The sequence below is a fragment of the Pseudomonas azotoformans genome (genome assembly GCF_900103345.1).
Lineage (GTDB): Bacteria > Pseudomonadota > Gammaproteobacteria > Pseudomonadales > Pseudomonadaceae > Aquipseudomonas > Aquipseudomonas azotoformans.
In genome coordinates this window covers 3644506-3875191 of sequence record NZ_LT629702.1, presented here as the reverse complement: position 1 = coordinate 3875191, position 230686 = coordinate 3644506, and the positions used below count along the sequence as shown (strand labels likewise).

The following is a 230686-nucleotide window of genomic DNA, read 5'->3' as shown; positions in this document are numbered from 1 at the left end:
AAGCGCGAGCCTGGCAGTGGCTGCCCGGCGCGCACCGGCTTGAACCGTATCCACGCAATCCTGGGGGCGAGTGAGCAGTGCGTCGCTACCCACCCTTCGGACATGTGTGTCGCCTTGGCGGCGTTGGCGGCGCGGGTGCATGTCGAGGGCCGTGGCGGTGCGCGGATCATTGAGTTCGCCGACTTCCACCGCTTGCCCGACGACACCCCGCAACGCGACAACCTGCTGGCCGACGATGAGCTGATCACCGCCATCGAACTGCCTGCCGACAACCTGGCAAGCCATAGCAACTACCTGAAGATTCGCGACCGCGCGTCTTACGCCTTTGCCTTGGTGTCCGTCGCCGCAGCCCTTGAGCTGGACGGCGACATCATCGTCGACGCACGCCTGGCACTCGGCGGGGTGGCCCATAAACCCTGGCGCGACCGCGCGGTGGAGGCCGGGCTGATCGGCCAGGTCGTCAGCCGCGAAACCTTTAGCCAAGCCGCCGATGCCCTGCTGCAAGACGCCGAACCCCTGGCGCACAACGGCTTCAAAATCAAGCTGGCGCGCCGGGGCATCATTCGTGCCCTGAGTGACGCCGCTGTCGCAGGAGAACGCCCATGACTGCCATCGGCAAACCCTTGGACCGGGTCGACGGTCTGCTCAAGGTCACCGGCCAGGCGCGTTACGCCGGTGAGTTTCCCGAGGATGGCTTGCTGCATGGCAGCGTGGTGTCCAGCACCGTCGCCAAGGGCCGGGTGCTGCGCATCGATGCTTCCAAGGCGCTGGCCCTGCCGGGCGTGGTGGAGGTGATCCATCACCTCAATCGCCCTAAAATCGCCAGCTACGACGATGCGTTCCAGGACGCCGACGCCGCCGACGGCTCGCCGTTCCGCCCGCTGTACAACGACCGCGTGCTGTACAGCGGCCAGCCCCTGGCCTTGGTGATCGCCGATAACCTCGAACTGGCGCGGCATGCCGGTTCCCTGGTGGAGATCGAGTACGCAACCGAAGCCTTCGAAACCGACCTGCTGGCCATGCAGGAACAGGCCTACGCCTCGCCGCAAACCCCGCCCAAGCCGCGCGGCAACTTCCAGGCCGAGTGGACCGGCGCCGCCGTCAGTCTCGACGTGCACTACAGCACGCCCATCGAGCACCACAACCCGATGGAACCCCACGCCAGCACTGTGCTGTATCAGGCGGACGGCACCCTGCATATCCATGACAAGACCCAAGGCCCGCAGAACTGCCAGGCCTATGTGCAAAAGGTCTTCGGCCTGGACCAAAGCCAGGTGCGCATCTTTGCCGCGTTCGTCGGTGGCGCGTTTGGCTCTGGCTTGCGCCCGCAGTACCAATTGCCGTTGGCGGTGATGGCCTCCCTGGCGCTGAAACGCTCGGTGCGCGTCACCCTGACCCGCCAACAGATGTTTACCTTCGGCTACCGCCCACGCACCTTGCAGCGTTTGCAGCTGGGCGCCGCTGCCAACGGCCGTTTGCTCGCGCTGGGGCACACTGCCATCGGCCAGACCTCGCGCTTCGAGGATTTCAGTGAGCATGTGGTGGAGTGGAGCGGCATGCTCTACCACTGCGACAACGTGCAACTGACCTACAAGCTGGTGCCTCTGGACGTGTTCACGCCCCTGGACATGCGCGCGCCTGGCGCAGCGCTCGGGGTGATCGGCCTGGAGTGCGCCATGGATGAACTGGCCTGCGCCTTGGGGATCGACCCGGTGCAACTGCGGTTGATCAACTACGCCGAGCGCAACCAGAACGAAGACAAACCCTGGTCGAGCAAGGCCCTGCGCGAATGTTACCGCGAAGGTGCCGAGCGTTTCGGCTGGAGCCAGCGCAACCCGGAACCGCGCAGCATGCGCGACGGTCGCCAGTTGATCGGCTGGGGCATGGCCGGCGGGGTGTGGGAAGCCATGCAGATGAAGGCCAGTGCCAAGGCGCGGATCGACGCGCAGGGCAAGCTGACGGTCAGCAGCGCCACCACCGATGTCGGCACCGGCACTTATACGGTGATGACCCAGATTGCGGCGCAGGCCAGTGGTGTGGCGGTCGACGACGTGACCTTTTTGTTGGGCGATTCCTCACTGCCCACCGCACCGCTGCAGGGTGGTTCTTTTACCGTTTCCTCGGTGGGCACGGCGGTGCAGCAGGCCTGCGAGGCGTTGACCGGCAAACTGCTGGCCATTGCCCGGCAGACATACCCGGTCTTCACGCAGGCAGAATCCGTACGCTTTGCAGACGGCCAGTTGCACACCGGTGACGTGAGTGTGTCGTTGGCGCAGTTGGTCAAGGACAGCGGCGAGGACGCGCTGGAGGTGCAGGTCGACAGCGAGCCCGACAAAAAACGCGAGGGCTACAGCACCGCCACCCATTCGGCCGTCTTCGTTGAGGTGCAGGTGGATGAGGACCTGGGCACCGTCAAGGTCCGCCGGGTGGTCAGTGCGATTGCCGCCGGGCGCGTGGTCAACCCCAAGATGGCCCGCAGCCAGATTCTCGGCGGGGTGGTGTGGGGCATCGGCATGGCCCTGCATGAAGAAACCCAGACCGATCATCAGTTGGGGCGCTTCATGAACCACAGCCTGGCCGAATACCACATCCCGGTGAACGCGGACATTGGCGAGATCGACGTGGTGTTTGTCGAGGAACATGACGAGATCGTCAACGCCCTCGGGTCCAAGGGCGTGGGAGAGATCGGCATTGTCGGCGTAGCGGCGGCGGTGGCGAACGCGATTTATCACGCCACCGGCAAACGGGTGCGGGAATTTCCCATCACCCTGGACAAGGTGCTCTAGACCTTCGCTTCTTCCACCGGTACGTGCATGCGATCCCGATTCGCCAGGGTCGGGAACAGCTTGATCCACACGCCCGTCACCACCAGCGTACCGATCCCGCCCATGACCACGGCGGGAACGGTGCCGAACCAGTGGGCGGTAATGCCCGATTCGAACTCACCCAACTGGTTGGATGCGCCGATAAACAGGCCGTTGACCGCACTGACGCGGCCGCGCATTTCATCCGGGGTTTCCAACTGCACAAACGACGCACGGATGACCATGCTGATCATATCCGCCGCCCCCAGTACCACCAGCACCGCCAGGGAAAACCAGAAGGAGGTGGACAGGCCGAAGGCGATAGTCGCCACGCCGAACACGCCTACAGCAGTGAACATTACGCGGCCCACATGGCGGTCCACCGAGAACCGCGCCAGCCACAGCGACATCAACAACGCGCCCACCGCCGGCGCCGAGCGCAGCAGGCCCAGGCCCCAGGCGCCGGTCAGCAGGATGTCCTTGGCGAACACCGGCAGCAAAGCGGTCGCGCCGCCCAGCAGCACGGCAAACAGATCGAGGGAGATGGCGCCGAGGATGTCCGGGCGGCTGCGGATAAAACGGATGCCGGCCAGCAGCGAATCCAGGGTGGCCTTGCCCTTGTTGAGCGGAGTCTGGCGGGCGGGCAGGTTGAGGGTCAGCATGCAGGCAATGAGGTAAAGCACCACGGTGGGGCCATACACCCATACGCTGCCGAACGCATAGAGCAAACCGCCGAGCGCCGGCGCGACAATGGTTGCCAATTGCTGGGCAGACTGCGATGAAGCCACGGCCCTCGGGAACAGCGCGCTGGGCACGATGCTCGGCAGCATCGCCTGGGTGGTGGGCATTTCAAAGGAGCGCGCAGCGCCGAGCAGGAAGGCGAGGATAAAGATCATCTCGCGGGTCACGCTGCCGGTCAGGCCGCCGATGGCCAGGCTCAGGGCAATCAGCGCCTGCACGGTCTGGCAGATGGCGGCCACCTTGCGCCGCTCATAGCGGTCGGCCACGTGCCCGGTGTGCAACATGAACAGCACGCGAGGTACGAACTCCACCAGGCCGACCAACCCCAGGTCCAGCACATTGCCGGTCAGTTGGTAGAGGTTCCAGCCGATGGCCACGGTGAGCATCTGGAAGCCGCTGGCGGTGAAGATGCGCGCCAGCCAGAACGCGATGAAAGGGCGGTGGTGACGCAACAGCAACGCGGGTTCGCTAGGCATCGGGGAATTCAGATCAGAGCCGGAGGGAACGCCGAGATTATCATTAAGTTGTAACAGATAGTTGCAACAACTGAGCTGAGGCAGTCTGTCACGCGGCAAAAGACCACACAGTTCAATCCTGAAAATGGGACTACTCTTTCAGCAATGCTTGATCCAGATCAATGCCCGCCCGGGCATCGGCCTGGCGGCCTCAGGGCCAGATTCCCTACGCGGTTGGTTGAAAAAAAGAAACGAATCGAAATTCGCCAGGCTCCATATCCGTGGGGGCAGTGGGTGCAGGCTCCCGCCAGCAGCCGGTATTACCTGACAGAGGAAGACATATGTTCGGTTTGGAGGCGCTCGATCTCGCCCGAATTCAATTTGCGTTCACCATCTCTTTCCACATCCTGTTCCCGGCGATCACCATCGGCCTGGCCAGTTACCTCGCGGTGCTGGAAGGCTTGTGGCTCAAGACCCACAACGACACCTACCGTGACCTCTACCACTTCTGGTCGAAGATCTTTGCCGTCAACTTCGGCATGGGTGTGGTGTCCGGTTTGGTCATGGCCTACCAGTTCGGCACCAACTGGAGCCGCTTCTCGGACTTTGCCGGCGCCGTCACCGGCCCGCTGCTCACGTACGAAGTGCTCACGGCCTTCTTCCTCGAAGCCGGTTTCCTCGGCGTGATGCTGTTCGGCTGGAACAAGGTCGGGCGCAACCTGCACTTTTTCTCCACCGTGATGGTGGCCGTGGGTACGCTGATTTCCACGTTCTGGATCCTCTCGTCCAACAGCTGGATGCAGACGCCCCAGGGCTTTGAAATCATCGATGGCCGGGTGATCCCGACCGACTGGTTCGCCGTGGTCTTCAACCCATCGTTCCCCTATCGCCTGGCGCACATGGCCACGGCAGCCTTCGTGGCCACTGCGTTCTTCGTCGGTTCCTCGGCGGCCTGGCACTTGCTGCGCGGCAAGGACAACCCGGCGATCCGCAAGATGCTCTCGATGGCGATGTGGATGGCCCTGATTGTTGCGCCCATCCAGGCGGTGATCGGCGACTTCCATGGCCTCAATACCTTGAAGCACCAACCGGCGAAAATCGCCGCGATTGAAGGCCACTGGGAAAACATCGGCAATGAACCGACGCCGTTGATCCTCTTCGGCTGGCCCGACATGAAAGCCGAGAAAACCAAGTACGCGGTGGAAATCCCGTACCTGGGCAGCCTGATTCTTACCCACTCCCTGGACAAACAGGTGCCGGCCCTCAAGGAGTTTCCACCGGAAGACCGCCCCAACTCGACCATCGTATTCTGGTCGTTCCGGGTCATGGTCGGCCTGGGCTTCCTGATGATCTTCACTGGCCTGTTCAGCCTCTGGCTGCGCCGGGGCGACAAGATGTACACGTCCAAGCCGTTCCTGTACCTGGCGTTGTGGATGGGGCCGTCCGGCCTGATCGCGATTCTTGCAGGTTGGTTCACCACCGAGATCGGCCGCCAGCCGTGGGTGGTCTACGGCTTGATGCGCACGGCGGACGCGTCCTCCGGGCATAGCCTGGCGCAGATGACCATCACCCTGGTGTTGTTCGTGGTGGTGTACTTCGCGCTGTTCGGCGCAGGCCTGGGCTACATGATGCGCCTGGTGCGCAAAGGGCCTCAGACCCATGAAGGCAGCGAGCCCACCCACGGTGGCCCTGGCCAGAAACGTACACCGGCCCGTCCGTTGTCCGCCGCCGATGATGGCAGCGATGACGACCACACCCACATCCAGCACAAGGGGCATTGAGATGGGTATTGATCTTCCGCTGATCTGGGCCGTGATCATCATCTTCGGCATCATGATGTACGTGGTCATGGACGGTTTCGACCTGGGTATCGGCATCCTGTTTCCGTTTATCCCGGGCAAGACCGACCGTGATGTGATGATGAACACCGTGGCCCCGGTGTGGGATGGTAACGAAACCTGGCTGGTACTCGGTGGCGCGGCGTTGTTCGGTGCGTTCCCGCTGGCCTATTCGGTGGTGCTGTCGGCGCTGTACCTGCCGCTGATCCTGATGCTGATCGGGCTGATCTTCCGCGGTGTAGCCTTCGAATTCCGCTTCAAGGCCAAGGACCACAAGCGTCACCTGTGGGACAAGGCATTCATTGGCGGCTCGCTGGCGGCAACATTCTTCCAGGGCGTGGCGCTGGGTGCGTTCATCGATGGCATTCCAGTGGTGAATCGCCAGTTTGCCGGCGGTTCGCTGGACTGGCTCACGCCGTTCACGATGTTCTGCGGCGTGGCGCTGATCGTGGCTTATGCGTTGCTCGGCTGCACCTGGCTGATCATGAAGACCGAAGGCTCGTTGCAGGAAAAGATGCACAATCTGGCGCGGCCATTGGCCTTCGTGGTGCTGGCGGTGATCGGCATCGTGAGTATCTGGACGCCGTTGACGCACCCGGAAATCGCCTCGCGCTGGTTCACCCTGCCGAACCTGTTCTGGTTCCTGCCAGTGCCGATCCTGGTGCTGGTGACCATGTATGGGCTGATCCGCGCGGTGGCCCGTAATGCGCACTACACGCCGTTCCTGCTGACGCTGGTGCTGATCTTCCTGGGCTACAGCGGTTTGGGTATCAGCCTGTGGCCGAACATTATCCCGCCGTCAGTCTCAATTTGGGATGCTGCCGCGCCGCCGCAAAGCCAGGGCTTCATGCTGGTGGGTACGCTGTTCATTATCCCGTTCATCCTGGGCTATACCTTCTGGAGCTACTACGTGTTCCGCGGCAAGGTCACCCACGAAGACGGTTATCACTAGGAGGGTCGTTTCATGTCCGGCAAACCTTCGTTGCACGAGATTGAACAGGCCGAGAAGCAGCCATTGTGGCGGCGCCTGGGGTGGCTGGCGATGATCTGGACCGGCAGTGTGCTGGCCCTGTTCGTCGTGGCCAGCCTGATGCGCATGTTTATGAATGCGGCCGGCCTGACCACTCACTGATATCCCGATCCGGGCTTTGCGGCCCGGCTTTCCAGCCCTGCTTCTTGCGAGAGAAGCAGGGTTTTTTTATTTGCGCGCCTTGAGGATCACGAACTTCGGCGTGGTGGCGACTTGCTCGACACCCCGGAACAGGCGCGCCAGCTTGGTGTGATAACCCAAATGTCGGTTGCCGACTATATAGAGGGCGCCGCCCACCACCAGTGCTTCCCGTGCCTGCTGGAACATGCGCCAGGCGAGGAAATCACCAACCACCTGCTGCTGGTGGAACGGTGGGTTGCACAGCACCACGTCCAGGGATTGTGGCTCTTGCCCGGCCAGGCCGTCGGCGGCACGCACCACCACATCACGTTCACCGAGGGCGGCTTGCCAGTTCTCCAGCGCCGACTGCACGGCCATGTAGGACTCGTCCACCAAGGTGTAATGCGCTTCGGGGTTTTGCAGGGCGCTGGCAATCGCCAGTACGCCGTTGCCGCAACCCAGGTCTGCCACGCGGGCGTTGCCCAGGTTTTTCGGCAGGTGGGGCAGGAACGCGCGGGTGCCGATGTCCAGGCTTTCACGGCAGAACACGTTGGCGTGGTTCAGCAGCTCGATCGCCGGTGTGTCCAGGGCGTAGCGGGTGGGGTAGGGCGAGACGGCAGCGGGGCGATCCTCTGCGGTGGCGATCAGCAATCGCGCCTTTTTTACCGCAAGCGATGCGTGCATCGGCCCGATATAGCGTTCCAACAACTCGCCCGCCGCCCGTGGCAAATGCTTGATCATCGCCCCGGCGATCACTTCGGCGCCTGGGGCGAGCTGGCCTTGCAAGCGGATCAGTTGTTCTTCCAGCAATGCCAGGGTTTTGGGTACGCGGATCAGCACGCGGTCAAATGGCCCGGTGGGGAGGTGGCTGGCGGGGATGAACCGTACAGCGTCGAACGCCTTGGCGTTGCGCACCAGGTTTTTTTCCAGGCCTTGCGCCGCCAGGAACGAGTCGCCACTGGAGGTCACCTGCACCTGGCCCTGAAGGCTGGCGGCAAGGGCGCCGAAGCTGTCATTGAGCACCAGCACCCGGGTGTGTGCGGCCGGCTGCTGTTCGGCCAAATGGCTGAGCAGGTACTCGTCGGCGGCATCGAAGGCTTGCAGCGGATCGTTGTGTTGCTCTGGCTGGCGGATCAGATCGAGCTGGGCAAAGGGGCTTTCGAGCAGGGGCATGGCGGGGGAGGCTCTGGGTAAACAATGGGTGTTCGACTCTGGCGGCCGAACCGTCTGAGTGCACTACGGGCTACCCCCCGGAGGGGCGGCTCAACACTCAGAATGGGCGGTAAATGTTACGTTTATTTCAGCGGGATTACATGTGGTGTTTCTTGGCCGGTTAAATAATCCCTTCCTGCGCAGCGCGAAGCACGGCGGCGATCTTGTTGTTGACCCCCAGTTTCTTGAGGCAACTGCACACATGAAAACCCACCGTACGCTCGGACAAGCAAAGAATGGCGGCGATATCCGCCGCAGTCTTGCCCTTGCCTGACCACATGAGGACTTCCGTTTCCCGCGGAGTCAATTTGTTTACGGGGTTGACGCTGGGTTTTTCGGCAAATTTCTGCGCCAGTACGGCATGCATGGCGTGACAGAGCCATAACACCATTCCCGCTTTTTCATACAATTCTTCCGGGCTGATGTCACCCTTGCCACGGCTCAACGTCAGCATGCTGAACACTCCTCGGAAATCATGCACGCTGATGGTCAACGCTTTGTGTACGCCTAAGGTTTGGGCCAAAGACCAAAGGCTGGGCACGTCTTTGAATGTTTCCTCCTGCCAGACAATGGGTAATACACATTCCTTGCAATGCTTTACTACGGGGTCTACATCGAAGTAATGCGCTTGGTCGTAGAGTTTTTTCCATTCGTTTGAATAGTTTGTAAATTCTATGGGTTTGATTTGGCTCTTTGGGAGTTGAGAACTCATCTTGAAGGAACAGTTTTGGAAGCCGAGTTCGTAGGTTTTGTTGACAGTCAGTTCAAATACGCTGATGACCTCGTTCTCACCTTCCAGCGTACTGAGTCGTTTATTGCGCCAGTTAAGCATGGGTAAATCTCCATGGATTCTCCGTGACTTGGGGTACGTCCTTAACCCCCATAGCTGCACGAAAATCAGTGTAGGACACGGACTACAGGGAGAGAGGAAAATTTCGTTCTTGGGTGGCAAGCTTTAAGAATTTTTCCGCAGGAACGTTACTTGGCTAAGTAAGTGGCGAGTAAGAAAACTGCGATTTATGAGTGGCTTGAAGCCTCTGTAACAATCAACTAACAGCGAATTTATGAAGCGACTTGAAGGGCTAATAGCGAATTGATTAGCGGTGCAATTAAGTTGCCATCACTGCGTGCTCGCGTGATGCCACTACCTATCGTAGGTGTTTCCGCACGCCACTTTGAGCGACACTAGGGCACCTGTAGAACGGAGCCCCCCATGACGGCCAGTGCTGAGAAATTTACCCGCCAGACCTTGCTCGACGTGCAATCGCTGACCCCCAGCCTGTTTACCCTGCGCACCACCCGCGACCCGGGCTTTCGTTTTACCGCGGGCCAGTTTGTGCGCCTGGGGGTTACCAAGGCGGATGGCAGCACGGTATGGCGTGCGTATTCCTTGGTGTCCTCGCCGTTTGATGAGCACTTGGACTTCTTCTCGATTGTCGTTCCGGAAGGTGAGTTCACCAGCGAACTGAGCCGCCTGCGCGTGGGCGATACCTTGATGGTGGAGCGCCAGGCCACGGGGTTCCTGACCTTGAACCGGTTCGTCGATGGTCGCGACCTGTGGATGCTGGGAACGGGCACCGGGGTGGCACCGTTTTTGTCGATCCTGCAGGACTTCGAGGTCTGGGAGAAATTCGAACGCATCATCCTGGTGTACAGCGCACGCGAAGCCAAAGAGTTGGCTTACCAAGCGCTGATCAACACGTTGGGCGAACGCGAGTACCTGGCCGAATACGCGCACAAGTTCACCTACATCCCCATCGTCACGCGTGAGCAACATGCGGGCGCTTTGAATGGGCGCATCACCACGTTGATTGAAAACGGCGAGTTGGAGCGCGCGGCGGGCGTCGAACTGACCCCGGAGCATTCCCGCGTGCTGATCTGTGGCAACCCGCAGATGGTCGATGACACGCGCCAGTTGCTCAAGCAGCGCGATATGAACCTGAGCTTGAGCCGTCGACCTGGCCAGGTGGCGGTGGAAAACTACTGGTAATAAAAAAGCGCTTTTGTAGGAGCGAGCTTGCTCGCGAAGGACTCATAGGCACTGCGTTTATCCAGCTTTCACGCGATATCGTTGAGTTTTTTCGCGAGCAAGCTCGCTCCTACAGAGGCTTGTAACCGTCTGGCTTATAGCCGCGGCTTGTCGTTCTGTACCTTGAGCAGATCGCGGATCTCACCCAGCAACACTTCTTCCTTGGTTGGCGTCGGCGGCAGGCTCGGTGCCACGGCCTCTTCACGCTTGAGGCGGTTGATTGCCTTCACACCCATGAAAATCGCAAACGCGACGATCACAAAGTCGATGACGCTCTGGATGAACTTGCCGTATGCCAGGACCACCGCAGGCACATCGCCTTGGGCGGCCTTGAGCGTTATCGCCAGGTCACCGAAGTCCACGCCCCCGATCAACAGACCAATGGGCGGCATCACCACATCGCCTACAAACGAGGAAACAATTTTGCCGAAGGCGGCGCCGATGATAATACCGACGGCCATGTCGACCACATTACCTTTGACCGCGAAGGCCTTGAACTCACTGATCACGCCCATAGGTTATTCCTTGTTACAGATGAGAAGGGTGGTACCCAGTGTAAGTCAGTCGTAGAGGGCTTGCCTGAAACAACCGCTAACACTGTCAGCTTTTATCGACACATTAAAACGCAATTAGTTTGCAAAGTGCCATCAATCGCGCGCGAAATACTCGCCAAATCAGCCACTTACCAGATTATTTTATCAATCGGGTTGGTACGGCTTTTCTATTTATCTTCTGACTCGCGGGTCACTAGCCTCTGGCAAGCACAACTGAATGTGCACTAAAAAAACCAGAGGAAACCTCGATGAAGACCCCAATGAGCCGCGGGCCTGTTACCGCGCGATCCGCGCTGGTACTGGTGACCGCCAGCCTGCTTTCCCTGTCGGTACACGCCGCCAACCTGACCCGCGATAACGGTGCCGCCGTCGGCGACAACCAGAACTCGCAAACCGCCGGCGCCAATGGCCCGGTGCTGCTCCAGGACGTGCAGCTTATTCAGAAATTGCAGCGTTTCGATCGCGAGCGCATCCCCGAGCGCGTCGTACACGCGCGTGGCACCGGCGCCCACGGTACCTTCACCGTCACTGACGGCCTCAGCGACCTGACCAAGGCCAAGGTGTTTGCGGCCGGCGAGGCCACTCCAGTGTTCGTGCGCTTTTCCGCCGTGGTTCACGGCAACCACTCCCCGGAAACCCTGCGTGACCCACGCGGTTTCGCCACCAAGTTCTACACCGCCGAGGGCAACTGGGACCTGGTGGGCAACAACTTCCCGACGTTCTTCATCCGCGATGCCATCAAGTTCCCGGACATGGTCCACGCCTTCAAGCCAGACCCGCGTACCAACCTGGATGACGACTCGCGTCGTTTCGACTTCTTCTCCCACGTACCCGAAGCCACCCGTACCCTGACCGAGCTGTACTCCGACTCCGGCACCCCGGCCAGTTACCGGGAGATGGACGGCAACGGTGTGCACGCCTACAAGCTGATCAACGCCAAGGGTGAAGTGCACTACGTCAAGTTCCACTGGAAGAGCCTGCAAGGCATCAAGAACCTCGATCCCAAGCAGGTCACCGAAGTGCAGGGCCGCGACTACAGCCACATGACCAACGACCTGGTCACCCACATCAACAAAGGCGACTTCCCCAAGTGGGACCTGTACGTGCAGGTGCTCAAGCCTGAAGACCTGGCCAAGTTCGATTTCGACCCGTTGGACGCCACCAAGATCTGGCCGGATGTACCCGAGCGCAAAGTCGGACAAATGGTGCTGAACCGCAACCCGGCCAACGTCTTCCAGGAAACCGAGCAAGTGGCCATGGCCCCGGCCAACCTGGTGCCGGGCATCGAGCCGTCGGAAGACCGTCTGCTGCAAGGCCGGGTGTTTTCCTACGCCGACACCCAGATGTACCGCTTGGGCGCCAACGCCTTGCAACTGCCGATCAACGCGCCACGGGTGACCGTCAACAACGGCAACCAGGACGGCGCGATGAACTTCGGCAAGACCACCACCGGTGTGAACTACCAGCCAAGCCGGCTGATGCCACGGGAAGAGCCACAAACCGCGCGCTACAGCCAGTCGGCACTGTCGGGCAGCACCCAGCAGGCGAAGATCCAGCGTGAGCAGAACTTCAAGCAGGCCGGCGATCTGTACCGCTCCTTCAACAAGAAAGAGCGTCAGGACCTGATCGAAAACTTCGGCGGCTCGCTGGCGACCACCGATGACGAGAGCAAGCACATCATCCTGTCGTTCCTTTACAAAGCCGACCCGGAATATGGCACCGGCGTGGCCAAGGTGGCCAAGGGTGACCTGGCGCGCGTGAAGGCGCTGGCGGAAAAACTGACTGACTGATCCGTTGGTTACGGTCGACGCCCCGATACGGGCGTCGACCCCTGGCAGGAGAAAACCCATGCGAATTTCTATCGGCTTGCTGATGACCATGCTGGCCTTTGTCGCCCATGCCGAGACTCCCGACCCGGTAGCGCTCAAGGCCCAGTTGCAGGACTACTACTTCGACGCCGCCCGCCGTGGCGACCTCGACATGCTCAACACCTTCATCGACGCCGGCTACAGCCTCAACACCCAGGACGACAAGGGCTATACCGCGCTGATCCTCGCGGCCTACCACGGCCAGGGGCCGTTCGTGGAACGCCTGCTCACTGCCGGTGCCGACGCCTGCGTGCAGGACAAACGCGGCAACACCGCGCTGATGGGGGCGATCTTCAAGGGCGAGCTGAAAATCGCCCAGCGCCTGCTGGCCACCGACTGCAACCCCGACCAGCGCAACGGCGCCGGACAGACCGCCGCCATGTACGCCGGGCTGTTCAAGCGTGTCGAGCTGCTCGATGAACTCAAGGCCAAAGGTGCCGATCTCAATGCCGAAGACCCGGTCGGCAACAGTGCTTCACGCTTGGCCAGTGGTGAAATCCGGACCCCGGCGTCGCGCTGAGCTATCATCGCGTTTTTTCGGTTGGAGGTTCTCAAATGGCAAAGGCCAAGCGCATGTACGGCTGCACGGAGTGCGGCGCGACCTTTCCCAAGTGGGCCGGCCAGTGCACCGAGTGCGGTGCGTGGAACACCCTGACTGAAACCATGATCGAGAGCGGCGGCGCGGCGGCCCCCACCGGCCGTGCCGGCTGGACCGGGCAGCAGGCGCAGATCAAGACCCTGGCTGAAGTCAGCGTCGAAGAAATCCCGCGATTTTCCACGGCATCCGGCGAGTTGGACCGCGTGCTGGGCGGCGGCCTGGTGGACGGCTCGGTGGTGCTGATCGGCGGTGACCCGGGCATCGGCAAGTCGACGATTTTGCTGCAAACCCTGTGCAGCATCGCCAGCCGCATGCCGGCGCTGTACGTCACCGGCGAAGAATCCCAGCAGCAAGTGGCCATGCGCGCCCGCCGCCTGGGGTTGCCCCAGGACCAATTGCGGGTCATGACCGAAACCTGCATCGAAAGCATCATCGCCACGGCCCGTATCGAAAAGCCCAAGGTCATGGTGATCGACTCGATCCAGACCATTTTCACCGAGCAACTGCAATCGGCGCCGGGCGGCGTGTCCCAGGTGCGCGAGAGCGCGGCGCTGCTGGTGCGGTATGCCAAGCAGAGTGGCACGGCGATCTTCCTGGTCGGCCACGTCACCAAGGAAGGCGCGCTGGCCGGGCCTCGGGTGCTGGAGCATATGGTCGACACGGTGCTGTATTTCGAAGGTGAATCGGATGGCCGCCTGCGTTTGCTGCGGGCGGTGAAGAACCGCTTCGGGGCGGTAAACGAATTGGGCGTGTTCGCCATGACCGACCGGGGACTGAAAGAGGTCTCCAACCCGTCGGCGATCTTTCTGACCCGTGCCCAGGAAGAAGTCCCGGGCAGCGTGGTGATGGCAACGTGGGAAGGCACCCGCCCGATGCTGGTGGAAGTGCAGGCACTGGTGGATGACAGCCACCTGGCCAACCCGCGCCGCGTGACCCTGGGCCTGGACCAGAACCGCCTGGCGATGCTATTGGCGGTCCTGCACCGCCACGGTGGCATTCCGACCCATGACCAGGACGTGTTCCTTAACGTGGTCGGCGGGGTCAAGGTGCTGGAAACCGCGTCCGACCTGGCGTTGATGGCGGCGGTCATGTCGAGCTTGCGCAATAAACCGCTGCCTCACGACCTGCTGGTGTTTGGCGAGGTCGGCCTGTCGGGCGAAGTGCGCCCGGTACCGAGTGGTCAGGAACGGTTGAAGGAAGCGGCCAAGCACGGCTTTAAACGCGCAATCGTGCCCAAGGGCAATGCGCCGAAAGAGTCGCCGCCAGGCATAAAAATTATTGGGGTCACGCGCCTGGAGCAGGCGCTGGATGCACTGTTCGAATAAATCAGGGATGAATGCCATGCAACCATCGAAATGCTGGGGCGCAGTCGCCCTGTTTGTCGCCTTGGCCGGGCTGCCCGCTTTGGCGTGGGCCGAGTTGCCCGCCGGTTATCGTCTGGCGCAAAAGCTGGCAACGGATGACGGCAGCGTTCTACAGGTGCTCGAAGACCAACGCATCAGCGCTCAATTGCACAAGGACAGTTGGGGCAATGGGTTGGATGAGGACTCGTTCGACGAGCCCGGCGACTTGGTGGAAAAACCGCTGCTGGAAGCCCAGGTGCGGTTAGTGTCGGCCTCCGGTGACGTGATCGCCCATGAAGACCTCGGTTACCCGTTGGCCGAGGTCAAGAAAGCCCCGCTCAAGGGCTTGCCGGAGACGGTGTATTTCCTGGTCATCGACCAAACCGCGCCGATGGGTAGCTACAGCGGCCCGGCCACGCAGGTGTTAATGCCCGCCAAACAACAACTCAAACCAATGGACTACAAAGGCACCGACGGCAAGATCAAGCCACTGACCCTGGCCCAGACCGGCAAGGCCGCCTGGCAGGCGTCGACGCCAACCGCGGGCGGGGCGGATGAATTGCTGCAAGTGTCGTCCTTCATGGACGGTGATGGGGACGAAGACTTCGCCACCCGTTACACCACCTACCGTTTTGCCGATGGCCTCTGGCAGGCTGCGTCGACTCAGAAAGCCGGCTTCTGGGAGTCGGAAAGCGACTTCCCGGCGCGTACGGCATTTCCCTGAGTCGTCACACTTCCAGCAAAGCGTCCAACTCCCGGTGCAGCTCATCCTCATCACCCAGGTTCAACTCGATCAGCCGCCGCAAGTGGCTGATCGAGTCCAGGTCGATGTGCTGGCACACAAAACCCAACTGACCATCATCTTCATGGGCCAGTCGCACCTGCATCTTTATATGCGCCTTGGGATCCAGGCGGATATCGACGTCGAACGGCAGTGCCTTGTTGCCCTTCCAGTCTTCCGGCCGTTGCACCAGCAGGCCCTTTAGCGACAAATCCACCAATTGCACCGGCCATTCGCGGCCGTTTTGCCGAATTTCGGTTTTAGCGTCAAAGGCGATGCGACGGAAACGACGGCGGTCAGACGGTTGCTCGGTCATGGTGAAACCCTCTGGAGATAGGAGGATTGTAGCCCTGCGCCATCATTGGCCCGATATTTCTGCTTTTTTTGCCCACAGAAGGCTCTAGACCAATGTAGGGGGGTGGTCTTTAAAGCCAACAGCGCTAAACTCGGAACGGCTGTCCTTTCTGTCCACCCTGGCTGGAATATAAAAATGAAAAATAATAATAGCCTGCTACGCCACCTACCCTGGCTGGTGCTGGCAATCGTAGGAGCGTGCGCCCTGGGCGTAGTGGCCTTGCGCCGCGGCGAGGCGATCAACGCCTTGTGGATTGTGGTCGCTGCTGTGGCCATCTACCTGGTTGCGTACCGCTACTACAGTCTGTTCATCGCTAATAATGTGATGCAGCTCGATCCACGGCGGGCCACCCCCGCAGTGCTCAACAACGATGGTCTGGACTATGTGCCGACCAACAAACACATCCTTTTTGGTCACCACTTTGCGGCGATTGCCGGTGCAGGCCCGCTGGTCGGCCCGGTACTGGCGGCGCAAATGGGCTACCTGCCCGGCACGCTCTGGCTGATTGCCGGCGTGGTACTGGCCGGTGCGGTGCAGGACTTCATGGTCCTGTTCCTGTCCACCCGTCGCAATGGCCGCTCCCTGGGGGACATGGTTCGCGAAGAGATGGGCCGCATCCCGGGGACCATCGCGCTGTTCGGCTGCTTCCTGATCATGATCATCATCCTTGCGGTGCTGGCGCTGATCGTGGTCAAGGCCCTGGCCGAGAGCCCATGGGGCATCTTCACGGTGATGGCGACCATCCCGATCGCGATGTTCATGGGCATCTACATGCGCTACATCCGCCCGGGCCGCATCGGTGAAATCTCGATCATCGGCGTGCTGTTGCTGCTGGGTTCGATCTGGCTGGGCGGGCAGATTGCCGCTGACCCGGTCTGGGCCAAGGCGTTCACCTTCACCGGTATCCAGATCACCTGGATGTTGATCGGTTACGGTTTTGTCGCGGCGGTACTGCCGGTGTGGCTGATCCTGGCACCGCGTGACTACCTCTCCACCTTCCTGAAAATCGGCACCATCATCGCCCTGGCGATCGGCATCCTGGTCACCATGCCCGAGCTGAAAATGCCGGCCCTGACCCAGTTCATCGACGGCACGGGCCCGGTGTGGAAGGGCGGCTTGTTCCCGTTCCTGTTCATTACCATCGCCTGTGGCGCGGTCTCGGGGTTCCACGCGCTGATCTCCTCTGGCACCACGCCCAAGCTGCTGGACAACGAAACCAACGCCCGCTACATCGGTTACGGCGGCATGCTGATGGAGTCGTTCGTGGCGATTATGGCGATGGTTGCCGCTTCGGTGATCGAGCCGGGCGTGTACTTCGCCATGAACAGCCCGGCTGCTGTGGTCGGTGGTGATGTGGTTGCCGTGGCGCAAACCGTCAGCAGCTGGGGTTTTGCGATCACGCCTGAGGCGCTGCAAGCCGTGGCCCATGACATCGGTGAGACCACCATCCTGGCGCGTGCCGGCGGTGCACCGACCTTGGCGGTGGGTATCGCACAGATCCTGCACAATGTACTGCCGGGTGAAAACACCATGGCGTTCTGGTACCACTTTGCGATCCTGTTTGAAGCGCTGTTCATCCTGACGGCGGTGGATGCGGGCACCCGTGCCGGTCGTTTCATGCTGCAAGACCTGCTGGGCTCTTTCGTGCCGGCGCTGAAACGCACCGAGTCGTGGACCGCCAACCTCATTGCAACGGCAGGCTGCGTGGCGATGTGGGGTTATCTGCTGTACCAGGGCGTGATCGACCCACTGGGCGGTATCAACACCTTGTGGCCGCTGTTCGGTATCTCCAACCAGATGCTGGCGGGTATCGCGCTGATGCTGGCCACCGTTGTGCTGATCAAAATGAAACGCCAGCGCTACATCTGGGTGACCATGCTGCCGGCCGTGTGGCTGCTGATCTGCACCACCACGGCGGGCTTCATCAAGCTGTTCGACGCGAACCCGGCGATCGGCTTCCTGTCCCTGGCCAAGAAGTACAGCGATGCATTGGCCAACGGCCAGATCCTGGCCCCGGCCAAGAGCATCGACCAGATGCAGCACGTGATCTACAACGCCTACACCAACGCAACGCTGACGGCGCTGTTCCTGTTCGTGGTGTTCAGCATCCTGTTCTATGCGCTCAAAGTCGGTGTCGCCGCCTGGGGCAACAAAGAACGTACGGATAAAGAAGCCCCGTTCCAGGCCGTACCGGACGCGTAATCGAGGGTTGCAACCATGTTCAATGACATCAGTCGCCTCGGTAAATACCTCGGTCAGGCCGCACGCCTGATGGTCGGCATGCCCGACTACGACACCTACGTCGAGCATATGCAAACCAAACACCCGGACAAGCCGGTGATGGACTACAAGGCGTTCTTCCGGGAACGCCAGGAAGCCCGTTACGGCGGCAAGGGTGGGCCCAAGTGCTGTTGAGTTAACGCAATATCCCTGTGGGAGGGGGCTTGCTCCCGATAGCGGTGTGTCAGTGACAGATAAGTGCCTGACACGCTGCTATCGGGGGCAAGCCCCCTCCCACATTTGTTTCAGTGTTCCTTCAAGGAGAATATTTTGTCCTCTCCCATTCCGGTTACCGTCCTCAGCGGCTTCCTCGGCGCCGGCAAGACCACCTTGCTACGCCACCTGCTCAAGGCCGAGCATGGCCTGAAAATCGCCGTGATCGAAAACGAATTCAGCGACGCCGGTATCGACACCCAGCTATTGGGCGCAGAGCCGGTGCAAGTCATGACCCTGTCTAACGGCTGCGTGTGCTGCACCATCCACACCGACCTGACCAAAGCCTTGTACCTGCTGCTCGAACGCCTGGACAGCGGCGAGATCGCCTTCGACCGCCTGGTGATCGAGTGCACCGGCCTGGCCGACCCGGCTCCGGTGGCCCAGACCTTTTTCATCGACGAGGAATTGCGTGAGCGCTACATCCTCGACGGCATCATCACCCTGGTGGACGCGGCCCACGCCGAGCACCACCTGACCCAGACCATCGCCCAGGCCCAGATCGGCTTTGCCGACCGCCTGCTGGTGAGCAAGCGCGACCTGGTGGATAACGCCACCTTCGAGGCACTCAGCGAACGCCTCACACGTATCAACCGCCGTGCGCCGATTCGTGTGGTCGAGCACGGCAAGATTGATTTGGCCGAACTGCTCGATGTGCGCGGCTTCAACCTCAACGCGGGCATGAGCCTGCGCCCGGTGCGCGCCGCACCGTCCATCGACCGTATCTCCAGCCTGGTGCTGCGCACCGACCAGCCGCTGGATATCGACCGACTCAGTGAGTTCATGAACGAACTGCTGGAAGACCACGGCAAGCAACTGCTGCGCTACAAGGGCGTGCTGAACATTGCCGGGGAAGACCGGCGCATGGTGTTCCAGGGCGTGCTGAAGCTCTACGGCTTCGATTGGGATACCGAATGGGCCGAAGGCGAGGCGCGGGAGAGTGTGATTGTGTTTATTGCCGATGAGTTGCCCGAAGACAAGATTCGCGAGGGTTTCCAGCGCGTCTATCGGGCATAAAAAAGCCCACCTGTAGGAGCGAGCTTGCTCGCGAAGAACGCATAGGCACCGCGTGCATCCAGGATGCACGCGTTATCGTTGACGTTTTTCGCGAGCAAGCTCGCTCCTACAGTGGGCTTCTTTTTATTACGCGCCGTACACCGGCAGCTTCTTGCAGATGGCCTTGACCTTCTCACGTACCGCGTCGATCACGGCTTCGTTGTTCAGGTCTGCCAGGATGTCGCAGATCCAGCCAGCCAGTTCCTTGCACTCTGCTTCCTTGAAACCACGAGTGGTCACAGCCGGGGTGCCGAAGCGCAGGCCGGAGGTGACGAACGGCGAACGTGGGTCGTTCGGCACGGAGTTCTTGTTCACGGTGATGAAGGCTTTGCCCAGTGCCGCGTCAGCATCTTTACCGGAAATGTCCTGCTTGATCAGCGACAGCAGGAACAGGTGGTTCTCGGTACCGCCAGACACTACGTCAAAGCCGCGCTCGATGAACACGCTGGCCATGGCCTGGGCGTTCTTGACCACTTGTTGCTGGTAGGTCTTGAACTCAGGCTGCAGTGCTTCCTTGAAGCAGATCGCTTTGGCGGCGATCACGTGCTCCAGCGGGCCACCCTGGGCGCCTGGGAATACAGCGGAGTTCAGCTTCTTCTCGATGTCGGCGTTGGCGCGAGCCAGGATCAGGCCGCCACGTGGACCGCGCAGGGTCTTGTGGGTGGTGGTGGTCACGACGTCAGCGAAAGGCACCGGGTTCGGGTAGACGCCAGCGGCGACCAGACCGGCCACGTGGGCCATGTCGACGAACAGGTACGCACCGACTTTGTCTGCGATGGCGCGGAAGCGTGGGAAGTCCAGGATCTGCGAGTAGGCAGAGAAACCGGCCACGATCATTTTTGGCTTGTGTTCAACCGCCAGGCGCTCGACTTCGTCGTAGTCGATCAGGCCGTTGGCATCGATACCGTATTGAACGGCGTTGTACAGCTTGCCGGAGGAGGAAACGCTGGCACCGTGGGTCAGGTGACCACCGTGGGCCAGGCTCATGCCCAGGATAGTGTCGCCGCCTTGCAGCAGGGCCAGGTACACGGCGCTGTTGGCTTGGGAACCGGCGTGTGGCTGGACGTTGGCGTAATCGGCGCCGAACAGTTCCTTGGCACGGTCGATGGCCAGCTGCTCAACCACGTCGACGTACTCGCAACCACCGTAGTAGCGCTTGCCTGGGTAGCCTTCGGCGTACTTGTTGGTCAGAACCGAACCTTGAGCCTCCATCACCGCAGGGCTGGTGTAGTTTTCCGAAGCGATCAGCTCAATGTGCTCTTCCTGGCGCACGGCTTCTTGCTCCATGGCGGCGAAGAGATCGGCGTCGTACTTGGCAATAGTCAAATCACGGCTGAACATGGCGGTCCTCAAGGATCGGGGGCAGAAAAGGAGGGCATTCTAACCCAATGGGTTTTAGATGGCATATGAAAGGACATCATGTCGCGGACAAGTGGGGCTCATCTGGGGATAGGCGGTGGCTGCGAGTGCCTGATCGGGGGCAAGCCCCCTCCCATAGTTGAATGTGTTCGCAGATCAGAGCGTGGGAGGGGGCTTGCCCCCGATGAGGCCAGTGGCCTCACCGCAGAATTTCAGTCGAACATGAACAGCGCATCATTGCTGAACTGCGCCTCGAACCGGTTCGCCGGCATCGGCCGCCCGAACAGATACCCCTGCACTTCATCACAGCCATGCTCACGCAGGAAATCCAGCTGCTCATGGGTTTCCACACCCTCGGCGATCACCGCCAGGTTCAGGCTGTGGGCCATGGCGATAATGGCGCGGGCAATCTGCGCGTCCTGTTCGCCGGAGGGCAGGCCATCCACGAAGGTACGGTCGATCTTCAATACGTCGATGGGGAATTGCTTGAGGTAGTTGAGCGACGAGTAACCGGTGCCGAAGTCGTCGACCGCAATGCTCAGGCCCAGGTTCTTCAGGCTGTCGAGGATCTGCATGGCCTCGTTGACCTCACGCATCAGGATACTTTCGGTCAACTCCAGCTCCAGGCACGCCGGCGGCAAGCCGGTGTCCTTGAGGATGGTGGCGATGCGCGTACCCAACTGGCCGTCGGAGAATTGCCGTGCCGAGATGTTCACCGAGACTTTCGGCACCCGCACCTTGTTCTGGTGCCAGGTCTTGAGCTGACGACAGGCCTCACTGATCACCCAGTCGCCCACATCCACCACCAGGCCCAACTCTTCCAGCACCGGGATGAAGTCCCCCGGCGGCACCAGGCCGCGGCGCGGGTGGCGCCAGCGCAGCAGGGCTTCGGCGCCGGTCAGGCGTTTGCCGTCGCCGCTGAACTGCGGCTGGTAATAGAGCACGAATTCGTTCTGCTCCAGCGCATGGCGCAGGTCGCTTTCCAGCTCCAGGCGTTCCAGGGCGCTGGCGTTCATGTCGGCCTGGTAGAACTGGAAGTTGTTCTTGCCGCGTTCCTTGGCGTGATACATCGCCGTGTCGGCGTTTTTCATCAACTGGCTCAGTTCGTTGCCGTCCTGCGGGCTCAGGGCGATACCGATACTGGCGGTCACAAAGAACTCACGGCCTTCCAGCACAAAGGGTTTCACCAGGCTGGCGAGGATCTGCTCGGCCACATGAATCGCACGGTTGAGTGCCATGTCACGGTTGACCCGTGGTTGCAGGAGCAAGGTGAACTCGTCGCCGCCCATGCGCGCCACGGTGTCGTCTTCGGCGACGCAGCCCAGCAGGCGCGTGGCCATTTCCTTGAGCATGCGGTCGCCGGCGGCGTGGCCCAGGGAGTCGTTGATCGGCTTGAAGCGGTCGAGGTCGAGGAACATCAGCACCACCCACGACTTCTGTCGTTCCGCCGACTGCAGCGCGGTGTGCAGGCGGTCCTGGAACAGCGTGCGGTTGGGCAGGTGGGTCAGGGCGTCGTAGTAGGCCAGGCGGTGGATGCGCTGTTCGCTGGCCTTGCGCTCGCTGATGTCACTGAAAAAGCATACATAGCTGGCCAGGTCACCTTCATCGTCGAACACGGCAGTAATGCCGACCCACGCCGGGTAATGCTCGCCATTGCGACGCTTGAGCCACACCTCGCCTTCCCAGGTGCTGTGCTGGTGCAACTGCTTGAGCACATAGCGCAGGTGGGCTTCCTGTTGTTCATCGACGGTGAGCATGTTCGGCAACTGGTCGAGCACATCGCTGACCGCATAGCCGCTGACCCGGCTGAACGCCTCGTTGGCCTGCACGATATAGCCGGCGGGGTCGGTGATCAGGATCGCTGAGGTTGAGTGTTCGAATACCGTGGCCGCCATGCGCAGGTCTTTCTCGGCGCGGCGTTGCTGGCTGATATCGCGGCCCACCCCGAGGATGCCCTCGAACGCGCCGTGCTCGTCCCACACCAGCACCAGGCGCAGTTCGATCGGCACCTTGCGACCGTCGGCACGCAGGCAGTCGAACAGGAACAGCTGGGTCTGGATCTCATCACGCAGCCTGTTCAGCGCCTCTGGGTCGCCCAGCGCGCGGCTGACCTGTTCCATCAGGCTGTAAATGCCGGTCAGTTGCTGCGGGTTGGCAATGATCGATTGCCAGCCGTTCTTGAACACCCAGTCCACGTCATAGCCGAGCACGGCGTTGACCGACGGGCTGACGTAGTTGAGGGCCAACTGGCTGTCGGTGGAGCAGATCACGTCGCTGATGCTTTCGGCCAGCATGCGGTAGCGCTGTTCGCTGTCGCGCAGGGATTCGCTGGCTTCGATCTGGTCGGTGATGTCCTTGGCCACGCCGATGATACGGGTGATTTGCGCAGTCTTGTCCCGCGCCAGGGCCTGTTCGCGAATATCGAAGCGCCGCCAGTCGTTATTGCGGTGACGGAAACGCAGTTGGCATTGCAGTTGGGTGGTGTAGCCGACCTGGCGCTGTTGCTGGCGCAAGTCGTGGTAATGCTCGGCGTCTTCGGGGTGCAGCAGGATTTCCCAGAAGTACTCGCCCATTTGCTGCAATTCGGCCTTGTTATAACCGAGGGTGTGGCCGAGGTGGTGGTTGCTGAAAATCATGCGCTGGCTGATCACATCCTGCACATACAGGTGGTCGGGCACGGTGCGCACCACGTCCGACCAGAAACTCTCGCGTTCCACCAGCGACAGTTCGATCAGCTTGCGGCTGGTGATATCGCTGATGCTGAGGATCACCGCCTTGAAATCGTCCTGCTGCTCAGGCAGGCGCATCACCAGCCACAGGTATTGCTCGTTGCCGGCCACGTCCTTGAGCTGGATTTCCAGCTCCAACTGGCTTTGTTGGGTCAGGACGGCTTCGAGAATGTGGTAACCGATGGACGTAGCGTTGCGTGGGCAGTCATCGATCAGGCGCTCCCAGGCCTGCTCGCAGGAACCCACGTTCAACAGGCTGACCGCCACCTGGTTGACCTCGGTGACGCGCAGTTCCTTGAGCAGTTGCTGGCGCTCGCCGGGGTTGTCCTGTAGCCAGGCGTGCAGTTGCTCGCGGGTCTCCAGCCGAGTCTTGTCGAAGAACGCATTCAGCCCTGACAGGTCCAGCACGCAGAGGGCCACGCCGGTGCCTTCGAAAATATCCTGGTAGCGCCGCCGCCCCTCATGCACCTGGCGCTGACGGCGGCGCATGTTCAGCAGTACGATCACCGGGATCAACGAAAACGCCAGGCCCAGCAGGCATTTGCCGATGAAGGCCGGCAGCAGTTGCTCCAGCACGGCGCTGCGGTCGAACAGCCCGCGTAATTGCCAGTCGCTTTTGCTCAGGGGGGTAACCAGTACGCTTTTGTTCAATTCGTCCGGGGTCAGCGCCGAGGCCCACTGCGCCGGCATGCCGCTGTCACGGCTGACCACGCGATGGTTGAGGCGGTTTTCGATGGCCCACATCGGGCGCTGGCCCTGGCCGTCCTGGCGGGTGAGATTGGTCAGGTAGTTGGGCGCCAGGCGCAGCGCCCAGTACATCCGTGAGCCGCCACTGGGCTGGTGCAACAAGAGATAGATGAGGGTGCCGTCGTTGCTGTTGCTCAGGTAATAGGCCTGGCCATGGCTGCGTTGCACCAGCTCTTCGAGCCAGGCGCTGTCCTGGCTGTCAGTGGCGCTGTCACTGATCATTGCGCCGCTGGGGGCGAGCAGGGCGATGCTGCGCAGTTCCGGCAACGAACGTTGCAAGGTCCGCATCAAGGCCTGTTGCTGTTCGCTGTCACGCGGCGGCTCGACCATCGGCAGCAGGTTCAGGGCGATCTTTGCGCTGAGGGCCATGTTCAGGCTGATCTGTTCGGCCAGGTCGGCGCTGTAGTCGATGGTGTATTGCTGCTGGTTCTTCTGGTTTTGCTGCAGTTGGTCCAGCAGTTGCCAGAACAATAATGCGAGCAGCATGAGGACGAGCGTCGCCAATGCGCCTTTGAGGGTGCCGTGCAGGGGCGCTCCCGGCGCTATATGAGCGGCGCGCAGGGGAGTTGGCGGCGTGACTTTGGACAAGCTGTGATCCTGCGGTTTGGCTGGACTGGCGCGCGACGTGCACTATAAGCCGGACGCCCGGAGGGCGGCTAGCATGCCTTGACTTGTGGCAAAGTGCCAGCCCTTGCCTGGCTGGACTGACCAAGCGCATTCAGGTAGCTTTGCCGGTTACGCGGGGGCGTTCCAGCCCCAGATATTCAGGCTTTATACCGCACGCAGGCATTGATGAGAGTCAACGGCCCGCGCCGCGCATGGCCTGGCACGGGCTTCGTCCGCTTAATTCATCAGTCACTGACGCTAGGTTCTCCATGGCTCAATACGTCTTCACCATGCATCGGCTGGGCAAAGTTGTCCCCCCGAAGCGGGAAATCCTGAAAAACATTTCGCTGTCCTTTTTCCCAGGCGCCAAGATCGGCGTACTCGGCCTCAACGGTTCGGGTAAATCCACGCTGCTGAAAATCATGGCCGGCGTCGACACCGAGTTCGAAGGCGAAGCCCGCCCGATGCCAGATCTGAACATCGGCTACCTGCCGCAAGAGCCGATCCTGGACCCGACCAAGACCGTGCGTGAAGTGGTCGAAGAGGCTGTCAGCGTGATCAAGAACGCCCAGGCGCGCCTGGACGAGGTCTACGCTGCCTACGCCGAACCGGACGCCGACTTCGACAAACTGGCCGCCGAGCAGGCCAAGCTCGAAGCCATCCTGCAGGCCGGCGACGGCCACAACCTGGAGCGCCAGCTGGAAGTCGCCGCCGACGCGCTGCGCCTGCCAGCGTGGGACGCCAAGGTCGAACACCTGTCCGGTGGTGAGAAGCGCCGCGTGGCCCTGTGCCGCCTGCTGCTGTCGGCCCCCGACATGCTGCTGCTCGACGAACCGACCAACCACCTGGACGCCGATTCCGTCGCCTGGCTGGAACACTTCCTTCACGATTTCCCGGGCACCGTGGTTGCGATCACGCACGACCGATACTTCCTGGACAACGTCGCCGGCTGGATCCTCGAGCTCGACCGTGGCGCCGGTATCCCTTACGAGGGCAACTACTCCGGTTGGCTGGAAGCCAAGTCCGACCGTCTGGCTGCCGAATCCAAGCAGCAATCGGCCCACGAAAAGGCCATGAAGGAAGAACTGGAGTGGGTGCGCAAAGGCGCCAAGGCCCGCCAGTCCAAGTCCAAGGCCCGTCTGCAACGCTTTGAAGAAATGCAATCGCAGGAATTCCAGAAGCGTTCGGAAACCAACGAAATCTACATCCCGGCCGGTCCGCGCCTGGGTGACAAGGTCATCGAGTTCAAGAACGTTTCCAAAGGCTATGGCGACCGCGTGCTGATCGACAACCTGTCGTTCTCCATGCCAAAAGGCGCGATCGTCGGCGTAATCGGTGGTAACGGTGCGGGTAAATCCACGCTGTTCCGCATGCTGATGGGCAAGGAAACCCCGGATTCGGGCACCATCGAAGTCGGCGAAACCGTGCAGCTGGCCTGTGTGGACCAGAGCCGTGAAGACCTCGACGGCAGCAAGACTGTGTTCCAGCAGATTTCCGACGGCTCCGACCAGATCCGCATCGGCAACTATGAAATCCCGTCGCGTACCTATGTCGGTCGCTTCAACTTCAAGGGCGGCGACCAGCAGAAGTTCGTCAAGGACCTGTCCGGTGGTGAGCGCGGTCGCTTGCACCTGGCCCTGACCCTGAAAGAGGGCGGCAACGTCCTGCTGCTCGACGAACCGTCCAACGACCTCGACGTTGAAACCCTGCGTTCCCTGGAAGAAGCCCTGCTGGACTTCCCGGGCGCCGCCATTGTGATCTCTCACGATCGGTGGTTCCTTGACCGCGTCGCGACCCACATCCTGGCGTACGAAGACGACTCGCAAGCGGTGTTCTTCGAAGGTAACTACACCGAGTACGAAGCGGACCGTAAGAAGCGCCTGGGCGAAGCAGCTGCCCAACCGCACCGTGTACGGCACAAAAAACTGGCCTGATTCGGGCGGGTGTTATGAAAAAGCGGAGCCTACGGGCTCCGTTTTTTTTTGCGTTTTTTCTGGAAGACCGAGGTGGATTCATCGCGAGCAAGCCCGCTCCCACATTTGGCCGCATTCCAAAGCTGGAACACGATCAAATGTGGGAGCGGGCTTGCTCGCGAAGGCGGTTTGACTGTTGGTGCATGCTCCAGATCGACATCCCTTTTTTGGTGCAAATATGCCGGTTTATTTATATCCAATGCACCATTTAAATTCACAAAGGCGACATTTTGCCCTGTCGCGGTGCGACATGAATTGTTAAAGTCCGGCCCAATCTCATTTAAAAACAATCAATTTTCCGAGACTTTTCATGATCGAATCCGTCGAATCCTTCCTTGCCCGTCTCAAGAAACGCGACCCTGACCAGCCGGAATTCCACCAGGCTGTAGAAGAAGTCCTACGCAGCCTGTGGCCGTTTCTCGAAGCCAATCCCCACTACCTGACCTCGGGCATCCTGGAGCGCATCTGCGAGCCGGAACGCGCGATTACCTTCCGGGTGTCGTGGGTGGATGATCATGGCAAGGTCCAGGTCAATCGCGGTTTCCGTATCCAGATGAACAGCGCCATCGGCCCTTACAAAGGCGGCTTGCGCTTCCACCCGTCGGTCAACCTGGGCGTGCTGAAATTCCTCGCCTTCGAGCAGACCTTCAAGAATTCCCTGACGTCGCTGCCCATGGGCGGCGGCAAAGGCGGCTCGGACTTTGATCCAAAAGGTAAGAGCGACGCCGAAGTCATGCGCTTCTGCCAGGCCTTCATGAGCGAGTTGTATCGCCATATCGGCGCGGATGTGGACGTGCCGGCCGGTGACATCGGCGTGGGCGCCCGTGAGATCGGCTTCCTGTTCGGCCAGTACAAGCGCCTGAGCAACCAATTCACTTCCGTGCTCACCGGCAAGGGCATGACCTACGGCGGCAGCCTGATCCGCCCGGAAGCCACCGGTTTCGGCTGCGTGTACTTCGCCGAAGAAATGCTCAAGCGCAACAACCAGCGGGTGGAAGGCAAGCGCGTCGCGGTGTCCGGTTCCGGCAACGTGGCGCAATACGCGGCGCGCAAGGTGATGGACCTGGGCGGCAAGGTGATTTCCCTGTCCGATTCCGAAGGCACGCTGTACGCCGAGAGCGGTTTGACTGAGGAACAATGGTCGGCCCTGCTGGAGCTGAAAAACGTGCAGCGCGGGCGCATCAGCGAACTGGCTTCGCGTTATGGCCTGGAATTCCGCGCCGGTAAAACCCCTTGGGAACTGGCCTGCGATATCGCACTGCCCTGTGCGACCCAGAACGAACTCGACGCTGAGGACGCCCGTACCCTGCTGCGCAACGGCTGCCTCTGCGTGGCCGAAGGCGCCAATATGCCGACCACCTTGGAGGCTGTGGATATCTTTATCGAGGCCGGCATCCTGTTCGCCCCGGGCAAGGCGTCCAATGCCGGTGGCGTGGCCGTGAGTGGCCTGGAAATGTCGCAGAACGCCATGCGCCTGCTGTGGACCGCCGGTGAAGTGGACAGCAAGCTGCACAACATCATGCAGTCGATCCACCATGCCTGTGTGCACTACGGTGAAGAAAACGGCCGCATCAACTACGTCAAAGGCGCTAACATCGCAGGCTTCGTCAAAGTCGCCGACGCGATGCTGGCCCAAGGCATCGTCTAGGCCTCAGGCTCGATTCGCAGCACTTCGATCAACTGATCGCCGACGGGGCGTTGCCACAACACCTCGTCGCCGACCTGGGCGCCCAGCAAGGCGCGGCCCAGGGGCGAACCCCAGTTGATCAAGCCTGCGCCGGCATCGGCCTGGTCTTCACCGACCAACTGAATGCGCTGCTGTTCGTCCTGCTCATTGGCGAAGGTTACCCAGCTGCCGATCTGCACTTTGTCGGTGGAGGTCGCGGGCGCCACCACTTGGGCGCTTTGCACTCGCTGATTGAAGTAACGCAAGTCCCGCTCAAGATCCGCCTGGCGCTGTTTATCGCCGTTGGCGGATTCCAGGCTGTATGCGTGCTGCAACTGCGCAACCTTGGCCTGCAACTGCGCAAGCCCTTGCGCGGTGAGGCGGTTGGGTTGCTCGCTGACCTGGCGCTCCACCGGCTGATCGGCCTGGGCGGCGGCGTTGTCCTCGTTTACAAAAGCTCGGCTCATGACGTTCTCCCTCAATGGAGCTTGGGCCATGATCGCCGCGCAATCGTTCCCATGCTCTGCGTAGGAATGCTGCCCTGGACGCTCTGCGTCCGCTACCTACTGCGAACGATAGGCCCTGGCGGCGTCGCGGTCCTTTTCGTGTTGCCAGGCGCGTTCGCGGTCGTCCCAGTGATTGTCCTTGTAGTCGCGCAGGTCTTCGTTCTCGCGCATGGCCTTGCACTGGCGGAAACCATCCTCCCAGCCCTCGGCGTATTCGCGGACCTTGAGATAACGCGGCACGTTCTTGCGAAACTCCCCGCTGATCACCCCGGCCGCCTGGCGACCGCTGCTGCAACCGTCATCAAAACCATCGGCAAACGCCGGTGGGTAACCCTTGGCCAACAACTCCTGATGGGTCGACTGGCAACCCGCCAACAACACCATTGCACACAGCATTACCGCAGACCGCCACATGGCGTACTCCCTGGCCGTTTCACGGCTGATAGGGGAAGTCTAGTCAGGGGTTTGTTGGGGCGGTGTGAAAGGATGGTGAGAAAGGTGTTGGGCTAAAGGGCCATCAATGACGATTCCCTTTAAATTGCAGGACGTTTCCTAGAGAATCTCTGGCCTATTGTGACGTACCGTTTGGATCATTAGCCTCTTTGGGTCGCTGCATATCAGCGGCCGGGTTGAGCGATCCGAGCCTCAAGAGTGGCACCGCTCCCAATAGCATTAGCTGGTATCTGTCAGCTTTTAGCGTTTTATGGCGGCTGTGTGCGGGAGACCTTTGAGTCTACCCGGGGTGCTCTCAGACCCGGATCGCTAACCTGCACACAGCTGCCACCCTCTTCATGTTTAGCGATGTGATCTGGTGGCTCGACTTCATAAGAGAGCAATCATCATGAGCAAAGTCGTCCCTGATCCACCCTTGTCCGCAATCACCACACTCGGTGTCGTCACTTTCGGCGACTACGGCGAAAACGAAAAACCGCTGTTTCGTGTCAATTCCGGCATGCCGATTGAGGAAGCTTTGGAACACGCCTCCACTTTGCTTTTTTATTCCAAGAAACTCGCCATGGAAGCCGCGATGGATGTACGTGGCGAGCAATACGCCTGGGCCGCGCACTATCTGTGTGAGATGGACAAAGCCGTAGTGGATGACCTGACCCAGGCGATGACATCTGCAACTTAAGAGGTGAATTTGCTTTTGTGGTGAGCGGGCTTGCCCCGCGTTGGGCTGCGGAGCAGCCCCAAAACAATAAATTGAGGAGTGCCAGACACACTGCGCTGCTCTTTATTGGGGCTGCTGCGCAGCCCAACGCGGGGCAAGCCCGCTCACCACAGGGTTATCGACGGCTGAAAATATTCCGGTGCGGCTTTCAGTCGTAATAACCCACGGTTTTTTTCAGTTGATCCGCGTATTCGTAAATCTCATCAATGGATGAAATGGCGTGCCGGGTTTCATTTTTTTCCTCGTCGAATATCCCGAGGTATTTTTGGCTGCGATTGAAGTGAAGACGGCAGATAGGCTTGCGATTGTTGTCGTCCAGTAAAATCCCAAAATAGCTTTGGGTATCGCGTTGAACGATTCGTTTGGCATCTACAACGGAGCGTACGACAGCGCGGACGATGTGATAGCCCTCCAGTTCTTCAAGCGTCGTCAGGATCTTGTCTTCCGATTCGTCTCGTTCCTGAAGATCCGTATTTGCGCTGTTCGTGACGGTCAATGAAGCTATCGTCGGTTGAATTACCCCGCTCATGGCCGACTTGAGTCGATCATTGATCTGGTCATTCAGAAACTGAGCCAAGGCTTTACGTGTCAGTTCGAAAAACTGCTCACGGACTCTCTGAGTGATGACTCCCTCGTAAACGCGGGAGGCAAAGAATTTAACGAAGTCGTCTTCCGGTTTACTGACTTGAGCGCCAATCAGCTTCTTGAGCTGGCTGACATATTTCAGCTCTCCCGCAGCGTTAATGATTGAATCGACGTCGAAGGCTGACTTTGTCAGCTTTATCAACTCCGGTACGGAATACTCATCAATGTCCAGCAGGTCCAGCTCTAGAAATGGCTTTTCGTCCATCTTGTTAGGTGCGTCCAGATCAGTAAAAAACCGATAGACCTGGCCGTTGGTGAGAATTGAGATTCTTGCGCTGGTGACATGAAAATACCGAAATAGCTGCGAGGCATGATTGATGTTCAGTGACTCGCCGATTTTTTTTGCATTCAATGAGTATCTGAACTTCGCCGTCTTTCATGATGGCGTAGTCGATTTTTTCACCTTTCTTCGTCCCGACATCGCAGACAAACTCAGGCGTCACTTCTTGCGGATCAAACACGTCATAACCCAGCACCGTGTTGATAAACGGCATTACAAAAGCATTCTTGGTCGCTTCTTCTGTTTGAATGGCCGGGCCTTGCAACCGAACCTTGGCGGCCAGACTGGTGAGCTTTTCGAAAAATTCCATAGTAAGCCTCTTACCTATTCAGATCCGTGTATAGACGTGGTGGCAATTTGATTGCCACCCGAGACTAGACACAAATCCCCATAAAGCGAGGCTTCGTCGGAGCAAGTTTTCGATGACTCAAAAAAGCTAAAAAAACCGCAAGATTTCCTTCTTAGTAATCAGGGGCTTGAGGATGGCTTGTGAGTTTGCTGTGTAGGCGAATAATTTGGGTAATTCTTAGCGAGTTTCCGTGAGCGCAGCATGCTCCGCCAATTCCTGCTGGATAAACGCCGCAATCATCGCGCGATACACCTGTTCCGTGACCTCGGGATTGGCACCCACTGCCTGGGATATCCCCCGCACCTTGGCGATGACTTGCTCAACCCGTTGTGGTGCCTTGACGCTGTCCGCGTCTTTCTTGAAGCGCGCAGCCTGGGAGACGTAGGCGCCACGCTCGGCCAGCAGGGTGACGATCTGCTGGTCGAGGCGGTCGATGTGGGTGCGGACTTCTTCGAGGCTGGTGCAGTTAACGGCCATGTTGGTGGGGCTCCTTTTAGAGGGAACTGAATAGACGCGGACCCAATGTGGGAGGAGGCTTGCCTTCGATGACGGCGTGTCAGTCGATGGATAGGTGACTGATGCACTGCTATCGGGGGCAAGCCCCCTCCAACATGTTGATCCCGGCCAGGCTTTAGTCAGTAGTGATACCACTTCACTTCAAGCATCACTTCATTCACTGGCGTCGACAGGTGGCTGTACTCGCGTTGGGCGCTCAAACGCAGGCCCAGGTTGCGCGACAGTTCCCATTGCTGGTTCAGGCTGATACTGCGGCGCACCTCGCCGTTGGTGAAGAAGTCGCCCTTGGCTTCCAGGCTCAGGTTGCCCAGTGGGTTCTTCCACAGCACGCCGGTGTTGAAACCGGCCGCCGGGGAGATGGCTTCGCTGAAGTCGTTGTTGTGCTCCACGCGCACGGTGCCGAGGGCGAAGCCGAGCATGTCGTCGCGCAACTGCCAGGTACCGCCGGCGCCGCCGTTGACGTGGGCGACCAGGGTTTCGTCGTCGTGTTTGCCGGGCACGCGTTCAAGGCCGCCGGTGACTTGCCATGACCACGGCTGCAACAGGGCGTTGCGTGGGGTCAGGGAGCGGATGGTGGCCAGGTCCAGTTGCTGCAGCTGCCAGTGGTTGCCTTCGTACTGGCGCAGTTTCATTTGCAGGATTTCGATCTGTGCGCCGAGGGGGAAACCTTCGGCGTTGTCGTTGAGGTCGTGGTAGGCCATGCGCAGGCCATATTCGCCGAAGGCCCTGTCGCCGCGGGTGCCGATGCCGACTTGCCAGGTGCGGGATTCGTGGCCGTTTTCCGGCAGGCCGGGCGGGGTGATCTTGAGGTCAGGCGCCGGGTTCTGGTTGATTGCGCGCAGCAGTTCGAAGCTGCGTTGGGAGCGGGCGGTGTCGCGCTCCAGGCCATTGGCACGGTAGCGGCCGAGGCGGTAGGCGGCGTCGATGATCAGGGCCTGGCGGTCTTTCGCGATGGCCTTGAACGCAGGCTCCTGCAGCTGCTTCTGGTCATCGCTGACCTTCAACACCCATTGCTGTTCGTCGCTGTCCAGCGGCTTGGCGCGCTCCAACAGCTCGCGTTCGCGGGACGGGCGGTAGTCGATCCTTTCCACCAGGCCCGCATCCTTGACGGCCTTGACCGTGTCGGTGGGGATGGCGGTCAGTGGAAACTGTTCGGTCAGGCGCAGGCCGGGGCGGGCCACTTGCAGCAGTTCGAGCAGGCGATAGGAGCAGTTTTCGTCGAAGAAGAAGTAGTCGAACTGGATCTGCTTGAGCTCCCACACGTGCTCGACCATGCGCTCGGTCTCGACCTGGGTGAGGTTCAGGCGGTATTCCCACAGGTCGCGGTTCTCAAGGCTACGGTATTCGGAGAGTTTTTCCTGGTAAGGCACCAGGGCGAACAGGCCGGGGTAACCGCCCATCAAGCCCTTCCAGGCGTAGAGAATGCTGTTGTCGGAGCCTTCGATATAGGCGCCGAAGTTGATCGCATAGCTGAGCAGGGCGGTGTTGTTGCTTTGCACGTCGGCCTGGTCGATGCGCAGCAGGGTGTGGCCGAACATGGACGAGGGGCTGTTGAGGTAGGCCGCCGGGAAGATCATGACCGCGCTGTGCGGGGCAACGTCCTTGAACCATTGCTTGAATTCTGTGCAGTCCACGGCAGGCAGGTCAGTGAGGTGCAACTGATCCTTGAGCCAGCGGGTCCGCGCGGGGTAAACGCATTGGGCGTGCTTTTGACCCAGGCTGGCCGGCGCGTAGAGCGCGTCAACGGTGGCCTTGAGCTCGGCGTCCGGGTGGTGGGCGCCATCGGGTGCGAGGAAGAATTTCTTGTCGCTGACATAGCTGCGCCAGCCACTGATTTTACCGGCTTCGTAATGGCCGAGGGACAGCCAGAACGGATCGTTGGCCAATTGCTGCAAACGTTGATCATCAAGATGCGGGGCCGCGTACAGCGGGGCGCAGGCAAAGAGTGCCATCCAGGCAAAGCGTTTGAGCATAGGGGCAACTTAAGTCGGAAATAATAAAGACCCAAGGAGGAGGCGGGTCCAAAAATAAAACCCGCGCCTTGGTAGGCGCGGGCTGGTCGAGCTTAAGCCTGGGTAGCGTATTTCGCCAGACGGGCATCGCTTTTCAGTACAGCAATGGTGTTGTTGTGCACGTCGTCAGCGGTCACGTCAGCCTTGCTGAAGATCTGCTGGAAGTGCTCGTGGGTCACGGCCGCGAAGTGCTCGCGATCTTCCGGCGCCACGCCCAGTACCACGGCGTAGGTGGTCAGTGCTTCGCCATTACCCTTGGCCATGTCTTCGGACAGCTCGTTCATCATGCCATTCATGGCAATCCACGATTTGCCGCCGTAAGTCAGGGCGCTGTTGGTGCTGCAACCGTTGGTGCCCGAGGTCATGCCGAAAGTGGCGTTACCCGAAGTACCGTTGGTGGTGGAAGCCAGGAAGTGAGCTGGAGTGCCGCGCTGGCCTTCAAACAACATGTTGCCCCAACCACAGTTCGGGCCACCTGGTGCTTCTGCCATTGCATTGAGGGAGACGACGGTGAAGAGAGTACCGAGAAGGATCCGTTTCATAGCTTTGTTCTCTTTGTGTGCAAACCAATGGACAAGGGTTCAGGCGCGTCGCAGCGCCCTAGGGGCCAGTTATTAGTCCAACCCGCGCAATTTGGAGTTTAGGCACGTTCCAAGGGTTCCGTGCATTTTTATAAAACAGTGAGTGATGACGCGATATTTTTGCAGGACGCGTCCCGTGTCTATGCTTTCCCACAGGCGCGCCTTGCCAGAGCGCGTAACCGGGAGCCAGAATGCCGTCATCTGCCCCGCCTGATGTAAGGAAGCCCGATGCCTGATCCTGTTGCTGCCAGCTTGCGTCTAGCGCCCGAAGCGCTGACTCGCCCTTTCTCCGCTGAACAGTTCAGCTTCTCGACCACCAATGATTTGGAGCCCTTTCGCGGTGTGCTTGGCCAGGAACGCGCGGTTGAAGCGTTGCAGTTCGGTGTGGCCATGCCACGCCCCGGTTACAACGTGTTTGTCATGGGCGAGCCGGGCACCGGCCGCTTTTCGTTCGTCAAACGCTACCTGAAGGCCGAAGGCAAACGCCTGCAGACCCCGTCGGACTGGGTCTACGTGAATAATTTCGATGAGCCTCGTGAACCCCGCGCCCTGGAATTGCCCGGCGGCGCTGCGGCGGCGTTCATCAACGACATCAACGGTCTGGTCGACAACCTTGTCGCGACCTTCCCGGCGGTGTTCGAGCACCCCACTTATCAACAGCGCAAAAGCGCCATCGACCGCGCCTTCAACCAGCGCTACGACAAGGCCCTGGACGTGATCGAACGCCTGGCCCTGGAAAAGGACGTGGCGCTTTACCGCGACAGCTCCAACATTGCCTTCACGCCGATGCTCGATGGCAAGGCGTTGGACGAAGCTGAGTTCTCGCAGCTGCCGGAAGCCGACCGCGAGCGGTTCCACACGGATATTTCCGAGCTGGAAGAGCGCCTCAACGAAGAACTGGCGAGCCTGCCGCAGTGGAAGCGTGAGTCGAACAACCAACTGCGCCAGTTCAACGAAGAAACCATCACCCTGGCCCTGCAGCCTTTGCTTGCACCACTGTCGGAAAAGTACGCGGAAAATGCGGCCGTCTGCGGTTACCTGCAAGCCATGCAGGTGTACTTGCTCAAGACCGTGGTCGAGCAACTGGTGGACGACGCCAAGACCGACGCCCAGGCGCGCAAGCTGCTCGAAGAGCAGTACTGCCCAAGCCTGGTGGTCGGCCATCCGGTCAACGGTGGTGCACCTGTGGTGTTTGAACCGCACCCGACCTACGACAACCTGTTCGGCCGTATCGAATACAGCACCGACCAGGGCGCGCTCTACACCACCTATCGCCAGCTGCGCCCGGGCGCGTTGCACCGTGCCAACGGCGGTTTCCTGATTCTTGAAGCCGAAAAAATGCTCAGCGAGCCGTTCGTGTGGGACGCCCTCAAGCGCTCCCTGCAATCGCGCAAGTTGAAGATGGAGTCGCCGCTGGGCGAACTGGGCCGCCTGGCCACCGTGACGCTCAACCCGCAGATGATCCCGTTGCAGGTCAAGGTGATCATCATCGGTTCGCGCCAGTTGTACTACGCGTTGCAGGACGCCGATCCGGACTTCCAGGAGATGTTCCGCGTACTGGTGGACTTCGACGAAGACATCCCGATGGTCGACGAAAGCCTGGAGCAGTTCGCCCAATTGCTGAAAACCCGCACGTCGGAAGAAGGCATGGCGCCGTTGACCTCGGATGCGGTGGCGCGCCTGGCGACTTACAGCGCACGGTTGGCGGAGCACCAGGGGCGCTTGTCGGCGCGCATTGGTGACTTGTTCCAACTGGTCAGCGAGGCGGATTTCATCCGTCACCTGGCCGGCGACGAAATGACCGATGCCGGGCATATCGAACGCGCCCTCAAGGCCAAGGCCACGCGTACCGGGCGCGTGTCGGCGCGGATTCTCGACGACATGCTCGCCGGGGTGATCCTGATCGACACCGCCGGTGCGGCGGTGGGCAAGTGCAACGGGCTGACGGTGCTGGAGGTGGGCGATTCGGCATTCGGTGTGCCAGCGCGGATTTCCGCCACGGTGTACCCGGGCGGCAGCGGTATTGTCGACATTGAGCGTGAGGTCAACCTCGGCCAGCCGATCCACTCCAAGGGTGTGATGATCCTCACCGGTTACCTGGGCAGCCGTTATGCCCAGGAATTCCCGCTGGCGATCTCGGCGAGCATCGCGCTGGAGCAGTCCTATGGTTATGTGGACGGCGACAGCGCCTCCCTTGGCGAGGCGTGCACCTTGATCTCGGCCTTGTCGAAAACCCCGCTCAAGCAGTGCTTCGCCATCACCGGCTCCATCAACCAGTTTGGTGAAGTGCAGGCGGTGGGCGGGGTCAACGAGAAGATCGAAGGCTTCTTCCGCCTCTGCGAAGCGCGCGGTTTGACCGGTGAACAGGGCGCGATCATTCCCCAGGCCAACGTCGCTACGCTGATGCTTGATGAGAAGGTGCTGCAAGCCGTGCGTGCCGGGCAGTTCCATATCTATGCCGTGCGCCAGGCGGACGAGGCGTTGAGCCTGTTGGTGGGCGAGCCTGCCGGTGAGCCGGATGCCGAAGGGCAGTTCCCGGAAGGCTCGGTGAATGCGCGGGTAGTGGAGCGCCTGCGGGTGATTGCTGAGATGATCAGCGAGGATGACCTGAAGGAGGCGGAAAAGGAGTTGGCGCAGGAGGCGTTGGCGCAAGCCAAGCCCACCTGATGTCGACGTGAATCGTGGCGAGCGGGCTTGTTCTGGCGAGCGGGCTTGTTGTGGTGAGCGGGCTTGCCCCGCGTTGGGCTGCGAAGCAGCCCCAAAACCAGACAATTCAATCTCACTGGCACACCGCGGCGGTCCTATTGGGGCTGCTGCGCAGCCCAACGCGGGGCAAGCCCGCTCGCCACAGACAGGGTAAAACCGTCATGAATTTGGCGCGACTGTAGGGCCAACGCCCGTTGGTCCCTACAACCTTGGTTTGTCGTGGTTTTCTTCTATTCTGTGCTCAAGGGATATCCACAGGAGTCGCTGGATAGAAACAGCCTCGCCCCAGGCGCAGGTTGAACACCGATCTACCGAGGGTCGCCGCCATGCCGCGCAACCTTTGCCTTACCCGCCAGTGCTTTGGCCTGGTCACCCGTATCGAATGTTCGATTCGCCCTCTTGCGGGGGATAACGGGATGTGGACCTTGTTGTTTGCCGCCGGAATGACCGGTGAACAGCCTTCCACCATCAAGTCCCAAGGCCCGTTCCCCGGGCCCTTCGTCGCGGAAAACATGCTGGAGTCCATCGTCGACAGCCTGACGCAGCACGGCTACGAGAAAGCGGGCGACCCGCAGATCTGGTGCCTGCACATGCAGGCCCATCTGCGACAGCTTAATGGTGACACCCAGCACTGATCGCTATTTGCCCTCGGGCTTGTCGAGCTTGACCTCGAAACCGTATTGCACGGTGCTCAGGTCGGTGCGCTGGTAGCTTTCCAGGGCGGTCGGCTGGCCGTAGAAGTAATGCACGTCAAACATTGCCGTGCCGTACTCCTCGGCGCGGTGGCTGACGTCGAGGATTTCCTTGAGGTAGTTGCCGCTGGCGTCCTTGGCGTAGAAGCGCCAGCTGTCGGCGGGGAAGGCCTTCTGGTCGACGATCAGCGCGTTGTCCTTGAGCGACAGCCCTTTGGGCAGCTTGGCCACGTCGATTTCGGCTTTGTCGATGGTCGCCAGGAACAGCGGGATCGAGCCCACCACATACGCCGGGTTTTCCGGGAACAGGTTCAGGTCGTAGGTGAGGGTGCCGCGTGCCGGGTTCAATTCAAACGCCTCGGCGGGCAGCTCGATCGGCTCACCGCGCTCGCCTTTTTCATCGGCGGTGAAGAAGGTCACCGGCGACTCGCTGCTGTTGCGCTCGCTGCCCACCAGGTCGTCATTGAAGGTGAACGGGTGGTCGAACACGATGTGCGCGGCGCTGGCGTCTTCGACCGACTGGCTGATGGTGACGCTGTTTTTCAGCTGGTCCTCGGTCATGCTCGCGTCTTTGAGCCAGCTGGCGGCGCCGTCGTCATACACGGTGACTGGCATCGGCAGGGCCTGGACAGTGTGCTGCAGGCTGTTCTTGTCGAAGCGCATCACTGGCAGATCGAGGTCTTTGCGCGTGCGAGTGGCGGTGGAGAAATCCAGCACGTTGACCTGCAGGTTGTCGATCACGCCATTGAAATACACCTTGGCGTAATGGCTGCTTTGTTTGTGTTCGAAGGCTTTCTGCTCATCGGTGAGCTGTTTTTCGAACGCCTCCGACCAGGCCTTCTGCTTTTGCATCTCGGCCAGTTGTTTCTCGTAGAACGCCACCTGGGCGCTGCTTTCGTTGATCGAGCCGGAGCGGGTAAGGAATTGCCCGGTGTTGTCGCGTGCTTGTACCAGCAGCGGGTTGGGCGATTCGTCGCCGACTTCAGGCGCCAGCGGTTGGCTGTTGGTCAGCTCGATCTCGGCGTAGTTTTTTTCCAGGAGCAGCAGGTTGAGGGTGATGTTGCCCTCGGTGCGCTTGTGGCCCACGTCTTTTTTCGACAGGTCAAAGGTCAACACCTTGCCCGGCGCGACCACTTCCACCGTGCCCTTGAGGCTGACGGGCTGTGGCTGGCTCTTGTTTTCCGTCTCGATGCCGTCGATGAACGGGTAGGTCACCGTCAGGTCGTCGGGGTTGGTCAGGTTGGAGCTGCTGGGGCTCAGCTGGATGCCCGGATCGGTTTCCGACCATTCCGGCTGGAAGGGGATGACCTTGTTGTTGCTCAAGGTCACCGACTGCCACTCCAGGCCATGGGGAAAGGGGAACTGGTCAGGCATGTTGAAGCTGAACGGGAACACCGGCTGCAAGTCGGTCAGGTAGTCGGAGTGCGAGGTCTTGCGCAGTACGAACAGGCCATTGATGTAGGTGTCCACCAGCGCCTGGGGCGTGGGGTAGTGCTTGAGCAGGGCCAGGGTGTCTTCGCCGTACTCGGCTTCGATGGGCTTGCTGGCGAGTTTGACCCGCGCCCGCTCCAGCAGCAGCAGCGAACCGCCCAGGTCGGCGACGGCGTCACGCAGCTTGGGGTCCTGGATGCTGTCCAGGGAGTGTTCGAACTTTGCGGTTTTCTCTTCGAGGGTGGTCTGCTTCTGCTCGTCGCTGGGGGAGCAGCCGCCAGCCAGCAGCAATGCCGTGCACAGGCCGATACTGGCCAAAGGGGATCGCACATCCATCATCTGAGTTTTTCCTGTCCGACGTCATCGAGCCGAGTTGTTATTGGGCTCGACACTAGCAGAAAAATTCTCTTACAGATGCCGCACAGGTCAGTTTTCTCGTGGTTACAGGTGTCTTATAGCGGCTGGTATACTCGCCGCCATTTCTAGCCAAGCTGTGTGAGATTCAATGGAACGCTTTATCGAAAATGCTATGTATGCCTCGCGCTGGCTGCTGGCGCCGATCTATTTCGGCTTGTCCCTGGGGTTGCTGGCGCTGGCGCTGAAATTCTTCCAGGAAGTGATTCACCTGCTGCCGAGCGTGTTCTCGATGGCCGAGTCCGAGCTGATCCTGGTGCTGCTGTCGTTGATCGACATGGCCCTGGTTGGCGGCTTGCTGGTGATGGTGATGATTTCCGGCTACGAGAACTTCGTCTCGCAGCTGGATATCGATGAGAGCAAAGAGAAGCTCAACTGGCTGGGCACCATGGACTCTTCATCGCTGAAGATGAAAGTGGCGGCCTCCATCGTGGCGATTTCGTCGATCCACTTGCTGCGCATCTTCATGGACGCCAAGAACGTCGATCCGCAGCATCTGATGTGGTACGTGATCATCCACATGACCTTCGTGATCTCGGCGTTTGCCATGGGTTACCTGGACAAGGTCACCAAGCACTGATGCCCCGTGCCGGCCTTACTGCTCCACGAAGTAGTAAGGCTGGCGATTGATCGCCATTTCCTTGACCACCTTCACCGGGGTGGTCAGGTCGTTGGTATGGTCCAGCAATGCAACGTTGCCGGGCTTGGCGCCGAGGTAGCTGTGCAGCTCGGCCTCGGTTTGCAGGATCGGCAAGTAGGCCTGCAGATAGAACACGCTGGCCCCGGCGATGCGCTCGTTGGGCTGGAACAGCACCACTTCCTTGCCTTCATCCTTGAACGCCTGAACCTGGCTGATCACCGGGACGAACGACTGACGCACGTCCGCTTTGGGCGCAAACCAGAACGCGGCGATCAGGTAGCAGCCTATGGCCAGGGTGAAAACGCCACCCACGATGGTTTTGTGATGCGTGTAAAGCGCAGGTTTGTGGGCTTTCAGCCATTCCAGCAGCACCCGTGCATACTCCGCGGCCAGTACGGCTGCGGCTGGGGTGAGGGCCATCAGGTACACCGTGCGCTTGCTCGACGCCAGGGTCAGCAGGGTAAATTGCGCCACCAGCCAGACGCTGAAGAACAGGCGGTAGCGGTTGCGCACCAGGGTTTTACGGAAGTGCCACAGGCCCAGGTACACCAGGATGTTCCAGGGCAGGAATGCCTCCGGCAGCTTGGCGATGTAGTAGTAGAACGGCTCGTAATGGCCCGCCTCGACAAACGAACCGCTGAACCGGCCGACACTGTTGGTCAACAGCACTTCGGCCACCGCTTGCATGCCGCCGCGCTGGTAAAGAAAGCCCAGCCAGATCACCAATGGCACCAGCGCCAGCAAGGTGAACAGCGCGGGCTTGAGCCAGTCGCCAAGGCGCAGGCGCTTGTCCATGACGCTGGTACTGGCCAGGTACACAAAAATCACAATGCCTGGCATCGCCAGGCCCAGCACGCCTTTGCTGAGGGTGGCGATCACCATCCCGGCGGTAAACAGTGCCCATGCGCCGGTGCTTGACCCTTCACGATCGGGTCGCACGGCCTGGTAAAACGCCAGCAGCGCAGTGGTTACGCCGAGGGTGAGCAGCGAATCCTCACCCACACCTCGGGCATTGCTCCAATAACTGGCCATGGTCGCCAGGATCAGCGCCGCGCTGAACGCCAGCGTCTGCGGTCGGCAGAACTTGCGCAGCATTGTGTAAAGCAGCATCACGCTGAACAACCCGGCAAACGCCGACGCCAGGCGCACCGCCCAGGTGGTGCCGCCAAACAGGCGAATCGCCCCGGCATCGATCCACAGGCTCAGGGGTGGTTTTTCCAGGAAGGGTTCACGAAACAACTGGGGCACCACCCAGTTATTGTCCAGGTGCATGGCCATGGCGATCCCGGCCACGCGGGCTTCGGTGGAACCTTGCAACTCGTGGTTACCCAGCGCAAAGAAGAACAACAGACCAGCAAGCAGGAACAGCAGGGGAACGGGACGCGTCATGAATGTGGCTACCAGGGCAGGAGGACCGTCCGGGGGAACGGTCATTGCAATGGGCTAGTATCCGTCGGCGTTTCTGAATATTTCGTGAACGAATGTGGGTTTTTTGTAAGGTAGGTCACGGCGCCATCAAGCTGGGCAGTGCGGCTTTACCTTGCGGGGTCAGCACAGGCTCCAATTGCTCCCAGGTAAAGCTCAGTTCGTTATCGCAGCCATCGCCCTGGGCGGGTGTCGACAGTTGCAGGCCCTGGGTGTTGAAGCTCAAGTCGAACGAGGAATAACTGGTCACGGCCGGGCACCCTTCGTCCGTGGTGGTCTGCTTGGCCAGCCAGGTGCTGAAAGCGGCCGGCAGTTTGACCTGACCCGAGTAGGGCGTGTCCCATTGCTCATGGCCGCCCAACCACGTCCAGGGGTCGACCTTGTCACCGGTTTGCAGGTTCCAACTGTGCAGGCCCCAACTGATGCCTCCCCGCCCGTAGCCCGCCGACCAGCGATAGAAACGCACGGTGATCCATTGCGATGACCAGTAGAACGGTTCCACCGCGATCTCGCTGGTGGTGGTGCCGCCGCTCTGGTCCAGTGAGTTGCGCCGCTCCCTGTAGAAATCGGCCTGGCCGTCCGGGTTGATGGCCATGCGCGCGAGCTCGCGGTTGATCTTGTCGATGGCCGCACCGTCGCCTTCGAGTTTCAGGATGACCTGGCCCCCTTGGGTCTTCACTTGATAGGCGTGTTCGGCGAAGGTTTTTCGCTCGACCTTTACCGCGGGTGGCACGGCTTCAAGCGCATTGTTATAGGCATCGCTGGCGCAACCGTCGGTGTCCGCGCGTTTGAGCATCAGCGCCAGGCTTTTACCGCCGAGGGTTTTGCTCCAGGTGCCGGTCAGCGTGTCGCCCTGCGGCTCATCCAACTGCCAGAACCCGGTTTGCCCTTCCTCGGCCCACGGCTCACTGGCGTTGGCTTGAGTGAGCTGAATGGGCGTCAGGATGCGTTGGTAGTAGTAACTGCCATTGGCGCCGTGGGCACCGTTGAAACACGCGGTGATCGCGGACTTGCCCAAGGTGCCAGTCCAGACACCGGCCAGGTCGGCGGCGTTTGCAAGCAGAGGGGCGCAGGCAAGGGTGAGGATGGCGAGTGGCTTGAGCACGGGTATCGGACTTCCGGGTGTCTGATAGAAGGCGTCAGGGTAATGGGAAGTGCGGAGGGATTCCAGACAGGGACTATTTTGCGCTGAAGGCTTTACATCTTTATCTGGTCAAATTTACCCGGCGCAGAAAAACGCCACGGCACGCTGAACGCGGCGCCTCCCCTTATCAACGCTGATTGCTTCATGATTGCCGGCCACCAGCGAACAAGATTGTGTGCCTTATTCCAGTAGGTCTCGCTGCTCCAATGTTTCGCCAGGCAAAAAATGGGCAGCCCGCAGTCTCGGAATGCCTGTTTTTCAGCATGCCCTTTGGTAAATCGATCTTGAGAGATAACAACCCAGTCGCCTTCATCGCGAAGCACTGATATCCAGGAAATGTCACTCGCACTCTGAGGGAATTTATCCTTGAGTGGGACTACGCCATGCTCATGGACGTGTGAAAGCTCATTCAAGGCTCGCGCTAGCGCAGGTGGCAGGTTGTGGTCCAGAAGGAAGTTCAAGCCGCATGCCTTTGTTCGAAGTCGATAGCGGCCTTTACAGCAGATGTGGGGATCTCATAGAGCAGGGCAATACGTTTCGTATCCTGTCCTTCCGCCTCATAAGCACTGAACAGTGCGGCTGTGTCGATACCGGCCCCCGTCAGTACTGGTTTCCCGAAATTTCTGGCGGGGTCCAGGACGATTGCCTTGCTGCGTTTTATCGGATACCAGCGTTGGGCAGAACCCTTGCCGGTGTAGTCGATCCCTTCGTACAACGATGGGCTGATCACCTGCTTGAACGCGTACTGTTTTTTGATCAGGTCCAGCAGTGTCTCGTCGCCTGTTTCATCCAGAACAGTGGCGAAAATGTTGCGGCCGTCTGTTTGGAAGCGTTTGTAGGTAAATGGATAGGATTGGCCAAACAGTTCAGAGGCTTGCCAAGAGGCGCAGCGAATGGCTTGCAAGCTCACTCCATGCTGACGAAATGCGTGCACGAAGCGGATTTCGAGCAGGTCGTGGAAACTGAGTATGCAATCGTTCACATCCCTGAGTTCCGATTGCCAGAGGCCCGGATGATGAATGCCATTGGCACGATAGCCAAACAACCATCTACGAATATCTGACGCAGGAATGCCGGTGTAGAGCGACGCTTCACTGGGTGTATAGAGACCAACGCCCACTAGGGGGCTGGGCGACATGATGCTTTGCATGAACGGCCTCCTTGTCGTGAGTTGGCGTGCTGGAGTGTGCGTGCTCAAGTGATCGCGTTCAATCATCGGCAGACGAGCAGTCGTTTGAAGCGTATTCGAGCAATTCAATCCGCGCCAGTTCATCCCAGTCGCGCCAACCTGCAGGACTTTTCCGGCGGCCTACGTCGGCGCAAGTAGCCCATGTCGATAATCCGTGACAGCTAAACACCTTCCTAAAGCAGGGAAGAAACTCCTAACCCGTCTCTAATGAGAAGTATTATCATGTGTGACTTTCCTTAGCCGTCCCCTGGATATCACACCGATGGCCTCACCTTCTTCTGCCCATCAGGTCGTGGGCGAACTCTACGCCCAGCACCACAGCTGGGTGGTGCAGTTGCTGCGGCGCAAGTTGGGGGCTCAGGAGCAGGCTTTGGATCTGGCACAGGACACCTTTGTGCGGATCCTGAGCAGCGGCAGCGTGCCGGTTTTTCGTGAGCCGCGAGCCTACCTTACGACTGTCGCCAGCCGTTTATGCGGGCAATACTTCCGTCGCCAGGCGTTGGAGCGAGCGTATGAACAGTCGCTGATGATCCTGGAGCCCGAACACATGCCGTCGCCGGAAACCCGTTTGCTGGTGCTTGAGGCGTTAGACGCCGTCGGCCAGGTGCTGGACGGGTTGGGCAGCAAGGTGCGCGAGATCTTCCTGCTGTCCCAGTTGGATGGCCTGACTTATCCACAGATCGCCGAGCACATGGACCTCAGCGTGAATGTGGTGCAAAAAGCCATGCTTAAAGCCTATCGCCATTGCTACCTGGCGGTTTACGCGGCATGAACCGTTTCAAGCCCGCCAATAATCAGCCTCTGGACGAGCACGTGTTGGAACAGGCGCTGAACTGGATGGTCGCGCTGCAATCGGGCACCTGCGGCGCCGCCGAGCAGCAGGCTTGCCAGCAGTGGCGCAACGATAACCCGCAACATGAGTTGGCCTGGCAGCGTTTGGCTGGGCTCAGCCGCGACATGCGCCTCCACACGCACACATTGCCCGCGCCCAGCGCCCGCCAATTGTTGCGTGCACGCAGTGTTCCGTCGCGGCGCACCGTGCTCAAGGGCCTCGCCGGCCTGAGCGTGGCCACCGCCGTTGGCCTGAGTGTGCGCGAGCGGGCGCTGTTGCCGGAGCTGTTCAGCGATTACCACACCGCTACCGGGGAGAGACGGCACCTGCGCCTGGCCAATGCCGGGGAATTGCAGTTGGATACGCGCACCGCTGTGGATATCCGTGGCGCCCACTTGGCGCTGAACCTCGGTCGGCTGCTGTTGACCACAGGCCCGCGCGCCGACATTGCGGTCCAGACTGCCAATGGCTGGGTACGGCCTGCGGCACTCTCACAGATCATCATCAGCCATGACCTGCTTCGCCAGCAGGGTACGCAGGTGCAGATGCTCTCGGGCAGCGCCTCTGTCGAGCCGTTGCACGGTGCCAGCACGCAACTCGGTTTGGGCCAGCAGTTGACCTTCAATCGTCTCCAGAGCAGTCAGCCGGCAGCCATGCCATCCACCGCCGACGCCTGGACCCAGGGCCTGTTGATCGCCGAGCGCATGCCGCTCGGCGCAGTACTCGAAGAACTCGACCGCTACCGGCGTGGCGTGCTGCGCTGCGACCCTGCGGTGGCGAGTTTGCAGGTGTCAGGTTCGTTCTCGCTGGACCAGCCCGAAGCCAGCCTCGACCTGCTGGCCAAGGTGTTGCCCGTGCGCGTGCAGCGGGTGTTTGGCTACCTGGCGACCGTCGTGCCCGCCTGACCGAAAAATAGTGTTCACCGCGTGGCAGGTTTTCCCATCTCAAGCATCAAGACAGGTAAGACGCAGAAAAAAGCGTCCACCCAACCCTTTCATGACAGGACAGTCTTTATGCTCAGCCGCGTCAGCGCTTTGCGCACCGTTATCCTCGGTTTATCGGTGGCAACCGCAAGCCACAGCATCATGGCCGCCACTGCGGCGCCTACCCAGCAACAATCCCAACCTCGGGCGTATGACATTTCGCCCGGTAGCCTGGACCGCGTGTTGGGGGCCTTTGGGCAGCAAGCGGGCGTGATGATCGGCATTGATTCGGCGCTGGCAGCCGGCATTCAGAGCAAAGGCCTGAAAGGCAATTTCTCGGTGGACGAAGGCCTGGAGCGCCTGTTGAGCCCGGCGGGTTTGCAGGCTGAGCGCGAGCAAGGCGGCTATCGCGTGGTGGCCAGGCCGTTGTCCCAGGACGGCAAGGTAGAGTTGCAGACCACCCAAGTCAGCGCCAACCAACTCGGCACGGTCACCGAAGGCACGGGCTCGTATACCCCGGGCACCATCGCCACGGCCACGCGCCTGGTACTGACACCACGGGAAACACCACAATCGATCTCGGTGGTCACCCGCCAGGTCATGGATGACTTCGGCCTCAACTCCATCGATGACGTAATGCGCCACACGCCAGGCATCACCGTGTCGACCTATGACACCGAGCGCACCAACTATTACTCGCGTGGTTTCTCCATCGAGAACTTCCAGTACGACGGCATTCCGACCCTGCGCGACGCCCAATACTCGGCAGGGCAGACCATGACCGACATGGCGATCTACGACCGCGTCGAAGTGCTCAAGGGCGCCACCGGCCTGCTCACCGGTGCCGGTGGCCCGGGCGGCACCATCAACCTGATCCGCAAGAAGCCGACCTCCGAGTTCAAGAGCAGCATCGAACTGGGCGCGGGCTCCTGGGACAACTACCGTTCCCAGGTCGACGTCAGCGGCCCCCTGACCGACACCGGCAACGTGCGTGGCCGCGCGGTGGCGGCATACCAGGACAAAAAGTCGTTCCTCGATCACTACTCGCGCAAGACCAGCGTGCTCTATGGCATCCTCGAAGTCGACCTGACCCCTGACACCCTGCTGAGCCTGGGCGCCGACTACCAGGATAGCGACCCCAAAGGTTCCAGCTGGACCGGCACCCGCACCATCTTCGACGCCACGGGCAACAAACTCGACCTGCCGCGCTCGTTCAACAACGGGCCCAAGTGGGGTTCATGGCAACAATACAGCCACACCGTGTTCGCCACCCTGGAACACAGCTTCGACAACGGCTGGGTCACCAAAGGCCAGTACAACCATCAGGTCAATGGCTATGACGCGCCGCTGGGCTACATCTCCCAGGACTCCGCCACCGCCAGTTCGATCTATGCCGCCAAATACACCGGCGACACCACCAGCGACAGTCTGGATGTGTACGCGTCGGGGCCGTTTGAACTGTTTGGGCGTGAGCATGAATTGGTGATCGGGCAGTCCGTGTCGAGCTCTCGCTGGAAGGGCAAGGACTACCGTAACCCTGTCTACTTCAACAATTCCTATGACTTTTACAACTGGCACGGCGAAGCCATTGAACCGGCATGGGGCAAGGCCTCCCGCTTCAGTGATGAAATCACGCGCCAGACCGGCACCTACATCACCGGACGCTTCAGCCTGACCGACGCGATGCACCTGTTGCTGGGCACGCGGGTGGCCAACTATCAAGTCACCGGCACCAGCGACACCGAAGAAAGCGGCAAAGTCGTGCCGTACGCCGGCCTGACGTACGACCTCAACGAAAACCTCACCGCCTACGCCAGCTACACCGAAATCTTCAAGCCGCAAACCCAGTATCGCGACCGCACCAACACCATGCTTGAACCGGACGAAGGCAAAAACTACGAGATCGGCCTCAAGGGCGAATTCTTCGATGGCCGCCTGAACGCCAGCCTCGCCTACTTCGAAGTACACGAGACCAATCGCCCGATCGCCGATACCGCCTGGAACTCCCAACCGGCCGTCGACTATTCGTACATGGGCACCGAGAGCAAAACCAAAGGTTACGAAGCGGAAATCTCCGGCGAACTCGCCCCTGGCTGGCAGTTGCAAGCCGGCTACACCCACAAGATCGCCCGCGATGCTGATGGTAAGAAAGTGGCGACCTGGGAGCCCGAGGATCAGGTCACCCTCTATACCAGTTACAAACTCCAAGGCAGCCTGGACAAACTCACCCTCGGCGGCGGCACGCGCTGGCAGAGCGCGGGCTGGCAAACCGTACGCAACTGGGGTTATCCGGGAGGCGGTCGTTCGGAAAAATTCACCCAGGACCCGTATTGGCTGGTGGACGTGATGGCGCGCTATCAGCTGACCCAGAACCTGTCGGCCACGCTGAACGTCAACAACGTGTTCGACAAGAAGTACTTCACCAATATCGGGTTCTATGACTCGGCGTATTACGGTGACCCGCGCAATGTGATGGTGACGACGCGCTGGGATTTTTGAGGCAGATGACAGCAAAAGGCCGAGTTTCCTCGGCCTTTTTTATTATTGGAACGCTTGTGTGTCTTGGGTGAGGACCAGTACTCGCTCTACCAACAGTTCGCTCAGCACGATCAATTGCTGGCTGGCCAGCAGCTTATGACGGCTGGCACCTTCGAGTTCGAAGGCCAGGTCGGTGGTCACGGCGTTGAGTGAGGCGAGGGTTTCGCTGGCTTGGATTAGCAGGGTTTCGGGGGAGAGATCTGGGGCGAGGGTGAAGAGGGTTGTGGAGGGGGGATTGGGGGTGATCTTTTTCATGATGAAGCTCCCACACTGTTTAAGGAGCTACCGCCCCCTTGTCAAACAGGAATGGGTGGCAGCTGTACGCGGGTTGACAGACCGGAAGTGTAGGAACCCGGCGCACCCGAAGATGCCCCACGCACAGCCGCCATGAACGAGGCGGAATGCGTAAAGCATGCCGTCTTATCAAGGGGTGTGAAAGATTACACTTTTCGGCCTGTCAAAGCCGGTCGCTGATTAGGAGCGACGGGAGGAAGTTAGCGTTGTGGCGCGGGGTGCGCTAGTTCATCAAGGGCGCGATAGCTTGAAGGAAAATTCTGAAGGTCTGTCCTGTCGGGCTTTTCAAACCCTAGAGACAACAGAACCCGCACTGGGCGGATTCTGTTGATGCGCCGGGGTAATCTGAACAGGAAGCGCAACCTTATGATTTAAAAACGAAAGTCTGGTTTTGTTTTTTGGCTGGAATGCCATTTGGAATGCCAATGTGATTTGCTTGGTGGCTTGGGGGGGGGCATGATGGGCGGCCAGCATCGCTAACAGAGCTTGTGCTATTCGCATCGTGGGTCTCGGCTACGTTTGTCTTTCCATGCTGCGAGGAAACACTTCATCCCGAGGGAGCATCGGCGGTTTGGCGATAAATTTTTTTAGTGTTTCCGAGTGAAGCGCTGCGCTTCGGCTCTTTTGCTCTTCAGAGATGTCGTCGATTGAGAGGTTTTCGGTTTCCATCATTATGGTGCGCTGCGTCAGTTCTGTAATGCACTCATGGAGAGCGGAGTTGATGGCCTCAAGTTTCTTCCTTAGTAGCTTTTCCTTTTCTGCGGCCTTCTTGGCGGCGTCCCTGGTCGCGATTTTCTGTTGGCTCGCCTGCTCGTACTCATCAGAGAGTAGGGTCTCAAGGAAATCTTTAATGCCGGCTTTGTTCTGCTTCGCCAGCGTATCCAGGTGACGCTTTGCCTTAGATGAAAGTACGAAGCTGCATGCTTTCTCTCCTGCCCGCTTGCTCTCTTTCCTTCGCTGAACTTGGCCCCAGGCCGACTGCATTCTCACCAGGAGTGCGGAGTCTTTGTCCCTTTCCTGTTGCAGCCATCCATCGAGGCTCTTGTATGTGATTGGCTGGTCTAGGTATATCGCCCCCTTGTTGTGTAGGTGTTTCCGAGCCCATTCGCGCTGAGTTGGGTCTTCCAGATTGAGCCAGTAGCTGTCTGCTTTTTGATTGTCCATGGCGCTTCCATCTAGATTTTTTTCATTCTATTACTTAGTAATCTACTTGGTAAATTACTAAGTAATTGTTTTTTATAAAAAACAGTCTGTAATTATTAAGATAAAATATCGAAACACTCATGGGTATTGGATGACTTTGTGAACGATATACTGCTTGCGGTGCTGCGCAGTGAGGCGAATGGAATCAGCCCTGAGGCGAAATATTTGCTGATCCGTTTGGCTGAGCTCGGTTTGGTTCCTAGAGGTATTAGTGCGGGCGTTAAGGAGCTGGCGGCGCGTTTTGGAATCTCCGATACCCAGGCTGGCACGGCTTTAAATTCGTTGGTTGCTGCTGGGGTATTGGTTCGCCGAGATGTGGTGAGCGGGCAAGGTCGCCCCAAAAGGCACTATGAGTTAGACGCAAGCTACGCAGAGCAGGTTGCTCGACACGACGTGGCAGAGGTTGTTCACGAAAAGGTAATTCGCCACCTGCTACAGCATGAGCTCAAGGTGGCTGATCAACGATCAGCTATCGCCACACAGCAAGATGAACAGAGAGCAACTGCTCCTCTTGCTCAGGTGCGGGCAAGCAGAGGGCAGGGGCGAGTGAGCGTGGTGAATCGCGTACTGCTTGCTGCACTGTTGATTCGCGCAGACCGATTTGGCGTTGTAAGGGATCTGGGAAGCGCTGAGCTGGCGCGGATAACCGGACTGAGCCAGGTGCGCTTGAAAAACCGAGTTAGGACCTTGCTCGATAGTGGCTTGATTCGCGCCTACGTTCCGGGGGCGACGGGCTCTGTCATTTTCAAGAAAACAAAAAGCATCTACTACCTCAATCTGCACCACTCGGAATTGAGTTGTGGACAGAGCTTGCCGATGTTGCTGGTGTCGGTTACTCGGTTTCCTGGACAGGAGGACACGATTGATCACGTGGATGACATCTTCACATCAGCGCAGGAGGCGTTTAATCAACGTTATATTGGTGTTCGTAAGTTCTTTGATGATCAGCACGAAAAGGGGCTGGCCAGTTTTTTGAGGGGCAGGCTGGATTGGTATGCTGGATACCTGCTGTCTCACTATTGGGATATGCGCAGTGGGGGTAAACCAGGACTCGTTCAGTTAATTAAACTCGATTTGCTTGCAGGTGCTGTCGATACGGGGAGCTCTGAGTTGCTTGCCAGCTACTTGTGCGATCAGGCGGATCACATGGCGAATCATGTCAGAAATGGCTGGTTTAAGGGCAAATCGCCCTTGATAGCCGGCATTGATTTCAAATCGATGGACTACGTTCTTCTCCCCGTGCGGAAGGCGGTTCATAAGGCTTTTAAGGGCGGATTCTACCCTTCTCGGGCGGTTCTGGCGTTGCCTCGTATTGGCGTAGCGTTTTCGGAAACGCTGCATGTAGTAGAGCGTGGGCTTTTTAATCTGGTGGAGGTTCGAGAAATTACCGATTTAGCGGCGGTATCCAAGGAAGAACAATGTTTGTATGGCTTGCTGACTCCGCCAGGAGGTGAACTGTCTGTTGATGTGCTGGGGCAGATACTACTGGCGAAATAGCACGCCGGTGAACGGTAGTTTTTTACCGTCCCTGCCAATCCTCTGAACGAACAGAGGAGCCCCGTTCATGAGAATAATCCGCTTGAAAGACGTCATGAATTCGACCGGTCTGGCCCGGTCTACCATTTACAAGTACATCGACGAAGGTACCTTCCCAAAATCAGTCTCGCTGGGAGATCGCTGCGTTGGCTGGGTCGAAGGAGAAGTGCACGACTGGATCTTGGCCAGGATCGAGGCACGTGATCTGGGCGTGTGAGATTTGATAAGGGGTTGGACTATCAAGCATAAAGGCCAGGACCGGCAAAGAGACGGTCCTGGCCTTTATGCCGAATGATGAACAGGCGGTTCTCAGCTAACTCCCCCATGGGACCGATTGGTCAATTTCCTGCCTGGCTTGGCAATAGCTTTCTGATTAGGCCGTCTGGAGCGGGAGCGTTCACTACCGGCAGAGCTGTATCTAGTTATATAGCTTCCAGATAATCAATAAACAGACATCAGTAAGCAACCGAACAGAGAGTAATCAATCTCCAGTGATCACGGCTCATTTGGGGAGTAGGCCGCCGGTTAAAAAATGCACAAACGGTATCTGGTATGAAAACAACAACCAGGTACACAGACATGACCAGCAGCGCTCAAACCAGCCTATCTCAATCCGATATCGCCATCCGGATTGAGCAACTCGTAAAAGTCATCGAGCAACATGATATTCCGGCGTTCCGATTCAGTGTCCCACGCTCAGGTCACGAGAAGATGTTGCCGACCAGGCTCTCCCGGTACTTCGATGATATCCAGCAAATGATCGACTTGTTTGATGAGCGCTCCCGATACCGCTACAGCGAGCACCTGCAGGCGTTCTGGGAGGCTTGTCAGCATATCGGGATCGAGCGTAGCCCTGTCGGTCCCGTCTGCTTGAATGAAGAGAGAACAGCCTATCTGGACCATCGCGGCAGCATGAATCTACTGGTCGTGAGGATTCGTCAGTTGACTCGGGAGCAATGGTATCGGCGCAAGAGAAGTGACCGTCGTTACCAGGCAGGGGATCAGGAAAGTAGGGTCAGTGAATATACGGACTCTGTGCTGGATCGCTACGCTCGCACCGTCGTAGTCAGGGTCAATCTGTATTACCACAGGGTGTCTCAAGCCAGGCAGCGTGTTGAGCAAGTATTTGATGATCTGGACAGGTTCGTCGCCGAGCGTGAACGCAATCCGATTTTCAAGTATGAGACCGGCTTTATCTGCGCAGTGGAGCAGGGGGAAAGACGGGGCTATCACATCCACGCTGCGTTCTTCTTTAATGGTGCAGAGATACGCGGGGATATCTACAAGGCACGGCAGATTGGTGAGCTATGGGGGCGTGTGACCCAGGGGCGGGGGTATTTCGATAGCTGCAACCAGGACAAGGATAGGTTCGAGGGAAGGCTGGGAGTCGGTGTAATTCATCGCAATGATCAGGAGGCCCGTTCACATGTCCACTATGCGATGCACTATCTGGTCAAGGATGATCAGCACCTTCGCCTGAGGCCCGTAGGCGCTCGGTGCATGCGAGTAGGACAGCCGAGATGCCTTCGCCGTACGTTTGTGGAGTAGGGAGTATTAAACTGGCTTGTGGGCAGTGCTGTTGAGGAGGGGTTGGCCCTGTTTTATTAGGGGGCGTCGATTCTGTTGAGTTTCTCTCCCCAAGCGGATGTTGCGTAAGGAGAATTGCTCAGGAAAAAATTAATGCATCGCAACTGTTTGCTATGCATCCACTTCGACTAATGGTTCATCTCGATTTGTGGCTTTTTACAAGGTATTCCTACAGGATGGAAGCCATCTGCCAGCAAATGGAGTAATTGCGAGTGTCCCGTCGTCCTGCCCATAAAACCATTCACTACGTCCGTGTTGCCTACCTCGAAGGGGCAGCTCCAGCAAAGAATTTCGAGCAGCTGGTGCGACAAGCTATGACCAAGCTTGGGCGTATGGACGAAACAGATATAAGCATGTCAACGCTTGGGGTTGTAAGCGTGCGTCATCGTGAAACAAAAACTGGTGAGTCATTAAGGTTGGCGATTGGGGCCGGCGTTCCTGGCGAGCAGATGACCACTATTGGGATTAAAGTCGCTGCGGCCTATGACAATGATCAATCCACCAGCGCTCCTACTGATCGCGCCTTCAAGCATGCCGATGCTTTTGTTCTGATTGAGGAGAACGATGTACTCCTGGTGACGGAGGGGCCTTTTCGGGTGGCAACTGTCGGAGCATACCTTCGTGAATTATTCACTAAGGCAGGTCTGAAAAGCGAAACCGCGGCTTTCGAGTTAAAAAAGGTAACCAATCAGGACATTAAGTCGGTACTTGCCGCCGAAGGAATTAAAGAGCTTCGCCTGGGCACTACCATGTATCAGGCTACCGATGCATTAGGCGAAGCACCGTCCTCAGTGAAGGGTAAACTGAAGTCCTTTGTGGGGACTCTGAAAAGTGCATTTTCTGAGGACGTAAGCGAGAATCAATTGCAGCAGCTCGCTGAGCACTGGGGAGAGGTCCAGGTGAGCACTGTAATTAGTGCAAAAGGTGGGTCTCGGGCGGAAGGCATTGTCCTTGAAGCAATGTTCAATGTTGGTGAGGACGTTCTTGAAGAGAGTGAAGAGGGGGTAGAAGTGACTGTAATCACTCAGAAAGGAACTCCGATACGCCTGAACGAGGTTACGCCAACTAAATCAATTCGACTCCTTCGCAGGAGCGGCGCGAACGACCTGATCAACACCGAGGTCTACACTGAGCTGATGACCTATCGAAGTGAATTGCTTAAAAAAGGGCAGTGGAAGCAGTGAATGCGTCTCCAAGAAAGTTGAGCTGGCGAAAGATCGGATATGTTTTTATGTGTATCGCAATCTCGATTTTCTTTGCCTGGCAGTTCCAGCCCAACTACCACGACAACAGCAACGCGCTTTCTGTTCTTGTGACGGTTTTTTCAATTCTGGCCGGCTTTCTGGTTGCCGTGATGGCGATTGTTGGGAGTGAGAGAGCTTTGAAGGGCCGAAACTGGCGACAGGACACTTTTTACCTTGCTCAAGTGAAGCAGGATTTGCAGAAGCATTCTGCACTTTTCTATCTTTACCTCCTTGTGCTGGCGCTGTCCTTTCTCGCGACCCTGAAGCTAGGCTGGCCGGTAGCGGTTCAGACGGGCGTGGAATGCGTTTTACTCTTCTTGGCTTGTCTGGCAATGCTTCTCTCCTTTTCGCTGCCTGGCCAGCTGACACGTAGGCATGTCAACGATCTAGAATCCACGATAAAAACCCGCCGTGAGAAAGAGGCTAGTGGTGCTATTGAGAAAATTGCTCCCCCGGGAGATTAGTAATCTCTCGCCCGCTGAACTCCCCCGATTTACCATCACCTCCTCTCGTGCTGGAAATGGCATTCTGAAGGCTTAATTCCGTCATTTTTCGTCAGATATTCAAGGCGTCTGGTTGCCTGCTTGAGAGTTTTTTACGCATGGTGAGAGTCACGAAGCAGAAGACCTGCCGTTATAACGCTACTACAAACCCTCAATCAGTTGGGGCAGACCTGATCATCCGGGGCCAGCTGCCCGGCATCGCCGGTTCTCGCATGGTTCAAGGTTTAGAGTTTTACGCAAACGTAAGTTGTACGAATTGAGTTCATTGAGGAGTGTTAAATGACTGCAGCAGCGGAGGATGGTTGCTACCGCAATGTCCCTGAACCGGGCCAGCTCGTTGAGGTTCGACGCCGACAATGGGTTGTGGCCGAGGTGGATGCGTCTAAGCTAGGCGCCGTACAGCAGCATGCAGTCACTCTAGCATCTATAGATGAAGACGCTTTGGGCGAAGAGCTTCAAGTCATCTGGGAAATTGAACCAGGTGCACATGTAATTGAGCGTGCCGGTCTTCCTGCGATCACAGGACAGGATGAATCTGACACGCTTGAGGCTTTTCTTGACGCTGTCCGCTGGGGGGCAGCCACCAATGCAGATCGTGGATTTCTTCAAGCTCCTTTTCGCAGTGGTGTAACTCTGGAAGACTTCCAGCTGGATCCGCTCGTACGCGCCATCGATATGGCACGGGTGAATTTGCTAATCGCTGATGACGTGGGCTTGGGGAAAACCATTGAGGCTGGTTTGGTCATTCAGGAAATGCTACTGCGCCATCGGGCTCGCACCGTACTGATAGTTTGCCCAGCGTCACTCCAGGAGAAGTGGCGCCTTGAAATGGCGGAGAAGTTTGGGCTTGAGTTCAAGATCGTTGATAGTACCTATATCAGAGAGATGCGCCGCGAGCGTGGGATTCATGCCAATCCGTGGAACTCGTTCCCGCGCCTGATCACCTCCATGGACTGGGCTAAAGCTGGCGAAGGATTGCGGGCATTTCACGATATTTTGCCGGCACATGTTAATTATCCCCGCAAATTCGACCTATTGGTTGTGGATGAAGCTCACAATGTAGCGCCGGCTGCCGGTGCCCAATATGCGCTTGAGAGTCAGCGAACCCGTTTGATTCGCACCATCGCGCCACACTTTCAGCATCATCTATTTCTGACTGCGACGCCCCACAACGGTTACACCGAGTCTTTCACCTCGCTGCTTGAGCTGCTTGATGACCAGCGTTTCGCCCGCAACATCATGCCGGATGAGAAACAGCTCGCTCAGGTGATGATTCGCCGGCTGAAAAGTGAAATTACCGACAAAACTGGGCAACTGATCTACGCGCCACGCAAACTTGAGGTTCTGGGCGTCGAATACACCGTAAAAGAGCGTGAAATCCATCACAAACTACAAGCTTTCTGTGCCAGTCGAGAAGTTGCAGGCGCTGAGTTAGGTGGTGTGACGGGCGTATCCTTCATCAATCAGTTGCTGAAAAAGCGACTGTTCTCGTCACCGGCCGCATTTGCTACAACCTTGGCAAAACATATCGCCACATTGGAAAGCGGCGCAGTTCGCAAGGATCGCAGCGGGTTGTCTGATCGCATCTTGCTCAAGGCCATTCAGCGTGCTGAAGAAGATTACGCCAACGACGCTGATGTCGAGATGGCGCAGCAAGAGGCTGTGGAGGAGGCAACACGTAATTCTCGCCCTTTAAACGACCTAGAGCGTGTTTTGTTGGACGAGATGCGTGAGTGGTCGCAACAGGCAATGCACCAGACCGATTCGAAGGCAAAAGCCGTTCTCACCTGGATCGACAGCTATCTAAAATCGAATGGTGACTGGAACGATAAACGCGTCATTCTCTTCACCGAATATCGTACTACGCTAGATTGGTTGCAGCGAATTCTGGCCACCCATGACTTGGGCGGCGACCGTCTAATGACTTTGCATGGTGGAATGGATTACGACGATCGAGAGATGGTCAAAGCAGCTTTTCAAGCAGATCCAGAAGTCTCGCCAGTGCGCATCTTGTTGGCGACCGATGCGGCTTCCGAAGGTATCGACCTGCAGAACCACTGCAACTATCTCATCCATCTCGAAATCCCATACAACCCTAACGTCATGGAGCAGCGTAACGGTCGTATTGATCGTCACGGCCAGCGTGCAAAAGAAGTACTTATTTGGCACCCGGTTGATGCCAAAGAAGATGGCGAAGCTGTCGGTGGGCATAAAGACGACATCCTGCGCGCACTGCGCAAGCTTGACTCAATGCGTGCAGATATGGGCAGTGTTAACCCGGTTATCGCACCGCAAATGTCGGGGCTGATTGAGGGTACTTTGCGTGATCTCGACACTCGGATAGCGGAAGCAAAAATTGAGCGGGCCCGTCGTTTTGTTCGTACGGATAAAGAAATTCAATCCCGAGTGGCCAAGCTACATGAGCGCCTTATCGAGACGAAGGAAGGCTTGCATCTTTCTCCAGAACACATTTTGATGGCAGTCAATACAGCTTTGGCATTGGCGGATAAGCCCGCACTTAAGCCGTTGCTACTGACAGGTTTGGAGTCAGGAACGGTATTCGAGTTGCCACCGCTGGGTGGCGCTTGGGAGCGTTGCCGAGAGGGGTTAGAGCATCCATTCACGGGCAAGATTCGGCCTGTGACCTTTGACCATGAAGTCGCGAAGGGACGCGATGATCTAGTACTGGTTCATCTTAATCATCGCCTGGTGCAGATGTGCCTGCGTTTGTTGCGTGCAGAGGTCTGGGCGCACGAAGATAACAAAAAACTCAGTCGAGTAACCGTTCGTGTTCTACCCGACGACCGCCTTGATACACCTGCCGTAGTGGTCGTTTCGCGATTGGTCATCACCGGTGGTAACCACCATCGCCTGCATGAAGAGCTTACTGTGGCCGGTGGATACCTTCGTGAGCAAAGTTTCAAGCGCGAGGAAGGCGTCACGCGCCTGCAAGCTTTGCTAGATGAGGGACAATCGTCCCGGTTGGACGCATTTGCGTTCGACACCCTGAGAGCACGGTTCGGCGCCGTCGAAGAGTCTATTCAGCAAACTCTTAAAGCACGGTCGCGCAACCGCCTCGAATCTCTGGGTAATACGCTACAACTCCGAAAAAACTCAGAACTGAAAGATATTAGCGCCGTATTGAGTGAGTTAGAGCGAGCGATTGGTGCGGAGCTACGTAAGGCAGAGAAACCCGAACAATTGGCTTTGTTCAGTGAAGATGAACGCACTCAGCTGCGTCGTGATAACTCGGCGTTGGAGGCGCGCCTGGCACGCATTCCAGCTGAGCGAGAGCAAGAAATTAGCGCTATTGAAGCGCGCTATAACGTGCCGCAGGATCGTACCTTTCCCGTTGCTGTCATCTTTATCGTTCCCGCATCGTTCGCACAGGGAGGCCGTGTATGAGCCTGGATAATAACCACGACGAATGGCTGTCGCTAATAGAGATTTCTGGTCCGTTCCTCGCTGTACCTGTATTAACGAAAGCCTTTCCACAAGGTCTTGAGACTGTGGATGGGCGCGTACGTAAGTACCTGCGTCAAGCCTATGATGAATGGTGCGAGGCGCGTGACAATGACGACCCGCAGTTCGAAGAGTTGCACCGTGCCTGGATTCGGGAAGTGCTTGCGCGTGGTCTTGACTACGATGAGATAGATTCGGGTGAGTTACTAAAGCAAGGTGATGCAATATCGGCCGGTTTGCACATCTTGCTGCCAGAATATGGCGTCACGTTAATCCCGGATTACGCACTGGTCGACGGTCAGAAAGTACTGCTCCTGATCCAGACTTACCCTGCGGATATCGATTTGGATGCAGCTGTCAGTCACCAGGGTTGGGTAGCGACTCCTGCCGATCAGATGGTGCAATTATGCCGCTCTTCTGGCTGCCGAATGGGTTTGATCACAAACGGTGAGCGTTGGCTGTTAATTGATGCGCCTATTGGCTCAGTAGTGACCTACGCCAGTTGGTACGCACGTTTGTGGGGGCAAGAGCCATTAACCCTCCAGGCATTTCTCACGCTACTAGGTCTTCGCCGTTTTTTTGTGGATACCAGCGAGCAGCTACCTGCACTCTTCGATGAGTCTCTGCAACACCAAGAAGAGGTTACTGATGCGTTGGGTGAGCAGGTACGCCGTGCTGTCGAAGTGCTTATTCAGTCGTTCGACAAGGAAGACCTGAATAGCTCTCGTACGTTGCTGCAGGAAGTGACGCCTACCCAGCTGTACGAAGCTGGCCTGACCATCATGATGCGACTGGTCTTCTTGTTATCTGCTGAAGAACGCGGGCTATTGCTGATGGGCGAAGAGTCTTATGAGACTAACTACGCCATCTCTACCTTGCGCATGCAGCTACGCAAAGAGTCGGATGAAGTGCTGGAGCGTCGGCATGACGCTTGGGCGCGCTTGTTGGCGACATTCCGCGCCGTTTATGGCGGCATTCAACATGAGGCTTTACGTTTGCCGGCGCTGGGCGGCTCCTTGTTCGATCCGGATCGCTTCCCCTTTCTTGAAGGCCGCTCAATAGGTTCAGATTGGCGAACGGATGATGCCCGCCCCTTACCGATAGACAATCGCACCGTGTTGTTATTGCTAGAAGCAATTCAACAATACCAGGGTCGCACCCTATCTTATCGCGCACTCGACGTAGAGCAGATTGGTTACGTCTATGAAGGTTTGCTTGAGCGCACGGTTAAACGCACAGATGCAGTGACGGTAGAGCTGGTCAGTGGCAAAGGCGCAAAAAAAACGATTTATAATTGGGATGATTTGAAGAGTTTGCGACAACGCGGCGAAGACGCATTCGTTCGAGAGCTGGCTCGTGCTGATGCGCTAAAGCGTAGTGAAAGTGCGATCCGCAAAGAGCTGGCCCGTGTTGTGGATGCTGCGCTATCCAATCATCTGCTTACTGCCTGCCATGGCGACGAGGTGCTTCGAGATCAGCTCTTGCCAATTGCTAATCTTTTGCGAACCGACCCTTGGGGTTACCCGTTGGTTTATGCAAAAGATGCATTCATCGTCACCACTGGGTCCGGGCGACGCGAAACCGGTACCCACTACACCCCGAAGTCGCTGACCGAAGCGATCGTCACCGATACCCTCACGCCTGTGGCTTATGTCGGTCCGGCCGAGGGAGTACCACGTGAGCATTGGGCACTAAAATCCCCTTCCGAACTGCTAGACCTCAAGATTTGCGATCCAGCAATGGGTTCGGGCGCCTTCCTCGTACAAGTCTGTCGTTGGCTATCTGATCGCCTAGTTGAGTCATGGTCACAGGTTGAAGTCTTTGGCAAAACCGTGAGCGTGGATGGCGAGGTCCTGGACGCCGGAGCAGACAAGGAGCTTCTACCTCGCGATGGCGAGACGCGCATAGTGATTGCACGCCGCCTCATCGCCGAGCGTTGCCTATATGGGGTCGATTTGAACCCCTTGGCAGTTGAACTCGCCAAGCTGTCTATATGGCTGGTGACCTTGGCGAAGGATCGCCCCTTTGGCTTCCTTGATCATAATTTGCGCTGTGGTGACAGCCTGTTGGGCATCCACACGCTTGAACAATTAACCGAGCTGTCGATGAACCCCGCAGGCAAGGGTCAGCTGCGCCTATTTGGGCAGAATATTGAGCGGGCGGTGCTTGAGGCGATCGAATTGCGTCAGCGGTTGCGCGAAATGCCAATCCGGGATATCCACGACGTGGAGGTGATGGCACGGCTGGAAGCCGATGCGCGTCGGAAACTCGAAGTGTCTGAATGCATTGCGGATGCATTTATTGGCGAGGTGTTTGCGTCCGGTGGTAACGGCTCCGTCTTAGAGAACTCGATTGCTTCACTGGCCATCAACGCGGGACGGGCCGTCGATGGTGATCGAAACGCAATCACATCAATAGTTCAAAGTGCTGTTTCTGCACTCGCAACTGATACGCCTTCAGGTAGGTCAGCACGAAAACCCTTCCATTGGCCCCTGGAATTCCCAGAAGTATTCAAGAATAAACGGAGCGGGTTTGACGGTATTGTCGGCAATCCGCCTTTCTTGGGAGGACAACGAATCACTGGTGTTGTAGGCACTGTTTTTCGCGATTGGTTGGTCAATCATCTAGCCGAAGGACGCCGAGGTTCCGCTGATTTAGTAACCTATTTTTTCCTGCGAACCTGGAGCCTTTTACAGCCAGGTGGCTGCTTCGGTTTGCTGGCGGTAAACACAATTGCAGAGGGCGATACGCGTCAGGTAGGGCTAGAGGCTATGGTTCGTGCGGGTGCCATAATTCACAGTGCTTATCCAAATGAGCCGTGGCCAGGTGTGGCATCTGTTGTCACTAGTCGAGTGCATGTGTGCAAGCGAGCGTGGCTAGGCGAAATAACGTTGTCCGGTCGTCCGGTTCCATACATTTCCGCATTTTTATCTGATCAGCAGGAGTGGAGCCCAAAGCGACTCAAGGCCAACGAAAATATCGCGTTTCAAGGTTCGAATGTATTAGGTAAAGGGTTCGTGCTGACGGCAGAAGAAGCTCAGAAAATGATTGATGTCGACGCCAAAAACGTAGAAGTGATTTTTCCATATATAAATGGCGAAGATGTCAACTCCAATCCTGAACAGAAAACAAATCGTTGGGTGATCAAATTCTGGGATTGGCCAGAACAGAAAGCATGCGAATACAAGCTTCCGTTTGAGCGCGTCCTTAATTTGGTAAAGCCGGAACGAGATCGCTTGGGAGGCAATCCAAGTGCAGAGGGCCGTAAGAAGAAATGGTGGCTTTTTGGGCGAGATGCGAAGGCGCTATATCATGCGATTGGGCGTGGCTGCAATTTCGAGCAGCACCCCAAAGCCTGGCGACCAGACATGCCCGTCACGGAGAAAGTGCTGGCTTGCAGCTTGGTTCAGAATCATCTGAAATTTGCTCTAATCCCGAATAATCAGATTTTCGCGCATAAATTAGGAGTTTTCGCACGTGGTGACGAGACGCTCTTTGCGATTCTCTCGTCCACTATACATCAGGTCTGGGCCCGTAAGACAAGTTCAACTATGCGTGTCGACATGAATTACTCTACGTCAGATTCATTTGAGACGTTTCCACTTCCGACGCTTTTTCGGTCTGAGCTTGAATCTGTCGGGAAGTTATACAACTCCACTCGTTCCGAGATTATGCGCTCAGAGAATATTGGTCTGACTAAACTTTACAGTCGTTTCAATAATCCTTTGGATCAAGGAATGGAAATTAATAAGTTACGCGAGCTTCATAAAGAAGTTGATAGATGTTTGGCTCGCGCGTACGAGTGGCAAGAGTTAAATCTTGAGCATGGTTTTCATGAGGTTCCATACCTTCCCGAAAGCGACCGTGTGCGCTTCACTATCAGCGAACAAGCACGCATCGAGGTACTACGCCGTCTTTCAGAGTTAAATCGCTTACGCTTCGAAGAAGAAGTCGCTCAAGGGTTTCACGGCAACAAGCCTGTCAGCTCTAAGCCGCGCGCATCACGGATTCGCGCAACCATAGAAAACACACCGCAACCCTCGTTCGACTTCGGCGACTTGCCAGTCAATCGACGCTTGTGAACTGTGCAAATGCAGCGATGACGATTTCAGCGATGTTAAAGCGCTTATTAAAAAGCGAAAACGACAAGGAGGAAAAAAATGGCTGAAGCCGCCCAACAAAAAGCCCTGAATGCATGGGTCGCAGTTGATCATAGCCTTGCCTCTGACCCCACTCTGGCACCCTACACACTAGTTCTGAAAGGGGAGCGTACGCTCTATCAAGCAATAGCTGCAGATGACTGGCTGTTGATCCTGAACGCCTCTGACGACATTACTCGTGTGGGGCGTGTCATGCGCCTGCGCTCCAACAGCGAGAGCACTACGCTATTCTTCGACAAAGTATTAGTTGTTGAATTGCCTGTACCGCTTGCAAGAACGGGGCTTGCTTCGCCAAATGGTCGTATTTCTCGCGTGCAATGGACCGAGTTCGCTGAATCTCTGCCCAAGGCGCTTGGGCTGACGGTTGCCGATGTTCCCTTGATCAAAAATGTAGCCTACGTACGCGAATTACTGCAGTTCGCCATCATGGATGATTTGCTTGGGCCTGCTGGTGGCCCAGAAGAGTTCATCGTCGATATGGGCGTGCGAGATCGTTATCTAGTTGGCAAGCTGGCGCCGATGGCACTTGCGGATCGTGGCGATGGTTGGGTTGTAATTGAAGAAGGTGAAGGTGATGATCCTGGCGATCTAAAGCCAAAAGTACAAGACAAGAAAATTGAATCTCCATCAGTCTCTGGCGGCGTCGACTCCGATGCGGAGGAAGAGGTAGATGCCGCATCTAATCAATCGCTCGCGCCCTCCAGTTTGGGCTTCACCTTTTGTGTCGATGGCAACATTGAAAGCCTTGAAGTAGTGGTGAGTTGGGGGCGATATGAGCGTGTGCCCAACGACGACCACAATTATACCAAGCTAATAAAGGACAAACTCTTAAAGGCCAAGGTATGGAAGCGAGCACCATCCGGAGGGGTTTTTTCGCTCGAGATGATGCCAGGGATTATTTCACCAATTGCGCCCGATGCTAGCAGCCCAGAGGTGCGGATCCAGGGGACGGTCAGATCGCCCAATGACAAAGGAGATCGTTTGGTCACTTTGTTTCTGGTTAATGGGCAAGTGGAGCCAGAGGAGAATCGCGATACCGCGTGGGTATTTCAGCCGGAAATCGTTGTGCGAGCGAAAACTGGCAGCGAAGTAACAGAAGTTTTCCGCCGCCGCCCAGCACTTGATGCCGATGCCAGCGCCGAGGATGATGAGGATCTGCGTGAGCGTTTGGCGCTGGAAATGATTTACCGCGATCGCGTCGAGTTTGCTGTAGGCCATGGTGTTGCCGTGCATGCAACAACTGGCAGCGCTCCAACTAGGGCGCTCGAGCTACGTACAGTAGTTATGCCGCAATACGAAGTTGCTGTCACTGAAACGCCAGGCTCTAACCCGCAAGATCGAGCCGCGATGCGCAAAATGACTGCCGAAGGCTTGCTGGATATGCAGACTCTGGCAGACCTTGATAAGGATGCACTCATCGCGGCACTCGGCGTGTTGACGCGAGACTATGCCGCCTGGATTGAGGACCAGCATGGTCGGATCGGCAGCGCAGTGCTTGGATACGACCAGCAGGCCAACGAAGCACTTGAGCGTTGCGAATTAATTCAAGCACGGCTATGCGCAGGCGTCGAACTGCTGGCTGTCGATGACAAAGCGTTGGCTGCGTTTCGCTTCGCAAATCGAGCGATGGCCATTCAGCGTGTGCGCAGTGCTTATGCTCTAGCACGGCGACGGAAGCAAGTCGTAGATGTGGCGGATTTCGATATACCGGATAACCGTACCTGGCGACCTTTTCAGTTGGCTTTCTTGTTGCTGTCTGTTCCGGCGCTGGCCAATCCAGCTCATACGGATCGCACTCAACCATTGCAGGCTTACGCTGATCTGATTTGGTTTCCCACGGGGGGCGGCAAGACTGAGGCGTATTTGGGTGTAGCGGCGTTCACCATGGCGATTCGTCGCTCACAAGGAAACTTGGGTGGCTATGATTCATCACGTGGCCTAGCGGTCATAATGCGCTACACATTGCGTCTTCTGACATTGCAACAGTTTCAACGGGCCACCGCATTGATCTGCGCAATGGAGCATATCCGGCGCGAGGCCCTGGCGTCTGGCGACAAGTCTTTGGGTGAGAATGCTTTCACTATTGGCCTGTGGGTTGGAAACAACGTGACGCCAGGTACCACAGAACAAAGTCATGCGTTTATCCAAGCCGTTCGTAATCCAGAGAAAAACACCGCTGGTATGACTTCGCCCGCGCAGCTGACAGTCTGCCCTTGGTGCGGCTCAGAGATTGCTGCCGGCCAGGATATTGTTGTCGACAAAGTTGCAGGTAGGACGTCGATCTACTGCGGCGACAAGTTGAGTAAATGTGATTTTTCGCGTGGTCGCTCAAGCAATCAAGACCACCCTGGTTTGCCCGTGATGGTGGTAGATGATGAGATGTACCACCGTCCACCAACCATGATGATCGCCACGGTCGACAAGTTCGCGATGATGGCCTGGCGCGGGAAGGTGCGAAATCTATTTGGTAACGTGTCGCAGGAGTGCTCCCGGCACGGCCTACTTTGGCCTGGCTCTGAATGTAATACCGGGCATAGGGCTGCTGCGGGCAAGCCGGCTGCGTCCGTCAAAGCAATCATTCCAATTCGACCGCCAGACCTGATCATTCAGGACGAGTTTCATTTAATCAGTGGTCCTCTGGGAACCATGGTGGGGCTCTATGAAAGCGTCGTTGATGAGCTCTGTAGTTGGCGGTTGGGTGATAGCTCAATTCGTCCCAAGGTAATTGCGTCCACTGCTACCGTGCGCAAGGCGCAGCAGCAGGTCAACAACGTGTTCATGCGTCAGGTGGCAGTATTCCCGCCGCACGGTTTGGATGTTGAGGACAACTTCTTCTCGGTACAGCGGCCGATTGAACAGAAGCCGGGGCGACGTTATTTGGGGATTTGCTCGCCTGGTAGTTCGCGTCCGGCGATGTTAATTCGGGTCTACACCGCGGCATTGACTGGCGCGCAGGCGTTATTCGACCGCTTTGGTAAGGTCGCTGATCCATACATGACCATGGTGGGGTACTTCAATTCACTGCGGGAGTTGGGGGGGATGAAGCGTTTGGCTGAAGACGATGTGCAGACTCGTGCTTATCGCGTGCAAATGAGTATGGTCCAGCGTCCTGGTTTGGCTCAGCGCAGTGTCATGAATATTCGTGAGTTGACCTCGCGAGTATCCAACCAAGACATCCCTAAGTATCTAGATCAGCTTGAGGTAATGTTCAAGTCTGAATGGGATCCTGAAAAGCTCAAGCACGTGACCCGCTGGGTTGAAGGGGACTCTCGTGCTATTGACGTTGTGTTGGCGACCAATATGTTGTCGGTTGGGGTTGATGTGAGTCGTCTGGGAATCATGGCAGTCAATGGTCAGCCAAAAGGTACCGCGGAATACATTCAAGCGACTAGCCGGGTAGGGCGACAGTCGCCAGGTCTGGTCTGCACCGTCCTGACTTGGGCAAGGCCTCGCGACCTCTCCCATTACGAGACCTTTGAGCACTATCACGCCACCTTTTACAAGCATGTCGAGGCTCAGTCGGTCACTCCATTCTCTCCGCGAGCGATGGATCGAGGCTTGACTGGCGCGATGCTGTCGTTACTGCGGGCAAAACATGCGGATTTTGCTGCGAACACTGGTGCGGAGAGTCTCAAGCAGCCGAACCAGCCTGAAATGTTGGATGCCATGAATGTGCTCGAAGCTCGAGCCGATAACGTTGCGGAAGAGCCGGCGCAGAAGCTCGCTGGAAGTATGCTCAAGCAACGTGCGGATGAGTGGGTGAAGGAAGTGATGCAGGGTAACCGTCTCTTAGCTTACGAGAAAAGAGGGCCCAACAAGGATAGAACCGCCGCATTGATTAACGCGCCTGGTCCGCAAACTTGGAACAACTGGACAGTGCCAATGTCGATGCGAGAGGTCGAGCCAGGTGTGCGTTTAGTAATGAACTCAGCGCGTATAAATGACGACAATCAATGGACGGCTCGCCCTGCAGCGGCAGATAAGGACGAATGAAAATGGCTAACGAAAAAACTCCCGTTGGTTCAGTCCGGCCGAGCCAACTGCTCTGGACCTATGGTCCAGGTGCGCTGATTGATTTGCCAAACCTATCGGTCGTAACGATGGGGATAAGTTTTTGGGAGAAGGATCGGTGTCGGCCAGTGGTAGAAAGCCGGCTGCTGGCTGCCGTACAAAAAAAACTTGGCTCGCAGGTTGAGTCATTACGAATGCCTCCGTTTTCAATTAACGACACAGTTGATCCGTTCTCGGCTGAAGCCAATGTAGGGGTTCCGGTACGGCCTTTTCCTCGTTGGTTGCGTTGCGTGAAATGCGGGATGCTTTCGCCTTATGAAAGTGAGTTGTTCGCTCTGAAGGAGAATCGTTACCGGCCGGAAGCGACTCGCTTTGTTCATAAAGACTGTACGGGTTCAACAAGGGAACAGCCTGCGAAGGATGCTGATGCTGTACCCGCACGTTTCCTACTGGCATGCAAGAATGGGCATCTGGATGACTTTCCGTGGAATTGGTTTGTTCATCATGGCTCAACATGCCCTGAAACTGCCTCAGGGAAGGGTGATTTAGCGTTCTATGAGAGTGGTGCTTCGCTGCAAACTGAGAACCTTTGGGTGAAGTGTAGGTCCTGCGACGTGGCCCGTAATATGGCTCATGCTTTCGGGCAGTTGGGGAAAGAAAATCTACCTGGTTGCCGTGGTCGGCACCCCCATCTGGATCATTTTGAACCTGGTTGTGATGCGGAGCCGCGAGTAGTTTTGCTTGGTGCGACTAATAGTTGGTTTCCTATCTCCATTTCTGCGTTGGCCATTCCACAGGCTAAAGACTCGCTGGGTCAACTTATCGACGATGGTTGGGATTTCTTCCACGATCTTGATGGCGTAGAAGAAGTGCCACTGACAGTAAAAATGTTAAAAAAAACCGGTGCCTTACCGGGGATTGACCAATATTCCGCCGAGTTGATCTGGGCTGCAATCGAAGAGCGTCGTTGTGGTGGTGATACAAATGTCACTGAGTCGGACATCAAGGGGCCTGAGTGGCGTGTGCTGATTGATCCGTCACCAGTGAATGACTATCCACATTTCACCTCAGAAATAGTCAATGTTCCTGCGCGTTTCAAGAACAAGATCTCAAGGGTGCTGTTATTGAAGCGTTTGCGTGAGGTTAATGCGCTGCTCGGCTTTACACGGGTGGAGGCTCCTGACGATTCAACTGACCTGGCAATCGGTCCAACTAAGGCTCCGCTGTCACGGGGTAATCCCGATTGGGTTCCTGCGAACCAGGTACATGGCGAAGGTATTTTCATACAGTTCGATGAGCAGGCTATTGCTGAGTGGGAGCAGCTTGAAGACGTCAAAAGCATTGATGATCGCTTACGTGGCGGTCATAAGGGTTGGCGGAACTCTCGGCATTTAAGTCCTCCTGAAGATGGATATCCAGGCGCTCGCTATGTGTTGCTTCATACCTTGGCGCATATGTTGATTCGTGAGCTGGCGTTGGAGTGCGGATACAACGCGGCTAGCATCCGCGAGCGCATTTATGCGGACGTGACTGCAGAGGGCTGCCAGGCGGGCTTTATTATTTACACAGCGGCTGCCGACTCCGATGGAACCCTCGGTGGTTTGGTCGAGCTAGGTAAGCCGGAGAATCTTGAGCGGTTGCTTGTGCAGGCGTTGCGTCGCTCTCGCATATGTTCGTCTGATCCGCTCTGCGCCGAGCATGACCCGCAGAAGGATCGAAGTCTGCATGCGGCTGCTTGTCATGCATGTTCATTCGTCGCTGAGACCTCTTGCGAGCGCGGTAACCGCTATCTCGACCGTGCGATGGTCGTTCCCACGTTTGAGAACGACAAGGCCGCATTCTTCAAGGACGTTTGAGATGAAAACTCTGCTGGAGGCAGTGTCGGCGTTAGTGGCTATTGTTTCTCCTGACCGCACCGCCGCTTTGGCGGCAGCGGTCAGGCTCATTGGTGCTGAGAGTGCGGGGAAATTGAGTAATATTTCTGTGTTGTCTGCCAACGCAGGTAACTCATTCAAGGCTATGGTCGCGGCATGGAAGTCTAACCCTGTCACCGGTGAAACCTTGGCAGCCATGCTGTTGGCAGCTGACCATGCTTATCGTCTGGCGGAGGCAAAGCAGGTAGTCGATTTGGTATGGACTGGCCCGACTACGGGCATTGTTCCGGCTCGTCGAACCGAGCAGGCTCTGATCCAGGTAATCAATACTGCAAAGAAACGGTTGTTCATAACGAGTTACGTTGTTTACGACATTGAGTCGATCACCAAGGCTCTGAGGTCAGCGGAGGAGCGCGGTGTGACGATCAACTTCCTGATGGAGCTTTCGACAGGCAGCGGTGGCAAAGTCAGCATTGATCCCATCGATAACCTGCGCAAAGTCGTTCCTAGTGCGCGGTTTTACATCTGGAAAGACAAGAGCGCAGCCTTCTCGAATGGCAGCGTGCATGCGAAGGTCGCGGTAGCCGATGGCAGGCACTGTTTCATAACTAGTGCCAACCTCACTGGGTACGCAATGGATCAGAATATGGAGGCCGGAGTCTTGATTTCTGGGGCTCCATTGCCCGATCAGCTTCATCGGCATCTGGAGGCGTTGGCGGTAACTGGGGTAATTGTATCTGTTGCGTGACGTTCTTTTGGGAGGGGAGGTGCATGTCGCGAAGTGACATCATGCGAGCGGTGAAACGCTCTCATACAGCGCCAGAAATTGTCGTTCGCCAAGCACTGCATGCTTTAGGGCTCAGGTTTTGTCTGCATCGCCGAGATCTTCCTGGTTCGCCGGACATAGTCCTGCCGAAATTCCGAACAGTGGTTTTCGTGCATGGGTGTTTCTGGCACCGCCATCCCGACTGCCGCTACGCGACTACTCCTAAAAGTAGACAAGAGTATTGGCTACCGTAAGCGTCCGGGCATCCCGTCTTGCGCAGCTAAGCCGGTTGCCAACGATGCGGCAACAACTCCCCAATCTCACTCGCCCGCTGCGTCGGCAGGCGAGTAAGAACGTCCTTCAAATAAGCATACGCATCGTGGCCGTTGAGCTTGGCCGACTGGATCAAACTCATCAACGCCGCCGCACGTTGACCGCTGCGTAGGGAACCGGCGAACAGCCAGTTTTTTCTTCCAAGAGCCCAAGGTCGAACTTGCTGCTCGATATGGTTGTTGTCTATCGGCACCGTGCCGTCGTCCAGGTAACGGCTCAACGCAGCCCAACGTTTTAGGCTGTAATCCAAGGCTTTGGTAATCCCCAAACCTTCATGCACTAGCTCGCGCTGGGCGATCATCCAGGCATGAAACGCGTCCATCAGGGGCGCTGCTTTTTCCTGACGTATTCGTCGTCGAGCGTCCGGTTCCAAATCGCGAACTTCGCGTTCAACTTCATATAAAGCCGCGATGTACCGCAACGCTTGCTCGGCCAGCACGCTTTTATTGGTGATATGCAGGTCATAGAACTTGCGGCGGGCGTGGGTCATGCAGCCGATTTCGGTGACGCCAAGCGCAAAACTGGCTTTGTAACCACCGTAATCGTCACAGACCAACTTGCCTTTCCAGTCGCCCAGAAAGGTGCGGGCATATTCGCCCGAGCGACCGGGGCTGAAGTCGTACACCACCGCGCTGATCTCAGCGAACGCCGTCGTGGCATAGCCCCAAACATAAGCACGATGGGTCTTCTTCTCGCCCGGTGCGAGCATCTGCACCGGCGTTTCATCGACGTGCACTACGTTGTGCTCAAGCACAACTTCGCGCAGCGCATCGACCAGCGGCTGCAATTGCACACCACAAGCGCCGACCCAGTTGGCCAGTGTTGATCGAGGAATTGCGAGACCAGCCCGCCCGAAGATTTGTTCTTGGCGGTACAGCGGCAAATGATCGGCGTATTTCGCAATCATTACTTGGGCCAGTAGCCCGGCAGTTGGGATGCCTTTGTCGATGACCTGCGCCGGCACCGGCTCTTGAATCAAGGTTTCGCAGTTGTCACAGACCCATTTGCCACGAATATGCCGTTCAACGCTAAACACGCCTGGCGTGTAGTCGAGCTTTTCGCTGACGTCTTCGCCGATGCGCTTGAGGGCGCAGCCGCATTGGCACTGAGTGTCTCCCGGCTCGTGATGAATCAGCGTACGAGGAAACTCCGCAGGCAAAGCGGTACGCTTGGGGTGTTGGCGGGTTGCTGATGGCGCTGGCTTTGGCGCCAGGATTTCAAGCTCTGCTTCGATGGCCGCTAGGTCGGTCTCAATCAGGTCGTCGAGCAAGCTGGCTTGATCAGGACTGAACGACTCGGAACGTTTGGCAAAACGGTGGCGTTTGAGCTGAGCTATTTCGTGAATGAGTTGCTGGTTACGGGTCTTCTGATGAAGCACCTCTTTATCGAGGCTCGCCAGCCGCGTATCCAGATGCTCAACGTGCTTGAGCAACTGCTCAGCAAGGCTGCGCAGTTGTTCGGTGTCGAGCTGATCGAGAGGAGTAGTAGGAATCATGGCGATGACTCTGCCCGATCTGCTGATCGATGTATGTCATCCATGTCTCTTAATGGTTACGGATGGCTCCGTCAGACCCAAGCCGTTGCCAGGGAAGACCGACCACCAGTGCCTGGAGCTGCTCAGAATTCAGCTCCATTTGGTCGCCATGCCGATCACTCGGCCAGGAGAATTTTCCCTGATGTAGACGGCGTGCAGCCAGCCAAACGCCCAAGCCGTCGTGCACCAACACCTTCATGCGGTTGCCCCGGCGATTGGCAAAGAGATAAGCGCAGTGCGGCTGCGCCGCACCGAAGACAGACACGACTCGTGCGAGGGCTTTCTCGGTGCCGGAGCGCATATCCATCGGTTCGGTGGCCAGCCAAATTGCGTCGATGCGGATCACGAAGCAAGTCCACGGACAAAACGGACACATCCTTCGGGATCGGAAGACGGCCATTTCACCGTGATGGTTTGCTCGCCAACTGGCAGCTCGATGATCACCGATGACTCGGCCTGCCTTGTCGGGGCGACCTTTACCGGAACAAACGCTGGCAGGGTTGCGGGTGGTTGATCTCGGTAAAGTGGCAGCCACTTACGGATCACGTTGGCATTGATGCCGTGACTGATGGCAACGCTGGAAATGGAGGCGCCGGGTTGCAGGCATTCCTGGACAACCTGGGCTTTGAACGACTTGGGGTAAGAGCTTCGTTGGCGCATTTAAGGGCTATCGCGTCCGCTTAAAAATAGGCGGACACCATCGCCCTTAATTTGGGAGATCGGTAGGTGTGTTCACTGGTCGCTTACTGGCTACCAAAGTTCGAAGCGAATGTAGAGCGTGATGCGCGGAAGGACGCTCAGTTGCGAGAACTGGGCTGGCGTGTACTGGTGATGTGGGAGTGTGAAACGAAGAGTCTTGAGGCGTTGGAGGCTCGCCTCAGGCTTGAATTCGATCTTCCGCTTGGCGAATCGCTTCATAGTCCCTGATGTGTTGCATCAGGCTTTCTCCGATCACTTCTCCCAATCGTACCGGAACAGCGTTGCCGATCATGCGGCCGACGGCTTTGAAGGTGATCCGCTCTGGCTCCATGAACACGTAGTTTCTTGGAAAGGACTGTAGGATCGCTGCTTCGCGCAGTGATAGAGCGCGAGCCTGATCAGGGTGACCGAAACGGCCGTTCCCGAAGCCGTAGCAGAGTGTGGTCATTGTCGGGCTTGGGCGATCTGCGCGCATACGTCCGTATACGCTCGGATACGTTTTGCCGCTCGCTTTGCGATGGCATTCGGCGACTAGCTCTGGCGGCCAATCTTTCCAGGTTCCGCCCGGCCTGGAGTGAATGATGCGTCGCATGTTGATCGGGGTAAGTGTTGCTGCCCGGTGAAGTGGATCGTTCGGGTCGCATTCTCCGGCCGCTAGGCGAGGCAGTGCGCCGATTACGTCCTCGACATTGACCGGGGTGTTCAGATGCGTGGGAGGGATGATGCTTATGGGCATTCCCAGTTTAGAGGCGAGCAGAACATGGCGGCGTCGCTGCTGTGGCAAGCCATATTCGACGCAAGCCACTCGTCCGTCCCAGATCTCGTATCCCTGGTCCCTTAGACTTTGTACGAAGTCGTGGTAGACCTCATGCTTGGTGACGTCAGGAACGTTTTCCATGGTTACCAAGTGAGGTTCAGTTTCCTTGATGAGGCGGCTGAAGTGATAGAGCAGCGGCCACTTGCGATCGTTACGGGTGTCTCTACCTTGGTTGTAGGTTGAGAACGGTTGGCAAGGCGCGCAGCCAGCTAGAAGCCTGTAGCGGTCCGGGCGATACCAGGTAAGCAACTCTTCTGCTGTCACTTCCTGCACGTCCTTTTTGACAAAGGCGGCTTGGTTATTCTCCTGATAAGCGTACGCACATTGGCCTTCGATGTCGTACCCTGCATGCACGGTAATGCCGGTATTGCGCATACCAGCGGTAAGGCCACCAGCGCCACAGAAAAGGTCAACTGCATCAATCATTGGGATAGGTCCTCCTAGCGGGAGGTATTCTAGCTGGAACCTTTGTAAAGATCGAGCACGATATCTGCTATAGCCATCATTCGCGGGCTTCGTTTTCCAAAACAATGCCATTGTGCTGATTGGCCGAACTGTTCCGTATTTGGCGATTTGGCAAGGTGCTGACTGATGCGTGAGTATGTTTCGCATTTTTGAATGGCCATGTCGAATGATCAGCTGGAGTGGTCTGAGTCTGGAGAGCATTTCCGATGAAGTCGCTATCCTCAACTTCATCGCCTGCTGGGAAAGCACGAATGGGTGGTAGGAGTTCTGGGCATGATTAATACCTTTTTTGGGTGATTGCGGCCTGTGCCTGCGCTGGATCAGTAGTTTCGATGTCACGCATGACTCATGCACCGGGTTCGGCCAAGTACCAGGTGTGGCAAACGCGACTCGGAAATGCATCAGGTGAAGAAAGGCAATCAATGATGTCTCTGTATGAATGCCCATGCTGGCCTGGAGAAACGCCTCCAAGCATGAAGATCTCCAGGTCATATGGCAGATTGCCGTTCGTTGTAGCGCATACCCGAAACATGGCAAACGCGGCGTTCTGTACAAATTCAGGTACACATGAAAAGCCAAGACGTGGTAAAGCAGCGGTCGAGCCCCTGTTTCGGGTGATCCAGCGCAAGTTCAGTATTGTGGAGATGCGCTTCCGCGGCCTGGTCAATTACATGGGGTAGAGGGTGACTGTGTTTGCGTTGTCCAATCCTTGGATGGCTCGCAAGCATTTATAGAGCAGTGCGCTTGTAATGGGGAAAATAGCAGCCGCGATGTGATTGCTGCGGCTAAAAAGAAATCAGTGAAGGATCTGAGCGGTTTGGTCGACTCGCCACTTTCAAAAACAGCTGTGTCCGAGGTCAGCAAGAAGTCCATGACTACTTTTAAACTACCCTTAGCGATAAAGACGGCATCATATTAAGAAAAAAATCACTCAGCGCATAATAACGTCTGCTTGGCAGCCGTTATTATGCGCTGAGTATGGTTTTGGTTTTTTTAAACTGGGCTAGTTGAAATATTTTTTATTTAGTCCCAGAAGAATCATGCTTTTGTCGTAACACAGCGGGATGCTTTGGCAGCTTCCGCCAGCGTTTTTGACGTCTTGTTCTTCTAATGTCGGAAGATATTTAGGCAGATCTTTATCTTCTATTTCTGTGCCATCAATTGAGCAGTTAAAGCTCGCAGTCGGCATGCAAATTACATCGGGAAGAGTCTTAACTGATTTAATATCTTTAGATTCCTCAGCAGCTGCAAAGTGTTTTCCGCCAAATCCCGGCCCTGTTCCACTCCTATACGACACTGGATTACCTTGAGTGTCCGTACCCAGATACCAACCGAAAGTGTAGTGATAACTTCCCGCTGGTGAATTTCCCGCAAAGTTTCCCGAATTTGAACAAACTCCCTGGTCATCACACATAGCATTTTGCTGGCTGCTGATGCTCTCTACACGTTTCTGACCTTCCTTATCCGTGTAGATGTTGCTAATTCGGACTGGAGTGTTTGGAACGCGGCAATCCCACTCTCTGAGACCATAATACTGATCTATCCGAATTAGAGAGCACGCTGCTACATCGTCTTGAGCTTTTACCGCGCTGCCAAGAATCATCAAAAAAGGGAGTAGGGCAAGCGTTGAGCGTTTCATGGGGCCTTCCTTGCAAAGTTAAAAATCAGCGAAGTCTGGATGCATATTCGAGGGATTTACCTCGTCTCAGAGACTCGCTAGCTGCGAAGCTCATCCAAATACTACCAAAACGGTAGTATCGAGCGAAAGACAAGCAATCACGATGCCGCTTTGGTAAACGGATTGTGTGCATGTCAGTCTTGGGAAAGCGCATAAAGCAGGCCCGCGTGCAGGCAGGCTTATCGCAGGAGCGGTTAGGTTTGGATGCAGGTCTGGATGAGATGTCTGCGAGTACTCGCATGAATCGCTATGAGCTGGGAAAGCGGGTTCCAGCTCCTGACTTTGTCGAGCGTTTGAGCAAGGTGCTCAACCTACCGGCAGCATTTTTTTATGCCGTTGAGGATGATGAGGCGGAGTTGCTGGCTAAGTTTCATAAGCTTGATTCGCCCAGGCGCGTGGAGCTGATGAGTCGGCTGGATGAGTTGCTTTTCGCTGAGCCCTCAAACTAATTTTGTAGGCGCCTTGTCCCGGCCGTCCTGGCGATGACTTCAAATATCAGGCATGAGAGCACCACAGCGATCAGCAATGGCCAAAATCGCGCCAGTATGATCACAAGAAAAACTGCCAAGACACAGCTGGCCAGTATTCCGAAAAATAGAAAAATTAAGCCGATAAAGCGAATTACATTCATCGTGATTTCCTCAGGGCATAAAACTGCTTGAGCGGAGAGTGCTCAAGCAGCAGTGGTGGAGAGCAGCGTCAGGCTACCAATCGAAGAGCAGTGTCGAGTGCGCGTTGTTTGATGACAGCACCTTGACCAAACCAGGCCGCGTCCATGCGGTACTCATTGCTGCGCGCCCGTCGCTCGTGATCGACATACTCTGTGACTGAGTTGAGCAAACCCCAGGCGGTGCCCTTGGCGGATTCCAACTCGGCGCCTCGGCCATGTCCTTCATACATGCTGAGAACTTTGTTTAAGGCGCGCTCATTCGAGAGACTTGTGTGCTCAGGCTTATCGGTCTGTACTTCACATAACACACTGTGCAGATACGCCTTTGCCTCATGGTCTTTTACGGGGCGGGCGGCGAGTGTGCGCATGCGGTACATGAAGTCGTCCCATTGCGAGACGGTGAAGCCCAGTTGTTGTTTGACGGTGCGAGGATCGAAGCGCGTACTGTGTGGCACCTTGATCGCTTGGCTGGCGCCATTGATGGCAATCGTCAGTGTGTTGTTGCAGACCACGCGAATGGTGGTCGGCGTTGCGGTGGTGGCGAGCGTGCCGTCGCAGGAGGTGGCCAGCAGCAAGTAGCCATTCACCACGTCGTTGCCTTTGAGCGCGGTAGATTGCCCAGTGCGTGCCAGCGCCCAGAGCTTGCGACCACCTTTCAGAACGCCAGCAGTTTCCAGCTCATAGCCTGAGCGTTCGGTCAGATCTCGGTAAAATTCCAATACCTCACGGGGCTGGACCACTTGGTAGCGCTGTGACACGACGGACAGTGGGGCTTTGGTGTCAGAACGAAATAGTACCTTCTGCTCTGGGAAGGAGTGGATGCTGCCCATATGGCCGATAGCGTCCGCTTTGAAATGAACCGGGCTTTCCTGAATCTTCCAATCCATCCCAGCTTCACGTTGCCAGACTTCCAGCGGTTGTTTTTCGGTGAGACGACTGCCGAGGCCATGCCAAGGAGTCGTGCCGATGTAAGCCATGTGTTCGATTTGGTGAGCCATTTTGACGATTCCTTAGGGTGCAAGCCGGCATAAATGCTGCGCATCGCGCAGCACTTTTCGGACGTGGTTAATGAGTGAGGTGAAATGGTTTAGGCCGGTAGGTTGAAGCGGTGGTCACAGAGCAAGCAGAGGTTGTGGGCGAGTACGTGACGATCTAGCGAGTCACCCAGTTGAGCACCGAGTGCACAGCCACCGACACTGCCGGCCAGGCCACCGAGGATTGCGCCTGATACCGAGCCGAGGGTGATGCCGGCAGGGCCAGCAACAGCGCCGATTAGCGCCCCTACCTGGCAGCCAGCAAGTGCAGCGCTGGCGCCGCGAGCAGCGCCGCCCAGGGTGCCAATGGCTGCGCCGATTTTCATTGCATGATGGAAAGAAGCGACTTTGGGGGAATGACAGCGAGGGCATTGCAATGACATGGTTCGAAGCTCCATGGTGAGATGTCAAAGCAGTGATGTGTGGTTGAGATTTTTTCGAATCGAATATGCGGTTTTAATGATTTGACCGTTAAGGCAGGAAACGACTGAGAACCGCAAGATTTGTATATACGCCTTGACCATAAACGGTCGTTGGTGGCAGGCAAAAACGGCCAGAAATGGAAGCTCAGAGCAGGAGAAATAAATCTGTCCACTTCTTTCTCGAGGTATTTCAGCGAAAGAGTGCTACATGCGTTTTCATATTTTTCTTATGAAATTTTAATATTTTGCGCTTGAGCTCAACTTCCTGGGGTAGGATTGAAGAAGGGCGATCCTCGCTAAGCCAGGACGTCTTAGGGGGGTGACTCCTCTGACTGCGACCCCGTCAGGCCGCTTAAGGTGACTGTGTCCGAGCCCGTTCCCGGCTGTGCCGATCGGATACCTCCAACACTGGAGCCGATGCTTGCGGCCATTCGCGGTAAGCCAAAAGCAAGCGCCCGGCAAGGCGCTTTATAAATAACCAACCCTTAAAAGTTGGCAGCGCTGTCAGCACTTCGCAGGGCTTTTGCCATGTTCAAGTTGCAGACAAAAGCGGTACAGGTGGAAGTCAGTCTTTGGGCGCTAGCATTTATTGCTAGTGGTCTTTTAGACAGATTTGTTTCCTAGGCTGATGGGGGGAGGGATACCTCCCCCCGGATCCTGGCCATTCACTTCGTTCAATAACCCATCCAAGTTTGTGCTGTAAATTGGATGCATTATCTTTGCAAAGTATCCCCCATTACGAGCTCTCCCTAAATCCGCCCTCCAGGGATGATATTGATGTTGGACGTAAGCTATTAGGTTGACTGCTTGTCGTGATTTACCGCTTATGGCCGATTGCTGCCCCTTGCTGAAGGTCATCAAACGGCCAAGAGCTGTGAGTCGTGTATACGAAGCGCGGGGCGACTTAAACATCCAATTTGACTATCACGGAAAGTATTCAAGATGAGTGATTTGTTCCATGCTGCTGCCGTGTTGCGTGCCACCTATCACCGCGATCCCGGCTTCAACCTGTTTTCAGTGCTACGCACCAACAGCGATGAGGTTTATTTGCACTCCCGCTTTCTGGCCTTCCTGCTGAACCCGAAAGCTTCGCATGGTTGTGGTACTGCTTTGCTCAAGACCTTGCTCGAAGTCCTCCATATCAAGGACTTCGACTTAGAGACCGCCAGCGTTCAGGCCGAATTTAAGGGCATCGATATATTCGTCCGTAATGCCAAAAGCCAAGCCATCATCATCGAAAACAAGATCTACCATCACGACGAAGATGAGCAGATATACCGTTACGACCAATTGATAAAAAGGCAGGGTTACACGTTTATTACCAATCTCTACCTGACGCTCGATGGTTCAGAGCCATCTGAGCAAAGCACCAAAGGCCTCAAGGTAGACCTGATCAGCTACGAAACGGACATTATCAACTGGCTCGAGCGCTGCGTGCCTCTGGTGGCACGAGATGCTGGCTTGCGCGAAAGCGTGTTTCAGTACATTGAACTGCTGAAGAAACTTACATCTACGGACCAGGGAGGAATCTACATGAGTGAATTGAAAAAGAAGGTAATGGAAGGAGACAACCTGCTGCTGGTGGCCGATATTGAGCAGGCTTATAAGGAGGCACTCATTGATCTGCAGGATCAGATTTGGGGTCGTATACGCATGTACCGTGATGCGACCTACCCTGACATGCCTAAGCCAGAAGACACCGCCAATCGTGATGCCATACGCAACTACTACAGCAAGTCTCGGGGCAATCGTGAATATGGGCTGTACTTTGATCTTGGGGCTATGACAGGGTTCGTCTACATTGAGCTCAATCACCGGTTCTACTTTGGCTACGGCTTGCCAGAGGAAGCCAAACCATCTGAGCGCAAGAGCTTACGCAAGCTCAGCGCCTCCATACCGGGTTCATCCGGTAAGAGTACCGAGATGTTTTGGTGCTACCCGGAAATCAACATCGACTTAGTCACGCTGCCTCGCGCTGATTTGGTGACTCTACGTGATCCGGTAAAACAGCAGGCAATAGCCAAGGATTTGGTAGATGGCATGTATGAGCTGTGGGTCAAGGGACGAGAGTTCTCTCTGAGCGGTCGGTGACGGCCGCTCGTGATCAGTATCAATTGACCAATGGCGGTCGCTCAATGTGTCTAGTATCGTAAAGGTGATTCGGCTTTTTGGCCGAAATTGTGTAAAGGCGTTCAAGAATAAGTTTGACGGTTAGAACCAAAACGAAAATCGCATTTACTAAAGTAATCGGCAGAGGCCGACCCTCAGTGCCAGTCAAATGGTCAAAAACTAAGAGCAATCCACCATGCTATCAAGAGAAGATCAGGAATTCATATCAAAAGAAATGAAAATTGCGCTCGAATCGATAGCCTCAAAGTTTGGTGAGGTCGCTTTATTGCCATATAAGAAACACCTTGAGTCTGCGATTTCTTTTTTCATATGTTCAATTCGCGCTCAGAGTAGATCTGGCTATATTTGTGACGGCGGCTCATGTCGGCAGAGCCCGGCTCAAATAGAAATTAATAATTATAGCGCCGAGCTATCTGAAACTCTTGCTGGCACTGAGGTAATATCGATTCTTGAATCATTGAGACATGCATTTTCCTCCTTTGCCTATAATGGACTTCATCAATTGTTTACGCGCCAAGAAAATGAGGATTGGCATCCCAAGGTAATTCTTGATGAGGAATTAATGCCGAACGATATTAGTGAGCTACCAAGTCTGGTTACTCTATACAGAGGCACAGATATTGCCGAGTACAACTAATTTAGCTATGGGCAGTCATGGACTACATGTAAAGAGATAGCCTATCTTTTTGCGTTTACACATTACGTAGGTGAGCCTTGGTTTAACAAAAACGAAAGAGTGGTTTTGAAAGCCGAGGTTTCAAAGAAATATGTGTACTTTTCTAACCAGTCCGGTGAGTTTGAGGTTGTCGTTAACGTCGGCGAGATCTCACATGTCGAGAAAGTCGCATAACTCACTTTAATCGTATTGATGTGGCTAAATCCCGCCCTGGCAAACGTTTTTCATCGCATGGGAGTCATGTATGAGTGGTATTGTTTCTAGAATCAATCAAGGAAGATATGACTCGGAGCAGAGCCTACTGAACCTACGTGAAAACGCTATAAATAAGTGTAGAGATGATGTTCTGGATTCGGTAAATCAACGCCTCAAGAAGTGCCATCCAAAAATATACGAGCGACTCGTGGGGCCGCTTCATGAGCGTAAAAGAGATAAAAAATTTAGATGCTATTGCAATAATCCGCAAAGTCTGCATGCTATTTATCAAGATATCATAAATAACGACGTTCATTTTCATTCGTTAATGTGTGATGAGTGCTGGCAGAAAGATATTGCAAAAACTTGGGGGTACTATGGTTGGTCGAGTAAATTAATTCCACAGAAGACATGGGAAGCTCTGTGTGAAAAGCGTGCATATGAAAAATTTGTCGAATGAATCGGCTTCAACTTAGGGGATGTTCTGAGCGGTAGCTTCTGCCCGGAAGCTGAAGCGCGTGTGAATCGCCTCGGGTTTCGTAGACACCTCTTTACCTTTATGATCGCGAGAGATCTCCTTCAGTGCGTTGGCGATTCATTATTCCTATGCTGGTCGCTGCAACCGGCGCCGGTGCAGCCATCGTAGTTGCAATCATCAAGGGCGGTACCTAAAACTGGTTCAAGCCGCTCGTTTCGCTCCCGCTGGACCGGCTAAGGTCAGCCCCTCAACCAAACGTTAGAGCTCTACATGACATACTCACTTGCGGTCGCTCAGAAACATTTCTACTCATGGGCGGCCTGTCGTGCGGCACAGGCGGGTTCCGCGAAGGCCCCACGGAAGGAGCTTCTGGGCGCCCTCCAACATAGCGGCGCCATTGAGTACCTGAACCAGAAGCCCGCGCCAGCTCCGACGGCGGAACAGTTTGATACGTTATTTTACAATTGGGTCGAGCGAGCTATCGCTTTTCTAAAGACAGAGCATCAGAAGAAAGTCAGCTTCGGTGTTTTGGCAAAGTTGATCTCAGTTTATCTGAAAGGCGCCTGGGTCCTTCACAGCAGCCAAAACTGCGCACTTGCCAGGCAAATTCATCCCCCCATCGATAGTATTCTTCTTCAAACAATAGACTCATTGAAGGGAACGAACTTGAGCAAGCAGTACAAGTGGCAAAAGTTAGACCGCACGCAATATGAACGACTTATTCACAGTCTTCGCAGCATTGCCAGCAATAGTCCCTTGTGGCAAATTGAAGAGCACTGGCAACCCTAGGTGCATTGATCTATCAGCCTCCATCGAGAGGACTCGCCCGGCCAGCTTGAGCCTCTCATGTTAAACCTTAGGGCTGTTGGGGGCGCGAATGGCAGCTTCCGACCCAAAGTGACCGCCGCAATGTCTATGTTGGCCGAGCTCCGTTCATGTTTGTTTGGAACTTATTCGGATAGGGTCGGCCTAGTAGTTGGCCTTTCGCGACACCTGAAACGCTATTGGTTCCGAAATCCACTCATCAATATCCCAGTAGAGTAGAGCCTCAACTTCGCCGCCAGTAGCTTTTGGTTCGCCACCATCACGAGAAAGTCTAATTTTTGAGACGATAAGTAGGCCTGTGGATCCTTTATATTTTCGATGGAGATTTACTTCGTTCTTTGTCATTAGTACCGAATCACAGAGGTCACTGGTCGTGCCCTTTACCTCGAGCATAAGCTCCTCACTAGCTTTCTTTGCAAGAATGTCAAATGAGTCCGTTGCTGAAGTATCCCGCGACTCAAAGCCCTTTGCAGCCAGATATTGTATCGCTAGTGCCATAGCTTGAAGTTCAACTACCTGCCGTTCCTTTGCTGTCAGACCTCGCCCTTGCTTTCCTGCTATATTTCTAAGAGGCTTGGCAATTATGGCAACTTCCCCAGCATCTTGGTCGCCAGGAGATACATCTCGGTGCTCAATTTGAGCAAGATAAATTTCGCTGAGGCGTTCTGCAGCTCTGAATAATAGACGGTTAAAATCGACGGTTGGTAAGTCTGAGACTGCGATACGTTTCGCGAATGCTGTGGCTTTCTCAAATGTTCGTGGGAGTGGCGCTTTCGCACCCAGGAAAATTTCGTCATCAAAAGGGCTGAGCGTCTTCCATTTTTGCTGAACGATGAAGCGAGCCCATGAGGTTCGTGTACTAAGTTCATCATCAGATACAGGCTGAAGATCGCCCCCGCGCCAGATCGTGCTCCCACACCCTACTGTGATGAAAACAGCAGAGCCGTTAGCTGCAAAGTGAATTACCAGATAGAACCCTTCTCGCGCGTTAGGTGACATTGCTCTAGAAAAAATGCGTACCCACGGGGCTTCTGTCTTTCGGCCGATACCATCCGAGCCCTCGACAGCAAGATCATCAAAGACAATGTCAAATGCCTTCTGTAGAACTGGTAAACGGGAGCGTAACTCCCCCGCAAGCACTGAACGAATAAGGTGTCCACGCTCTTGCATTTCGTGTGTGTTGGTTGATGAGTACTTGGGCTGCAATTCGCAAATTTTTCCCAACGTGTTTTCCACTAAGCGTCTCCAAGTTTCTCTATTCAATCTGGTTTCAAACGCGGAACGCGTGACCACTGTCATCTAGCTCAGTGGGTTTCGCATCAGGAGGGCTGGAAGTTATCAATTTATCGCTAGTAGTTCTCTCTATTGATACGCGCATACTGAGCCAGCTTAGCTTTTGCTCGGCTGAGTGTGAGCTTCTGGCTCAGAGTGTGTAAAAACGCTGAGCCGATTGCTGCCGTTTGCTAACGGCAGCATTGGGTCAGAAGTCGCCTTTGAGTCATCGTATCGAAACGACTTTTTTATCTCGATTCTCTCTGATAGCAGATACAGACAGGTTGCCGGTAGCAGCTTCCTGGATGTGGTCGCTCCACCAGGCCATCATCGGACGTCTGCGCTCAATGTAGTCTGCTCGGTTATAGGCGCTGCGTACTTCGTCTTTATCGACGTGGGCAAGTGCGACCTCTATCAACTCAGAATCCCAGCCTTGCTCGTTGAGGATGGTGCTCGCCATTGAGCGCATTCCATGACTTACCAAGCGCCCTTCGAATCCCATCCGCTTTAGCGCCATGTTGGCAGTCTGGCTGTTGCAGTGGGTGCGTGGGTCTCGGTCTGCCGGAAAAACGTACTCTCGGTTTCCACTCCAGGGTTTGATCGCATCTAGCAGCGCCAAAGCTTGCTCCGTGAGCGGAATAATGTGTATCCGGCGTTTTTTCATGCGTTCCGCTGGAATCGTCCAGATCTTCTTTTCGAAGTCGATGTCAGCCCAGCGGGTGGTGGCAGCTTCAGCTGGGCGGGTCATGGTGTTGAGCTGCCATTCGATAAGGCAGCGCGTAGTTCTTTTTATGCTGGCATTGGCAATTGCCACCATGAGCTCTTTCAGCTCATCGGGAGCAAGTGCAGCCATGTTCTTCTTTTTTGGCTTCTTGAAGACGGAGCGAATCCCGCTGAGAGGGTTTGCGTGAATAAATCCCGAGTTGACTCCGAAGGTCATGATTTCGTTGAGTCGCTGTGACAGCCGTTTAACTGTTTCAAGGCTACCTTTGGTTTCGAGCGGTCGAAGGAGGTTGATGACTTGTGGTGCGCTGATGGCTGAAATCGGTGTGGCGGCTAAATCCGGAAAAACGTGCAGCGTCAACGAACGCCAGATGTCCTCGGCATAAGCTGGCGTCACTGCATCCTTCTTCAGCTCATACCAGGACGTCGCGACATTCTGGAATGTGTGCTCAGTTTCAGCTTGCTTTGCTTGCAGCACTGCAACTCGCTGTTCTTTGGGATCAAGGCCTTGGGCGAGTATTTCCCTCGCTGCAATGGAGCCCTTTCGTGCCTGCGCTAGCGAGACTTCTGGGAAGGTACCGAGGCCCATGTTGATCCGCTTCTTCGTCACGGGATGTCGATAGTTGAAGTTCCATAGCTTAGAGCCATTACTTCTCACTCGCATTTGAAGTCCGCCGCCGTCGAACAGGACGTAGTCCTTTTCAGCAGGCTTGGCAGATTTGATTTTGAGTTCAGAGAGGCGAACCGCTTGTGCGCACATTGGCATTCCAGGGTGGGGTTGGCATTCCAAAAATTAGCACTATTGGGCTTGGAATGCCATTTGGAATGCCATAAGGCGTGGCTACTCTTGGACGTCCGTGGACGCTGATAGCGCTGAAAGCCCCATATTTACTGGGTTTCAGGCACAAAAAAAGACGTCCGTGGACGTCTTTAGATGATTATTTGGTGGAGCCGGGGGGATTTGAACCCCCGTCCGCCAGTACTCCGCTGTCGGTACTACATGCGTAGCCGTTTCTATTAAGTTAACCCTCAGCGACCCGAAGGGCAGGGTGCTTTGGGCGAGTTGTGTAAGTTTTAGCCGCTTCGTCCACAACGTACTGCACGGCGATTCTGTTCTATATGACAATCACTTTGGGTTTACAGACATCCCCTGGTGATTGCTGGACCCGAAGGTACCAGAAGCTCAGGGCTAAGGCTGCTTACGCAGCGAGAGCGAATTCCTGGCCGTAGTTTTCGTCATTGGCAACTATAAGAAGTTGCAACAGTGGATTTACGAGTTCTGTTACCAACTCGGCATGCACCTAAAGTTTCGCGACCGGCGTCGAATCCTAAACGGCCCCGTGCTTGTAACTCGTTGTTTCTTAGTGAGTGACAAGCCTATGCAGTGTACGCCAAACGCTCACGGAAGGCCAACCCGAAGGTTGGCCTTCTGTGACTGAGCAACCTATTGGCCGCCTTTTTCGCTGTTCTGCAGGTCTTGCAGCGCCTTCGAGGTGATCTCGATGCACTTTTTGTCATCGCCGGCGGCGTGAGCTGCTTTGGCCTGGGAGACGGCAGTGTCTATCTCGCCGCTTTTACCACTGGTGTCGGTGGCGAGCAGGGCCTTACCGTTGTTGATTTTGTCCAGATTGATTTTGCACAGATCTGGTTCGCCCGCAGCGAACACGGGGGAAGCCAGCATCGCAGCGGTAATGAACAAGCCAGCAAGAGCGGAACGCTTCATAGGGTATCTCCTTGCGCAAAAGGGCTCGACGCTGCTGGCGTTCAACGGCTGCCAGCGACATCACTGATGAACCTCGATTGTCGAGGCCTATGCAGATGACTACGCCGGCGCGCGAGGGTTCTGTTTTTTTCGCAGTATTAATGGACGCGGGCTTGGGTGACGCGGTCAACCAAGTAGACCAACCCGTGATAATCAATGCCGCCATGCTGGCTCAGGCCGATCTCGCAGGTGCGGCTGGTGGAGATGCCTTCGCTGCAATATTGCACTGCATCCTTGAGGGTGCGCAGTGAGTGGGCGTTGAGTTCCGGCGTGGTGAAGCCTTTGTCGCCGGCAAAGCCGCAGCAATGAATGCCTTCCGGGATGACTACGGTGTTGGAGCAGCGTCGGGCCAGGTCGATCAGCGCCTGGCTCTCGCCCAGGTGCTGGGTACTGCAGGTGACGTGCACGGCGATCGGCGCTTCCTGGGGGGTGAAGTCGAGGCGGTCCATCAGGTGTGTACGGATAAAACGCACGGGGTCGTACAGATCCAGGCGCGTTTCGCCCAGGTCTTGCACCAGGCGCAGGGTGCAGGGGCTGGTGTCACAGTAGATCGGGTCGAGCCCGCCACGGCTGGCGTGGAGCAGTGCGCCGATCAGTTCCTGGCGCTTGTGCTCGGCCTGTTCGGCGTAACCTTTGGAGGCGAACGGCTGGCCGCAGCAGAGGTTGTCCTGGTTGTCGGGAAATACGACTTGGTAACCGGCTTTTTCCAACAGGTTGCGGGTTTTGTCGTACAGCGACATCTGCTCTTTATCGCCCGCCGCCGGGCCCATGGCGCGTGAGACGCAGGCCGCCAGGTAGACCACCCGGGGTCGCTCGTCCGTCACCGCCGGGCTGAAGCGAATGGCTTTCTCCGGCTGCGGCATGGCGTTGGTCCACTGCGGAATCTGCCCCTTGGACAGCTTGGTCATGCTGGCCGATAGCTTTGCCAGGCGCGGTGCGCCGAGCAGCATGCGTGCTCCATTGGCCACATGCAGGGTAAAACGCGCGCCTTGCAGCGCGGTGGCGAAATGCGTGGCGAGCCATTCGGCTGTTTTCGTACGGTCGGCGTCACGGCTGCGCAGTTTCTTCACTAGGTCGCCGGTATTGATTCCTACAGGGCAGCGCTGGGCGCAAAGCCCGGTCGCGGCGCAGGTGTCGATGCCTTGGTATTGATAGGCGGCTTCCAGCTCAGAGGTGTCGATACCGGCGCGTTTTTTCGCCTGGATATCGCGCCAGATCACGATGCGTTGGCGCGGGCTCAAGGTCAGGCCTTTCGACGGGCATACCGGTTCGCAGAAGCCGCATTCGATGCACTTATCCACAAGCTCGTCGGCGGCGGGCAGTGGCTTGAGGTGCTTGAGGTGGATTTGCGGGTCTTCGCTGAGCACCACGTCCGGGTTGAGAATGCCGTTGGGGTCCATCAGGCGCTTGAGTTGCCACATCAGTTGATAGGCGTCGCTGCCCCATTCCAGCTCGACAAACGGTGCCATATTGCGCCCTGTGCCGTGTTCGGCTTTCAGCGAGCCACCAAGCTCCACTGCCACCAATTGCGCCACGTCGTCCATGAACGCTTGGTAGCGCGTGACTTCTTCCGCGCTGTTGAAGCCTTGGGTGAACACGAAGTGCAGATTACCTTCCAGTGCATGTCCGAAAAGTATCGCTTCGTCGTAGTGATGTTTGTCGAACAGCTTGATCAAGCGATTGACGCCGATTGCCAGTTGCTCAACCGGGAAGGTCACGTCCTCAATGATCACGGTGGTGCCGGTCTTGCGCACGGCGCCGACGGCAGGGAAGGTGTCTTTACGGATCGCCCACAGGCGAGCGTTCTCTGTCGGGTCCTCGGTGAAGTCGACCTGCTTCTCTACCGGAAATGGGGCCAGTGAGGCCATGATGAGGGCCAGTTGCTCGTGCAGCAGGGACGACGACGCCGCACGGGATTCGATCAACAGGGCGCAGGCATTTTCCGATAGTTGCTGTACGAAAGCGGGCATGCCCGGCTTGTCCTGTACCGAGCGCATGCTGCGCCGGTCCAGCAGTTCGACGGCCGAGACCGGTTGGGTTTTGAGGACGGTGACTGCGTTGCAGCAGGTTTCGACATCCGGAAACACAATCAGCGCCGACGCTTTGTTCGGGTGATCGATCACGGTGTCGTAGGTGACGGCGCTGATAAACCCAAGGGTACCCTCGGAGCCCACCAGCAGATGACTGAGGATATCCAGCGGCTCATCGAAATCCACCAGGGCATTGAGTGACAGCCCGGTGGTATTTTTCAGACGGTATTTGTGGCGAATTTTTGCCGCCAGTTCAGCGTTGGCGCGGGTCTCACGACCCAGTGTCGCCAGGCGTTCAAGCAGCGTCCCGTGCTGTTCACAAAACGCCGTCACACTGGCTGCGTCTTCGGTATCCAGGCGGCTGCCGTCAGCCAATACCAGGCGTATCCCGGCCAGTGTGTGGTAGGTGTTCTGCGCGGTGCCGCAGCACATGCCGCTGGCATTGTTGGCGACGATACCGCCGATTTTGCAGGCGTTGATCGACGCCGGGTCCGGTCCGATCTTGCGCCCGAATGGCGCCAGCCACGCATTCGCCTGAGCGCCGATGACACCAGGCTGCAGGCGGATTTGAGTGCCCTGCCCACGGATTTCGCGGCCGTTCCAGTTGTCACCCAGGACGATCAGGACCGAGTCACTGATGGCTTGCCCGGACAGGCTGGTACCGGCGGCGCGGAAGGTCACCGGCACATGGTCGCGTTGAGCCAGTTGCAGCAGCGCGACGACTTCGTCTTCCGACTCCACGCGGATCACTAACTGTGGGATCAGTCGGTAAAAACTGGCGTCGGTGCCGAAAGCGAGGGTGGAAAGTGGGTCGTCGAAGCGTCGATCTTTCGGGATCAGTTGTGCGGCGTCGCGCAGGAAAGCAGCAGGCAGGCTCATCGGTCCTCCAGAAATAGCTGACGCCGGAACCGTTGTCCGGCGTCGATTCTTACCCTATAGCGTGCAGGTCTCAGTGCACCAGCATACCGGTGAACCAGTAGGCCTGGGCCAGGGTGATCAGTCCGACGATGGTGGCGAAGAACAGGCTGTGCTTGAGGGTGAAGCGGAACAGGTCGGATTCCTTGCCCACCAGGCCGGTGGCGGCGCAGGCCACGGCGATAGATTGAGGCGAGATCATTTTGCCGGTGACGCCGCCGCTGGTATTCGCGGCAACCAGCAGGGTGTCGTTCACCCCGATCTGATGCGCAGTGGTGGCTTGCAGCGAGCTGAACAGGGCGTTGGACGATGTGTCGGAACCTGTCAGGAAAACCCCCAGCCAGCCGAGGAAAGGTGAGAAGAATGGGAAGGCTGCACCGGTGCCAGCCAATACCAGCGCCATGGTCGAAGACATGCCGGAGTAGTTGGTGACGAAGGCGAAGGCCAGCACCATGCCGATGGAAAGGATCGGCCAGCGCAGTTCGTAGAAGGTCTCTTTTAAAGTGGTAAGACCAGTCTTGATGTCGATTTTAAGTACCAGCATCGAGATCAGCGCGGAGAAAAAAATCGCGGTACCGGTCGCGGAAATCGGGTCAAGCTTGAACACTGCCGGGATCGCGGTGGGGTTGGTCACGATCGGGGCGACCTTGATCACCAGTTGATCCAGGTGCGGGATCGCGAAGTTGAACACCCAGCTGTACATCGAGCCACCGGCGGCGAACATTGCTTTGAACGGCTTGAGGGTCCAAATGGTGACCAGTACGGTGAGAATCAGGAACGGCGACCAGGCCTTGAAAATCTGCACCAGGCTGTAGGGCGAGACAATCGTGTTGCGCGGCAGGCCGAAACCGCCTGCGCTCGCAGTGACCGCAGCGCTGGAAGTGGCGCCGGCAATCTGTGCGCCCGCAGTGCGCTTGGGCTGCCAGACTTTCAGGAACAGGGTCAGGGAAATCAGGCTGGCCAGGGCCGAGGTGATGTCCGGCAGTTCCGGGCCGATGAAGTTGGAGGTGAAGTACTGGGTGATGGCAAAGCCCAAGCCCGCGACCAGCGCGGCCGGCCAGGTTTCACGCACGCCGCGCAGGCCGTCCATCATGAACACCAGCCAGAACGGCACGAACAGCGACAGCAGAGGCAATTGGCGGCCAGTCATGGCGCCGATCTTGAACGCGTCGATGCCAGTGACTTGCCCGGCAACGATGATCGGGATTCCCAGGGCGCCGAATGCGACAGGCGCGGTGTTGGCGATCAGGCACAGGCCGGCGGCGTACAGCGGGTTGAAGCCCAGACCGACCAATAATGCGGCAGTGATCGCCACGGGGGCGCCGAAACCGGCCGCACCTTCCAGGAAGGCACCGAAGCAGAAGCCGATCAGCAGCACTTGCAGGCGTTGGTCGTCGGTAATCGACAGGACCGAACTGCGGATGATCTCGAACTGGCCGCTTTTTACCGTGAGTTTGTAGAGGAACACCGCGGCGACGATGATCCACGCGATAGGCCATAACCCGTATGCAAAGCCATAACCGGCGGCGGCCAGCGCCATGTCCACCGGCATCTGGAAGGCGAAGATCGCGACCAGAATCGACAATGCCAGGGTGATGCTGCCGGCCACGTGGCCTTTGAGGCGAAACACGGCCAGGGCCAGGAAGAAGAATACGATCGGAATGACGGCCGCCAATGCGGACAGGCCGAGGCTGCCGAGCGGGCTGTAGAGCTGTTGCCAGGTTTGCATATGGGGTGGCCCCTGATTGTTGTTGTTTGGTCAGCTTGGATAATTGGTAATACCAATTTACAATCGCTGTTGGCTAGAGTAAAAGCCTTGCCAGGGGCGTGTCAATTTGCCGCCTGCGAAACTTTGGTCGTAGGTCGCTGTGCAGGGTGTTCTGATCGGTTGAAAGGAAGGCGTTCTGATAGGTGCTGCAAGCGCTGCGATAGGCCAGAATAGAGGCCCTGGCGAGTGGTCGGGATGGTGGAGAGTGAGTGATGGGGTTTGATCAGGTGCGTCAGCGCCGTTTGTCTGACGATATTGTCGAGCAGCTTGAGGGCATGATCCTTGAGGGCACGCTGAAGTCGGGCGAGCGCTTGCCGGCCGAGCGCGCTTTGGCTGAGCAGTTCGGGGTGTCGCGGCCTTCCTTGCGCGAGGCGATCCAGAAGTTGGCGGCCAAAGGTTTGCTGGTCAGTCGCCAAGGCGGGGGCAATTATGTGGCTGAGTCCCTGGGCTCCACGTTCAGTGATCCGCTGCTGCACCTGCTGGAGAACAATCCCGAGGCACAGCGTGATCTGCTGGAATTTCGTCAGACCCTCGAAGCCTCTTGTGCCTATTACGCCGCGTTGCGTGCCACCGAAGTCGACCGCGAACGGCTGACGGCGGCCTTTGAGGCGCTACAGGATTGCTATACCCGCTCGGATGAAGTGAGCCGGGCGGAAGAGGGCGCAGCCGATGCGAGTTTTCATTTGGCGATCGCCGAAGCCAGCCATAACGCCGTGTTGCTGCACACCATTCGCGGTCTGTTCGACCTGCTCAAACGTAACGTGGTGACCAACATTGGTGGCATGTACCAGCAGCGTACGGAAACCCGCGACATGCTGATCAGTCAGCATCGGGATTTGTACCTGGCAATTATCGAAGGTCGCGCCGAGCAGGCGCGTGAGGTTTCAACACGTCACTTGCTGTATGTGCAGGAAGTGTTGGAGGAAGTGCGTCAGGAAGTTCAGCGCGTGGCGCGTGCGGAGCGGCGCAAGGGGATGTAGCCGAGGGGCGCGCCCACGGCTGCATCGCAGCAAGGATTATTCTTCCTTGCCCTTGTTGCGCACGGCGCGATGCAGCTCGCGGTTGGAATCACGTTCGCGCTCGGAATCACGCTTGTCGTATTCCTTCTTGCCCTTGCCCAGTGCAATTTCGCACTTGACCAGGTGCTTGCTCCAATACCAGGACAGGCAGACGCAAGCATAGCCCTTCTGCTGTACAGCGGCTGCGAGCTTTTCCAGCTCGCGGGCATTGAGCAGCAGCTTGCGCGTACGCACCGGGTCGGCGATCACGTGGGTGCTCGCGGTGGTCAGCGGGGTGATATGACTGCCGAGCAGCCACGCCTCGCCATCCTTGAGCAGCACATAACTGTCGACCAGTTGCAGCTTGCTGGCACGCAGACTCTTTACTTCCCAGCCGGCCAGGACCAGACCAGCCTCGAACCGATGTTCGATGAAGTAATCGTGTCGCGCCTTTTTGTTTTGCGCGATGGTCCCTGTGGGGTGTTTCTTTTGTTTAGCCATAGGGGCGGCATTATAGGGAGTTGCGAGCGTGTCGGCTACGGTCAACCTGCGTGCTTGAGCGTGTTGGACGAATCCCGGACAATGCGGGCAGTTCTCTGGATTTTTTCTTTCGCGGATCGGGCTGTTTTTTCGCGATGTTTGCCTCAGCTGTGGAAATAACGCACACATGACGACGCATATTCAACGTTCGGCGCTGCTGCCCTATCCGGCACAGGCGCTCTATGACCTGGTCAACGACGTGGCGCGTTACCCGGAATTCCTGCCGTGGTGCTCAACGGCCGAGGTGCTGGAAAGCAGTGATGAGCACATGGTCGCCAGTGTCGGGGTTGCGAAGGGTGGCCTTAGTCAGCATTTTGTTACGCGTAATGTGCTGGTGCCCGGAACGTCCATCGAAATGAATTTGCAGGAAGGGCCATTTACCCAGTTGCATGGCGTATGGGTGTTCAAGGCGCTGACGGATAAGGCCTGCAAAATCAGCCTGGATCTTTCTTTTGATTACGCCGGGCCTATTGTGCGGGCGACGTTGGGGCCGTTGTTCAACCAGGCCGCCAATACCCTGGTGGATGCATTTTGTCAGCGAGCCAAGCAACTGCATGGTTGAGATCGAAGTGGTGTATGCCGCCGAGGATCGCCAGGTGTTGCTGGCGGTGACGGTGCCAGCGGGCACCCAGCTGCGTGCTGCGGTGCAGGCGTCGGGTATTGCAGTGCAATTTCCCGAGCTGGATTTGGCGGGTTGCCCTTTGGGGATATTCGGCAAGGTGGTTGCGGATGCCGATACGCGCGCTGTGCAGGCTGGTGACCGTATTGAGATTTACCGGCCGTTGCTGGCGGACCCGAAAGAGGTGCGCCGGCTTCGCGCGGCAAAGGCGGCCCTGGCCAAGCAGCAGAATTCATAGGCCAGTCAAATGACAGGCAGCAAAAAGCCCGGCATGCCGGGCTTTTTGTTGAGCGCCGCAAACTTACTGCGGGCTGGTGTCCAGAGGCTGTGGCGTCGGGACGGGCACTGTTTCCACGCCGTCGACGTCTTTCTGGATCTTGTCGAGCAAGGAGCCAGGCTTGGCCGGTACTTCGGACTTCGGTTTCTCAGCTTCCTGCGCAGGCGCAGTCACGTTGTTGCCGTTATCCTTGCCAAGCAGTGCTTCATCACGGCTTACACCGGGCATGAAGTCGCCGGACAGGCTGACAAGCTGGTCATTGCCATTGAAGATGACACTGACGCGCTCCTGCTGGCGTTCACCGCCACCTGGTTGCAGGCTGTAGAGATAATCCCAGCGATCGGCATGGAAAGTGTCGGTCAGCAGGGGGTTACCCATGATAAACCGTACTTGCCGTCGGGTCATTCCGGGGCGTAACTGGTCTATCATGTCCTGCGTGACGACATTGCCCTGCTGGATGTCGATTTTGTAAACCCCGGGGAATGAACAACCGGCGAGTGCGAGCAGTCCCACAAAGGTGAAACTGGTTAGCAAGAGCTTGGTGTTTTGCATCGGTGGGCGACTTCCACTATCTTGGCTGGGACAACGTAAACGCCGATCATACCCGTATTAAGAGAAGCTGCGAAGCAGCATCCGCGAGAAAGCTAACCATGGTTGAAAATAGCGAACTACGCAAAGCCGGTCTCAAAGTGACTCTGCCACGAGTCAAGATTCTACAAATGCTCGATTCTGCTGAGCAGCGCCACATGAGTGCCGAGGACGTCTACAAGGCACTGATGGAGTCTAACGAGGACGTTGGCCTGGCCACGGTTTACCGTGTGCTGACCCAGTTTGAAGCCGCAGGGCTGGTGGTTCGTCATAATTTCGACGGCGGTCATGCAGTGTTCGAATTGGCTGACGGTGGTCATCACGACCACATGGTTGACCTGGATACCAATGAGGTTATCGAGTTCACCAGCCCCGAGATTGAAGCGCTGCAGCATAAGATTGCTGAAGAGCATGGCTTCGATCTGGTTGACCATAATCTGGTCCTGTACATCCGTAAGAAAAAGTAACAAGCGCTGCAGATTTACGCTGCAAAACGATCGAAGGCGACCTCAGGGTCGCCTTCGTGCTTTCTATAAGAAGGAAAGTTGTTCGCTCAGGCCTTTGCCGCCACGACCATTTTCTTCGCGTGCGCCAACGACTCCTTGGTCAAATCAATACCGCCGAGCATGCGCGCCACTTCTTCCACGCGTTCCGACTTGTTCAACTTGGACACGGCTGTGTGCGTTGCATCACTGCCGCGTACCTTGTGCACAAACAGGTGTTGATGCCCTTGGGCCGCCACTTGCGGCAAGTGAGTGACCGTCAGTACCTGGCCTCTATCCCCCAGGCGTCGCAACAGTTGGCCAACAATTTCTGCTGTCGGCCCACCAATGCCCACGTCCACTTCATCAAATACCAGTGTCGGCACCCGTGAGGTTTGCGCGGTAATCACCTGGATCGCCAGGCTGATCCGCGAGAGCTCGCCGCCGGATGCCACTTTTGCCAACGCCTTGAGCGGCTGTCCAGGGTTGGCGCTTACCAGCAGTTCAACCTGTTCCAGGCCGTGGGGTTGCAGCTCGTTGCTGGCGTTGGCGCGCAGTTCAATAGTGAAGCGCCCGCCCGGCATGCCCAGGCGTTGGATCTCCAGCTCTACTGCGCTGGCCAGGCCGGTCGCGGCTTGTTGGCGCAGGTCGCTCAGTTCGCGCGCTTTCTCTTGGTAATGACGAGCGAACGAGGCGAGTTCCTCGCCCAGCCGTTCGATGGACTCGTCATTCGCATTCAGGGTCTCGATTTCATCCAGCAGCTTTTGCTGCATTGTCGCCACTTCGGTAGGCTGGATTCGATGCTTGCGCGCCAGGGTATAGATGGTGTCCAGGCGCTCTTCTATTTCCTGCAGGCGTGCAGGATCGGCATCGAAGTGATCCAGGAATCGATTCAGTTCACCGACCGCTTCCTCCACCTGAATCTGTGCACTGGTGAGCAGTGTCGTCGCTTCGCTCAGTGAGCCGGAGGCATTGTTCACGCTCGACAAGCGATTGAGGCTGGCAGTCAGTGCATTGAGCACGTTGCCTGAGTCGCTTTCACTACATTGCTCTACCACCTGGCGACAAATGCCCAGCAAGGTTTCCGCGTTGGTGAGGTTCTTGTGTTCCTGCTCAAGCTGCTCCAGTTCGGTCTCGCCCAGGCCCAGGCTCTCCAGCTCTTCGAGTTGATAGCTGAGCAACTGGTGACGAGCACGTTGTTCATCGCCGGAGTTGGAGAGTCGCTCCAGTTCCTGGCGCGTCTGGCGCCAGCGCTGGGCGGCAAGTTGCACCTGGCGGGCAAGGTCTGTGGCGCCGGCATATTCATCGAGCAGGCGGCGATGGGTGTCGGTTTTCAGCAGTGACTGGTGCTCATGCTGGCTGTGGATATCGATAAGCAACTCGCCCAGGGCTTTCAAGTCGCCCAGTGGGCAGGGCGTACCGTTGATATAGCCGCGAGAGCGACCTTCCGCCGTGATAACCCGTCGCAGGATGCACGGACCTTCATTATTAAGGTCGCGTTCGGTCAACCAGGTTTCGGCCTCGGGAATATCGGCCAGGTCGAAGGTGGCCAGGATATCGGCCTTGTCTGCGCCGGGGCGCACCACGCCGCTGTCGGCGCGATCACCCAGGGTGAGGCCCAGGGCATCGAGCATGATCGACTTGCCGGCGCCGGTTTCGCCTGTGATTACGCTCATCCCGCGATCCAGTTCGAGATCCAGATGTTCAACGATGGCGTAATTATGTACGGACAGGTGCACGAGCATGACGGGCGCTCCCAGGCTTTAGGTCTGGTTATTTATACAGTGTTTTGTTCGTGGCTGACAATCCTGGCGCTTAGCTCGATTTGCTTGAATGAGCGTGTTTTTTAGCGCAATGCGGAATTGGGAGGCAGGAATTGATCCCGATCATGGGAAAGACTTTTGGTAACGCCTGAGCCCTTGAACCTGGAAATTGTGGCCCCATATACCGGAACAGAAGCGCGAGTTGAGTTCGCGCATGATTTTGAAAGGAGAAAACTATGGCTGACGAACAGACGCAGGATACGCAAACTCCAGACGCCAATTCGGCTGTCGGCGATGAGCTGGCAACGCGTGTGCAAGTGCTCGAAGAGCAATTGGCTGCTGCGCAGGATCAGTCTTTGCGTGTTGCCGCCGATCTGCAGAACGTCCGCCGCCGTGCCGAGCAGGATGTAGAAAAGGCTCACAAGTTCGCGCTGGAAAAATTCGCCAGTGACTTGCTGCCGATCATCGACAGCCTGGAGCGTGGTCTCGAGTTGTCCAACCCGGACGACGAAAATATCCGCCCGATGCGCGAAGGGATCGAGCTGACCCTGAAAATGTTCCAGGACACCCTGAAGCGTTATCAGTTGGAAGCCATCGATCCAGCCGGCGGCGAACCGTTCAACGCTGAGCATCACCAAGCCATGGCCATGCAGGAAAGCCATGACCTGGAGCCTAACAGCGTGCTGAAAGTGTTCCAGAAGGGCTACCTGCTCAACGGTCGCCTGCTGCGCCCGGCGATGGTCGTGGTGAGCAAGGCGCCTGCACCGGTTTCGCCTTCTATTGATGAGCAGGCTTGAAATACGCTGTAAAGCCCCCATCTATAAGTCAAGCGTTTAAGTGCTACCGCAGTTAGCCACCACTGCTGCGGCAACCAAATTCAAGTTTCGGGAGAGTAAATCATGGGCAAAATTATCGGTATCGACCTGGGGACTACCAACTCCTGCGTCTCCGTCATGGAAAACGGCCAAGCCAAAGTTATCGAGAACGCCGAAGGCGCGCGTACCACGCCGTCGATCATTGCTTACGCAAATGATGGCGAGATTCTGGTTGGTCAGTCGGCCAAGCGTCAGGCTGTCACCAACCCGCACAACACGCTGTACGCGGTAAAACGTCTGATCGGTCGTAAGTTCGACGAAGAAGTCGTACAGAAAGACATCAAGATGGTGCCTTACAAAATCGCCAAGGCTGACAACGGTGACGCCTGGGTTGAAGTAAATGGCAACAAGATGTCTGCACCGCAGATCTCGGCTGAAGTCTTGAAAAAGATGAAGAAGACAGCCGAAGACTACCTCGGCGAAACAGTGACCGAAGCGGTGATCACCGTTCCGGCCTACTTCAACGACAGCCAGCGTCAGGCGACCAAAGACGCCGGCCGCATTGCGGGCCTGGACGTAAAACGTATCATCAACGAGCCAACCGCAGCCGCTCTGGCTTACGGTATGGACAAGGCCAAAGGCGACCACACTGTGATCGTTTATGACCTGGGTGGCGGTACTTTCGACGTGTCGGTCATCGAGATCGCTGAAGTTGACGGCGAGCACCAGTTCGAAGTGTTGGCCACCAACGGCGACACCTTCCTGGGTGGTGAAGACTTTGACATTCGTCTGATCGACTACCTCGTTGACGAATTCAAGAAAGAAAGCGGCATGAACCTCAAGGGTGACCCGCTGGCCATGCAGCGCCTGAAAGAAGCTGCTGAGAAAGCCAAGATCGAACTGTCCTCGAGCATGTCGACCGACGTAAACCTGCCGTACATCACTGCAGATGCCACCGGTCCTAAACACTTGAACGTGAAGATCTCTCGCGCCAAGTTGGAAGCACTGGTTGAAGACCTGGTTCAGCGCACCATCGAACCTTGCCGCATCGCTTTGAAAGACGCCGGTATCGACGTTGGCGCGATCAACGATGTGATCCTGGTGGGCGGTCAGACCCGTATGCCACTGGTTCAACAGAAAGTTACCGAGTTCTTCGGTAAAGAAGCACGTAAAGACGTGAACCCGGACGAAGCAGTTGCCATGGGTGCTGCCATCCAGGGTGCGGTATTGGCCGGCGACGTCAAAGACGTGCTGCTGCTGGACGTCAGCCCGCTGACCCTGGGTATCGAAACCATGGGCGGCGTGATGACTGCGCTGATCGAGAAAAACACCACGATTCCTACCAAGAAATCCCAAGTGTTCTCGACTGCCGATGACAACCAGGGCGCCGTGACCATCCACGTGCTGCAAGGTGAGCGTAAGCAGGCGGCTCAGAACAAGTCCCTGGGCAAGTTCGACCTGGCCGAGATTCCACCAGCACCACGTGGCGTGCCACAAATTGAAGTGACCTTCGACATCGATGCCAACGGCATCCTGCACGTTGGCGCGAAAGACAAGGCCACTGGCAAAGAGCAGAAGATCACCATCAAGGCCAACTCCGGTCTGTCTGATGAAGAAATTCAACAGATGATCCGTGATGCTGAAGCCAACGCTGATGCGGATGCCAAGTTTGCCGAGCTGGCTGGCGCCCGTAACCAGGGTGACGCACTGGTTCACTCGACACGCAAAATGGTCGCTGATGCTGGCGATAAAGTGACTGCTGAAGAGAAGGCTGCCATCGAAACTGCTGTAGTTGCCCTGGAAGCCGCTGTAAAAGGCGACGACAAGGCGGCTATCGAAGCCAAGATCGAAGAGCTGTCGAAAGTCTCTGCGCCAGTGGCTCAGAAAATGTACGCCGAACAAGGCCAGCCGGCTGACGGTGCTGCACAGCACGCAGAGCCTGAAGCCAAGCACGACGATGTTGTCGACGCCGAGTTCGAAGAAGTCAAAGACCAGAAGTAAGTTGGTCACCCGGTTGACCGCTATCAAGCGGTGACTGGTAGGATGTCGCCGCGCGGGAGCTTGCTCCCGCGTTGGCGTGTCTGGGGTATGCGAATTTTTACAGCATGCGACAGTGTTCGGATGCTGGCGGTGTGATCGGGAATGCTCCTGCTTTCCGAGCAGTAAATACCGCATTTTTGGCCGGGTACCTGGCTAAAAGTAGTAATGACCAGGATCGTTGAATTGACGTGAGTTGGGTCCGGGCCTGTATTGGGGCTCAACGAGTTTGGCAAGGCTCAGGAGGGTCTGGCTGAACGTCCTTAAGAGTGCAAAGACTTATGGCAAAGCGTGACTATTACGAAGTATTGGGTGTGGAGCGCGGCTCCAGCGAGGCGGACCTGAAGAAGGCCTACCGTCGCCTGGCGATGAAGCATCACCCGGACCGTAATCCGGATAGCAAAGAATCCGAAGAAATGTTCAAAGAGGCCAATGAGGCCTACGAATGTCTGTCTGATCCCAACAAGCGTGCGGCGTACGACCAGTATGGCCATGCCGGCGTCGACCCGAGCATGGGTGGCGGCGGTGCCGGTTTTGGTGGTCAGAACTTCTCCGATATCTTCGGCGACGTATTCAGCGACTTCTTCGGCGGTGGCCGGGGTGGTCAGCGTGGCGGCGCCCAGCGTGGCAGCGACTTGCGCTACACCCTGGAGTTGAACCTGGAAGAAGCCGTGCGCGGCACCAGCGTCAATATCCGTGTGCCGACGCTGGTCAACTGCAAGCCGTGCGACGGTTCGGGCGCCAAGAAGGGCTCTTCGCCGATCACCTGCCCGACCTGTGGTGGTATTGGCCAGGTCCGCATGCAGCAGGGCTTCTTCTCGGTGCAGCAGACCTGCCCGCGTTGCCATGGTCAGGGCAAGATCATTTCCGACCCGTGCGATTCCTGCCACGGCGAAGGTCGTGTCGAAGAGTACAAAACCCTTTCGGTAAAAGTGCCGGCGGGTGTGGATACCGGTGATCGTATTCGCCTGTCGGGCGAGGGCGAGGCGGGGACTCAAGGTGGTCCTACGGGGGACCTGTACGTGGTGATCAATGTGCGCGAGCACTCGATCTTCCAGCGTGACGGTAAGCACTTGTTCTGCGAAGTGCCGATCAGCTTTGTCGATGCGGCGCTGGGTGGCGAGCTTGAGATTCCAACTCTCGACGGTCGGGTCAAGCTCAAGATCCCTGAGGGTACGCAGACCGGCAAGCAGTTCCGTATTCGTGGCAAGGGCGTTGCGCCGGTGCGTGGCGGCGGTGCTGGTGACCTGATGTGCCGTGTGGCGGTAGAGACTCCGGTCAACCTGAATCGCCGTCAGCGCGAACTGCTTGAGGAGTTCCGCAGCTCGATGGAGGGTGACGACTCTCACTCGCCGAAAACCGCGGGCTTTTTCGATGGCGTGAAGCGTTTCTTCGGCGATCTGTAAGGAATTGAGTATGCGACGTATAGCCGTAATGGGCGCTGCCGGGCGCATGGGCAAGACACTGGTCGAGGCGGTGCAGCAGCGCTCGCCGGCCTCCGGGCTGACTGCGGCGATCGTTCGTCCGGGCAGCACGTTGATCGGTGCGGATGCCGGTGAGTTGGCTTCGCTGGGGCGCATCGGCGTTTCGTTGTCCGGCAACCTGGAGCAGGTAGCTGACGAGTTCGACGTGCTGATCGACTTCACCCTGCCGGACGTGATGCTGAAAAACCTGGCGTTCTGCCGCAAGGCGGGCAAGGCGATGGTGATCGGCACCACCGGTTTGACGGTTGAGCAGAAGCAGTTGCTGGTGGAGGCGGGCAAGGATATTCCTATCGTCTTCGCGGCCAACTTCAGCGTGGGTGTGAACCTGTCGCTCAAGCTGCTTGATCTGGCCGCCCGTGTGCTCGGGGATGAAGCGGATATCGAAATCATCGAGACCCATCACCGCCACAAGATCGATGCGCCGTCTGGCACGGCACTGCGCATGGGCGAAGCGATTGCCGATGCGTTGGGTCGCGATTTGTCGAAAGTGGCGGTGTACGGACGTGAAGGCCACACTGGTGCGCGTGCGCGCGACACCATCGGTTTTGCAACCGTGCGTGGTGGCGATGTAGTGGGTGATCACACCGTGTTGTTTGCCACTGAAGGCGAGCGCCTGGAAATCACGCACAAAGCGTCCAGTCGCATGACGTTTGCCAAGGGTGCGGTGCGTGCTGCGCTCTGGTTGGAGGCGCGCGAGCCTGGCCTGTACGACATGCGCGATGTGCTTGATCTGCACTAATCAGTAGCAAAAAAGGGGGCTCAAGCTTATGCTTAGGCCCCGTTTTTACCCGCTAAGCGACGTCCTGTCGCATTCCCCTGCCTTTAAGGCTCATTAGCGGTGGACCAAAAAAGCCTTTTTCTGTAAGCTACAGCTTTAGTGTGTCCACTAAAAGCGCGCAGAATAATTCAGTGAAGAAGCGGGGTGACGTGTCCATACGTCACTCCGCTTTTTTACAACCTGCGATCGCCCTTTCAGGCTTTATTTACGGGAGGTCTTCTTGACTAAGCCAGCCATACTCGCCCTTGCTGATGGCAGCATTTTTCGCGGCGAAGCCATTGGAGCCGACGGTCAGACCGTTGGAGAGGTAGTGTTTAACACTGCCATGACCGGCTATCAGGAAATCCTTACCGATCCTTCCTACGCCCAACAGATCGTTACCCTGACCTATCCGCACATCGGCAACACCGGTACTACACCGGAAGACGTCGAGTCTGATCGTGTCTGGTCGGCCGGTCTGGTGATTCGTGACCTGCCCCTGGTTGCGAGCAACTGGCGTAACACGATGTCGCTGTCCGATTACCTGAAAGCCAACAACGTTGTGGCGATCGCTGGTATCGATACGCGCCGCCTAACGCGCATCCTGCGTGAGAAAGGCTCGCAGAACGGCTGCATCATGGTCGGTGACAATATTTCCGAAGAGGCGGCGATTGCCGCAGCCCAAGGCTTCCCTGGCCTGAAGGGCATGGACCTGGCGAAAGTCGTCAGCGTCAAAGAGAAGTACGAATGGCGCTCCACGGTCTGGGACTTGAAGACCGACAGCCATGCGACCATCGACGCCGCTGAACTGCCTTACCACGTGGTCGCTTACGACTACGGTGTGAAGTACAACATCCTGCGCATGCTGGTCGAGCGCGGTTGCCGTGTGACCGTGGTGCCGGCGCAAACCCCGGCCAGCGACGTGCTCGCCCTGCAACCGGACGGCGTGTTCCTGTCCAACGGCCCGGGTGACCCTGAGCCATGCGACTACGCCATCCAGGCGATCAAGGAAGTGCTGGAAACCGAGATTCCGGTGTTCGGTATCTGCCTCGGTCACCAGCTGCTGGCCCTGGCCTCCGGCGCCAAGACCCTGAAAATGGGGCACGGCCACCATGGCGCCAACCACCCGGTACAAGACCTGGATACCGGCGTTGTGATGATCACCAGCCAGAACCACGGTTTTGCGGTAGATGAAGCCACCCTGCCGAGCAACGTGCGTGCCATTCACAAGTCGCTGTTCGACGGTTCCCTGCAGGGCATCGAGCGCACCGACAAGAGCGCGTTCAGCTTCCAGGGCCACCCTGAAGCCAGCCCGGGCCCGAACGACGTAGCGCCGCTGTTCGACCGTTTCATCAATGAGATGGCCAAGCGACGCTGACTGAGCGGCTTGCGGGCGGCCCCGAGTGTCGGTGGCCCCCGCAGGCTCTTCAAAGATTGTTCAAGACGGCTTGCCGACTGACCTGCGGATTTGAGTGACAAACCCATGCCAAAACGTACAGACATAAAAAGCATCCTGATTCTCGGCGCTGGCCCGATCGTGATCGGCCAGGCCTGCGAATTCGACTACTCCGGCGCCCAGGCCTGCAAAGCCCTGCGCGAGGAGGGCTACCGCGTCATCCTGGTGAACTCCAACCCGGCCACCATCATGACCGACCCGGCCATGGCCGACGCCACCTACATCGAACCGATCAAATGGCAGACCGTTGCCAAGATCATCGAGAAGGAGCGTCCGGACGCGCTGCTGCCGACCATGGGCGGCCAGACCGCTCTGAACTGCGCCCTGGACCTGGAGCGCGAAGGCGTCCTGGAAAAGTTCGGCGTAGAGATGATTGGCGCCAATGCCGACACCATCGACAAGGCTGAAGACCGCTCGCGCTTCGACAAGGCCATGAAGTCCATCGGCCTGGCCTGCCCGCGTTCCGGTATCGCCCACAGCATGGAAGAAGCCAATGCGGTCCTCGAGACCCTGGGCTTCCCGTGCATCATCCGTCCGTCCTTCACCATGGGCGGCACCGGTGGTGGTATCGCGTACAACCGTGAAGAGTTCGAAGAGATCTGCGCCCGTGGCCTGGACCTGTCGCCGACCAAAGAGCTGCTGATCGACGAATCCCTGATCGGCTGGAAAGAATACGAGATGGAGGTTGTCCGCGATAAGAAGGACAACTGCATCATCGTCTGCTCCATCGAAAACTTTGACCCGATGGGCGTGCACACCGGTGACTCGATCACTGTGGCTCCAGCACAGACCCTGACCGACAAGGAATACCAGATCCTGCGTAACGCCTCCCTGGCGGTACTGCGCGAGATCGGCGTGGAAACCGGTGGCTCCAACGTTCAATTCGGTATCTGCCCGAACACTGGCCGTATGGTCGTTATCGAGATGAACCCGCGTGTATCCCGTTCGTCGGCCCTGGCTTCGAAAGCTACCGGCTTCCCGATCGCCAAGGTCGCGGCCAAGCTGGCCGTGGGTTACACCCTGGACGAGCTGTCGAACGACATCACCGGCGGCAAGACCCCGGCGTCCTTCGAGCCTTCCATCGACTACGTTGTGACCAAACTGCCACGTTTTGCCTTCGAAAAATTCGCCAAGGCTGACGCCCGCCTGACCACTCAGATGAAGTCTGTCGGCGAGGTCATGGCTATCGGCCGCACCTTCCAGGAATCCCTGCAGAAAGCCCTGCGCGGCCTGGAAGTGGGCGTTTGTGGCCTGGACGAGAAGCTCGACCTGAGCAACCCGGAAAGCATGAGCGTGCTCAAGCGTGAGCTGACCGTGCCGGGCGCCGAGCGTATCTGGTACGTGGCGGACGCCTTCCGCGCCGGCATGACCGTCGAAGACATCTTCGGCATGAACATGATCGACCCGTGGTTCCTGGTGCAGATCGAAGATCTGATCAAGGAAGAAGAGAAGGTCAAGACCCTGGGTCTGGCCAGCATCGACCGCGACATGATGTTCCGCCTCAAGCGCAAAGGTTTCTCCGACCAGCGCCTGGCCAAGCTGCTGGGTGTGACCGAGAAGAACCTGCGTACCCATCGCCACAAGCTGGAGATCTTCCCGGTCTACAAGCGCGTTGACACCTGCGCGGCCGAGTTCTCCACCGACACCGCGTACCTGTACTCCACCTATGAGGAAGAGTGCGAAGCCGCGCCGTCGGGTCGCGACAAGATCATGATCCTGGGTGGCGGTCCGAACCGTATCGGTCAGGGCATCGAGTTCGACTACTGCTGTGTCCACGCCGCTCTCGCCCTGCGCGAAGATGGCTACGAGACCATCATGGTCAACTGCAACCCGGAAACTGTTTCCACTGACTACGACACCTCCGATCGCCTGTACTTCGAACCAGTGACCCTGGAAGACGTGCTGGAAATCGTGCGCGTCGAGAAGCCCAAAGGCGTGATCGTCCAGTACGGCGGCCAAACCCCGCTGAAGCTGGCGCGTGCCCTGGAAGCTGCCGGCGTGCCGATCATCGGTACCAGCCCGGACGCCATCGACCGTGCAGAAGACCGCGAGCGCTTCCAGCAAATGGTTGAGCGCCTGAACCTGCGTCAGCCGCCAAACGCCACTGTGCGCAGTGAAGACGAAGCCATCCGCGCAGCCAGCAAGATCGGCTACCCGCTGGTGGTGCGTCCGTCCTACGTGCTGGGCGGTCGTGCGATGGAAATCGTCTACGAAGAAGAAGAGCTCAAGCGTTACCTGCGCGATGCGGTGAAAGTGTCCAACGACAGCCCGGTGCTGCTGGACCACTTCCTCAACTGCGCCATCGAGATGGACGTGGACGCGGTGTGCGACGGTACCGACGTGGTGATTGGCGCGATCATGCAGCACATCGAACAGGCGGGCGTTCACTCCGGTGACTCGGCTTGCTCGTTGCCACCGTACTCGCTGCCAGCGCACATCCAGGACGAGATGCGCGAACAGGTCAAGAAAATGGCCCTGGAACTGGGCGTAGTTGGCCTGATGAACGTACAGTTGGCGCTGCAAGGCGAAGACATCTACGTCATCGAAGTCAACCCACGTGCTTCGCGTACCGTGCCATTTGTTTCCAAGTGCATCGGTGTCTCCCTGGCCATGATCGCTGCGCGCGTGATGGCCGGTAAGACCCTGAAGGAAATCGGCTTTACCAAGGAAATCATTCCGAACTTCTACAGCGTGAAAGAGGCGGTGTTCCCATTCGCCAAATTCCCTGGCGTGGACCCGATCCTGGGCCCAGAGATGAAGTCCACCGGTGAAGTCATGGGTGTGGGCGATACCTTCGGTGAAGCCTTCGCCAAGGCCCAGATGGGCGCCAGCGAAGTGCTGCCGACCGGCGGTACTGCCTTCATCAGTGTGCGTGATGACGACAAGCCACTGGTTGCAGGTGTAGCCCGTGATCTGATCAACTTGGGCTTCGAAGTCGTGGCCACCGCCGGGACCGCCAAGCTGATCGAAGCTGCAGGCCTGAAAGTGCGTCGCGTGAACAAGGTGACGGAAGGCCGTCCGCATGTGGTCGACATGATCAAGAATGACGAAGTCACCCTGATCATCAACACTACCGAAGGTCGCCAGTCGATCGCGGACTCCTACTCCATTCGTCGTAACGCCTTGCAGCACAAGATCTACTGCACCACCACCATTGCTGCTGGCGAAGCCATCTGTGAAGCGCTCAAGTTCGGTCCGGAAAAGACCGTGCGTCGCTTGCAGGATCTACACGCAGGATTGAAGGCATGACCAAATACCCAATGACCGTCCAGGGCTTCAAGGCCCTGGAAGAGGAGCACGCCCATCTGACCAAGGTCGTCCGTCCGAAGCTGAGCCAGGACATCGGTACGGCCCGCGAACTGGGTGACCTGAAGGAAAACGCCGAATACCACGCTGCCCGCGAGCAGCAAGGTATGGTCGAGGCGCGGATCCGTGACATCGAAGGCCGCTTGCAAAACTCGGTGGTCATCGACGTGACCACCATTCCGAAGACGGGCAAGGTGATCTTCGGCACCACAGTGGAAATCGCCAACGTTGAAACTGACGAAAGCGTGGTCTACCACATCGTTGGTGAAGACGAAGCTGACTTCAAACTCGGCAAAATCTCTGTCGGTTCCCCGCTGGCCCGTGCCTTGATTGCCAAGGAAGAGGGTGATGTGGTGGCTGTAAAGACGCCAGGTGGCGTAATCGAGTACGAGATTGTTGAAGTTCGTCACGTCTGAAAGACGGCGCCCGCTTCGTGCGGGCGCCATGCTTTGGCAGCTCTCTCAGATGCTTTGGGTGGGCGGCCTTTGGTTGTTGCACATTGGTGTGTTGCCGGCGCTCGGCCTGATAGGCCTGGCACCGCTGCTGATCGATGAGATTGATGGATTACTCAGTGCGCTGTTGGTGGGTTTCGCGGCGGCGTGCGTGACGCTCCAGGCATTGGTGCTGGTCAAGGCTGAGGGCTTGGGGAGTTTGTGGCGGGATATTCGCGGGCAACTGCTGTTGATGGCGCTGTATGCATGCGCAATGTTTTGCGTGGTGCATGTCTGGTTGCCGGAAGCGTTGCGCTGGCAGCTATTCAGCTATCTTGTGCTAGGGTTCTCCGGCCTGGTGCTGGTTTTGCAGCCTGCACCGGGATGGAGTGGCGGGGCGCGCGAAGCACGCCCGTGACCCTTTTTGTAATTTTAAAGCTACTTGAAGCGGTGTACGTTCGACAGTTGCTTGTTGACGCTGAAGTTCTTGCGATACAGCAGCGCCATCTTGCCGATGACTTGGACCAGGTCCGCTTTGCCTGCCTTGCACAGTTCTGCAATGGCAGCCAGGCGCGCTTCGCGGTCAAGGATGTTGACCTTGATCTTGATCAGTTCATGATCGTTCAGCGCACGTTCGAACTCGGCTAACACACCTTCAGTCAAACCGTTATCTGCCACAATCAGAACTGGTTTCAGATGGTGGCCAATGGATTTGTACTGTTTCTTCTGCTCTTGAGTGAGCGGCATAATCTGACCCCTGCGTCTGATCTTGTAAAAAGCGGCGGCCAGTTTACCCGAGCGAGTCCGGGACCGCCCAGTTAATCACGACCCGTTTTATTTTTCGAGGTGGCCCGTGGCCCGTTCCAAAACCAGCCTTAAGTGGCTACAAGAACATTTCAACGATCCTTACGTCAAAAAGGCGCAAAAGGACGGCTACCGTTCCCGGGCCAGCTACAAACTGCTGGAACTTCAGGACAAGGACAAATTGTTTCGCCCCGGCATGAGCGTGATCGACCTGGGTGCCGCCCCGGGTGGTTGGTCCCAGGTGGCCAGTCGTCTGATTGGTGGGCAAGGCCGGTTGATCGCTTCCGACATCCTGGAGATGGACAGCATCCCGGATGTGACCTTTGTGCACGGTGACTTTACCCAGGACGCGGTCCTGGCCGAGATCCTGGAAGCTGTAGGAAATTCGCAGGTGGACCTTGTGATTTCCGACATGGCCCCCAATATGAGTGGATTACCGGCTGTTGATATGCCGCGAGCCATGTTTCTGTGCGAATTGGCACTGGATCTGGCGGGTCGGGTATTGCGTCCGGGTGGTGATTTCCTGGTCAAGGTCTTCCAAGGTGAGGGTTTTGACGAGTACCACAAGAACATTCGCAAGCTGTTCGACAAGGTACAGATGCGTAAACCGGATTCCTCGCGTGACCGGTCTCGCGAGCAGTATCTGTTGGCGCGGGGGTTCCGTGGCATCGAAGGCGCCGCCAGTGATGAGCGTCTTTGAAGGTTTGAAGGGAGTCGATAGGTTTTTTTATATCGCTTTCGTCACGAAGCTTCACGAATATTGTGTAGTCAAAGTTTCACAAAGGGTTACAGACGGCGCCTGCCAGTGTTGTAGGTAATGTAGTAAGTTAGGCCGGTGAATATCATGCGAAGCGCGCGCCAGTAGCGGAGCTTGCTTCAGAGGGTAGTTAATTGAACGATATGGCAAAGAATCTGATCCTGTGGTTGATCATCGCGGCTGTCCTGGTGACGGTGATGAACAACTTCTCCAGCCCTAACGAGCCGCAGACCCTCAACTATTCCGACTTCATCCAGCAAGTTAAGGATGGCAAGGTCGAGCGCGTAGCAGTTGATGGCTATGTGATCACCGGCAAACGCAACGATGGAGACAGCTTCAAGACCATTCGTCCGGCAATCCAGGACAACGGTCTGATCGGCGACCTGGTGGATAATCACGTGGTGGTCGAAGGCAAGCAGCCTGAGCAGCAGAGCATCTGGACCCAATTGCTGGTAGCCAGCTTCCCGATCCTGGTGATCATCGCCGTGTTTATGTTCTTTATGCGCCAGATGCAAGGCGGTGCGGGAGGCAAGGGCGGCCCGATGAGCTTCGGCAAGAGCAAGGCTCGCCTGCTCTCTGAAGACCAGGTGAAAACCACCCTGGCTGACGTTGCGGGTTGCGACGAAGCCAAGGAAGAAGTGGGCGAGCTGGTCGAGTTCCTGCGCGATCCGGGCAAGTTCCAGCGCCTGGGTGGCCGTATTCCTCGCGGTGTGCTCATGGTTGGCCCTCCGGGTACCGGTAAAACCTTGCTGGCCAAGGCGATTGCCGGTGAAGCCAAGGTGCCTTTCTTCACCATTTCCGGTTCTGACTTTGTCGAGATGTTCGTCGGTGTTGGTGCCAGCCGTGTTCGCGATATGTTCGAACAGGCTAAAAAGCATGCGCCTTGCATCATCTTCATCGATGAAATCGACGCCGTCGGTCGCCACCGTGGCGCCGGTATGGGCGGCGGTCATGACGAGCGTGAGCAGACCCTCAACCAGTTGCTGGTTGAGATGGACGGCTTTGAAATGAACGATGGCATCATCGTGATCGCTGCCACCAACCGTCCTGACGTGCTGGACCCTGCGCTGCTGCGTCCAGGCCGTTTCGACCGTCAGGTCGTGGTGGGCTTGCCGGATATCCGTGGTCGCGAACAGATCCTGAAAGTACACATGCGCAAAGTGCCAATGGGTGACGACGTGGCTCCGGCCGTGATTGCCCGTGGTACTCCAGGCTTCTCCGGTGCCGACCTGGCTAACCTGGTCAACGAGGCCTCGTTGTTCGCTGCCCGTACTGGCAAGCGTATCGTGGAGATGAAAGAGTTCGAATTGGCCAAAGACAAGATCATGATGGGCGCCGAGCGCAAATCCATGGTCATGTCCGAGAAAGAGAAGCAGAACACCGCTTATCACGAAGCTGGTCACGCCATCGTTGGTCGTGTCGTGCCTGAGCACGACCCGGTCTACAAAGTATCGATCATCCCGCGTGGTCGGGCTCTGGGTGTCACGATGTTCCTGCCGGAAGAGGATCGTTACAGCCTCTCCAAGCGTGCACTGATCAGCCAGATCTGCTCGCTGTACGGCGGCCGGATTGCTGAAGAGATGACCCTGGGCTTCGACGGCGTCACCACTGGTGCTTCCAACGACATCATGCGTGCCAGCCAGATTGCGCGGAACATGGTGACCAAGTGGGGCTTGTCGGAAAAACTCGGCCCATTGATGTATGCCGAGGAAGAGGGCGAAGTGTTCCTGGGGCGTGGCGGTGGTGGTCAAAACGCCAGCTTCTCCGGTGAGACAGCCAAGCTGATCGACTCCGAGGTGCGCAGCATCATTGACCAGTGCTACGGCACGGCCAAGCAGATCCTCACGGATAACCGCGACAAGCTGGATGCCATGGCGGATGCGCTGATGAAGTACGAGACCATTGACGCCGACCAGATCGACGACATCATGGCCGGTCGCACCCCGCGTGAGCCCCGCGATTGGGAAGGTGGTTCGGGCACTTCTGGCACTCCGCCAGTGGTTCAGAACGAACGCCCTGAAACCCCGATCGGCGGCCCGGCAGCTGACGTCTAAGGTTTGAAATGACTTCTGTGTTGTCCTCCACCCGGTTGCCTTGCGGCAACCGGGTTCTTGATTTGGCCCATACGCACGTCATGGGCATTCTTAATGTAACCCCCGACTCCTTTTCCGATGGTGGCCGCTTTAGCCAACGCGATGCCGCATTGCGTCATGCAGAGGCCATGGTGGCGGCGGGAGCTACTCTGATCGATGTAGGTGGTGAGTCGACTCGGCCTGGTGCTCGCCTGGTTTCTCCCTTGGAGGAGCTGGAGAGGGTTGCGCCGATCGTTGAGCGCATTGCGCGTGAGCTGGATGTGATCATCTCGGTTGATACGTCGACGCCGGCCGTGATGCGCGAAACGGCGCGCCTTGGGGCGGGGCTTATCAACGATGTGCGCTCGCTTCAGCGTGACGGTGCCCTTGATGCCGCAGCAGCGACCGGTTTGCCGGTTTGCCTGATGCATATGCTGGGTGAGCCCGGCAATATGCAGGACAACCCTCACTACGATGATCTTGTTGGTGAGGTAAGTGGGTTTCTCGCTGAGCGGGTTGCACAATGCGTTGCTGTCGGGATTGCTGCAGAAAAGATCGTCCTCGATCCCGGTTTTGGCTTCGCCAAGACCCTGCAGCACAATCTAAGTCTGTTCAAACATATGGAGTCCTTGCATGCCCTTGGTCGGCCTCTTTTGGTCGGCGTTTCACGCAAGAGCATGATCGGGCTGGCGCTGAATCGTCCGGTGGGGGAGCGGCTGTACGGCGGTCTTGCGCTGGCGGCGCTTGCAGTCACCAAGGGTGCGCGTATCTTGCGGGTGCATGATGTTGCCGAGACGATGGATGTGGTGCGTATGATGGCCGCGGTAGAATCAGCCGAATAAGAATGATGGAGCACTTATGACTAAAAAATATTTTGGCACCGACGGTATTCGCGGTCGGGTCGGCGAGTTTCCGATTACTCCTGATTTCATGCTCAAGCTCGGTTGGGCTGCAGGTATGGCGTTCCGCAGCATGGGCGCGTGCCGCATCCTGGTGGGCAAGGACACTCGTATTTCGGGGTATATGTTCGAGTCGGCGCTGGAGGCGGGGCTGTCTGCCGCAGGTGCCGATGTGATGCTGCTGGGGCCGATGCCGACGCCGGCGATCGCTTACCTCACGCGTACCTTTCATGCTGAAGCCGGTATCGTAATCAGTGCCTCGCATAACCCTCATGATGACAACGGCATCAAATTCTTCTCGGGCCAGGGCACCAAGCTGCCGGACGAGATCGAGCTGATGATCGAAGAGCTTCTGGATGCGCCGATGACGGTGGTCGAGTCCAGCAAGCTTGGCAAAGTGTCGCGTATCAACGACGCCTCCGGCCGATACATTGAGTTCTGCAAAAGCAGTGTGCCGAGCAGCACCAATTTTGCCGGCCTCAAGATTGTGGTCGATTGCGCCCATGGTGCGACCTACAAGGTGGCGCCGAGCGTATTCAAGGAGTTGGGCGCAGACGTGACAGTGCTGTCGGCCCAGCCTAACGGGTTGAACATCAACGAGAACTGCGGCTCCACGCACATGGGGCAGTTGCAGGCGGCCGTACTTGCCGAACATGCCGACCTGGGTATTGCCTTTGATGGTGACGGTGATCGCGTGCTGATGGTGGATCACACGGGCGCCATTGTTGATGGTGATGACCTGCTGTTCATCATTGCCCGCGACATGCATGAGCGTAACAAGCTGCAGGGCGGTGTCGTCGGTACGCTGATGAGTAATCTGGGGCTTGAATTGGCCCTGGCGGATCTGGGTATTCCGTTCGTGCGTGCCAATGTCGGTGACCGCTATGTGATCGCGGAACTGCTTGAGCGCAACTGGCAGGTAGGTGGCGAGAATTCCGGGCATGTAGTCTGCTTCCAGCACACCACGACAGGCGATGCGATCATTGCTGCGCTGCAGGTGCTTATGGCCATGAAGCGTCGTGAGGAAAGTCTGGCCCAGGCGCGCCAAGCCATGCGCAAGTGCCCGCAAGTATTGCTGAACGTGCGTTTTGCGGGCGGTGAAAATCCTATCGAGCATCCGGCTGTCAAAGAGGCGTGTGAGCGTGTAACCCTGGCAATGGCGGGGCGTGGCCGTGTGCTGTTGCGCAAGTCCGGCACAGAGCCATTGGTGCGTGTCATGGTCGAAGGTGACGATGAAACACAGGTTCGCGGCCATGCCGAAGACCTGGCAAAACTGGTAACTGAAGTTTGCGCCTGAATTCGGCTTGCCAGTGATGATGTGGTTGGGTAACATCTGCGCCCACTTTGACCGACGAGGTACAGCATGCGTCGCACTATGGTAGCTGGTAACTGGAAGATGCACGGTACCCGCGCCAGTGTCGCTGAGCTGATCAATGGCCTTCGTCACTTGGCTTTGCCGAGCGGTGTTGATGTTGCGGTTTTCCCGCCTTGCTTGCATATCAACCAAGTGGTTGATGGCTTGAAGGGCAAGTCGATCCAGGTCGGCGCGCAGAATTCTGCGGTGGAAGCCATGCAAGGTGCGTTGACCGGTGAAATTGCGCCGAGTCAGCTGGTCGATGCGGGTTGTTCCTATGTGCTTGTCGGGCACTCCGAGCGCCGTCAGATGATGGGCGAGCGTGATGGAACGCTCAATCGCAAGTTCGCAGCAGCACAGGCTTGTGGCTTGATTCCGGTTTTGTGCATAGGGGAGACCCTGGAGCAGCGTGAATCGGGCAAGACTCTTGAAGTTGTCTCGCGTCAGCTGGGCAGCATCATCGAGGAGCTGGGTGTTGGTGCGTTTGCAAAGGCAGTAATCGCTTACGAGCCGGTCTGGGCCATTGGCACCGGGCTGACTGCTACACCGCAACAGGCGCAGGATGTGCACGCAGCCATCCGCGCGCAGTTGGCGGCAGAGAATTCTGAAGTCGCGCAAGGTGTGCGGCTTCTATACGGCGGCAGCGTGAAGGCGGCCAATGCGGTCGAACTGTTCGGCATGCCGGATATCGATGGGGGGCTCATTGGTGGAGCTTCCCTGAATGCAGATGAGTTCGGTGCGATCTGTCGCGCCGCGGGAAACTGAAAAAATGCTGGAAACAGTCGTAGTCGTTTTTCATCTGTTGGCTGCTCTGAGCGTAGTTGCTCTGGTTTTGCTGCAACAGGGTAAAGGTGCGGATGCTGGTGCGTCTTTCGGTGCAGGTGCTTCAAATACTGTGTTCGGAAGCCAAGGTTCCTCTACCTTTCTTAGTAAGTTTACTGCTATACTTGCCGCCGGTTTCTTCATAACCAGCTTGGGGTTAGGTTACTTTGCTAAAGAGAAAGCTCATGTGCTGACTCAAGTAGGTCTCCCAAATCCAGCAGTGTTGGAAGTACCAAAAGCAAAACCGGCTTCTGATGATGTCCCGGTGCTTCAAGAGCAAAAGTCGGCTACTCCAGCGACTGACGTACCTCCAGCTCAAGAGCAGAAGTAAGAAGGGTTGTAAGCGCTGTATTGCCGAGGTGGTGGAATTGGTAGACACGCAACCTTGAGGTGGTTGTGCCCATAGGGTGTAGGGGTTCGAGTCCCCTTCTCGGTACCAATTATCAGGAGAGCCCGCTGTTGCGGGCTTTCTTGTAGGTGGAAGGTTACATTGACCCTGTAAGGGATCGGTCGTATACTTCCGCCCCAGCTTTGTCGCGGGGTGGAGCAGTCTGGTAGCTCGTCGGGCTCATAACCCGAAGGTCGTCGGTTCAAATCCGGCCCCCGCAACCAGTTTTAGCGGAGCCCCTTTTAAGGGGCTTTTTGTTAGCTGGACACTTTCAACGCCGCTGTTCGACGGCGTTTCAAGGATGGGCGTTTCGCCCATTTTTTTATTTTGCACAGCATGCACATACATGCACGAGGGGGTTCAGGTGTCGAGCAAGCTAGAAGAGTTGCAGGCCTTGTTGGCCCCGGTGGTCGTGGCCCTAGGCTATGAATGCTGGGGTATTGAGTTTTCGGCTCAAGGTCGCCACTCAATGTTGCGCGTTTATATCGATAAAGAGGGCGGCGTGCTGGTGGACGATTGTGCCATTGTCAGCCGTCAGATCAGCGGTGTGCTGGATGTTGAAGATCCCATCTCCGTTGAATACACCCTCGAAGTTTCCTCGCCAGGCATGGAACGCCCACTGTTCACTATTGATCAGTTTGCAAAATTTGCCGGTGAACAAGTGAAGATCAAGCTGCGATCTCCCTTTGAAGGGCGACGCAACTTTCAGGGCCTTCTGCGCGGTGTAGAAGAGCAGGATGTCGTGGTGCAGGTAGAAGACCATGAGTTCCTGTTGCCGATCGATATGATCGACAAGGCCAACATTATTCCCAGTTTTGACTGAGACGCGGATCCCGCGGATCCAATGGCTTGCGAAAGGCGAGGCGTACGATGAGCAAAGAAGTACTGCTGGTTGTTGAGTCGGTATCCAATGAAAAGGGCGTACCGGCAAACGTGATTTTTGAAGCGTTGGAGCTGGCCCTGGCCACTGCTACCAAAAAGCGTTTTGAAGACGAAGTTGATCTGCGTGTGGAAATCAATCGCCACACCGGTGCCTATGAGACTTTCCGTCGCTGGACGGTCGTCGAAGAGGCCGATCTTGATGATCCGGCCATCGAAACCTGGCCAAGCAAGGTTGCCGAAACGCATCCTGGCGCCAAGGTCGGTGATGTCGTCGAAGAAAAGATTGAATCGATCGAATTCGGCCGTATCGCTGCACAGACCGCCAAACAGGTCATTGTGCAGAAGGTTCGCGAAGCCGAGCGCGCTCAAGTCGTTGACGCCTATCGCGAGCGCCTGGGTGAAATCATCTCCGGCACCGTGAAAAAAGTCACCCGCGATAACGTGATCGTCGACCTGGGCAACAACGCCGAAGCGTTGCTGGCTCGCGAAGACATTATTTCCCGCGAAACCTTCCGTGTTGGCGTGCGTCTGCGTGCGCTGCTCAAGGAAATCCGCACCGAGAACCGCGGCCCACAGTTGATCCTGTCGCGTACCGCGCCGGAAATGCTGATCGAGCTGTTCCGTATCGAAGTGCCGGAAATCGCCGAAGGCCTGATCGAAGTCATGGCTGCGTCCCGCGACCCGGGTTCGCGTGCCAAGATCGCGGTCCGCTCCAAGGACAAACGCATCGACCCGCAAGGCGCTTGCATTGGTATGCGCGGTTCGCGCGTCCAGGCGGTGTCGGGCGAGTTGGGTGGCGAGCGTGTGGACATCGTCCTGTGGGACGATAACCCGGCGCAGTTCGTGATCAACGCCATGTCGCCGGCTGAAGTGGCGGCAATTATCGTTGACGAGGATGCCCATGCAATGGACATCGCCGTTGGCGCAGACAATCTGGCTCAGGCCATTGGTCGTGGTGGTCAGAACGTGCGTCTGGCCAGCCAACTGACCGGTTGGACCCTGAACGTGATGACCGAATCGGACATCCAGGCTAAGCAGCAAGCTGAAACCGGTGACATCCTGCGCAACTTCATCGAAGAGTTGGAAGTCGATGAAGACCTGGCGCAGGTGCTGGTAGATGAAGGCTTCACCAGCCTGGAAGAGATTGCCTACGTACCGTTGGAAGAAATGCTCAACATCGACGGCTTTGACGAAGACACCGTCAACGAGCTTCGCGCTCGGGCCAAGGATCGTTTGTTGACTAAAGCCATCGCTACTGAGGAAAAGCTGGCAGACGCCCATCCGGCCGAAGACCTGCTCTCGCTTGAGGGTATGGACAAGGATTTGGCGATGGAACTGGCGGTGCGCGGCGTAATTACCCGCGAAGACCTGGCCGAGCAGTCTATTGACGATCTGCTCGACATCGACGGCATTGACGATGATCGTGCCGGCAAGTTGATCATGGCCGCCCGAGCCCATTGGTTCGAGTAACTAGGCGCGGCCTGAGGAGAGAAGTGCATGACGCAAGTCACGGTGAAACAACTGGCCGATGAGGTCAAAACACCGGTAGAGCGCCTGTTGCAGCAGATGCGTGAGGCAGGTCTGCCGCACACCGCCGCCGATGAAGGTGTGAGCGATAGTGAGAAGCAGTCTTTGCTGACTCACTTGAAGAGCAGCCACAAGGCGAAAGTGGAAGAACCGCGCAAGATTACATTGCAGCGCAAAACCACCAGCACCCTGCGTGTTGCTGGTAGCAAGAGCATCAGCGTTGAAGTACGCAAGAAGAAAGTCTTCGTACAGCGCAGCCCGGAAGAAATCGAAGCCGAGCGCAAACGCGAACTGGAAGAACGTCGCGCAGTAGAAAATGCTGCTCGTCAGAAGGCTGAAGAAGAAGCCAAGCGTCGCGCCGAAGAAGAAGCGCGTCGCCAGCCTGCTGCTGCGCAACCTGCTGCCACTGAAGCGGTCGCTGCGCCTAGCGCGCCAGTTGAAGCTGTGCGTGAGGCCGCTCCGGTTGCCGCTGCACCAGCACCGGCTGCTGACGCTCGCAAGCGCGACGAACCTCGTCGTCCGGACAAACCGCGTGCCGACGATAACAATCGTCGCGGTGGTGGTGGCGATGGCGAGCGCAAAAACGCTCCGCATCGTGCCTCGGTCAAAGAGAAAGCGCCTGCGCCACGCGTTGCCCCACGCACTACCGACGAAGAAAGCGATGGCTTCCGTCGTGGTGGTCGCGGCAAGGCCAAGCTGAAGAAACGCAACGCCCACGGTTTCCAGAGCCCAACCGGCCCTGTCGTGCGTGAAGTGAAGATCGGCGAGACCATCACTGTGGGCGATCTGGCCCAGCAGATGTCGGTCAAGGCTGCTGAAATCATCAAGTTCATGTTTAAGCTGGGCACTCCGGCCACCATCAACCAGGTACTGGATCAGGAAACTGCCCAGCTTGTTGCTGAAGAATTGGGCCACAAAGTGACTCTGGTCAGCGACACCGCCCTGGAAGATTCCCTGGCCGAGTCCCTGAAGTTTGAAGGTGAGGCAGTTTCCCGTGCACCGGTTGTGACCGTAATGGGCCACGTTGACCACGGTAAAACTTCCCTGCTCGACTATATCCGTCGTGCCAAGGTTGCTGCTGGCGAAGCCGGCGGTATCACCCAGCACATCGGTGCTTACCACGTTGAAACCGACCGTGGCATGGTGACGTTCCTCGATACCCCTGGTCACGCTGCGTTTACCGCAATGCGTGCCCGTGGTGCCAAGGCGACCGACATCGTGATCCTGGTGGTTGCAGCGGACGACGGCGTGATGCCACAAACCATCGAAGCTGTTCAGCATGCCAAGGCAGCTGGCGTTCCGCTGGTGGTCGCTGTGAACAAAATCGACAAGCCGGGCGCCGATCTCGATCGCATCCGTAGCGAACTGTCGGTTCACGGTGTGACATCCGAAGAGTGGGGTGGCGACACTCCATTCGTACCGGTCTCCGCGAAGATGGGTACTGGGGTTGACGAACTGCTCGAAGCCGTTCTGCTGCAAGCCGAAGTTCTGGAACTGACTGCTACGCCATCGGCTCCTGGCCGTGGTGTTGTGGTTGAATCCCGTCTCGACAAGGGCCGTGGCCCGGTTGCGACCGTTCTGGTTCAAGACGGTACCCTGCGCCAAGGCGACATGGTGCTGGTCGGTTCGAACTACGGCCGTGTACGTGCCATGCTCGACGAGAACGGCAAGCCAATCAAGGAAGCAGGTCCTGCTATCCCGGTCGAGATCCTTGGCCTGGACGGTACTCCGGACGCTGGCGACGAGATGAGCGTGGTTGCCGACGAGAAGAAAGCCCGTGAAGTGGCTCTGTTCCGTCAAGGCAAGTTCCGCGAAGTCAAGCTGGCCCGTGCTCACGCTGGCAAGCTGGAAAACATCTTCGAGAACATGGGCCAGGAAGAGAAGAAGACGCTTAACATCGTCCTCAAATCTGACGTACGTGGTTCCCTCGAAGCGTTGAACGGCGCCTTGAACGGCCTGGGTAACGACGAAGTGCAAGTGCGTGTTGTCGGTGGCGGTGTCGGTGGTATCACCGAGTCCGACGCCAACCTGGCACTGGCTTCCAACGCTGTACTGTTCGGCTTCAACGTGCGTGCCGATGCCGGCGCTCGCAAGATCGTCGAGCAGGAAGGCCTGGACATGCGTTACTACAACGTCATCTACGACATTATCGAAGACGTCAAGAAGGCCCTCACCGGCATGCTTGGCAGCGACGTCCGGGAGAACATCCTGGGTATCGCCGAAGTGCGTGACGTGTTCCGCTCGCCGAAATTCGGCGCGATCGCCGGTTGCATGGTGGTTGAAGGCACTGTGTACCGTAACCGTCCAATCCGTGTACTGCGTGAAGACATCGTTATCTTCGAAGGCGAGCTGGAATCCCTGCGCCGCTTCAAGGATGACGCTTCTGAAGTACGTGCCGGCATGGAATGCGGTATCGGCGTCAAGAGCTACAACGACGTCAAGGCTGGCGACAAGATCGAAGTCTACGAGAAGGTTCAGGTTGCTCGCAGCCTCTAACTCGCGCACTTCAGGAGCCACGCAGCGCGTGGGCATGCAAATGCCCCGCGCAGTGTACGGACTCTAAACGCAACGCCCGGTCTGGCTTTTGTCAGGCCGGGCGTTTGCCGCTTTCAGACCCCACGGGTTTCACCGTGTGGCAGTAACAGGTAACAAGACATGGCAAAAGAATACAGCCGTACCCAGCGTATCGGCGATCAGATGCAGCGCGAGCTGGCCCAACTGATCCGTCGCGAAGTCAAAGACCCACGCGTTGGCCTGGTCACCATCACCGCCGTTGAAGTGAGCCGTGACGTGGGTCACGCCAAGATTTTCATCACCGTGATGGGCCAGGACAACAGCGAAGAAATCGCGCAAAGCATCAAGGTGCTCAACTCCGCTGCAGGTTTCCTGCGTATGCAGTTGGCCCGTGAAATGAAGCTGCGCAGCGTTCCCCAGTTGCATTTCCACTACGACGAAAGCGTTGTGCGAGGTGCGCACCTCTCGGCCCTGATCGAGCGCGCCGTGGCGGAAGACAGCCAGCACCCGTCCACACCTGAAGACGCCAAGGAGTAAGCGGTGGCTCAGGTCAAACGTATCCGTCGCAACGTCAGCGGCATCATTCTGCTCGACAAGCCCATTGGCTTTACCTCCAATGCCGCGTTGCAGAAGGTCCGCTGGCTGCTCAATGCCGAAAAGGCCGGGCACACCGGCAGCCTCGACCCCCTGGCCACCGGCGTGTTGCCGCTGTGCTTTGGCGAGGCCACCAAGTTCTCCCAATACCTGCTCGATTCCGACAAGGGTTACGAAACCCTGATGCAATTGGGCAAGACCACCACCACGGCCGACGCCGAAGGTGACGTTTTGCAGGTTCGCGACGTGACCGTTGGTCGTGCTGATATCGAAGCTGCTTTACCCGGTTTTCGTGGGCAAATCAGTCAGATACCGCCGATGTACTCGGCGCTCAAGCGTGATGGGCAACCGCTTTACAAGCTGGCACGTGCGGGCGAAGTAGTGGAGCGCGAACCGCGTTCTGTTACTATTGCGCGCTTGGAATTACTCGCCTGTGAAGGCGACACCGCCCGCTTGGCCGTGGACTGCAGCAAAGGCACCTATATCCGTACCCTGGTGGAAGATATTGGTGAAAAGCTCGGTTGCGGCGCGTACGTTGCAGAACTACGACGCACCCAGGCCGGTCCTTTCAGTCTGGCCCAGACGGTCACGTTGGAAGAGTTGGAAGCGGTGCATGCCGAAGGCGGCAATGAAGCAGTTGATCGCTTCCTGATGCCATCGGACAGCGGTTTGCTCGATTGGCCATTGCTGCACTTCTCGGAGCACAGCGCGTTCTACTGGCTCAACGGCCAGCCGGTACGCGCTCCGGATGCCCCGAAGTTCGGCATGGTGCGAGTACAGGATCATAACGGTCGCTTTATCGGTATCGGTGAAGTGAGCGAAGACGGGCGTATAGCGCCACGTCGACTGATTCGGTCAGAATGACCGAACGAGTGTGGCTGTTAACAGGCACGGTCAACACTCATTTTTAGATACAGGGATTTGTCCCTGGCCTGTTGAAACTGCCCTTTGGGTGGTTTCCTGAAAAAAGGATTGCCTCATGGCTCTCGACGTTCAAGAAAAAGCACAAATCGTTGCTGACTATCAGCAAGCTGTTGGTGACACTGGTTCGCCAGAAGTGCAAGTTGCACTGCTGACCCACAACATCAACAAGCTGCAAGGTCACTTCAAGGCCAACGGTAAAGATCACCACTCGCGTCGTGGTCTGATCCGCATGGTAAACCAGCGCCGTAAGCTGCTGGACTACCTGAAAGGCAAGGATCTGGGTCGTTATCAGACTCTGATCGGTCGCCTGGGTCTGCGTCGCTAATAAGCGATTGCGCTAGAGGTTGGTTGTCTGCCGTGTGCCAGTGGGATTCCCGCAGGCCCATGGCAGGCTCCCAGCCTCAAGTTTTATCTGGATACACGTTTTACCCTGGACGAGCGTCGGGCCGATTCCCGGCATTGCCCAAGAATTTCGCAAGAAGACAAGTTCCCCAAGAGCCACAAAGAAGGTAGGACACCGTGAACCCGGTTATCAAAAAATTCCAGTTCGGTCAGTCGACCGTTACCCTCGAGACAGGCCGTATCGCCCGTCAAGCCTCCGGCGCAGTGCTGGTTACCGTTGATGACGACGTTACCGTACTGGTGACCGTTGTTGGCGCCAAGACCGCTGACCCGAGCAAAGGCTTCTTCCCTCTGTCCGTTCACTACCAGGAAAAGACTTACGCTGCCGGTAAGATCCCTGGCGGTTTCTTCAAGCGCGAAGGCCGTCCTTCCGAGAAAGAAACCCTGACTTCCCGACTGATCGACCGTCCGATCCGTCCGCTGTTCCCAGAAGGCTTCATGAACGAAGTGCAGGTTGTCTGCACCGTCGTTTCCACCAGCAAGAAGACCGATCCGGACATCGCTGCGATGATCGGTACCTCGGCCGCCCTGGCTATCTCCGGTATTCCTTTCGATGGCCCGATCGGCGCTGCCCGCGTTGCATTCCACGAAAGCACCGGCTACCTGCTGAACCCGACTTACGAGCAACTGAAAGCATCGAGCCTGGACATGGTCGTTGCCGGTACTTCGGAAGCCGTGCTGATGGTTGAATCGGAAGCCAAAGAGCTGACCGAAGACCAGATGCTGGGTGCGGTACTGTTTGCTCACGACGAGTTCCAGTCCGTGATCAACGCGGTTAAAGAACTGGCTGCCGAAGCTGCCAAACCAACTTGGGCCTGGGCTCCACAGGCTGAAGCCACCGAACTGCTGGGCGCTATCCGCTCCGAGTTCGGTGCTGCCATCTCCGACGCCTACACCATCACCGTCAAGGCCGATCGTTACGCTCGCCTGGGCGAGCTGAAGGACCAGGTTGTGGCCAAGCTGTCCGGTGAAGAAGGCCAGCCTTCCTCCAGCGAAGTAAAAGCGGCGTTCGGCGAAATCGAATACCGCACCGTTCGCGAAAACATCGTTAACGGCAAGCCACGTATCGACGGTCGCGACACTCGCACCGTTCGTCCGCTGAACATCGAAGTCGGCGTTCTGCCGAAGACTCACGGTTCGGCCCTGTTCACCCGTGGTGAAACTCAGGCCCTGGTAGTCGCGACCCTGGGTACCGCCCGTGACGCACAGCTGCTGGACACCCTGGAAGGCGAGAAAAAAGACCCGTTCATGCTGCACTACAACTTCCCTCCGTTTTCGGTGGGCGAGTGTGGTCGCATGGGTGGCGCTGGTCGTCGCGAAATCGGTCACGGCCGTCTGGCCCGCCGTTCGGTCCAGGCCATGCTGCCTGCCGCTGACGTGTTCCCGTACACCATCCGTGTCGTGTCGGAAATCACCGAATCCAACGGTTCCAGCTCCATGGCTTCCGTTTGCGGTGCGTCCCTGGCACTGATGGACGCCGGTGTGCCGATGAAGGCGCCGGTTGCCGGTATCGCCATGGGCCTGGTTAAAGAAGGCGAGAAGTTCGCCATCCTGACCGACATCCTGGGCGACGAAGACCACCTGGGCGACATGGACTTCAAGGTAGCCGGTACCGCCAAAGGTGTGACCGCGCTGCAGATGGACATCAAGATCAAGGGCATCACCGAAGAGATCATGGAAATCGCCCTGGGCCAAGCCCTGGAAGCGCGCCTGAACATCCTCGGCCAGATGAACCAGATCATTGGTCAGTCCCGTACCGAACTGTCGGAAAATGCTCCGACCATGATCGCGATGAAAATCGACACCGACAAAATCCGTGATGTTATCGGTAAAGGCGGCGCGACCATCCGTGCGATCTGCGAAGAGACCAAGGCGTCGATCGACATCGAAGACGACGGCTCGATCAAGATTTTCGGCGAAACCAAGGAAGCGGCTGAAGCAGCACGTCAGCGCGTCCTGGGCATCACTGCCGAGGCCGAGATCGGCAAGATCTATGTCGGTAAGGTTGAGCGCATCGTCGACTTCGGCGCATTCGTGAACATCCTGCCGGGCAAAGACGGTCTGGTGCACATCTCCATGCTGAGCGACGCTCGCGTTGAGAAAGTCACCGACATTCTGAAGGAAGGCCAGGAAGTGGAAGTGTTGGTACTGGACGTGGACAACCGCGGCCGTATCAAGCTGTCCATCAAGGACGTAGCAGCAGCCAAGGCTTCGGGCGTTTAATCACCCCCAGGTTTCACGCTGAAAAAAAGGACTCTTCGGAGTCCTTTTTTTATGGCAGCAGGAAAGTACCTAAAAATCAGGCGCTTAATGCAAAGCAAAAGCCGCAACTTGCATGCAGGCTCAGCCGGCATCATGCAAGTTGCACGAATCCGGATTTTCAGGTTTTTTATAACTCATTGTTTATAAAGGATTTAATTGCTTGTGCGGACTTGGCACACTGCCTGCAATAACCCTGTTAACGCTGCAGCATCAAGGTTTACACACTGCAGACTTTCAATAAAACAGGAGTTACTCGTATGAAGAAGTTCGCTCTCGCTACTGCTACCGCTCTGACCCTGGCCATGGGTGCTAACGTGGCCTTTGCCCAGACTTCCCAAGCTCCAATGACCTTGGCCGCCGGTGAAGTCACCAAGGCTAAAGAAACCACTTCGGACACTTGGATCACTACCAAAGTCAAAGCTGACCTGCTGACCGAGAAAGGTATTCCTGGTTCGGACATCAAGGTAGAAACCAACAAAGGCGTGGTTTCCCTGTCCTCGACCGTTGCGATCTCCGATTCGCAAAAAGCCACTGCTGTAGCCATCACCAAGAAAATCAAAGGTGTAACTGCCGTTTCTGCTGACGGCCTGATGGCTGGCGGCGCTACCAAGGCTGACAACATCGACAAAACCAAAAGCGCAGCGGCTGGTGCCAAAGAGTCCACTTCGGACACCTGGATCACCACCAAAGTAAAAGCTGACCTGGTTACCGAGAAAGGCATTCCTGGTACCGACATCAAAGTCGAAACCAACAAAGGCGTAGTGTCCCTGTCTTCGACCGCACCGGTTACTGAAGCTCAGAAAACTACCGCGGTGAACATCACCAAGAAAATCAAAGGCGTTAAAGCTGTATCGGCCGATGGTCTGAAAGCAGAGTAACGCATCGTTTTCGTCTGAACTGGACGGCGGCGGCTAAGGGTGAGTTAGATATCCACCCAAATGCACCTCTGGAGTTCATGCGACCGACCACACGGATGTGGTCATTACAGGCCCCGGCATTTATGTCGGGGCCTGTTCTATTATGGGTTGGAATACATGGGAAGGGCAGATGAAAATAAAGTGTGGGAGCGGGCTTGCCCGCGAATGCGGTAGATCAGTCAATGCATCCGGTGACTGACACTCCGCTTTCGCGAGCAAGCCCGCTCCCACATTTGGATAGTGTTGCTCAGACGTTACTCGGCATCCAGATGCATTGGCGTAACCACCCGGCCATCTTTCTCAGCCTGGCCCAGGTTGGCATCGATGAAGTACACCCGATCATCTTCCAGCTGCCCCTTATCCACCAGGTAGTCCTTGATGGTGCTGGCGCGGTCCTGACCGAGTTGGCGCAGCAGCACGTCGCTGCCACTCCAGAACTTGATCACGCCGTCGCGCAATTTCGCGCTGCGGTCATCGCTGCTCAGGTCCTTCCATTCGGCAGGCGGTTGTTGTTTCAGGCGGGTGCGGTAGATGCCTTCCAGCAATGGCGCTTTTTCCTTCTCGGGTACGACAAGTAACGACGCCTGGGCGGGTACTTTGTCGCCACGACGTTGAAGAATCTTGTAGTAGTTGTACTGGTATTCGCGCTCCAGCCGCTGGGCGGCAAGGAATGGCCCATCGCTGCTGGCCGCCGCTGTGCCTTCGATTTCCAGGCGCAGGGTAGGGCGTTCCTTAAGTGCTTTAGCCAGCGTGTTCAGGGCGCCTTCCGCATCTTTGTTCAACTCGCTGGAGCCTGCAGCGAACGACACATTGCCGAGATCTTCCGAGCCGCCGCCCGTCACCAGCCCACCGATAAACTTGAAGGGCGCCGTTGCCGCGCGCACTACCAGGTTACGCAGGGTCTGCCAGACGATCGGCATCACACTGAATTGCGGGTTGTTCAAGTCACCGGTGACCGGCAGTTCGATGGAGATCTTGCCGTCACTGTCCTTGAGCAGCGCGATGGCCAGGCGAATCGGCAAGTCCACGGCATCGGCGCTGTCGACTTTCTCGCCCAGTTGCAGTTGCTCAACCACCACTTTGTTCTCGGCCTTCAACTGGCCCTTGGTGATCACGTAGTGCAGGTCGAGGTTCAGGCGGCCCTTGCGGATACGGAAGCCGGCGAACTTGCCGGAATAAGGCGTCAGGGTGGTCAGTTCGACACGTTTGAAGCTGGTCGCAATGTCCAGCGCCGCCATCGGGTCGAACGGGTTCACGCTGCCCTTGATGGTTACTGGTGCATAGCGATCAACCTTGCCCTTGATGTCGACGCTGGCCGGTTTGGCCTGGCGACTGTCGATGGTGCCGATCTGCCCGTTGAGCTGTTGAATCGCGGTGGCGAAGTTGGGTGTGAGGCTGAAGTCGGCAAAATTGGCCGAGCCGTCATTGATCGCAATTTGCCCGATACGAATACCCAAGGGTTTGTCCTTGCTGGCGGGCTTGGGACCTTTGTCGGGCGCTTGCGGAATCAGCAGGTCATCAACGTTGGTGGTGCGGTCATCGTTGATCATGAAGCGCGCATACGGCTGCAGCAGGTTGACCTTGTCGATCGACAGGCTGTCGCCGTGCTGGTAGTTCACGCCTTCAAGCACCAGGCGCTGCCATTTGAGGAAGTCGCGGGTCTTGAGGGTGTCCAGGGTGTGCAATTGGTCGACCTGCGCACGGCCGGTGACCTGAAGCTTCAGAGGATCAGTGCTTTTCAGGTTCACATCCAGATTGCTGCCGAGCATGCCGCTGCGCAGTTCCAGGCGGATGAACGGGCTGATGTAGGACTGGGCCACCCGCAGGTCGATGTCCTGGGTGTTCACTTTCAGCTTGGCACTGACCGGGTTGAGGTTGACCTCGCCGGTCGCCTGGAGCTTGCCTTGCTTGCCCACGCCGCTGTCGAGCTTCAAGGTAAACGGGCTCTGGTTGAGGCTGTCGAAGTTCTGTACGTCGACGTTCAGCGGGCCGAGTTCCAGCGCTACCGCCGGCTTGGCCTGGCGGTCAGCCAGGTGCACCTGATAGTTACGCAGTTGCACGTCCTTGAGCAGAACTTGCCAGGGTTTGCTGGGCGCGGCAGGTTCGGCTTTTGGCGAGTCGGCGGTGGCGGGTGCGTTTTTCGGTTCCGGCGCCTTGGCCGGTTTGCTCGGCTGGCTGGCGAACAGTTTCTGCCAGTCCAGTTGCCCGTCGGCCTCAAGGGCCGCCCAGGTTTCCAGTTTGTTGCTGCGGATCTTGCCGACCACCACTTGCTGCTTGGCCAGGTCCACGGTGGTTTCGCTGACGTCCAGGCGTTCCAGGCGTACCAATGGGCGGCCGTCCGGTGCCTTGATGGCAAAGGGCGCGATGCTGGCGGCGGTGTTGGTCAGGTTCAGCTCGGTCTCTTTGGCCAGGCTGAACTTGTATTCGGTACTGAAGTTGAGCACGCCGTCTTCAAGCACCAGTGGCAGTGCATCACGTACATAGGGCCACCAGGCTTTCATCTTGCCGTTGGTGACTTTCAACGTACCTTCGGAGGTGATCGGCACCAGGCTGAAATTGCCTTTCCAGTCGATCTGCCCACCTGCCGGGCCGGCTGCGACCAGGGTCATGTCGGCATTATCTTCAGGCAGGGTGCTGAGGTTTTTCAGCTCGAAGTCGAGTGTGTCGTAGAGGAACTCGATGGGCTCGCTGGGACGCAAGTCTTCGAAGTGCACATAGCCGCTAGCCAGCTTGATGCTGTCAATACGCAACGGGAAGGGTTTGGCATCAGGATTGGCCGGTGTTGGCTCGCTGGGCGGCAGCTTGAACAACTGCGCCAGGTTGAGTTGGCCGGACTTGTCGAACAGCAATTCGGTCTTGGGCTTGTCCAGCTGTACGTCGGCCAGGTGCAGGGCACGGGTCCAGAGGCTGTCGATCTGCAGGTTGGCGTAGAGGCGTTCGAACCCGACCTGTTCCTTGCCGGGCTCACCGATCTTCAGGCCCCACAGGGTCAACTCCAGGCTGAACGGGTTGAGCTCGATTCGCTCGATCCGTGCCGGCACCGTGGCGTAATTGGCCAACTGTTGGTTGGCGATGCGAAGGGCGATGCCGGGGAGAATCAAAAAGCCCAGCAAGCTGTACAGGGCAAGTGCGGTCAACAAGGCGCCAGCGGCGCGAATCAATCCTTTGGGCATGGGGCGGCGCCATCTATGTCAAACAGGAGTGCCTTGGAGTATGGCACGGGTTTTCGGTTCCGAAGAGCAAGGGCCTTTGAGAAACCTCTTACAGCTGAAGTATCAGGGTTTTCAGGGGCGGTTGCTGATCCTGGGATGGGAAGTCCGCTCCAGGCGTCATGATTTGCCAGTCACGCACCGGGCGCCCGACTTTTTCTGCACAACGCAGTACCTGTTCGCGCCAATCCTCCATGCTGACTTTCGCCAGGTTGTTGCAGCAGATCAGCACGCCATTGTCGGCAGTCGCCAGTAGTGCAGGCTTGAGCAGGCTCTGGTAGTCGCGCAGCAGGTCGACGGTGCCGAATGCGCTCTTGGCCCAGGCCGGTGGATCCAGCAGCACCAGGTCGTATTGACGTTGCTCCAGGCGCGGATAACTCGGCAGCTTTTGCCCACGACGCTGGGTGATCGGCAGACCCGCCAATTGACGAATCGCTGGGAAGTAGTCGGACTGTACGAACTCCATGTTCGGCAATTGCGGGTTCAGCAAACCGTTTTCGCGACCCACCGCTAGGTTGCCCTCGGCGAAGTCCAGGTTGCACACCTCGCGGGCGCCACCGGCGGCGGCGCTCAGGCCCACGCCGCAGGTGTAGGCGAACAGGTTGAGCACGCTTTTGCCGGCGCTGTGGGCCTTGACCCAGCCCCGGGTGTTACGCAGGTCGAGGAACAGCAGCGGGTCCTGCCCGGCATGCCGCCCACGTACGCGGTAACTGAGGCCCCACTCGTGGCCAACCAGGTCCTCCAGTGCGGCGGGTTCGGCGCGATACACCGTGTCTTCGCGGTCGATGCGCGAATTGCCACGGGCGCGATCGTTGTACACCAGCAACAACTCCAGGCCCATGTACTGGTTGACCTGTTGATGCAGGTCCAGCAGGTCGGCAGTTTCCAGGGATTGGTGGAAGCTCTGCACCAGCAATTGCGGACCGTAGCGGTCGATGGTCAGGCCGCCGGCGCCTTCCTGGCTGCCATGGAACAGCCGGTAACAGTCGGTGCCTTGGGCATGCAGTTCGCTGATCAGGTCTTGACGATGATCGAGGGCGGCGCGCAGCGCCTGATTCAGGGAAGACATGGAGCGCGCCTTGCTGGGAAATTGAGGGCGCGAAGTTTAACAGCTATGCGCCGTCACCTACATCAACCCCATCCGGCGATGGGCGCGTTGCACCGAACCATTGCGCATCGCCCAGCGCAACATCGGCGCACTGCGTTTGACGCCGGCACGGATCATCTGGCGTTGCAGCGGGCTCTGGTACTGGTCGAGCATGGCGCTGGCCCAGTCCGGCAGCAGGTCGATCCCGGCGCGCATCATCAAGCTGCCAAATGGCTTGGCCAGCACGCTGGGTGAGGGGGCATTCAGCAGTAAGCGCAATACTTCACGGCTGCGATCGTCGCACAGCAATTGCGGGCGGATGCGTGTCAGATAATCCGAAACTTCCTGCCGAGAGCGCGGAACATGCCGTGCACCCAGCCGTTCAGCGACCAAGGCAATTTCACTGTAGTAACGGTCCTGGTCGCGGCCGGACAGGTGCGGGTTGCGGTAACGCAAGTGGGCGGCCAGGAAGTTACTGACCTCCGCCACATGCACCCAGGTCAGCAGCTCCGGGTCGCTGGCCGCATAAGGGCGACCATCCGGCGCGTGGCCGACCACCTGCAGGTGAATGGTGCGGACTTTTTCGATCAGCCATTCGGCGTCTTTGCGCGAGCCGAACGTCGTACCCGAAATGAACTGCGAGGTACGCCGCAAGCGCCCGAGCATGTCCTGGCGAAAGTTCGAGTGGTCCCACACGCCCGCCAGGGCCAGTGGGTGCAAGGCTTGCAGCATCAAGGCGCTGATGCCGCCGATAAGCATGCTGCTGAAGTCGCCATGTACTTGCCAACTCACCGAGTCGGGCCCGAACAGGCCTGGGTCGCCCTTGGGGTTTTCCAGGTCCAGTTGGCCCAGCGACAGGCCGGTCAGGCTCATCAGTTGGGTTTCGATACGGCTGCGGATAAATTCCATGGCGACTCAAGGGTTTCCTATCGGTTCAGGCGCTTGTCGATCAAGCCGTCCACCACGCTCGGATCGGCCAGGGTCGAGGTGTCACCCAGGCTGTCCAGCTCGTTGCAGGCGATCTTGCGCAAAATCCTGCGCATGATCTTGCCGGAACGGGTTTTCGGCAAGGCCGGAGCCCATTGGATCAGTTCCGGCTTGGCGAAGCTGCCAATTTCCTTGCTGACCAGGTCCAGCAGGTGTTTTTTTAACGCATCGCTGGGTTCCACGCCATTCATGGGGGTGACAAAGGCATAGATGCCCTGGCCTTTGACATCATGGGGGTAGCCCACCACGGCGGCCTCGGCCACCTGGTCGTGCAGTACCAGGGCGCTTTCCACCTCGGCAGTGCCGATGCGATGACCGGACACGTTGATCACATCGTCGATGCGCCCGGTGATCCAGAAGTCGCCGTCCTCATCGCGGCGTGCGCCGTCACCGGTGAAGTAGTAGCCGGGGTAGGGTTTGAAGTAGGTGTCGACCATGCGCTGCGGATCGCCGTACACACTGCGGATCTGCCCTGGCCAGCTGGCTTTGATCGCCAGTACGCCACTGCCGGCGCCGCTGAATTCCTTGCCTTGTTCATCGAGGAGTACCGGCTGTACGCCAAACATCGGCTGCGTCGCGCACCCAGGCTTGATGCGCTGCGCACTGACCAGTGGGCTGAGCATGATGCCGCCGGTCTCGGTCTGCCACCAGGTATCCACAATCGGGCAGCGCTGTTCGCCCACGGCATTGAAGTACCAGTCCCAGGCCTCCGGGTTGATCGGTTCGCCGACACTGCCCAGCAGGCGCAGGCTGGCGCGGGAGGTATTTTCCAGCGGGCCATGGCCTTCGCGCATCAGCGCGCGCAGGGCGGTGGGCGCGGTGTAGAAGATGTTGACCTGGTGCTTGTCGATCACCTGCCAGAAGCGCGAACTGTCCGGGTAGCTCGGCACGCCTTCGAACATCAGCGAGGTCGCGCCATTGGCCAGCGGGCCGTACACGATGTAACTGTGGCCGGTGACCCAGCCCACATCGGCGGTGCACCAGAACACTTCGCCGTCGCGGTAATCGAGCACGTACTTGAAGGTCATCGCCGTTTGCAGCAGGTAGCCGCCGGTGGTGTGCAGCACGCCCTTGGGTTTGCCGGTGCTGCCGGAGGTGTAGAGGATGAACAGCGGGTCTTCGGCGTCCATCGGCTCGGGCGGGCAGTCGTCGCTGGCGGCGTCCAGGGCTTGTTGATACTTGAGGTCGCGGCCTTCGCTCCAGTTAACGGTCGCTCCGGTGCGTTCCACTACCAGTACCGTAGTCACATTCGGGCAACTGGCCAGGGCCTTGTCGACATTCTGCTTCAGCGCCACCGGCTTGCCGCCGCGCACGCCTTCGTCAGCGGTGATCACCGTGCGGCAGTCGGCGTCGAGAATACGGTCGCGCAAGGCGTCCGGCGAGAAACCACCAAATACCACGGAGTGCACCGCGCCAATCCGCGTGCAGGCGAGCATGGCGTAGGCGGCCTCCGGGATCATCGGCATGTAGATGCACACGCGGTCGCCTTTCTTAACGCCACGGCTTTTCAGCACATTGGCCAGGCGGCTAACGTTCTGGTGCAGTTGGCGGTAGGTGATTTTGGAAGATTTTGTCGGATCATCGCCTTCCCAGATGAAGGCCGGCTGATCGGCGCGTTGCGCCAGGTGACGGTCGATGCAGTTGTAGCTGACGTTCAACTGGCCACCGGCAAACCATTGGGCGGCGCCGGTGTGGATGTCTGAGCGTTGAACAGTGTGCCAGGGGGTTATCCAGTCGAGAAAGCGTTTGGCCTGTTCAGCCCAGAAGGTGTCCGGCTGATCGATGGATTGGCGGTAGAGGCGCTGATAGTCCTCTTGACTGAGTTGCGCAGCCCGGCGGACGGCATCGGCGGTGGGGAACGTGCTGATATCGAACATGAGCGATCCTTATTCTTGTTTTAGCCACAAGTCATAAAGATGCACCCTGAAGGGGGAGGGTTCAAGGCCAACGTCCAATTGGACGTTGGCCTCGAAAAACCTCGATCAGCCGCGGTGACGACCGCGGAAGTAGTTGATCAGGCCCTGGGTCGAAGCGTCCTCGGCCGAGGTTTCTTCGGCGCCGGTCAGGCGGTTGTAGACGCCCTTGCCCAGCTCCTTGCCCAGTTCCACACCCCATTGGTCGAAGGCGTTGATACCCCAGATCACGCTCTGTACGAACACTTTGTGCTCGTACATGGCCACCAGGGCGCCCAGGCGACGCGGGCTGATGCGTTCAACCACAATGGTGTTGCTCGGACGGTTGCCCGGAATCACCTTGTGCGGTGCCAGCTTCTGCACTTCGTCTTCCGGGATGCCTTTGTCGCGCAGCTCGGCTTCCGCTTCAGCGCGGGTCTTGCCGAGCATCAGTGCCTGGCTTTGGGACAGGCAGTTGGCGTACAGCCATTGGTGGTGGTCGGACACCGGGTTGAAGCTGACGATCGGCACAATGAAGTCGGCCGGGATCAGTTGGGTCCCCTGGTGCAGCAACTGGTGGTAAGCGTGCTGGCCGTTGCAACCCACGCCACCCCAGATCACCGGACCGGTGTCGGTGGCGACGGGCGTACCGTCCTGGCGCACGCTCTTTCCGTTGGATTCCATGTCCAGCTGTTGCAAGTGTTTGGTGATGTTACGCAGGTAGTGGTCGTACGGCAGGATCGCGTGGCTCTGCGCACCCCAGAAGTTGCCGTACCACACGCCCAGCAGGCCGAGCAGCACCGGCATGTTCTGTTCGAATGGGGCGTTCTGGAAATGCTGGTCCATGGTGTAGGCGCCGGACAGCAGCTCCTTGAAGTTGGACATGCCGATGGCCAGGGCGATTGGCAAGCCGATGGCCGACCACAGCGAGTAACGACCGCCGACCCAATCCCACATCGGGAAGATGTTTTCTTCGCGGATACCGAAGGCCACGGCCGCCGCGTTGTTGCTCGACACGGCGATGAAGTGGCGGTACAGCTCGGCTTCCGAGCCACCCTGGGCCAGGTACCAGGCGCGGGCTGCCTGGGCGTTCTTCAGGGTTTCCAGGGTGTTGAAGGATTTCGACGAGACGATGAACAGCGTGGTCTCGGCGCGCAGCTTCATGGTCAGCTCGTGGAACTCGCTGCCGTCGATGTTCGCCAGGTAGTGGCAGCGCACGCCTTTGTGGGCGTAGGACAACAGCGCCTCGGAGACCAGCTCCGGGCCGAGGAACGAACCACCGATACCGATGTTCACCACGTCGGTGATCGGCTTCTCGGTGTAGCCACGCCACAGGCCGTCATGGATGCGGCCGACCAGGTCGGTGATCTGGTTCAGCACCTTGTGCACGTCCGGCATGATATTCACGCCGTTGACCGACAGCTTGTCACCCACCGGGCGGCGCAGGGCGGTGTGCAGCGCCGGGCGGCCTTCGGACGAGTTGACCGGTTCGCCTTTGTACAGCGCGTCGATCGCGTCCTTGAGGTGGACCTCTTTGGCGAGGTTTACCAGCAGGTCACGGGTTTCGCTGGTGATCAGGTTTTTCGAGTAATCGAGGAAAAGTCCGCAGCTGCTCAAGGTGAACTGGGAAAAACGCTGAGGATCGGCATTGAACGCTTCGCGCATGCTGAAATCCTGCATGGCTTGGCGATGTTGATTGAGCGCTTGCCAGGCGGGCAGAGCGGTAACGTCATGAGGGGTGCGGTAGTACGCCATCGCTGCGGGTTTCCTTTTATTACGGGGACTGCCTTTAGGACACTTCTTTGCCCGGAACATCCAGTCTTAGATCAAACAATGGGTTCCGGACAGCGCTAACCATAGCGCAGGGCGATTACATTAAACCTAGCGTGTCGATATGTCTTGGCTTTGTCTGCGCTCATGCCGGTACTTTTTTATACCGGCACTTTTTATTGAGGCAGCAATGAGGGCAACTGGAGGGAGGTCAGTCGAGGGTCAGATGCAGGTTATCGATGAGACGCGTGGCCCCCAGGTAGGCGGCCACCAGGATCACGATATCCCGATCTTCGCCGGTGGCAGGGCGCAGATGCACGCCCTGGCGCACTTCGAGGTAGTCCAGACGCAACCCGGCGGCTTCGATCTGGCGGACCTGTTCGGCGCGCAGCTTGGCGAAGTCACGGTCACCGGCTTTGATTGCAGCGCCGATCTGGCTGAGGCTGCGGTACAGCACCGGCGCAATCGCGCGTTGCTCGTCGCTGAGGTAGCCGTTGCGCGACGACAGCGCCAGGCCGTCGTCGGCGCGCACGGTGGGTTCGCCGATGATCTGGATCGGCATGTTCAGGTCATGCACCATGGCGCGGATCACGGCCAGTTGCTGGTAGTCCTTCTGGCCAAACACCGCCATGTCCGGCTGCACCATGTTGAACAGCTTGCTGACCACCGTCGCCACGCCTTCGAAATGCCCGGGGCGACTGGCGCCGCACAGGCCTTCAGACAGTTGCGGAACGCTGACGCGGGTCTGGCCGGTCATGCCACCGGGGTACATTTCTTCGACGGTGGGTGCGAACAGCAGGTTGCAGCCGGCTTGCAGCAACTTTTCCTGATCGGCGGCCAGGGTACGGGGGTATTTGTCCAGGTCTTCGCCGGCGCCAAATTGCAGCGGGTTGACGAAGATGCTGGCGACCACGAAATCCGCCTGCTGGGCGGCCTTGGTCACCAGGGTGGCATGACCGCTGTGCAGGTTACCCATGGTGGGCACAAAGCCGATGCGCTTGCCGGCGCTGCGGGCATGCGTCACGGCAGCCCGCAGTTCACGTACGGTTTTAACGGTGTTCATGCAGAGAACCCATGTTCGGCGGCCGGGAAGGTCACGCCTTTGACTTCGGCGACGTAAGCGCTCAAGGCGTCATGGATGCTGGTCTGGCCGGTCATGAAGTTTTTCACGAACTTCGGCACGCGGCCGCTGATCGACAGGCCGAGCATGTCGTGCACCACCAGCACCTGGCCATCGGTGGCCGAACCCGCGCCGATACCGATCACCGGCACTTTCACGGCCTGGGTGATTTCCGCCGCCAACTCGCTTGGCACACATTCGAGCAGGATCATGGCCGCGCCGGCCTGTTCCAGGGCGATGGCGTCCGCGCGCATCTGGCGTGCCTGGGCTTCATTGCGGCCCTGTACCTTGTAGCCGCCGAGGATGTTCACCGACTGCGGCGTCAGGCCCATGTGCGCGCACACCGGTACGCCACGCTCTGCGAGCAGGCGGATCGACTCGGCAAGCCACACTGCGCCTTCAACCTTGATCATGTGCGCACCGGCTTGCATCAGTTTGCCGGCATTCTGGAAGGTCTGTTCGAGTGTCGCGTAACCCATGAACGGTAGGTCGGCGATGATGAAGGCGCCATCGTTACCGCGCTTGACGCTGGCAGTGTGGTACGCAAGTTCATCGGTGGTGACGGGCAGGGTGCTGTCATTCCCTTGAAGAACCATGCCCAGGGAGTCGCCCACCAGCAGCACTTCAACCCCGGCCTGGCAACTGGCGTGGGCGAACGTGGCGTCATAGCAGGTCAGCATGGCGATTTTTTCACCTTTGAGCTTGAGGCTCTGCAAGGTGGTCAGGGTAACGTCTGGCATGAAAAGGGTCCTCGTTCAGGCGCTTGGAAACAGCGAGTAACGCGCGTGAGTCTTCGTTTATACAGGCGCACTGTCTTGAGAGCAGTGCTTATAAGGCCTGGATTGCGCCCTTCAGCGCCGGGTTGGCGGCAGCGGGACGCCTATAGTCGTGAGGAGGACACGGGAAGTCAATTGGATGTGTTACCGCATTGTTACGATGGCGGTGTTACCGCTGTTACTGACGCGATTGTAGGAGCGAGCTTGCTCGCGAAGAACGTATAGACACCGCGTTTAATCAGGCTGCGCGCGTTATCGTTGACGATTTTCGCGAGCAAGCTCGCTCCTACCGTGGGAGGCGTTCCAGACCGACGAATGGGCAGGCGGCCAGCAAGTTTTGCAGGGTTCGCCCATCGGGTAACGCCAGGCTGGCGGGCGCCAGTTCGGCCAACGGGTACAGCACAAACGCCCTGAGGTGCATCTGGTAGTGCGGCACCTTGAGGCGCGGCTCGTCGATCAGGCGATCGCCAAACAGCAGGATATCGAGGTCGAGCGTGCGCGGGCCCCAACGCTCAAGGCGTTCGCGGCCCTGGTCGTTCTCGATGGTTTGCAGCGCATCCAGCAGCTCAAGTGGGGCTAGGTTGCTGTCCAGGGCCGCAACCGCGTTGGTGTAGCGCGGCTGGCCAGGGAGCAGTGAGTCACTTTGATAGAAGGCAGAGACCCCGGCGACGTGGGTGCCGGGCAATTGCGCCAGCGCTTCGATAGCGCTGCGCAATTGCTGCTCCGGGGCAGCCAGGTTGCTGCCCATGCCGATGTAGATGCGTTCCACGTTTATTCGCCCGAGGCGTCGGCCGCGCTACGCTTGCGCTTGCTGCTGCTGCGGCGACGTTTTTTCGGCCCAGCGCCTTCACCATCGCCTTTGCTGCCGAGGTCACGGATCATGTCGCGGCGTTCGCTGTCATTGGCGTCCTGGTAGTCGGTCCACCATTCGCCCAGGCCGTCGGTCTGCTCGCCGGCGCTTTCACGCAACAGCAGGAAGTCGTAGCCGGCGCGGAAACGCGGGTTGTCCAGCAACAGATCGGCACGTTTGCCACTGCGGCGTGGCAGGCGTTCCTGCATGTCCCAGATCTCGCGGATCGGCATGGTGAAACGTTTCGGAATGGCGATGCGCTGGCACTGCTCGGCAATCAGCTCATGGGCGGCTTCCTGCATGGCCGGGATCGGCGGCATCCCACGCTCCTGCAAACGCAGTACGCGTTTTGGCAACGCCGGCCACAACAGCGCGGCAAACAGGAACGCCGGGGTGACCGGTTTGTTCTGCTTGATGCGCAGGTCGGTGTTGATCAGTGCTTCGCTGATCAAGGTGTGGGTGTACGTCGGGTTGTATTCCAACGCCTCGGCGCTGGCCGGGAACAGCGGGTCGAACAACTGCAGGTCGACGAGCATTTCGAAGGTGTCGGCGGCATAGCCCGAGAGAAACAGCTTCAACACTTCTTCGAACAGGCGGGCCGAGGGGATCTCGCGCAGCATCGGTGCCAGTTCGCGAATCGGCGCAGCGGTGTGGCGCTCAATGCCGAAGTTCAGCTTGGCGGCAAAACGTACCGCCCGCAGCATGCGCACCGGGTCTTCCTGGTAACGCTGGACCGGGTCGCCGATCAGGCGGATCAGGTTGTTGCGAATATCATGTACGCCATTGGCGTAATCGAGAATGCGCTCGCTGACCGGGTCGTAATACAAGGCATTGATGGTGAAGTCGCGGCGCTGCGCGTCTTCTTCCAGTGTGCCGTAGACGTTGTCGCGCAGGATGCGCCCGCTTTCGTTGCGTGAGGACTGGTTGGTGTCTTCCTCTTCATCGTTTTGCGGGTGGCCGGCGCGGAACGTCGCAACTTCGATAATTTCGCGACCGAAGTGGATGTGCACCAGCTTGAAGCGTCGGCCGATGATCCGCGCATTGCGGAATTCGGCACGCACTTGCTCAGGCGTGGCGCTGGTGGCGACGTCGAAGTCCTTGGGCGTGATATTGAGCAGCATGTCGCGTACACAACCGCCCACCAGATAAGCCTGGTAGCCGGCGTTCTGCAAACGTTCGACGATATTCACGGCATAACGGCTGAATTGAGCGCGTTGCAGCGAATGCTGGCTGCTGTTGAGCACTTCAGGCGTGCTGCGTTTGTGTTGCGTACGACGCAAGGGAGAACGGAATGACTGGAACAACTTCTTCAGCATGGGATGCACTGTTTGAAGGAATGTTCGGCCATAACGAAGAATGACCGCATGATGGGCGGGGATTCTAGCATTTAGTCAGGGGATGGTGTAGGAACAAGCTGCAAGCCCCAAGCCAAAAGCTTCAAGCGGTTGCTGGACGGTCAAATCGCGGAAACTACAAGGGGAGCCGAAGCTCCCCCAGAAGTAGTTGCGTGCTCTATTTTTATTATGGGTTGCGGGCTTCTTGTTTTTGTTGATCGCCCTCGCCATGAAGCTTCACCTTCATGACACTCCCAATCGGGAGTCAAGAGCAAACGGATTGCTTTGGTCGCTGTGTTGCTGATCTAAGATCCAACCAGTTCAGGCTCTGCCTTAGGGCAGTTTTTGTTGTTCTCGGCCTGGTTGCGGGGCAAGCCCCAAATGCAACGCCTCTCCAAAAGAATCAGTTAGCTGCGCCTCCGCCGTGTTGTTTTTGTTATGCGTGAGTCGATTCGTCTTATTTTTATTGTCTTGTACAAAGCTTGTTATTGTTTTTGTACTAAGCATATAGCAGGGTGCGTGCCAACTTTTGCACCGCCCAGCAAATCCGGGGGGTTGAGGTGGTTTCGGGTTTTTGACGGACCAAAAAAAGCCGGGGCTTCGTTACCGTAAGCCCCGGCTTTTGTTACGCGAAATATCCGCGGTAACAGTTTTTTCACATCTGTGGGTGTTACCTGTGGGGCGCGGCCTCAGCTTTCGCTGGCCACACCGGTCTTGCGCCGTGGGATCCCCAGGCGCTGGCGACGTTCCCACAGGCATTTGCGGCTCACGCCCAGCTTGCGCGCCAGTTCGGTCTCGGTCATATGGTCCTGGTGCTCAAGGACGAAATGCTGGAAGTAGTCTTCCAGTGACAAATCTTCCGTCGGCTCATGGCTGGTGTTGCTACCGCCGCCCTGTTGTGGGGCCAGGCCGATGAAGTCGTCGTCCTCCAGATCGCTCAGCTCAATGTCGATGCCCAGCAGCTCGGCGGAAATCTCCGGGCTCTCCGACAGGATCACCGCACGCTCGACCGCATTTTCCAGCTCCCGCACGTTACCTGGCCACGAGTAATGGCGAATCGCCTGCTCGGCGTCCGGGGCAAACTTCAGGTCGGTACGGTTGATGCGCGCACTCTGGCGCAACAGGAACGCATTGGCGATCTCGTTGACGTCGGCGCCACGCTCACGCAGGGCCGGCAACTTGAGGGCGATCACGTGCAGGCGGTAATACAAGTCTTCACGAAACTGGCCGATCTTGGCCAGGCTCTTCAGGTCTCGGTGGGTCGCCGCGATCAATCGAACATCGACCTTCTGCGATTGCACCGAGCCGACGCGGCGAATCTCTCCTTCCTGCAACACGCGCAGTAAGCGCGCCTGGGCTTCCAAAGGCAGCTCGCCGATCTCGTCGAGGAACAGCGTGCCACCGTCCGCCGCTTCCACCAGGCCCGCCCGCCCGGCGCTGGCACCGGTAAACGCGCCTTTTTCGTGGCCGAACAGCTCGGACTCGATCAGGGATTCAGGGATCGCCGCGCAGTTCACCGAGATCATCGGCGCCTTGGCTCGCTTGGACAGGTTGTGCAGCGCGCGGGCCACCAGTTCTTTACCGGTGCCTGACTCGCCCTGAATCAATACATTGGAGTCGGTGGGCGCGACTTTGCGGATCTTGCTGTACAGGTCCTGCATGGGTGGGCAGGAGCCGATGATGCCGATCTCGCCGTTGCTGTTGTCGACGCCTGGCTTGTCATTGGTCTTGCCTGCCGGGCGTTGCTCGGCCGGTGCGCTGCTGGCCGACTGGCGGTCGCGCAGGATACGGGCCACTGCCTGGAGCATCTCGTCATGATCGAAGGGCTTGGCGATGTAGTCCACCGCGCCCATCTTCATGGAGTCCACCGCCGAGCGCAGGCTGGCGTAGCTGGTCATGATCAGCACCGGGGTGCCCTGGCCAAGCTTGATCAGCTCGGTGCCAGGCGCGCCAGGCAGGCGCAGGTCACTGACAATCAGGTCGAACGTGGGAATGCTGAAACGCTCCTGGGCTTCCTGCACAGAGCCGGCTTCGCTGACCTGGTACTGATTTCGTTCAAGCAGGCGACGCAAGGCAGAGCGGATAATGGTTTCGTCTTCGACGATCAAAATGTGCGGCATTGATTCAATTCTCTCGACGGTCTCAGTTCACAGCGGACGTCGCTTCGACATGACGCGGCAAGGTCACCCGAATACGGGTGCCGCGTTGGCTTTCGGTGTCAGCCGGGCTGTCGATGGTGATTTGTCCATAATGCTCTTCAACGATGGAATAGACCAGTGCAAGGCCCAGACCGGTACCTTCACCTGGGTCCTTGGTGGTGAAGAAGGGTTCGAACAATCGGTCCATGATGTTCTGTGGAATACCGCTGCCTTCATCTTCGACGATCAGATCGACCGTATGTTCGAAAGCCTCGGTCTTGACGCGCACCGCACCGCCGGCCGGGGTGGCGTCACGGGCGTTGGACAGCAGGTTGATCAGCACCTGGGCGAGGCGTTGGGAGTCGCCGTCGACCCAATGGTCGGGGTCGCATAAATTGAAGAACTGTACTTCGAAATTGCGCCGGTTCAAGGCCAGCAGCCCAATGGCATCCTGTGCCACCTCGGCCAGGCACACGGCTTCGTCGTGGTTCTGGTGGGCGCCGGCATGGGCAAAGCTCATCAGCGACTGCACGATGCGCGAGACACGTTTGGTCTGTTCGAGGATCTGCCCGCTGATCTCGGTGATTTCGCCATCGTCTTCACGCTCTTCCCGCAGGTTCTGCGCCAGGCAGGCGATACCGGTGATCGGATTGCCGATTTCATGGGCCACGCCCGCCGCCAGCCGGCCGATACTGGCCAGGCGCTCGGAGTGCACCAGCTTGTCTTCGAGCATCTGGGTTTCGGTCAGGTCTTCCACCAGCAGCACCAGGCCGCTGTTGCCGGGGGCCAGCGGCTCGTCGATCGCGGCTTTGTGCAGGTTGAGCCAGCGGGTCTGGCCGTCGAGGGCCAGGTGCTGCTTGTGCAGGTGTTCGTCGGGCAGATTGATGAAACCTTGCAACAGTTCTTTCCACGGCTCGCCCAGGGTATTCAGGCGTGAACCCACTACGCGTTGCGCCGCGATACCGGTGAGTTCTTCCATGGCCTTGTTCCACATCAGGATCTCTTGATCCTTGGCCAGGGAGCAGACGCCCATCGGGAGTTCCTGCAGGGTCTGGCGGTGGTAGCGACGCAGGGCATCGAGTTCGGCGGCCAGGCCTGTGAGGCGGGAGTGGTAGTCCTCCAGCCGGCTTTCGATGAAATGGATGTCTTCGGTCACGTAGTTTTCGCCGCCGGCCTTGTAGGGCAGGAAGGTTTCCACCATGTCCTGGGACACGCTCGGCCCCATCAAACCGGACAGGTTGGCTTCGATACGGTCACGCAGACGCCGTAGCGCGTACGGGCGCCGCTCATCGAACGGCAGGTAGAGATCGCGCAGCGCCTGCTCAACCTCCTTTTGTGCCGCCTTGGCACCCAACGGTTTGGCCAGTTGCGTGGCGAATTCCTGGGGTGAGGCCGCATGCAATTCACGCCGTTGCGGGCGGCGTACGTTGTCCACCGCACAGGCTTCGGCGGCGCTGGTTTCTTCCGGGCTGGCGTTGGTAAACAGTGAGATCAGGGTGAACATCAAGACGTTGGCGGCCAATGACGCAATCGCGGCCATGTGCCAACTGGTGTCGTCCAGGACGTAGATCATGTTCAGCAACGGAATGTAGAAGCCCTGCAAATTGCCGACCAGCGGCAGCAGCATGGTCACGACCCACACCAGGATCCCCGCCAGCAGCCCGGCGATGAAGCCGCGCCGATTGGCCGTCGGCCAGTACAGCACCGACAGTACGCCCGGCAGGAACTGCAAGGTGGCGACAAAGGCGACGATCCCCAGGTTGGCCAGGTCCTGGCCCGCGCCCAGCAGCAGGTAAAAACCGTAGCCGGCCATGATGATCGCGACGATCAGTGCGCGCCGTGTCCATTTCAGCCAGCGGTAGATATTGCCCTCGGCCGGCGGTTGGTACAGCGGCAATACCAGGTGGTTGAGCGCCATGCCCGAGAGGGCCAGGGTGGTCACGATGATCAGCCCGCTGGCAGCTGACAACCCGCCCACATAAGCGAGTAGCGCCAAGGCCGGGCTGTTCGCGGCAATGCCGATGCCCAGGGTGAAATACTCAGGGTTGGTGGTGGCTCCCAGTTTCAGTCCGGCCCACAGGATCAGCGGCACCGCCAGGCTCATCAACAGCAGGAACAACGGCAGGCCCCAGCTGGCGCTGACCAGCGAGCGCGGGTTGAGATTCTCGGTGAAGGTCATGTGGTACATGTGCGGCATCACGATCGCCGAAGCGAAGAACACCAGCAGCAGTGTGCGCCAGGGGCCTTCCTGCAGTGGCGTATGCAGGGCGGCGAGGGCGGTCTGGTTTTGCAGCAGCCACAGTTCCAGCTGTTGCGGGCCGTCGAACACGCCGTAGAGCGCATAAAGGCCGACGCCACCGATGGCGATCAGCTTGATGACCGACTCAAAGGCAATCGCAAACACCAGGCCTTCGTGTTTTTCACGGGTGGCGATGTGGCGTGAGCCAAAGAAAATCGTGAACAGGGTGATCAGCGCGCAGAAGGCCAGGGCCACTCGATGTTGCACCGGTTCGCGGGTCAGGATGCTGATGGAGTCCGCCACCGCCTGGATTTGCAGGGCCAGCAACGGCAAAACGCCGATCAGCATGAAAATGGTGGTCAGTGCGCCGGCCCAGGTGCTGCGGAAGCGGAAAGCGAACAGGTCGGCCAGGGATGACAGCTGGTAAGTGCGGGTGATCTTCAGGATCGGGTACAGCAGCACAGGCGCCAGCAGAAACGCGCCGGACACCCCGAGGTAGCTGGAGAGAAAGCCGTAACCGTATTGATAGGCCAGGCCTACGGTGCCATAGAACGCCCACGCGCTGGCGTAGACGCCGAGGGACAAGGTGTAGGTCAACGGATGGCGAATGATCGCCCGCGGAATCATTCCGCGCTCACTGATCCAGGCCACCCCGAACAACGCGGCCAGGTAGGCGGCGCTGATCAGCAGCATCTGGGTGAGGCTAAAGCTCATCGGCATCTTTTTGGCTCTGCAGGATGAAAGTCACGACGATCAGGATCAACCACAGCAGATAAGGGCGATACCAGGCGCCCGTGGCGTCGATCCACCAATCCATGATGGCGGGGGAAAACAGGTAGATCCCGACGACCAGCAGCAGGACCAATCGATAGATGTACATGTTGGCCTTTGATAGAGAGTGGGGGATGCAATGTTTTCCTGTAGGGGCGAGCTTGCTCGCGAAGGTCGTTAACGATAACGCGTCCATCCTGGATGAACGAGATGCCTTGACGTTTTTCGCGAGCAAGCTCGCTCCTACAGGTTGAATGTTGCGGCGATGGTAACGGATGCCGGGCAAGCTGCAAGCGCCTTCAGCTCAATTGCGCTTCGGCCAGCGTGAGTGTGCGCGGTATCCGCGTGGCGTCCCAGTGCTGGATGCCCCAGTCCAGCAGTTCCCGTGGGCGGGCGTACGTGAGTTCTTCCCCGGGTTGCTGGCCGAGGGCGCGCAGGGCCCTTAATAGCAAAGGCGTGGCCTGGTCGGGTGTCAACGGTGGGGAGCGGTAGGACTTGCCCAATTTGTTACCGTCCGGCTGGACGATCAGCGGCACATGCAGGTAGCGCGGCTGGCGCAGGCCCAGCAGTTCCTGCAGGTAGAGCTGGCGTGGCGTGGAGTCGAGCAGGTCGGCGCCGCGCACGATGTCGGTAACACCTTGCCACGCATCGTCGAGGACCACGGCCAATTGATAGGCATAGAGGCCATCGCGGCGACGGATGATGAAATCGCCTACATCGCGGCCCAGATGCTGTCGGAATTCGCCCTGCACACGGTCGGTAAAGTGGTAGGCAAGCTCAGGAACACGCAGACGGATGGCCGCGTCCTGCTGATCGTGACCGGCATTGCGGCATAGGCCTGGGTAGATCCCGTTGTAGGCTTCCAATTGTTTTCGTGAGCAGGTGCAGGCGTAGGCCAGGCCGTGGTTGAACATATCGTTCAGCACTTTGGCATAGGCTTCGTGCCGTTCGCTTTGTCGGACCAGTTCGCCGTCCCACTCAAAACCGTAGCTTTCCAGTGCATGCAGGATCGCTGCCTGGGCGCCGGGCTCTTCACGAGGTGGGTCGAGGTCTTCCATACGCATGAGCCAGCGGCCTTGGTTGGCGCGGGCGTCGAGGTAGGAGGCGAGGGCGGCGACCAGTGAGCCGAAATGCAAATGGCCGCTGGGCGTGGGGGCAAAACGCCCGATATAGGTAGAGGCTGTCATGGGCCGGATACTACTGGAAATTCGGTAAACGCCAGAAACAAAAATGGGGCGTTCGCACGCCCCATTCGTTCAGCTCGGCTGGATTACTTGCCGACCTGTTTTTCCTTGATTTCGGCCAAGGTCTTGCAGTCTACGCAGAGGTCCGCGGTTGGGCGGGCTTCCAGGCGACGAATACCAATCTCGACGCCGCAGGATTCGCACCAGCCGTATTCTTCGTCCTTGATCAGTTGCAGCGTCTTGTCGATCTTCTTGATCAACTTGCGCTCGCGATCACGGGCGCGCAGTTCAAGGGCGAATTCTTCTTCCTGGCTCGCACGGTCGGCGGGGTCAGGGAAGTTGGCTGCTTCGTCCTTCATATGGTCAACCGTACGGTCGACCTCCTGCATCAAGTCCTGTTTCCACTTGTTCAGGATCTTGGTGAAGTGCTCGCGCATGGGCTCGCCCATGTACTCCTCACCTTTCGTCTCTACGTAAGGTTCGAAGCCGTTGAGGCCTTGAGTCTGCTGTTGCTTTGCTTGGGTGGACATGAATAGACCGCCTCTCACTCTTCTAATCCATTGCGCAGGATTGCAACGTCACCGACACCTGCCGGCCCTGCGGCTGCAAGCGGGCGAACTTACCAGATAGATTCGGGGTGCGCCACTCCCGGTTGTCGAGGCCCACGGCAAAGCGGTTGCAAACTACGACAGCCCGCCATTGCTGGGTATGTGTTGCCTCGAATGTAGATTTTAGTCGTTTTGCAGGCGCTTGCCCGGACTGCACATGCCGCCGGGCAGGCAATAGAACATGTTTTACGGCGCGGGTTCGGTAGAATCCAGATTTTGTCCTCACCGTTAAGGAAGGCTAATGGCCCAGCCCTACAGTGCGCGCAGTCGCGCCATCGAACCTTTTCATGTCATGGCATTGCTGGCGCGGGCCAATGAGCTGCAGGCTGCCGGTCATGATGTGATCCATCTGGAAATCGGCGAGCCGGACTTCACCACTGCGGAGCCGATCATCCAGGCAGGCCAGGCCGCACTGGCCAACGGCAAGACTCGCTACACCGCGGCCCGTGGCCTGCCTGAACTGCGCGAGGCCATCAGTGGTTTCTATCAGCAGCGCTACGGGTTGAACGTCGACCCCGAGCGTATCCTGATCACCCCCGGCGGTTCAGGCGCATTGTTGCTGGCCAGCAGCTTGCTGGTGGACCCTGGCAAGCATTGGCTGCTCGCAGACCCTGGTTACCCGTGCAATCGCCACTTCCTGCGCCTGGTAGAGGGCGCGGCCCAGTTGGTACCGGTCGGCCCGGAGGTGCGCTATCAGTTGACCGCCGACCTGGTGGCCAAGCACTGGGACCAGGACAGTGTGGGCGCGCTGGTGGCCTCGCCAGCCAACCCGACCGGGACGATCCTCACCCGTGACGAATTGGCCGGGCTTTCTGCGGCCATCAAGGCGCGTAATGGCCATTTGGTGGTGGATGAGATTTACCATGGCCTCACTTACGGCACCGACGCGGCCAGCGTGCTGGAAGTCGACGACGAGGCTTTTGTCCTGAATAGTTTTTCCAAGTATTTCGGCATGACCGGCTGGCGCCTGGGTTGGCTGGTGGCGCCGCCGGCGGCGGTGGGTGAGTTGGAGAAGCTGGCGCAAAATCTCTACATCAGCGCGCCAAGCATGGCCCAACACGCGGCGCTGGCGTGTTTCACCCCGCAAACCCTGAGCATTCTCGAAGAGCGCCGCGCCGAGTTCGGTCGCCGCCGCGACTTCCTGTTGCCCGCGTTGCGCGAGCTGGGGTTTGGCATCGCGGTCGAGCCTGAAGGGGCGTTCTATTTGTACGCTGATATCAGCGCGTTTGGCGGTGATGCCTTCGCATTCTGTCGCCACTTCCTCGAAACCGAACATGTGGCTTTCACGCCTGGACTGGATTTCGGCCGCTATCAGGCAGGTCATCATGTGCGTTTTGCCTACACGCAAAACCTTGATCGACTACAAGAAGCGGTAGAGCGGATCGCCCGTGGCATGCGGAGCTGGCAAGGCTGATGCGCTTTCATCCTCCCCTTGAAGAAGCGCGCCTGATTCGCCGCTATAAGCGTTTTCTTACCGATATCGAGACCGTTACCGGCGAGTTGCTCACCATTCACTGCCCCAATACCGGCTCGATGCTCAATTGCATGGTCGAAGGTGGGCAGGTCTGGTTCAGCCGCTCCAATGACCCCAAGCGCAAATTGCCCGGCACCTGGGAAATCGCCGAGACGCCCCAGGGCCGGTTGGCCTGTGTGAACACGGCGCGCGCCAATCAACTGGTCGAGGAGGCGCTGCATGCAGGGGTGATCACTGAGCTCAACGGCTTTACCGCGCTGAAACGCGAAGTGCCTTACGGCCAGGAGAAAAGCCGCATCGACTTTCGCCTGGACTATCCCGACGGTGCGGCCTACGTCGAAGTCAAAAGCGTGACCCTGGGCTTTGACGGCTCTGCGGTTGCGGCGTTTCCCGATGCGGTGACCCAGCGTGGCGCCAAGCATTTGCGCGAGCTGGCGCATCTGGCGCGGCAAGGTGTGCGTGCGGTGCAGTTGTACTGCGTCAATCTCTCGGGGATTGAGGCCGTGCGACCTGCGGTGGAAATCGACGCCGGTTACGCCGCCGCCCTGCGTGAAGCCAAGGCGGCGGGGGTGGAAGTGCTGGCTTATGGGGTGCGGGTGACCTGCGAAGAAATCTGTGTGGAGCGGCGATTGGACGTGTTGCTCGACTAGAGTTGCACCCAGAGGCCCTGGGCGTCTTCACGGCCGTGCAGGGTCGTGAGGCTCTGGCCGGCACAGGGGCCGGCGATGCATTCACCGCTCTCGATCAGGAACAGGGCACCGTGGGTGGCACACTGGATCAAGCTGGCGCTGTCGTCGAGAAACTGGTCGGGTTGCCATTCCAGTGGAATGCCGCGATGGGGGCAACGGTTGATGTAGAAGTACGCAACACCGTCGCGGCGCACAGCCAGCAGCTTGCACCCGTCGATGTCAAAACCGAGGCTGCTGTTGGGCCCGAGTGCGGTGGAGGGGCAGAGAAACTTCATTTCAATCCTTAAGTGCCTTGACGTTCAAATGCAAACAATTATCAAATGCCGGCTTCGCCCGTTAGCTGATCGGGTGCTCAATACGATGCCAGACGGGCGTTTGCTGTCACATCGATGAGTGCTTGAGCGGCCCTGCCCTGGAAGGAAACCCTGTTATGCGCCTGAGTGCCAGCGCTATTGCGCTTGTTGTCGGACTGCTGGTCAATCACGGGGCGCAAGCCTCTGAACTGCCACAACGTTGGGTGAGTGCCGGTGGGGCACTGTCGGAATGGGTGACTGCCCTGGGCGGTGAGTCGAAGCTGGTCGGGGTGGACACCACCAGCCAGCATCCTGAAGCCCTCAAGGCGTTACCGAGCATTGGCTATCAACGGCAGTTGTCGGCGGAAGGCATTCTGAGTCTGCGCCCGCAGGTGCTGGTCGGCACCGAAGAAATGGGGCCACCGCCAGTGCTGGCGCAGATTCGCAGCGCGGGCGTGCAGGTGGAGATGTTCTCGGCGCAGCCGGATCTACCTACATTGAAAGGCAATCTTCAACACCTGGGTAAGTTGCTGGGCAGCGAGGCCAAGGCCAACGAATTGTTTACCGGATATGAGCAGGCACTGGATCAGCAGAAACGCTGGGTGACCAAGGCCCAATCCACGCAAAAGGCCCCCGGCGTATTGCTGTTGCTCGGGCATGCGGGCGGCAAGCCGCTGATTGCGGGTAAAGACACTGCGGCTGACTGGATGCTGCAACAGGCAGGCGGGCGCAATCTGGCGACCCATGAAGGTTACAAGCCGTTTTCGGTGGAGTCGTTGGCGGGCTTGAGTCCGGATGTGCTGGTGTTTGCTGACCGTGCCCTCAGCGGTGATGCGGCGCGCGCGGCACTGTTCAAGGAAAACCCGATCCTGGCGTCCACGCCGGCGGCCAAGAGCGGGCGAGTGTTTGAGGTCGACCCCACCTTGCTGGTTGGAGGACTCGGGCCACGCCTGCCGCGAAGTCTAGCGGACCTGTCTGCCGGGTTTTACCCGTCCCAAGCCAAGCCTGCCCCATGACGACTTTGGTTAAACCGAAGACGCTGTTTGTTGGGTTGGCGTTGTTGTGTGTATTGGCTATCTGGCTCTCGTTGGCGCTGGGGCCGGTCAGCCTGCCATTGATGGATACGCTCAAGGCGGCGTTGCGACTGCTGGGGCTGCCGATTGATGCCCAGGGGCTGGAGCAGGCTGAGTTGATCCTGGGGCAAATCCGTTTGCCGCGTACGTTGTTGGGGTTGGCAGTCGGCGGTGTGTTGGCTTTGTCCGGTGTGGCAATGCAGGGGCTTTTTCGCAATCCCCTGGCTGATCCGGGCCTGGTGGGGGTTTCCAGCGGTGCCGCGTTGGGGGCGGCGGTGGCGATTGTCGGCGGTTCGTTTTTCGGCGGTTTGCCGGATGCGTTCGGGCCGTATCTGTTGTCACTCTGCGCATTCCTGGGGGGCTTGGGTGTGACGGCGCTGGTCTATCGGCTGGGACGGCGCAACGGCCAGACCAACGTCGCGACCATGCTGCTCGCGGGTATAGCCCTTACGGCCCTCGCCAGTTCGGCGGTGGGCCTGTTCACCTACCTGGCTGACGACGCGACATTGCGTACCCTCACTTTTTGGAACCTGGGCAGTCTCAACGGCGCCAGCTATTCACGGTTATGGCCGCTGTTGCTGGTGAGCGCGGGCGTGGCGCTGTGGTTGCCGCGCAGGGCTCGAGCGCTGAATGCCTTGCTGCTCGGTGAGTCTGAGGCCAGTCACCTCGGTATTGATGTGGAAGGCCTCAAGCGTGAATTGGTCTTCTGTACCGCCTTGGGTGTGGGCGCGGCGGTGGCGGCTGCGGGCATGATTGGTTTCGTGGGGTTGGTGGTGCCGCATCTGGTGCGTTTGCTGGCGGGGCCGGATCATCGGGTGCTGTTGCCCGCATCGGTCCTGGCGGGTGCGAGTCTGTTGTTGTTTGCCGATCTGGTTGCGCGGCTGGCCCTGGCGCCGGCTGAGTTGCCGATCGGTATCGTCACTGCGTTCATTGGCGCGCCGTTTTTTCTTTACCTGTTGTTGCGGGGGCGTGCCTGATGCTGCGTGTAGAAAACTTGCAGATCTGCCGTGGTCGCAAAATCGTGTTGGCGGATGTCACGCTTGATCTGTTGCCGGGTGAAGTGCTTGGCGTGCTGGGTCCCAATGGAGCGGGCAAGAGTACGCTGCTCGGTGCGCTGTGCGGCGAGTTGCATCCGGACCAAGGCAAGGTGTGCCTGGATCAACGTCCTTTGCAGGAGTGGAGTGGGGCACAACGAGCGCAGCGCTTGGCGGTGTTGCCACAAAGCTCGACACTGGACTTCGCTTTCCGTGTTGAAGAGGTCGTGGGTATGGGCCGCTTGCCTCACCAGACTGGGCGGGTACGCGATGATGAGATTATCGAGGCGGCCTTGCAGGCGGCTGACGTCGGGCACTTGAGCGGTCGCAGCTATCTGGCGTTGTCCGGTGGCGAGCGCCAGCGGGTGCACCTGGCGCGGGTGCTGGCGCAATTGTGGCCGGGAGAAGCGGGGCAGACGCTGCTATTGGATGAGCCGACGTCAATGCTGGACCCCTTGCATCAACATACTACCTTGCAAGCCATTCGCACCTTTGCCGATCGCGGCGCGGCGGTGCTGGTGATCCTTCACGACTTGAACCTCGCGGCCCGATACTGTGACCGTATTCTGTTGCTGGAGGCGGGGCGCCCGCATGCCTTGGATACGCCGGCGCAGGTGATGCAACCTGGGCCCTTGAAAGCTGTTTTTGGTCTGGATGTGCTTGTGCAGGCCCATCCCGAGCGCGGGCATCCTCTGATCATTGCGCGCTGAATCCGGCTTTTCCATAGGCAAAAAAAGACCCGGCAAAAGCCGGGTCAAATAACCGTGATTAGCCTGATGAGGAGATAATCTGAGAGTCCGAACCAATGGTCTTTCAGTTATCGGCTGATCTCGCGACCAGTTGTGATAATCATAACGATTCTCATTTGAGAGTCAACATTTGTTTCTCGGCGCCTTAAGGTTTTCTCAAACGCCCGTTCGGAATGCCTGTAAACGTTGGCCCTGATAGTCGATCTAATTTTTTGAGCGCGTTGAAATAGCGTCCACCTGACGGTTGAGTGCTTCCTTGCGCTCGGCAGGAATGTCATTCCAGTGCACGTCCATCAATGCTCCTTCGATGGCATACAGCAGCACTTTCGATGCGCGAAACCCGCGCGTCCGCACGGCCCGGTAGGCATCGACCGCACCCAGGCGACGCAAGTCGGACGCACTGTGGATGCCCACCGCATGCAACCACTGTGCTGACGTCTTGCCAAGGTTTTTCAGGTGTTGCAGCTCATCGTTCATCAAGCCTCCTTGCGACGGCCGAATGGTGCGGTGGGTATCGTGACCAGGCAAGCCTGAACAGAAGTGTAGCGCTCAGTAGGAAAAGCGTAGTTCTTTAGTCGGAAACGGCCTAAAGACGTATAAGCATGATGAGGTCAGGCAGGCGGGAAGCCCCCGGCACGCCTGCGCGAAACCGGGGCGGAAGCAGAGGGTTTCAGCGAGTGCGATAGCGCAGGCGTGTGCCGAAATTGACCGACATGAGAATCTCGTCAGCGCTCAGTTCCGGCGGGAAGTACGTGCCGGAAATCTGCGCGTGGGCCAGGCTGGCGCCCTCCAGCGGGCAGTTGCGCAGGTCCAGCCCGCGCAAATCGGCAGATCGGAAATAGGCGTCGGTAAAGTCCACACCTGTCGCATTCAGTTCGCGCAAATCCAGCCCACGGAAGTCACCACCGCGCATGTCGATGACACCGTCTTTTGGGCGTTCCTGGTTGAAGCCTCGGACATCGTCTTTATGCAGGAGCGAGTAAAGCGGAGTATCAAGAAGCTTGGGCTGACTCATGACGGCGACTCCCGTTGGATTTATGACGCCATTATAGTGCCACTATTGCGCGGCCGTGCGCCCCAAGTAGGCGACACGACCAATAAATTTTTCTTACAGCCCTGGCAGACGCTGGCGAATATGCGCCACCAGTGCATCGAGGGTCCCGCTTTCATTGGTCTCGACGCGCTTGCTGAGGAGCAACTCCTCGGCGGTGAGTGGGTCCCGCTGGGCTTGCTGTTCTTCGATAACCGTCAGTGTCGCGTCGGAAGGATCGTTTTTGTCCGCCTGACGTTGCGCCAACCAGCTGGCAATAACGGCTTGTGGGGCGTTGCAATCCAGAATCAGGAAAGGCGCACCCGTGGCTTCGGCAACTTTGGCAGCCGCATCGCGTTGTTCACGTTTCAGGAAGGTCGCATCCAGTACGACCGGGTAGCCGGCACGCAGCACGGTATCGGCGATTTCGTTCAGGCGTGCGTAAGTCGCGACACTGGCGTCGGTCGCATAGATACCGGCCTGTGGTGTGTTTTCCACCTGTTGCTCGCCAAACAGGCGCTTGCGCTCCACGTCCGAGCGCAGGCGCACCGCACCCAGTGATTCCACCAGGCGCATGGCCACATGGCTTTTACCGACAGCCGAAACGCCGTGGGTAATGGCCAGGAAACGCGATGGAATGGTGCTGTAGCTTTCCGCCAGGTTGGCGTAGTTGCGGTATTGGCGCAGGGTCGTGGCGCGCTGCACCGGGCTGGCCTCGCTCGGCATGCTGAACAGCGCGATCTTGGCGCGGACCAGAGCGCGGTAGGCTTTATAGAAGTTCAACACTTCCAGGCCCTGATAGTCACCGGTCAATTCCAGGTACTGACTGATGAAGCGGCGTGCCAGGGACTTGAGCCCACGGTCTTCCAGGTCCATGGCCAGGAAGCCGGTATCGGCGTACACGTCGGTGAAGCGGAAGGGCTCGTTGAATTCTATGCAGTCGAAGATCACCACGTGACCATCGATCAATGTGGCGTTACCCAGGTGAATATCACCGTGACACTCACGGGTGAAGCCTTCCTGTTTGCGCTGGGCGAACAGCTGCTTGAGGCGCTCGAAGCTGCTTTCTGCCCAGGCTTGCAAAGCTTCCAACTGGGTGAGGTCAGCCTTTTCGCTAAGGAATGGACGGATCTGGTCGAAGTTCTGGCGAACCGGCGCCATTACTTCATCAGGTGTGCCGGCCGGGTGTTCTTGTGGCACTTTCGGTGCTGAGAGGTGGAAGTGCGCGATCTGCTTGGCCATTTCATCGATGTGCGCGCTGGTCAGTTCTCCATTGGCTTGCAGGGTGCTGAGCAACTGGCTCTGCGGGAACTGGCGCATTTTCAACGCGTACTCGATAACCGGGCCGTCGCCACCCAATTGCGGGGCCTCGGCTGTCCCGGTGATCGGCAACACTTCAAGATACAAATCTTCGGTCAGGCGCTGATTGAGGCGCAGCTCTTCGTTGCAGAAGTGACCGCGTTTTTCCAGGTCGGTGAAATCCAGAAATCCGAAGTTCATCGGCTTTTTCAGCTTGTAGGCGTAAGGACCGGTCAGTACGACCCAGGAAATATGGGTCTCAATGACTTGGAACGCTTCAACCGGATGAGGGTATAAAGCCGGATTTTGCAGGGCAGCGATCAGGGACTGGCTCACGGGCGATCCTTCAGAGTCTGGGGAAAAACATGGCGGGCATTATGGCTGCTGCGACCGCTGGTGCAAACCGCTGTCCGGCTCATGTTGATCATCAATAAAGTGCGTATAATCCGCCGCCATGACTCGAACCCGATCTCCCCGTTCCCGTAAAAAACCTACTTCCCGTGGCCTGCGCCCCTGGCTTGGCTGGGCGCTCAAGCTTGGCCTGGTAGGCCTTGTGGTGCTTGCCGGCTTTGCGGTCTACCTCGACGCTGTGGTGCAGGAGAAATTCTCCGGCAAGCGCTGGACCATTCCGGCCAAGGTGTACGCGCGCCCGCTGGAATTGTTCACCGGCCAGAAGCTGAGCAAGGATGACTTCCTGACCGAGCTCGATGCCTTGGGTTACCGTCGTGAACCCGTCAGCAATGGCCCGGGTGCGGCAGCTGTCAGCGGTAATACCGTCGACCTGAATACCCGTGGCTTCCAGTTCTATGAAGGCCTGGAAAAAGCCCAGCCGGTGCGCGTGCGTTTCTCCGGCGATTACGTCGCCGAGTTATCATCCCTCAACGGCTCGAAACTGCCTGTGGTTCGCCTTGAGCCGTTGATGATCGGTGGTATTTACCCGAAGAACCTTGAAGATCGCATCCTGATCAAGCTCGATCAGGTACCACCTTACCTGCTGGAAACCCTGGTCGCCGTTGAAGATCGTGATTTCTATCATCACTGGGGCGTCTCGCCGAAATCGATCGCCCGTGCAGTCTGGGTGAATACGTCCGGCGGCAAGATGACCCAGGGCGGCAGTACGCTGACGCAGCAGTTGGTCAAGAACTTCTACCTCACCAACGAACGCAGCCTGACCCGCAAACTCACCGAAGCCATGATGGCGATGCTGCTGGAGTTGCACTACAGCAAGCAGGAAATCCTCGAGGCGTACCTCAATGAGGTATTCGTCGGCCAGGACGGTCAGCGCGCGGTGCATGGTTTCGGTCTGGCCAGCCAATTCTTCTTTGGCCAGCCGCTGTCCGAACTGAAGCTGCACCAGGTTGCGTTGCTGGTCGGGATGGTCAAGGGGCCTTCCTACTACAACCCGCGCCGCAACCCCGAGCGTGCGCTGGAGCGGCGTAACCTGGTGCTGGATGTTTTAGAGCAACAAGGTGTTGCCACCGCTGAACAAGTTGCCGCCGCGAAGAAAATGCCATTGGGTGTCACTACCCGCGGCAAGCTGGCAGACAGTTCTTTCCCAGGCTTTATCGACCTGGTCAAGCGCCAGCTGCGTGAAGACTATCGTGACGAAGACTTGACCGAAGAAGGCCTGCGGATTTTCACCAGTTTCGACCCGATCCTGCAGATGAAGGCCGAAGCCTCGGTCAATGACACGTTCAAGCGTATGACGGGCCGCAAAGGCGCGGATGAAGTCGAAGCGGCCATGGTCGTGACCAACCCGGAAACCGGGGAGGTCCAGGCCCTGGTCGGCAGCCGGCTGGCCAGCTTCGCCGGTTTCAACCGCGCGCTGGATGCCGTGCGGCCGATTGGTTCGTTGGTCAAACCGGCGGTGTACCTCACGGCGCTGGAAAAACCGAGCAAGTACACCCTGACCAGTTGGCTCTCTGATGACCCACTGTCAGTAAAAGGTGCTGACGGGCAGGTGTGGACGCCACAGAACTTTGATCGTCGCTCCCACGGGACCGTGTTCCTGTACCAGGGGTTGGCGCATTCCTACAATATCTCCACTTCGCGTCTCGGCCTCGAAGTGGGAGTGCCAAACGTCCTGAAGACCCTCGGGCGCCTGGGGATTACACGCGAGTTCCCAGCGTTTCCATCGATTCTGCTGGGTGCCGGTGCGATGACGCCAATGGAAGTCGCAACGATGTACCAGACCCTGGCCAACGGTGGTTTCAATACACCGATGCGCGGGATCCGCAGCGTGCTGACCGCTGAAGGCGAGCCGCTCAAGCGTTATCCGTTCCAGATTCAGCAGCGTTTCGATGCGGGCTCCATCTACTTGATCCAGAACGCCATGCAGCGTGTGATGCGTGAGGGTACCGGTAGTTCGGTCTACAAGGTGCTGCCGTCCAACCTGACATTGGCGGGCAAGACCGGCACCAGTAACGATTCGCGCGACAGTTGGTTCGCAGGTTTTGGCCAGGATGTGCTGGCGGTGGTGTGGATGGGGCGTGACGACAACGGCAAGACACCGTTCACCGGTGCCACCGGTGCGTTGCAGGTCTGGACCAGTTTCATGCGCAAGGCCGACCCGCTGCCGTTGAACATGCCGCAGCCGGACAACATCGTGCAGGCCTGGATCGATCCCCACACCGGGCAGGGCTCCGATGCCAACTGTCCGGGCGCGGTACAGATGCCGTATATTCGCGGCAGCGAACCGCCACCCGGCGCCGCATGCGGTGGCAGCGCCCCTGCTGATGCGGAGTCGGTGATGGATTGGGTCAAGGGCTGGATGAATTAAGCAAAGAGGGTTTCAAGTGAACAAGTGGTGGATTCCAGCTATTACAGCTCTGGCTTTGCTCAATGGTTGCGCCAGCGTGCAGCGCGGCTCCATTCCCGTGGTGGACTCGAGTACGACCGTGTCCAATAACGACCGCATCTCGGCCAATGGCGGGTTCCGCCAGACCGTGACCAATCGTCCCGCCCAGGCCAAGCCGCAAGCCGTGCCGCAGGACTCGGGTGTCGTGGTGATGGTCCCGGGTGGTGGCGCAGCCACGTCGGCGCCGATCAGCGCCGAGCCGTGGACCCCGGGGCCAAGCACCTCCGGTCCGATTGACTCGACACCGATTCAGGCAGCCCCGATCAACCAGGGCACCTACAACATGCCATCCACCCCGAGTGGCATTCCATCGTCCTCCAGCGCTGGCGGCCTGTCGGCTGACGAGCAATTGGATGGCCCGGTACTGGCCCTGCTGACCACTGCCCAGCAACAGCAGGCCGGCGGTGATCTGAACGGTGCGTCGTCGAGTCTCGAGCGCGCCCAGCGTGTAGCTCCGCGTGAACCACAAGTGTTGTATCGCCTGGCACAGGTACGCATGGCCCAGGGCGACGCACCGCAGGCCGAGCAGTTTGCGCGTCGTGGCCTGACCCTGGCCAACGGTCGTCCAGACCTGCAAGCCAGCCTGTGGGCCTTGATTGGTGACGCACGTGCCGCACAAGGCGACGCCGCCGGTGCCGCCCAGGCGCGCCAGAAAGCCAAGGTCAGCCTCTGATGGATGCACGTTTTCCCGCCATTGCCGAACAGTTATTGCTGATTGAACGAGAGTTGCGTGTGCAGGGCTGGTGGGACGAGGTGTCCCCCAGCGTCGAGGCTCTCAGTAGTGTCGAGCCTTTTTCGGTCGACACCCTGGACTTTCACCAGTGGCTGCAATGGATCTTTCTGGTGCGCATGAAGCAGATCCTCGAACAGGACCTCCCGCTGCCCAATGCGTCGGGCATCCTGGAAATGGCCGAGATGGTCTACGCCGATCGTCCGCTGGAAAGCCTTGGCTTGCGCAATGCGCTGAAAAAGTTCGACCAATTGATCGTCGACGCTCGTTAATTGCCTGACTGCCGGAAAAACCGGCAGTCTTGCGCATATTTCTACCGCTTGACGACATTCAGGCGAGTTTTATCCCTCCTCAAAGCCCTTTCTTCTGCGTTCTCATGCGCTTAGTTGGAAAAAAGCGCAATTATTGCTTGACTTGAAGGGCCTGAAACAGAAGAATCCAAAGTCCGCTGTATCGGGACTGCCAGAAGCAGGCCCGCTCAGCAGATCATGAGGCGCATATCCGCGCCGACCTGTTACACCCGCAACGCGTTACCTCGCGCTGGGTGGGAAAAGCCCGCAACACTTGGGACGATCCCAATACTTGCTCAGTCAGTGCTGACGTAGTCGGCGACCACCGTCGCTCATGCTCTGTTGAGAAGTAAACCTATTAAGACCCGTCGGTTTTCAACGGACGGTATTCTGGCGTTTTAGAGGTGAACAACGTGGAGCTTTTATCTGGCGGTGAGATGCTCGTCCGCTTTTTGCGTGACGAAGGCGTCGACTATATCTACGGGTACCCAGGTGGTGCTCTGCTGCATGTCTACGACGCACTGTTCAAGGAACCGGCTGTTACCCACATCCTGGTTCGCCACGAACAGGCCGCGACCCATATGGCTGACGGTTACGCCCGTGCCACCGGTAAAGCCGGCGTGGTATTGGTAACGTCCGGCCCAGGCGCCACCAATGCCATTACCGGCATCGCGACTGCGTATATGGATTCCATCCCGATGGTGATCATTTCCGGCCAGGTGCCCAGCACTATGGTAGGGACGGATGCATTCCAGGAAACCGACATGATCGGTATCTCCCGGCCGATCGTGAAACACAGCTTCATGATCAAGCATCCTTCGGAAATCCCGGAAGTCATGAAAAAGGCGTTCTACCTCGCACAGTCCGGTCGTCCCGGACCAGTCGTGGTCGATATCCCCAAGGACATGACCAACCCGGCTGAAAAATTCGAATACATCTTCCCGAAGAAAGCCAAGCTGCGCTCCTACAGCCCGGCGGTTCGCGGGCACTCAGGGCAAATCCGCAAGGCGGCAGAAATGCTGTTGGCGGCCAAGCGCCCAGTGCTGTACTCGGGTGGTGGTGTGATCCTGGGCGGCGGTTCTGCACCGCTGACCGAACTGGCCAAGCTGCTCAACCTGCCGGTCACCAACACCTTGATGGGCCTCGGCGCCTTCCCGGGTACGGACCGCCAGTTCGTCGGCATGCTCGGCATGCACGGTAGCTACACCGCCAACCTGACCATGCACCATGCCGACGTGATCCTGGCCGTGGGCGCGCGGTTCGATGACCGTGTGATCAACGGCGCGAGCAAGTTCTGCCCGAATGCCAAGATCATCCATATCGACATCGACCCGGCGTCCATCTCCAAGACCATCAAGGCTGATGTGCCGATCGTAGGTCCTGTTGAAAGCGTGTTGACCGAAATGGTTGCCGCGCTCAAGGACATCGGTGAGACGCCGAACAAGGAATCCGTTGCCAGCTGGTGGAAGCAGATCGACGAATGGCGCGGTGATCGCGGCCTGTTCCCTTACGACAAGGGTGACGGCAGCATCATCAAGCCACAAACCGTGATCGAGACCCTGTGCGAAGTGACCAAGGGCGACGCCTTTGTGACCTCTGACGTGGGCCAACACCAGATGTTCGCGGCGCAGTACTACAAGTTCGACAAGCCTAACCGCTGGATCAACTCCGGTGGCCTGGGCACGATGGGCTTTGGTTTCCCTGCGGCCATGGGTGTGAAACTGAGCTTCCCGGACACAGACGTTGCGTGCGTCACCGGTGAGGGCAGCATCCAGATGAACATTCAGGAACTGTCGACGTGCCTGCAGTACGGCCTTCCGGTGAAGATCGTCTGCCTGAACAACGGCGTGCTGGGCATGGTTCGTCAATGGCAGGACATGAGCTACAACAGCCGTCACTCCCACTCCTACATGGAGTCGCTGCCGGATTTCGTCAAATTGGTTGAAGCCTATGGCCACGTCGGCATTCGCATCACCGATCTGAAAGATCTGAAGCCGAAGATGGAAGAGGCGTTCGCCATGAAGGACCGCCTGGTGTTCATCGATATTCAGGTGGATACCAGCGAGCACGTCTACCCGATGCAGATCAAAGACGGCTCTATGCGCGACATGTGGCTGAACAAGACGGAGCGTACTTAATCATGCGGCATATTATCTCCCTGCTTCTGGAGAACGAACCCGGCGCTCTGTCTCGTGTTGTCGGCCTGTTTTCGCAACGCAACTACAACATCGAAAGCCTGACCGTGGCCCCGACTGAAGACCCGACCCTGTCGCGCCTGACGTTGACCACCGTAGGCCACGATGAGGTGATCGAGCAGATCACCAAGAACCTCAACAAGCTGATCGAAGTGGTCAAGCTGGTCGACCTGTCGGAAAGTGCCCACATCGAGCGCGAGCTGATGCTGGTTAAAGTCAAGGCTACGGGTGCCCAACGTGCCGAGATCAAGCGCACGACCGACATTTATCGCGGGCAGATCGTCGATGTGAGCGCCAGCGTTTATACCGTTCAACTGACCGGTACGAGCGACAAACTGGACAGCTTCATCCAGTCGATCGGGACGGCCTCGATTCTGGAAACGGTACGCAGTGGTGTCACCGGGATTGCCCGTGGCGACAAAGTACTCAGCATCTAACCCAAATTAGCGAATGGCCCTACGGCCTGGATATATAGAGGAACCTCATGAAAGTTTATTACGATAAAGATTGTGACCTGTCGATCATCCAGGGCAAGAAAGTCGCCATCATCGGCTACGGTTCCCAGGGCCACGCTCAAGCGTGCAACCTGAAAGATTCCGGCGTTGACGTGACCGTTGGCCTGCGCAAAGGCTCGGCCACTGTTGCCAAGGCTGAAGCCCACGGCCTGAAAGTGACTGACGTTGCTTCCGCTGTTGCAGCTGCCGACCTGGTCATGATCCTGACCCCGGACGAGTTCCAGTCCGCGCTGTACAAGAACGAAATCGAGCCGAACATCAAGAAGGGCGCTACCCTGGCCTTCTCCCACGGTTTCGCGATCCACTACAACCAGGTTGTGCCACGCGCTGACCTGGACGTGATCATGATCGCGCCAAAAGCGCCGGGTCACACTGTACGTTCCGAGTTCGTCAAAGGTGGCGGTATTCCTGACCTGATCGCGATCTACCAGGACGCATCGGGCAACGCCAAGAACGTGGCACTGTCCTACGCCGCTGGCGTTGGTGGCGGTCGTACCGGCATCATCGAAACCACCTTCAAGGACGAGACTGAAACCGACCTGTTCGGCGAACAAGCCGTACTGTGCGGCGGTACCGTCGAGCTGGTTAAAGCGGGTTTCGAAACCCTGGTTGAAGCTGGCTACGCGCCGGAAATGGCCTACTTCGAATGCCTGCATGAACTGAAGCTGATCGTTGACCTCATGTACGAAGGCGGTATCGCCAACATGAACTACTCGATCTCCAACAACGCCGAATACGGCGAGTACGTGACTGGCCCGGAAGTGATCAACGCCGAGTCCCGTCAAGCCATGCGCAACGCCCTGAAACGTATTCAGGACGGCGAATACGCCAAAATGTTCATCAGCGAAGGCGCTACCGGCTACCCTTCGATGACTGCCAAGCGTCGTAACAACGCCGCTCACGGTATCGAAGTCATCGGTGAGCAGCTGCGCTCCATGATGCCGTGGATCGGTGCCAACAAGATCGTCGACAAAGCCAAGAACTAAGTCGTACGTATCAAGGGAAAACGCGGCCTAGGCCGCGTTTTTTCGTTTGGGCGGCGGGTTCTGGTATAAAGCTGCATCGTTTGCGGGCGAACACTGGCCGCAAGTTTCTGTCGAACTTTTTTCACACCGTTGCAAGGTAAAGTCCATGAGCGAACGTCCCGAAGAGCCAAGCCAGGCTCCTGACGCCGAAAGCCTGCTGCCGATCGATGAACATGTTGAGGAAGGGCATGACGCGGAAGGTCGCAAGGTCCGGCATCGTGGCATCTATCTTCTGCCCAACCTGTTTACCACGGCGAACCTGTTTGCCGGGTTCTACTCCATCATCAATTCCATGAGCGCGCAGAGTGCCCTGGCAGCGGGTGATGCGGCGAGCGCCAGCAAGTATTTCGGTTTTGCTGCCATCGCAATCTTCGTGGCCATGGTGCTAGACGGCCTTGATGGCCGTGTGGCGCGCATGACCAATACCCAGAGCGCATTCGGTGCCGAGTACGACTCGTTGTCGGACATGGTTGCGTTTGGCGTCGCCCCCGCATTGCTGGCGTTTGCCTGGGCGCTGGGTGATATGGGTAAGGTTGGCTGGATGGTTGCCTTCATCTATGTTGCCGGTGCTGCCTTGCGCCTGGCGCGCTTCAATACCCAGGTGGGGACTGCCGACAAGCGTTACTTCATCGGTCTGGCCAGCCCTGCTGCTGCGGGTGTGGTGGCGGGTATCGTCTGGGCCTTCAGTGATTACGGCATCCAGGGGTCGAAGATGTCGTTTCTGGTGGCCTTGATGGTGGCCGCTGCCGGCATGCTGATGGTCAGCAACATCAAGTACAACAGCTTCAAGGAACTGGACTTGAAGGGGCGTGTACCTTTCGTAGCGATTCTGGCAGTTGTGCTGGTGTTTGCCGTGGTGTTCAGTGATCCGCCGCGCATCCTGTTGCTGGCGTTCCTGGTGTACGCCGCTTCGGGGCCGGTTCAGTACTTGCTGCATCTGCGCCGGGACAAAACATTGCCTTAATGTAATTTCCCCCATACTCCGCAGTCTATTGGTGCATCAGTTCTCCAATGCTGCGGAGTTGCCATGTTAATCAAATTGCCTAAAGCGTCCGATTGCCAAGAGTCGGATGTCACTCCTGAATCCTTCTATCTCTCTCGCCGCAGTTTGCTCGGTGGTGCGCTTGCCGGTCTTGCAGCCAGCAGCTTGCCGCGTTGGGCCAGTGCCGATGAGGCTTCGCGTTATGCCGATGTCGAGGCGGGCAGGGCGCCAAGTTGGTTTGCCGACAAACTGCCAGGCACACAATGGCAGGCTGTCACGGTGAAGGACGAGGCGATCACGCCTTTCAAGGATGCCACGCACTACAACAACTTCTATGAGTTCGGTACAGGTAAGGGTGACCCGGCCACGAATGCCGGTTCACTCAAGACCGAGCCGTGGAGCGTTGTCATTGATGGCGAGGTTGCTAAGCCAGGACGTTATGCTCTGGAAGACTTCATGAAACCCTATCAACTGGAAGAGCGGATCTACCGTCTGCGCTGTGTCGAGGCATGGTCGATGGTTATTCCATGGATCGGTTTTCCCATCTCCGCGCTGCTCAAGCAAGTTGAGCCGACCTCCAAGGCCAAGTACATCCGTTTTGAAACCCTCCAGGATCCCAAGAGCATGCCGGGGCAGCGTTCGAGTTTCGGCTTGATCGATTGGCCTTATGTGGAGGGCTTGCGTCTGGATGAGGCGATGAATCCTTTGGCGATCCTTGCCGTGGGGATGTATGGGCGTGAATTACCTAACCAGAATGGCGCTCCGCTGCGCCTGGTGGTGCCTTGGAAGTATGGTTTCAAGAGTGTGAAATCCATTGTGCGGATCAGTCTTGTGAGCGAACAGCCGAAGACCACCTGGCAGAGTATTGCTGCAAACGAGTACGGGTTCTATGCGAATGTGAACCCGACGGTCGATCATCCCCGTTGGACTCAGGCGCGTGAGAGACGCCTGCCGAGTGGACTGTTCAGCCCCAACGTGCGTGAGACTCAGATGTTCAATGGTTATTCGGATGAGGTGGCCTCTCTTTATACCGATCTCGATCTGCGGAAGAATTACTGATGCGTTACCCGATCTGGCGCGTTGGCGTCTTTATAGCTGCGGCGATTTGGCCGCTGTTCTGGCTCTATGAAGCGTGGAGCTCTGTCCTGGGGCCGGATCCGGGCAAGGTGCTGGTCGATCGGCTGGGGCTTGGCACGTTGATCTTGTTGCTGATCACCCTGGCAATGACGCCGCTGCAGAAGCTCAGCGGCTGGGCCGGGTGGATAGCGGTGCGTCGACAATTGGGTCTGTGGTGCTTTGCCTACGTTGTTCTGCATCTGGCCGCTTATTGTGTGTTTGTGCTGGGGCTTGATTGGTCGCAATTGGGGGTGGAGCTGCGCAAGCGGCCTTACATTATTGTGGGTGCGTTGGGGTTCCTGTCGTTATTGGTGTTGGCGGTGACGTCGAATCGTTACTGTCAGCGTCGGCTGGGTAGTCGCTGGAAGAAACTGCATCGCTTGGTGTATGTAATTCTTGGGCTTGGTTTGCTGCATATGTTGTGGATCGTGCGAGCGGATCTGAAGGAATGGGCTGTCTATGCTTCTATAGGTGCGTTGCTGTTGATGCTGCGGATACCGGCTGTGATGCGGAGACTTCCACGCCTTATTGCGAAAAAACCACTTTCTGCAACAAAAGCGTAATTAAGGGTTGACGGCAGATTCTGGAAGTCTATAATTCGCTCCACTTCCGGCGCAGTCGAAACGGAAAACTCCTTGGTAAACAAAGAGTTACGCAGAATTCGACAGTGACTTGCTTCAGATCATCGAGGCCCAGAAGGAGTTGGTAGAGCAGTGTTGTTTGGCTCTATTAACGTTTCGATCCTCTCGGTCGAAAGCGGAGAAAAAGAGGTGTTGACAGCAGCGTGTAACGCTGTAGAATTCGCCTCCCGCTAACGAGAGATCGGAAGCGCAAGTGGTTGAAGTTGTTGAAGAAATCTTCGAAATCTTCGAAAACTTCTGAAAATAATCACTTGACAGCAAATGAGGCTGCTGTAGAATGCGCGCCTCGGTTGAGACGAAAGATCTTAACCAACCGCTCTTTAACAACTGAATCAAGCAATTCGTGTGGGTGCTTGTGGAGTCAGGCTGATAGTCAAAAAGATTATCAGCATCACAAGTTACTCCGCGAGAAATCAAAGATGTAACCAACGATTGCTGAGCCAAGTTTAGGGTTTCTTAAAAACCCAAAGATGTTTGAACTGAAGAGTTTGATCATGGCTCAGATTGAACGCTGGCGGCAGGCCTAACACATGCAAGTCGAGCGGTAGAGAGAAGCTTGCTTCTCTTGAGAGCGGCGGACGGGTGAGTAATGCCTAGGAATCTGCCTGGTAGTGGGGGATAACGTTCGGAAACGGACGCTAATACCGCATACGTCCTACGGGAGAAAGCAGGGGACCTTCGGGCCTTGCGCTATCAGATGAGCCTAGGTCGGATTAGCTAGTTGGTGAGGTAATGGCTCACCAAGGCGACGATCCGTAACTGGTCTGAGAGGATGATCAGTCACACTGGAACTGAGACACGGTCCAGACTCCTACGGGAGGCAGCAGTGGGGAATATTGGACAATGGGCGAAAGCCTGATCCAGCCATGCCGCGTGTGTGAAGAAGGTCTTCGGATTGTAAAGCACTTTAAGTTGGGAGGAAGGGTTGTAGATTAATACTCTGCAATTTTGACGTTACCGACAGAATAAGCACCGGCTAACTCTGTGCCAGCAGCCGCGGTAATACAGAGGGTGCAAGCGTTAATCGGAATTACTGGGCGTAAAGCGCGCGTAGGTGGTTTGTTAAGTTGGATGTGAAATCCCCGGGCTCAACCTGGGAACTGCATTCAAAACTGACTGACTAGAGTATGGTAGAGGGTGGTGGAATTTCCTGTGTAGCGGTGAAATGCGTAGATATAGGAAGGAACACCAGTGGCGAAGGCGACCACCTGGACTAATACTGACACTGAGGTGCGAAAGCGTGGGGAGCAAACAGGATTAGATACCCTGGTAGTCCACGCCGTAAACGATGTCAACTAGCCGTTGGAAGCCTTGAGCTTTTAGTGGCGCAGCTAACGCATTAAGTTGACCGCCTGGGGAGTACGGCCGCAAGGTTAAAACTCAAATGAATTGACGGGGGCCCGCACAAGCGGTGGAGCATGTGGTTTAATTCGAAGCAACGCGAAGAACCTTACCAGGCCTTGACATCCAATGAACTTTCTAGAGATAGATTGGTGCCTTCGGGAACATTGAGACAGGTGCTGCATGGCTGTCGTCAGCTCGTGTCGTGAGATGTTGGGTTAAGTCCCGTAACGAGCGCAACCCTTGTCCTTAGTTACCAGCACGTAATGGTGGGCACTCTAAGGAGACTGCCGGTGACAAACCGGAGGAAGGTGGGGATGACGTCAAGTCATCATGGCCCTTACGGCCTGGGCTACACACGTGCTACAATGGTCGGTACAGAGGGTTGCCAAGCCGCGAGGTGGAGCTAATCCCATAAAACCGATCGTAGTCCGGATCGCAGTCTGCAACTCGACTGCGTGAAGTCGGAATCGCTAGTAATCGCGAATCAGAATGTCGCGGTGAATACGTTCCCGGGCCTTGTACACACCGCCCGTCACACCATGGGAGTGGGTTGCACCAGAAGTAGCTAGTCTAACCTTCGGGAGGACGGTTACCACGGTGTGATTCATGACTGGGGTGAAGTCGTAACAAGGTAGCCGTAGGGGAACCTGCGGCTGGATCACCTCCTTAATCGACGACATCAGCTGCTCCATAAGTTCCCACACGAATTGCTTGATTCATTGAAGAAGACGATAAGAAGCAGCCCGAAATTGGGTCTGTAGCTCAGTTGGTTAGAGCGCACCCCTGATAAGGGTGAGGTCGGCAGTTCGAATCTGCCCAGACCCACCAATTTTGTGTGGGAAACGCCTGTAGAAATACGGGGCCATAGCTCAGCTGGGAGAGCGCCTGCCTTGCACGCAGGAGGTCAACGGTTCGATCCCGTTTGGCTCCACCACTACTGCTTCTGAAAGTTTTGAAAGCTTAGAAATGAGCATTCCACCAAGACGGTGATGAATGTTGATTTCTAGTCTTTGATTAGATCGTTCTTTAAAAATTTGGGTATGTGATAGAAAGATAGACTGAACGTTACTTTCACTGGTAACGGATCAGGCTAAGGTAAAATTTGTGAGTTCTCGTAATTGAGAAATTCGAATTTTCGGCGAATGTCGTCTTCACAGTATAACCAGATTGCTTGGGGTTATATGGTCAAGTGAAGAAGCGCATACGGTGGATGCCTTGGCAGTCAGAGGCGATGAAAGACGTGGTAGCCTGCGAAAAGCTTCGGGGAGTCGGCAAACAGACTTTGATCCGGAGATGTCTGAATGGGGGAACCCAGCCATCATAAGATGGTTATCTTGTACTGAATACATAGGTGCAAGAGGCGAACCAGGGGAACTGAAACATCTAAGTACCCTGAGGAAAAGAAATCAACCGAGATTCCCTTAGTAGTGGCGAGCGAACGGGGACTAGCCCTTAAGTGGCTTTGAGATTAGCGGAACGCTCTGGAAAGTGCGGCCATAGTGGGTGATAGCCCTGTACGCGAAAATCTCTTAGTCATGAAATCGAGTAGGACGGAGCACGAGAAACTTTGTCTGAATATGGGGGGACCATCCTCCAAGGCTAAATACTACTGACTGACCGATAGTGAACTAGTACCGTGAGGGAAAGGCGAAAAGAACCCCGGAGAGGGGAGTGAAATAGATCCTGAAACCGTATGCGTACAAGCAGTGGGAGCCTACTTTGTTAGGTGACTGCGTACCTTTTGTATAATGGGTCAGCGACTTATTTTCAGTGGCGAGCTTAACCGAATAGGGGAGGCGTAGCGAAAGCGAGTCTTAATAGGGCGTCTAGTCGCTGGGAATAGACCCGAAACCGGGCGATCTATCCATGGGCAGGTTGAAGGTTGGGTAACACTAACTGGAGGACCGAACCGACTACCGTTGAAAAGTTAGCGGATGACCTGTGGATCGGAGTGAAAGGCTAATCAAGCTCGGAGATAGCTGGTTCTCCTCGAAAGCTATTTAGGTAGCGCCTCATGTATCACTGTAGGGGGTAGAGCACTGTTTCGGCTAGGGGGTCATCCCGACTTACCAAACCGATGCAAACTCCGAATACCTACAAGTGCCGAGCATGGGAGACACACGGCGGGTGCTAACGTCCGTCGTGAAAAGGGAAACAACCCAGACCGTCAGCTAAGGTCCCAAAGTTATGGTTAAGTGGGAAACGATGTGGGAAGGCTTAGACAGCTAGGAGGTTGGCTTAGAAGCAGCCACCCTTTAAAGAAAGCGTAATAGCTCACTAGTCGAGTCGGCCTGCGCGGAAGATGTAACGGGGCTCAAACCATACACCGAAGCTACGGGTATCACGTAAGTGATGCGGTAGAGGAGCGTTCTGTAAGCCTGTGAAGGTGAGTTGAGAAGCTTGCTGGAGGTATCAGAAGTGCGAATGCTGACATGAGTAACGACAATGGGTGTGAAAAACACCCACGCCGAAAGACCAAGGTTTCCTGCGCAACGTTAATCGACGCAGGGTTAGTCGGTCCCTAAGGCGAGGCTGAAAAGCGTAGTCGATGGAAAACAGGTTAATATTCCTGTACTTCTGGTTATTGCGATGGAGGGACGGAGAAGGCTAGGCCAGCTTGGCGTTGGTTGTCCAAGTTTAAGGTGGTAGGCTGGAATCTTAGGTAAATCCGGGATTCTAAGGCCGAGAGCTGATGACGAGTTAACTTTTAGTTAACGAAGTGGTTGATGCCATGCTTCCAAGAAAAGCTTCTAAGCTTCAGGTAACCAGGAACCGTACCCCAAACCGACACAGGTGGTTGGGTAGAGAATACCAAGGCGCTTGAGAGAACTCGGGTGAAGGAACTAGGCAAAATGGCACCGTAACTTCGGGAGAAGGTGCGCCGGTGAGGGTGAAGGACTTGCTCCGTAAGCTCATGCCGGTCGAAGATACCAGGCCGCTGCGACTGTTTATTAAAAACACAGCACTCTGCAAACACGAAAGTGGACGTATAGGGTGTGACGCCTGCCCGGTGCCGGAAGGTTAATTGATGGGGTTAGCTAACGCGAAGCTCTTGATCGAAGCCCCGGTAAACGGCGGCCGTAACTATAACGGTCCTAAGGTAGCGAAATTCCTTGTCGGGTAAGTTCCGACCTGCACGAATGGCGTAACGATGGCGGCGCTGTCTCCACCCGAGACTCAGTGAAATTGAAATCGCTGTGAAGATGCAGTGTATCCGCGGCTAGACGGAAAGACCCCGTGAACCTTTACTATAGCTTTGCACTGGACTTTGAATTTGCTTGTGTAGGATAGGTGGGAGGCTTTGAAGCGTGGACGCCAGTTCGCGTGGAGCCATCCTTGAAATACCACCCTGGCAACTTTGAGGTTCTAACTCAGGTCCGTTATCCGGATCGAGGACAGTGTATGGTGGGTAGTTTGACTGGGGCGGTCTCCTCCTAAAGAGTAACGGAGGAGTACGAAGGTGCGCTCAGACCGGTCGGAAATCGGTCGTAGAGTATAAAGGCAAAAGCGCGCTTGACTGCGAGACAGACACGTCGAGCAGGTACGAAAGTAGGTCTTAGTGATCCGGTGGTTCTGTATGGAAGGGCCATCGCTCAACGGATAAAAGGTACTCCGGGGATAACAGGCTGATACCGCCCAAGAGTTCATATCGACGGCGGTGTTTGGCACCTCGATGTCGGCTCATCACATCCTGGGGCTGAAGCCGGTCCCAAGGGTATGGCTGTTCGCCATTTAAAGTGGTACGCGAGCTGGGTTTAGAACGTCGTGAGACAGTTCGGTCCCTATCTGCCGTGGACGTTTGAGATTTGAGAGGGGCTGCTCCTAGTACGAGAGGACCGGAGTGGACGAACCTCTGGTGTTCCGGTTGTCACGCCAGTGGCATTGCCGGGTAGCTATGTTCGGAATAGATAACCGCTGAAAGCATCTAAGCGGGAAACTAGCCTCAAGATGAGATCTCACTGGAACCTTGAGTTCCCTGAAGGGCCGTCGAAGACTACGACGTTGATAGGTTGGGTGTGTAAGCGCTGTGAGGCGTTGAGCTAACCAATACTAATTGCCCGTGAGGCTTGACCATATAACACCCAAGCAATTTGACTACTCTAACGAGCATCAGATTGCGGTGTGTGAAGACGAAATGAACCGAAAGTTCGACGCTCACAAAACACCGAAAGCTGTCACATACCCAATTTGCTGAAGCGAGGCATAAGCCACGACTCGGTACCCGAATTTCTTGACGACCATAGAGCATTGGAACCACCTGATCCCATCCCGAACTCAGTAGTGAAACGATGCATCGCCGATGGTAGTGTGGGGTTTCCCCATGTGAGAGTAGGTCATCGTCAAGATTAAATTCCAGAACCCCTGATTGCTAACGCAGTCAGGGGTTTTGTTTTGGGCGGTCGAAAAGACAGCTAACATCCCAAATCCGCCAATACCGGCCCACAGTGCTAAAGTCCCACCCTCGATTTTGCTTTTTCCAAGGAAGCCGTTATGCCGGATGCGACGTCCCTCAGTGCTGGATTCATGGTGGTTCACGGCAACCGCCTGGACGAACTGCGCAGCCTGGTGGTCAGCTGGATGCGCCGCTACCCGCTTACCCCGCTGGAAAACGAAATCGCCCTGGTACAAAGCAACGGCATCGCCCAGTGGCTCAAGTTGGCTTTGGCAGAAGATCCGGAAGACGACGACATGGGTGGTTGCGGCATCGCCGCGGCAATCGATGTGCAGCTCCCCGGCAGCTTCATGTGGCAGCTCTACCGTATGGTTCTGGGCCGTGACGAAATTCCGCCCAAGTCCCTGCTCGATAAAGCCCCACTGACTTGGCGCCTGATGCGCCTGCTCCCGGAGCTTATCGATCAACCGCACTTCGAACCGCTGCAGCGCTTCCTCACCCACGACACCGATCTGCGCAAACGCTATCAACTCGCCGAGCGCCTGGCTGACCTGTTCGACCAATATCAGGTCTATCGTGCGGACTGGCTTGAAGACTGGGCCGCCGGCCGCCACCAACTGCGCAACGGTCGAGGCGAATCCAGACCCCTCAATCCGGCCAACTGCTGGCAAGCCGAACTATGGCGCGCATTGCTGCTGGATGTAGGTGAAGAAGGCATGGCCGAAAGCCGCGCCGGTGTTCACCAACGCTTTATCGAGCGCATCAATACACTGGAAAAAGCGCCCGCAGGTCTTCCATCCCGAGTCATCGTTTTCGGCATCTCCTCGTTGCCAGCACAGGCGCTTGAAGCTCTCGCCGGGCTCGCGCGATTCAGCCAAGTCCTGCTCTGCGTGCACAACCCATGCCGTCACCATTGGTCCGACATCGTTGCCGACAAAGACCTGCTGCGTAACGAATACAAGCGCCAGGCGCGCAAGACCGGCATGCCGGTCGCCATCGACCCGCAAGCCCTGCACCAGCACGCCCATCCGCTCCTGGCCGCGTGGGGCAAACAAGGGCGCGACTACATCAGCCTGTTGGACAGCTACGACGACCCCAATAGCTACCGCGCCGCGTTCCGCGATGGCCGTATCGACCTGTTCAGCGACAGCGAACCCACCACGCTGCTCAACCAACTCCAGGACGATATCCTCGAACTTCGACCGCTGAACGAAACCCGTACGCGCTGGGACGAAGGCGTCGATCTGCAACAAGACACCTCCATCCGCTTCCACATCGCCCACAGCGCCCAACGCGAAGTGGAAATCCTCCACGATCAACTGCTCCAACGCTTCAGCGCCGATCCCACATTGCGCCCTCGGGACATCATCGTCATGGTCCCGGACGTCGACAGTTACGCCCCACATATTCGCGCCGTGTTCGGCCAGTTGGAGCGAAGCGACCCACGCTTTATCCCCTTCACCCTGACCGACCAAGGCCAACGTGGCCGCGACCCTTTGCTGATTGCCGTCGAACACCTGCTGAAACTCCCCGACAGCCGCTTCCCCGTCAGCGAAATCCTCGACCTGCTCGACGTTCCAGCCCTGCGCGAACGCTTCGCCATCAAGGAGCGCGACCTGCCCACGTTGCACCGCTGGATCGAAGGCGCCGGCATCCGCTGGGGGCTCAACGCCGAGCAACGTGCCGGCCTCGGCCTGCCAACGGAGCTGGAACAAAACAGTTGGCGTTTCGGCTTGCGCCGCATGTTACTCGGTTACGCTGTAGGCACCGGCGCAGCGTGCGACGGTATCGAGCCTTACGACGAAATCGGTGGACTCGACGCTGTCCTGATCGGCCCGTTGGTCGCCTTGCTCGACGCACTCAACGATGCGCACCAAGCCCTGTCGCAACCCGCTCCCGCCAAGGAGTGGGGTGAACGCCTGCAACGCTTGATGCAACTGTTTTTCCTGCCGAGTAGCGAACACGACGACTATCTGTTGGGCCAACTCGAACAACTCAGAGAAACCTGGCTGGAAACCTGCGAGTCCGTTGGCCTGTACGACGACTTACCCCTGACCGTAGTCCGTGAAGCCTGGTTGGCGGGTTTGGATCAAGGGCGCCTGTCCCAACGCTTCCTCGCCGGGGCTGTCAATTTCTGCACACTGATGCCCATGCGTGCAATTCCCTTCAAGCTGGTGTGCCTGCTCGGTATGAACGACGGCGATTACCCGCGCGCGCAACCCCCGCTGGACTTCGACCTGATGGGCAGTGACTACCGCCCCGGCGATCGTTCACGCCGCGAAGACGACCGCTACCTGCTGCTCGAAGCGCTGCTTTCAGCCCGTGACCAGCTCTATATCAGCTGGGTTGGCCGTAGCATTCGCGACAACAGTGATCGCCCAGCCTCGGTGTTGATCGGCCAACTGCGTGACCATCTGGCCAGTGGCTGGCACTCCACTGACAGTGACGAGCCGCTGATCGATGCCATGACCCAAGAGCACCCACTGCAACCATTCAGCGCTCGCTACTTCCATGAGGGCGATGCGCTGTTCAGCTACGCGCGCGAATGGCAGTTGCTCCACGAAGCATCCGATACCACCCTGACAGAACACGACGACCTGGCGCCCCATCAACAAGACGAGCCCCTGAGCCTCGGCCAGCTACAAGACTTCCTGCGCAACCCCGTCAAACACTTCTTCAGCCAACGTCTGAAAGTGTACTTTGAGGCCGCCGAAGTGCCGTTGGCCGATGAAGAACCCTTTGTGCTCGACGCACTGCAACGCTACAGCCTGAGTGATAGCCTGCTCAGTGCCGCACTCACCCAGCCCGATCACCTCGACCAGGCCCTGAACGCTCAAGCCCTGCGCCTACAAGGCAGCGGCCTGCTGCCCATGGTCGGTTTCGGCGAGTGCCTGCGCAACGAACTGATCGAACCCTTGCCTGGCCTGCTGCAACGCTACCAGCAATTACTGGCCCTCTGGCCCACCCCGCACCCCGGTGCCGAACCGATCAGTTTTGAGCATCATGGGATTCAGTTGGAAGGCTGGATCAGCGGGCTGCATCGACGCAGTGATGGCGGGTTGCTGAGCGTCACCACCATCCCCAACAGCATCGATTCGATCAAGACCCGCAAGTGGCATCGACTGATTCGGCCCTGGGTCAATCACGTAGTGGCCTGCGCCTGCGGCCTGCCGCTAAGCACCGGCTTGGTGGCCAGCGACGACACCTTGCTGCTGCCACCGCTGGATCGAGCCAATGCCCAGGAAATCCTCGGCAACCTGCTGCTGGCCTGGCATACAGGGATGAGCAAACCGCTGCCCCTTGCCGTCAAAACCGCGTTTGCGTGGCTCGGCCAAACCGATCCGGCCAAGGCCGAAGCGGCTGCGAGTAAAGCCTATGAAGGTGACGGGCTCAATAACGAAGGCGAGCGCCGCGAAACCCCAGCACTCACCCGGCAATTCCCGGACTACGCCACACTCATTGCCAGCGAAGAGTTCGAAGGGTGGTGCGAAACCCTGTATCGCCCGCTGCTCAATGCCCCTTGGCGATCACTCGCAGGCGAGGAGGCCGGCGCATGAACAGCAAACCCTTGGCCCTGGCCTTCCCGCTCAAAGGCAGCCAGCTGATTGAAGCCAGCGCCGGCACCGGCAAGACCTTTACCATCTCCGCCCTCTACCTGCGCCTGGTCCTCGGCCACGGTGGCGATGAATCAGGCTTTGACCGCGAACTGTTGCCGCCGCAAATCCTGGTAGTGACCTTCACCGATGCTGCCACCAAAGAACTGCGCGAACGCATCCGCATCCGCCTGGCTGAAGCAGCCCGCTTCTTCCGCGAAGAAATTGAACAGCCCGACGCTCTGATCGCCGATCTACGCGACGAATATCCGCTCGAACAATGGCCCGCCTGCGCCAACCGCCTGGACATCGCTGCGCAATGGATGGACGAAGCCGCCGTTTCGACCATCCACAGTTGGTGCCAGCGCATGCTGCGCGAGCACGCCTTCGACAGTGGCAGCCTGTTTACCCAGACCCTGGAAACCGACCACAGCGACCTGCTCGGCGAGGTGCTGCGCGACTACTGGCGGCTGTTCTGCTACCCGATGCACGACGATGCGCTCAACTGGGTGCGCAACAACTGGGGCGGGCCCGCCGCGTTGATGCCACGGGTACGTGCGCTGTTCGGCAGCGAACGGCCCGCCGATGAGACCCGCGAGCCCGCCGAGCTGATCAACGCCTGCCTGCAAGAACGCCGTGAAGCGCTGGTACAACTGAAGGCGCCGTGGCAGCAATGGGCCGCCGAGCTACGTGATATCTGCCTGCAAGCCGTGGCGGCCAAAGCCGTCGATGGTCGCAAGATGCAAGCCCGCTACTTCGAACCCTGGTTCGAGAAGATCAGCGCCTGGGCTGCTGACGACACCCTCGAACAACTCGATATCGGCACCGGCTTCACTCGCCTGACACCCGACGGCATGGCCGAAGCCTGGAAGGGCGAGCCGCCGCGGCATCCCGGTATCGACGCGATGGCCGGCCTCAAGGCTGCCCTGGATGCCTTGCCGACGCCAGACGCCGCCGTGCTGCAGCACGCGGCGGGTTGGGTTGGTAAACGCTTCGAAGAGGAAAAGCGTCGACGCGCCGAAATGGGCTTCGACGACATGCTCATCCGCCTCAACGCCGCCCTGCAAGCCGACGGCGGCGAACGCCTGGCGAGTGTGATCCGCGAGCAATTCCCGGTGGCCCTGATCGACGAATTCCAGGACACCGACCCGGTGCAATACAGCATCTTCGACAGCATCTACCGCATCGAAGAAAACTACCTCGACAGCGGCCTGTTCCTGATCGGCGACCCCAAGCAGGCGATCTACGCCTTCCGTGGCGCCGACATCTACACCTACCTGCGCGCCCGCCAGTCCACCACCGGTCGCCATCACACCCTGGGTACCAACTTCCGCTCCAGCCATGCGATGGTCGAGGCGGTGAACCATGTGTTCCAGCGTGCGGAAACGGGCCGGGGTGCGTTCCTGTTCCGCGAGCCGGATGGCGAAAACCCCGTGCCGTTCCATTCGGTGCTGTCCCAGGGCCGCAAGGAACACTTGCAGGTCAACGGGCAAACGCTGCCGGCATTGAACCTCTGGCACTTGCCCACCGATCAACCGATTTCCAACGTGCTGTATCGCCAGCAACTGGCGGCGGCCTGCGCCACGCACATTGTTGAATTGCTCAACGGCGGGCAGCAAGGCACTGCCGGTTTCCTGCAACCGGACGCGAGCTTCAAAGGCGTGCTGCCGTCAAACATTGCCATCCTGGTGCGCGACGGCAAGGAAGCCCAGGCGGTGCGCGCCGAACTGGCCGCCCGAGGTGTGCGCAGTGTTTACCTGTCCGACAAAGATTCGGTCTTCGCCGCCCAGGAAGCCCACGACCTGCTGGCCTGGCTCAAGGCCTGCGCCGAACCGGACGTGGAGCGCCCGCTGCGTGCCGCGTTGGCCTGCGTCACCCTGAACCTGTCTTTGCCGGAACTGGAGCGTCTGAACCAGGACGAACTCGCGTGGGAAAGCCGCGTCATGCAGTTCCGTGGCTACCGCGCAATCTGGCGCACCCAAGGCGTGCTGCCGATGCTGCGGCGCCTGCTGCACGACTTCAAACTGCCGCAAACCCTGATCGCGCGCAGTGATGGCGAGCGGGTGCTGACCAACCTGCTGCACCTCAGCGAACTGCTGCAACAGGCTGCATCGGAACTGGACGGTGAACAGGCGCTGATCCGCCACTTGGCCGAACACCTGGCGCTCTCGGGCCAGGCAGGCGAGGAACAGATCTTGCGCCTGGAAAGTGATGAGCAACTGGTCAAAGTGGTGACTATCCACAAGTCCAAGGGCCTGGAATACGATCTGGTTTTCCTGCCATTCATTTGCTCAGCCAAACCCGTGGATGGCAGCCGCTTACCCCTTCACTACCACGATGAACACGGCAAATCCCAGGTCAGCCTACGCCCAACGCCCGAGTTGATCGCCAAGGCCGACAACGAGCGCCTCGCCGAAGACCTGCGTCTGTTCTACGTCGCCCTGACCCGCGCTAAACATGCGTGTTGGCTGGGCATCGCCGACCTCAAGCGCGGCAATAGCAATAGCTCCGTACTGCACCTTTCGGCACTGGGCTATTTGCTTGGCGCAGGAGCATCGCTGGGAGAGTCCGCCGGTTTGGCGCGCTGGCTCTTGGACCTTCAAGAGGGTTGCACGGCAATCAACTACGCCCAAGTACCCGAAGCGCAAGACATCGTCTTCCACCCACCGCGCAACCAAGCCACGCTGCGTGCGCCCCTGCTGCCCAAGCGCAAGGCGGCGGAAAACTGGTGGATTGCCTCTTACAGCGCCTTGCGCATCGGCGACAGCATGAGCGCTGTCACGCTCGAAGCGCCGGAGAACCCGCAGGCCCAGAAGCTGTTCGATGACGAACGCCTCGACCCCGACGCACCCCGCGAAGTGGCGGCATCTGGCGGCGACATTCACCGTTTCCCACGCGGTCCCAACCCCGGGACCTTCCTCCACGGTCTGCTGGAGTGGGCCGGGGAGGAGGGCTTCAACGTCACACCCGAGGCCATCGAAAAGTCCGTGGGCGCCCGCTGCAATCGGCGCAACTGGGAAGGCTGGATCATCACCCTGAGCAGTTGGCTCGGCCACCTGCTGCAAACGCCATTGCCGGTGGAAAACGGTCACGTTTCCCTCAGCGGGTTGCAGCAGTACCAGATCGAGATGGAGTTCTGGTTCGCCAGCCACAAAGTCGACGTACTCGCCCTCGACAAGCTTGTATGCCAATACACCCACAACGGCGTCTCCCGCGTTGCCGCCGAACCGGTGTTGCTCAACGGTATGTTCAAGGGCTTTATCGATTTGACCTTCGAATACGGCGGCCGCTATTACGTGGCCGATTACAAATCCAATTGGCTCGGCCCCGACGATTCCGCCTACACACCGGACGCCATGGAACAGTCGATCCTTGAGCATCGGTACGACCTGCAATACGTACTTTACCTGCTGGCCCTGCACCGCCAACTCAAGGCGCGCCTGCCGGACTACGACTACGACCGCCATGTCGGTGGTGCGCTGTACATTTTCCTGCGTGGCACGCAGTCGGCGAGCCAAGGTGCGTATTTCACTCGACCGGCGCGGGAACTGATCGAAAGCCTGGACCTGCTGTTCCAGGGCAAGCCTATCCCGCCCAAGGTTGAGCCCGCCTGGGAACAAGGAGTGCTGTTATGAGCCTGTCGCCGTTACCGCTGGAGGCGCTGACGCCCCTCTGCCACGCCGCCGACCTGGTGCAATTGCTGGAGCGTTGGGTGGATCGCGGCTGGTTGCGTGCCCTGGACAAAGCCTTCGTCGGCTTCCTGCACGAACTTGACCCACAGGCTGACCCGCTGGTGCTGCTGGCCGCCGCGCTGACCAGCCATCAATTGGGTCATGGTCACGTCTGCCTCGACCTGTTCGAGACCCTCAAGGCGCCGGACTTCGCCCTGTCGTTGCCGCCTGAAGGCGACTTGCAAACCGGCGCCATGCTGCTGCCGTCGCAGTTGCTTGACGGCCTCGACGGCGTGCACTGGTGCCACGCGCTGGCTGCCAGCCACCTGGTCGCGCTGGCCGTCGATGGCAGCGAGTCCGCCCAAAGCCGCCCGTTGGTCCTGTCCGGCAAACGCCTGTACCTGCGCCGCTACTGGACCTACGAGCGGCGCATCGATACCGCCTTGCGTCTACGCCTCGCCACCCAGGAAAACGTCGCCGCCGATTTGCCGCAGCGCCTGAACAGTTTGTTCGACCAGGCGCCGCCGGACGGCGTGATCGACTGGCAAAAACTCGCCTGCGCCCTGGCCACTCGCGGTGCATTCAGCATCGTCACCGGTGGCCCCGGCACCGGCAAGACCACCACCGTGGTGCGCCTGCTCGCGTTGCTGCAGGCGCCGGCCGTTGAGGCCGGCAGCCCGTTGCGCATTCGCCTGGCCGCGCCTACCGGTAAGGCCGCCGCACGCCTCACCGAGTCCATCAGCCAGCAAGTGCTGTCGCTGAAAGTGCCGGACAGTGTGAAGGAAAAAATCCCGACCCAGGTCACCACCGTCCATCGTCTGTTGGGCAGCCGCCCGGGCACGCGGCACTTCCGCCACCACATCGGTAATCCGCTGCCTTTGGATGTGCTGGTGGTGGACGAAGCCTCGATGATCGACCTGGAAATGATGGCAAACCTGCTCGACGCCTTGCCGCCCCATGCACGCCTGGTGCTGCTGGGCGACAAGGACCAACTCGCGTCGGTAGAGGCGGGCGCCGTCCTCGGTGACTTGTGCCGCGATGCCGAAGCCGGCTTCTACGGCGCCGAGACCCGCCAATGGCTGCAAGCTGTCAGTGGCGAAGACCTCAGCGCCAGTGGTCTGCAGGAAGACCTCGACGGCAGTCATCCTTTAGCCCAACAAGTGGTGATGCTGCGTTACTCGCGGCGTTTCGGCGAGGGCAGTGGCATCGGCCAACTGGCGCGTTGGGTCAACCAGCAAAATGCCGAAGAGGCGCGCAAGCTGCTGGCGGCGCGCAGTCACAGTGATCTGTTCTGCATCAGCCTCCAAGGCGAGCACGATCATGCGCTGGAGCGCCTGGTGCTGGACGGGCAGGGTGATGGTGCCCACGGTTATCGCTATTACCTCAACCTGCTGCAAAGCGCCCGCCCGTCACTTGATACCCCGCGGGAAAGCGACGCCTGGACCCACTGGGCGCAACAACTGCTGCACGCCTTTGATGCGTTCCAACTGCTCTGCGCGGTCCGCAAAGGCCCCTGGGGTGTGGAAGGCCTGAACCTGCGCATCACCGCCGCCCTGCGCAAGGTGCGTTTGATCGAAGGCGACGAGCAGTGGTACGAAGGCCGCCCGGTACTCATGACCCGCAACGACTACGGCCTAGGCCTGATGAACGGCGATATCGGCATCGCGCTGAAATTGCCCGAAAGCGACGGCGGCCCCCAGGTGTTGCGCGTTGCCTTCCCACGCAACGACGGCCAGGGCGGTGTGCGATTCGTGCTGCCTAGCCGTCTGAACGATGTGGAAACCGTTTACGCCATGACCGTGCACAAATCCCAGGGCTCCGAGTTCACCCACACCGCATTGATCCTGCCGGATGCGTTGAACCCGGTTCTGACCAAAGAATTGATCTATACCGGCATTACCCGGGCCAAGCGCTGGTTCAGCCTGATCGAGCCCCGAGGCGGCGTGTTTGAAGAGGCGGTCAGGCGCAAGGTCAAGCGCTTGAGTGGGCTGATGCTGGAATTGGGCCACGAACCGGAAAAAACTGACTGACAGGTCATGCCATTTTTCTGATTCAGTCGACTGATTTTTCTGGAAAAATAGCGGCCCCCGCGAAGACCTACTCTTCGCGGGGTTTTGCGCCGCTGTGCTATCGTTGCGGCATCATCTAAAAAACACCTGAGAGAATCGCTGCATGAACGTGGCTGTCTCGCCCACAGAGCGCAGTTTGAGCTGGAGACGCCTGCTGCTGGTGGCGATGCTGTGTGTGCTCGCGCCACACACCTTCGCCCAGGCGCCCGACCCCGCAGGCCTCGCCGCCCAGCGCGCCCAGTCGGTCACCCAAGTGGTACTCGGTATCCTCAGTTATGCACGTTGGCCGGTCGAACCTGCGCAATTGCGCCTGTGCATCGTCGGCCCCACCCAATACACCGACGACCTGATCAAAGGCACCACCCAGGCCACCGGTCGTCCGGTGGTGGTGCAGCGCCTGCTGGCCAACCATCCCGATATCGTCAACGCGTGCGATGCGGTGTACATCGGCAAGCTCAGTGTCGATGAGCGTAGCCAGTTGTTCACCTCCTTGATCGGTTACCCGGTGCTCAGCATCAGCGAAGGCGGCGACCAGTGCACCGTGGGCAGCCTGTTCTGCCTGCGGGTGAGTGATGAGCAAGTGTCCTTCGAGGTCAACCTCGACTCCGTCGCCCGCAGCGGCGTGCGCATTCACCCAAGCGTGCTGCAGTTGTCCCGTCGCCGAGCGCCAGCATCATGACAGCCGTCAAAGCGCGGCCGACCCTGCGTTCCGTCATAGGCCGGGGGCACTTGATCCTGGCGTTGGTGGCGGTGACGCTGGCGAGCGTCTCACTGACCCTGCTTGGCGTACTGGCGCTGCGAGTCTACGCCGAGCACAACCTGCACTTGATCGCGCGCTCCATCAACTACACCGTCGAAGCGGCGGTGGTGTTCAACGACAGCGCGGCAGCCACCGAAGCGCTCAGCCTGATCGCTTCCACCGAAGAAGTGGCCCAGGCCGAAGTCTTCGACGCCAATGGCAAGTTGCTGGCGCAGTGGATACGTCCGGATACCGGCATGCTCTCGCGAGTTGAACTGGAACTGGCGCACACCCTGCTCGAACAACCCATCAGCCAGTCGATCCTCCACCAAGGGCGAGTCATCGGCAGCACTCACCTCACCGGTCACGGCGGTAGCCTCTTGCGCTTCCTGCTCAGCGGCCTGGCCGGGATCCTCATCTGCACCGCGCTCAGCGCGTGGATCGCCTTGCACTTGGCGCGACGCCTGCTGCGCGGCATCACCGGCCCACTGCAAAGCCTCGCCGCCGTGGCCCACGCCGCCCGTAGCGAGCGCGACTTCGACCGCCGCGTACCCCCGGCAAAAATCGCCGAACTCGACAGCCTGGGCAGTGACTTCAACGCCTTGCTTGGCGAAATGGAAGCCTGGCAGAGCCACCTGCAAAGCGAGAACGAATCCCTTGCCCACCAGGCCAACCACGACAGCCTCACCGGCCTGCCCAATCGTGCGTTCTTCGAAGGCCGTTTGATCCGCGCCCTGCGCAGTGCGGCCAAGGCCAAGGAGAAGGTCGCGGTGTTGTACCTCGACAGCGACCGTTTCAAAGAGATCAACGACAGCTTTGGGCACGCCGCCGGCGACGCCGTCCTCGTCGCCGTCGCCGAGCGCGTGCGTGCGCAATTGCGTGAAGACGACCTGGTGGCGCGCCTGGGCGGCGATGAGTTCGCCATCCTGCTGGCGCCATTGCACAAGGCAGAAGATGCCGAGCGAATTGCCGACAAGATCATCGCCAGCATGGACCTGCCCATCCCCGTGCCGGGCAACACGCAGGTATTGACCTCCCTCAGTATCGGCATCGCCCTCTACCCCGATCATGGCGCCACGCCTGGCACCTTGCTCAATGCCGCCGATGCGGCGATGTACCAGGCCAAACGTTTGTCTTCGGGCGGCCAGCAAACGGCGGAGTCGGAGAACCCCGTCGTCAACGTTCAACACAGGAGTTGACCCCTTGTTCACAACCGCGCGCTTCATGTTTATCACCTTGCTGGTGTCACTGCTTGCCCTCGGCGGCTGCCAGACGCCGCCCCCCAAAGGCCTGACCCCGGCGCAAGTGGCCGTCCTCAAGCAGCAAGGCTTCGAACTGACGGACGAAGGTTGGGCATTCGGCCTGTCTGGCAAAGTGCTGTTTGGCAGCGACGTCGAGACGCTCAACCAACCCAGCACCGACATCGTCCAACGCATCGGCAAAGCCCTGCTGGGCGTGGGCATCGAACGCGTGCGTGTCGACGGCCACACCGATGCGTCGGGCAAGGAAACCTACAACCAGCAACTGTCCCTGCGCCGCGCAAAAAGCGTGGCGACGGTGCTGACCGGCGTGGGTATGAAGGAAGAAAACATCCAGCTGCGCGGGTTGGGCAGCAGCGAGCCGGTGGCACCGAACACCACGGTGGCGGGGCGCACGGAGAATCGGCGGGTGTCGATTGTGGTGATTGCGGACTGAGGCCGTCCCACCAATCACAATGTGAAACCCAATCAAAATGTGGGAGGGGCGGTGTGCTTGAAACAGCGTTTGCTAAGTAACTTCTCCGTAGGAAATTTCTGCAATGACGAATTTTGATGGCTAGGCTGACGAGGTTTCGCTTTTTCGCAAATGGTGGGCTTAGTTAAATGAACGCTCCAACTAACCACCGTAAAGGATTGCGATGAACATAAATGTCAGTGATTTCCGGCAAGCAGTTTCCAACGTTAGACTTTCAAAGTTTGCCTTTGATGAACTTTTGAGCGCAAGAGAGTTGCTAGCATCTGAAAGTCAGGGGGCTCGATTCGATAGCAAGGCTGCCTACATCAATTCTCTACAATCATCCGTCTTGAGTAAGGAGCTAGATAGAATCCGAACCATGATCGACCATGAATGCCATGTCTTGATTCTTGATGGTTTTAAGGTCGAAAAACTTGAGACGTTCAAATCACTGATATGGACATTTGCTTCTCTACTCGGTGTACCCATGGTACAGAACCATCTTGGTCACAAGGTGATTGAGGTTTTTGACCGAGGTGGTCAGCGTATTGAGGAGGGTGCGAGATACCATCAAACCCGCCAAGGTGCTTACGTACACAACGATGGAGTGAGCGATCCGCTACCTATCGATTACTTGATCCTGGCTTGCGGACAGCAAGCGCTTTTGGGCGGCGAGAGCATCCTGATTGATGCAAGCGCGGTATACGCGGAGCTGATGGCGTTTCCAGAAATATTGGAAGAGCTTAAATGCAACTTCTTTTTTGAAAACCGCGGTATGTCAGATGAAGAGCAGCTTTTCAAGGCGCCCATTCTGAGTTTTTCCAATGAAGGCATTCCGCTGATCAGATACTTTCGGGTCTACATTGAATCCGCCCACATCAAGGCGGGAGTTCCGTTAACGCTGGCTCAATGCCAAGCGCTGGACTTTCTGGACACTGTTCTCGATCAGTCATCCGTTCAGCAGCGAGTGTTGCTGGAACCAGGGCAGGTACTTATTTCGGCCGATAATAAGTTTCTTCATACTCGTACGCACTTCATTGACAGGCATGCGCCACGTTGTGTGATAGATGATGCTGAGTCTTTGAGCGATCTAAACCGCTACATGCTACGGGTGTGGTTACGCAAACAATGATGACCCGAGAGCTATAGCGTACATCCTCCACTATCCGCCACAAGTCGAGCCCCATGGACAACTCTGATATTGCGATCTTGCTGGTCTTGATCTCTGCTTTCATGCACGCCACCTGGAATGCGGTAGTCCGCGCCGGCAGCAGTCGCTTCATGACCTTGGCCATGGTGGATGGCACCGCGCTGGTGATATGCCTGTTGGCGATGCCGTTTGTCAGCGTGCCGAGCCTGGAGGTGTGGGGCTACATTCTCGTCTCCGTGGGGCTTAATACGGTCTATCGGCTATTTCTGATCAAAGCCTACGAAACGGGAGATTTCGGGCAGGTGTACCCGGTGATGCGTGGGATACCGCCGGTACTGGTCGCGTTGTTTTCCTACTTTCTGTTGCATGAGCAGTTGTCACCCCAGGCGCTGGCGGGTGTGATGCTGATTTGTGTGGGCATTATCAGCCTGACCTTCGTGCGCAGGATGACAGCGCAGATGTTCAAGCCGATCCTGATGGCGGTGTGTGCCGGGGCGTTTATCGCGGCTTACACGGTGGTGGACGCCAAAGGCGTGAGAGCCAGTGAAACGGTGTTGCAATACATCATCTACCTGACGGTATTCCAGAGTATTCCGATCCCGGTGCTGGCGTTTTCCAGGGAGCGTTTGGCCTTGATGCGTGCGATACGTGGGCATTGGCGAGTCGGCCTGTTGGGCGGTGTTTTTTACCTGGCGTCTTACGGATTAGTGCTGATTGCGTTGTCATTGGACGCGGTGGCCAAGGTCTCAGCGCTGCGGGAAACCAGTGTTATTATCGGCGCCATTATTGCCGCGCTGTTTTTTCACGAACGGTTCGGCTGGCGACGGATGCTGTCGGCATTCATCATTGTTTGCGGGATCATCTCTATCAAAGTGAGCACCTGATGGCCCAGCGTCCGCCTCCCACACCGATGCTTCAAGCCTTCGTCAGCGCTGCGCAAACCGGTAGTTTTGCGCGTGCGGCGTCGGAGCTTAACCTCACCGCCAGTGCCATCAGCCATCAAATTGCAGGACTGGAGGAGTGGTGGGGCGTGCAGTTGTTTGAGCGGCATTCGCGCGGCGTCAAACTGACATCCGCGGGGCAGGCTTTGTTGCCGGTCACCGACGGATTTTTCAAGGCATTGGATGGGGTCTTGCATTCACTCAACCCCGCAAAATCCCGACCGTTGTACCTCTCCTGCACATCTTCCCTCTGTTCGACGTGGCTGATCCCCAGGATGCATGGCGCTCACACTGAGGCCTCGTTCAACCTCGATCTGGTGTTGACCAGCGCCGACATCAACAGCACCAGTCTGGAAGCGCATCAATACGATGTCGCGGTGGTGATGGGGTATGGCGATTACCCGGATCATCATGTTGAACTGCTGATGCGTGACGCGGTGTTCCCCGTTTGCTCGCCGGAATTTCTAAGGCCGAAGGGGGATATTGCGCCAGAGGATGTCGCCCAATACCCGCTGATTCATAGGGTGGACGATCAGGTGTGTCCGGGGTGGGAAAGCTGGTTTGCGTTTCAGGGCCTGCCGACGCCGCCTTATCACCATGGGCCGCGATTTCCGGATTCGAGTCTGGCGATCAGTCTGGCGGTAAAGGGCACAGGGATTGCGCTGGGCAGGACTGCGTTGGTGTATGACCAATTGGAAAACGGTGCATTGGTTGCGTTGAAAAGCCCCGTAATGATGTCCCCAGCGGCCTACTACATCATTTGTCGAAATGGGCGGCAGTCAGAGCCGGATATTGCGCGGCTGTTTGAATGGCTCAAGACCCGTGCGGGTGAGTTCCTGCGCGAAGTTCGGGCGCGGTATCCGCAAATTGTCGGGACCAACGTAGTTTAAATGTGGGAAGGAGCAGGGCTCCTCCCACATTCGAACGGTGTTCGTTTAATGGCTTGGCGTCAGCGCTTGCGTCAGGTCATCGACCACGGCCTTGCCCATCTCACACAGGTAATGCGCGGCCCATGCGTATTGCTCGCCGCGTACATCCATGGCGGCTTCCATTGCGAGTTTCTTGGAGTAGAACAGCAGGGTGGAGGCGTGTTCCAACGCTTCCTCGATCGGCATGCCGGAATTGACGCGGAACAGGGGTTTTTCGTTTTCACCATAGTCGCCGAAGGTGACGACGCCGAGGGTGGTGATGGAGGAAAGCGGTGGGTCGGGGACGATTTTAGTCATGATCTATACCTGGGAATTTAGGGAGCCACCCACTCATGTCGCTATACATGAAAGGGTGGCAGCTGTACGCAGGTTAGCGAACCGGACCCAGGACCCGGCAGACCCGAGGGTCTCCCACGCACAGCCGCCATAACACGACAACGAAGAGCATGAAGCGCTTGCCGTTGGAGGCTGTGTCCGGGTTCGGGTCGCTAAACCCGTTCGCTGATGTCAGCGAAGTACGGAGGCTAATGACTCGAACCCTAAGCCACAATAGGCCAGAGATTCTCTAGGAAACGTCCTGCAAATTAAAGCGAATCATCGTTGATGGCCCTTTAATCCGCGAACCTGATCTCCCTTGTCTCCCCCATCAACAACCCGTGATTCTGCTCTGTCACCTCCCTGATGTAATCCCACAACAACGTAATCCGCTTCAACTTCCGCAGATCCTCCCGGCAGTACATCCAGAACTGCAAGGCACACAGGTTTTTCCCAATGATTGAAGGGTTAAACCGTTATGAGTCAGCTTACAGAACCTCTTACTGTTACAAGTCCTGGGCCAAACCCTACAGGTCCCTTGAGGCCAGCCACGAGGCTCGCCAAGCCCTACCACTTCAGGCGCAACGGTATTTACTACATGCGTCTCAGGACGACAGGTGCCACCACAGAGTTTGCTTCGGTGTCTCTCAAGACCAGCAGTCGCCGGGAAGCTATGGACGCTTCAGACTTTCTCGCGGAACTCGTTAGGGCGTTCCACCGGGAGACCCCAGGCGCGACATGGGACGAGCTGAAAGAACACTTTCGGTCGGTCTCTGAGGAAGTCCTTGCAGGCGATGATGTGGCGCAGCACTGGGGCGGTTTACACACTGGGGTGAGTGATAGGGGGCATGGCGCTGTAGGGGCTCTGAGGCTCGTAGGTAGTGCTTCCCAGCGCAAACCTATAATCGGCTCGTCTCCGTCTCAATCTGTACAGGCACTGACCTTTAAGTCCCTTTCAGCTCTGTACTTGAAGGACCGTTCAGGCGAACAGAAAGCGTCAACGCTGAGTACCACCAAGTTTACGCATGGGGTTCTCAGTGAGCTGTTGGGCTCCCTGGATCTACGGGTACACACACGAGAAGACCTTGTGGGTCTTCGGGACACTCTCGCGAAGACTCGTAAGCCTTCAACGGTCAACCAGATGCTCATGAAGCTTTCTGCTGTTCTGAACTGGGCTGTTGAGAATGGTCACCTCGAAAAGTCATACGACAAGAAACTGAAGTTCACTAAGGGGCTTGAGTCGACCCGTAAGGCATTCTCACAGGATCAGGTGGGCAAGATCGTTGCTTACGCGAGCACGTTCCCTGAGACCTCTTGGAAGCGCTGGTTGCTAAGTCTGGGTGCAATCACTGGCGGACGCCTCAATGAAATCTCTCAGTTGACGGTAGGTGACGTGCAGACACTGGGCACAGGTATTACGGCCATTCACATCAATGAGGTGGGAGAGGGGAAGACGATCAAGAACAAGCGTAGCGAACGTTTGATACCACTGACAGACGGGGCCTACGGTTTTGACCTTGCGGCATTCCTGCGATATGTAGAGTCATGCAGGCTTGCAGGGACTGATGCACTGGGCCAGATTGGTTACAGACCCGCTGGTGAATGGGCTAATCAGACAGCCATCCCTGAGGCGCTGGGAGACTCCTACGAACGGGGTTTGGTGTTCCATTCCTTACGTCACTCGCTGGCGTCACTCATGCAGGAACACGGTGTTCCTACAACACATGCCCAGGCCCTAATGGGACACGCTACCGGTACGATAACCTTTGATGTTTACGGCTCAGGGGTTCCCGTTGAGACGCTGGCAGGGTTATTGATTGGGCTCTTTGAACCTATCGCGCTTAACTTTTAGGGGACATTATGGAAGATAAAAAAACTCCACCCGGTAATCGGGTTTCACGTGTCGCTTTCTCCTTCATTACTCACCAGTTCAGTGACGGGAAAATCGTCCAGCAAGTAGAGCGGCGTGAGTATGTATTGGGACTCGATGCGTCCGGGGAGGATGTCTTAAGTCTTTGGTGTGAGATTGCCAATGAGTATATGACCGTTACCAAGGTGGTCGCGCCGTTCGGGTCTCAGACTGACTTACTAAAGGCCGGTCAGGACATCATAGAATGGGTAAGAACTACCGGACCACGTAGGAAGATCAAGACCGGGGCCTCCAAATCATCTCCCGAAGAACTTGAAGCTGCTGAATGCGTAGAGGCTGACGAAATACTATCGCGTATGTGGAATCACGTAGAAAGCATGGAACACAAGCGGGTGATTTACAAAATCTCAGAGATAACTGGGCCGATAGAGTGGACTGCTTACCTCTCCCGAGCTGGGATGCCTGAACGGCTTAAATCAAGCTGTGATGGCGCATCAAAAATTAAATCTAAGAAACCTGCTGGAAAAAATGGCCCTTAGCTTGCTGTGCGCTATCGTACGATTTGACGCCATTCGGTGGTGCAGCTTTAACCAGGGCGGGTAAGTATTGTGTACACTATTGATTTTGGGTGTTGGATAGTGGGTGAAGTATGGATGACGATACATTAATACAAGAGTTGCTGTATCGAGGAGAGGGTCCAACACTCGACTATAAGGTTAAACAGTACCCTTTTTCAGGGGCTGATGAAGGGCAGAAGTCAGAGTTGCTAAAGGATATTTTAGCGTTCTCGAATGCGTGGCGTTCAGAGATGGCTTATATATTGATTGGCGTAGAGAATGATACAGGGAATTTGGTTGAACTTGATACGGATATAGACGATTCACGCCTCCAAGAATTCGTGAATAGTAAAACAAACCACCCTCTGGATTTTTCTTACAGGTCGCTAACTTATAATGGGGTTAAGCTGGGTCTGTATTCTATTGCTGTTCAGGATCGGCCAGTTTTCGTGAGGAAGCAATACGGAAGAGTGGCGCCCAACACGATATACGTCCGTCGTGGCTCGGCGACAGCTATTGCTGACCCATCTGAAATAGCAAAGATGGGAGAGGCAAAGGTCGAGCAAGTTGTTGCTCATGCTCCGAAGATAATAGTAAGGATTGTTTCTCCCGATTCAAATGTTTCGGGTGAGTTAGTCGTGGAATATACGCAGTTTACACTGTTGCCAGAGAATCGCTATGATGACTACTCGATTCAGGATGGTCGGGGCGTGATTTATCGAAGAGTAGCTCAGTTGGTGAATGTTAATTATTATCGAGAGTTTTCTTCATATGTGCAGGAGATATCTGGAAAAGTACCGTTTGTACTCGAGATTAGTAATGAAGGAGACCATTTTGCGGATGATATTCAGATTCTCATAAGTTTTCCAGTTGCCCCATTGTTTACGTTCAAGAATCTCGAAGAGTTATTGGAGAGGCCAACCAAGGAAGCTTCTTATCGTAGTTTTGATAGTAGATTATTGCTTGCGAGTAATAAGGTTTTGAAACACTCCATTAAGTCCTCGGAAAATGAAATATCCTTAAAGTTCAATGTTGGGAAATTGCAGGCTGGGGAAATGCGTCGAACACCTCGGATTTTTATGATAAATCCTCCTGTAGCACTAACGGAGATTACGGGGCGCATCCTCTCTGATCAGTTACGAAGCCCTGTGATATTTAATATTCCTGTGCAAGTTGACATGACGTCAAAGGTTCTTACGATGGAGATTTTGAAGAAATTAACTTGATGAGAAGGGGCGTGCAATCGGATTGGCTTATCATAGGTTAGCTGAAGACCGCCTGGCTTCGATGGCCTAATGAAACATGTCATTCGTACACGCCTTCTGTTCAGAGCGTTCCAGTAAAAACACCCACTACAACCCCTTCACAACAAAACCCCCCACTAAAACCAGAAGGGCTCCCGCTCGCCTGAATTTTGATGAGGAGGCCACACAATGCTTACACCCACAGAGCTGTCCGAGTTGGATAAACGCATTGGCTTTCGAGCAGATGAACTCATAGCTGCACGTGCTGAGCGCTGCAAAGCTGTTCCAAAGGTTGCTGGCGTTGGCGAAGGCTCCATAGGCATCCGAGGAAGACCACCCAAGTCAATTGAGAACCCCTTTTACCAGTTCGTTGGACCGACCAGCCGTTACGGTCGTTACCCCGAATTTGCATTGGATGTCATTGAAGGCGTTGCACGGCTGGACTGGCATGACCGCCCAATAGGTTCTGGTGGGAAATCCGTGTCTCTGTCTGTGCGCAAGTTGGCAGTGATTCTTGAGAGTCTTGAAAAGGTGACGGCGGAAGCTGTCGGCCAGATTCTTTTGCTCGCTGAACGCCACTCTCAAAGGTACGTAAAGGCCATTGGAATCATCATTCCATACATGCTGAAAGCTCGGCCCAAGCTGCTCACCGATGAGATGGAAGGGCGCTTTGACTGAGAAAATACGCACCGAACATCGAAGCTGAATTACCGCCGCATGTATAAGAGGACCAGTAGAGACCCAAGACCCAAGAGAGTAGTTGTGTGAGTATTATTCGTTGACATGTGTGAGCGGTGGTCGTACATTTACCTTTCTTCAAACGCACTGAGACAGCGCAATGAGTAACCTAACCGCCTTCAATACCACAGAGCCTGCAATATACATCTCGCTTGAGTACAGCGACGACTATGACGATTACAAGGGCACCGGTTCATGGACCTGGGTTGCTAAGCGCTCATGGAGTTATGGCGGCGCAGTTCGTACAGAAGTGTTTGAAGTCCCTCAGGGCGCAGAGGGCGCAGACAATGAGGATGTGGTCAGTATGATCAAGGCTCTCACGCGCGCACCGGAAGACAGTGACATTAAGTATGCAGTGGCACAGATGGGTGATACACCAAGTTACGTGGCTGTCCGGGTGGAGTAAGGCTCCTTCCGACAAGGCTGGATGTTGAATAATAAAAAAACTGTAACGTGTACGGGTCGTATTCGTATATCTTGAGTGGCTAACGCTTCTCGAGGATTACTTAATGGCCGCTCCCGTATTCGTAACTGACAGCCTTTCTATTGCGCAAGCAACGCCTAAAAGGCGTCATGTTGACTTGAAGGTAAGTCTAACTTCTGCATTGAATGAATTTGTTGCTTTGGGGTTGTTCGAAACTTCAGAGAGTACTGAGGGGCATACCATTTGGAGTCTGGTCGGCGGTCCTGTAGTTGCTCAAGAGGCGTTCTATGAGGACTCTTTCAAGAGGCAATTCGACTTCATACAGTTGACCCGTGATGCTGCCCTGGGTGTCGTGCTGAGAGCGAGACATGCAGGGGACCGGGCCGCAATTGTCGATGCAATTCGACACTCCTGAGAGCAGGTTGATTTAAAAACCCTCACTTTAGGGAATAGACCATGCATCTATTTTCGCTTACCAGTTCAGCCCGGATCAGTCAGGGCCGACCGCCTTTTACATGATTATTCTCTATCACAGCTTCTTTTTGGTTGGACCTCTTGAAGCCTGGCAGTTACCCGTGTGGGGCGCTGTGAGCGCTGTCAGGAGGACGGCCAAGAAGTCCAACCAAAAGGAATTCACGAGATTATGAATATCGATATTGCACACAGACATGCAGGCCATCTTATTGTTATTCAAGACAAGCCTTTCAAAGCTAATGAGGCTGGCATGTGGAATTTGACCGAAATTTGGCAGGCCTTGAAATTACCAAAGGCTAAACAACCGGGTAAGTTTGTTGACCGTAAAGAGGCTCAGAGATTTTTGGAAACCGGAAAAATCGGTTCTGAAAGGAAAGGGTCTCTGAATCAGACTTTCGCGGCAAAGCAGGCCGTTATTCGTTACGCCGCATGGGTGTCCTCAGAATTTGAAGATGTCGTGTACGACGCTTTCGAGGCAATCCTTGATATGCCAGATGTTGCGCTGTTGGTTGCAGGGAAGATGTCTGAGCTTGGACGTGTAAAGGAGTCTGAAATACTGCGTCGAATTGCTGAAAGCGATAAGGGCGCGAGACAAGTCGCACTTAGGCATCTCAATAGAGGTCGTGTTCGCCGAGCGTTGAGTCCGCAGGAGAAGGAAGTACAGACGCTTTCGCGGCATGCCGCTCGTTTTGAGAAAAAGCTAAGAGGGTGATTTAAACTTAATTTTTTCTTTGTCGCGGAGCAATTCCGTAGGCGCAATTTTTGGGCTGTCTGCTCGAAGCTAATCATTTTCAAACTTCTCTGCCTGACCATCCGAACTATGCCGGAGCCCTATGTGTGGGCGCTTAAAAGTGGTGTGGATGGTCGGCGGATACTCAGATAAGGGGAAATTTAAATGACCACTCTCAACGACTATGAATCCGTGAAGGCCAAGGGCACGCCCTACGATGCCTTGATTCGACAAGAAGCTGACCGCAACGAAATCCCTTACAAGTTCATGCACAAGCTCATCTACAACGAGTCGAGCTTTAACACCGTTGCCAAGTCCCGCACAGGCCCCTTGGGTCTCGGACAGTTCACAGAGTTGACCGGTAAGGCTTACGGCCTGATGACCCCTGAAGACCGTATGGACCCACAGAAAGCAGTCCCTGCGATTGCCCGTCACCTCAAGGACCTCAAAGGCGCCTATCAGGGTGACTTGCTGAAGGCAGCTTTGGCATACAACCAAGGCCAGGGCCGTTTGGGCTCCCCTCAGTTGGCCGCACTTGATCAAGGTGACTTCACCAAGATCAGTCCCGAGGGCCAGAACTACATGCGCAAGCTGCTGGACGTGTCCGGTGATTCGCCTTCCCGCCAATGGTTCGATGCCCAAGGAGTGACCAATCCCGGTATCAACCCAAAGGCCCAAGCCGTCAGCTTTGAGGATGCTACTCGGGGTGTGACGGCAGGCGCTAAGGTTCGTGTGGGTCAGGACCTCCCTCAGTTGGGCAATATGAATCTGGAAGGTGGCACAGCCCCTCAGACTCAACAGGATTTCATCACCCTTGAGAACCACATCGGAAAGCCCGAAAAGGGCACCTTCGAGGGGACAGGAGATGCTACAGCGGCCTCCCTGGCAACTTCACCACTGGCCTCCCTGTTTCGGTACGCCACACAGGAGGACCATGACCCGCTGGACTGGGTGAACCCAAGTGATAACTCTCAGTGGACCGCTGATGATTACGACATGATTCGTAAGGAGGGTGTGGACCCTCAATACTTCAGCTTCGTGCAGGACTACGCCAAGGGCAAAAGGGCCAACCTTCCGAACGCCATTGCGATGGCAAAGGAGAACATGGCCTATGAGCAGCGCATTGGTAACGCTGGGACGGGCGCTCAGATTGTCGGTGGGTTTGCGGGTGCCGGTCTGGACCCTCTGACCTACACGCCTGTACCAGGGACAACCGGTGTACGCCTCATCTCTCGGGTTGCTCAAGGTGCTATGTATTCGGGGGCTGCTGCTGTGGCCTCTGAGGGTCTACGCGAAAGCGTAACGGGCATTGAGGGTCACTACGGGACAGCTCTCGTGGGTGGTGCATTGTTCGGTGCAGGTGCCACAGCTCTGTTTGACCGGGCGTTGAGAGCTACACCAAAGGAGGCCCGTATAGACGTTCCTGATGCTGACCTTGAGTCGATACTTGCGCGACACGGTGAGTCGGCCTTACCGAATGAGCGCTTTGACCTGCACCCTGATATGGAGCCTGACCTGAACGACTTCTCTGGTCCGAGCATTCGCTTGGAGGCCCGTGAGACGGCTCGCCAGTTAGGTCAGGATGATCCTTCACGGTTCCCATGGTTGGCCGGTGAGGAACCCAAGGAAGCCTTTGGGGTGAGCTATGTTGACCATCCTAACGAGCCTGGGGCAGTGCGCTTGCAGGACGGTTCAATCCTGTCTGCTGACAATCCACTGAACCCTAAGACCCTTCAGGACGCCATGGAGGTTATGCCGGATGACCGTGCAGCCCGTGGTGTGACGATGGGCGGATTTACCGAGATTGGCTATACGCTGAATCGCTCGGAGAACCCTGAGATTCTGGCTATCGGCAATCAGTTGTTCCGGTCGCCTACAGGGACCATCAGCGGCTCTAACGGGAAGTTCGGGGCTACCGCTTCGGACATCATTGAGCGTATCCGGGGTCAGGACCATGTGACCTACAACAAGATGTCTGATGAGGTTCTTGATGCCATCAAAGACCCAAGCTACGCGATGACTGATGGCGGTCGCCAAGCTCACATTGAGCGTGCTTTCAGGCGTGTCGCTGAGGCCACTGAGGACCTTTCGGGTTCCAAGGCGGCACAGCTCACAGCCGGTGAGAAGAAGCTGATGGACACCGTTAAGGCTCACTACGATCGTAAGGCTGACTACCTTGCAGCACCTGCCCAGTTCGGCAACAGGAACGCCCGTGCGGTTCTTTCGGGGACCCGTCACGCTGGCTCGTACATTCCAAACGTCTACAGCTCAGCAGCTAAGAACCTGAACATTCAACGCTTTGGCGGTGCTGATGGTCTGCGAGACGCCATTACGGAATCCTGGCTGGCCTCGTACGCTGCACGGCCTCACGTGAAGACCCGAGTGGACGCGCACCTGAAGGAACTTGCGATTGCTGAAGGGCGTGTACTGGAAGACAAGGACCTTCCCGCCGCTGTTGAACGCTATGCCAGCAGCAAGGCAACCGGTATTAGCCACTCTGACCAGTTCGACAGGTCGTCTGTCGTGGACAACAGCCCCGAAGGCCTCACAGGCGTGGAGAACAACAACTTTCTTGAAGGGCGTCACCTGTTCGATTCGGACATGGCGGTGCCGCTCAGCGATGGCTCACAGTTCTCTGTGAATGACCTGCGTGAGTTTGACCTGGCGCGCATCACTCCAAGCTATGACCGCCGTGTGAACGGTGACATCGGGATCATGGGGGCCACTGGGAAAACCACGAAGGAACTGAAGGCGCAGATTGCAGGGGTCAATACTTCCAGTAACGCTGAAAAGGCAGCGCTTGAAGAGTCATTGAAGATTCTCACCGGTCGGGCACGTCGAAACCCTGAGGGCGCCTTCGCCACCACAGCTCGGATTCTCTCTGACCTTTCGTTCATCTCGAAGAATGCTTACATGGGCGTTCAGTCAATTTCAGAAGTGGCCGGGATGGTGATGAAGGGGCATACGCACATGCTCTTGAAAGGTGTCCCACTGTTGCGCGAGATGACTCAGTGGGGTTCAAAGATCAGTGCGAAGGACCTAAAGGACATGCATTCGATGATCTTTGGTCGGGAACTGGATAACCATATTCGGCCAACCCGTCAGGACATCGTTGAGCGGTTGAGGGACCAAGCTGAAGTGAACCCATTAATGGCGAATGTACTGGGCACTATCAAGTTCGGTACGCAAGAGGCTTCTGCCCGACTTCCCCTCACGAGATTCCTCACAGAGTCCTCTAACTACATTGCAGACGCTGGCCGCTCGGGTGTGCTTTCGGACCTTGTTGATCATGTGCTATCTGGTCGTAAGTCGGCTTTGTTTGACCCTCAACGGTTGCACTCAATGTCGATTACTCCCGAGCAATTCGGGGGCATCAAAGCAATGATCCGTGAGCATATGACAGTGGGTGAGAATGGTCGCTACACCATCAAGGATCGTGCAGCCCTTCAGCGTGACCCAAGGACAATGGACATGTGGCGAATGGGCGACAAGATCGCACACGAGACTATTCTTCGTCCTCATGTTCTTTCGTCCGCCGATACGGTGGCTTATGGGGCCGGGGTCAAGATGGCGATTCAGTTCAAGAACTTCACGATGCGCTCCGTCAACTCCCGGTTGATTCGGGCCTATCACGACGCTACCAAGAATGGCCGAGCAATCGACCAAACCCTTCAAGCAGTTCTTTCAACGGGGCTTGCTGTATCGACATATGTGGCGATGAAGTACAGCCAAGCGGCGAGTATGCCAAAGGACCAGCGGGAAGGTTTCTTGAAGGGGGCGCTCGATCCAAAGATGCTGGCCTATGCCGGTCTGTCTCGTAGTTCTCACATTGGAGCACCGTTGGGCTTGCTGAACATCGTAGCGGCCCCGCTGGGATTCGATCAGGCCGCAATGGTCCGATCTTCAATCCTTCCACGGGGGCCTAAGGAGCAACGCAGCAGCGGCCCTATGCGGTACTCGCCCCTCAAGTCTGACAACATCACGGGGTTCCTTGGTCGCGTTGCTGAACAGGTCCCGGCAGCAGGAACCCTCGGTAGTGCATGGCAAGTTGCGAGTAACGCCCTCGGAGCTATGGGCACTGACTCCCGTCGAGCTGATCAGGAATACATGACAGGTGTCTTCAACGGCCTGCGCGGCCTTGTGCCGAATGATCCTGTATCGCAAAAGCTCTTGCTCATGATGATGGAGGGGCAGGGCGTAGAGATTCGTTAAGCCTGCTCTAAGTTCATCTCATTAACCTTTGTTCACTTACTTCCTATCACTTTGTCCCCGCCCTAATCAGGTGGGTGGTTGAGCTATGGGAGTTGTTTAAAAATAAATTCAGGAGGAATAAAATGACCGGCGATAAAGTTAAGCATGAACGTAGCAGTCTTTATAAGTCGAAAGCCACTCGAAAAGACTTGTACAAAGCAGCAAGGAGTTTGTCTGTAGGCGATCTTGCGGACTTTCAAGCAATGCAATCAGGTAGATGTCCAATAGATGTTTTTACAAAGGCCCTGGATGATACAGTGCATGTAATAAAGTTTGGCTCACGTGTGTTGGCCGTGGGAGGGCACCCTAAAGGTGGCGTGTGGTTTGTAACCACTGAAGTTGTTAATGAACTTTCTAAAGCTGGACGATTCAGTTTTTACAGAATGCTTAAGCAACATCTTTGTGAGGTGAAGCAGTCTCGACCCGCTGGTGAGTCATTTACCAATTTTGTTTCGGTAGGCAATCATGCTCATGTTCGTTTGTTGGAGTCCCTTGGGGCCACTTTTCAACTCGGGCACGTCTTAAGCCCGGCAGGCTTCCCGTTCAAACAGTTTTGGTTATAGGAGGTATTTATGTGCGATCCAACAGGCGGTATTGCGACAGTGGCCGTTATCGCTGCGATGAGTACAGTCATAGGGGTATCTCAGTCTGCCAAGGCTAAAGGCCAGATGACAGACAACGAGCGTAAGTCTCAAAATGAGATCGTCAAGCAAGCCAACTTTGCCGAGAACGACCAGAAGCTTGCAACCGTGGACAAACACGATGAGGCGCGCCGTCAGCTTACAGAGGTGAACCTACAGGCTCTTCGGAACCAAGGGACCATCAATGCTGCTGTGGGTGAGTCTGGTCTTGCAGGCAACTCGATGGACCGTATCAAGAACTCTGTAGCCAACGATGCATCGGCACAGAAGATGAACATCACCGAAAACTACGAGCGGGACTACCAGGCGATCTTTGCGAATCGTGTGGGTAGCTCTGAGAACTCCAAGGCCGCTGTACGTGGTGCAGGTGGCAAAAACTACAAGGTGAACAACATCGCCAACGCCCTGAATATCGTGTCTTCCGGGGCGCAGGGTTACATGGCGGCTGGTGGTAAGTTTGGTAGCGGGGCTTCAGGTACCCCATCAGGTGGCAACAGTATGAGCGTTAACAATGGCGTGACACGTTGAGGTCTTCAGGAGCCACTTCGTATTGACCAATCAGAGGGGCCTTCGGGTCCCTTATTTTTCAGTTTTGCCAGGGCTACAGGCCACGTCCTGCAAGGGCTCCAAAAGCACCCACTATAACCATAGGGAGGCTTAAAGTTACTCTCTTAGAGATGCCTCTGAGACCTCCTGTGTGGGTGGTGGTTATCACCATCTACCACCTTCTCTATTACCAGCTCAAAGGAGGCTGAAGCATGATCGTAATGACTACTCGCTGGCAGACCTTTGTGGCTGTAATCCGCACTCTGGCTACCCATCGTGTCACCTACCGGTTTTTTGCTCTACTCCTTGTCAGTCTTGGAGTTGTTCAAGGCGGTCAACTGGTCGAACGCTTTGGAGATGTCGTCTGTGTTCTACTTGGTGGCTGTGCTCAGTGACGCCAGTGAGATTTCTTTCGACCAATCGCAGCATGTACCCAAAAGTATTGCAAAATGGTTTGACCTTACAGCTATCCTAACGATTCTCTCACCCACGCAGCAAAGGACGCGAAAATGCCAATAATCAACCTGTTTTCTAAACGAATGGCCGAAGAGCGCGATGGCGCGACTGACGTCTATACATATGATAGGTTTTCTGACAATTTTCGAGTCCAGCTATCCTTAATGATTCAGGAGATTCTGGGGGATGTACACGTTGCCTATCGTGAGACTATCCCGAGGGATGTTTACGCGTCTATCGTGACGATTCTCCGAAAAGAGTACGGTGTTGAATATTTAGTGTCCAGTGTTTATTGTGATACTCCCTTTGAAGAGTTGCATAGGTTTTTAAGGAAGGAGCCTAATGTAGAACGTATTCTTGATGCGGTGGAACTTGGCTATCGGTTAGGTCATCGCTATGCGCGCAAACAGAATTACTCAGCCGCTCATCGCTATGATGCAGAAAGTCACGTTGATGCGTGCATTGAAGAACTCAATGGTAGATTCAAGGAGGCGGGTTACGGGTATGAGTTTGTAGTCGAAAGTGAAAGTGTTATTCGTATAGATTCTGAGTTTGTACATGCGGAAGTTGTTAAGCCCGCCATCCATTTTCTTAGCTATCCGGGCTTTGAAGCTGCTCGTAGTGAGTTCTTTGGCGCTTATGAGCATTATCGGCATGAACGTTATAAAGAAGCACTCGTAGACGCGGGTAAAGCTTTTGAGAGCACGTGCAAAATTATCTGCAAAGCAAATGATTGGCCGTATGCTCAAAGAGATACCGCTAACAAACTTATTCTGATTCTCATCGAAAATGGTCTGATGCCTTCCTATAACCAGACCTTCTTAACCTCATTACAGTCAGTTTTAGCGTCAGGCATACCTACTCTTAGAAATAACCTTGGAGGTCACGGGGATGGTCATGAAATCTTGGAGGTTTCCCCCGAAATAGTTGCCTATGGACTACACCTGACCGCATCCGCCATTATGATGCTGGCCGCTCTCCAAGAGAAACGCGAAGCCTCTTGAGAATCTGGCAGAAAAATCTGAAAGACCACCTCAACTGTTCTATGCCGCCAGTTCCCCCCCGTGGCCCCTCTCGCGCCTGAGCCTTATCGCATGGGGGCGCATGGGGTCCTTATCGTGGGCCTGCACGCCTCTGTAAGTCCTGCTGAGTGGTCCCTAAGAACGCCCTGCGCTGTTACAACTCAAGGACCAACTCAGGTTACAAACCTCTGGCAAACCCTCTCAGACCTCGTTAGGATTTGCCCACCTGAGTCCTTGCATACTCTGACTGGCGAACCTGATCTCCCGTGTCTCCCCCATCAACAACCCCTGATTCTGCTCCGTCACTTCCCTGATGTAATCCCACAACAACGTAATCCGTTTCAACTTGCGCAGATCCTCCCGGCAATACATCCAGAACTGCCGCGTAATCGCAATCTGCTCCCCCAGCACCGGCAACAACCGCGGATCCTGCGCCGCCAAAAAGCACGGCAGTATCGCCATCGACCGCCCCTGCTGCGCCGCCACGTACTGCGCAATCACGCTGGTACTGCGCAAACTGGCGCTGGCGCCGGGCACCACGTTGGCCAGGTACAGCAGCTCCGAGCTGAACGCCAGATCATCCACATAGCTGATAAACGGATGCTCGGCCAAATCCGCGGGTTTGCGGATCGGTGGGTGCTGGTCCAGGTATTCCTGGGTCGCGTACAGCTGCAATTTGTAGTCGCACAATTTGCAGCACACATACGGGCCATGCTCCGGACGCTCCAGGGCGATGACGATGTCGGCTTCGCGCTTGGACAGGCTGATGAAGTGGGGCAGGGGCAGGATGTCGACCGAGATGGCCGGGTAGGTGTCGACGAAGTGGCTCAGTTGCGGGGTGACGAAGAAGCTGCCGAACCCTTCGGTGCAGCCCATGCGCACATGTCCGGACAGCGCCACGCCGGAGCCGGAGACTTGCTCGCAGGCCATGTGCAGGGTGCTTTCGATGGACTCGGCGTAGCCCAGCAAGCGCTGGCCCTCGGTGGTCAGCACGAAGCCGTTGGTCCGGGATTTTTCGAACAGCAGGGTGCCGAGCGACACTTCCAGTGAACTGATGCGCCGCGACACGGTGGTGTAGTCCACCGCCAGGCGCTTGGCGGCCACGCTGGCCTTGCGGGTGCGGGCCACTTCGAGGAAAAACTTCAGGTCATCCCAGTTCAGGGAGCCCAGGGACGTGATGTTTTTTTGCATATTGGTCCGGCTTTTATGTGCGTTCTTATTAGAGATTTGCACATCTATACTCCAAAAACAGTCCGAACGCCTCATTCTTCAAGGCGATTCCACGCCTTGGTTCTCTGCATAAATATAAGATTTGGAGACCACATGAACGCATCTGCCGATATTTCCGTGCAACAGGTCAAGTTGCTGATCAACGGCGAGTGGGTCGAATCCAAGACCATCGAGTGGCAAGACATCGTCAACCCCGCCACCCAAGAAGTGTTGGCCAAAGTCCCGTTCGCGACCGCCGATGAAGTAAACGCCGCCATCGACGCCGCCCACCGCGCCTTCCAGACCTGGAAGCTGACGCCGATCGGCGCGCGCATGCGCATCATGCTCAAGCTGCAGGCCTTGATCCGCGAACATTCCAAGCGCATCGCCGTGGTCCTCAGCAACGAGCAGGGCAAGACCATTGCCGATGCCGAGGGCGATATTTTCCGTGGCCTGGAAGTGGTGGAACACGCCTGCTCCATTGGCACCCTGCAAATGGGCGAATTCGCTGAGAACGTCGCCGGTGGCGTCGACACCTACACCCTGCGCCAACCCATCGGTGTGTGCGCCGGCATTACCCCGTTCAACTTCCCGGCGATGATTCCGCTGTGGATGTTCCCGATGGCGATCGCCTGTGGGAATACCTTCGTGCTCAAGCCGTCCGAGCAGGACCCGCTGTCGACCATGCTGCTGGTGGAGCTGGCGCTGGAAGCCGGTGTGCCGGCTGGCGTGCTCAACGTGGTGCACGGTGGCAAGGATGTCGTGGATGCGCTGTGCACCCACAAGGACATCAAGGCCGTGTCCTTCGTCGGTTCGACGGCAGTGGGCACCCATGTGTACGACCTGGCTGGCAAACATGGCAAGCGCGTGCAGTCGATGATGGGCGCCAAGAACCACGCGGTGGTGCTGCCGGATGCCAACCGTGAGCACACCCTCAATGCCCTGGTCGGTGCCGGTTTCGGCGCGGCGGGCCAGCGTTGCATGGCCACCTCGGTGGTGGTGCTGGTGGGCGCGTCCAAGCAATGGTTGCCGGATCTGAAGGCGCTGGCGCAGAAACTCAAGGTCAACGCGGGCAGCGAGGCCGGCACCGATGTCGGCCCGGTGATTTCCAAACGCGCCAAGGCACGCATCCTGGAGCTGATCGAAAGCGGCGTGAAAGAAGGCGCCAAGCTGGAGCTGGACGGCCGCGACATCAAGGTGCCGGGCTTCGAGCAAGGCAACTTTGTCGGCCCGACCCTGTTCTCGGGCGTGACCACCGATATGCAGATCTACACCCAGGAAATCTTCGGCCCGGTGCTGGTGGTGCTGGAAGTGGCGACGCTCGATGAGGCCATCGCCCTGGTCAACGCCAACCCGTTCGGCAACGGCACGGGCCTGTTCACCCAGAGCGGCGCGGCGGCGCGTAAATTCCAGAGCGAAATCGATGTAGGCCAGGTCGGCATCAACATCCCGATCCCGGTGCCGGTGCCGTTCTTCAGCTTCACCGGCTCCCGTGGTTCCAAGCTCGGCGACCTCGGCCCGTACGGCAAGCAAGTGGTGCAGTTCTACACCCAGACCAAGACCGTCACCAGCCGCTGGTTCGATGACGACACGGTCAACGATGGCGTCAACACCACCATCAACCTGCGCTGATTCCGGGAGACAACCATGAAGATTGCATTTATCGGCTTGGGCAACATGGGCGCCCCCATGGCCCGCAACCTGATCAAGGCAGGTCACGCGCTGAACCTGTTCGACTTGAACCAGGTGATACTCAAGGAATTGGCTGAACTGGGCGGCAGCATCAGCGATTCACCACGCGATGCGGCGAAAGACGCTGAGCTGGTGATCACCATGCTGCCCGCCGCCGCCCATGTGCGCAGCGTGTGGCTGAATGAAGACGGTGTACTCGCCGGCATCGGCAAAGCCGTACCGGCGGTGGATTGCAGCACCATCGACCCGCAAACTGCCCGTGACGTCGCCGCTGCCGCCGCCAAACACGGTGTGGTGATGGCCGACGCGCCCGTTTCTGGCGGTACTGGCGGCGCCGCCGCAGGGACGCTGACCTTCATGGTCGGCGCCACCCCGGAACTGTTCGCCACCCTGCAACCGGTTCTGGCGCAGATGGGCCGCAACATCGTGCACTGCGGTGAGGTGGGCACGGGGCAAATCGCCAAGATCTGCAACAACCTGTTGTTGGGGATCAGCATGGTCGGCGTCAGCGAAGCCATGGCATTGGGCGACGCGTTGGGCATCGATACTCAGGTGTTGGCGGGGATCATCAACAGCTCGACCGGGCGTTGCTGGAGTTCCGACACCTACAACCCATGGCCGGGCGTGATCGAAACCGCACCGTCGTCGCGTGGCTACACCGGTGGGTTTGGTGCGGACCTGATGCTCAAGGACCTGGGACTTGCCACCGAAGCTGCACGTCAGGTCAAGCAACCGGTGATTCTGGGCGCTGTGGCCCAGCAGTTGTATCAATCGATGAGCCAGCGCGGGGAAGGGGGCAAGGACTTTTCCGCGATCATCAACAGCTATCGCAAGCCCAAGTAAAGTTGTAACAACGCTTACTTTGGCGAGCGGGCTTGTTGTGGCGAGCGGGCTTGCCCCGCGTTGGGCTGCGCAGCGGCCCTAAAACTACCCGCCTCGGAGCATCTGGAAAACTGCGGTGGGTTTATTGGGGCTGCTTCGCATCCCAACGCGGGGCAAGCCCACTCGCCACAGGTTAGGTGGCGAGCTTTAGAGAGGCCTCAAGCAAACACGAAATACTTACGCACCGTCTCGACCACTTCCCACGTCCCCTTCATCCCTGGTTCCACCACAAAGATATCCCCAGCGCGCAAGTGAATCGGCTCCAGGCCTTCCGGCGTGATGATGCAGTAGCCTTCCTGGAAGTGGCAGTATTCCCACTTCACGTAGTCCACGTACCACTTGCCCGGCGTGCAGATCCAGGTGCCCATGATCTTGCTGCCGTCTTCGCTGGTGTAGGCGTTGAGGTTGACGGTGTGCGGGTCGCCTTCGAGTTTTTCCCATTTGCAGGCGTCCAGGACGGGCAGCGGGTGGGTGTCGCGCAGTACGGTGATGGGCTTGGACATGATGTCTCCGAGGCAGGGAATGGAAAGAGCCACCCTAAGGCCTGGGGCGTTGTGTCAGTGGTCTGAACTCGACATCGGGATGCCCAGAAGCGCAGCTGTCTTTAGTTGACATCGTCCACCCGCCTGCCATCCCTGTAGGAGCGAGCTTGCTCGCGAAGAACCTGAGAGCCCCGCGTGCAACCAGAATGCCCGCGTTATCCTTAACGACCTTCGCGAGCAAGCTCGCTCCTACAGGGATGGTGCGCGGGTAGCGTGTTGATAGATCCAACGGCCAATCTGCTGAATCCTCGCAATAAGTGCGAAAGATTTCCCGCATCACGCCAGAATTCGCAAGAAAATTCGCGGCCGGCACTCGTATCATTCACCCCAGTAACCGCCGAGAGCCTGCAAATGAACCCAATAAAAACGTGGTGGGATATCAGCCCGCCCTTGAGTACGGCGACCCCGACCTGGCCGGGGGATACGCCGTTCCAGGAAGAGCGCGTATGGCAGTTTGGCCCGGAGTGTCCGGTGAATGTCGGGCGTATCACTCTGTCGCCACACACCGGCGCCCACGTGGATGCGCCGCTGCATTACAGCGCGGACGGCGCGGCCATTGGTGAGGTGTCGCTGGATGTGTACATGGGCCCTTGCCGCGTGCTGCATTGCCTGGACAGCGGCGCGCTGGTGCAGCCGCATCAACTCCAAGGCCGTGTGGATAACTTGCCGGAGCGCGTGCTATTGCGCACTTATCCACAAGCGCCGCTGACCGAGTGGGATTCGAACTTCACCGCCATCGCCCCACAGACCATCGAGTTGCTCGCCAGCCTGGGAGTGCGCTTGATCGGTATCGACACGCCATCCCTGGACCCACAGCAGTCCAAGACCATGGATTCCCACAACGCCGTGGCGCGCCATGGCATGGCGATTCTCGAAGGCATCGTGCTCGATGACGTCGCCGAGGGCGACTATGAATTGATCGCCCTGCCGCTGCGTTTTGCCAACCTCGACGCGAGCCCTGTCCGCGCCATTCTCCGCCCGCTCAAGGAGCCCACGCGATGAGCCAATGTCCCTTCTCTGCCGATTACCAACCTCCGGAAGAATGGCATAACGCCGAACTGAATTTTTCCGAGTCCATGAGCTACGGCGATTACCTGGACCTGGGCAAAGTCCTCATCGCCCAGCACCCGCTGTCGCCGGACCACAACGAAATGCTCTTCATCATCCAGCACCAGACGTCCGAGCTGTGGATGAAACTGATGCTCCACGAGCTCAAGGCCGCCCGCGAACACGTACGCCTGGGCGAGTTGCCGCCAGCATTCAAGATGCTGGCGCGGGTGTCGCGGATCTTCGATCAACTGGTGCACGCCTGGGCGGTGCTGGCGACGATGACGCCGTCGGAGTACAAGGCGATCCGCCCGTTCCTGGGCCAGTCGTCCGGGTTCCAGTCGTTCCAGTACCGCGAGATCGAATTTATCCTCGGCAATAAAAGCGCGGCGCTGTTGCGACCGCATGCCCACCGGCCGGAGCTGTTGAACGAGTTGAAAGTGGCGATTGCCACGCCGTCGCTGTATGACGAGGCGATCAACCTGATGATCAAGGCGGGCCTGGCGATTGATCCAAAGCGTGCCGAGCGCGACCCGACGGCGGCGACGGTTCACGATGAATCGGTGGAGGCGGCGTGGCGCGAGGTGTATCGCGACCCAAACCGTTACTGGGACCTGTATCAATTGGCCGAGAAGTTTATCGACCTGGAGGATTCGTTCCGCCAGTGGCGCTTCCGCCATGTGACGACGGTGGAGCGGATCATCGGCTTCCAGCCGGGCACGGGTGGCACGGAAGGTGTGGGGTATTTGCGCAAGATGCTCGACACCGTGCTGTTCCCGGAACTGTGGCGAGTACGCTCCACGCTGTAAACAAAATGTGGGAGGGGGCTTGCCCCCGATGGCAGTGTCAGTCAGTACATCGGGTACAGATAGACCGCTATCGGGGGCAAGCCCCCTCCCACAGGGATCACTGCGCGTTGACTACCGCGTTACTCCTGCGAACCCGCAACCGGTAGGCCACATAGATAATCCCCACCCACACCGGCATCGCATACACCGACTCGCTGATGCCCGGAATCGCCAGCATCACGCTGATGATCATCACCATGAACGCCAGGCACAGGTAGTTGCTGAACGGGAACCAGAAGGTCTTGAACGACGGCGTCAGGCCTTGTTCGCCCATGGCCTTGCGGAACTTGATGTGGGTGATGCTGATCAGCGCCCAGTTGATCATCAGCGAGGCAACCACCAGCGCAAACAGCAACTCCAGGGCGCTCTTCGGTGCGACGTAGTTGACCACCACGCACAACATCGTCACCAGGGCCGAAATTGCCAGGGCGCGGATCGGCACGCCTTGCTTGTTCAACTTCATCAACGATTTGGGGGCATCGCCTTGCTCGGCCAGGCCGAACAGCATGCGGCTGTTGCAGTACACGCCGCTGTTGTACACCGACAGCGCCGCGGTCAGCACCACGAAGTTGAGGATGTGGGCGGCGGTGTCGTTACCGATCAGCGAGAAGATCTGCACAAACGGGCTGCCGCTGTAGGCATCGCCCGACGCGCCGAGGGTTTGCAGCAGTTGGTCCCATGGGTAGAGCGATAGCAGCACGGTCAGCGCGCCGACGTAGAAAATCAGGATGCGGTACACCACCTGGTTGATCGCTTTCGGGATCACCTTGCGCGGTTCGCTGGCCTCTGCGGCGGTGATGCCCACCAGCTCCAGGCCACCGAACGAGAACATGATGAACGCCATGGACATCAACAGCCCCATGCCGCCATTGGGGAAGAACCCGCCGTGGCTCCACAGGTTGCTGACCGAGGCCTGCGGGCCGCCGGTGCCGCTGAACAGCAGGTAGCAGCCGAGCACGATCATGCCGACAATCGCCACCACCTTGATGATCGCGAACCAGAACTCGGCTTCACCGAAGAACTTCACGTTGAGGGTGTTGATCAGGTTCACCGCCACGAAGAACACCAGCGCGCTGACCCAGGTCGGGATCTCCGGCCACCAGAACTGGATGTACTTGCCCACGGCCGTCAGTTCGGCCATGCCCACCAGTACGTAGAGTACCCAGTAGTTCCAGCCCGCCAGGAAGCCTGCGTAGCCGCCCCAGTATTTGTGCGCGAAATGGCTGAAGGAACCGGCCACCGGCTCTTCGACGATCATTTCGCCGAGCTGGCGCATGATCAGGAACGCGATGAAACCGGCAATCGCGTAGCCGAGGATCATCGACGGCCCCGCCGACTTGAGCACCCCGGCCGAGCCGAGGAACAACCCCGTGCCGATCGCCCCTCCCAAGGCGATCAGCTGAATGTGCCGGTTCTTCAGGCCACGCTTGAGGCCTACCGGGTTAACCATGTCATCCGCCATTAACATTCCCTTCTACTTGTTTTTCTCAGGGTGGAGTGCACGCCGCATCTACCCCTCAGAAGTGCTGAGGGTCAGATATTACTCTGCGTGAACTTTTCGTAATACAACTGAACGCCATCAAGTGCCTGATCCGCCAGCCATTGTTGGACGGATTCGACCATCGGAGGGGGGCCGCACAGGTACATATCCGCCGATCTGTCCCGCAATTCGGCCAGGTCGAAATGCGCGGTGAGGTAGCCGCGCTTGCCGGGCCATTCGTCCGAGGGCGCGCTGAGCACTTCGGTGTAGCGAAAACCCGGGATTTTCGCGGCGTAGGCCTGGATGCGCGCCGCTTCGCACAAGTCTTCTGCGCCACGCACGCCGTAGTACAGGTGCACCGGTTGGTCGCAACCATTCGCGGCCAGTTCATCGAGCATACCCAGCAACGCCGATAACCCGGTGCCGCCCGCCACCAGCACCAAGGGCTTGGTGACATGGCGCAGGTAGAAGGCGCCGAGTGGCGCTTCCATCCTCAGTTCATCGCCGACCTGGCAGCGCCCGCGCAGGTAGTTGCTCATCACCCCATCGGGCAGCAGGCGCACCAGGAATTGCAGTTGATTGCCTGGCAGGTTGGCGAAGGAATACGAGCGCCAACTCTCCGTGCCAGGCACTGACAGGCGCGCATATTGGCCCGGCAGGAAATCCAGTGCCTGATCCAACTGCACCTGCAGGATCGCTGTGCTGGCTGACACCTGCTCCACCGCGCTTACGGTGCCCTTGAGCTGAACCGGCCCCGGCGCATTGCACAAGCTCGAATCAAAGTCGAAGTAGAACGTCGCGTCGGACTTCACCCGCGTCTGGCAACTGAGCATCTTGCGCTGTTGCAGGTCGAGGCTGGACAGCGCTTCTTCGTCGACATAGTCCTGGCTGTACTCGCCGGATTCGCAACGGCCCTGGCAGGTGCCACACACGCCTTCGCGGCAGTCCAGGGGGATTTTTATGCCATTGCGCAGCGCGGCATCCAGCAGGATTTCATGGGCGCCCACCGGGAAAAACAAGGTTTTGCCGTCGGCAAAACTGAAGGCTACTTTGTGATTCATCCACAGGACTCCGTGGGTATGCAAGGGTTGGAAACGGCACCTCTCACTGTAGGAGCGAGCTTGCTCGCGAAAAACTTGAGACCGCCGCGGGCATCCAGCACGCCCGCGTTATCGTTGGCGTTTTTCGCGAGCAAGCTCGCTCCTACAGTAGGGGGATGTGTCGGTCAGAGGTGATAGAAATCCAGCACCGAGTTGATGGTGTCGTTGAGCAGCAGCGCGTGCTTGCGGGTGATCAACCAGCTGTCGCCTTCAGGTTTCAGGGTGTAGGTGGCGTGGCCGTAAAACTGCTCTGAAGTGGCCAGGCGATAGAACAGCGTGTGCCAGTTCAGCTTCACCTCCAGCGTGCCATCCGCCTGTTCGGCGATGCGCACGTTGTTGATCAAATGCAAGGTTCGTGGCATCGGTGTGGCCGACGCCGCCTTGCCGGTGCGCAGGCGGAACACGCGGTCTTCCAGGCCCGAGCGGTTGGCGTAGTAGATCAACGACATCTCGCGCTTGGGGTCGCGGGTGTAGACGTGCTCCGAGTCCCATTGCGGCAGGTGGAATTCACTCTGCGGGTCGAACAGCTGCACATAGGCGTCCCAGTCCTGGGCGTCGCACAACTCGGACTTGCGGTAGAAGAACTGCTCGATCCGGTACTGCAATGGGGCATTCATTATTTCACCTCCCGCAGTTTCAGCGCTTGTTGATCGAGGCCGTTGAGCAGGAACTGCTGCCAGTTGCGGTGCTGGTTCACATAGAGGCCTTCATGGGTGAACTCGGTGCCGGTCATGGCCGGTTGAATGCCGATGGCTTCGCTGTTTGGCGTGGGGCCGGTTGCCCAACGGTGGCTGCCACGGGAGATATCGCTCCAGCGCTCCAGGCGGCCCTGGAACCCGCGCTGGGCTTCGCGGAACTCCACCAGGTCATCCGGCGTGCCCATGCCGGACACGTTGAAGAAGTCCTCGAACTGGCGAATGCGGTTTTCGCGGTCAGCGTCGGACTCGCCCTTCACTCCCAGGCACTGGCTGATGATCTCGGTCTTGTTCCACGCCACCGGGCGGATGATGCGCAGCTGCGAGCTGATCTGGTCGAGGAAGAACAGGCTCGGGTAGATATTCAGGTTGCGCAGGCGATGCATCATCCACTCGGCCTTTTGCTGGCCGTGTTCCTGCACCAGGCGCGGCATGATGGTGGCGTAGCCGGAGCGCACGCTGGGGTTGGGCATGTCGCTGAACAGCACACTGTGTCCGTTGTTGAAGGCGAACCAGCCGTCATCGGTATTGGCATCGCCGGCGCCGAGCTTGCTGTAGTCCAGGGTGCTGCCGGCGCCTGTGCCGTTCTCGGTGTTCACCTGCTGGCGATGCTGCACCGTGGCCACGTAGTTGTAGTGCACGGTGCTGACGTGATAACCGTCCAGGCCGTTTTCGTTCTGCAGCTTCCAGTTGCCGTCGTAGGTGTAGGCGGATTTGCCCGGCAGCACTTCCAGCTCACCGCTGGCGGACTGGGCGACCATCATGTCGAAGAACACTTTGGCATCGCCGAGGAAATCTTCCAGGCTGTCGCTGCCATTCACGTCCAGGCTGATAAACACGAAGCCCTTGTAGCTCTCGATGCGCGCCTTTTTCAGGCCGCGTGTGGCTTTGTCGAAACCCTCCGGGTATTCCCCCGGCGCCTTGACCTTCACCAACCGGCCATCGCTCTTGTAGCACCAGGCGTGGAACGGGCAGGTAAAAGTGGATTGGTTGCCCTTGCCGACCCGCGTCAACGTGGTGCCACGGTGCTGGCAGGCGTTGATCAACGCATTGAGGCGGCCTTCGCCATCGCGGGTGATGATCATCGGCTGGCGCCCGGCGCGCATCGTCACGAAGTCGTGGTTGTTGGCCAGTTCGCTTTCGTGGCAGGCATAGATCCAGTTCTTTTCGAAGATCAGTTCCATCTCCAGATCGAACAGTTCCGGCTCGGTGAACATGTCGCGGGCGATGCGGAACACTTCATCCACCGGGCGAAAGTCCAGGCAACCTTCGATAAACGTTTTCCATTGCTCGACGCTTCTTGCACCACTCATGGGAGGCACCTTTTTGATAAGGGCTAATCGGTGGTTTATTAGAGGCAGCGGGGCAGGGTGCGGGCTATCCGCTTAGTGGGGGAACCTGCGCCGGATAATTGGGCAGCAAATACCCAACCCGGTGCAGGAAGGTGACGGGATGCGCTACTGTCTTGCAGGGCAATGGCCGGAAAAAACGGTGGTTTATCCACTTAGTCGACTATTGCTATCCACCCGCTGGCCATTGCGCCGGCGTGGCGCATTATTTGCTGTCGAACAACAACGACGCGCCGCCAGAGCGCGCAACAGCCTAACCGCCGTGGGTGCACCCTGATGAGCAGCCAAACGATTCAACGCTTCGACCTGGAAGGCGCCCGCAGCTGGATGTCCGGCATCTGCGGGCCCCACCGCCTGGCCACCAATACGCCGGAGCGACTGCGCTTTCACCACAGCGCCAACGTGTTCAAGTCCCGCGCCACCACCCTGGGCGTGATCGAATACGGCACCGACGTGACCATCGACATCGAAGACGCCGAGCACTTCAGCAGCTACAGCCTGAGCCTGCCGCTGGTGGGCGAGCAGGAGTTGAGCAAGAACGGTGAGCGTCTGAGTTCCAACCGCGACCAGGGCGTGATCATCTCGCCCAACGAGCATCAGGTGCTGGCGATTTCCGGTGATTGCCGCAAGCTGCAGGTGGTGATCACGCGGGCGGCGATGAGTGAATCGCTGGAAGGTTTGCTGCAACGGCCGATTGAGGCACCGCTGCGCTTTGAGTCGGTGATGGATGCAGTGGGCGGTGCTTCGGCATCGTGGTGGCGCATGGCGCGTTACTTCATCGCCGAGCTGGAGCACGGCAGCGAGTTGTACGAGCAGGCCGCTTTTACCCGCGACCTGGAAAGCTCGCTGATCAAAGGCCTGATCCTGGCCCAGCCGAACAACTACTCCGAAGAACTGCGCGATGTCCTCGGCGTGAAGCTGCCGCATTACCTGATCCGTGCGCGGCAGTACATCCATGACAACGCTCGGGACGCCGTGCACCTGGAAGACCTGGAAGCCGCTGCGGGGGTGTCGCGGTTCAAGTTGTTCGATGCCTTTCGCAAATACTTTGCCCTGTCGCCGATGGCCTATTTGAAGAAGCATCGGCTGTGCGCGGTACGCCAGGAAATCCTCGAGCACGGCTCTACCCGCACCATTTCCGAAATCGCCCTGGGCTGGGGCTTTACTCACCTGGGGCGGTTCTCGGCGGAGTATCGCAAGCTGTTCGATGAGTCGCCGAGCCAGACCTTGCAGCGCAAGCGTCTGCGCACTACCTGAACTCGATGAAGATCCAAATGTGGGAGCGGGCTTGCTCGCGAAAGCAGTGTGTCAGCCAATATATCCGGCGACTGGCAGACCGCATTCGCGAGCAAGCCCGCTCCCACAGTGGAGATGTGGTGTTGGGTAGATGTCAGATCAACGCTTCCACCAGTTGCAGGCAATGACTGAGGCCCGGCGACTGGTCATTCACCCGTCGGCTGAGGATGATCGGCGAGGTCGCGGTGGCCTCCACCACCGGCGTGTAGCCGATGTCTGCGCGGTGCAGCACCTGCACCGAGGCGGGTACCAGCGTCACACCCATGCCAGCGCCGACCAGGCCGATGGCGGTCTGCAATTCGTTGGTCCATTGCGCCACCTTGAGGCTCAGGCCATGGGCGTCGAACAGCGCGATCACATGGTCGGCATAGCTGGGGCGTGGGTTGCCGGGGTAGAGCACAAAGGGCTCGGCAGCCAGTTGGGCGAGGGTGGCGGGCGCATCGAGCAACGGGTGGCCGGCGGGCAGTACGGCGACCAGCCGGTCTTCCACCAGCACGCGCTGGACAATGGCCGGGTCGTCGATGCGAATCCGCCCGAACCCCACATCAATGCGCCCGGCCTTGAGCGCTTCGACCTGTTGCAAGGTGGTCATCTCCGACAGCCCCAGTTCCAGCTCCAACGCCTCATGGGTACGCAGTCGGCGGATCAATTCAGGCAGCACGCCGTACAGGGTCGACGGCGCAAAACCTATGCCCAGCCACGTCTTCTTGCCCTGGCCGATACGCCGGGTGTTGTCACAGACCTTGTTCAATTGCTCCAGCAGCACGTTGGCGTGTTCATAAAAAAACCGCCCGGCCTCGGTCAGTCGCAGCGGTCGGCCACGCTCCAGCAGAATCACGCCCAGCTCATCCTCCAATTGCTGGATCTGCCGGCTCAATGGCGGCTGGGCGATGTGCAGGCGTTCGGCGGCGCGGGTGAAGTTCAGGGTTTCCCCCAGCACCTGGAAGTAGCGCAGGTGACGCAGTTCCATGACGGCTCCTTTCATACCTTGAGGGTATTGTGTGAGACCCATTCTATATTGGAAGCCTTGAAAAATACGGCACAGAATCGGCTAAAACCTATAAAGAACCCAACGGGTATTGCCATGCCGATTTGCGCCATCGAGGCGATCGAGACGATCATCGTCGACCTCCCCACCATCCGCCCGCACAAGCTGGCGATGCACACCATGCAAAACCAGACCCTGGTGGTCATCCGCCTGCGCTGCGCCGACGGCATCGAAGGCATCGGCGAAGCCACCACCATTGGCGGCCTGAGCTACGGCAATGAAAGCCCCGACAGCATCAAGGTCAACATCGACCGGCACTTCGCGCCGCTGCTGATCGGCCAGGACGCCAGCAACATCAACGCGGCCATGTTGCGCCTGGAGCGCAGCATCCGTGGCAACACCTTTGCCAAGTCCGGTATCGAAAGCGCCTTGCTCGATGCCCTCGGCAAACGCCTGAACATGCCGGTCAGCGAGCTGCTCGGCGGGCGCGTGCGCGACGCGCTGCCGGTGGCCTGGACCCTGGCCAGCGGCAATACCGAAAAGGACATTGCCGAGGCCGAAAAGATGCTCGACCTGCGCCGCCACCGTATCTTCAAATTGAAGATCGGTGCGGGCGAGGTCAGCCACGATCTGGCCCATGTGATCGCGATCAAAAAGGCCCTGGGCGACCGCGCCAGCGTGCGCGTCGACGTCAACCAGGCCTGGGACGAAGCGGTGGCACTGCGGGCGTGCAAGGTGCTTGGCGACAACGGCATCGACCTGATCGAACAGCCCATCTCGCGCAATAACCGAGGCGGCATGGCGCGGCTCAACCTGTCGAGCCCGGCGCCGATCATGGCAGATGAGTCCATCGAGTGCGTCGAGGATGCGTTCAACCTGGCCCGCGAAGGCGCGGCGTCGGTGTTCGCCCTCAAGATCGCCAAGAACGGCGGCCCACGTGCCGTGCTACGCACCGCCGCGATTGCCGAAGCGGCGGGTATCGGCCTGTACGGCGGCACCATGCTCGAAGGTGGCATTGGCACTCTGGCGTCGGCGCATGCCTTTCTTACGCTGAACAAACTGGCGTGGGACACCGAACTGTTCGGCCCGTTGCTGCTCACCGAAGACATCCTCACCGAACCGCCGGTGTACCGCGATTTCCAGCTGCACATCTCCACCGCACCGGGCCTGGGCCTGGCCATCGATGAAGAGCGCCTGGCGTTCTTTCGTCGTGACAAACACTAAGAGGCGCCTGCCATGTTGTTCCACGTAAAAATGACTGTGAACCTGCCGCTCGACATGAACCCCGAGCGTGCAGCCAGCCTCAAGGCCGATGAAAAGGCCCTGGCGCAGCGCCTGCAACAGGAAGGCAAATGGCGCCACCTGTGGCGCATCGCCGGGCACTACGCCAACTACAGCGTGTTCGATGTCGACAGCGTGCAGGCACTGCATGACCTGCTGATGCAACTGCCGCTGTTCCCCTACATGGCTATCGAAGTGAACGCCCTGTGCCGGCACCCGTCGTCGATCCATGAAGACGACCGCTAGGCCGGTTTCCAGACTAATAACTACAAGATGAGGAATGCACCATGTCCATCCGACTGTCCCAGACTGCCCATGCCCAACAGTTTCTCGAAGAAGCCAGCGGCAACCTCAACGACGCTGGTAACCCGCGTACCAAGGCGCTGATCTACCGGATACTGCGCGACACTGTGAACATCATCGAAGACCTGGAAGTGACCCCGGAAGAGTTCTGGAAGGCGGTCAACTACCTCAACGAGTTGGGCAAGCACCAGGAAGCCGGATTGCTCGCCGCCGGGCTGGGCCTGGAGCATTACCTGGACTTGCTGATGGACGCTGCCGACGAGGAAGCCGGCAAATCTGGCGGCACGCCGCGCACCATTGAAGGGCCGTTGTATGTGGCCGGGGCGCCGTTGAGCAAGTACGAGGCGCGGCTGGATGATGGCAAGGACGTCGCGGTGCCGCTGTTCATGCGCGGGCAGGTGCGTGACACCGATGGCAAGCCGCTGGCGGGGGCGATTGTGGACGTGTGGCAGGCCAATACCGGCGGTACTTATTCTTGGTTTGATCCGAGCCAGTCCGAGTTCAACCTGCGCCGCCGCATCGAGACCGACGCCCAGGGCAACTACCGGTTCCGCAGTATCGTGCCGTCCGGCTATGGCTGCCCGCCAACCGGGCCGACCCAGCAACTGCTCGATCAACTGGGGCGCCACGGGCAGCGGCCGGCGCATATCCACTTCTTCATTTCGGCGCCGGGGCATCGGCACCTGACCACACAGATCAACCTGTCGGATGACCCGTACCTGCATGACGACTTTGCCTATGCGACACGGGATGAGTTGATTGCCGAGATTCGCTTCAGCGACGACCCGCAACTGGCGCGGGAGTTTGGCGTGGAAGGGCGGTTTGCGCAGATCGATTTTGACTTTGAGCTGCAGGTGGCGGAGGCGCCGGTGGAGCAGAAACGCATGCAGCGCGTGCGTGCCTTGGAGGATTGAACGCGGTTAAAACATGTGGGAGGGGGCTTGCCCCCGATAGCGGTGTGTCATTGAACAGTTCAGCCACTGACACTCCCTCATCGGGGGCAAGCCCCCTCCCACATTTGACCGATGGTGTTGCGGTTATTTGCGTACCACCAAGTCCAACACCTCATCGCGATCCTTGATCTTCTGCAACACAATCTCCGAGCGGATATCCATCACCCCCGCCGTGCGGTTCAGGTGGTTCACGATAAAGTCTGAAAAGTGCTTGAGGTTGCGCGCTTGCACCCGCAGCACATAGTTGCTGGCGCCGGTGATCACGTAGGCGCTGGCGACCTCCGGCCAACCTTGCACCTTCTTGATGAACGTCTCGTGCCAATCCTCCACATCCTGACGCAACGACAGGTGCACGATGGCCTCCAGCTCGATCCCCAACTGCTCCGCGTTCAACACCGCACGGTAGCCGCTGATGATGCCCTCGCTCTCCAGCAGGCGCAGACGGCGCAGGCACGCGGACGGTGACAGCGCGACTTTTTCGGCCAATTCCTGGTTGCTGATGCGGCCATCCTGTTGCAGGAAATGCAGGAGGCGCAGGTCGGTGGCGTCGAGAATCATGGTTAGAATAAATCCGCGTGTTTGGGGGTTAAATTCGAATTTCCTACAGCTTAATTAGCCTGATGCCCGCCACTTTGCACGAAAATTCTCTAAAAGTTCGTTCATTATTTGGTCCATCCTTACCTATAAAAACCAGGACAACCCATGACCACTCGAAGCCACTGCCAAGCCCTCGACGAACAGGACCCGCTGGCGCCATTGCGCCGCCAGTTTGCGTTGCCAGAGGGGGTGATCTACCTCGACGGCAATTCCCTCGGCGCCCGCCCGGTGAAGGCATTGGCACGGGCTCAGGCGGTGATTGCCGAAGAGTGGGGCAATGGCCTGATTCGCAGTTGGAACAGCGCCGGCTGGGCGGACCTGTCCCAGCGCCTGGGCAACCGCCTGGCACCGCTGATCGGCGCGGGCGACGGCGAAGTAGTGATCACCGATACCACCTCGATCAACCTGTTCAAGGTGCTCAGCGCTGCGTTGAGCGTACAGCGCCAACGCCAGCCAAATCGCAAAGTGATCGTCAGCGAGGCGAGCAATTTTCCCACCGACCTGTACATCGCCGAGGGCTTGGCCGAACTGCTGCAACAAGGCTATTCCCTGCGCCTGGTGAACAGCCCAGATGAATTGCCCGGGGCCATCGACCAAGACGTGGCGGTGGTGATGCTCACCCACGTCAACTACAAGACCGGCTACATGTACGACATGCAGGCGCTCACCGCCCTGAGCCATGAGTGTGGCGCGCTGGGTATCTGGGACCTGGCGCACTCGGCAGGCGCGGTGCCCATCGACCTGCATCAGGCCGGTGCCGATTATGCGATTGGCTGCACCTACAAGTATCTCAACGGCGGCCCGGGCTCCCAGGCGTTTGTGTGGGTCAACCCGGCGCTGGTGGATGTGGTGCGCCAGCCGTTGTCGGGTTGGTTCGGGCATACCCGGCAGTTCGCCATGGAGTCGACGTACGCACCGAGTGCCGGCATCGCCCGTTACCTGTGCGGTACCCAACCGATCACCTCGCTGGCCATGGTGGAATGTGGGCTGGAGATTTTCGCCCAGACCGATATGGCGAGTCTGCGCAGCAAGTCCCTGGCGTTGACCGATCTGTTTATCGCATTGGTCGAAGCACGTTGCGCTGCTCATGAGCTGGTGCTGATCACCCCGCGTGAACACGCCCGGCGCGGCAGTCATGTGAGCTTTGAACACCCCGAAGGCTATGCGGTGATCCAGGCCCTGATCGCCCGTGGCGTGATCGGTGACTACCGCGAGCCGCGCATCATGCGCTTTGGGTTTACACCGTTGTACACAAGCTTTACCGAGGTGTTTGACGCTGTGGAAATCCTGGGTGAAATCCTCGACAACCGCACCTGGGACCAGGCGCAATTCAAAGTCCGCAACAGCGTCACCTGACCACAACGCAGATAAAAATGTGGGAGGGGGCTTGCCCCCGATTGCAGTGTGCCAGCCAATACAGCGTTGACTGATCCACCGCTATCGGGGGCAAGCCCCCTCCCACAGGGAATCTGTGACAACAGTTCAATAGTGCAATCACAATAATAAAGGGGCACACCACGTGACTACGCCAGACACCGGCTTTGCCGAGATCACCCACCGCGAACTGGGCCTGCGGCGCCAGCTCACTTCCGGCCAGATGAGCATGATCGCCATCGGCGGCGCCATTGGCACCGGGCTGTTCATGGGCAGCGCCTACGCTATCGGGTATGCCGGGCCCAGTGTGCTGGTGAGCTACGCCATCGGCGCGTTGATCACCTTGCTGCTGATGGGCTGCCTGGCGGAGATGACGGTGGCGCATTCCACCTCGGGCTCGTTCGGCGCCTATGCCGAGTTCTACATCAGCCCGCTGGCCGGTTTCCTGGTGCGCTACGCCTACTGGGCGGCGATTGTGCTGGCGGTGGGCGCCGAGGTTACGGCGGTGGCGATGTACATGAAGTACTGGTTCGCCAACGTGCCGGAATGGGTGTGGATCGTGTCGTTTTCCAGTGTGCTGATCCTGCTCAATGCCATCAGCGTGAAGACCTTCGGCAACTTCGAATACTGGTTCTCGACGATCAAGATCAGCGCCATCGTCGGCTTCATCATCCTCGCGGTGTACGTAGTGTTCGGTTCCGGGAACCCGGAGTACGGCGTGCAGAACTACACGGCCCACGACGGTTTTTTCCCCCATGGCCTGAGCGGCATGTGGATCGCAGTGATCGTGTCGATCTTCAGCTACCTGAGTGTGGAGATGATTGCCGTGGCCGCCGGTGAAGCCGCCGACCCGGAGCAGGCGGTGAAGAAAGCCTTCCGTGCGACCATCGTGCGCCTGGTGGTGTTTTACCTGCTGACCCTGGCGCTGATGCTGGCCATCGTGCCGTGGAACCAGGCCGGGCAGACCCAGAGCCCGTTCGTCACGGTGATGCAGACCATCGGCATTCCCGGTGCTACCGGCGTGATGAACTTCGTGATCCTGATCGCGGCGCTGTCGGCCATGAACAGCCAGCTCTACATCACTACCCGCATGATGTTCAGCCTGTCCCGCGCCGGCTTCGCGCCCAAGTCCATGGGCGCCTTGAGCAAGAGCGGCATACCGCTGAACGCGTTGCTGCTGTCCAGTTCGGGCATCGCCCTGGCGACGTTGCTCAACGTGGTGTACCCGGAAAGTTCGTTCACCCTGATGATGGCAATCTCGATGTTCGGCGCGATCTTCACCTGGTTCATGATCTTCCTAACCCACCTGTTCTTCCGCCGCTATCGTCAGCGCCACGGCGGGCCGAAGCTGTCGTTCCAACTGCGCTTGTTTCCCTACAGCACCTTGCTGGGCCTGGTGCTGATGGGCGCGGTGATGATCACCACGTATTTCACCGAGGCGTTCAAGATGACGCTGGTGTTTGGCGTGCCGTTCCTGCTGATTCTGTCAGCGGTGTATTACGGGTTTTTCCGCAAGGGCAGGGCCAAGGCGTCGAGCAAGGCCTTGGCGTAACCGGGCAGGAGTTCGAACGAGCGCGCACATAACAACAGCTTCCGGCAGGCCCATTCTTCTTGCAGGGGGTGGACTTTGAAACTGGATGCCAGCGGCCAGCGCTCCAGTGCCGCCTGGGGCACGATACCCAGGCCGGCGCCGCGGGCGACCATGCGGATCACCCCATCAAACCCCTCGGCGCGGATGCGCGTTTGCAGGCGGAAACCTGCGTGCAATGCCTGTTCTTCGAGGTAAACCGTCAACGCGCTGTGGGCGGCGAGGCCGACAAAGTCGTGTTGCAGGCTATCGATAAAGCTCCCTGCGGTGAACGGATGATCCAGCGGTGTGATCAGCACCAGCGGGTCATCGCGAAACGGCAGGGTCTGCAGGCCGTGGGTGTCTACCGCGTCGGAAATGATCCCGAGGTCCGTCGTGCCCTGGCGCAAGGCCTGGGTGATGCGCAGGCTCGGCAGTTCCTGCAAGTCGATGTCGAGGTTGGGGTGTTCGCGCAAAAAGTCTGCCAGCAACTCCGGCAGGTATTCGCTGAGGGCGGTGGTGTTGCACAGCAGGCGCACCTGGCCCTTGATGCCGTTGGCGTATTCCGCCAGGTCCTGTTGCAGGTGCTCGGCCTGTTGCAGCAGTAGTCGGGCATGGCGGGCCAGGGCTTTGCCGGCGGGTGTTGGGGTAACGCCACGGCGGCCACGTTCAAGAAACGCGATACCCAGCGAAGCCTCCATCGCCCGGATACGCGCACTGGCGGCAGCCAGGGACAAATGGCTGCGCCCGGCACCGGCGGTGATGTTGCCGGTGTCGAGGATGTGCAGATAGAGGCGCAGGTCGATCAAGTCAAAGTGCATGCCGGTGTTCTCGGGTGACTGGACTGGCCCCTTCGCGAGCAAGCCCGCTCCCACCTTTGGAATGCATTCCAAAGGTGGGAGCGGGCTCGCTCGCGAAGGCGGCATCAACCTCTCATAAAACAAGAGTCTGCCTCAGTATATGGCGAATTTTCGACCTCATCGAAAAACCGCACAATCGCCCCATGAATACCGTCCTCGCGTTCTACCAACATATCGGCCCCGCCCTGACACTGCTGGTGATCGGCACCTTCATGCTCGCCGGCACCGTCAAGGGGGTGATTGGCCTGGGCTTGCCGACAGTCTCCATGGGCTTGCTCGGCCTGGCTATGCTACCGGCGCAGGCTGCGGCGTTGCTGATCATCCCTTCGACGATCACCAACCTGTGGCAACTGGCGTTCGGCGGTCATTTGAGTGCGTTGCTCAGGCGCTTGTGGCCGATGCTGCTGCTGATCTTCCTCGGCACTGGGCTGGGCACGTTGTGGCTGGGCATGAGCGGGGGAAGCTGGGTGGGCCATGCGTTGGGCGGGGCGTTGCTGGTGTATGCACTGAGCGGTTTGTTCCTGCCGACGTTCAACGTAAATCCTGCGACTGAACGTTGGCTGGGCCCCGTGTGCGGGGTGATCACCGGCATCATCACCTCGGCGACCGGTGTGTTCGTGATTCCTGCCGTGCCCTATCTGCAAGCACTGGGCCTGAACCGCGATCAGCTGGTGCAGGCGTTGGGGCTGTCGTTCACTGTTTCCACCCTGGCATTGGCCGCAGGTCTGGCCTGGCGCGGCACGCTCGGTGGCGGTGAAATCAACGCGTCGGTGCTGGCGCTGGTGCCGGCGCTGTTGGGCATGTGGCTGGGTCAGGTAGTGCGTCAGCGCATCAGTGCGGTGTTGTTCAAGCGCGTATTTTTCATCGGCATGGCGTTGTTGGGCGGCCATCTGCTGATCAGCGGTTAACAATGCGCAGGTGATTCGTGCTTTTTGGTCAAATGTATTTTGCCGTACCGCCGCTTATTCCGAGGGGCCAATGTCGATAGCCTGCCGGCAGACATTGTTAACCCCTCTGGATACCCTCCCATGAAAAAAGTCCTCTTGCTCAACGGCGGCAAAAAGTTCGCTCACTCCGATGGCCGCTACAACACCACCCTGCATGACACCGCCGTGGCGGCGTTGGATCGTGCTGGCATCGACGTCAAGGTCACCCACATCGACGAAGGCTACGACGTGGCCGAAGAAGTCGGCAAATTCCTCTGGGCCGATGTGATCATCTACCAGATGCCCGGCTGGTGGATGGGCGCACCGTGGATCGTCAAGAAGTACATCGACGAAGTCTTCACCGAAGGCCACGGCAGCCTGTACGCCAGCGACGGCCGCACCCGCTCCGATGCCTCACAGAAATACGGCAGCGGCGGCCTGATCCACGGCAAACAGTACATGCTCTCGCTGACCTGGAACGCGCCGCAGCAAGCCTTCGACGACCCGACCGACTTCTTCGAAGCCAAGGGCGTGGACGCGGTGTATTTCCCGTTCCACAAGGCCAACGAGTTCCTCGGCATGACCGGCCTGCCCACGTTCCTGTGCGTGGACGTGATGAAACGCCCGGCCATCGAAGCCGACGTGGCGCGCTACGAGCAGCATCTGGCGCAGGTGTTCAAATTCTCGGTGTAAGCTGCGCTGAACCGATAACGAGGAGCGCCTGTGAAAGCCCGATCCGATGAGCTGCAGATCTTCGTCAGCGTGATTGAATGTGGTTCGATTTCCGCCGCCGCGGAGCAAGTCGGGCAGACGCCCTCGGCTGTCAGCCGCACCTTGTCGCGCCTGGAAGCCAAGCTCGACACCACGCTGATCAACCGTACCACGCGACGCATGGACCTGACCGAAGAGGGCAAGTACTTCTTCGAGCAGGCCAAGGTCATCCTGGCGCAGATGGAAGAGCTGGAAGAGCGCCTGTCGTCGCGCCAGCAGAAACCGGCAGGGCGCCTGCGCATCAACGCCGCCGTGCCGTTCATGTTGCATGGGATCGTGCCGTACATCGCCGAGTTTCGTAGCCTCTACCCGGATATCCAGTTGGAGTTGAACAGCGATGACTTGATCATCGACCTGCTGGAACAGAGCACCGATATCGCCATTCGCATCGGCGCCCTGGCGGACTCGACCCTGCACGCGCGATCTCTTGGCTGTACGCCGCTGCATATCCTCGCCAGCCCCGGCTACCTCAAGCAATACGGCACGCCCACCACGGTGGCCGAGCTGGCCGATCACACGCTGTTGGGGTTCACCCAGACCGAAACCCTCAACCACTGGCCGCTGCGCCATGTGGAGGGCGATCGCTGGCTGATCCAGCCCGGCGTGGCCGCGTCCAGCGGCGAAACCGTGCGCCAGTTGGCGCTGGAGGGGCAGGGCATCTGCTGCCTGTCGAACTTCATGACCATCGACGATATCGAGGCCGGGCGCCTGATGCCGGTGCTGGAGGCGTTCAACAGCGGTTATCGCCAACCGATTCACGCAGTGTTCTACCGCAACTCGCAGTTGGCATTGCGTATCCAGTGCTTCCTGGACTTTATCCAGGCCAAGCTGGCGCGCTATGCCTGCTGATTCGTGATCTGCGCGCAAGAGTGAATTGGGCGCCAGGGGCTTATTCGTCAGGGATGAGGCCTTGATACTGGGCCCATCACTTACCCAGTCAGGAGAGTCCTCCATGAACGTATTCATTACCGGCGCAGCAGGTTTTATCGGCGGTTCCATCGCCACCGGCCTGGTCAAGGCCGGCCACACCGTTACCGGCCTGGTGCGCAGCGCCGAGCAGGCGGCCGAGATGACCGCACTGGGCATCAATCCGGTGATCGGCACCCTGGATGACGCGGCTGTATTGACCGAGCAAGCGCAACAGGCCGACGCGGTGATCAACGCCGCCAGCAGCGACCACCGTGCTGCCGTGGAAACTCTGCTCGCGGCGTTGAAGGGCTCGAACAAGGCGTTCCTGCACACCAGCGGTTCGAGCATTGTCGGCGATGCGTCGGGCGGCAAGGCCAGCGATGTCATCTACTTCGAGGACAACCTGCCGGAGCCGACCGTCGACAAGGCCGCTCGTGTGGCCATCGACAACCTGATTCTGGCGGCTGCCAAAGACGGCGTGAACTCGGCGGTGATCTGCAACACCCTGATCTACGGCCACAGCCTGGGCGTGAAGCGCGACAGCGTGCAATTGCCGCGTCTGCTCAAGCAGGCACGCAAGAGCGGCGTAGTGCGCCATGTGGGCACCGGGCAGAACATCTGGTCCAACGTGCACATTGAAGACGTTGTGGCGCTGTACCTGCTGGCGCTGACCAAGAACGTGCCGGGTACGTTCTACTTCGTGGAAAGCGGCGAGGCAGCGTTTATCGACATGACCACCGCCATCGCCGAAGCGCTGAAGCTGGGCAAACCGCAGGATTGGCCATTGGCCGACGCTGAGGCCGAGTGGGGCTATGAAATGGCCAACTATGGCCTGGGCTCCAACAGTCGGGTGCGTGGCAAGCAGGCCCGAGAACTGCTGGGTTGGGCGCCGAAGCGTACGTCGGTGGTGGAGTGGATTCGCAACGAAATGGTGTGAGTTTCACTTGATCCCCAGGCGTAGCTATCGGGGGCAAGCCCCCTCCCACAGTTGACCGAGTTCCAACTGTGGCGTGCAGTCTAGTGTGGGAGGGGGCTTGCCCCCGATTGGCACGACTCGGTCTTCGAGACTAGCTCCATCTCCCTCAATTCCGTACCATTCCCCGCCTTATCCCCCGCATTACCCTGGTACTTCATGAACCTCACCCGTCTGCGCGCCGATGTCCTGGCCGGCCTCACCACGTCTTTTGCGTTGCTGCCCGAATGCATCGCCTTTGCCCTGGTGGCTCACCTCAACCCGTTGATGGGGCTCTACGGCGCTTTCATCATCTGCACCCTCACCGCGTTGTTCGGCGGCCGGCCCGGCATGGTGTCCGGTGCGGCCGGCTCGATGGCGGTGGTGATCGTCGCCCTGGTGGTGCAACACGGTGTGGAGTATCTGCTGGCGACGGTGTTGCTGGGCGGGCTGATCATGGTCGCGTTCGGCCTGCTGCGCCTGGGCAAGCTGGTGCGCATGGTGCCGCACCCGGTGATGCTCGGCTTCGTCAACGGCCTGGCGATCATCATTGCCCTGGCACAGTTGGAGCATTTCAAAAGCGGTGAAACCTGGCTCAGCGGCACACCCTTGTACGTGATGACCGGTCTGGTGCTGGTGACCATGGCCATCGTCTACCTGCTGCCGCGCATCACCCGCGCCGTGCCGCCTGCGTTGGTGGCGATCCTCGGCGTGGGGCTGGCGGTGTACCTGCTCGGCCTGCCGACCCGCACCCTCGGCGACATGGCCCACATCGCCGGCGGCCTGCCGACTTTGGCGCTGCCGCAGATTCCGTGGACCCTGGAAACCCTCGGCATTATCGCGCCCTACGCGTTCCTGATGGCGATGGTCGGCCTGCTGGAAACCCTGCTCACCCTCAACCTCACCGACGAAATCACCGAGACCCGCGGCTACCCCGACCGTGAAAGCGTGGCCCTCGGCGCGGCGAACATGGTCTCCGGTCTGTTCGGCGGCATGGGCGGCTGCGCGATGATCGGGCAGACCGTGATTAACCTCAGCTCCGGCGGGCGCGGGCGTTTGTCCGGGGTGTTTGCCGGGGTGATGATCCTGTTGTTCATCCTGTTCCTGTCGCCGTTGATCGAGCGCATTCCGCTGGCGGCGCTGGTGGGCGTGATGTTCGTGGTGTCCCAGCAGACCTTCGCGTGGGCCTCGCTGCGGGTGATCAACAAGGTGCCGCTCAATGACGTGCTGGTGATTGTCGCGGTGACGGTGATCACAGTGTTCACCGACCTGGCCACGGCAGTACTGTGCGGGATTGTGATTGCGGCGTTGAATTTCGCCTGGCAACAGGCTCGGGAGCTGTATGCCGATGAGCATCTGGAAGCCGATGGCAGCAAGCTCTATCGCCTGCATGGCACCTTGTTCTTTGCCTCGACCACGCCGTTCCTCAACCAGTTCGACCCGGCCAACGACCCGGCCCAGGTGACGCTGGATTGCCGTCACCTGAGCTTTGTCGATTATTCAGCCATTGCTGCGTTGATGACCCTGCGTGAGCGCTATGCCAAAGCCGGCAAGCATCTGCGGGTGCTGCATCTGTCGGAGCGCTGCAAGAAATTGCTCAAGCGCGCCAAGGTTCACCACGACTGATGCTTTATTAAACCATTCGGTTTTAAATCGTCCGGAGGCTGCCTATACTGGGCGACTCCCTTAATTGACGGTTCAAGGTCGGATCATGGGCAGAATCAAGCTATTTACCCGCGAAGATGTTCTGGAAAAAGCGATTCCTGTGTTTTGGCGTCGAGGGTTTTCAGACACAGGCGTGGCTGATCTGGAAAAGGCCACCGGCGTCAACAAGTCGGGTCTGTATGGCGAATTCAAAAGCAAAGACGCGCTGTTCGTGGCCTGTCTCGAACATTATTTCGAATGCAGGGAATGGCGTGCGCTGCTGAGTGCCGAGCCATTGGGCTGGTCGAACATCGAACAATTCCTGCGCTCAGCATTTGCCACCCCCGAGGGGCAGAGCGGCTGTTTTGCAATCAACTCCTTGCGCGATTTGTCATTGTTGCCGACTGAGGCCACGGCGGTCTTTGCGAAAAACTCAGTGATTCTCAAGAAGCTGATCGGCAATAACATCACCGGCGAGAACACGGTGCTCGCGCCTGAAGCCATTACGGATCTGATACTGACGTTTTTCTACGGGCTGGGCATCGAGCAGAACATCAAAAACCCAAGGCGGGCCTTTGATCATAAAGTGAGCGATTTTTTGGCACTGCTGGTGCCCGCCAAGTAATTGGCTGCCGGGACTGACAGCCAATTCGCCCTGGTTTACGCCAACGCGGCGTTGACGATTCTGACTTGGGTGTAATCCTGCATGCCTTCAATGCCACCTTGTTGACCAATGCCCGATTGCTTGGCGCCGCCAAAGGGTACGTCGAATGGCAGCGATACATGGGTATTGATCCACACCGTACCGGCTTCGATGCGCGAGGCGACTTCTATTCCTCGATCGGTGTTTGACGTCCACACCGACGCGCCCAGACCAAAGTTTGAATCGTTGGCGCGCAGGATCAACTCATCCAGATTGTCATAGCCCAGAATCGGCAGCACCGGGCCGAATTGTTCCTCGGTCACTAGCCGCGCCGTATCGGCCAGGCCTGTGACGATGGTCGGCGCGATGAAATAACCGTCTTCTGGCACCTGTTGCCCACTGACGACAACGGCGCCTTGGTCTTTCGCTTCGTCGATAAATGCCCGCACCTTGTCGTACTGCGCTTTATTCTGCACGGGCCCGAGGGTGGTCGTTGCGTCGAAGCCGTCGCCAGGTCTGGCCTGTTGCGCCAGGTTGACCAATTCGGCAACGAAAGCCTTCATCATCAGATTGGGGACGTACACGCGTTTTGCGGCGAAGCAAATTTGTCCGGCATTCAGGAACCCGGCCCGGAAGACTTTAGGGGCAACCGTCTTGATGTCAGCATCATCCAGGACAATCGCCACATCATTGCCACCCAGCTCCAATGTCGAACGTTTCAAGGTCGCCACGGTGCTGTTGAGCACTTTTTTGCCGGTTTCGGTTGAGCCAGTGAAGCTGACGTAAGCCACATCCGGGTGGCTGGTCAACAGAGGCCCCAACTCATTTTCATCCACCAGGGTCTGGAATACACCCGCCGGGAAAATGCTGGCGGCGAGCTCACCGAGCATCAGGGTAGTGATGGGGGTGGTAGGGGCCGGTTTGCCGATGGCGGTGTTGCCGGTCATCAAGGCTGCACCGATCTTTGACATCAGGATCCACACGGGGAAGTTCCATGGCGCAATAGCGACGACGACGCCCAGTGGCGAACGCTGCTCGATGATTTTCTCGGCAGCGGTTTCTCGAATGACCTTGGTTTTCAGCTCTTGCGCTGCGTGGTACTTGAGGTTGGCGGCAGCCCAGAGCACTTCAAAGCGGGCATCCTCCAGCGGCTTGCCTTGTTCGCGTGTGAGCATGCGGATGAGATCTTCTGCGTTGGCCTCGATGGCCTCTGCAAAACGGATCACGTAGGCGGCGCGTTCGGTGTAGGTCAAGGCTGCCCAGGCGGAGAAGGCTTTTTTCGCCGCGGCGATCGAGCTCAAGGCTTGGGCTTCGTCCGCTTTGGGAACGTGCTGGAAAACCTTGCCGGTGGCGGGGTTGAAGACGTCAAGACGGGATGCGCCATCGACCAATTGGCCATCGATTAACAGCTTGAAAACTCGGCTCATGAGAGGCTCCTGATGGGTTGGATGCTATAAAGAACTGATCGGTTCTTTATGCAATATCAAGGAGCCTCAGCGCCAAGTCAAGCGCTATCAATCGGTAGGAGCTGCTTGGTTACGGCCCGACCAGGTCTTCCAACTCCTGGGCGCGGGTCTGGGTCATGTCCAGCAGGCAGGCGGAGCCGTTGACCTGGTCGATGGTGCCGCCGGTCGCGGAGCCGGCGAAGCCGCAATTGGCATCACGGTATTTTATCCACAGGCGCTGCACGTCTTGCAGTTGCTGCTTGCGCGCCCCTTCCTGGGCGGCGAGGGCGGTCTTGTAGGCCTTGTTCAGGCGCGTGTCCTGCACCTTGGCTTCTTTGGCGTTGCAATTGACCATGTCCGCGGTCGTGTTGGCGCTGTCCATGCATTTTTTTAACGCCGCGTTATCGGCGGCCGAGGCCGTGCCGCATAGGGCGAGAAGCAGGGCGCTGGCGGCGAGGGAGGTGCGAATCATGGTCGATTTTCCTGGGCATAAGGGGAGGCGCATTCTATGACTCGATGGCGGCGTTTGAGTTTCCGGTATCTTCTGATCTTCATGTAAGAACACCCCCCGAATTTTCATGGGCGACGGTTGGGCATATCCCAACGCGACAGCGCTTATCTGTGGACGAAAATTACTTTCATAAAAATTGAAAATACTCTTTGGTAATGATTTATGAGTTTCACAACCAATTCGACGTGACCCTTTCCGAGGAGTACCGCATGGCCGCATCACCGGGCTTCGGGCTATTGGCATACGCTGCCATCGCCATCATTGCTTTGATCGTGCTGATTGCACGTTACCGGCTCAACCCGTTTATCGTCATCACCCTGGTGTCCATTGGCCTGGCGCTGATGGCCGGGATGCCGGCGGACACCATCATGGGCTCGTATGAGGCGGGCGTCGGCAAGACCTTGGGGCACATTGCCCTGGTCGTGGCGCTGGGCACCATGCTGGGCAAGATGATGGCCGAGTCCGGCGGTGCCGAGCAGGTGGCGCGCACGTTGATCAATCGTTTTGGCGAACGTAACGCGCACTGGGCCATGGTGTGCATCGCTTTTCTGGTGGGGCTGCCGCTGTTTTTCGAGGTCGGTTTTGTGTTGCTGGTACCGATCGCCTTTACCGTGGCGCGCAGGGTCGGCGTGTCGATCCTGATGGTCGGTTTGCCGATGGTCGCCGGCCTGTCGGTGGTGCATGCGCTGGTGCCGCCGCACCCGGCGGCGATGATGGCGGTGCTGGCGTATAACGCGTCGGTGGGGCAGACCGTGCTGTATGCGATTTTGATCGGTATTCCTACGGCAATTATCGCCGGCCCGGTCTACGCCAAGTTCATCGTGCCGCGTATTCATCTGCCGGCGGAAAACCCGCTGGAACGCCAATTCATCGAGCGCGAACCGCGTACCCGTTTACCGAGCTTTTCCCTGACCATGGGTACGATCCTGTTGCCGGTGGTGTTGATGATGATCGGTGGCTGGGCCAACGTGATTTCCACACCGGGCACCGGTATCAACCAGTTCCTGCTGTTTATTGGCAACTCGGTGATTGCGCTGCTGGTGGCGACGTTGGTGAGCTTCTGGACCTTGGGGATTGCACAGGGCTTCAACCGTGAGTCGATTCTCAAGTTCACCAATGAATGCCTGGCGCCGACCGCGAGCATCACCTTGCTGGTGGGCGCGGGCGGCGGGTTGAATCGCATCCTGGTGGACGCCGGTGTCACTAACGAAATTCTCGGCCTGGCCCATGCCTTCCACCTGTCGCCGTTGGTGATGGGCTGGTTGTTTGCCGCGCTGATGCGTATCGCCACAGGTTCGGCCACGGTGGCCATGACCACCGCGTCCGGTGTGGTAGCGCCCGTCGCGCTGGGCCTGGGTTATCCACACCCTGAGTTGCTGGTGCTGGCCACCGGTGCCGGGTCGGTGATCTTTTCCCACGTCAACGACGGCGGCTTCTGGCTGATCAAGGAATACTTCAATATGACGGTGATCCAGACCTTCAAGACCTGGACCGTGTTGGAGACTTTGATTTCAGTGGTTGCCTTCGGTCTGACTTATGGTCTGTCCTGTATTTTGTAACCCGGAGAGTCCATGGACATCCTCTACCAGATCCGCGCTCGCCAAGACGCCTTCAGCGCCGGCGAAGGGCGTATCGCCAAACTGATGCTGGATGACGTGGGTTTTGCCGCGTCGGCCAGCCTGGAAGCGTTGTCGCAACGGGCCGAGGTCAGCACGGCCACCTTGTCGCGGTTTGCGCGCAGTGTGGGGTGCCGGGATCTGCGAGACTTGCGCCTCCAGTTGGCCCAGGCCAGTGGCGTTGGCAGTCGCTTCCTCGACCCGGCGGGGTTGCCGGAGCAGTCGGCGTTTCATCGGCAGATCCTGGGGGATATCGAGGCGACGTTGCGTCAGCATCTCTCCGGATTCAACCAGGCCAGTTTTGTCGATGCGGTCAGCCTGTTGGGCAAGGCGCGGATGATCCATGCGTTCGGCATGGGCGGCCCGTCGAGCCTGTGCAGCGACGAGCTGCAGGTACGCCTGGTGCGCCTGGGCTATCCGATTGCGGCCTGCCATGACCCGGTGATGATGAGGGTCACGGCGGCGACGCTGGGGCCGGAGCATGCGCTGATTGTGTGCTCCCTGACCGGCCTTACCCCTGAGTTGCTCGACGTGGTGACCCTGGCGCGCAACTACGACGCGCGCATCGTCGCCATCACCCTGGCCGACTCGCCCTTGGCGCAGTTGGCGGATGTCTTGCTGCCGCTGCAGCCGGCCGAAACCAGTTTTATCTACAAGCCCACTGCGGCGCGCTACGGCATGCTGCTGGCCATCGACCTGCTCGCCACGGAGCTGGCACTGGCCTCGCCGGACGACAACCAGGAACGCCTGCGCCGGATCAAGCTGGCCCTGGACGATTATCGCAGCGGTCCTGACAGCCTGCCGCTTGGAGACTGATATGAAGTACGACACGCTGATTCGCCAGGCATTGATCATCGATGGCAGCAATACCCCAGGCTATGTGGCTGATGTGGGGCTGCACGCCGGACGCATCGAGGCGATTGGTGATTTGTCGGCGTCTGTGGCCGAACATGAAATCGAAGCTGCGGGCCGGGTGCTGGCGCCGGGTTTTATCGACGTGCACACCCACGATGACACGGTGGTGATCCGCCATCCGCAGATGCTGCCCAAGCTCAGCCAGGGTGTGACCACGGTGATTGTCGGCAACTGTGGCATCAGTGCGTCGCCGGTGACGTTGCGCAGTGATCCGCCGGACCCGATGAACCTGTTGGGCAGCGCTGCGGCGTTTGTGTATCCGCGTTTCAGTGACTATCGAGCAGCGGTCGAACAGGCTCACCCGGCCGTCAACGTTGCCGCGTTGATCGGTCACACGGCACTGCGCAGCAATCATATGCAAGACCTGCATCGCAGCGCTTCAGCGGACGAAATCGCCGCCATGCGCGTGCAGTTGCAAGAAAGTCTCGAAGCCGGAGCCCTGGGGTTATCCACAGGCCTGGCCTACGCCAGCGCGTTCAATGCCGAGACCGATGAGGTGCTGCAACTGAGTGAAGAACTGACGGCCTTCGGCGCGGTGTACACCACCCATTTGCGCAGCGAATTCGAGCCGGTGCTGGAGGCGATGGACGAGGCGTTTTTGATTGGCCGACATGCCCAGGCACCGGTGATCATTTCCCACCTCAAATGTGCCGGCGCCGGTAATTGGGGGCGTAGTCCGCAGCTGTTGGCATCGCTGGAGCGGGCGGCGAAAACCCACCCGGTGGGCTGTGATTGTTATCCCTATGCCGCGAGTTCTTCGACCCTGGATCTCAAGCAGGTGACCGATGCGTTTCGCATCACCATCACCTGGTCGACGCCGCACCCGGACATGGGGGGGCGTGATCTGCAGGACATCGCCGCTGAGTGGGATGTTTCGCTGATGGACGCAGCGCGTCGCCTGCAACCGGCAGGGGCGGTGTATTACGGAATGGATGAAACGGATGTGCGACGCATCCTGGCGCATCCGCTGTCGATGATCGGTTCGGACGGACTGCCGGAAGATCCGTTCCCGCATCCGCGCTTGTGGGGCGCGTTTCCACGGGTGCTGGGGCATTTCAGCCGGGATGTCGGATTGTTCCCGTTGCACACCGCCGTGCACAAGATGACCGGCTTGTCGGCGGCGCGTTTTGGCCTGGCCGAGCGCGGTGAAATCCGCGAAGGGCACTGGGCCGACCTGGTGCTGTTCGACCCGTTGCGCGTGCGCGATGTGGCGGACTTCAAGCAACCGCAGCGGGCGGCGGAAGGCATTGATGGGGTGTGGGTCAACGGGGTGTTGAGCTACTGCGACGGGCAGGCGAACGGTCAGCGGCAGGGGCGTTTCCTGGCGCGCAGTGGGGATTTGCGTCGGGGATTTTCGTCTCTATAGTGGGCGCTCTTATGAACGGAGCGATTGCCATGCACTTAGGAAAAGTCACCCCCATCCTGCGGATTTTCGACGAGGCCAAGGCGCTGGAATTCTACGTCGACTTTTTGGGGTTCAAGGTGGATTGGCAGCATCGTTTCGAGGCGAATTTTCCGTTGTATTTGCAGGTGTCGTTGGGCGAGTGTGTGTTGCATTTGACTGAGCACCATGGCGATGCGTCGCCGGGCGCGGCGGTGCGTATTCAGGCCCAAGGGGTGGGCGCGTACCAGCAGCAGTTGTTGGGTAAGGATTATCGGTATGCCAAGCCTGGGGTCGAGGAAACGCCCTGGGGCTCGCGGGAGATGAGCATCAAGGATCCGTTTGGGAATCGGCTGGTGTTTGTTGAGGAAGGTGAGGGCTGAGGGGCAAATCGCAGGCAATAAAAAACCGCCTTGGTAGGGCGGTTTTTTTTGCAAACCCAGTTAGTGGCTGGGGTTGCGACCTCACAGGAAGCTATGACCCGCAAGCCGGATATTAATGCCGGTCATCTTATCGCGCAAGGCTTGACGACAGGCGGCATTAGTTATCCGCAGATTCATGTTTACTAAAAATAACAGCAAAGGCTTGCAATAAATCAGCTGATTTTTTAGGCGGTTTCATCTTTACCTGTCACACCTTCGATCAGGGTATTGGTTAGTATCATCCCCGTTCCATGTAGGTCGTTTTGCAGGTGGTTGGGTATGCGCGCGGAATTATGGACCGAACGCCACGGGCTAGTAATCCGTGCCGGATTCATGCGGGAGGAACCAGAGCCCGGCCGCCTCATCGGAAGCTATGACCAGCATCCCAAGGCTCACGTGTTCCGGTAAGTGTGCTGGAGGTAAGGCCCAACTCACGGAGGGCCGAGTATGTCTAGATTTGCACGACGTACGTGGAACCTCGTAGTGAACTGCCTGCGTGCTTATCACGTCTGGAAGTTCCTGCGGGACAGCTTTGATGACCGCTAAGGTCTGAGAAGTGGAGCCGCCTCGGCTTAGGCTGAGGCGGCTTTTTGATTTCTTACACCCGGAAATGACTAACCATCTGCTGCAACTGGCTGCCCAGCCGCGCCAGCTCCACACTGGACTTGGCCGTTTCGTCACTCGCCGTAGCGGTCTGCTCCGACACGTCACGCACGTTCACGATGCTGCGGCTGATCTCTTCAGCCACTGCGCTTTGCTGCTCGGCGGCGGCGGCGATCTGCTGGTTCATCGACTGGATATTCGACACCGTACGGGTGATGTTCTCCAGCGACACACCAGCCTTGCGCGTCAGCTCGACACTGCTGTCGGTGAGGCTGCGGCTGTTGTTCATCACGTTGGCCACTTGCTGGGTGCCGTTCTGCAAACCGGCGACCAGGCCTTCGATTTCCTCGGTGGATTTTTGCGTGCGCTGGGCCAGGCCACGCACTTCGTCGGCCACCACGGCAAACCCACGCCCGGCTTCACCGGCACGCGCCGCTTCGATCGCCGCGTTCAACGCCAGCAGGTTGGTCTGTTCGGCCACGGCCTTGATCACGTCCATCACGCTGCCGATCTTGTTGCTCTCTTGTTGCAGATGGGTCATGGCGTCGGTGGAACGCGCCACCTCAGCGGCCAGACGCTCGATCTGGGCGATGGCTTCGGCCACCACTTTGTCGCCTGCGCGGGCCTGGCCATCGGCATCGGCAGCGGCCAGGGAAGCTTGCTCGGCGTTACGCGCGACTTCCTGCACGGTGGCGGTCATTTCGTGCATCGCCGTGGCGACCTGGTCGGTCTCGATTTTCTGGCTGTTCACGCCGGCACTGGTCTGCTCGGTGACGGCCGACAGTTCTTCGGCGGCGCTGGCGATCTGGGTCACGCCGTCGCGGATGCCGCTGATCAATTCGCGCAAGGTGGTGCCCATGCGCTGGATGCCTTGTTGCAGCACGCCCAGCTCATCGCGGCGGGTGATCTGGATGTTGTGGCTCAGGTCACCGGAAGCGATGCGCTCCACCACGGCCAAGGTTTCCTGGATCGGTCGGGTAATCTGGCGGGTGATCACCAAGGCAGCAATGATGCCCACCAGCAGGGCCAGCAAGGTGCTGATCAATTGCAGGCTGCGGGCCTGGGCGCTTTCGGCGTCGCGGCGATCCAGCTGGATGTCGTACAGCTTGTCGCTGATCGTCACGATGTCGGCGCCCTGGGTGGTCATTTCGGCACGGGCGGTGACGATGTTGGCATTGGCGGCTTTGTAATTCTGCACAGCCGTGCGGTAGGCGCCCAGCGCGGTTTCCAGCGCGGTCAGTGCGTTCTGCTGGCTGCTACCGAAGGCGGCGCTGAGGTCTTTCAAACCTGCGATGGCTTTTTCAATCTGTGCGGCGGCACGGGCTTCGGTGTCCGGGTTGACGTTGCCGGTGTAACCGCGCACTTCGTAACGCGCCAATTGGAATTGCATCTTGGCGTCGGCCACAGCCTGGAACTGGGCCAGATGCTCCGCGCTGTCAGGCATTTGCTTGACGCTGTTCTCCAGCGCATTGATCTGCGCATTGGCGATATCGGCTTTGTCGCCCATCACCTGGCGAGACGCGTTGCCATTACGGTAGGCCTCACGCATTTTATTTAGCGACTGCTGGTAAGCGGTGATGATCGCTTTCTGCTCGTTGAGCAGCTTGACGTTCTCCGGGCTCTTGAAGCTGTCCAGCAGTTTCTGTTGCTGGGCAGCGAAGGCATCCAGGTTGGTCTGTACGTTCTGGGCCACGGCCTCGTCGCCATTGGCGAGCATGTATTGCAGGCGCACGATGCGCAGCTTGGTCAGGGATGCGTTGAGCTGGGTGATGTCGCTCATCCAGTTGCTACGGTCGATCAGGCTGCCCAGGCTGGTCCAGCCGGTGAGGGCGAGGATCGAGGTGAGGACCAGCACCAGGCCGAAGCCCAGGCCGAGTTTGAGGTTGACGCTGATGTTACCGAACCAGCTGTTCATCGAATGCTCCGCAAAAGTGATGTCTGTCTGCTGGGCGGTGTTGTTGTTTGAGCCAGCCAAGATGTGTAGCGCTGTATCGGCGGGTGAGTGGGAATCTGAAACTTTTTATTCGTGAATTGATGGGCAACCCCCGAGCAATCGACCAACGGCGGCCCCCAGGCACGAGGCGCTGGGCTCATCGTGTGCGCCTGTTTTGTGCTAGTCTGCGGGCCCTTTTAGTTTTGGATGGCACGGGAAACTGTGTCGCCCTACAGCGGAGCCTCTTCATGTCCGAAGTTAATCTGTCCACCGACGAAACCCGCGTCAGCTACGGTATCGGCCGTCAGTTGGGCGACCAACTGCGCGACAACCCGCCACCGGGCGTGAGCTTGGATGCAATCCTGGCCGGCCTGACCGACGCTTTCGCCGGCAAGCCAAGCCGTGTTGACCAGGAGCAAATGGCTGCCAGCTTCAAGGTGATCCGTGAAATCATGCAGGCCGAAGCGGCTGCAAAGGCTGAAGCTGCTGCTGGCGCCGGCCTGGCATTCCTGGCTGAAAACGCCAAGCGTGATGGCATCACCACCCTGGCTTCCGGCCTGCAGTTCGAAGTGCTGACCGCCGGCGATGGCGCCAAGCCAACCCGTGAAGACCAAGTGCGTACTCACTACCACGGCACCCTGATCGACGGCACTGTGTTCGACAGCTCCTACGAGCGCGGCCAGCCTGCGGAATTCCCGGTTGGCGGCGTGATCGCCGGCTGGACCGAAGCCCTGCAACTGATGAATGCCGGCAGCAAATGGCGTCTGTACGTGCCGAGCGAACTGGCTTACGGCGCTCAAGGCGTTGGCAGCATCCCGCCGCACAGCGTTCTGGTGTTCGACGTCGAGTTGCTCGACGTTCTGTAAGACCCGCTCTTGATCACCTGTAGGAGCGAGCTTGCTCGCGAAAAACGTCAACGATAACGCGTCCATCCTGGTGTAACGCGGTGTCCTTGAGTGCTTCGCGAGCAAGCTCGCTCCTACAGTGTTTTGTGCGATGGGTCATGGATGGAACTTGCCATTGAGCTCCGTCGCCGGGCGCAACGCTCGGGCATAGCAGAACAGAAACAGATTACGCACCACCTCCTTCAGCACCCCAGGTTCACTCGAACTCAGGCCATTCACGTCCAGGTCGCCCTGATCCTGCAGTTCACTCAGCGCTTCTTCTTCCAGTACCGCACAGACTTCACCGGTTTCCCGATGCAGGATCCGCAGGTAAGGGTGTGGGCGGTCCAGCCAGGCATCTATCAAATAAGTCATGGGTCGCATCTCCTTGATGGGTTTCAATGAGAATAATTCTTATTCGTAGAATAGCAAGTGCCTATTGGCGATTTCCGGGTTTTTCTGTGTGGATATTGCGAGAGGTCAACGCAGAGGGCGAAACGCCATCCCGCGGCGGGCGCGGGATGGATGCAGCGGGTTCAGACTTTACGCACGAACTCGGACTTGAGCTTCATCGGGCCGATACCGTCGATCTTGCAATCGATATCGTGGTCGCCATCGCACAGGCGGATGTTCTTGACCTTGGTGCCGACCTTGACCACCAGGGAGGTGCCCTTGACCTTGAGGTCCTTGATCACGGTGATGGTATCGCCGTCCTGCAGGACGTTGCCTACAGAGTCTTTCTTCACGGCTTCATCGCCGGCCGCTTCGGCCTCGCCAGTGGCGGACCACTCATGGGCGCATTCCGGGCAGATCAGCTGGGCGCCGTCTTCGTAGGTGTATTCGGAATTGCATTTCGGGCAGGGTGGCAACGTGCTCACTAAAGCTCCTTGAAAGTCAGGATGGCTAAAAGTCGCACATTATATAGGGATTTGTGGTCTTACAGGTTGTATGAAATCTAAATGTGGGAGGGGCTTGCCCCCGATGCCGGTGTGCCAGTCTATACAGGGGCTGGCTCACTACCGTTATCGGGGGCAAGCCCCCTCCCACATGGGGCGGTGTTTGCAGGTCTGACTTAGTGAGTACGCGCGACCGCAAACTCGCTCAGCTCAACCAGGGCGTCCCGGTATTCGCTGGCTGGCAGGGCTTCCAGGCACTGGATGGCACGCGCCACGAAATCACGCGCCAGTTGCGCGGTGTAGTCCAGGGAACCCGA

186 protein-coding genes, 4 tRNA genes, 3 rRNA genes, 1 other RNA gene and 5 pseudogenes (2 of these 199 running past the window's edge) are annotated in these 230686 nt (G+C 58.0%); 126 read left to right on the top strand and 73 right to left on the bottom strand.

Features of this window, described 5'->3' with window-relative positions:
* Window positions 1-606, top strand: partial view of an FAD binding domain-containing protein gene (locus BLR69_RS17435; RefSeq protein WP_071493626.1) — the 3' portion only. The gene continues 384 nt to the left of window position 1, outside the view; 606 of the gene's 990 nt are visible here — the last part of the coding sequence; its start codon lies off the left edge, out of view; its stop codon occupies window positions 604-606.
* Window positions 603-2786 carry a xanthine dehydrogenase family protein molybdopterin-binding subunit gene (locus BLR69_RS17430; protein ID WP_071493625.1) on the top strand — a complete coding sequence of 728 codons (2184 nt, stop codon included), beginning with the start codon at window positions 603-605 and terminating at the stop codon, window positions 2784-2786. The genes BLR69_RS17435 and BLR69_RS17430 overlap by 4 nt, the downstream gene beginning before the upstream one ends.
* Here the strand turns inward: BLR69_RS17430 and BLR69_RS17425 are convergent.
* The gene (locus BLR69_RS17425; RefSeq protein ID WP_071493624.1) at window positions 2783-4021 is read right to left on the bottom strand and encodes an MFS transporter; all 1239 of its coding nucleotides are present in this window, start codon (window positions 4019-4021) and stop codon (window positions 2783-2785) included. The genes BLR69_RS17430 and BLR69_RS17425 overlap by 4 nt on opposite strands.
* Window positions 4022-4341: 320 nt before the next feature.
* Between BLR69_RS17425 and BLR69_RS17420 the strand changes: the two genes are divergently transcribed.
* From BLR69_RS17420 to BLR69_RS17410, 3 genes are read left to right on the top strand one after another with little or no spacing between them, the layout of a single operon-like run.
* Window positions 4342-5781 (top strand): cytochrome ubiquinol oxidase subunit I, encoded by a 1440-nt coding sequence (locus BLR69_RS17420; RefSeq protein ID WP_058427712.1) that lies wholly within the window; start codon window positions 4342-4344, stop codon window positions 5779-5781.
* A 1-nt stretch (window position 5782) separates the two neighbouring features.
* On the top strand, window positions 5783-6790 hold the full coding sequence (gene cydB, locus BLR69_RS17415) for a cytochrome d ubiquinol oxidase subunit II (protein ID WP_058427711.1): 1008 nt from the start codon (window positions 5783-5785) through the stop codon (window positions 6788-6790).
* A gap of 12 nt (window positions 6791-6802) precedes the next feature.
* Window positions 6803-6970: a DUF2474 domain-containing protein gene (locus BLR69_RS17410; RefSeq protein WP_010206690.1), complete on the top strand. Its 168-nt coding sequence runs from the start codon at window positions 6803-6805 to the stop codon at window positions 6968-6970.
* A gap of 66 nt (window positions 6971-7036) precedes the next feature.
* On the opposite strand, the gene BLR69_RS17405 is transcribed toward BLR69_RS17410, so the two are convergent.
* Together BLR69_RS17405 and BLR69_RS17400 are read right to left on the bottom strand one after the other, a co-directional pair.
* Complete coding sequence (locus BLR69_RS17405) at window positions 7037-8161, bottom strand: methyltransferase (RefSeq protein WP_071493623.1); 1125 nt, start codon at window positions 8159-8161, stop codon at window positions 7037-7039.
* A 160-nt stretch (window positions 8162-8321) separates the two neighbouring features.
* Entirely contained in the window at window positions 8322-9032 is a 711-nt protein-coding gene (locus tag BLR69_RS17400; RefSeq protein WP_071493622.1) for a helix-turn-helix transcriptional regulator, read from the bottom strand.
* A gap of 381 nt (window positions 9033-9413) precedes the next feature.
* Here BLR69_RS17400 and BLR69_RS17395 point away from each other — a divergent pair, with 381 nt between their 5' ends.
* Window positions 9414-10190: a ferredoxin--NADP reductase gene (locus BLR69_RS17395; RefSeq protein ID WP_071493621.1), complete on the top strand. Its 777-nt coding sequence runs from the start codon at window positions 9414-9416 to the stop codon at window positions 10188-10190.
* A gap of 134 nt (window positions 10191-10324) precedes the next feature.
* Here BLR69_RS17395 and mscL read toward each other — a convergent pair whose 3' ends face one another.
* On the bottom strand, window positions 10325-10744 hold the full coding sequence (mscL, locus tag BLR69_RS17390; protein ID WP_071493620.1) for a large-conductance mechanosensitive channel protein MscL: 420 nt from the start codon (window positions 10742-10744) through the stop codon (window positions 10325-10327).
* A gap of 287 nt (window positions 10745-11031) precedes the next feature.
* Here mscL and katB point away from each other — a divergent pair, with 287 nt between their 5' ends.
* The 4 genes from katB to BLR69_RS17370 are packed head-to-tail and all read left to right on the top strand — an operon-like array spanning window position 11032 to window position 15316.
* Window positions 11032-12573 carry a catalase KatB gene (katB, locus tag BLR69_RS17385; protein ID WP_071493619.1) on the top strand — a complete coding sequence of 514 codons (1542 nt, stop codon included), beginning with the start codon at window positions 11032-11034 and terminating at the stop codon, window positions 12571-12573.
* Window positions 12574-12631: 58 nt separating this feature from the next.
* Window positions 12632-13171 (top strand): ankyrin repeat domain-containing protein, encoded by a 540-nt coding sequence (locus tag BLR69_RS17380; protein WP_071493618.1) that lies wholly within the window; start codon window positions 12632-12634, stop codon window positions 13169-13171.
* A 35-nt stretch (window positions 13172-13206) separates the two neighbouring features.
* A complete protein-coding gene (radA, locus tag BLR69_RS17375) occupies window positions 13207-14574 on the top strand; it encodes a DNA repair protein RadA (RefSeq protein ID WP_058427705.1) in 1368 nt (455 codons plus the stop codon).
* A 7-nt stretch (window positions 14575-14581) separates the two neighbouring features.
* Window positions 14582-15316, top strand: coding sequence for a hypothetical protein (locus BLR69_RS17370; protein ID WP_371858628.1), 735 nt, complete (start codon window positions 14582-14584; stop codon window positions 15314-15316).
* 4 nt (window positions 15317-15320) lie between these two features.
* Here BLR69_RS17370 and BLR69_RS17365 read toward each other — a convergent pair whose 3' ends face one another.
* Window positions 15321-15689, bottom strand: coding sequence for a PilZ domain-containing protein (locus BLR69_RS17365; protein ID WP_071493617.1), 369 nt, complete (start codon window positions 15687-15689; stop codon window positions 15321-15323).
* Between the two features lie 174 nt (window positions 15690-15863).
* Here BLR69_RS17365 and BLR69_RS17360 point away from each other — a divergent pair, with 174 nt between their 5' ends.
* The 3 genes from BLR69_RS17360 (at window position 15864) to yjiA (ending at window position 19238) form a co-directional block, all read left to right on the top strand.
* Entirely contained in the window at window positions 15864-17930 is a 2067-nt protein-coding gene (locus tag BLR69_RS17360) for a carbon starvation CstA family protein (protein WP_071493616.1), read from the top strand.
* A 15-nt stretch (window positions 17931-17945) separates the two neighbouring features.
* Window positions 17946-18143: a YbdD/YjiX family protein gene (locus BLR69_RS17355; RefSeq protein WP_003194308.1), complete on the top strand. Its 198-nt coding sequence runs from the start codon at window positions 17946-17948 to the stop codon at window positions 18141-18143.
* A 135-nt stretch (window positions 18144-18278) separates the two neighbouring features.
* The gene (gene yjiA / locus BLR69_RS17350; protein ID WP_071493615.1) at window positions 18279-19238 is read left to right on the top strand and encodes a GTPase; all 960 of its coding nucleotides are present in this window, start codon (window positions 18279-18281) and stop codon (window positions 19236-19238) included.
* 126 nt (window positions 19239-19364) lie between these two features.
* Here yjiA and glyA read toward each other — a convergent pair whose 3' ends face one another.
* Window positions 19365-20618, bottom strand: coding sequence for a serine hydroxymethyltransferase (gene glyA, locus BLR69_RS17345; protein WP_058427701.1), 1254 nt, complete (start codon window positions 20616-20618; stop codon window positions 19365-19367).
* A 230-nt stretch (window positions 20619-20848) separates the two neighbouring features.
* Entirely contained in the window at window positions 20849-24700 is a 3852-nt protein-coding gene (locus tag BLR69_RS17340; RefSeq protein ID WP_071493614.1) for a sensor domain-containing protein, read from the bottom strand.
* A 287-nt stretch (window positions 24701-24987) separates the two neighbouring features.
* On the opposite strand from BLR69_RS17340, the gene ettA reads away from it, so the two are divergent.
* Window positions 24988-26652, top strand: a complete 1665-nt coding sequence (gene ettA, locus BLR69_RS17335; protein ID WP_071493613.1) for an energy-dependent translational throttle protein EttA — start codon at window positions 24988-24990, stop codon at window positions 26650-26652.
* Window positions 26653-27001: 349 nt separating this feature from the next.
* Window positions 27002-28339, top strand: coding sequence for an NADP-specific glutamate dehydrogenase (gene gdhA / locus BLR69_RS17330; protein WP_071493612.1), 1338 nt, complete (start codon window positions 27002-27004; stop codon window positions 28337-28339).
* On the opposite strand, the gene BLR69_RS17325 is transcribed toward gdhA, so the two are convergent.
* Both BLR69_RS17325 and BLR69_RS17320 read right to left on the bottom strand, forming a co-directional pair.
* Window positions 28336-28824: a GreA/GreB family elongation factor gene (locus tag BLR69_RS17325; protein ID WP_071493611.1), complete on the bottom strand. Its 489-nt coding sequence runs from the start codon at window positions 28822-28824 to the stop codon at window positions 28336-28338. The two genes, gdhA and BLR69_RS17325, sit on opposite strands and share 4 nt — an antisense overlap.
* 96 nt (window positions 28825-28920) lie before the next feature.
* Window positions 28921-29277, bottom strand: coding sequence for a hypothetical protein (locus tag BLR69_RS17320; RefSeq protein WP_071493610.1), 357 nt, complete (start codon window positions 29275-29277; stop codon window positions 28921-28923).
* Between the two features lie 427 nt (window positions 29278-29704).
* On the opposite strand from BLR69_RS17320, the gene BLR69_RS17315 reads away from it, so the two are divergent.
* Window positions 29705-29995, top strand: coding sequence for a DUF3077 domain-containing protein (locus tag BLR69_RS17315; RefSeq protein ID WP_071493609.1), 291 nt, complete (start codon window positions 29705-29707; stop codon window positions 29993-29995).
* 187 nt (window positions 29996-30182) lie between these two features.
* Here the strand turns inward: BLR69_RS17315 and BLR69_RS17310 are convergent.
* The 4 genes and pseudogenes from BLR69_RS17310 to BLR69_RS17295 all read right to left on the bottom strand — a co-directional run bounded on the left by BLR69_RS17310 (window position 30183) and on the right by BLR69_RS17295 (window position 34378).
* Window positions 30183-31269 (bottom strand): annotated as a pseudogene (locus tag BLR69_RS17310) (type I restriction endonuclease).
* 216 nt (window positions 31270-31485) lie between these two features.
* Window positions 31486-31785, bottom strand: a complete 300-nt coding sequence (locus tag BLR69_RS17305; RefSeq protein WP_071493608.1) for a chorismate mutase — start codon at window positions 31783-31785, stop codon at window positions 31486-31488.
* A 158-nt stretch (window positions 31786-31943) separates the two neighbouring features.
* On the bottom strand, window positions 31944-33797 hold the full coding sequence (locus BLR69_RS17300) for an Lnb N-terminal periplasmic domain-containing protein (RefSeq protein ID WP_071493607.1): 1854 nt from the start codon (window positions 33795-33797) through the stop codon (window positions 31944-31946).
* Between the two features lie 92 nt (window positions 33798-33889).
* Window positions 33890-34378, bottom strand: a complete 489-nt coding sequence (locus BLR69_RS17295; protein ID WP_015885974.1) for a DUF3015 domain-containing protein — start codon at window positions 34376-34378, stop codon at window positions 33890-33892.
* 267 nt (window positions 34379-34645) lie between these two features.
* Between BLR69_RS17295 and BLR69_RS17290 the strand changes: the two genes are divergently transcribed.
* Both BLR69_RS17290 and BLR69_RS17285 read left to right on the top strand, forming a co-directional pair.
* Window positions 34646-37084 (top strand): Lon protease family protein, encoded by a 2439-nt coding sequence (locus BLR69_RS17290; protein WP_071493606.1) that lies wholly within the window; start codon window positions 34646-34648, stop codon window positions 37082-37084.
* 365 nt (window positions 37085-37449) lie between these two features.
* Window positions 37450-37758, top strand: coding sequence for a PA4575 family protein (locus BLR69_RS17285; RefSeq protein WP_058427690.1), 309 nt, complete (start codon window positions 37450-37452; stop codon window positions 37756-37758).
* 3 nt (window positions 37759-37761) lie between these two features.
* Here the strand turns inward: BLR69_RS17285 and BLR69_RS17280 are convergent, their stop codons facing one another.
* Window positions 37762-39585: a hypothetical protein gene (locus BLR69_RS17280; RefSeq protein ID WP_083365815.1), complete on the bottom strand. Its 1824-nt coding sequence runs from the start codon at window positions 39583-39585 to the stop codon at window positions 37762-37764.
* A 166-nt stretch (window positions 39586-39751) separates the two neighbouring features.
* Here BLR69_RS17280 and BLR69_RS17275 point away from each other — a divergent pair, with 166 nt between their 5' ends.
* Complete coding sequence (locus tag BLR69_RS17275) at window positions 39752-40240, top strand: TIGR00645 family protein (RefSeq protein ID WP_016976786.1); 489 nt, start codon at window positions 39752-39754, stop codon at window positions 40238-40240.
* Between the two features lie 15 nt (window positions 40241-40255).
* Here BLR69_RS17275 and BLR69_RS17270 read toward each other — a convergent pair whose 3' ends face one another.
* The 4 genes from BLR69_RS17270 to BLR69_RS17255 form a co-directional block, all read right to left on the bottom strand.
* Window positions 40256-41689, bottom strand: a complete 1434-nt coding sequence (locus tag BLR69_RS17270) for an ArnT family glycosyltransferase (RefSeq protein ID WP_071493605.1) — start codon at window positions 41687-41689, stop codon at window positions 40256-40258.
* A 115-nt stretch (window positions 41690-41804) separates the two neighbouring features.
* Window positions 41805-42830 (bottom strand): hypothetical protein, encoded by a 1026-nt coding sequence (locus BLR69_RS17265; protein ID WP_071493604.1) that lies wholly within the window; start codon window positions 42828-42830, stop codon window positions 41805-41807.
* A 92-nt stretch (window positions 42831-42922) separates the two neighbouring features.
* Window positions 42923-43330, bottom strand: a complete 408-nt coding sequence (locus tag BLR69_RS17260; RefSeq protein ID WP_071493603.1) for a PIN-like domain-containing protein — start codon at window positions 43328-43330, stop codon at window positions 42923-42925.
* Window positions 43327-43914: a DUF433 domain-containing protein gene (locus tag BLR69_RS17255; protein ID WP_172832157.1), complete on the bottom strand. Its 588-nt coding sequence runs from the start codon at window positions 43912-43914 to the stop codon at window positions 43327-43329. The genes BLR69_RS17260 and BLR69_RS17255 overlap by 4 nt, the downstream gene beginning before the upstream one ends.
* Window positions 43915-44320: 406 nt before the next feature.
* Here BLR69_RS17255 and BLR69_RS17250 point away from each other — a divergent pair, with 406 nt between their 5' ends.
* The 3 genes from BLR69_RS17250 (at window position 44321) to BLR69_RS17240 (ending at window position 48312) form a co-directional block, all read left to right on the top strand.
* A complete protein-coding gene (locus BLR69_RS17250; protein ID WP_071493601.1) occupies window positions 44321-44830 on the top strand; it encodes a sigma-70 family RNA polymerase sigma factor in 510 nt (169 codons plus the stop codon).
* Window positions 44827-45795, top strand: a complete 969-nt coding sequence (locus BLR69_RS17245; RefSeq protein WP_071493600.1) for a DUF4880 domain-containing protein — start codon at window positions 44827-44829, stop codon at window positions 45793-45795. Before BLR69_RS17250 ends, BLR69_RS17245 begins: the two co-directional genes overlap by 4 nt.
* A gap of 108 nt (window positions 45796-45903) precedes the next feature.
* On the top strand, window positions 45904-48312 hold the full coding sequence (locus tag BLR69_RS17240) for a TonB-dependent siderophore receptor (protein ID WP_071493599.1): 2409 nt from the start codon (window positions 45904-45906) through the stop codon (window positions 48310-48312).
* A 42-nt stretch (window positions 48313-48354) separates the two neighbouring features.
* On the opposite strand, the gene BLR69_RS17235 is transcribed toward BLR69_RS17240, so the two are convergent.
* A complete protein-coding gene (locus tag BLR69_RS17235; RefSeq protein WP_071493598.1) occupies window positions 48355-48606 on the bottom strand; it encodes a DUF6124 family protein in 252 nt (83 codons plus the stop codon).
* A 552-nt stretch (window positions 48607-49158) separates the two neighbouring features.
* Entirely contained in the window at window positions 49159-49809 is a 651-nt protein-coding gene (locus BLR69_RS17230) for a hypothetical protein (protein WP_071493597.1), read from the bottom strand.
* Window positions 49810-49947: 138 nt separating this feature from the next.
* Here BLR69_RS17230 and BLR69_RS17225 point away from each other — a divergent pair, with 138 nt between their 5' ends.
* The 11 genes and pseudogenes from BLR69_RS17225 to BLR69_RS17175 all read left to right on the top strand — a co-directional run.
* Window positions 49948-51345 carry a hypothetical protein gene (locus BLR69_RS17225; RefSeq protein WP_071493596.1) on the top strand — a complete coding sequence of 466 codons (1398 nt, stop codon included), beginning with the start codon at window positions 49948-49950 and terminating at the stop codon, window positions 51343-51345.
* Window positions 51346-51412: 67 nt separating this feature from the next.
* Window positions 51413-51601: a helix-turn-helix transcriptional regulator gene (locus BLR69_RS17220; protein ID WP_071493595.1), complete on the top strand. Its 189-nt coding sequence runs from the start codon at window positions 51413-51415 to the stop codon at window positions 51599-51601.
* Between the two features lie 362 nt (window positions 51602-51963).
* Window positions 51964-52932 (top strand): YagK/YfjJ domain-containing protein, encoded by a 969-nt coding sequence (locus BLR69_RS17215; RefSeq protein ID WP_071493594.1) that lies wholly within the window; start codon window positions 51964-51966, stop codon window positions 52930-52932.
* A 251-nt stretch (window positions 52933-53183) separates the two neighbouring features.
* The gene (locus tag BLR69_RS17210) at window positions 53184-54155 is read left to right on the top strand and encodes a hypothetical protein (protein ID WP_071493593.1); all 972 of its coding nucleotides are present in this window, start codon (window positions 53184-53186) and stop codon (window positions 54153-54155) included.
* A gap of 47 nt (window positions 54156-54202) precedes the next feature.
* Window positions 54203-54679 carry a hypothetical protein gene (locus BLR69_RS17205; RefSeq protein WP_071493592.1) on the top strand — a complete coding sequence of 159 codons (477 nt, stop codon included), beginning with the start codon at window positions 54203-54205 and terminating at the stop codon, window positions 54677-54679.
* Between the two features lie 318 nt (window positions 54680-54997).
* Entirely contained in the window at window positions 54998-58123 is a 3126-nt protein-coding gene (drmD, locus tag BLR69_RS17200) for a DISARM system SNF2-like helicase DrmD (protein WP_071493591.1), read from the top strand.
* On the top strand, window positions 58120-62262 hold the full coding sequence (locus BLR69_RS17195; RefSeq protein WP_071493590.1) for an Eco57I restriction-modification methylase domain-containing protein: 4143 nt from the start codon (window positions 58120-58122) through the stop codon (window positions 62260-62262). The genes drmD and BLR69_RS17195 overlap by 4 nt, the downstream gene beginning before the upstream one ends.
* A 78-nt stretch (window positions 62263-62340) precedes the next feature.
* The gene (gene drmA, locus BLR69_RS17190; protein WP_071493589.1) at window positions 62341-66333 is read left to right on the top strand and encodes a DISARM system helicase DrmA; all 3993 of its coding nucleotides are present in this window, start codon (window positions 62341-62343) and stop codon (window positions 66331-66333) included.
* Between the two features lie 2 nt (window positions 66334-66335).
* A complete protein-coding gene (gene drmB / locus BLR69_RS17185; RefSeq protein ID WP_071493588.1) occupies window positions 66336-68207 on the top strand; it encodes a DUF1998 domain-containing protein in 1872 nt (623 codons plus the stop codon).
* Window position 68208: 1 nt separating this feature from the next.
* A complete protein-coding gene (gene drmC, locus BLR69_RS17180; RefSeq protein ID WP_071493587.1) occupies window positions 68209-68973 on the top strand; it encodes a DISARM system phospholipase D-like protein DrmC in 765 nt (254 codons plus the stop codon).
* A gap of 23 nt (window positions 68974-68996) precedes the next feature.
* Window positions 68997-69242: pseudogene (locus tag BLR69_RS17175) on the top strand (very short patch repair endonuclease); the annotation flags it as partial.
* A gap of 29 nt (window positions 69243-69271) precedes the next feature.
* Here the strand turns inward: BLR69_RS17175 and tnpC are convergent.
* The 5 genes from tnpC to BLR69_RS30795 all read right to left on the bottom strand — a co-directional run bounded on the left by tnpC (window position 69272) and on the right by BLR69_RS30795 (window position 74478).
* Window positions 69272-70819 carry an IS66 family transposase gene (gene tnpC / locus BLR69_RS17170; RefSeq protein ID WP_071493586.1) on the bottom strand — a complete coding sequence of 516 codons (1548 nt, stop codon included), beginning with the start codon at window positions 70817-70819 and terminating at the stop codon, window positions 69272-69274.
* Between the two features lie 49 nt (window positions 70820-70868).
* Window positions 70869-71204 (bottom strand): IS66 family insertion sequence element accessory protein TnpB, encoded by a 336-nt coding sequence (gene tnpB / locus BLR69_RS17165; RefSeq protein WP_071493585.1) that lies wholly within the window; start codon window positions 71202-71204, stop codon window positions 70869-70871.
* A complete protein-coding gene (gene tnpA / locus BLR69_RS17160; RefSeq protein ID WP_076955293.1) occupies window positions 71201-71518 on the bottom strand; it encodes an IS66-like element accessory protein TnpA in 318 nt (105 codons plus the stop codon). The genes tnpB and tnpA overlap by 4 nt, the downstream gene beginning before the upstream one ends.
* Window positions 71519-71735: 217 nt before the next feature.
* Entirely contained in the window at window positions 71736-72800 is a 1065-nt protein-coding gene (locus BLR69_RS17150; RefSeq protein ID WP_071493584.1) for a DNA cytosine methyltransferase, read from the bottom strand.
* 1042 nt (window positions 72801-73842) lie between these two features.
* A complete protein-coding gene (locus tag BLR69_RS30795; RefSeq protein WP_134434995.1) occupies window positions 73843-74478 on the bottom strand; it encodes a hypothetical protein in 636 nt (211 codons plus the stop codon).
* A gap of 170 nt (window positions 74479-74648) precedes the next feature.
* On the opposite strand from BLR69_RS30795, the gene BLR69_RS17140 reads away from it, so the two are divergent.
* On the top strand, window positions 74649-74966 hold the full coding sequence (locus BLR69_RS17140; protein WP_071493582.1) for a helix-turn-helix domain-containing protein: 318 nt from the start codon (window positions 74649-74651) through the stop codon (window positions 74964-74966).
* 250 nt (window positions 74967-75216) lie between these two features.
* Here BLR69_RS17140 and BLR69_RS17130 read toward each other — a convergent pair whose 3' ends face one another.
* The gene (locus BLR69_RS17130; protein ID WP_071493580.1) at window positions 75217-76185 is read right to left on the bottom strand and encodes a DUF932 domain-containing protein; all 969 of its coding nucleotides are present in this window, start codon (window positions 76183-76185) and stop codon (window positions 75217-75219) included.
* 89 nt (window positions 76186-76274) lie between these two features.
* Entirely contained in the window at window positions 76275-76604 is a 330-nt protein-coding gene (locus tag BLR69_RS17125; RefSeq protein ID WP_076955292.1) for a hypothetical protein, read from the bottom strand.
* Window positions 76605-77585: 981 nt separating this feature from the next.
* Here BLR69_RS17125 and BLR69_RS17120 point away from each other — a divergent pair.
* The 4 genes from BLR69_RS17120 (at window position 77586) to BLR69_RS17110 (ending at window position 80911) form a co-directional block, all read left to right on the top strand.
* A complete protein-coding gene (locus tag BLR69_RS17120; protein WP_071493579.1) occupies window positions 77586-78734 on the top strand; it encodes a PDDEXK-like family protein in 1149 nt (382 codons plus the stop codon).
* A 214-nt stretch (window positions 78735-78948) separates the two neighbouring features.
* Window positions 78949-79410: a hypothetical protein gene (locus BLR69_RS30790; RefSeq protein WP_134434994.1), complete on the top strand. Its 462-nt coding sequence runs from the start codon at window positions 78949-78951 to the stop codon at window positions 79408-79410.
* Window positions 79411-79693: 283 nt separating this feature from the next.
* Window positions 79694-80104, top strand: a complete 411-nt coding sequence (locus BLR69_RS17115) for a hypothetical protein (RefSeq protein WP_076955291.1) — start codon at window positions 79694-79696, stop codon at window positions 80102-80104.
* A gap of 288 nt (window positions 80105-80392) precedes the next feature.
* Entirely contained in the window at window positions 80393-80911 is a 519-nt protein-coding gene (locus BLR69_RS17110; protein WP_071493577.1) for a hypothetical protein, read from the top strand.
* Window positions 80912-81091: 180 nt separating this feature from the next.
* Here the strand turns inward: BLR69_RS17110 and BLR69_RS17105 are convergent, their stop codons facing one another.
* The 6 genes from BLR69_RS17105 to BLR69_RS17080 form a co-directional block, all read right to left on the bottom strand.
* A complete protein-coding gene (locus BLR69_RS17105) occupies window positions 81092-82183 on the bottom strand; it encodes an MrcB family domain-containing protein (protein WP_071493576.1) in 1092 nt (363 codons plus the stop codon).
* Window positions 82184-82445: 262 nt separating this feature from the next.
* Window positions 82446-83702 carry an integrase domain-containing protein gene (locus tag BLR69_RS17100; protein WP_071493575.1) on the bottom strand — a complete coding sequence of 419 codons (1257 nt, stop codon included), beginning with the start codon at window positions 83700-83702 and terminating at the stop codon, window positions 82446-82448.
* A gap of 183 nt (window positions 83703-83885) precedes the next feature.
* Window positions 83886-84282: a transfer-messenger RNA gene (ssrA, locus tag BLR69_RS17095) on the bottom strand.
* A 104-nt stretch (window positions 84283-84386) separates the two neighbouring features.
* Window positions 84387-84665: a hypothetical protein gene (locus tag BLR69_RS17090; protein ID WP_010206635.1), complete on the bottom strand. Its 279-nt coding sequence runs from the start codon at window positions 84663-84665 to the stop codon at window positions 84387-84389.
* Between the two features lie 137 nt (window positions 84666-84802).
* Window positions 84803-87613: an FAD-binding and (Fe-S)-binding domain-containing protein gene (locus tag BLR69_RS17085; protein ID WP_071493574.1), complete on the bottom strand. Its 2811-nt coding sequence runs from the start codon at window positions 87611-87613 to the stop codon at window positions 84803-84805.
* Window positions 87614-87683: 70 nt separating this feature from the next.
* On the bottom strand, window positions 87684-89378 hold the full coding sequence (locus tag BLR69_RS17080; protein ID WP_071493573.1) for a lactate permease LctP family transporter: 1695 nt from the start codon (window positions 89376-89378) through the stop codon (window positions 87684-87686).
* Window positions 89379-89629: 251 nt separating this feature from the next.
* On the opposite strand from BLR69_RS17080, the gene BLR69_RS17075 reads away from it, so the two are divergent.
* The gene (locus BLR69_RS17075; protein ID WP_071493572.1) at window positions 89630-90397 is read left to right on the top strand and encodes a GntR family transcriptional regulator; all 768 of its coding nucleotides are present in this window, start codon (window positions 89630-89632) and stop codon (window positions 90395-90397) included.
* 36 nt (window positions 90398-90433) lie between these two features.
* Here the strand turns inward: BLR69_RS17075 and smpB are convergent, their stop codons facing one another.
* On the bottom strand, window positions 90434-90916 hold the full coding sequence (smpB, locus tag BLR69_RS17070) for an SsrA-binding protein SmpB (protein WP_058427663.1): 483 nt from the start codon (window positions 90914-90916) through the stop codon (window positions 90434-90436).
* 166 nt (window positions 90917-91082) lie between these two features.
* Here smpB and BLR69_RS17065 point away from each other — a divergent pair, with 166 nt between their 5' ends.
* Together BLR69_RS17065 and BLR69_RS17060 are read left to right on the top strand one after the other, a co-directional pair.
* Window positions 91083-91517, top strand: coding sequence for a type II toxin-antitoxin system RatA family toxin (locus tag BLR69_RS17065; RefSeq protein ID WP_071493571.1), 435 nt, complete (start codon window positions 91083-91085; stop codon window positions 91515-91517).
* Entirely contained in the window at window positions 91510-91812 is a 303-nt protein-coding gene (locus BLR69_RS17060) for an RnfH family protein (protein ID WP_071493570.1), read from the top strand. Before BLR69_RS17065 ends, BLR69_RS17060 begins: the two co-directional genes overlap by 8 nt.
* 63 nt (window positions 91813-91875) lie before the next feature.
* On the opposite strand, the gene BLR69_RS17055 is transcribed toward BLR69_RS17060, so the two are convergent.
* Window positions 91876-92403, bottom strand: a complete 528-nt coding sequence (locus tag BLR69_RS17055) for an outer membrane protein assembly factor BamE (protein WP_071493569.1) — start codon at window positions 92401-92403, stop codon at window positions 91876-91878.
* A gap of 98 nt (window positions 92404-92501) precedes the next feature.
* Here BLR69_RS17055 and fur point away from each other — a divergent pair, with 98 nt between their 5' ends.
* Window positions 92502-92906: a ferric iron uptake transcriptional regulator gene (fur, locus tag BLR69_RS17050; protein ID WP_003194220.1), complete on the top strand. Its 405-nt coding sequence runs from the start codon at window positions 92502-92504 to the stop codon at window positions 92904-92906.
* Between the two features lie 86 nt (window positions 92907-92992).
* Here fur and recN read toward each other — a convergent pair whose 3' ends face one another.
* The gene (gene recN, locus BLR69_RS17045) at window positions 92993-94666 is read right to left on the bottom strand and encodes a DNA repair protein RecN (protein ID WP_058427660.1); all 1674 of its coding nucleotides are present in this window, start codon (window positions 94664-94666) and stop codon (window positions 92993-92995) included.
* A 254-nt stretch (window positions 94667-94920) separates the two neighbouring features.
* Here recN and grpE point away from each other — a divergent pair, with 254 nt between their 5' ends.
* From grpE to BLR69_RS17005, 8 genes are all read left to right on the top strand, one after another.
* Window positions 94921-95481 carry a nucleotide exchange factor GrpE gene (gene grpE / locus BLR69_RS17040; RefSeq protein WP_071493568.1) on the top strand — a complete coding sequence of 187 codons (561 nt, stop codon included), beginning with the start codon at window positions 94921-94923 and terminating at the stop codon, window positions 95479-95481.
* Between the two features lie 102 nt (window positions 95482-95583).
* Window positions 95584-97500: a molecular chaperone DnaK gene (dnaK, locus tag BLR69_RS17035; RefSeq protein WP_071493567.1), complete on the top strand. Its 1917-nt coding sequence runs from the start codon at window positions 95584-95586 to the stop codon at window positions 97498-97500.
* A 317-nt stretch (window positions 97501-97817) separates the two neighbouring features.
* Window positions 97818-98942 (top strand): molecular chaperone DnaJ, encoded by a 1125-nt coding sequence (gene dnaJ, locus BLR69_RS17030; protein WP_016976814.1) that lies wholly within the window; start codon window positions 97818-97820, stop codon window positions 98940-98942.
* Window positions 98943-98952: 10 nt separating this feature from the next.
* Window positions 98953-99759, top strand: a complete 807-nt coding sequence (gene dapB / locus BLR69_RS17025) for a 4-hydroxy-tetrahydrodipicolinate reductase (protein WP_071493566.1) — start codon at window positions 98953-98955, stop codon at window positions 99757-99759.
* A 259-nt stretch (window positions 99760-100018) separates the two neighbouring features.
* Window positions 100019-101155 carry a glutamine-hydrolyzing carbamoyl-phosphate synthase small subunit gene (gene carA, locus BLR69_RS17020; RefSeq protein ID WP_071493565.1) on the top strand — a complete coding sequence of 379 codons (1137 nt, stop codon included), beginning with the start codon at window positions 100019-100021 and terminating at the stop codon, window positions 101153-101155.
* A 105-nt stretch (window positions 101156-101260) separates the two neighbouring features.
* Entirely contained in the window at window positions 101261-104482 is a 3222-nt protein-coding gene (gene carB, locus BLR69_RS17015; protein WP_010206612.1) for a carbamoyl-phosphate synthase large subunit, read from the top strand.
* Window positions 104479-104955, top strand: a complete 477-nt coding sequence (gene greA / locus BLR69_RS17010; protein ID WP_003235048.1) for a transcription elongation factor GreA — start codon at window positions 104479-104481, stop codon at window positions 104953-104955. Before carB ends, greA begins: the two co-directional genes overlap by 4 nt.
* Window positions 104956-104983: 28 nt before the next feature.
* Window positions 104984-105388, top strand: a complete 405-nt coding sequence (locus BLR69_RS17005; RefSeq protein ID WP_071493564.1) for an MFS transporter — start codon at window positions 104984-104986, stop codon at window positions 105386-105388.
* Window positions 105389-105408: 20 nt separating this feature from the next.
* Here the strand turns inward: BLR69_RS17005 and yhbY are convergent, their stop codons facing one another.
* Entirely contained in the window at window positions 105409-105717 is a 309-nt protein-coding gene (yhbY, locus tag BLR69_RS17000; RefSeq protein WP_028617972.1) for a ribosome assembly RNA-binding protein YhbY, read from the bottom strand.
* Between the two features lie 106 nt (window positions 105718-105823).
* On the opposite strand from yhbY, the gene rlmE reads away from it, so the two are divergent.
* The 16 genes from rlmE to BLR69_RS16920 all read left to right on the top strand — a co-directional run bounded on the left by rlmE (window position 105824) and on the right by BLR69_RS16920 (window position 122049).
* On the top strand, window positions 105824-106474 hold the full coding sequence (gene rlmE, locus BLR69_RS16995; RefSeq protein ID WP_010206606.1) for a 23S rRNA (uridine(2552)-2'-O)-methyltransferase RlmE: 651 nt from the start codon (window positions 105824-105826) through the stop codon (window positions 106472-106474).
* Window positions 106475-106674: 200 nt separating this feature from the next.
* Window positions 106675-108585, top strand: a complete 1911-nt coding sequence (ftsH, locus tag BLR69_RS16990; protein ID WP_058427653.1) for an ATP-dependent zinc metalloprotease FtsH — start codon at window positions 106675-106677, stop codon at window positions 108583-108585.
* Between the two features lie 8 nt (window positions 108586-108593).
* Window positions 108594-109445: a dihydropteroate synthase gene (gene folP, locus BLR69_RS16985; protein WP_071493563.1), complete on the top strand. Its 852-nt coding sequence runs from the start codon at window positions 108594-108596 to the stop codon at window positions 109443-109445.
* Between the two features lie 16 nt (window positions 109446-109461).
* On the top strand, window positions 109462-110799 hold the full coding sequence (gene glmM, locus BLR69_RS16980) for a phosphoglucosamine mutase (RefSeq protein WP_071493562.1): 1338 nt from the start codon (window positions 109462-109464) through the stop codon (window positions 110797-110799).
* Between the two features lie 66 nt (window positions 110800-110865).
* Complete coding sequence (tpiA, locus tag BLR69_RS16975; protein ID WP_071493561.1) at window positions 110866-111621, top strand: triose-phosphate isomerase; 756 nt, start codon at window positions 110866-110868, stop codon at window positions 111619-111621.
* 4 nt (window positions 111622-111625) lie between these two features.
* Entirely contained in the window at window positions 111626-112009 is a 384-nt protein-coding gene (secG, locus tag BLR69_RS16970; protein WP_003194191.1) for a preprotein translocase subunit SecG, read from the top strand.
* A gap of 22 nt (window positions 112010-112031) precedes the next feature.
* Window positions 112032-112117: transfer RNA gene (locus BLR69_RS16965), tRNA-Leu, on the top strand.
* A gap of 96 nt (window positions 112118-112213) precedes the next feature.
* A tRNA-Met gene (locus tag BLR69_RS16960) sits at window positions 112214-112290 on the top strand.
* Window positions 112291-112430: 140 nt separating this feature from the next.
* On the top strand, window positions 112431-112889 hold the full coding sequence (gene rimP, locus BLR69_RS16955) for a ribosome maturation factor RimP (protein ID WP_003235029.1): 459 nt from the start codon (window positions 112431-112433) through the stop codon (window positions 112887-112889).
* Window positions 112890-112936: 47 nt separating this feature from the next.
* On the top strand, window positions 112937-114418 hold the full coding sequence (gene nusA, locus BLR69_RS16950; RefSeq protein ID WP_025857112.1) for a transcription termination factor NusA: 1482 nt from the start codon (window positions 112937-112939) through the stop codon (window positions 114416-114418).
* A gap of 27 nt (window positions 114419-114445) precedes the next feature.
* Window positions 114446-116971: a translation initiation factor IF-2 gene (gene infB, locus BLR69_RS16945; RefSeq protein WP_071489997.1), complete on the top strand. Its 2526-nt coding sequence runs from the start codon at window positions 114446-114448 to the stop codon at window positions 116969-116971.
* Between the two features lie 159 nt (window positions 116972-117130).
* Window positions 117131-117526 (top strand): 30S ribosome-binding factor RbfA, encoded by a 396-nt coding sequence (gene rbfA / locus BLR69_RS16940; RefSeq protein ID WP_003176137.1) that lies wholly within the window; start codon window positions 117131-117133, stop codon window positions 117524-117526.
* Between the two features lie 3 nt (window positions 117527-117529).
* Complete coding sequence (gene truB, locus BLR69_RS16935; protein WP_016976825.1) at window positions 117530-118447, top strand: tRNA pseudouridine(55) synthase TruB; 918 nt, start codon at window positions 117530-117532, stop codon at window positions 118445-118447.
* 115 nt (window positions 118448-118562) lie between these two features.
* A complete protein-coding gene (gene rpsO / locus BLR69_RS16930) occupies window positions 118563-118832 on the top strand; it encodes a 30S ribosomal protein S15 (protein ID WP_003177875.1) in 270 nt (89 codons plus the stop codon).
* 194 nt (window positions 118833-119026) lie between these two features.
* A complete protein-coding gene (gene pnp, locus BLR69_RS16925) occupies window positions 119027-121132 on the top strand; it encodes a polyribonucleotide nucleotidyltransferase (protein WP_071493560.1) in 2106 nt (701 codons plus the stop codon).
* Between the two features lie 296 nt (window positions 121133-121428).
* Window positions 121429-122049: a BON domain-containing protein gene (locus tag BLR69_RS16920; protein WP_071493559.1), complete on the top strand. Its 621-nt coding sequence runs from the start codon at window positions 121429-121431 to the stop codon at window positions 122047-122049.
* Window positions 122050-122342: 293 nt separating this feature from the next.
* On the opposite strand, the gene BLR69_RS16915 is transcribed toward BLR69_RS16920, so the two are convergent.
* From BLR69_RS16915 to dksA, 14 genes are all read right to left on the bottom strand, one after another.
* Window positions 122343-125261 carry a DUF748 domain-containing protein gene (locus tag BLR69_RS16915; RefSeq protein WP_071493558.1) on the bottom strand — a complete coding sequence of 973 codons (2919 nt, stop codon included), beginning with the start codon at window positions 125259-125261 and terminating at the stop codon, window positions 122343-122345.
* 88 nt (window positions 125262-125349) lie between these two features.
* Window positions 125350-126366, bottom strand: coding sequence for a class I SAM-dependent rRNA methyltransferase (locus tag BLR69_RS16910; protein WP_071493557.1), 1017 nt, complete (start codon window positions 126364-126366; stop codon window positions 125350-125352).
* Window positions 126367-126423: 57 nt separating this feature from the next.
* On the bottom strand, window positions 126424-127293 hold the full coding sequence (locus BLR69_RS16905; protein ID WP_071493556.1) for an oxygenase MpaB family protein: 870 nt from the start codon (window positions 127291-127293) through the stop codon (window positions 126424-126426).
* 17 nt (window positions 127294-127310) lie between these two features.
* Window positions 127311-129248: an acetate--CoA ligase gene (acs, locus tag BLR69_RS16900; protein ID WP_071493555.1), complete on the bottom strand. Its 1938-nt coding sequence runs from the start codon at window positions 129246-129248 to the stop codon at window positions 127311-127313.
* A gap of 105 nt (window positions 129249-129353) precedes the next feature.
* Window positions 129354-131018, bottom strand: a complete 1665-nt coding sequence (pgi, locus tag BLR69_RS16895; protein ID WP_071493554.1) for a glucose-6-phosphate isomerase — start codon at window positions 131016-131018, stop codon at window positions 129354-129356.
* 226 nt (window positions 131019-131244) lie between these two features.
* Window positions 131245-132096 (bottom strand): pantoate--beta-alanine ligase, encoded by an 852-nt coding sequence (panC, locus tag BLR69_RS16890; protein WP_071493553.1) that lies wholly within the window; start codon window positions 132094-132096, stop codon window positions 131245-131247.
* Window positions 132093-132893 (bottom strand): 3-methyl-2-oxobutanoate hydroxymethyltransferase, encoded by an 801-nt coding sequence (gene panB / locus BLR69_RS16885; protein ID WP_071493552.1) that lies wholly within the window; start codon window positions 132891-132893, stop codon window positions 132093-132095. The genes panC and panB overlap by 4 nt, the downstream gene beginning before the upstream one ends.
* A 322-nt stretch (window positions 132894-133215) precedes the next feature.
* Window positions 133216-133698, bottom strand: a complete 483-nt coding sequence (gene folK / locus BLR69_RS16880) for a 2-amino-4-hydroxy-6-hydroxymethyldihydropteridine diphosphokinase (protein ID WP_071493551.1) — start codon at window positions 133696-133698, stop codon at window positions 133216-133218.
* 2 nt (window positions 133699-133700) lie between these two features.
* A complete protein-coding gene (locus tag BLR69_RS16875; RefSeq protein ID WP_071493550.1) occupies window positions 133701-135095 on the bottom strand; it encodes a polynucleotide adenylyltransferase PcnB in 1395 nt (464 codons plus the stop codon).
* Window positions 135096-135802: 707 nt separating this feature from the next.
* Entirely contained in the window at window positions 135803-137233 is a 1431-nt protein-coding gene (locus tag BLR69_RS16870; protein WP_071493549.1) for a sigma-54-dependent transcriptional regulator, read from the bottom strand.
* Between the two features lie 22 nt (window positions 137234-137255).
* On the bottom strand, window positions 137256-140210 hold the full coding sequence (locus tag BLR69_RS16865) for a sensor histidine kinase (RefSeq protein ID WP_166794333.1): 2955 nt from the start codon (window positions 140208-140210) through the stop codon (window positions 137256-137258).
* The gene (locus BLR69_RS30960) at window positions 140194-140547 is read right to left on the bottom strand and encodes a hypothetical protein (RefSeq protein ID WP_083401706.1); all 354 of its coding nucleotides are present in this window, start codon (window positions 140545-140547) and stop codon (window positions 140194-140196) included. The genes BLR69_RS16865 and BLR69_RS30960 overlap by 17 nt, the downstream gene beginning before the upstream one ends.
* 13 nt (window positions 140548-140560) lie before the next feature.
* On the bottom strand, window positions 140561-141448 hold the full coding sequence (gene gluQRS / locus BLR69_RS16860; protein WP_071493548.1) for a tRNA glutamyl-Q(34) synthetase GluQRS: 888 nt from the start codon (window positions 141446-141448) through the stop codon (window positions 140561-140563).
* 83 nt (window positions 141449-141531) lie between these two features.
* Window positions 141532-141975: an RNA polymerase-binding protein DksA gene (gene dksA / locus BLR69_RS16855; protein WP_058427634.1), complete on the bottom strand. Its 444-nt coding sequence runs from the start codon at window positions 141973-141975 to the stop codon at window positions 141532-141534.
* A 319-nt stretch (window positions 141976-142294) separates the two neighbouring features.
* Here dksA and BLR69_RS16850 point away from each other — a divergent pair, with 319 nt between their 5' ends.
* Together BLR69_RS16850 and sfsA are read left to right on the top strand one after the other, a co-directional pair.
* Window positions 142295-143467, top strand: a complete 1173-nt coding sequence (locus tag BLR69_RS16850; RefSeq protein WP_071493547.1) for a pyridoxal phosphate-dependent aminotransferase — start codon at window positions 142295-142297, stop codon at window positions 143465-143467.
* Entirely contained in the window at window positions 143467-144177 is a 711-nt protein-coding gene (gene sfsA / locus BLR69_RS16845) for a DNA/RNA nuclease SfsA (RefSeq protein ID WP_071493546.1), read from the top strand. The genes BLR69_RS16850 and sfsA overlap by 1 nt, the downstream gene beginning before the upstream one ends.
* On the opposite strand, the gene BLR69_RS16840 is transcribed toward sfsA, so the two are convergent.
* On the bottom strand, window positions 144174-144491 hold the full coding sequence (locus BLR69_RS16840; protein WP_071493545.1) for a Rieske (2Fe-2S) protein: 318 nt from the start codon (window positions 144489-144491) through the stop codon (window positions 144174-144176). The two genes, sfsA and BLR69_RS16840, sit on opposite strands and share 4 nt — an antisense overlap.
* A gap of 155 nt (window positions 144492-144646) precedes the next feature.
* Here BLR69_RS16840 and BLR69_RS16835 point away from each other — a divergent pair, with 155 nt between their 5' ends.
* The 3 genes from BLR69_RS16835 to BLR69_RS16825 are packed head-to-tail and all read left to right on the top strand — an operon-like array spanning window position 144647 to window position 147326.
* On the top strand, window positions 144647-145525 hold the full coding sequence (locus BLR69_RS16835) for a heme/hemin ABC transporter substrate-binding protein (RefSeq protein ID WP_071493544.1): 879 nt from the start codon (window positions 144647-144649) through the stop codon (window positions 145523-145525).
* Entirely contained in the window at window positions 145522-146559 is a 1038-nt protein-coding gene (locus BLR69_RS16830) for a FecCD family ABC transporter permease (RefSeq protein WP_071493543.1), read from the top strand. Before BLR69_RS16835 ends, BLR69_RS16830 begins: the two co-directional genes overlap by 4 nt.
* Window positions 146559-147326 carry a heme ABC transporter ATP-binding protein gene (locus BLR69_RS16825; protein WP_071493542.1) on the top strand — a complete coding sequence of 256 codons (768 nt, stop codon included), beginning with the start codon at window positions 146559-146561 and terminating at the stop codon, window positions 147324-147326. Before BLR69_RS16830 ends, BLR69_RS16825 begins: the two co-directional genes overlap by 1 nt.
* A gap of 243 nt (window positions 147327-147569) precedes the next feature.
* On the opposite strand, the gene BLR69_RS16820 is transcribed toward BLR69_RS16825, so the two are convergent.
* The 3 genes from BLR69_RS16820 to BLR69_RS16810 form a co-directional block, all read right to left on the bottom strand.
* On the bottom strand, window positions 147570-147842 hold the full coding sequence (locus tag BLR69_RS16820; protein WP_071493541.1) for a TfoX/Sxy family protein: 273 nt from the start codon (window positions 147840-147842) through the stop codon (window positions 147570-147572).
* Window positions 147843-148035: 193 nt separating this feature from the next.
* Window positions 148036-148380: a pentapeptide repeat-containing protein gene (locus BLR69_RS16815; protein WP_071493540.1), complete on the bottom strand. Its 345-nt coding sequence runs from the start codon at window positions 148378-148380 to the stop codon at window positions 148036-148038.
* A 93-nt stretch (window positions 148381-148473) separates the two neighbouring features.
* Complete coding sequence (locus BLR69_RS16810; RefSeq protein ID WP_071493539.1) at window positions 148474-150030, bottom strand: bifunctional aminoglycoside phosphotransferase/ATP-binding protein; 1557 nt, start codon at window positions 150028-150030, stop codon at window positions 148474-148476.
* Between the two features lie 118 nt (window positions 150031-150148).
* On the opposite strand from BLR69_RS16810, the gene mrcB reads away from it, so the two are divergent.
* From mrcB to BLR69_RS16690, 23 genes are all read left to right on the top strand, one after another.
* Complete coding sequence (mrcB, locus tag BLR69_RS16805) at window positions 150149-152473, top strand: penicillin-binding protein 1B (protein WP_071493538.1); 2325 nt, start codon at window positions 150149-150151, stop codon at window positions 152471-152473.
* A 16-nt stretch (window positions 152474-152489) separates the two neighbouring features.
* The gene (locus BLR69_RS16800) at window positions 152490-153224 is read left to right on the top strand and encodes a tetratricopeptide repeat protein (RefSeq protein WP_071493537.1); all 735 of its coding nucleotides are present in this window, start codon (window positions 152490-152492) and stop codon (window positions 153222-153224) included.
* Window positions 153224-153553, top strand: coding sequence for a YqcC family protein (locus tag BLR69_RS16795; protein WP_071490023.1), 330 nt, complete (start codon window positions 153224-153226; stop codon window positions 153551-153553). The genes BLR69_RS16800 and BLR69_RS16795 overlap by 1 nt, the downstream gene beginning before the upstream one ends.
* Window positions 153554-153984: 431 nt before the next feature.
* Complete coding sequence (locus tag BLR69_RS16790) at window positions 153985-155709, top strand: acetolactate synthase 3 large subunit (RefSeq protein WP_038844180.1); 1725 nt, start codon at window positions 153985-153987, stop codon at window positions 155707-155709.
* A 2-nt stretch (window positions 155710-155711) separates the two neighbouring features.
* The gene (ilvN, locus tag BLR69_RS16785) at window positions 155712-156203 is read left to right on the top strand and encodes an acetolactate synthase small subunit (RefSeq protein ID WP_003176102.1); all 492 of its coding nucleotides are present in this window, start codon (window positions 155712-155714) and stop codon (window positions 156201-156203) included.
* Between the two features lie 47 nt (window positions 156204-156250).
* Entirely contained in the window at window positions 156251-157267 is a 1017-nt protein-coding gene (gene ilvC, locus BLR69_RS16780; protein WP_003176099.1) for a ketol-acid reductoisomerase, read from the top strand.
* Between the two features lie 145 nt (window positions 157268-157412).
* On the top strand, window positions 157413-158270 hold the full coding sequence (gene pssA / locus BLR69_RS16775) for a CDP-diacylglycerol--serine O-phosphatidyltransferase (protein ID WP_058427621.1): 858 nt from the start codon (window positions 157413-157415) through the stop codon (window positions 158268-158270).
* A 63-nt stretch (window positions 158271-158333) separates the two neighbouring features.
* Window positions 158334-159347 carry a protein-methionine-sulfoxide reductase catalytic subunit MsrP gene (gene msrP, locus BLR69_RS16770; protein ID WP_071493536.1) on the top strand — a complete coding sequence of 338 codons (1014 nt, stop codon included), beginning with the start codon at window positions 158334-158336 and terminating at the stop codon, window positions 159345-159347.
* The gene (gene msrQ / locus BLR69_RS16765) at window positions 159347-159967 is read left to right on the top strand and encodes a protein-methionine-sulfoxide reductase heme-binding subunit MsrQ (RefSeq protein ID WP_071493535.1); all 621 of its coding nucleotides are present in this window, start codon (window positions 159347-159349) and stop codon (window positions 159965-159967) included. Before msrP ends, msrQ begins: the two co-directional genes overlap by 1 nt.
* A 554-nt stretch (window positions 159968-160521) precedes the next feature.
* Window positions 160522-162058, top strand: a 16S ribosomal RNA gene (locus BLR69_RS16755).
* 82 nt (window positions 162059-162140) lie between these two features.
* A tRNA-Ile gene (locus tag BLR69_RS16750) sits at window positions 162141-162217 on the top strand.
* Window positions 162218-162247: 30 nt separating this feature from the next.
* A tRNA-Ala gene (locus tag BLR69_RS16745) sits at window positions 162248-162323 on the top strand.
* Between the two features lie 249 nt (window positions 162324-162572).
* Window positions 162573-165464: ribosomal RNA gene (locus tag BLR69_RS16740) — 23S ribosomal RNA — on the top strand.
* A 155-nt stretch (window positions 165465-165619) separates the two neighbouring features.
* Window positions 165620-165735, top strand: a 5S ribosomal RNA gene (gene rrf / locus BLR69_RS16735).
* The 16S, 23S and 5S rRNA genes sit together here with 2 tRNA genes alongside, the layout of an rRNA operon.
* A 145-nt stretch (window positions 165736-165880) precedes the next feature.
* Window positions 165881-169339 carry an exodeoxyribonuclease V subunit gamma gene (gene recC, locus BLR69_RS16730; protein WP_071496329.1) on the top strand — a complete coding sequence of 1153 codons (3459 nt, stop codon included), beginning with the start codon at window positions 165881-165883 and terminating at the stop codon, window positions 169337-169339.
* Window positions 169336-173010, top strand: coding sequence for an exodeoxyribonuclease V subunit beta (recB, locus tag BLR69_RS16725; protein ID WP_071496330.1), 3675 nt, complete (start codon window positions 169336-169338; stop codon window positions 173008-173010). The genes recC and recB overlap by 4 nt, the downstream gene beginning before the upstream one ends.
* The gene (gene recD, locus BLR69_RS16720) at window positions 173007-175076 is read left to right on the top strand and encodes an exodeoxyribonuclease V subunit alpha (RefSeq protein ID WP_076955186.1); all 2070 of its coding nucleotides are present in this window, start codon (window positions 173007-173009) and stop codon (window positions 175074-175076) included. The genes recB and recD overlap by 4 nt, the downstream gene beginning before the upstream one ends.
* 142 nt (window positions 175077-175218) lie before the next feature.
* Window positions 175219-175794 (top strand): YfiR family protein, encoded by a 576-nt coding sequence (locus BLR69_RS16715; RefSeq protein ID WP_071496331.1) that lies wholly within the window; start codon window positions 175219-175221, stop codon window positions 175792-175794.
* Complete coding sequence (locus BLR69_RS16710) at window positions 175791-177053, top strand: diguanylate cyclase domain-containing protein (protein ID WP_071496332.1); 1263 nt, start codon at window positions 175791-175793, stop codon at window positions 177051-177053. Before BLR69_RS16715 ends, BLR69_RS16710 begins: the two co-directional genes overlap by 4 nt.
* Window positions 177054-177057: 4 nt before the next feature.
* The gene (locus BLR69_RS16705) at window positions 177058-177549 is read left to right on the top strand and encodes an OmpA family protein (RefSeq protein ID WP_071496333.1); all 492 of its coding nucleotides are present in this window, start codon (window positions 177058-177060) and stop codon (window positions 177547-177549) included.
* A 202-nt stretch (window positions 177550-177751) separates the two neighbouring features.
* Entirely contained in the window at window positions 177752-178699 is a 948-nt protein-coding gene (locus BLR69_RS16700; protein ID WP_071496334.1) for a TauD/TfdA family dioxygenase, read from the top strand.
* A gap of 53 nt (window positions 178700-178752) precedes the next feature.
* Complete coding sequence (locus BLR69_RS16695) at window positions 178753-179601, top strand: EamA family transporter (protein ID WP_071496335.1); 849 nt, start codon at window positions 178753-178755, stop codon at window positions 179599-179601.
* A complete protein-coding gene (locus BLR69_RS16690; RefSeq protein ID WP_071496336.1) occupies window positions 179601-180548 on the top strand; it encodes a LysR substrate-binding domain-containing protein in 948 nt (315 codons plus the stop codon). The genes BLR69_RS16695 and BLR69_RS16690 overlap by 1 nt, the downstream gene beginning before the upstream one ends.
* Window positions 180549-180593: 45 nt before the next feature.
* Here BLR69_RS16690 and BLR69_RS16685 read toward each other — a convergent pair whose 3' ends face one another.
* Entirely contained in the window at window positions 180594-180884 is a 291-nt protein-coding gene (locus tag BLR69_RS16685; protein ID WP_071496337.1) for a DUF3077 domain-containing protein, read from the bottom strand.
* Window positions 180885-181198: 314 nt separating this feature from the next.
* A pseudogene (locus tag BLR69_RS30780) lies at window positions 181199-181336 on the bottom strand (LysR family transcriptional regulator); the annotation flags it as partial.
* Window positions 181337-182043: 707 nt separating this feature from the next.
* Here BLR69_RS30780 and BLR69_RS31185 point away from each other — a divergent pair.
* From BLR69_RS31185 to BLR69_RS16630, 11 genes are all read left to right on the top strand, one after another.
* Window positions 182044-182754 carry a tyrosine-type recombinase/integrase gene (locus BLR69_RS31185; RefSeq protein WP_232000924.1) on the top strand — a complete coding sequence of 237 codons (711 nt, stop codon included), beginning with the start codon at window positions 182044-182046 and terminating at the stop codon, window positions 182752-182754.
* 8 nt (window positions 182755-182762) lie between these two features.
* Window positions 182763-183311 (top strand): hypothetical protein, encoded by a 549-nt coding sequence (locus BLR69_RS30775; protein WP_134434980.1) that lies wholly within the window; start codon window positions 182763-182765, stop codon window positions 183309-183311.
* Window positions 183312-183421: 110 nt separating this feature from the next.
* Entirely contained in the window at window positions 183422-184555 is a 1134-nt protein-coding gene (locus tag BLR69_RS16675; protein ID WP_071496339.1) for an AlbA family DNA-binding domain-containing protein, read from the top strand.
* 207 nt (window positions 184556-184762) lie between these two features.
* Window positions 184763-185251 (top strand): hypothetical protein, encoded by a 489-nt coding sequence (locus tag BLR69_RS16670; RefSeq protein WP_071496340.1) that lies wholly within the window; start codon window positions 184763-184765, stop codon window positions 185249-185251.
* Between the two features lie 160 nt (window positions 185252-185411).
* On the top strand, window positions 185412-185717 hold the full coding sequence (locus BLR69_RS16665) for a hypothetical protein (protein ID WP_071496341.1): 306 nt from the start codon (window positions 185412-185414) through the stop codon (window positions 185715-185717).
* 661 nt (window positions 185718-186378) lie between these two features.
* Window positions 186379-186921, top strand: coding sequence for a KilA-N domain-containing protein (locus tag BLR69_RS16655; protein ID WP_071496343.1), 543 nt, complete (start codon window positions 186379-186381; stop codon window positions 186919-186921).
* Window positions 186922-187104: 183 nt separating this feature from the next.
* Entirely contained in the window at window positions 187105-191151 is a 4047-nt protein-coding gene (locus BLR69_RS16650) for a transglycosylase SLT domain-containing protein (protein WP_071496344.1), read from the top strand.
* A 122-nt stretch (window positions 191152-191273) separates the two neighbouring features.
* Window positions 191274-191753 carry a phage protein Gp13 family protein gene (locus tag BLR69_RS16645; protein ID WP_076955188.1) on the top strand — a complete coding sequence of 160 codons (480 nt, stop codon included), beginning with the start codon at window positions 191274-191276 and terminating at the stop codon, window positions 191751-191753.
* A gap of 9 nt (window positions 191754-191762) precedes the next feature.
* Window positions 191763-192359 (top strand): virion core protein, T7 gp14 family, encoded by a 597-nt coding sequence (locus BLR69_RS16640; RefSeq protein WP_071496345.1) that lies wholly within the window; start codon window positions 191763-191765, stop codon window positions 192357-192359.
* Between the two features lie 230 nt (window positions 192360-192589).
* Window positions 192590-192772, top strand: a complete 183-nt coding sequence (locus tag BLR69_RS16635) for a gp19.5 family protein (RefSeq protein WP_083365813.1) — start codon at window positions 192590-192592, stop codon at window positions 192770-192772.
* 114 nt (window positions 192773-192886) lie between these two features.
* Window positions 192887-193837, top strand: a complete 951-nt coding sequence (locus tag BLR69_RS16630; protein ID WP_071496346.1) for an STM4504/CBY_0614 family protein — start codon at window positions 192887-192889, stop codon at window positions 193835-193837.
* A 219-nt stretch (window positions 193838-194056) separates the two neighbouring features.
* Here the strand turns inward: BLR69_RS16630 and BLR69_RS16625 are convergent, their stop codons facing one another.
* Complete coding sequence (locus BLR69_RS16625) at window positions 194057-195046, bottom strand: LysR family transcriptional regulator (RefSeq protein ID WP_071496347.1); 990 nt, start codon at window positions 195044-195046, stop codon at window positions 194057-194059.
* Between the two features lie 132 nt (window positions 195047-195178).
* On the opposite strand from BLR69_RS16625, the gene BLR69_RS16620 reads away from it, so the two are divergent.
* Complete coding sequence (locus tag BLR69_RS16620) at window positions 195179-196696, top strand: CoA-acylating methylmalonate-semialdehyde dehydrogenase (RefSeq protein ID WP_071496348.1); 1518 nt, start codon at window positions 195179-195181, stop codon at window positions 196694-196696.
* A gap of 15 nt (window positions 196697-196711) precedes the next feature.
* The gene (gene mmsB / locus BLR69_RS16615; RefSeq protein WP_071496349.1) at window positions 196712-197599 is read left to right on the top strand and encodes a 3-hydroxyisobutyrate dehydrogenase; all 888 of its coding nucleotides are present in this window, start codon (window positions 196712-196714) and stop codon (window positions 197597-197599) included.
* Between the two features lie 197 nt (window positions 197600-197796).
* Here mmsB and BLR69_RS16610 read toward each other — a convergent pair whose 3' ends face one another.
* Window positions 197797-198141 (bottom strand): cupin domain-containing protein, encoded by a 345-nt coding sequence (locus tag BLR69_RS16610; protein ID WP_010206533.1) that lies wholly within the window; start codon window positions 198139-198141, stop codon window positions 197797-197799.
* A gap of 390 nt (window positions 198142-198531) precedes the next feature.
* Here BLR69_RS16610 and kynB point away from each other — a divergent pair, with 390 nt between their 5' ends.
* Window positions 198532-199182 (top strand): arylformamidase, encoded by a 651-nt coding sequence (gene kynB, locus BLR69_RS16600; RefSeq protein WP_071496350.1) that lies wholly within the window; start codon window positions 198532-198534, stop codon window positions 199180-199182.
* Entirely contained in the window at window positions 199179-200036 is an 858-nt protein-coding gene (gene kynA, locus BLR69_RS16595; protein ID WP_071496351.1) for a tryptophan 2,3-dioxygenase, read from the top strand. Before kynB ends, kynA begins: the two co-directional genes overlap by 4 nt.
* Window positions 200037-200133: 97 nt before the next feature.
* On the opposite strand, the gene BLR69_RS16590 is transcribed toward kynA, so the two are convergent.
* The 4 genes from BLR69_RS16590 to antA form a co-directional block, all read right to left on the bottom strand.
* Window positions 200134-201537 (bottom strand): amino acid permease, encoded by a 1404-nt coding sequence (locus tag BLR69_RS16590; protein WP_071496352.1) that lies wholly within the window; start codon window positions 201535-201537, stop codon window positions 200134-200136.
* Between the two features lie 71 nt (window positions 201538-201608).
* A complete protein-coding gene (antC, locus tag BLR69_RS16585) occupies window positions 201609-202616 on the bottom strand; it encodes an anthranilate 1,2-dioxygenase electron transfer component AntC (RefSeq protein ID WP_071496353.1) in 1008 nt (335 codons plus the stop codon).
* A gap of 164 nt (window positions 202617-202780) precedes the next feature.
* Window positions 202781-203272 (bottom strand): anthranilate 1,2-dioxygenase small subunit, encoded by a 492-nt coding sequence (gene antB / locus BLR69_RS16580; protein WP_058425695.1) that lies wholly within the window; start codon window positions 203270-203272, stop codon window positions 202781-202783.
* Complete coding sequence (gene antA / locus BLR69_RS16575; protein WP_071496354.1) at window positions 203272-204663, bottom strand: anthranilate 1,2-dioxygenase large subunit; 1392 nt, start codon at window positions 204661-204663, stop codon at window positions 203272-203274. The genes antB and antA overlap by 1 nt, the downstream gene beginning before the upstream one ends.
* Before the next feature lie 312 nt (window positions 204664-204975).
* Between antA and BLR69_RS16570 the strand changes: the two genes are divergently transcribed.
* Window positions 204976-205956: an AraC family transcriptional regulator gene (locus tag BLR69_RS16570; protein WP_071496355.1), complete on the top strand. Its 981-nt coding sequence runs from the start codon at window positions 204976-204978 to the stop codon at window positions 205954-205956.
* Between the two features lie 133 nt (window positions 205957-206089).
* On the opposite strand, the gene BLR69_RS16565 is transcribed toward BLR69_RS16570, so the two are convergent.
* The gene (locus BLR69_RS16565; protein ID WP_071496356.1) at window positions 206090-206965 is read right to left on the bottom strand and encodes a LysR family transcriptional regulator; all 876 of its coding nucleotides are present in this window, start codon (window positions 206963-206965) and stop codon (window positions 206090-206092) included.
* Window positions 206966-207079: 114 nt separating this feature from the next.
* Here BLR69_RS16565 and BLR69_RS16560 point away from each other — a divergent pair, with 114 nt between their 5' ends.
* Genes BLR69_RS16560 through catA form a run of 3 tightly spaced genes read left to right on the top strand, consistent with a single transcriptional unit; the run spans window position 207080 to window position 209481 of the window.
* Entirely contained in the window at window positions 207080-208207 is a 1128-nt protein-coding gene (locus BLR69_RS16560; protein ID WP_071496357.1) for a muconate cycloisomerase family protein, read from the top strand.
* A gap of 12 nt (window positions 208208-208219) precedes the next feature.
* Window positions 208220-208510, top strand: coding sequence for a muconolactone Delta-isomerase (catC, locus tag BLR69_RS16555; protein WP_071496358.1), 291 nt, complete (start codon window positions 208220-208222; stop codon window positions 208508-208510).
* Window positions 208511-208551: 41 nt separating this feature from the next.
* Window positions 208552-209481 (top strand): catechol 1,2-dioxygenase, encoded by a 930-nt coding sequence (gene catA / locus BLR69_RS16550; RefSeq protein ID WP_071496359.1) that lies wholly within the window; start codon window positions 208552-208554, stop codon window positions 209479-209481.
* Window positions 209482-209604: 123 nt separating this feature from the next.
* On the opposite strand, the gene BLR69_RS16545 is transcribed toward catA, so the two are convergent.
* Window positions 209605-210078, bottom strand: coding sequence for an Lrp/AsnC family transcriptional regulator (locus BLR69_RS16545; protein WP_003176072.1), 474 nt, complete (start codon window positions 210076-210078; stop codon window positions 209605-209607).
* A 144-nt stretch (window positions 210079-210222) separates the two neighbouring features.
* Here BLR69_RS16545 and kynU point away from each other — a divergent pair, with 144 nt between their 5' ends.
* Together kynU and BLR69_RS16535 are read left to right on the top strand one after the other, a co-directional pair.
* The gene (kynU, locus tag BLR69_RS16540) at window positions 210223-211473 is read left to right on the top strand and encodes a kynureninase (RefSeq protein WP_071496360.1); all 1251 of its coding nucleotides are present in this window, start codon (window positions 210223-210225) and stop codon (window positions 211471-211473) included.
* A 163-nt stretch (window positions 211474-211636) separates the two neighbouring features.
* Complete coding sequence (locus tag BLR69_RS16535) at window positions 211637-213043, top strand: amino acid permease (protein ID WP_071496361.1); 1407 nt, start codon at window positions 211637-211639, stop codon at window positions 213041-213043.
* On the opposite strand, the gene BLR69_RS16530 is transcribed toward BLR69_RS16535, so the two are convergent.
* Window positions 212989-213879: a LysR substrate-binding domain-containing protein gene (locus BLR69_RS16530; RefSeq protein ID WP_071496362.1), complete on the bottom strand. Its 891-nt coding sequence runs from the start codon at window positions 213877-213879 to the stop codon at window positions 212989-212991. The two genes, BLR69_RS16535 and BLR69_RS16530, sit on opposite strands and share 55 nt — an antisense overlap.
* Window positions 213880-214061: 182 nt before the next feature.
* On the opposite strand from BLR69_RS16530, the gene BLR69_RS16525 reads away from it, so the two are divergent.
* The 6 genes from BLR69_RS16525 (at window position 214062) to BLR69_RS16500 (ending at window position 219745) form a co-directional block, all read left to right on the top strand.
* Window positions 214062-214826: a sulfite exporter TauE/SafE family protein gene (locus tag BLR69_RS16525; RefSeq protein ID WP_071496363.1), complete on the top strand. Its 765-nt coding sequence runs from the start codon at window positions 214062-214064 to the stop codon at window positions 214824-214826.
* 120 nt (window positions 214827-214946) lie between these two features.
* Entirely contained in the window at window positions 214947-215537 is a 591-nt protein-coding gene (locus BLR69_RS16520; protein ID WP_071496364.1) for an NAD(P)H-dependent oxidoreductase, read from the top strand.
* Between the two features lie 30 nt (window positions 215538-215567).
* Window positions 215568-216464, top strand: coding sequence for a LysR family transcriptional regulator (locus BLR69_RS16515; RefSeq protein ID WP_071496365.1), 897 nt, complete (start codon window positions 215568-215570; stop codon window positions 216462-216464).
* 103 nt (window positions 216465-216567) lie between these two features.
* Window positions 216568-217461 (top strand): NAD-dependent epimerase/dehydratase family protein, encoded by an 894-nt coding sequence (locus tag BLR69_RS16510; RefSeq protein WP_071496366.1) that lies wholly within the window; start codon window positions 216568-216570, stop codon window positions 217459-217461.
* Window positions 217462-217656: 195 nt separating this feature from the next.
* A complete protein-coding gene (locus BLR69_RS16505; RefSeq protein WP_071496367.1) occupies window positions 217657-219102 on the top strand; it encodes a SulP family inorganic anion transporter in 1446 nt (481 codons plus the stop codon).
* A gap of 85 nt (window positions 219103-219187) precedes the next feature.
* Window positions 219188-219745, top strand: coding sequence for a TetR/AcrR family transcriptional regulator (locus BLR69_RS16500; RefSeq protein ID WP_071496368.1), 558 nt, complete (start codon window positions 219188-219190; stop codon window positions 219743-219745).
* 35 nt (window positions 219746-219780) lie between these two features.
* Here the strand turns inward: BLR69_RS16500 and BLR69_RS16495 are convergent, their stop codons facing one another.
* Window positions 219781-221190: an aldehyde dehydrogenase family protein gene (locus BLR69_RS16495; RefSeq protein ID WP_071496369.1), complete on the bottom strand. Its 1410-nt coding sequence runs from the start codon at window positions 221188-221190 to the stop codon at window positions 219781-219783.
* 109 nt (window positions 221191-221299) lie between these two features.
* Entirely contained in the window at window positions 221300-221680 is a 381-nt protein-coding gene (locus BLR69_RS16490) for a lysozyme inhibitor LprI family protein (RefSeq protein ID WP_071496370.1), read from the bottom strand.
* A 248-nt stretch (window positions 221681-221928) separates the two neighbouring features.
* On the opposite strand from BLR69_RS16490, the gene BLR69_RS16485 reads away from it, so the two are divergent.
* The 4 genes from BLR69_RS16485 to BLR69_RS16470 are packed head-to-tail and all read left to right on the top strand — an operon-like array spanning window position 221929 to window position 226014.
* Window positions 221929-223278: a GntT/GntP/DsdX family permease gene (locus BLR69_RS16485; protein ID WP_232000923.1), complete on the top strand. Its 1350-nt coding sequence runs from the start codon at window positions 221929-221931 to the stop codon at window positions 223276-223278.
* A 12-nt stretch (window positions 223279-223290) separates the two neighbouring features.
* Window positions 223291-224151 (top strand): MurR/RpiR family transcriptional regulator, encoded by an 861-nt coding sequence (locus BLR69_RS16480; protein WP_071496372.1) that lies wholly within the window; start codon window positions 223291-223293, stop codon window positions 224149-224151.
* A 1-nt stretch (window position 224152) separates the two neighbouring features.
* The gene (locus BLR69_RS16475; protein WP_071496373.1) at window positions 224153-225616 is read left to right on the top strand and encodes an N-acyl-D-amino-acid deacylase family protein; all 1464 of its coding nucleotides are present in this window, start codon (window positions 224153-224155) and stop codon (window positions 225614-225616) included.
* 29 nt (window positions 225617-225645) lie between these two features.
* Entirely contained in the window at window positions 225646-226014 is a 369-nt protein-coding gene (locus BLR69_RS16470) for a glyoxalase superfamily protein (protein ID WP_071496374.1), read from the top strand.
* Window positions 226015-226651: 637 nt separating this feature from the next.
* On the opposite strand, the pseudogene BLR69_RS31575 reads toward BLR69_RS16470, so the two are convergent.
* Both BLR69_RS31575 and BLR69_RS31570 read right to left on the bottom strand, forming a co-directional pair.
* Window positions 226652-227245, bottom strand: a pseudogene (locus BLR69_RS31575) (methyl-accepting chemotaxis protein); the annotation flags it as partial.
* Between the two features lie 261 nt (window positions 227246-227506).
* A pseudogene (locus tag BLR69_RS31570) lies at window positions 227507-228571 on the bottom strand (methyl-accepting chemotaxis protein); the annotation flags it as partial.
* A gap of 266 nt (window positions 228572-228837) precedes the next feature.
* Here BLR69_RS31570 and BLR69_RS16460 point away from each other — a divergent pair.
* Window positions 228838-229455 carry an FKBP-type peptidyl-prolyl cis-trans isomerase gene (locus BLR69_RS16460; protein ID WP_003176055.1) on the top strand — a complete coding sequence of 206 codons (618 nt, stop codon included), beginning with the start codon at window positions 228838-228840 and terminating at the stop codon, window positions 229453-229455.
* Between the two features lie 135 nt (window positions 229456-229590).
* Here the strand turns inward: BLR69_RS16460 and BLR69_RS16455 are convergent, their stop codons facing one another.
* The 3 genes from BLR69_RS16455 to BLR69_RS16445 all read right to left on the bottom strand — a co-directional run.
* Window positions 229591-229848, bottom strand: a complete 258-nt coding sequence (locus tag BLR69_RS16455) for a PA4570 family protein (RefSeq protein WP_056858344.1) — start codon at window positions 229846-229848, stop codon at window positions 229591-229593.
* A gap of 161 nt (window positions 229849-230009) precedes the next feature.
* Complete coding sequence (locus BLR69_RS16450) at window positions 230010-230351, bottom strand: zinc ribbon domain-containing protein YjdM (protein WP_058425716.1); 342 nt, start codon at window positions 230349-230351, stop codon at window positions 230010-230012.
* A 194-nt stretch (window positions 230352-230545) separates the two neighbouring features.
* Window positions 230546-230686, bottom strand: the end of a protein-coding gene (locus BLR69_RS16445; RefSeq protein ID WP_058425717.1) for a polyprenyl synthetase family protein. It continues 828 nt past the right edge of the window; the window shows 141 of its 969 coding nt (coding positions 829-969); its start codon lies beyond the right edge, outside the window — the gene reads right to left on this strand; its stop codon occupies window positions 230546-230548.

Excerpts from the sequence above, each read along its gene's own strand:
- BLR69_RS17430 (WP_071493625.1), top strand. The coding sequence starts at position 603 with ATGACTGCCATCGGCAAACCCTTGGACCGGGTCGACGGTCTGCTCAAG.
- BLR69_RS17425 (WP_071493624.1), bottom strand. The coding sequence starts at position 4,021 with ATGCCTAGCGAACCCGCGTTGCTGTTGCGTCACCACCGCCCTTTCATC.
- BLR69_RS17420 (WP_058427712.1), top strand. The coding sequence starts at position 4,342 with ATGTTCGGTTTGGAGGCGCTCGATCTCGCCCGAATTCAATTTGCGTTC.
- cydB (WP_058427711.1), top strand. The coding sequence starts at position 5,783 with ATGGGTATTGATCTTCCGCTGATCTGGGCCGTGATCATCATCTTCGGC.
- BLR69_RS17410 (WP_010206690.1), top strand. The coding sequence starts at position 6,803 with ATGTCCGGCAAACCTTCGTTGCACGAGATTGAACAGGCCGAGAAGCAG.
- BLR69_RS17405 (WP_071493623.1), bottom strand. The coding sequence starts at position 8,161 with ATGCCCCTGCTCGAAAGCCCCTTTGCCCAGCTCGATCTGATCCGCCAG.
- BLR69_RS17400 (WP_071493622.1), bottom strand. The coding sequence starts at position 9,032 with ATGCTTAACTGGCGCAATAAACGACTCAGTACGCTGGAAGGTGAGAAC.
- BLR69_RS17395 (WP_071493621.1), top strand. The coding sequence starts at position 9,414 with ATGACGGCCAGTGCTGAGAAATTTACCCGCCAGACCTTGCTCGACGTG.
- mscL (WP_071493620.1), bottom strand. The coding sequence starts at position 10,744 with ATGGGCGTGATCAGTGAGTTCAAGGCCTTCGCGGTCAAAGGTAATGTG.
- katB (WP_071493619.1), top strand. The coding sequence starts at position 11,032 with ATGAAGACCCCAATGAGCCGCGGGCCTGTTACCGCGCGATCCGCGCTG.
- BLR69_RS17380 (WP_071493618.1), top strand. The coding sequence starts at position 12,632 with ATGCGAATTTCTATCGGCTTGCTGATGACCATGCTGGCCTTTGTCGCC.
- radA (WP_058427705.1), top strand. The coding sequence starts at position 13,207 with ATGGCAAAGGCCAAGCGCATGTACGGCTGCACGGAGTGCGGCGCGACC.
- BLR69_RS17370 (WP_371858628.1), top strand. The coding sequence starts at position 14,582 with ATGAATGCCATGCAACCATCGAAATGCTGGGGCGCAGTCGCCCTGTTT.
- BLR69_RS17365 (WP_071493617.1), bottom strand. The coding sequence starts at position 15,689 with ATGACCGAGCAACCGTCTGACCGCCGTCGTTTCCGTCGCATCGCCTTT.
- BLR69_RS17360 (WP_071493616.1), top strand. The coding sequence starts at position 15,864 with ATGAAAAATAATAATAGCCTGCTACGCCACCTACCCTGGCTGGTGCTG.
- BLR69_RS17355 (WP_003194308.1), top strand. The coding sequence starts at position 17,946 with ATGTTCAATGACATCAGTCGCCTCGGTAAATACCTCGGTCAGGCCGCA.
- glyA (WP_058427701.1), bottom strand. The coding sequence starts at position 20,618 with ATGTTCAGCCGTGATTTGACTATTGCCAAGTACGACGCCGATCTCTTC.
- ettA (WP_071493613.1), top strand. The coding sequence starts at position 24,988 with ATGGCTCAATACGTCTTCACCATGCATCGGCTGGGCAAAGTTGTCCCC.
- gdhA (WP_071493612.1), top strand. The coding sequence starts at position 27,002 with ATGATCGAATCCGTCGAATCCTTCCTTGCCCGTCTCAAGAAACGCGAC.
- BLR69_RS17325 (WP_071493611.1), bottom strand. The coding sequence starts at position 28,824 with ATGAGCCGAGCTTTTGTAAACGAGGACAACGCCGCCGCCCAGGCCGAT.
- BLR69_RS17320 (WP_071493610.1), bottom strand. The coding sequence starts at position 29,277 with ATGTGGCGGTCTGCGGTAATGCTGTGTGCAATGGTGTTGTTGGCGGGT.
- BLR69_RS17315 (WP_071493609.1), top strand. The coding sequence starts at position 29,705 with ATGAGCAAAGTCGTCCCTGATCCACCCTTGTCCGCAATCACCACACTC.
- BLR69_RS17305 (WP_071493608.1), bottom strand. The coding sequence starts at position 31,785 with ATGGCCGTTAACTGCACCAGCCTCGAAGAAGTCCGCACCCACATCGAC.
- BLR69_RS17300 (WP_071493607.1), bottom strand. The coding sequence starts at position 33,797 with ATGCTCAAACGCTTTGCCTGGATGGCACTCTTTGCCTGCGCCCCGCTG.
- BLR69_RS17295 (WP_015885974.1), bottom strand. The coding sequence starts at position 34,378 with ATGAAACGGATCCTTCTCGGTACTCTCTTCACCGTCGTCTCCCTCAAT.
- BLR69_RS17290 (WP_071493606.1), top strand. The coding sequence starts at position 34,646 with ATGCCTGATCCTGTTGCTGCCAGCTTGCGTCTAGCGCCCGAAGCGCTG.
- BLR69_RS17285 (WP_058427690.1), top strand. The coding sequence starts at position 37,450 with ATGCCGCGCAACCTTTGCCTTACCCGCCAGTGCTTTGGCCTGGTCACC.
- BLR69_RS17280 (WP_083365815.1), bottom strand. The coding sequence starts at position 39,585 with ATGATGGATGTGCGATCCCCTTTGGCCAGTATCGGCCTGTGCACGGCA.
- BLR69_RS17275 (WP_016976786.1), top strand. The coding sequence starts at position 39,752 with ATGGAACGCTTTATCGAAAATGCTATGTATGCCTCGCGCTGGCTGCTG.
- BLR69_RS17270 (WP_071493605.1), bottom strand. The coding sequence starts at position 41,689 with ATGACGCGTCCCGTTCCCCTGCTGTTCCTGCTTGCTGGTCTGTTGTTC.
- BLR69_RS17250 (WP_071493601.1), top strand. The coding sequence starts at position 44,321 with ATGGCCTCACCTTCTTCTGCCCATCAGGTCGTGGGCGAACTCTACGCC.
- BLR69_RS17245 (WP_071493600.1), top strand. The coding sequence starts at position 44,827 with ATGAACCGTTTCAAGCCCGCCAATAATCAGCCTCTGGACGAGCACGTG.
- BLR69_RS17240 (WP_071493599.1), top strand. The coding sequence starts at position 45,904 with ATGCTCAGCCGCGTCAGCGCTTTGCGCACCGTTATCCTCGGTTTATCG.
- BLR69_RS17235 (WP_071493598.1), bottom strand. The coding sequence starts at position 48,606 with ATGAAAAAGATCACCCCCAATCCCCCCTCCACAACCCTCTTCACCCTC.
- BLR69_RS17230 (WP_071493597.1), bottom strand. The coding sequence starts at position 49,809 with ATGGACAATCAAAAAGCAGACAGCTACTGGCTCAATCTGGAAGACCCA.
- BLR69_RS17220 (WP_071493595.1), top strand. The coding sequence starts at position 51,413 with ATGAGAATAATCCGCTTGAAAGACGTCATGAATTCGACCGGTCTGGCC.
- BLR69_RS17215 (WP_071493594.1), top strand. The coding sequence starts at position 51,964 with ATGACCAGCAGCGCTCAAACCAGCCTATCTCAATCCGATATCGCCATC.
- BLR69_RS17205 (WP_071493592.1), top strand. The coding sequence starts at position 54,203 with ATGTGTATCGCAATCTCGATTTTCTTTGCCTGGCAGTTCCAGCCCAAC.
- drmD (WP_071493591.1), top strand. The coding sequence starts at position 54,998 with ATGACTGCAGCAGCGGAGGATGGTTGCTACCGCAATGTCCCTGAACCG.
- BLR69_RS17195 (WP_071493590.1), top strand. The coding sequence starts at position 58,120 with ATGAGCCTGGATAATAACCACGACGAATGGCTGTCGCTAATAGAGATT.
- drmA (WP_071493589.1), top strand. The coding sequence starts at position 62,341 with ATGGCTGAAGCCGCCCAACAAAAAGCCCTGAATGCATGGGTCGCAGTT.
- drmB (WP_071493588.1), top strand. The coding sequence starts at position 66,336 with ATGGCTAACGAAAAAACTCCCGTTGGTTCAGTCCGGCCGAGCCAACTG.
- drmC (WP_071493587.1), top strand. The coding sequence starts at position 68,209 with ATGAAAACTCTGCTGGAGGCAGTGTCGGCGTTAGTGGCTATTGTTTCT.
- tnpC (WP_071493586.1), bottom strand. The coding sequence starts at position 70,819 with ATGATTCCTACTACTCCTCTCGATCAGCTCGACACCGAACAACTGCGC.
- tnpA (WP_076955293.1), bottom strand. The coding sequence starts at position 71,518 with ATGCGCCAACGAAGCTCTTACCCCAAGTCGTTCAAAGCCCAGGTTGTC.
- BLR69_RS17150 (WP_071493584.1), bottom strand. The coding sequence starts at position 72,800 with ATGATTGATGCAGTTGACCTTTTCTGTGGCGCTGGTGGCCTTACCGCT.
- BLR69_RS30795 (WP_134434995.1), bottom strand. The coding sequence starts at position 74,478 with ATGAAACGCTCAACGCTTGCCCTACTCCCTTTTTTGATGATTCTTGGC.
- BLR69_RS17140 (WP_071493582.1), top strand. The coding sequence starts at position 74,649 with ATGTCAGTCTTGGGAAAGCGCATAAAGCAGGCCCGCGTGCAGGCAGGC.
- BLR69_RS17130 (WP_071493580.1), bottom strand. The coding sequence starts at position 76,185 with ATGGCTCACCAAATCGAACACATGGCTTACATCGGCACGACTCCTTGG.
- BLR69_RS17125 (WP_076955292.1), bottom strand. The coding sequence starts at position 76,604 with ATGTCATTGCAATGCCCTCGCTGTCATTCCCCCAAAGTCGCTTCTTTC.
- BLR69_RS17120 (WP_071493579.1), top strand. The coding sequence starts at position 77,586 with ATGAGTGATTTGTTCCATGCTGCTGCCGTGTTGCGTGCCACCTATCAC.
- BLR69_RS30790 (WP_134434994.1), top strand. The coding sequence starts at position 78,949 with ATGCTATCAAGAGAAGATCAGGAATTCATATCAAAAGAAATGAAAATT.
- BLR69_RS17115 (WP_076955291.1), top strand. The coding sequence starts at position 79,694 with ATGAGTGGTATTGTTTCTAGAATCAATCAAGGAAGATATGACTCGGAG.
- BLR69_RS17110 (WP_071493577.1), top strand. The coding sequence starts at position 80,393 with ATGACATACTCACTTGCGGTCGCTCAGAAACATTTCTACTCATGGGCG.
- BLR69_RS17100 (WP_071493575.1), bottom strand. The coding sequence starts at position 83,702 with ATGTGCGCACAAGCGGTTCGCCTCTCTGAACTCAAAATCAAATCTGCC.
- BLR69_RS17090 (WP_010206635.1), bottom strand. The coding sequence starts at position 84,665 with ATGAAGCGTTCCGCTCTTGCTGGCTTGTTCATTACCGCTGCGATGCTG.
- BLR69_RS17085 (WP_071493574.1), bottom strand. The coding sequence starts at position 87,613 with ATGAGCCTGCCTGCTGCTTTCCTGCGCGACGCCGCACAACTGATCCCG.
- BLR69_RS17080 (WP_071493573.1), bottom strand. The coding sequence starts at position 89,378 with ATGCAAACCTGGCAACAGCTCTACAGCCCGCTCGGCAGCCTCGGCCTG.
- BLR69_RS17075 (WP_071493572.1), top strand. The coding sequence starts at position 89,630 with ATGGGGTTTGATCAGGTGCGTCAGCGCCGTTTGTCTGACGATATTGTC.
- smpB (WP_058427663.1), bottom strand. The coding sequence starts at position 90,916 with ATGGCTAAACAAAAGAAACACCCCACAGGGACCATCGCGCAAAACAAA.
- BLR69_RS17065 (WP_071493571.1), top strand. The coding sequence starts at position 91,083 with ATGACGACGCATATTCAACGTTCGGCGCTGCTGCCCTATCCGGCACAG.
- BLR69_RS17060 (WP_071493570.1), top strand. The coding sequence starts at position 91,510 with ATGGTTGAGATCGAAGTGGTGTATGCCGCCGAGGATCGCCAGGTGTTG.
- BLR69_RS17055 (WP_071493569.1), bottom strand. The coding sequence starts at position 92,403 with ATGCAAAACACCAAGCTCTTGCTAACCAGTTTCACCTTTGTGGGACTG.
- fur (WP_003194220.1), top strand. The coding sequence starts at position 92,502 with ATGGTTGAAAATAGCGAACTACGCAAAGCCGGTCTCAAAGTGACTCTG.
- recN (WP_058427660.1), bottom strand. The coding sequence starts at position 94,666 with ATGCTCGTGCACCTGTCCGTACATAATTACGCCATCGTTGAACATCTG.
- grpE (WP_071493568.1), top strand. The coding sequence starts at position 94,921 with ATGGCTGACGAACAGACGCAGGATACGCAAACTCCAGACGCCAATTCG.
- dnaK (WP_071493567.1), top strand. The coding sequence starts at position 95,584 with ATGGGCAAAATTATCGGTATCGACCTGGGGACTACCAACTCCTGCGTC.
- dnaJ (WP_016976814.1), top strand. The coding sequence starts at position 97,818 with ATGGCAAAGCGTGACTATTACGAAGTATTGGGTGTGGAGCGCGGCTCC.
- dapB (WP_071493566.1), top strand. The coding sequence starts at position 98,953 with ATGCGACGTATAGCCGTAATGGGCGCTGCCGGGCGCATGGGCAAGACA.
- carB (WP_010206612.1), top strand. The coding sequence starts at position 101,261 with ATGCCAAAACGTACAGACATAAAAAGCATCCTGATTCTCGGCGCTGGC.
- greA (WP_003235048.1), top strand. The coding sequence starts at position 104,479 with ATGACCAAATACCCAATGACCGTCCAGGGCTTCAAGGCCCTGGAAGAG.
- BLR69_RS17005 (WP_071493564.1), top strand. The coding sequence starts at position 104,984 with ATGCTTTGGCAGCTCTCTCAGATGCTTTGGGTGGGCGGCCTTTGGTTG.
- yhbY (WP_028617972.1), bottom strand. The coding sequence starts at position 105,717 with ATGCCGCTCACTCAAGAGCAGAAGAAACAGTACAAATCCATTGGCCAC.
- ftsH (WP_058427653.1), top strand. The coding sequence starts at position 106,675 with ATGGCAAAGAATCTGATCCTGTGGTTGATCATCGCGGCTGTCCTGGTG.
- folP (WP_071493563.1), top strand. The coding sequence starts at position 108,594 with ATGACTTCTGTGTTGTCCTCCACCCGGTTGCCTTGCGGCAACCGGGTT.
- glmM (WP_071493562.1), top strand. The coding sequence starts at position 109,462 with ATGACTAAAAAATATTTTGGCACCGACGGTATTCGCGGTCGGGTCGGC.
- tpiA (WP_071493561.1), top strand. The coding sequence starts at position 110,866 with ATGCGTCGCACTATGGTAGCTGGTAACTGGAAGATGCACGGTACCCGC.
- secG (WP_003194191.1), top strand. The coding sequence starts at position 111,626 with ATGCTGGAAACAGTCGTAGTCGTTTTTCATCTGTTGGCTGCTCTGAGC.
- nusA (WP_025857112.1), top strand. The coding sequence starts at position 112,937 with ATGAGCAAAGAAGTACTGCTGGTTGTTGAGTCGGTATCCAATGAAAAG.
- infB (WP_071489997.1), top strand. The coding sequence starts at position 114,446 with ATGACGCAAGTCACGGTGAAACAACTGGCCGATGAGGTCAAAACACCG.
- rbfA (WP_003176137.1), top strand. The coding sequence starts at position 117,131 with ATGGCAAAAGAATACAGCCGTACCCAGCGTATCGGCGATCAGATGCAG.
- rpsO (WP_003177875.1), top strand. The coding sequence starts at position 118,563 with ATGGCTCTCGACGTTCAAGAAAAAGCACAAATCGTTGCTGACTATCAG.
- BLR69_RS16920 (WP_071493559.1), top strand. The coding sequence starts at position 121,429 with ATGAAGAAGTTCGCTCTCGCTACTGCTACCGCTCTGACCCTGGCCATG.
- BLR69_RS16915 (WP_071493558.1), bottom strand. The coding sequence starts at position 125,261 with ATGCCCAAAGGATTGATTCGCGCCGCTGGCGCCTTGTTGACCGCACTT.
- BLR69_RS16910 (WP_071493557.1), bottom strand. The coding sequence starts at position 126,366 with ATGTCTTCCCTGAATCAGGCGCTGCGCGCCGCCCTCGATCATCGTCAA.
- BLR69_RS16905 (WP_071493556.1), bottom strand. The coding sequence starts at position 127,293 with ATGGAATTTATCCGCAGCCGTATCGAAACCCAACTGATGAGCCTGACC.
- acs (WP_071493555.1), bottom strand. The coding sequence starts at position 129,248 with ATGTTCGATATCAGCACGTTCCCCACCGCCGATGCCGTCCGCCGGGCT.
- pgi (WP_071493554.1), bottom strand. The coding sequence starts at position 131,018 with ATGGCGTACTACCGCACCCCTCATGACGTTACCGCTCTGCCCGCCTGG.
- panC (WP_071493553.1), bottom strand. The coding sequence starts at position 132,096 with ATGAACACCGTTAAAACCGTACGTGAACTGCGGGCTGCCGTGACGCAT.
- panB (WP_071493552.1), bottom strand. The coding sequence starts at position 132,893 with ATGCCAGACGTTACCCTGACCACCTTGCAGAGCCTCAAGCTCAAAGGT.
- BLR69_RS16875 (WP_071493550.1), bottom strand. The coding sequence starts at position 135,095 with ATGCTGAAGAAGTTGTTCCAGTCATTCCGTTCTCCCTTGCGTCGTACG.
- BLR69_RS16870 (WP_071493549.1), bottom strand. The coding sequence starts at position 137,233 with ATGCCGCACATTTTGATCGTCGAAGACGAAACCATTATCCGCTCTGCC.
- BLR69_RS16865 (WP_166794333.1), bottom strand. The coding sequence starts at position 140,210 with ATGCCGATGAGCTTTAGCCTCACCCAGATGCTGCTGATCAGCGCCGCC.
- gluQRS (WP_071493548.1), bottom strand. The coding sequence starts at position 141,448 with ATGACAGCCTCTACCTATATCGGGCGTTTTGCCCCCACGCCCAGCGGC.
- dksA (WP_058427634.1), bottom strand. The coding sequence starts at position 141,975 with ATGTCCACCCAAGCAAAGCAACAGCAGACTCAAGGCCTCAACGGCTTC.
- BLR69_RS16850 (WP_071493547.1), top strand. The coding sequence starts at position 142,295 with ATGGCCCAGCCCTACAGTGCGCGCAGTCGCGCCATCGAACCTTTTCAT.
- sfsA (WP_071493546.1), top strand. The coding sequence starts at position 143,467 with ATGCGCTTTCATCCTCCCCTTGAAGAAGCGCGCCTGATTCGCCGCTAT.
- BLR69_RS16840 (WP_071493545.1), bottom strand. The coding sequence starts at position 144,491 with ATGAAGTTTCTCTGCCCCTCCACCGCACTCGGGCCCAACAGCAGCCTC.
- BLR69_RS16835 (WP_071493544.1), top strand. The coding sequence starts at position 144,647 with ATGCGCCTGAGTGCCAGCGCTATTGCGCTTGTTGTCGGACTGCTGGTC.
- BLR69_RS16830 (WP_071493543.1), top strand. The coding sequence starts at position 145,522 with ATGACGACTTTGGTTAAACCGAAGACGCTGTTTGTTGGGTTGGCGTTG.
- BLR69_RS16825 (WP_071493542.1), top strand. The coding sequence starts at position 146,559 with ATGCTGCGTGTAGAAAACTTGCAGATCTGCCGTGGTCGCAAAATCGTG.
- BLR69_RS16820 (WP_071493541.1), bottom strand. The coding sequence starts at position 147,842 with ATGAACGATGAGCTGCAACACCTGAAAAACCTTGGCAAGACGTCAGCA.
- BLR69_RS16815 (WP_071493540.1), bottom strand. The coding sequence starts at position 148,380 with ATGAGTCAGCCCAAGCTTCTTGATACTCCGCTTTACTCGCTCCTGCAT.
- mrcB (WP_071493538.1), top strand. The coding sequence starts at position 150,149 with ATGACTCGAACCCGATCTCCCCGTTCCCGTAAAAAACCTACTTCCCGT.
- BLR69_RS16795 (WP_071490023.1), top strand. The coding sequence starts at position 153,224 with ATGGATGCACGTTTTCCCGCCATTGCCGAACAGTTATTGCTGATTGAA.
- ilvN (WP_003176102.1), top strand. The coding sequence starts at position 155,712 with ATGCGGCATATTATCTCCCTGCTTCTGGAGAACGAACCCGGCGCTCTG.
- ilvC (WP_003176099.1), top strand. The coding sequence starts at position 156,251 with ATGAAAGTTTATTACGATAAAGATTGTGACCTGTCGATCATCCAGGGC.
- pssA (WP_058427621.1), top strand. The coding sequence starts at position 157,413 with ATGAGCGAACGTCCCGAAGAGCCAAGCCAGGCTCCTGACGCCGAAAGC.
- msrP (WP_071493536.1), top strand. The coding sequence starts at position 158,334 with ATGTTAATCAAATTGCCTAAAGCGTCCGATTGCCAAGAGTCGGATGTC.
- msrQ (WP_071493535.1), top strand. The coding sequence starts at position 159,347 with ATGCGTTACCCGATCTGGCGCGTTGGCGTCTTTATAGCTGCGGCGATT.
- recC (WP_071496329.1), top strand. The coding sequence starts at position 165,881 with ATGCCGGATGCGACGTCCCTCAGTGCTGGATTCATGGTGGTTCACGGC.
- recB (WP_071496330.1), top strand. The coding sequence starts at position 169,336 with ATGAACAGCAAACCCTTGGCCCTGGCCTTCCCGCTCAAAGGCAGCCAG.
- recD (WP_076955186.1), top strand. The coding sequence starts at position 173,007 with ATGAGCCTGTCGCCGTTACCGCTGGAGGCGCTGACGCCCCTCTGCCAC.
- BLR69_RS16715 (WP_071496331.1), top strand. The coding sequence starts at position 175,219 with ATGAACGTGGCTGTCTCGCCCACAGAGCGCAGTTTGAGCTGGAGACGC.
- BLR69_RS16710 (WP_071496332.1), top strand. The coding sequence starts at position 175,791 with ATGACAGCCGTCAAAGCGCGGCCGACCCTGCGTTCCGTCATAGGCCGG.
- BLR69_RS16700 (WP_071496334.1), top strand. The coding sequence starts at position 177,752 with ATGAACATAAATGTCAGTGATTTCCGGCAAGCAGTTTCCAACGTTAGA.
- BLR69_RS16695 (WP_071496335.1), top strand. The coding sequence starts at position 178,753 with ATGGACAACTCTGATATTGCGATCTTGCTGGTCTTGATCTCTGCTTTC.
- BLR69_RS16690 (WP_071496336.1), top strand. The coding sequence starts at position 179,601 with ATGGCCCAGCGTCCGCCTCCCACACCGATGCTTCAAGCCTTCGTCAGC.
- BLR69_RS16685 (WP_071496337.1), bottom strand. The coding sequence starts at position 180,884 with ATGACTAAAATCGTCCCCGACCCACCGCTTTCCTCCATCACCACCCTC.
- BLR69_RS31185 (WP_232000924.1), top strand. The coding sequence starts at position 182,044 with ATGCTCATGAAGCTTTCTGCTGTTCTGAACTGGGCTGTTGAGAATGGT.
- BLR69_RS30775 (WP_134434980.1), top strand. The coding sequence starts at position 182,763 with ATGGAAGATAAAAAAACTCCACCCGGTAATCGGGTTTCACGTGTCGCT.
- BLR69_RS16675 (WP_071496339.1), top strand. The coding sequence starts at position 183,422 with ATGGATGACGATACATTAATACAAGAGTTGCTGTATCGAGGAGAGGGT.
- BLR69_RS16670 (WP_071496340.1), top strand. The coding sequence starts at position 184,763 with ATGCTTACACCCACAGAGCTGTCCGAGTTGGATAAACGCATTGGCTTT.
- BLR69_RS16665 (WP_071496341.1), top strand. The coding sequence starts at position 185,412 with ATGAGTAACCTAACCGCCTTCAATACCACAGAGCCTGCAATATACATC.
- BLR69_RS16655 (WP_071496343.1), top strand. The coding sequence starts at position 186,379 with ATGAATATCGATATTGCACACAGACATGCAGGCCATCTTATTGTTATT.
- BLR69_RS16650 (WP_071496344.1), top strand. The coding sequence starts at position 187,105 with ATGACCACTCTCAACGACTATGAATCCGTGAAGGCCAAGGGCACGCCC.
- BLR69_RS16645 (WP_076955188.1), top strand. The coding sequence starts at position 191,274 with ATGACCGGCGATAAAGTTAAGCATGAACGTAGCAGTCTTTATAAGTCG.
- BLR69_RS16640 (WP_071496345.1), top strand. The coding sequence starts at position 191,763 with ATGTGCGATCCAACAGGCGGTATTGCGACAGTGGCCGTTATCGCTGCG.
- BLR69_RS16635 (WP_083365813.1), top strand. The coding sequence starts at position 192,590 with ATGATCGTAATGACTACTCGCTGGCAGACCTTTGTGGCTGTAATCCGC.
- BLR69_RS16630 (WP_071496346.1), top strand. The coding sequence starts at position 192,887 with ATGCCAATAATCAACCTGTTTTCTAAACGAATGGCCGAAGAGCGCGAT.
- BLR69_RS16625 (WP_071496347.1), bottom strand. The coding sequence starts at position 195,046 with ATGCAAAAAAACATCACGTCCCTGGGCTCCCTGAACTGGGATGACCTG.
- BLR69_RS16620 (WP_071496348.1), top strand. The coding sequence starts at position 195,179 with ATGAACGCATCTGCCGATATTTCCGTGCAACAGGTCAAGTTGCTGATC.
- mmsB (WP_071496349.1), top strand. The coding sequence starts at position 196,712 with ATGAAGATTGCATTTATCGGCTTGGGCAACATGGGCGCCCCCATGGCC.
- BLR69_RS16610 (WP_010206533.1), bottom strand. The coding sequence starts at position 198,141 with ATGTCCAAGCCCATCACCGTACTGCGCGACACCCACCCGCTGCCCGTC.
- kynB (WP_071496350.1), top strand. The coding sequence starts at position 198,532 with ATGAACCCAATAAAAACGTGGTGGGATATCAGCCCGCCCTTGAGTACG.
- kynA (WP_071496351.1), top strand. The coding sequence starts at position 199,179 with ATGAGCCAATGTCCCTTCTCTGCCGATTACCAACCTCCGGAAGAATGG.
- BLR69_RS16590 (WP_071496352.1), bottom strand. The coding sequence starts at position 201,537 with ATGGCGGATGACATGGTTAACCCGGTAGGCCTCAAGCGTGGCCTGAAG.
- antC (WP_071496353.1), bottom strand. The coding sequence starts at position 202,616 with ATGAATCACAAAGTAGCCTTCAGTTTTGCCGACGGCAAAACCTTGTTT.
- antB (WP_058425695.1), bottom strand. The coding sequence starts at position 203,272 with ATGAATGCCCCATTGCAGTACCGGATCGAGCAGTTCTTCTACCGCAAG.
- antA (WP_071496354.1), bottom strand. The coding sequence starts at position 204,663 with ATGAGTGGTGCAAGAAGCGTCGAGCAATGGAAAACGTTTATCGAAGGT.
- BLR69_RS16570 (WP_071496355.1), top strand. The coding sequence starts at position 204,976 with ATGAGCAGCCAAACGATTCAACGCTTCGACCTGGAAGGCGCCCGCAGC.
- BLR69_RS16565 (WP_071496356.1), bottom strand. The coding sequence starts at position 206,965 with ATGGAACTGCGTCACCTGCGCTACTTCCAGGTGCTGGGGGAAACCCTG.
- BLR69_RS16560 (WP_071496357.1), top strand. The coding sequence starts at position 207,080 with ATGCCGATTTGCGCCATCGAGGCGATCGAGACGATCATCGTCGACCTC.
- catC (WP_071496358.1), top strand. The coding sequence starts at position 208,220 with ATGTTGTTCCACGTAAAAATGACTGTGAACCTGCCGCTCGACATGAAC.
- catA (WP_071496359.1), top strand. The coding sequence starts at position 208,552 with ATGTCCATCCGACTGTCCCAGACTGCCCATGCCCAACAGTTTCTCGAA.
- BLR69_RS16545 (WP_003176072.1), bottom strand. The coding sequence starts at position 210,078 with ATGATTCTCGACGCCACCGACCTGCGCCTCCTGCATTTCCTGCAACAG.
- kynU (WP_071496360.1), top strand. The coding sequence starts at position 210,223 with ATGACCACTCGAAGCCACTGCCAAGCCCTCGACGAACAGGACCCGCTG.
- BLR69_RS16530 (WP_071496362.1), bottom strand. The coding sequence starts at position 213,879 with ATGCACTTTGACTTGATCGACCTGCGCCTCTATCTGCACATCCTCGAC.
- BLR69_RS16525 (WP_071496363.1), top strand. The coding sequence starts at position 214,062 with ATGAATACCGTCCTCGCGTTCTACCAACATATCGGCCCCGCCCTGACA.
- BLR69_RS16520 (WP_071496364.1), top strand. The coding sequence starts at position 214,947 with ATGAAAAAAGTCCTCTTGCTCAACGGCGGCAAAAAGTTCGCTCACTCC.
- BLR69_RS16510 (WP_071496366.1), top strand. The coding sequence starts at position 216,568 with ATGAACGTATTCATTACCGGCGCAGCAGGTTTTATCGGCGGTTCCATC.
- BLR69_RS16505 (WP_071496367.1), top strand. The coding sequence starts at position 217,657 with ATGAACCTCACCCGTCTGCGCGCCGATGTCCTGGCCGGCCTCACCACG.
- BLR69_RS16500 (WP_071496368.1), top strand. The coding sequence starts at position 219,188 with ATGGGCAGAATCAAGCTATTTACCCGCGAAGATGTTCTGGAAAAAGCG.
- BLR69_RS16495 (WP_071496369.1), bottom strand. The coding sequence starts at position 221,190 with ATGAGCCGAGTTTTCAAGCTGTTAATCGATGGCCAATTGGTCGATGGC.
- BLR69_RS16490 (WP_071496370.1), bottom strand. The coding sequence starts at position 221,680 with ATGATTCGCACCTCCCTCGCCGCCAGCGCCCTGCTTCTCGCCCTATGC.
- BLR69_RS16485 (WP_232000923.1), top strand. The coding sequence starts at position 221,929 with ATGGCCGCATCACCGGGCTTCGGGCTATTGGCATACGCTGCCATCGCC.
- BLR69_RS16480 (WP_071496372.1), top strand. The coding sequence starts at position 223,291 with ATGGACATCCTCTACCAGATCCGCGCTCGCCAAGACGCCTTCAGCGCC.
- BLR69_RS16475 (WP_071496373.1), top strand. The coding sequence starts at position 224,153 with ATGAAGTACGACACGCTGATTCGCCAGGCATTGATCATCGATGGCAGC.
- BLR69_RS16470 (WP_071496374.1), top strand. The coding sequence starts at position 225,646 with ATGCACTTAGGAAAAGTCACCCCCATCCTGCGGATTTTCGACGAGGCC.
- BLR69_RS16460 (WP_003176055.1), top strand. The coding sequence starts at position 228,838 with ATGTCCGAAGTTAATCTGTCCACCGACGAAACCCGCGTCAGCTACGGT.
- BLR69_RS16455 (WP_056858344.1), bottom strand. The coding sequence starts at position 229,848 with ATGACTTATTTGATAGATGCCTGGCTGGACCGCCCACACCCTTACCTG.